The sequence below is a fragment of the Pseudarthrobacter sp. 10T415 genome, assembly GCF_056394175.1.
In genome coordinates this window covers 57,672-288,357 of record NZ_JBFTHJ010000004.1, presented here as the reverse complement: position 1 = coordinate 288,357, position 230,686 = coordinate 57,672, and the positions used below count along the sequence as shown (strand labels likewise).

The window sequence follows — 230,686 nt, the reverse complement described above, 5'->3', positions numbered from 1 at the left end:
TGACGGGATCCCCGTGGACCGACCCAAGGAGGCACTCAGGCGCTGAACAATGCCTCACGGACGGCGCGCTCGAACCCGCTGACGTGCACGCGCGCCAGATCGGCCGCGCTGTCCTCATCGCCGTCGATGACCGCCCGCAGCAGGTTCAGGTGTTCATGCACATGGACCGAGAGGTCCGGCAGGCGGTCCACCACCATGCACCAGATCCTCGTTGCCAGGTTGTCGTAGCGGATCAGGATGTCTTCGAGGTGCGGGTTGGCGGCTGCCGCATAGATGCTGTGGTGGACCCGGGAATCCAGCTGGAGGGTTTCCACCACGGAGGCTGCGCTGACATCGAAGGCCTCAACCTCGGCCAAAATGTCTTTGAGGTTCGCCCGGACGGCCGGCGAGGCAACACGCGCTGCGCGCGAAGCTGCCAAGGGCTCCAGTTGCGCGCGGATCTCAGAGATGAACGAAAGGTCGGTCACATCCACGCGGGTGGCGAAGGTGCCGCGCCGGGGGTAGGTCACCACCAGCCTGTCCAGTTCCAGCCGCTTGAGGGCCTCGCGAACGGGCGTCCGCCCCACGCCCAGTGATTTGGACAGCGCATCGTCGTTAAGCAGGTCGCCCGGCTTGATGTCCAGCATCAGCAGCCTGTCGCGGATGCTTTCGTAGGCCACGTCCGCTAGCGATTTCCTGGCGGCATCTTCCGCGAGCGCCAAAGTTTCAATTGCCATCGCAGGACCTCTTCCCCTTGAGTCGAAAAAACCTATTGACCTCACCCACCGACCAGTATACGCTGATCTCCAACCTAATATATCAGTACGCAACACAGGAATATATCTATAGAAGGAGGAGACATGACCCTGGTGGAAACAGCCTCATCGACGGCCCTCGGCGGGACCACGCTTACCGAAACGGTTGAGCAGCCGACGGATCAGAAGTTTGTCCTGACCCTGTCCTGCGGCGAGCGCGCCGGCATCGTCCAGGCCGTGACAACCTTCCTGTTCGACCGCGGCTTCAACATTGACGAGCACCAGCAGTTCGATGACAGCCTCCGCGAAACGCTGCACCTGCGTACCGCGTTCTCCGGTTCGCCGGCCTACACCCGGGAAACGCTCGAAGAAGAGTTCCGTCCCATCGCAGACCGGTTCGACATGAAGTTCAGCTTCAACGACCAGACCCAGCAGCGCGTGCTGGTGATGGTGTCCAAGTTCGGGCACTGCCTCAACGACCTCATCTTCCGCTGGCGCGGCGGCACCCTGGGCGGTGACCTCGTTGCAGTCGTGTCCAACCACGAAACCCACCGCGCGATGGCCGAGGCCGCCGGCCTGCCGTTCATCCACATTCCCGTCACCGCGGACACGAAGGCGGACGCCGAGCAGCGCCTGCTGGACCTGGTGGAGGAATACGACGTGGACCTGGTGGTCCTGGCCCGCTACATGCAGGTCCTGTCCAACGATCTGTGCCGTGCCCTCGAAGGCCGCGCCATCAATATCCACCACTCCTTCCTGCCCGGCTTCAAGGGTGCAAAGCCCTACCACCAGGCCCACGCCCGCGGCGTCAAGCTCATCGGTGCCACCGCGCACTACGTCACCGCCGATCTGGACGAGGGTCCCATCATCGAACAGGAAGTCATCCGGGTTGACCACAGCTTCGGACCGGGCACCCTGTCCACCGTGGGCCAGGACGCCGAAGCCCTCGCCCTGTCCCGCGCCGTGCGGTGGCACTGCCAGCACCGCGTCCTGCTGGACCAGACCAGCACCGTGGTGTTCCGCTAGCCGGCGCCGCACCCAGCACACAGCACATCAATGACTTTTCAGCAGGAGAACCACATGGAATCGACGCCACGCATTGTCATCATCGGAGCTGGCATTGTCGGCACGAACCTGGCGGATGAACTGGTCACCAGGGGTTGGAACAACATCACCGTCCTGGACCAGGGCCCGCTCAACATGCCGGGCGGCTCAACGTCCCACGCCCCCGGCCTGGTCTTCCAGACCAACCCCTCCAAGTCCATGGCGCTGTTCGCCAAGTACACGGTGGAAAAGCTCCTCTCCCTGACCGAGGACGGCGTCAGCTGCTTCAACCAGGTGGGCGGCCTCGAAGTTGCCACCAACGAAACCCGCCTGGCCGACCTCAAGCGCAAGCTCGGGTACGCACAGGCATGGGGCATCGAGGGTTCCATCCTCTCCCCGGCCGAATGCAAGGAGCTCTACCCGCTCATCAACGATGAGGACATCCTCGGCGGCCTCCACGTTCCCAGCGACGGACTCGCCAGCGCTGCCCGCGCCGTGCAGCTGCTGATCAAGCGCACCGAAGCCGCCGGCGTGAAGTACCAGGGCAACACCACTGTCACGGGGATAGAACAGTCCGGCCGCCGCGTCACCGGCGTGCAGACGCCCGACGGCGTGATCCCGGCAGACATCGTGGTCTCCTGCGGCGGATTCTGGGGTGCCAAGATCGGCGAACTGATCGGCATGTCCGTGCCGCTGCTGCCCCTGGCCCACCAGTACGTCAAGACCACTCCGGTCCCGGCCCTGCAGGGCAAGAATGAGCTGCCCAACGGCGCACAGCTCCCCATCCTCCGCCACCAGGACCAGGACCTCTACTACCGCGAGCACGGTGACCGGTACGGCATCGGTTCCTACGCCCACAAACCCATGCCCGTGGACCTGGACGAACTCGGCAGCTTCAAGCCGGACGAGATCAGCGAGCACAACATGCCGTCCCGGCTGGACTTCACCGTGGAGGACTTCCTCCCCGCTTGGGAGGCCACCAAGCAGATCCTGCCCGCCCTGCGCGAAAGCGAGATCGAGGACGGCTTCAACGGCATCTTCTCCTTTACCCCGGATGGCGGCTCCCTGGTGGGCGAATCCAAGGAACTGGACGGCTTCTTCGTTGCCGAAGCCGTGTGGGTCACCCACTCCGCCGGCATTGCCCGCGCCGTGGCCGAGTTGCTGACCACCGGCAAGTCCTCCATCGACCTGGGTGACTGCGACATCCATCGTTTCGAGGAAGTCCAGCTGACCCCCGAGTACGTCAGCGAAACCTCGCAGCAGAACTTCGTGGAAATCTACGACGTCCTGCACCCGCTCCAGCCCAAGCTGTCCCCGCGCAACCTGCGCGTCAGCCCCTTCCACGCCCGGCACAAGCAGTTGGGCGGCTACTTCCTGGAAGGCGGCGGCTGGGAACGCCCCTACTGGTTCGAGGCCAACGCCGAGCTGCTCAAGGAGATGCCGGCAGACTGGCAGCCGCCGGCACGCGATGCCTGGTCCGGAATGTTCAGCTCGCCCATTGCGGCTGCCGAAGCATGGAAGACCCGTACCGCCGTCGCCATGTACGACATGACGCCGCTGAAGCGCCTCGAGGTCTCCGGCCCGGGCGCCCTGAAACTGCTGCAGGAACTGACCACCGCGGACCTCAACAAGAAGCCGGGAGCCGTCACCTACACGCTCCTGCTTGACCACGAGGGCGGCGTGCGAAGCGACATCACCGTGGCCCGCCTGAGCGAGGACACGTTCCAGCTCGGCGCCAACGGCAATATCGACACCGCGTACTTCGACCGGGCCGCACGGCACCAGACCGAAAGCGGCACCGCCAGCGACTGGGTCCAGGTGCGCGACACCACCGGCGGCACCTGCTGCATCGGCCTTTGGGGGCCACTCGCCCGTGAAGTGGTCGGCGCAGTCAGCAGCGACGACTTCACCAACGACGGCCTGAAGTACTTCCGGTCCAAGCAGGTTGTCATCGGCGGCGTCCCGGTCACCGCCATGCGGCTGTCCTACGTCGGCGAGCTCGGCTGGGAGCTGTACACCAGCGCAGACAACGGCCAGCGCCTCTGGGATGCGCTGTGGAAGGCCGGCCAGCCCTTCGGCATCGTCGCCGCAGGCCGCGCCGCCTTCAGCTCGCTGCGACTGGAGAAGGGCTACCGCTCCTGGGGCACCGACATGACCACCGAGCACGATCCGTTCGAGGCGGGCCTTGGCTTCGCCGTCAAGATGGCCAAGGAGAACTTCGTCGGCAAGGCCGCCCTGGAAGGACGCTCGGAGGAGACGTCGGCGCGTCGCCTGCGCTGCCTGACGGTCGACGACGGCCGCAGCATCGTGCTGGGCAAGGAACCGGTGTTCTACAAGGACCAGGCGGTGGGTTACGTCACCAGCGCGGCCTACGGATACACGGTGGCCAAGCCCATTGCGTACGCCTACCTTCCCGCCGAGGTCTCGGTAGGCGACGCGGTGGAAATCGAGTACTTCGGCCGCCGCATCGTGGCCACCGTCACTCAGGATCCGCTGTACGATCCCACGATGTCCCGGCTGCGCGGCTGACCATGGCCGAACAGCAAGCGGACAGCGCAGGTTCCCCCGGCCCGGCGTCAATAGGCGCAGAGACCATCAGCGGCTACCTCGCCCGGCTCGCCTCCCGGCAGCCGACCCCCGGGGGCGGCGCCGCTGCGGCCCTCCATGCTGCGCAGGGTGCCGCCCTGGTGGCCATGGTTGCCCGGTACACCACGGGTCCCAAGTATGCGGAACACGCGGCGCTGGTGGAGCGGATCACCGGCATCGCCGACGAACTCGCCACCGAAGCCCTGCGGCTGGCGGATTCGGATGAGCAGGTCTTCCAGGCGGTCATCGATTCCTACAAGCTGCCTGCCGACACGGAGGAACTGAAGGCTGCCAAGAGCGGCGCCATCCAGGCAGCCCTCGTCCAGGCAGCGCAGACCCCGGCTCAGCTCATCAAACTCGCCGGTTCGGTGGTGCAACTCGCCACCGAACTGGGCGAGGTGGCAAACCCGAACGTCATCAGCGACGTCGCAGCAGCGGCGGATGCCGCCCGGGCCGCCGCAACCACCGCCAGGGTGAACATCGACATCAACCTCGTGGCCATCAAGGACCCGTCCGTCAGGTCGCTGCTGGCCGACCAGACGGACGGCCTCGCAGACAAGGTTGTTGCGGCAGCGGACAGCCTCGCGGCCCGGGTACGGGAAAGGATCCTTCGATGAGCACCTCGACTACCACAACACTGTCCGGAAAAGCGCTGGCCGGAGTCATCCGGCAGCGCGCCCAGGATGAGGCCCGGGCACTCGAGCGGGACGGTGCGCATCCGTCCCTGGCCGTGGTCATCGCCACCGACGACGAGTCAACGCACTGGTACGTCCGCTCCATCGAACGGGCGGCTGAAGCTGCGGGCATCGGCTGCCGCATCATCGACCTCGGGCACGATGCCACCGAGCAGGTGCTGGCCAACGTCCTGCGGGACCTCAGCGCGGAGCCCTCGGTCCACGGCATCATCCTGCAGACGCCACTGCCGGCAGGAGTCCGGAGCGATGCCCTGGTGGGCCTGATCGCGGCGGAAAAGGACATTGACGGCGCCAACCCGCTTAGCCTCGGCAGGCTTGCCGTGGGGCAGCCGGCCTTTGCACCGGCAACCGCCCGCGCCGTGGTGGAAATCCTCGACCACTACGACGTCCCCGTTGCAGGCCGCAGCGTGGCCGTGGTGGGCCGGTCCGCCGTCGTGGGCAAACCCCTGGCGCTGCTGCTGCTGGAACGCGACGCGGCCATCACCGTGTGCCACTCGCGTTCCGGCCCGCTGGAACGGCATACCAGGCAGGCGGACATTGTGGTGGTGGCCGCCGGAAGAACGGGACTGGTGAACGGCAGCCACATCTCGCCGGACACCGTGGTGGTGGACGTTGGCACCAACGTCCTCCCGGACGGCTCCCTGGTGGGCGATGTGGACGGGGCAAGCGTGAACGGCATCGCCGCCGCGCTGACCCCGGTCCCCGGCGGCGTCGGCTCGGTGACCACCGCGCTGTTGCTGCTGCACACGGTGGAGGCTGCCCGGCAGCAGTCGCCCGTCCAGCTCCTGGAAAACGCCTAGCGTTCAAAAAAGTGTGGACACGGCATCCACTACTGACCTAACATAACTGATATATCTATTGCTCTAACAATGAGATATCAGTCGCCCGTTGCTCGTAGACGGTGCTTCGATGGCCTGAAACCTGGGGAGGTATTCCTCGTCGAAGCACCGCTTACGGGCAACGGGCGTTTTCGCTTCAACTCCGCAAGGGGCATCCATGATGACGTTTACGCCCATCGCAGATCCCACGTCCCCAATGGCGGGGACCGGACTGCACTCGATCGATTGGCCGGAAGCCAGGCGCCTTGCCTACGACTGCGCAGGACCCCTCCCCTCCGTTCAGGTTCCGCTCCATCAAGCGGCCGGACGAACCCTCTCCAGCGCGGTGACCGCGATGCAGGACCTGCCCCACTACGCCTCTTCGGCAATGGACGGCTGGGCACTGAACGGGGATGGACCCTGGCTCCTGGCCGGCGGGCTGCAACCACTCGCGCCGGGCACGGCAGCCGTCATCGCCACCGGCGGCCTGGTTCCGGACGGCGCAACAGCGGTGCTCCGCAAGGAAAGCGGCCTGGTGGCTAAGGACGAAACGGGGCGTCCCGCCCTTACCGTCCGCGCCGACGCGAAGCCGGGTGAACCGCGGCCGGGCCAGCACGTGCGCCCCGCAGGGACCGAGGCATTGGCCGGCGAAACGCTGATCCCCGCGGGCACCGTCCTCAACCCGGCCCACCTGGCCCTTGCCGCCGTGGCCGGCTATGACCAGGTGGAGGTGCAGTCGCAACCAATGGTTTCCGTCGTCCTGACCGGCTCCGAGGTAGTGACGTCAGGCATTCCTGCCCCCGGAAACGTCCGGGACACCTTCGGACCGCAGCTCGGCACCGTCATTTCCCAGCTGGGCGGCGTACCGGGCGGCTTCACCCGCATTGGCGACTCCTTCGATGCTTGGCTGGAGGCGATGGAAGGCTCCGGTGCCGGTTCGAAGTCGCGGGCCGACGTCGTCATCACCACCGGGGGGACCGGCAAGTCCGGCACCGACCACTTCCGGGACGCGGTGGCCGCGCTGGGCGGACGCCTGCTGCTGGACGGTGTCGCCATGCGCCCCGGACACCCTGCCGTCCTGGCCGAACTGCCCGACGGGCGCTTCGCCGTCGGACTTCCCGGAAATCCCCTCGCCGCCATGATGGCGCTGGTCACCATTGGCGCACCCCTATTGGCAGCGCTGGGAAACCAGCCCCTGCCGCAGGTCCGGTACGCCCCCTCCGGCAATGACTTCGGCCCCGACGGCGGCTGCAGCGACGGGAAGGGGCGGACGCGGCTCATCCCGTGCCGGTTCCTGTCCGGACTGGCCTTTCCCGTGGCCCACACCGGACCGGGAATGATGCGCGGACTGGCCTGGGCCGAGGGCATCATGGTTGTCCCTCCCGGCGGCGTCGACTCGGGGCAACCCGTGCCGGTACTGCCACTTCCCTGGACCCCGGCGGCCGCAGCCGCCCCGGTGGCCGCAAGCGCTGGAAGGAGCACGCTTTGGCACGCATGACGCAGCGCCGCAAGATCCACCGCTTCCAGCTGGACGGCTCGGGCACGGAATATCCGGTCCGGTTCAAGGAGGATGTGATCGCCGCGGAAGAGCCCTTGGAGATCCGGCTGGGCGGCCGTTCGTTCGCCGTCACCATGAGGACGCCGGGCGACGACTTCGACCTCGTGGCCGGGTTCCTCGTCTCCGAAGGTGTAATCCGGGACGGGTCCGAGCTGGTGTCCCTGCGCTTCTGCGCCGGCGGTCCCGACGAAGTGCAGAACTTCAACGTGGTGGACGCCCAGCTGCGTCCGGACGTGCCCCTGCCCGAAACGATGCGGCATGTCTACACCTCCAGCTCGTGCGGCATCTGCGGAACGGAGTCCATCGAGGCAGTGCGGAAGACCCTGCACTACGATCCCTCGGCGGACCCGCTGAAGGTCCCGGTTGACGCACTCGCCGCCCTCCCGGACAAGCTCCGGGAAGCCCAGGCCGTATTCGACAAGACCGGCGGTGTCCACGCTGCCGGCCTCTTCCGGGTGGGGGGTGGCGAGCCCGAGCTGCTGTGCCTGCGCGAGGACGTGGGCCGGCACAATGCCGTGGACAAGGTGGTGGGGTGGGCCCTCCGGCAAGGCCTGCTGCCCCTGCGCGGCACGGTGCTGCAGGTGTCCGGCCGGGCGTCGTTTGAACTCGTCCAGAAGGCCGCACTTGCCGGTATTCCAGTGCTCTCCGCGGTGAGCGCCCCGTCAAGCCTGGCCATCGACCTGGCGGTTGAAACCGGCCTCACGCTGGCGGGATTCAGCAGGGGCCACAGCCTGAACGTCTACGCGGGCCGGGACCGGTTGGACCTGCCACGTGCCGTAACAGAAGACCTTCTCCAGGCAGGCGCCGGCCAGAACAACTAGCGCCCCGCGGCGCCAGTTCGTGCCAGTCTCTCCCCCGTAGCCGGGGGCGCGATTCCTGCTGCCCATTTTCAGGGCGGGCGCCAGTGCTGGGCATCGCAATTACCGGCCGACATCTTCTTGACAACGGGTGTGACCTGGCGCACTGTTTTGTTGCATAACACGAAGCATGTTGATCATCCCGGAACGAATACCTTCTCAGATGCGCGTACTTCCCATTCCTCGGCACCGGGCCTAGGCAACTGGGACGCGATCACTTCAACGAGAAACCCGACCTTGCGGTGGCCGCTGGTGGAGGAACCCTGCTCCCCAGCGGCCCCCGCTGCGGCGAGCATCCCGCTGCCGCAACAAAACCCGAAGGAACTGTTGATGACAATCCAAGGTGGCAGCACCATCGATCAAAGCAGAGCAGAAAGTACCAGCTCCACGTTCAAACGCCGCTTCATGATTCGGCTTGTCGCTGTCTTCATCGGCGGGATGTTCCTCGACGGCTACATCCTCGGAATCATCGGTCCCGTCACGGGACTGATGCGGTCAGACCTCCAGCTCGACGCACTGTCGCTGGGCATGATCGCCGCCGGCCCGCTGGTGGGTATCTTCGTCGGTTCCCCGTTGGCCGGCTGGGCTGCCGACAAGTTCGGACGCAAGCCCATGTTCCTCGTGGACATGGGCTTGTTCCTGGCCGCCTCAGCGGCCCAGTTCTTCGTCGCCTCCGGCGACGGGGCCGTGATCCAGCTGGCCATCATCCGGTTCTTCATGGGCGTCGCGATCGGCGGCGAATACTCCATCGGCGGACCTCTGCTGTCAGAGTTCTCCCCTCCCAAGCTCCGCGGGCGGCTGCTCGGACTGACCCTGGTGGCCTGGTACGTCGGCTTCATGATGGCGTTCATCATCGGCACGCTCCTGCACGACGCCGGCGCACCATGGCGCCTCGTCCTCGGCTCGAGCACGATCATCGCAGCCGTCCTGTTCGTCGCCCGCATCGGCCTCCCCGAATCGCCGAGCTGGCTCATCACGAAGGGACGGCGTGAGGAGGCACTGGCGATTGCGCACCGGTACGTCGAATCGCCCCAGATGCACGACAGCATCACCGAAGAAATAGATCTCCGGATGATCCAGGAGGCCCAGGCCGCGAAGAGCAGGAGCAAAATCAAGACCGCCTCCGTGGGGATGCTGTTCTCGAAGCAGTACTGGCGCACCACCCTCTTCACCTCAGGTTTCTGGTTCTGCGCTGTCACCCCGTACTTCGCAATCGCCACCTTTGCCGACGAAGTGCTCAACCAATTCGGTTTCGGCGGCGGCTGGGCCGGTGGAGTGGGCCTGTCCGCCCTTGCAACCGCGGGTGTTGTCACCTCGGTGCTCCTGATTGACCGGCTCGGCCGCCGGATCCTTACCGTGCCCGGGCAGTGGCTGTGCGCAGGCATCCTGCTGGTCATTGGCGTCTGGGCGGACGCACCGGCGATCCTGATACTCGTCCTGTTCTTCGCGTTCTCCTTCTTCAATGCCGGCTACACCACGATGACCCAGGTCTATCCGTCCGAGGTATTCCCCGGCCACCTGCGCGGCATCGGAACGGGCTTCGCGGCCGCCTTCAGCCGCATCGGGGCCGCACTCGGCACCTTTGCCCTGCCGTGGGCGATCAGCAACATCGGCATGGGCCCGAGCATGGTGGTGGCCGCAGCCGTCGCACTGCTCGGCGCAGCCCTCTCGCAATGGCTCGCGCCGGAGACGAAGGGGCGCACCCTCGCCGAGATCTCGGCGGACTTCTCCCACTGACCCGGGACTGCCCGAAACGACCCGGGGCATAACCGGGCCGCCAAGGAAAGAGGCCTTCGCCGCATTTGCGGCGGGGGCCTTTCTCTTTGCCCCCATAATACTCCCGCCGGCTCCGCAACAAAGCAGGCAGCCCCTTGACATCTGATGTGAGCTGCGCCACCGTGTTGCATATGGTGATGTGCGTTGCTCATAGCGAAGCGACAGCGCAGCTCCCACTTAACACCGCCAACCAGGAGATCCACACGCCATGACCGCATCGCCCCGCGTCGTCATCATCGGAGCCGGCATCGTCGGCACGAACCTCGCCGACGAACTCGCCAGCCGCGGCTGGACCAACATCACCGTGGTGGAACAGGGACCCCTTGAACTTGCCGGCGGTTCCACCTCCCACGCTCCTGGCCTGGTGTTCCAGAACAATGGGTCTAAGACCATGACGGAGTTCGCCACCTACACCGTCAACAAACTGCTCTCGCTCAGCAAGGACGGGGAGTCTTGCTTCAACCAGGTGGGAGGCCTGGAGCTGGCCACCACCCCCGAGCGGCTGGCGGACCTCAAGCGCAAGATGGGCGTGATGACCTCCTGGGGTGTCGAAAGCCGGATCATCGACGCTGATGAATGCGAAAAGATCTACCCGCTGCTGAACTCCGGCACGCTCACCGGCGGCCGCGAGGTCCTGGGCGGCCTGCTCATTCCCACCGACGGGCTCGCGCTGGCCGCACGGGCGGTACAGCTGCTGATCGAGCGTTCCAGGGAACACGGCGTCACTTACCTTGGTTCCACCGCGGTCACCGGCATCGCCCGGGAGGGCGGCAAGGTCACCGGTGTCGAGACCTCCGACGGCGTGATCCCGGCGGACATCGTGGTTTCCTGCGCAGGGTTCTGGGGCCGCGAGCTCGGCAAGATGGTGGGCCTGGAGGTCCCCCTCCTGCCACTGGCCCACCAGTACGTTGTCACTACTCCGCTTCCCGAACTTGAGGGCGTCAACGAGCTCCCCAAGGGAGCCAGCAAGCCCATCCTGCGCTACCAGGACAAGGACCTGTACTACCGCGAATGGGGCGACAGCATCGGCATCGGCAGCTACGCCCACCGTCCGATGCCCGTGGACATGTCCGCACTGCCGCAGGTGGCCGCCGACGAGATGTCCGACCACCGCATGCCGTCCCGGCTCGACTTCACCCTCGAGGATTTCGTGCCCGCGTGGGAGGACAGCCAGGACCTGCTGCCGGCACTGCGCAGCGCAGACATCCAGGACGGCTTCAACGGCATCTTCTCGTTCACCCCGGACGGCGGCCCGCTGATCGGCGAACACCCGGACCTGGCCGGCTTCTTCGTGGCCGAAGCTGTCTGGGTGACGCACTCCTCCGGCGTAGCCAAGGCCGTCGCCGAACTGCTCGTGGAAGGCCGCTCCCGCACCGACCTGCACGGAACGGAGCTCACCCGCTTCGAAAAGGTGCAGACGTCCGATTCGTACGTCAGCGAAACCTCACAGCAGAACTTCGTGGAGATCTACGACATCCTCCACCCGCTGCAGCCGCGCAAGTCGCCGCGGGACCTGCGGGTCAGCCCGTTCAACGTCCGTCAGAAAGAGCTCGGGGCGTTCTTCCTGGAGTCCGCCGGCTGGGAGCGCCCGCACTGGTTCGAAGCCAACCGCGGGCTCCTGGCGGAGCTGCCCGAGGAATGGCGCGCGCCCGAACGCGAGGAGTGGGCCGCCATGTTCCACTCCCCCATCTCCGCCGCCGAAGCGTGGAAGACGCGCACCGCCGTCGGACTCTACGACATGACGCCGCTGAAGCGGCTATCCGTGACCGGCCCCGGGGCGCAGGCGCTGCTGCACCGGCTCAGCACGGGCAACATCGCCAAGAAGCCCGGCGCCGTGACCTACTGCCTCCTGCTGGAGCACGACGGCGGCATCCGCAGTGACGTGACCGTCGCCAGGCTCAGCGAGGAGGAGTTCCAGCTGGGCGTCAACAGCAATGTGGACTTCGACTACCTCCGCGTGGAGGCCCGCCTGCAGTCGGCTGCCGATCCGGCCCAGTGGGCGCACGTCACCGACATCACCGGCAGCACCTGCTGCATCGGTTTGTGGGGCCCGCTGGCCCGCGAAGTGATCGGCAAGGTCAGTGAAGACGACCTGACCAACGACGGCCTGAAGTACTTCCGGACCAAGGAAATCTCCGTAGGCGGCATCCCCGTCACGGCCATGCGCCTGTCCTACGTGGGCGAACTGGGCTGGGAGCTCTACACCACCGCCGAGTACGGCCTGAAGCTCTGGGACCTGCTGTTCGAGGCCGGCCGGGAGCACGGCATCGTGGCCGCCGGACGCGGCGCCTTCAACAGCATGCGGCTGGAGAAGGGCTACCGGCTGTGGGGCACCGACATGACGTCCGAACACCACCCCTACGAGTCCGGCCTGGGCTTCTCCGTGGCCAAGGACAAAACCGGGTTCGTGGGCGCCGAAGCCCTTGCATCGCGCAAGGAGCAGCCCGCCACCCGGGCCCTGCGCTGCCTGACGGTCGACGACGGCACGTCAGTGGTTCTCGGCAAGGAACCTGTGTACGTGGGCGGGGAAGCCGTTGGGTACGTCACCAGCGCCGCCTACGGCTACACCGTGCACAAGCCGATCGCCTACGCGTGGCTGCCTGCCGGCGTCGAAATCGGTGACGCCGTGGAGATCGAATACTTCGGCAAGCGCGTGGCGGCCACCGTCTCCGCTGAGCCCCTGGTGGACCCGGGCATGGAGCGCATCCGCGGCTGATTCACTTTCCTCCCACAGGGTGGTTGGGCCTGCCTGAGACCTGCAGGCCCAGCCACCCTTTTGTTTGCCGGCAGAAAGGGAACGCCGGCCAGCAGCAGAACGCCCCCGCTTCCTTCCGGAAGCGGGGGCGTTCGTGTGGTGAAACCTAGACGCCGCTGGCCTGCAGCGACGCGGGCTCTTCGGCCACGGCCGCTTCATCCTTGTGCGGTTCGAAGCGGACGAACATGGCCTTGAAGCCGGGGGTGTTGGATTCGCGGGCCACGTTTTCCTTGTGGACCAGGGCGTTGGCTTCGGGGAAGTACGCCGCTGCGCAGCCCTTGGCGGTGGGGTAGGCCACCAGGCGGAACTTGTCCGCGCGGCGGTCGACTCCCTGGAACGTGCTCACCACGTCCACGAGTTCCCGGTCCTGGAAGCCCGACTCGGCAAGGTCCTCCGGGTGGATCAGGATGACGCGGCGGCCGCCGGAGACGCCGCGGTAGCGGTCGTCCAGGCCGTAGAACGTGGTGTTGTACTGGTCGTGGCTGCGGATGGTCTGCAGCACCAGGTGGCCGGCCGGCGGCGTCAGGTACTCCAGCGGGCTGACAGTGAACCGGCCGCGGCCGATGTCCGTGGCGAAGGAGCGGGTGTCGCGCGGCGGGTTGGGCAGCACGAAGCCGTTCCTGGTCCGGACCCTGGCGTTGAAGTCCTCGAAGCCGGGCAGGACGCGGGAGATGTGGTCGCGGATCACGTCGTAGTCCTCGGCCATGCCGCGCCAGTCCACGGAGTGGTCCTTGCCGAAGGTAGCCTCGGCCATCCGGGCCACGATCACGGGTTCCGCGAGCAGGTGCTCGGACACCGGCGTGAGGCGGCCCTGGGTGGAGTGGACCACGGACATGGAGTCCTCCACGGAGAGGAACTGCGCGCCCTTGGGGTGTTTGTCGTCCTTGTCCGTGCGGCCCAGCGTGGGCAGGATCAGGGACGTGCGGCCGTGCACAATGTGGGAGCGGTTGGGCTTGGTGCTGATGTGCACCGTCAGGCCGATGCGCTGCATGCCGGCTTCCAGCGCCTCGGTGTCCGAGCAGGCGAGCGAGAAGTTGCCGCCCATCGAAACGAAGACGTCCACCTCGTCGCGGTCGAAGGCCTCCATGGACTCCACGGCGTCGTGGCCGTGGTGCCGGGGGGACGTAATCCCGAACTCGGCATCGAGGGCCGCGAGCAGCCATTCCTTGGGCTTTTCCCAGATGCCCATGGTCCGGTCGCCCTGGACGTTGGAGTGCCCGCGGACGGGGCACGCGCCCGCGCCGGGCTTGCCGAAGTTGCCCTGCAGCAGCAGGACGTTGACCATTTCCTTGATGGTGTCCACGGAGTGCGGCTGCTGGGTGACACCCAGCGCCCAGCAGAAGATGGAGGCCTTGGAGGCCAGCAGCATCCCTGCCACCTTCTCGATCTGCGCCCGGTCCAGGCCGGTGGCCTTCTCCGTCTCGTCCCAGTCCAGGGTGCGGCGGGCGTCGCGGTAGGCGTCGAACCCGTCCGTCTGAGCGGCGATGAAGGAATGGTCGACGACGGTTCCCGGGTTCTTCTCCTCGGCCTCCAGCAGCAGGTGGCCGAGCGCCTGGAACAGGGCCAGGTCCCCGCCCACCTTGATCTGCAGGTATTCGTCGGCCAGCGGCGTGCCGCCGCCCACCACGCCGGACACCGTCTGGGGGTCCCTGAAGTTGAACAGGCCGGCCTCGGGCAGCGGGTTCACGGCCACCACCTTGCCGCCTTTGTCCTTGCACTCCTTGAGTGCTGAGAGCATGCGCGGGTGGTTGGTGCCCGGGTTCTGGCCCACCACGAAGATGAGTTCGGAGTCGTGGATATCGTCCAGGGACACGGTGCCCTTGCCGATGCCGATGGTCGGGTTCAGCGCGGAGCCGGAGGACTCGTGGCACATGTTGGAGCAGTCCGGAAGGTTGTTGGTGCCAAGGGCCCGCGCGAACAGCTGATACATGAAAGCAGTCTCGTTGGCGGTGCGGCCCGAGGTGTAGAACACGGACCGGTCCGGCGTGGTGGCGCGGAGGTGCTCACCGATCAGCTCAAACGCGTCGTTCCAGGAGATGGGCGAATAGTGCGTTTCGCCTTCCCGGATCACCATGGGTTCGCTGAGCCGGCCCTGGTTTCCCAGCCAGTATTCGGTCTTCTCCGACAGTTCAGCAATGGAGTGCTTGGCCCAGAACTCGGCGCCCACGGTGCGGAGGGTGTTTTCCTCGGCCACGGCCTTGGCGCCGTTCTCGCAGAACTCGGCAGCCTTGCGCTTCTTGTCCGATTCCGGCCACGCGCAGCCCGGGCAGTCGAAGCCGCCGCGCTGGTTCAACCGCAGCAGGGACTGTGCGGTCCGGGTCACGCCCGCCTGTGCCACGGCGCGCTCCAGCGCCACCATGACGGCCTTGACGCCTGCGGCCTCGGTCTTGGGCTTGTGGACCTCAAGCAGGTCCTCGTTGATGTCCGCCACCGGGGCGGGCTGCTTACCGAACTTCATCGTTCCAACTTCCTTACCGGCATATGTTGATCTATTGCTGAGGGAGGCGTGCCGGGGTTTCCCGGCACGCCTCCACTGCGCGCTCTTCTGGACTGCGCCTACTCCACGATCTTGGCCAGGGTTTCCTGTTCGGCGGCGATGGTGGTGTTGTCACCGTGGCCAGTGCGCACCACCGTGTCGGCCGGCAGGGTCAGCAGCCGTTCGCGGATGGAGGTGAGGATGGTGGGGTAGTCGCTGTACGAGCGGCCGGTGGCACCCGGTCCGCCGTTGAACAGGGTGTCCCCCGTGAATACGGTGCCTTCGCTCGCCAGGTAGAAGCAGGTGGATCCCGGCGAGTGGCCCGGCGTGTGGATGGCCTTGAGCACGGCACCGCCCACCTCGAACTCGTCGCCGTCCCCGTGGTACTGGTCCGGGGCGGCGTCCGGGTATTCCTGTTCCCAGAGGACCAGGTCTTCCCGGTTCAGGATGATCGGTGCACCCACGGCTTCGGCCACCTCGCGGGCAGCGCCGATGTGGTCGTTGTGCGCGTGCGTGAGGAGGATGGCCTTGACCGTGCGGCCCTTGACCTGGTTGATGATCGCCGCGGCGTCATGCGGGGAATCGATGATCACGCATTCGGTGCCGTTGCCCACGATCCAGACGTTGTTGTCCACGTCCCAGGTGCCGCCGTCGAGCGAAAACGTGCCCGAGGTGACCAGGTTCTCGATGGTGACGCTCATGCTGTGGCACCCGCGGTTCCGGTACCGGCCTGGATTTCGACGACCGAGCGCAGGACCTTGCCCTCGTGCATCTTGCCGAAGGCCTCCTCCACCTGGTCGATGGTGATCCGCTCGGACACGAAGGCGTCCAGGTCCAGGTTGCCCTGCTTGTAGTGGGACACGAGCATGGGGAAGTCCCGGGACGGCAGGCAGTCGCCGTACCAGGAGGACTTCAGCGACCCGCCGCGGCCAAAGACGTCCAGCAGCGGCAGTTCCAGCTGCATCTCCGGCGTCGGAACGCCCACCAGGACCACGCGGCCGGCGAGGTCGCGGGCGTAGAAGGCCTGCTTGAAGGTTTCAGGACGGCCGACGGCGTCAATCACCACGTCCGCGCCGTTGCCTCCGGTGAGGGCCTGGATGGCCTCCACGGCGTCCTGCTGCTTGGAGTTGACGCCGTGGGTGGCGCCGAGGTTCTTGGCCATGTCGATCTTGTTGTCATCGATGTCCACGGCGATGATCGTGGTGGCGCCGGCGAGCTTCGCCCCGGCGATCGCCGCGATGCCCACGCCGCCGCAGCCGATCACGGCCACGGATTCGCCGCGCTTGACCTCACCGGTGTTGATGGCGGCGCCAATGCCGGCCATCACGCCGCAGCCCAGCAGGCCCACAGCGGCAGCATCAGCCTCGGGATCCACCTTGGTGCACTGCCCGGCAGCAACGAGCGTCTTTTCAGCGAACGCGCCGATGCCCAGCGCGGGAGACAGCTCGGTGCCGTCCTCAAGAGTCATCTTCTGGGTGGCGTTGGCGGTGTTGAAGCAGTACTGGGGCTGGCCCTTGGCGCAGGCGCGGCACTGGCCGCACACCGCACGCCAGTTCAGGATCACACGGTCACCCGGCGCCACCTCGGTGACGCCCTCGCCCACGGCGTTGACCACGCCGGTGGCCTCGTGGCCCAGCAGGTAGGGGAAGTCATCGCCAATACCGCCCTGCTTGTAGTGCAGGTCGGTGTGGCAGACGCCGCAGGTCAGGATGTCCACCAACGCCTCGCCCGGGCCCGGATCCGGCACCAGGATGGTCTCCAGCGACACCGGAGCGTTCTTCTCACGGGCAATGACAGCTTGAACTTTGTGAACCATGGTTCTGTGTTCCTTTCCTGGATCCGGCCGGATCCGGTGAGTCGGCACCAGCTGCCAATCTAGCCGACACGGCAGGGTGGTTGCCCGCCGGCGACTTGGTCGGCACGCGCCGCATGTATTGCGCATTACACAACACGGCGCACATAGTGCTACTAGAGAATATGACAGCGGCCACAGTTGGTGTCAATAGATATATCAGTCATATCGCTGGGCGGACAGTGCCGGCCCTCCCCTTCCTGCGCGCCGCACGCCGGCGCCGGGCCTCCCGGCTCCGCGGCCGCATTACGCGCACCAAATCTCCGGCAGTAGGCTGGATGGCATGTCTTCGAACCAACCCCCCGCCGAGCGGCGCGAGGTAACTGTCCGCCGGGCCCCCAAATTCGTACCGTTCCTGGTCCTGGGCGCACTGGTGGGCTTCGCAGCAGCTGCAATCGCGGCATTCGGGGTGCCCGCGGACGAGGACTTCGATCCGGGCGCCGTTTTCGGCTTCCTGATGATCACGTTCGGCGCCGCCGGAGCCGTCCTCGGTGCGGTCCTGGCGCTGATCCTGGACCGCCGGAGCGTGCGCAGGCAGCAGCGCGTCGTCGTCGAATCCGTTCCGGACTCAGAACCGGACACCGACCCGCAGCCGTGACCTCCGCCACCGGCAGCATGCCCCGGCGTCCGGGCGCGTGACGCTGCCGGGTCACAAAGGGGAGCGGGAAAAAGTCCTACCCCATGTCGTGCGATAATCGATCAGTGGCACGCGGCGATGGAAAACTTTCCCATGATCTTCTTCCCGGCGAAAAAGGCCCGCAGGACGCCTGTGGCGTCTTCGGCGTCTGGGCTCCCGGTGAAGAAGTAGCAAAACTAACCTATTACGGGCTGTACGCACTGCAGCACCGTGGCCAGGAGTCGGCTGGTATCGCTACCAGTGACGGCAAACGGATCAATGTCTACAAGGACATGGGGCTGGTGTCCCAGGTCTTTGACGAGACAACCCTGAACACCCTCACCGGGCACCTGGCGGTGGGGCACTGCCGCTACTCCACCACCGGAGCCAGCCACTGGGCCAACGCCCAGCCCACCCTCGGCGCCACCTCCACCGGCACCGTCGCCCTGGCGCACAACGGCAACCTGACCAACACTGCCGAGCTCAACGCCATGATCACCGAACGCAACGGCGGCCAGCTCACCGGCGAAATGAAGCAGGGCAACACCTCGGACACCGCCCTGGTCACGGCCCTCCTTGAAGGCGAGCCCGGCAAGACCCTTGAGGAAACCGCCACCGAACTGCTGCCCAAGATCAAGGGCGGCTTCTGCTTCGTCTTCATGGACGAAGGCACCCTCTACGCAGCCCGCGACACCTACGGCATCCGCCCGCTGGTCCTGGGCCGGCTGGAACGCGGCTGGGTAGTGGCGTCCGAGCAGTCCGCACTGGCCACCGTGGGCGCCAGCTTCATCCGCGAGATCGAGCCCGGCGAATTCATCGCCATTGACGAAGAAGGCGTGCGGTCCAAGAAGTTCGCTGAGCCCACTCCGGCCGGCTGCGTTTTCGAGTACGTGTACCTGGCCCGCCCGGATGCTGCGATTGCCGGCCGTTCCGTCTACGAATCCCGCGTGGAAATGGGCCGCCAGCTGGCCCGCGAAAACACCCACGAAGCGGACATCGTCATCCCCGTCCCGGAGTCGGGCACCCCCGCCGCGGTGGGTTACGCCGAAGAATCCGGCATTCCGTTCGCACACGGCTTCGTCAAGAACTCCTATGTGGGCCGCACCTTCATCCAGCCCTCGCAGACGCTGCGCCAGCTGGGTATCCGGCTCAAGCTCAACGCCCTTGAGTCCGTGATCCGCGGCAAGCGCGTGGTGGTGGTGGACGACTCGATCGTCCGCGGCAACACCCAGCGGGCCATCGTCCGGATGCTGCGGGAAGCCGGCGCCGCCTCCGTGCACGTCAAGATTTCCTCCCCGCCCGTGCAGTGGCCCTGCTTCTACGGCATCGACTTCGCGTCCCGCGCCGAGCTGATCGCCAACGGCGCCACCATCGAGGAAATCTCCCAGGCCATCGGGGCCGATTCGCTGGCCTACATTTCCGAAGACGGCATGATCGACGCCACCCGCCAGCCCCGGGAACGCCTCTGCACCGCTTGCTTCACCGGCAAGTACCCGATTGCGCTGCCGGGTGCCGACAAACTGGGCAAGAACCTCCTGGAACGCACCGACCTTGTTGGCCTGGCGCCGTCGCCGTCAGCCCTGCCGGGCGAAACCGCAGCCCTCGCCGTTGACTCGGAAGAGGATCCCGCCGAAAAGGCCGGCGCTACCGGCTGTGATCCCGGCCCGGACTCCGAGTTTGAAAACCTGCTGACCGACGCCGACATGGTGCCAGACGTACACGCCGCCGCAGGCACTGACAAGAAAGAGTCCGTATGACTTCCGCAAACACTGCCGCCGGCAACGGTTCCGTAACCCCCGGAAATACCGCAGGCATCACGTACGCCTCTGCGGGCGTCGATGTCGAAGCCGGCGACCGCGCCGTCGAGCTCATGAAGGGCGCCATCAAGGCAACCCACAACTCCTCGGTGATCGGCGGGGTGGGCGGTTTCGCCGGCCTCTACGACGTCTCGAAGCTGCTGACCTACAAGAAGCCGCTGCTGGCCACCTCCACGGACGGCGTCGGCACCAAGGTGGCCATCGCCCAGGCCATGGACATCCACGACACCATCGGGTTCGACCTCGTCGGCATGGTGGTGGACGACATCGTCGTGGTGGGCGCCGAGCCGCTCTTCATGACCGACTACATCGCCTGCGGCAAGGTGGTTCCTGAGCGCATTGCCGGCATTGTGCGCGGCATTGCCGCCGCCTGTTCCGTAGCCGGTACTGCCCTGGTGGGCGGCGAAACCGCAGAACACCCCGGCCTGCTGGGTGAGCACGAATACGACGTTGCCGGTGCAGCCACCGGCGTCGTGGAGGCAGATGCCCTCCTCGGCCCTGACCGCGTCCGCGCGGGCGACGTTGTGATCGGCATGGCCTCCTCCGGCCTGCACTCGAACGGCTACTCGCTGGTCCGCCGCGTGATCAACCACGCCGGCTGGGCTCTGGACCGCCAGGTCTCCGAACTGGGCCGCACCCTGGGTGAAGAACTGCTCGAACCCACCCGCGTTTACGCCGCCGACTGCCTGGACCTGGCCCGCACCTTCCCCGTCACGGGTTCTGCAGCGGTCCACGGCTTCAGCCACGTGACCGGTGGCGGCCTCGCCGCCAACCTGGCCCGGGTCCTGCCGCAGGGCCTGGTGGCCACCGTGGACCGCGCCACCTGGGAACTGCCGGCCATCTTCAAGCTCGTATCCGAACTCGGCAACGTGCCGCTGGCCGACCTGGAACGCACCCTGAACCTGGGCGTGGGCATGGTGGCCATCGTCTCCCCCGAAGCCGCGGATGCCGCCGTCGCGCGTTTGAACGAACGCGGGCTGCCGTCCTGGGTAATGGGCACCGTCGCCGCGGACTCGGATTCCATCCTGAAGTCCGGCCCGGACTACGTCCAGGGCGCCAAGGGCGTGGACGGCGGCGCAGTCCGCATGGTCAACGCCTACGCGTAATCCCCCCGTCGAGTGCTCCGTAACTGCCCTTTTGAACCCTCAAAACGGCGGTTAAGGAGCACTCGATGTGATTTAAGCGGCTTCAACCTCCAGCAAGCTGAATTCGCCGCCCTGCGGATCGCGGATGGTGGCCGGCCCCCCGCCGGAGCCGTCATCCGGTTCCACCAGGACCTCGCCGCCCGAATCCCTGACGGCCTGCACGGCGGCACTGAGGTCCGCCACGCCAAAGTAGATCTGCCAGCCAGCCGGTCCCTCGTCCGGCGCCACCCCGGCCACTTCCGTGCCCTCCACCAACAGCGTGCTGTAGGTGCCGCCGTCCTCCTGCGGGTACTCCGTGACTTCATGCCCGAAAAGGTGCTGGAAGAATCCGATGGCGGCCTGGGGCTCAGGGGTGAGCAGCTCGGCCCAGGACAGGGCACCGGGCCCGTTGTACCGTCCTGAGCCGCGGTGCGTTCCGGCCTGCCACACTCCGGTGGTGCCGCCGCCCGGCGGGTCCAGGAACACCATGACGCCGGTGTCCCCCACCGCTTCCGGGCCAAACTGCACGGCACCGCCGGCATGGACTGCGTCGCCGGCTATGCTGCGCGCGTCCTCCGCGGCCAGGTAGACGTTCCACCGGGCAGCCGAACCGGGTGCCCGCATGGGGCTCTGCGGTGCGATGGTGGCCACCACGTCGTCGCCCAGGAAAGCCATCGCATAGCTGCGGCCATCCGGAGTTGGGTGGTCCTCGAAACGCCACCCGAACACCGCTGCGTAGAACGTTTTGGCGGCATCGACGTCCGGCGTCTGAACGTCAGCCCAGCACGGGGCACCCTGCGGGTAGGTGTTCACAGTTGGCATGGGACCTACCGTACACGGAGGCCCAGGGAAGCCCCGGCCGCCGTGCACGCAGCTTCCGGTGTCTGTGCCCGGGAATCGGATTGGGAATCCGGGAGGGCTGCAGAGCCAGCGGAAAGAATGACGACGACGGAAAGGCCCGCGGGCACGCACTGTGAAGAGGCGTGCCCGAACGGGCCTTGTGACCGAGGTCAGCAGTAATGGTGCTGCAAAAGAATTGTTCAGCGGCGGCGACTAGCCGATGCGACGGTTGTCAACCTCGTCGTCATCATCTTCCAAATCATCCGCGTACTTATCCACATAAGCCGAATAGTCCGGTTCTACCGGCTCATTGGCGTAATGGCTCGTTACACGACTGCCCGGGCCCGTCAGCTCCCGCTGAAGTGCCGAGTAGTCAGTGTTCGGGGAGTAGTACTTGATATCCCGAGCCTGCTTGGTAGCTTTTGCCTTTTGACGGCCGCGCCCCATGGCGTGACCCCCTTTTGTACTTGGACCGGAGGTGGTCACCTTGGCGATCGGTGAGGCCCCGGAATGTTTGGTCAATTTGTCGTACACCTAGATTACATGCTTTCTGCGGCAACTGCTTGCCGCCCGACGCGCTCCCACGGGTGTTTGGGATACCATCCCCCGGTCCGCCCGCGGGATTCCGGGTTTTTTCTTCGGTAGAGTCGCTTCAGGCAGCTGCCAAAACCGTTCGGACAGCCGGTTTTGCAGCACTGACGCGACGACAACGCAGGAGGATGCAGCCGTGAACCCCCAGGACGTCCCGCCGAAGCCAGCCTCCCCGCCAACGGCCGGCATCCCCCGGGTAGACGCCGCCCCCGCCCCGGCCTCCGTGACGTGGCCCCCGCAGCATGCCGAAGCCGGCCCCTCGACCTCCGGAGCCTCCGAATCCGCCCCATCCGGCGCCACCGCATCGCACCGGGCACACCGGGCAAAGGCCCTGTGGAAGGTGCTCTTCGCCGTCGTGCTCATTGCTGTGGTGGGCGGCCTCGTGTGGCTGGCCCTCTGGCTTAATTCGGGCGCAGCGTCACCGGAGGCCCAGGGAGGGCAGGCTGGAGTCCTGGAAACCACGCCCACGCCGAGGGCGACGCCGCTGCCGCTGCCCAGGGAGGGCGTCAAGCCTGCCGACTATGCCGTGGGCGACTGCTTCAAGGACTTTGATCCGGAATCGCTGGCCTCAACCGCGGTGCCCTGCGACACGGGCCATTCCGCGCAGCTGGTTGGCGTCTTCCGCTATCCCGCAGGTGAGCGCTACCCCGGCGCCGAAACGCTGAAGGCCAAGGCCCTGGAGATCTGCCAGGCCACCAGGCTGGGTCCGGCCGCCAACAACTTCCAGCTCAATTACCAGCGCAGCTTCCCCAGCAGCACCAGCTGGGACGCCGGGGACCGCAGGGCGGACTGTTATGTGACGGCCCCGAACGGCAACGTCATCAACGCGAGCGTGCTGCCCTGACAGTTGCCTGCCAGGACAGCACGTTTAAGGGTCCGCTAATCCTTCCGGCGCACCGACAGCCCGGCTGACGGGGCACCGGTGAGGGCGTCCACGTTGCCGTTGGTGAGTTCGTCCGGATCGGCCGCGGTGTCCACGAGCACCGTGTCGCCGTCAACGATGTCACCGGCGAGGATGGCCCTGGCCAGCCGGTCGCCGATCTCCCGCTGGACCAGGCGGCGCAGCGGCCGTGCGCCATATGCGGGATCGAAGCCGGAGAGGGCCAACCATGCCTTGGCCCCGTCCGTGACGTCAAGGGTGAGCCGGCGATCATGGAGGCGCCGGCCCAGCTCGTCCACGTGCAGTTCAACAATGTGGCCGAGCTCCTCCACCGTGAGGGCATCGAACAGGACCACCTCATCCAGGCGGTTCAGGAACTCCGGCTTGAAGGACGCGTTCACCGTGGCCATCACGGCGTTCCGCTTGGCCTCGGCATCCAGGGCCTGGTCCACCAGGAACTGGCTGCCCAGATTGGACGTCAGCACCAGGATGACGTTGCGGAAGTTCACGGTGCGGCCCTGGCCGTCGGTGAGCCGGCCGTCGTCGAGCACCTGGAGCAGGATGTCGAACACCTCGGGGTGCGCCTTCTCCACCTCGTCCAGCAGCACCACGGAGTACGGACGGCGGCGGACGGCCTCAGTGAGCTGGCCGCCCTCTTCGTAGCCGACGTATCCGGGAGGGGCGCCCACCAGGCGTGATACGGAGTGCTTCTCGCCGTACTCGGACATGTCGATGCGCACCATGGCACGCTCGTCATCGAACAGGAAGTCCGCCAGGGCCTTGGCCAGCTCGGTCTTGCCCACGCCGGTGGGACCCAGGAACAGGAAGGAACCGGTGGGCCGGTTGGGATCGCTGATCCCGGCACGCGCACGGCGAACGGCATCCGATACGGCAGCGACGGCCTTGGCCTGGCCGATCAGCCGCCGGCCCAGCTCCTCCTCCATGTGCAGCAGCTTCTGGCTCTCGCCCTGCAGCATGCGCCCGGCGGGGATGCCGGTCCAGGCGGAGATTACCTCGGCGATGTCATCGGCGGTCACCTGTTCGGCCACCATCTGGGATGACTTGTCCGTCACGGCAGCCTCGGCCTCGGCGGCGGCGGTGAGCTCGCGCTCCAGGGCGGGAATCTCGCCGTACAGCACGCGGGAGGCGGTTTCGAGGTCTCCTTCGCGGGCGGCCTTCTCATACGCGCCGCGCAATTCGTCCAGCTTGGCCTTCAGGTCGCCCACCCGGTTGAGGCCGGCTTTCTCGGCCTCCCAGCGGACCTTGAGCCCGTTGAGTTCCTCCTCGCGGTCAGCCTTGTCAGCCCGCAGCGCGGCGAGCCGCTCCACGGAGGCGGCATCTTTCTCGTCCTGAAGGGCCAATTCCTCCATGGTGAGCCGGTCCACCAGCCGCTGGAGCTGGTCGATCTCCTCCGGAGCGGAATCGATCTCCATGCGCAGCCGGGACGCGGCCTCGTCCACGAGGTCAATGGCCTTGTCCGGAAGCTGCCGCCCGGAGATGTAGCGGTTGGAGAGGGTGGCGGCGGCCACGAGTGCGGAGTCCGCGATGGCGACCTTGTGGTGCGCCTCGTAGCGTTCCTTCAGGCCACGGAGGATGCCGATGGTGTCCTCGACGCTGGGCTCCCCCACATAGACCTGCTGGAAGCGGCGTTCCAGGGCGGGATCCTTTTCGATGTTCTCGCGGTATTCATCCAGGGTGGTGGCGCCGATCAGCCGGAGCTCCCCGCGGGCCAGCATGGGCTTGAGCATGTTGCCGGCATCCATGGAGGAGTCGCCGGTAGCGCCCGCGCCCACCACGGTGTGGATCTCATCGATGAAGGTGACGATCTGGCCTTCGGAATTCTTGATCTCCTCGAGCACGGCCTTGAGCCGCTCCTCGAATTCGCCGCGGTACTTGGCGCCGGCCACCATGGACGCCAGGTCCAGGGCGATCAGGGTCTTGCCGCGGAGGCTTTCGGGGACGTCGCCGGCCACGATGCGCTGGGCAAGTCCTTCCACGACGGCGGTCTTGCCCACGCCTGGCTCGCCGATGATCACCGGGTTGTTCTTGGTGCGGCGGCTCAGCACCTGGACGATGCGGCGGATTTCGGTGTCGCGTCCGATCACCGGGTCCAGCTTGCCGGAGCGGGCCATGGCCGTGAGGTCAGTGCCGAACTTTTCCAGCGACTGGAAGGTGTTCTCCGGGTCCTGGCTGGTGACTTTCCGGTCGCCGCGGACGCCGGACAGGGCGGCCACCAGGGCTTCGTGAGAGGCTCCGGCTTCGCGGAGGAGGCGCCCGACGGCGTCACTTCCGGCAGAGAGGCCCAGCAGGAGGACTTCGGTGGACACGAAGGTGTCGCCGAGGTTTTCGGCCTCGGTCTTGGCATTCTGGATGGCCTGCAGCGCCGGGCGCGAAAGCTGGGCCTGCTGGGAAGATCCGCCCGAAGCCGAGGGAAGGGACTTGATGGCGCTGCTGGCCTGGACACTAACGGCATCCGGTTCGGCACCGGTGGCTTTCAGCAGTGCCACCGCCACACCCTCGCGCTGGTCCATCAGCGCCTTGAGGATGTGGGCGGGCTCCACCTGCGGGTTGCCGGCCGTTGAGGCGTTCATGGCGGCAGCCGAAAGAGCCTCCTGGCTCTTGGTGGTGAATTTGACGTCCAAAGAGGGCTCCTTTCAGGGGCGGGTTTTTCTTAAGGTTGAGTGTACTACGCTCAACTTTGAAAAACGCAGTCCTTTGGCCCTGTTTTCCCAGAGCGAACCTTCGGCGCTTCACTGCAGAGTCCCCGCCGGGGCCGGTTTCGCGGCGGGACGCGCAAAAACCGGCGGGCGGCTCCCCCAACAAGCCACCCGCCGGCCGGCCGGCCCCACGGAACCCCCGGGAACCGGCACCGCCCGCCCCTTACCGGGACGGGCGGAATTCGCGAAGACCGGAACTCAGGAGGCGCCCACCCCTGAGACGCTGGTGATCCAGCTGAGGTTGCGGGACACGGATGCATGATCGTTGTAGTACCTGGTGAAGCTGGACGGGTTGGGGCTGGGCAGGATGCTCGACGTCGACAGGACACCTGCCAGCTTGCCGTTGACAATGAGCGGGCCGCCGGAGTCGCCGCCCAGGGTGTGCCCGCTTTGGGACTGCGTCCGGACGGAGGGTCCGCCGTAGGTGTCCGTGCCCTGGCCGGCCACGGTGACGTCGGCCGTCTTGAGGTTGTAGGACATGGTGCCCGCGCCTTCGGTCTGGTCTCCCCAGCCGTACACCTTCGCCGGAGCCCCGATGGCGGGGAACGAGCCGGAGAGTCCCACGTAGGAGCCGTAGTGCGGGGTGGACAGTTTCAGCAGCAGGACATCGCCGGTGCTGGAGGCGTAGCGGGCGGCCACGGTCTTCACGGTGCCGCCGGCCTCCAGATAAGTGGTCCCCAGCCGGACGGACTGCAGGGAGGCGGAATTGCAGTGCTTCGCCGTGATCACCCAGCTGGCCGAGATTTGGCTGCCTGTGCATCCCACGTTGGTGCCGGTGGCATCGAAGGAGATCTGCGCTGCATAAGGGGCTGCGGAAATGGTGGTGGTGCTGCCGCCGGCTATGTCAGGGCTTGCCGTGTCACCGCCCGGCGATGGTGCGGCCTGTGCGGACAGCGGGCCCATCAGCGCTGCAGTCGCGGCAACGGCGGCGAGGATTCTGGCGATTTTCACAGCGGTGGCTCCTTCGCAGGTGACCCCGCACCGCTGCCGGTTGAGGCGCGGACGGGGTCAGTTCCGGTTGATGGGTGGAGGCGATGGCCTGCCGCCCATCCGAACGGTACCGGAAGGCTGTGAAGTTTGTCACTGATCTTGACAGAATATGTAAATAACTTTGGACATCACGTCGCGTAGATGGAAACCGCCGCGGACTTGATCACGAAGTGGGCCCGGACCCCCGGCGCCAGGCCCAGCTCTGCCGAGGCCGCGGGTGTGATGTCCGCGGCCAGGCCGCCTCCCCGCACCCGGATCTGGTCTCCATGGGGCTCCAGCTCGGTGACCTCCACGGGAAAGGAATTGCGGGGGCTTCCGTGTGCGTCCGTCAGGAATACGGACACGGCCGACGGCGGAAACACGGCCGCGCCCGGCAGCCCGGCGGCGCCTGCCTGGCCTGTTTCGCCCGGCTCCTCCAGGTGCCCCGCGATCTCCAGGCCGGGGCCGATTCCCTGGCCGCCCGCCGTCCGGATCCCGGAAGCCGTCAGCGTGCCGGTGACGAAGTTGAGCCCGGCCAGGCCGGCGGCGAACGGGCTGCGGGGCCGCTCCAGCACCTCGCGGGTGGGCCCGTCCTCAGCGACGCGCCCATTCTCGAGGACCACCACGCGGTCCGCCAGCATGAGCGCATCCAGCACGTCGTGGGTGACGATGATGGCCTGCCGGTCCGCGAGTACCCGCTTCAGCAGCCGCCGCAGCAGCGGAGCCGAATGGATGTCCAGGGCCGCCATGGGCTCGTCCAGCAGGAGGAGGCCGGGGTCGGCAGCGAGGGCACGGGCGACCGCGACGCGCTGCGCCTGGCCGCCGGACAGCCCGGCTGGGCGGCGGCCAGCCATGGCTTCAGCCTCTACTTCGGCCAGCCACTGGAGGGCGCGTTCCCTTGCCTTTCGCGGCGGGACCCCGGCGCTCCGGGGCCCGAAGGCAACATTCTCCGCCGCTGTGAGGTGCGGAAAGAGCAGGGGTTCCTGGGCCAGGAGTGCCGTTCCCCGGCGGTGCGGCGGAGTCCACTGATGGATCCCGGACCCCAGATGGAAGAGCGTCCGGCCATTGAGCTCGGCCCGCCCGGAGTCCGGCCGGACCAGGCCCGCGATGCTGGACAGCAGGGTGGATTTGCCCGCGCCGTTGGGCCCCATCACCGCCACGGTTTCGGTGGGCCCCAGCGCGAGGGACACGTCAAAATCCCGCTGGGCCACGGCAGCCTGGAACGAAAAGCTCACCGGACCGTCCCGCCCGCGGTGCCCGCCGTCGTCGGGCGCTGGGAAGAGCCGCCCCATAGTGCCGGGCCTTGGCGCTGCAGTCCGCCGGGGCGGCCGTAGGCAAGTGCCACCACCGCTACCGCGACGGCCACCAGGACGAGTGAGAGGGCGACGGCGGCGTCGGGATCGGTTTCGCGCTGGAGGTAGATTTCCAGCGGCAGGGTGCGGGTGACGCCCTGCAGGCTGCCGGCGAAGGTGAGGGTGGCGCCGAATTCGCCCAGGCTGCGGGCAAAGGAAAGCACCGCTCCGGAGGCCAGCCCGGGAAGGATCAGGGGGAGGGTGACGCGGCGGAACACGACGCCCGGCGGTGCGCCGAGGGTGGCGGCCACGGCCTCATACTTTTGCCCGCCGATCCTCAGCGCGCCTTCCAGGCTGACCACGAGGAACGGCAGTGCCACGAAGGTCTGCGCGAGGACCACGGCCGTGGTGGAGAAGGCAATCTGGATGCCGAGGACCTGCAGGGTGCCGCCCAGGAGTCCCTGCCGGCCGAAGGTGTAGAGCAGCGCGATGCCGCCCACCACCGGCGGCAGCACCAGCGGCAGCAGGACCAGGGAGCGGAGCAGCCGCTGGAGGGGGAAGCTGCCACGGGCCAGGACGAGGGCGAGGGGGACGCCGAGCACGATGCACAGGAGCGTGCTCGCGGCCGACGTGCGCATGCTCAGGACCAGGGCATCCAGCGCGGACTCAGAGGTGACCAGCGGGATGAAGTTTGCCCAGTTGACCCGTGCCACGATGGCTGCCAGGGGCAGGACCACCACCAGGGCCGCCAGGACAGCGAGTCCGGAAACCCACCGAGGGATGCCGCTAAACGGCTGCCGCGTCCGGAGTTTCATTGTCCGCCTGAGCCGAACCCGGCTTTGGCGAGAACCTGCTGGCCGCCGGGCCCCAGCACGAGGTCAATGAAGGCCTTGGCGGCTTCCTTGTCCTTTGCTCCGGACAGGGATGTGATCGGGTAGCTGTTGACGGCCGCTCCGGCCTCCGGGAACGGGATGCTGTCCACCTTGTCCCCGGCTGACTTGACGTCCGTGACGTACACCAGGCCGGCGTCGGCTTCGCCGGAGGTGACTTTGCCCAGGACGTCGGTCACCGCGTTTTCCTCGCTGACCGGGCGGAGGGTAACCCCTGCCTTGCCCGCCACCGTAGCTGCGGCCGCACCGCAGGGCACCTGCTTGGCGCACGTCACCAGCCGGAGGCCGTCCCTGGCAAGGTCCTGGAACCCGGTGACATGTGCGGGATTCCCGGCCGGGACCGCAATGGCCAGGGTGTTGGTTGCGAAAACCCGGGGCTCGCCGCCGGCCAGGCCCGCCCCGGTGACTTTGTCCATGTTTTTGGTGTCCGCGGAGGCAAAAACGTCCGCGGGGGCGCCCTGGTTGATCTGGGTGGCGAGGTCCGAGGAACCGGCGAAGCTCAGGCTGACGCGGGTGCCGGGATGCTGCGCCTCGAACGTGTCTGCCAACTCGGTGAAGCTGGACTTGAGTGACGCAGCGGCGAAGACGGTCAGGGTTGTGGCGGCAGCGTCAGATGAGGTGCCTGCGCCGCCCGCCGGTGCGCTGCTGCCCGCGCATCCGGCCAGTCCGGCCGCCAGCGCCAGCGCCGCGACCGTCGCCGTAATGCTTCGTTTCATACCGTTCCCTTCCCCTGCGGGGTTTCGATGATGACGGTGGTGGCCTTGACCACGGCCGTGGCCACCGAACCCAACTCAAGCCCCAGGTCCCGGACGGCTTCGCTGCTCATCAGGGACACCACCCGGAAGGGCCCGCACTGGAGTTCCACCTGCGCCATGACTTTGTCTGCCGTAATGCCGGTCACCAACCCCACGAACCTGTTGCGCGCCGAACTTCCGGTCCGGTGCGGGTCGTCGGGAAGCTGGGCGAGTTTCTGGGCGTGCCGGGCGAGCTCCAGCCCGTCCACGGCCAGCCGGCCGGACTCGTCCCTGAGGGCTGTGAGGGAACCGTTGTCCGTCCAGCGGCGCACGGTATCGTCACTGACACCGAGGAAGCGTGCGGCCTCCGAAACGCGAATGAGATTCATGCGCCCATCGTAGTTCGTATTTGCGGACAAAATCACCGATTCATTCCGCAGATCGGATTGTGAGTGCAGCGTTGTTTCCGGCGGGTGTCGCGCTGCCGGGCGGCGGCGGGGCCGCGGCACTACACTTCCTGCATGGCCATTTACCTGGACCCGCCATTGTGGCCTGCCCACGGAACACACTTCTCGCACCTGGTGTCAGACACGTCGCTGGATGAGCTGCATGCCTTCGCCGGCGCAGCGGGCATCCCGGAGCGGGCGTTCGACGGCGACCATTACGATGTGCCGGAGCGCCGCTTTGATGACCTGGTGGCTGCCGGCGCCGTGCCCGTTGAGGCCCGCGTCTTGGTGCGGAAGCTGATCGCCAGCGGCCTGCGGATCCCGGCGCGGCAGCGGAACAAATCCCTCAAGGTGCCGCTGCTGAACCGGTGGAACACCATCATGGACGGCTATGACGCCCTGTTCCTGGACCTGCTGGACCGCTGGAGCGAACCGCACCGGCACTATCACGGCTGCACCCACCTGCTCTCGGTCCTCGAGGCGCTGGACCTGCTTACGGAGCCCGCCGAGCCTCCACGCACGGTGCTGCTTGCCGCCTGGTTCCATGACGCCGTCTATCGCGGAATCGCCGAACAGGACGAGGAGGAATCGGCCCGCCTGGCCGAGGACCGGCTGGCGGAAGCCGGGCTCCCCGAAGCTGACGTGGACGAGGTTGCCCGACTGGTGCGCCTGACCTCTGACCACCGGCCAGAACCGGGGGACGACGGCGGCGCCCTGCTCTGCGACGCGGACCTTTCCGTCCTCGGCGGGGAACCGGACCAGTACGCGCGCTACGTGGCTGCCGTGCGCCAAGATTATGCGCACATTGGCGACGCCGACTTCGCCGCCGGCCGTGCCGCCGTCGTACGCCATCTGCTCGAACTGGACCCGCTGTTCCGCAGCCCCCGCGCAAAGGCGCTGTGGGAGGACTCCGCGCACCGCAACCTGAAGGGCGAACTGGCATGAACGCACCCGGCTCGAACCCGCGGCACACCAGGACGGCGAATGCCGCGCACTGGCAGCTTCCCTACACGGTCCGCTTCGAGTGGGGACCCGACGCAGCCGCCATCACGTCCGGCGCCGACCTTGCCGTGGTGGTGGACGTCCTGTCCTTCACCACCTGTGTGAGCGTGGCGCTGGACCGCGGCGCGGAGGTGCTCCCCTACGCGTGGAGGGACACCAGCGCCGAGGACTTCGCCGCCCACCACGGGGCACAGCTTGCCGGACCGCGCGACGGCGGCGGGCTGAGCCTGTCCCCCGCGAGCCTCCGTGCCGCGGACTCCCTGGACCGGGTGGTGCTCCCCTCCCCCAACGGCTCAGCGCTCTGCCATGAACTGGCCGGCCACGTTCCGCTGGTGGCCGCGGTGTCCCTCCGCAACGCGGCGGCAACGGCCGACTGGGTGGCTGCGAACGTGCCGGAGGACGCCGTGATCGCCGTGATCGCCGCCGGCGAGCGCTGGCACGACGGAACCCTCCGCCCCGCCGTTGAGGACCAGATCGGTGCCGGCGCCTTCATTGCAGGCCTGGCGGCCTCGGGCAGGGGCGGCTACGACGCGGATGAAGGCAGGGACGGCCGGCACGGCTACTCGCCCGAATCAGTGGCGGCGATGGCGGTCTACGAGGCGGCCGAACCGCGGTTGCGGGAGATGCTGCACGGGTGTGCCAGCGGCCGCGAACTGGCCGGCGCCGGCTACGCCGCGGACGTGGACATCGCCGCGGAACTGGACGACAGCGACGCCGTGGCCATCTTGGCGGACGGGGTCTTCCGGCGCAGGTGACTTATTGGTGGTCGCCGGGCCATGCCTAACGACCCACAGCCGGGACTAGCGGTAGGTGCTCACGAACGGGGTGCTGGTGGGCACGATCTGCTTGCCCAGCGGCATCAGCGATACCGGGATGAGCTTCAGGTTGGCGATGGCCAGCGGGATGCCGATGATGGTGATGGCCATGGCGAAGGCGGTGACCACATGTCCCACGGCAATCCAGATGCCGGCCACCAGCAGCCAGATGACGTTGCCCAGCAGCGAGAAGACACCGCTGCCGCCGGGCTTGTCCACCACCATGCGCCCAAACGGCCACAGTGTGTAGGACGCGATCCGGAACGAGGCGATGCCCCACGGAATGGTCACGATCAGCAGGCAGCAGATGACCCCGGCCGCGAAGTAGCCCAGGGCCAGCCAGAAGCCGCCGAATACCAGCCAGATGATGTTGAGCAGTGTCTTCATGCATCCATTGTCCACCGCGTCTGCGGACCGGAACGTGGGGGATCCCCCTGAGCGGACCCTGAAATGGCCCGGCTGACAGCGCCGGCAACAGGGTTCCGGGCAGCCCTAGACCTTCGCGCCGGCCTTCGCGGCACCCACGAAGGCACGGATCTTTGCCAGGTCCTTGACGCCGCGGGATGCCTCCACACCGGAGGACACATCAACGCCCCAGGCGTGGGCTGCCGCGGAGGCGTCACTGACGTTGGCTGCGTCCAGCCCGCCAGCGAGCAACCACTGGCGGCCCTGAAGGACGGGGAGGTCCGCCATCGACGCGTAGTCCCAGCTCTCACCCGAGCCGGGCACGGCGGCATCGATCAGGAGGAGGTCTTCGCCCCAGTCCTCCAACTCATCCGGCCCGGCACCAACGGTGACGGCCCTGACCAGCTTCATGCCGGCGTCGTGCACTGTGGCAACATCCGCGCGGGTGCGCTCGCCGTGCAGCTGGATCCACTGCAGTCCCGCAGCGCGGGCAATGGCAATGGCATCGGCCACGGGCTCGTGGCGGAAAACAGCAATGGGGGAAACGTTAGCCGGCACGTCCGCCAGCAAGGTGGCAACCTGGCCCGGCGAGACCACCCGCGGGCTGGCGGTCAGGACGAATCCCACCGCATCCGCCCCGGCATCCACCGCTTCCCGGATGGATTCAGACGTGCTGAGACCACACACTTTGACGAACATTCCCGGGCTCCTTCAGGCTGTTTTCGTGTTGACCCCCCGCAGGAGAGTAGCAGGGACGGGTCCAACCTGCGATGCGTGCCCACGTAACCAAAACGCACACTGGCCAGGCGGCGGGACCGGTCAACACCGGCCGCGAACTAGGCTGGGCAGATGCAGATCATCCGCTTCGCAGAACTCAAGGCCCAACCCTGGCGCAACGGCGGCGGCGCCACGCGGGAAATCCTCAGTGGCCCGGCAGCCCAGGCGGACGGGTGGGGCTGGCGGATCAGCCTTGCCGATGTCACCAAAGCCGGTGATTTCTCGGCATTCCCGGGCTGTGAGCGCGTGCTGACCGTGGTGGAGGGTGAACTCCTGCTGCTCAGCGTGGACGGCTCCGAACGTCCCGTGGAAAAGTACCGGCCCTTCCGGTTCGACGGCGGTGCTCCCACCACCGCCGCGCTGCCCACCGGAGACATCCGGAATCTGAACGTGATCACCAGGTCCGACACTTTCAAGGGCTACGCATCCGTCATCGAAATTTCGAAGAAGCGCGCCCATCCGGTGTTTGCGGGACAGGTCGCCGTGCTGCTCCAAGGACAGGCCGCGGTGGGTGACGGAGCCGGCGGCTCCGCTGACCTGGGGTGCTACGACGCGGTGGTGGGATCCGATGACGCCACTCCGGAGGTCACCGGCCGCGGGTTCCTAGCCGTGGTGTCCATCGATCCTGCAGCGGACTGAACCGCCCGCGAACCGGCCCCAGCAAGGGACAGGGACAAACCTTGCGGGGCCCGATATTTCCCCCTCTGGTGGGGGCTCCGGTCCGTCCCTACACTCGGCACTATGACCACAACAACGTTCAACGCGCTCCTGTCCACCCAGATCGGCAACGAATTCACGGCGTCCCAGCAGTACATCGCCGTTGCCACGTGGTTCGCCAACGAGGATCTGCCCCAGTTGGCCCGCTACTTCTACCGCCAGTCCGTGGAGGAGCGGAACCACGCCATGATGATGGTCCAGTACATGCTGGACCGGGACATCCCCTTTAACATCCCGGGCGTTCCGGCCGTCCGGACCGACTTCGCCAAGGTCACTGAACCGCTGGCCCTTGCGCTGCAGCAGGAAAAGGAAGTCACCAGGAACATCGAGGACCTGTTCCGTGCTGCCCGCACCGAAAATGACGCCCTGGGTGAGCAGTTCATGCTCTGGTTCCTCAAGGAACAGGTGGAGGAGGTGGCGTCCATGACCACCCTGCTGAACATCGCCGAACGCGCGGACAACCTCTTCGACATCGAAAACTTCATCGCCCGGGAAACCGTCGGCGACGGCGGCCGCGACGCCAACGCACCGTTAGCGGCAGGCGGCGCGCTCTAACCCCCGGCCAACTGGGTAGCAGGCACCCGTGGTGAGCTTGGGCACCAACGGTGGCCACCCGGCGTCGGGCGTTGCTATGTTGTAAACCAAGGCTCCGCACCCGAGCCTCCGGACGACGGTTCAGTACCCGGCACGCGACAAGACTGGCCAAAGGATCTGTCATGTCGTGGTTAATCCTGGTTCTCTCCGGGGCGCTCGAAGCAGTCTGGGCCGCCGCCCTGCACCGCGCAGCGCAGGCAACCGGCAAACGCCGCATTGCCCCCTCCATCCTCTTCCTGGTCTCCGTCGCCGCCAGCACCGGCGGCCTGGCCCTTGCCATGCAAACCATCCCCACCGGCACGGCTTATGCGGTGTGGGTGGGCGTCGGCGTGGTCCTGACGTCCGCCTACGCGATGGCCAGCAAGGTTGAACGCCCGACGGCGGCGCGCCTGCTCCTGCTGACCGGCATCGCCGCGTGCGTGGTGGGCCTGAAGGTGGTGGCGTGATGTTGAAGCGTTCAGCTCCGTGGCTGGTGCTCCTGGCATCAGCCGTCCTCGAAGCGGTCTGGGCCACCGCGCTGGGCCTGTCCGACGGCTTCAGCAAACCGCTGCCCACGGTTGTCTTCCTGATCACCGCCACGCTCAGCATGCTGGGCCTGGGGATGGCGATCCGGTCCATCCCGCTGGGCACCGCGTACGCCATCTGGGTGGGGATCGGCGCCGCCCTCACAGTTGGCTGGGCAATGGCCACCGGAGTGGAACCCTTCAGCGTGCTGAAGCTGCTGTTCATTGCCGGAATCGTAGGGTGCGCCGCCGGGCTCAAGGCACTCCCCACCGAGAAGAAGCAGCCGGCTCCCGCAAGCTGACTTTCCCCACCTTTGAGGCGGGACGACGGCGTGTCCCGGCGGCTCGCCGTCGTCCGCCGTCCTGGTGGCCGCAAAGGTGGGGAGGTTCAGCGGCGCGGCCCTGGCCTTTAGGCTTTTGCCATGGACTCCCCCGAGATCGCCCAGGCCGTGGACGCGCTCCGGCGCCGGATAGCCCCGGGAACGCGAACCATCCTGGGCATCGCCGGGGCGCCCGGCTCCGGAAAATCCACCTTGGCCGCCTGGCTCCAGCAACAGTTCGGCCCCGGAACGGCGGTGGTGGTGCCCATGGACGGCTTCCACCTGGGGAACGCCATCATCGACGGAACCCCGCTGCGGGAGCGCAAGGGCGCCATGGACACGTTCGACGCCGGCGGATACCTGTCGCTGCTCCGGCGCCTGGCGGCACGGGACGAGGCGGTCGTTTACGCGCCGGAATTCCGGCGCACCCTGGACGAGCCTGTGGCGGCGTCGATCGCGGTGCCGGCCGACGTTCCGCTGGTCATCACCGAGGGCAACTACCTGCTGGCCGACCAGGAGCCGTGGAAAGAGATCCGGGCGCAGCTGGACGAGGTGTGGTTCCTGGAGACACCCCACGGGCTGCGGATCAGCCGGCTGGTGGCCCGGCACGCCTCATTCGGGATGGCGCCGGACGCCGCGGAGGCGTGGGCCAACGGGCCGGACGAGGCCAACGCGGTCCTGATCAGGTCCACCCGCCACGCTGCCGACCGCATCATTCCCTGGCTCTGACCATCCCCTTTTTCCACATCGGACAGACTGACGGCAGCACCGCTGGGGTTCCCCATCTTTGAGGCGGGACGACGGCGTGTCCCGGGGACACGCCGTCGTCCATTCCATCCTCACGGCGAAGGTGGGGAATTTCAGCGGCAGATCAGGCTGTGCGGGCGGCCCGGACCAGCTCGGCACACCGTTCGCCGATCATCATGGTGGTGATGTTCGGGTTCACGGTGGTCAGCTCCGGCATGACTGACGCGTCGGCCACCCGCAGGCCGGTGACGCCCTTGACCCGGAGTTCGGGATCCAGGGGCGACATCCGGTCCCCGGTTGCCCCCATCCGGACCGTGCCCGCGGGGTGGTAGACGGTGTTGTGGGTCTTACGGATGTACTCGGTGATCTCTTCATCGCTCTGGATGCCGGAACCCGGGTACAGCTCGGTTCCCACCCACTCGGAAAGCGCAGGCTGGGCCGCGATCTCACGGGCTTTCCGGATGCCGGCCACCATCACGCGCATGTCATGGCCCTCGGGATCGGTGAAGTAGCGCGGATCCACCTTGGGCTTGTCCCGGAAGTCCTTGCTGCGCAGCTTCACGGTCCCGCGGCTGCGGGCGTGCGTGACGTTGGGCGTGAGGCAGAAGCCGTTCTCCGTGGTGGGGAAGCCCTGGCGCAGGGTGTGCATGTCGAACGGTACGGACCCGTAGTGGAACATCAGGTCCGGGCGGTCCAGGCCGTCCTCGGTGGTGGTGAAGATGCCGGCTTCCCACCACTGGGTGGACGTCTGGGTCATGGGCTGCTTCGCTTCCCACTGGATGACGCCCTCAGGGTGGTCCTGCAGGTGCTCGCCCACGCCGGGTGAGTCCACCCGGACGGGGATGCCGAACTCCTCCAGCTGGGCCGCCGGGCCGATGCCGGAGAGCATCAGCAGTTTGGGCGAATCGATGGCACCGGTGGACACCACTACCTCGGCCCGGGCGGTGAGCTGGTGGGTCTTGGCGAAGGCGTTGTCCACCACGGCCACGCCGGTGCAGCGGTTGGCGTCGTCGAACGTGAGCTCCTTGGCGCGCAGGCCGGTCAGGAGGGTGAAGTTCTTCCGGTCCATGATGGGGTGGATGTAGGACACCGAGCTGGAGGACCGGGTGCCGTCGGCGCGGCGGTTGATCTGGAAGAAGCCGGCACCGTTGATCACCGTGTCGCCGGTGTTGAAGTGCGCCTTGGGGATTCCTGCCTGTTCGCAGGCTTCCAGCATGGCCCGGCCCGTGGGGTCCGACGCCGGGACGTTCATCAGGTGCACCGGTCCGGAGTCGCCGTGGTGCGGTGCGTCCGGGCCGGCGTCCTCATTGGTTTCCAGCTGCTTGTACAGCCGGTAAGCCAGGTCCGAGGTCCAGCCGGTGGCGCCGAACTTCTGCTCCCACTCGTCAATGTCCTCGCGCGGCGCCCAGAAGGCGATGCAGGAGTTGTGGCTGGAGCAGCCGCCCATCACCTTGGCCCGGGCGTGGCGCATGAAGGAGTTGCCGTTTTCCTGCTCTTCGATGGGGTAGTCCCAGTCGTAGCCGGATTCCAGCAGTTCCATCCAGCGGTCCAGTTGCAGGATCTCGGGGAGGTCCCGGTCGTCCGGACCGGCTTCCACCAGGGCAACTTCCAGCGATGGGTCTTCGCTGAGGCGGGAAGCCACTGCAGCGCCCGCCGAGCCGCCGCCGATCACGATGTAGTCGAAGTCCGTCTTTGCTGCTGCGCTCATTATCAGTTCCTCCCTGCAGGTGCGGCGGAGTGGTCCGCGAACCAGCCGGTGACCTGCGGATCGATGTTCTGGTAGACGTGCTTGGCTTCCTGGTACTCGGCCAGGCCGGTGGGGCCCAGTTCACGGCCGACGCCGGACTGCCCGAAGCCGCCCCATTCCGCCTGTGGCAGGTAGGGGTGGAAATCGTTGATCCAGATGGTGCCGTGGCGGAGGGCACGGGCCACCCGCTGGGATTTGCCGGCGTCCTGTGACCAGACAGCCCCGGCCAGGCCGTAGTGGGTGTCGTTGCCGAGCTTCACGGCCTCGGCCTCGCTGGTGAAGGTTTCCACCGTCACCACGGGCCCGAACGCCTCGTCCACCAGGACCGACATTCCGCTGGTGACCTGGTCCAGGACGGTGGGCAGGTAGTAGAAGCCCTTTTCCAGGTCCCCGGTTCCCCAGGAGCCGCCGCAGCGCAGGCGGGCACCCTCAGCAACGCCCTTGTCCACGTAGGCGGTGACCTTGTCGCGGTGGGCTGCGGAAATCAGCGGGCCGGTCTCGGCGTCGGGGTCGAACGGGCCGCCCAGCCGGATCTGGCCTGCACGGCGCACCAGCTCATCGACGAACTTCTCCGCAATGGATTCCTCCACGATCAGGCGGGCACCTGCGGAGCAGACCTGGCCGGAGTGGACGAACGCCGCGTTGAGGGCGTTGTCCAGGGCGGCGTCGAAATCAGCGTCGGCGAAGACGACGTTGGGGTTCTTGCCGCCCAGTTCCAAGGCAACCTTCTTGACCGAGGCGGCCGCCGAAGCAGCAATCACCTTGCCGGTCTCCAGGCCGCCGGTGAAAGAGACCAGGTCCACGTCGGGGTGGCTGGACAGGACGGAGCCCACGGTCTTGCCGTCGCCCAGGACCAGGTTCGCGACACCGTCGGGCAGTCCCAGCTCCTGGAGGACGTCCATCATCAGGATGGACGTGTGCGGAGTCAGTTCGCTGGGTTTGAGGACGAAGCTGCAGCCGGCCGCCAGCGCCGGGGCGATCTTCCAGGCCGCCTGCAGCAGCGGGTAGTTCCACGGCGCGATCAGGGAGCAGACACCCACGGGCTCGTACTCGATGCGGCTGACCACCATGGGGCTGCCGGCATCCACCAGGCGGCCGGATTCCTGCCCGGCCAGCTTGCCGAAGTATTCGAAGCAGTTGGCGATGTCGTCAATGTCGATCTCGCTTTCCACCAGGCGCTTGCCCGTGTCCAGCGTTTCGGCGCGGGCAAAGTCATTCTTGCGGTCGCGCAGCCGGTCGGCCACCTTGAGCAGGAACGAGCCGCGCTCCAGCGGAGACTTCCCGGACCATTCGCCGGCGTTGAAGGCAGCACGTGCAGCCAGCACCGCGCGGCCGGCGTCGTCAGCCGTCCCCTCGGCGACTGTGCCAACCAATTCGCCGTCCGCCGGGCAGTGAATGTCCCGCGTGCCGCCGTCGGACGCTCCGGTCCAAGTGCCGCCGATGAATAGCGTTGAGGCGCTCATTTCGTTTCCTCCTGCATGTCGAAATCGGATTCCCAATTGTCTTTAGCCACCTGGTCCTCGACCAGGACGGTGTTTCCGGGCGCTGCACGGTTCAGGTGCAGGAATTCAAGGTGCTGCTCGTAGTGGTCCAGGACATCGGTGATGACCTGTTCCCGGGTGTATCCCATGAGGTCGTAGCCGTGGCTGCCTTCCTGCGAGAACACTTCCATCCGGTAGTAGCGGTCCTCCGGATCGGCGCGGCGGGTGGCGTAGCTGGGCGTCTCGTACTGGACCGGGTAGATCTGGTACTTGAACGCCCGCTCCTCCCCCATGGCCAGCTGCAGGTCGATGCTCTGGATGCCGCAGGGCTCCACCGTGGCTACCGTCAGCGACGTCTCGGCGCCCTGGGATTTGAGCTCCGCCTCGACGTCCTTCAGCGCCGGAAGTGCCACGGTTTCGGCAAACCGGGTTGTCTGTTTGCGGCCCGGGTAGCTCATGGCGCGGGTGAGCCGCTGCCGCCAGGTCCGTCCGCCGCGCTGGTCCAGGGACCTGCCCGTGATGATGCCGGGCAGGCTGGCGCGGTAGCTGTCGTTGAGTGAGTTCTCCACCCGCAGTGCCTTGTAGAGCCCCAGCATGATCAGCACCAGCAGCAGTGAGAGCGGCAGGCCCATGATGATAGTGGCGTTCTGCAGCGTGGGAACGCCACCTACCGTCAGCATGGCCAGGGTCAGCAGGCCGGTGGCTACTGCCCAGAAGACGCGCATCCACTCGGGGCCGTCGGAATCGGCGTCCTTGAGGTGCGAGGTGAAGTTGGACATCACCAGGGCGCCGGAATCGGCCGAGGTCACGTAGAAGAGCAACCCGGTGAACGTGGCCACGGCGGCGGTGACGGGTACGGCGGGGTACTGTTCCAGCAGGCTGTAGAAGCCGCGTTCCGGGTGGCTCATGGCCGCCTCGCCGAACGCCGCGTTGCCGTTCATGATCAGGTCAAGGCTGGAGTTTCCGAAGATGGAGATCCACAGCACGATGAAGATGAAGGGAACGGTCATGGTGCCCAGGACGAACTGGCGGATGGTGCGGCCACGGGAAATGCGGGCCAGGAACAGCCCGACGAACGGGGCCCAGGCGATCCACCAGGCCCAGAAGAACAGAGTCCAGGCGTTCATCCAGTCCGTGGGCCGGTCATAGGCGAAGGTGTCCAGGGTCATGGCCGGGAACCGGCTCATGACGTCGCCGATGTTCTGGGCGATCCCATCCAGCAGGAAGCTGGTCTTGCCGGTGACCAGGACGAAGAGCATCAGGGCGACGGCCAGGATCACGTTGAGTTCGGAGAGCCGCCGGATTCCCTTCTCGACGCCGGAAACCACTGACACGGTGGCCATCACCACGGACAGGACGATCAGGCCGATCTGTACGGCCAGGTTCTCGGGAATGCCGAACATGAAGTTCAGCCCGTAGTTGAGCTGGACGACGCCGATGCCCAGTGACGTGGCGATCCCGAAGATGGTGCCAAGGAGGGCCGCGATGTCCACCGCGTGCCCCACCGGCCCTTCGATCTTCTTGCCGAAGATGGGGTAAAGGGCGGAGCGGATGCTCAGCGGCAGGTTGTGCCGGTAGGAGAAGTAGCCCAGCGCGAGCCCCATGAGGGCGTACAGCGCCCAGCCCGTGATGCCGTAGTGGAACAGCGTCCATACCAGGGCCTGGCGGGCGGCCTCCGGGGTTCCGCCCTCGCCCTGCGGCGGGGCCAGGTACTGGCTGACCGGTTCGGAGACGGAGAAAAACATCAGGTCGATGCCGATGCCGGCGGCAAACAGCATGGCCGCCCAGGTGAACATGCCGAACTGTGGTTTGGAGTGGTCCGGCCCGAGCTTCGTCTTTCCCACCCGTGACAGGGCGGCCACCAGGACGAAGATGACCACGGCGGTGACGATCATGAAGTAGTACCAGCCCATGTTGGTGGACACCCAGCCCACCATGGCCCCGATGACCGCCTCCGCGTTGTCCTTGGCCAGGATGGCCCACAGGGCAATCGCCACCACACCGGTGGCGGAGCCCAGGAAGACTGTCTTGTTGACCCGGGTTTTGGCCGCCGGGCCGGCGCTGTTGTTGGTGTCTCCGCCGTTCGCGGGTGGCTTTAGTTCTTCTTTCTCAGGACCCGTGGTGTCCACGGGCGGTACTGCATTCTGGCTCATCAGATCCCGTTCCAGTTTTGAGGCTGCGGTCCAGACGCCGGGCGTACGGTGCCGCTCAGGGCACACCGAATGAAGATCAGGCCGGGCGTCGTATTGAGTCTGGCTTGGCTTTCGACGCTATCAACCGGTCCACGGAAGGGCAGACTTTTATGAATCCGGTCACGGCGGCCCGTGATGCGGCCAACGGCCTAAATCGCGCGGATGCGCCCGGGTTTGCAGGGGAAGAAAGCAGTCCCGGTGCTGGTTGCAGCAGTAGGGTTGGCTGGACCGGCCCTACTCCCACAAGCCAAGGAGCACCATGCCCGCCATTGTCCATTTTGAGGTTCGGATCGATCCTGCACGCCGGGATGAGGCCGCGAAGTATCTGGCCGAAACCCTCGCCGCCACCCGCGCCTGGCCCGGCAACCAGGGCATCGAGGCGCTGGTGGACGACGCCGATCCCTGCCACATCCTGGTGGTGGAAACCTGGGCCACAACGCAGGACCATGACGACTACGCGGCCTGGCGCACCACTCCGGAGGGCAAGAGCACCCTGGGCGAGATCCTGGCAGCACCCCCGTCCAAGCAGGTCTACTCGGAAACCCTGCCGCTGGGCCTGTAGCGCCGGTATGGCGGCCCGGGTTCCGGAGCCCGGGCGCCCGGCGTCCCTAGACTGAAGCCTATGGACTCACTTCTGTACGACCTGCCGGCACTGACCATCCGCAGTATCTCCGTCAGCGAGATGGACAACAACGTGTACCTGCTGACGGCGAAGGAGAGCGGCGCCCAACTGTTGATTGACGCCGCCGACGACCTCCCGGCCATCCGGCAGCTCATCGCGGACGGCGCCGCGGACACCAAGGCCGAGCCGCACTTGGCCCTCATCGCCACCACGCACCAGCACTGGGACCACGTACGGGCGCTGAAGGAACTCGTGGAGGCTACCGGGGTACGCACCGCCGCGGGAACGGACGACGCCGAGGCGCTGCCCGTTCCGGTGGACGTCCGGCTCAGCCACGGCGACGTGGGCACCTTCGACGGCTTCAACGTGACGGCGGTGCACCTGCGCGGCCACACACCGGGCTCAATCGCGTTTGTGTACGAGGACCCTGAAGGGCCGGCGCACATCTTCTCCGGCGACTCCCTGTTCCCAGGCGGCGTGGGCAACACCCAGAAGGACCCGGAACGGTTCGCCCAACTCCTGGACGACGTCTCGGAGCGGCTGTTCAACGCCTACCCGGACACCGCCGTCGTCCATCCCGGCCACGGCAAGCCCACCACCCTGGGCGCCGAACGGCCGCACCAGGAGGAATGGCGCGCCCGCGGCTGGTAGCCCTTAAAAACGAGTGCTCCGTAACTGCCCTTATGAAGCTTCAAAAGGACAGTTACGGAGCACTCGATGAACTATCTAGCGGGGATTAGCGTCCGCGGCGCTCGTTCGACGCAGGCGCGGAAGCGCGGCGGGGACCGCTGCGTGCCGGACGGCCGGAACCGTTACCCGAGCCAGCGCTGTAGGAACCGCCCGAGGTGCCGCCGGTGTTGGAGGACCAGACTGCCTTGGAACCGCCGCTGGCTGCTCCGGCGGAACGCTGGCCACGGCCACCGGACGCACCGGCTGCTGCACGCTGGCCGGTAGCCGGACGTCCGCTGCGCTGCCCGCCGCCCGAAGCGGGACGGCCGGAGCCGCCACGGGGTGCCTCGCTGCGGGTAATGCGTGAATCGGTGCGGCCCTCCGAAGAGCGTCCGTCCGAACCGCGGCCGGCAGCTGCACGGCCGCCTGCTGCGGGGACGTCGTTGCGGTGGGTGCTGGCGGTGCCACGGCCGCGGGCATTGCGCCGGGCAGCTGCTGCCGCCACGGAGCGGTCCTCGTTCTGCTCCCGCACGGCGTCGACCGCGGCGCGGGCCTCGGTGCGGCCTTCGAAGGCAGCAGCGCGGCGCTGGGCGCGGGGAACGTCGGTACGGGTGGGCTCGGCGGAGACCTTGCCCCTGCCGCCACGGCCGCCGCGGCCACCGGCCGACGGGGACGCCTGGCGGCGGGCGCGCTTGCGCTCGGCGTTGGCACCGGTGGAGGTGCCGCCGCCCTGCTGCGCAGCCTTCTTGGCCAGCAGCGCAGCGCGGGTCCGCGGATCGATCTTGTCAGCCATTTCGCCCACCAGGTCGGCGACCAGCGGGGAGTTCGCGGTGACGCGCTCGAAGCTGACCTCAACACCGGCGGCCTTCATCAGCTTCTTCACGTCGGACTGCTGCTCCGGCAGGGTCAGCGTGACCACGGTGCCGTCGGAACCGGCGCGGGCGGTACGGCCCGAGCGGTGCAGGTACGCCTTGTGCTCGGTGGGCGGGTCCACGTGGATAACCAGTTCGACGTCGTCCACGTGCACACCGCGGGCGGCGACGTCGGTGGCCACCAGGACGCGGACGTCACCGTTGGAGAACTCGGCCAGGTTGCGGTCACGGGCGTTCTGCGAGAGGTTGCCGTGCAGGTCGACGGCGGGAATCCCGGCGTCGGTGAGGGTCTTGGCCAGCTTGCGGGCGTGGTGCTTGGTCCGCATGAAGAGGACGCGGCGGCCGGCGCCGGAGGCGAGCTCCACGATCAGCTGCTTCTTGACGGTCTGGTCGTTGACGACCAGCACGTGGTGTTCCATGGTGGTCACCGCGGCCTGCGGATCATCCACGGAGTGGGTCAGCGGGTTGGACAGGTAACGCTGGACGATCTTGTCCACGCCGTTGTCCAGGGTGGCGGAGAAGAGCAGGCGCTGGCCCTGGCTGGGGGTCATGTCCATCAGCTTCTTGACCACGGGCAGGAAGCCGAGGTCCGCCATGTGGTCTGCCTCGTCGAGGACGGTGATTTCCACGGCTTCGAGGGTGAGGATGCGCTGGCGGATCAGGTCCTCCAGGCGGCCGGGGCAGGCGATGACGATGTCGACGCCGGCGCGCAGCGCCTTCTCTTGGCGGGCCTGGGAGATGCCGCCGTAGATCACGGTGGTGTTCAGGCCGGCGGCCTTGGCCAGCGGCTCGATGGTGGCGTTGATCTGGGTGGCCAGTTCACGCGTGGGTGCCAGCACCAGGCCCATGGGGCGGCCGGGCTTGCGGAAGTGCTTGGCTTCCCGCTCAGCGAGTCTTGCTACAAGCGGGATAGCGAAAGCGATGGTTTTACCGGAGCCGGTCCGGCCGCGGCCCAGGACGTCGCGTCCTGACAGCGTGTCCGGAAGGGTCTTGACCTGAATGGGGAACGGCTCAACAATTCCCTGCGCGGTAAGGGTGTCTGCAAGTGCCTTGGGAGTTCCAAGGGCAGCGAAAGTAGTCATGTATATATACGGTCTTTCAGGCGGTATCCAGGCGGATATCGGCCCCCGGCACCGGTTGGACCAGGGGTTCGCCGAAGAAAAGTCAGGTGATCAACCGTGCTGCTGCATAAAGGGGCAGCCAGCCGGGACCAAATGGAACGCGTTCATCGACGCAGGATGTGCCTCTCACATGAAAAAAGCCCTGTCCCTAAATGAAGGGTTACCAGGGCATCACTGCACATCAAGTTCCACTATCGTAGCATCCCTGCCCCATCGGCGTATAAGTGGCGGCCTCCGCGGCCAGTTCAGCCGTTGCCGTGCGGGGTGCCACAGGGCAGGGTTGAGGCATGAGCGAACACGCGGCGCACCACCACGAAACGCACGACGACGGCGCCTCCATCGGCGGCCACGGCACCAACGCGGACAGCACCAGTGCGGACCACCACAGTGCTGACGGCACCAGCGCGGAACATAACGGAGCCGAAGGCGCCAGGGCTGCCATCGATCCGGCCGCGGCCTGGGACGAGCGCTACCGCACCAAGACGCGGCTCTGGAGCGGAGACCCGAACCCGCAACTGGTCCGTGAAGCCGGGGGCCTGAAACCGGGACACGCGCTGGAACTGGGCTGCGGCGAAGGTGCCGACGCCATCTGGCTGGCCCATCACGGCTGGACGGTCACCGCCGTCGACGTCTCAGCGGTTGCCCTGGAACGGGCGCGGTCCCACGAAAAAGCCGTGTTCGCGCGCGAGAGCGTGCAGGCTGCGGAGGGTGCGCCGGCCAGCCGTATCACCTGGCAGCAGGCCGACCTGGAACAGTGGCAGCCTGAGGGCGCCTTCGACTTGGTGACCTCGCAGTTCCTGCACTCCGAGGAACTCGACTGGCGGCTTCCGCTGCGGACCGCAGCAGCGGCCGTGAAACCCGGCGGGACGCTCCTGGTGGTTGGGCACCACCCGGACCGGCTGCCGCCGTGGGGCGGCGGGCACCACCACGGGGACATGTTCTACAAGGGTGAGGACCTAATCCGGGAACTGTCCCTGGAGGGCCCGGGCTGGCAGGTGGAAGTGCTGACCAGCCGGGAGCGCCCGGTTACGGGGCCGGAGGGCCAGCAGGCCACCATCGCGGACGTCGTGCTGCGGGCCACCCGGCTCCCCTGACCGGAGGGCTCACCCCGCGCGGGAGGTGACCCGCGGCGCCACCACCGCCGCGGCGACGCCCACCAGCGCAGCGAAGGTGAAGACGCCGGCGAAGGATGCCGCCGTCGTCGTGAACGCCGTGAAGACGATGCCCGTGGTGGCCAGGGCCAGCGCCCCGCCGAGGGAGTCGGAGATGGACATGGCCGAGGAGTTGAAGCCTTCGTTGTCCTTTGTGGACAGTGCCAGGGTCATCACGCTGAGCCGCGGATAGAGCAGGCCCATGCCGCCACCGGCGAAGATCCAGCCCACGATCGCAACGGCGGCGGGCCAGTGCAGCGCGGTGGTGGCCAGCGCGAGGATCACCGCGCCGAGGACCATGAACGCCCCGGTGCGGACCGCGCCGGGGTGGGACAGGCGGTCACCCAGCCGGCCCTGCACGGCGGCGGCCGCCGCCCAGGCCAGCGCGCCGCCGGTGAGGGTGAGGCCGGCGAAGGTGGGCGAGAAGCCATACTGTTCGATCAGCAGGTACGGCAGGTAGACCTCGGCGCCGAAGAACGAGGCTGACGCGAGTCCGCGGGCCAGGATGACGCTCGGGAGCCCGCGCTTGGCGAGGAGGGTGCCGCGGGGCACCAGTGGCCGGACGGCGGCGAGGGCAAGCGCGACGGCGGCGACGGCCAGGACCGCAGTGGCGGCTGGAAAGCCCTGGATGCGGACCTCGGCGGACAGGTTCAGCCCCAGGACCGCGACGGCGGCGAGCGCCGCCCAGCCCAGCCGGCCGATGGCCCACGGCGTTGCGGGTGCCGCCGCTCCCGGCCGGTCCATCCCCTTCAGCACCGGGGCAATCATGAGCAGGGCCGGAATGACGAGGCCCACGACGCCCAGGAAGACCCAGTGCCAGCTGAAGACCTGCGCCACGATGCCGGCGGCAAACGGTCCCACGAGTGACGGGATCACCCAGGCGGCGGAGAACGCCGCGAAGATCTTGGGGTGGAGCGCGCCCGGAAAAATCCGCGCCACCAGGACGTAGAGCGCCACGGTCAGGGCGCCGCCGCCGAGGCCCTGGACCAGCCTGCCGACTACCAGCATCGGCATGGACACGGCGGTGCCCGCGATCAGGAGGCCAACCACGAACAGGGCCACGGAGGCGTAGAGGGGAACGGTGGGGCCGCGGCGGTCGGACCAGTTGCCGGCGGCCACGTTGCCGATCACCCCCGCGGCCAGGGGGCCGGCGAAGGCTAGGGCGTAAAGGCTTGCGCCGTCCAGTTCGCGGCTGACCAGCGGCATGATGGTGGTTACCGCCAGCGATTCGAAGGCAGCAAGGAAGACCAGCGCGCAGGTCCCCACGGTGACCCACAGGTAGGGCCGCTGCAGGATGCCGGGCGTGGGCTCTGTTGCGGGGAGGGTGGAGTCGTGCACTGCCACCTACCCCACGTACCTGTTGCGGCCGGCGCGGTAGCCAAAGACTGCGGCGAGCAGCCCCACCACGAGGAACAGGAAGCCGGCGGCGGCAAACGATCCTGTTCCCTGGTGCAGCTGCCCCACCATCAGGGTCCCGGTGGAGCCCAGGCCGTACCCGACGCCCTGCATCATGCCGGACAGGTGCGCGGCCGTGTGCCCGTTGCGGGTGCGGAGCATGATCATGGTGAGGGCCACCGCGGTGAGGCTGCCCTGCCCCAGCCCCAGCAGGCCCGCCCACACCCAGACCAGGTCCAGCGGCCCGAAGATGCTCAGCGCGAAGCCGCCTCCGGTCATCAGGGCAACAACGGTATTGATGGCCCGCTGGTCCCGGAGCCGTGCCGCCAGGGCGGGGGCGAACAGCGAACCCAGCATCTGCAGCACGATGCTCACCGAGACGATCAGCCCGGCAGTGGCGCCGTCCACGCCGCGTTCCCGCAGGATGGGGGCCAGCCAGGCGAAGACGCTGAAGGACATCATGGCCTGCAGCACCATGAAGATGGTGACCTGCCAGGCCACCGCTGAACGCCACACGTTCACGCCGTCCCTGACGGCCTGGTGCCGGTCCGGGTGCTGGCGCAGGGCCACAGGAAGGAACAGGAGAAGCACGACGGCGGCCGGCAGCGCCCAGAACCACAGCGCCACGGTCCAATCCCCCGCAGCCGAGTAGACCGGGTAGGTGAAGCCCGCCCCAAGCGCGGCCGAGGCACAGATAGCCGTGGTGTACAGCCCGCCCATCAGGCCCAGCCGGTGCGGGAAGTCGCGTTTGACCAGGCCGGGGAGCAGGACATTGCACAGCGCGATGGCCGCACCGCACGCCGCAGTTCCGGCGAGGAGGCCGGGCAGGTGCCCTCCGGGAAGTCCAGGGTCGGCCGGGCGGAGCAGCAGCCCCGCGGTCAGCACGGCCATGGCACCGAGCAGCACGCGTTCGGCGCCGAACCTCCGCGCCAGCACCGGCGCCAGCGGCGCGAACACGCCCAGCAGGGTGACCGGTACCGTCGTCAGCACCACGACGGCCCAGCCGGGGAGGGACGCCTGCGCCGTGATCTCGGGGAGCACCGCCGAGAAGCTGGAGAACACGGTGCGGAGGTTCAGCCCGATCAGCACCAGGCACAGTCCCAGGTAGGCCAGTTGCCTGCGGCTGCCCACCCGGGTTGGTGCGGGGGCGGGCGTTTCGTCGATCTCGGCATCCACCAGGCTGCTGCCGCCTGGGCGCATCCTGGGGCTCAGGTCATCCGGTTCCTGTTGCCGCTGCTTCCTTGCCCCAGCACTCGTTGCTTCCGTCACCCGCCCATTCTTGCAGCACCGGCGCTGGCGGGTGCCCGCCGGGGCTCCGGCAACTTGCCGCTGCCAGTCCGCACCCGGAGGTTATCCACATACGGGCGCCGGTGGCTTTTGGGGCGGCCTGCGCTTTCCTAGTTTGGAGACGCGGACCACTGCCAAACGAAGTCCTTTACCCGTCCGCTGCCCAACTACCGGCCGCTCCGGCCCAGCAGGGAGAACATGAGCGCGCAGCCCCTCCAAGAGTCCATTCCGCCCGTCCCCGGACAGCGGGTTTCCGCGAAGGCCATCGCCAGCCTGGTGCTATCCATCGTGGCACCGGCCACGCTCTACATTTCCAGCCCCTTGGCGTTTATCGCCGTGCTGATGACCTATCCGGATGAAGGTCCGTCGCATGCGCCCTGGGTGGCGCCGCTGGTCTTCCTGAGCCTGCCGCTGGCCTGCTGGCTGGTGGCCGTCCCGTTGGCTGTATCGGTCATCAGGAAGTCCACAGGCCGATCGGGCGGTTGGGGGCTGGCGGTGGCATCACTCTGGGTGTCCGGCGCCCTCTTCGTGATTGCCCTGGTCCTCTCGCTGAGGTATGTGCCCATGCTGTTCTACTGATCCCGCAGGGTCCGTGCGGGTTCGCGAGTCCATCCGTCCGCCTGCGGCCGGACCGCGGGCGGGCAGCGGGCGGACGGCTGCAGCGGTGGGACGGGCGGACGGCTGCGGCGGTGGAGCGGGCGGGCGGCGGGGCCGGCCAAGCAAGGCCGGGCGGGCGGCCGGCGTTGCCTGCCGGTATTCTGGAAGGGATGAGCGATTCCCCCGAAAACCCCCAGCAGCCGCATGTTCCCAGGCCGGTGACGCCCGGAACGCAGGCGTCCTTCGGCACCTACGGTGGCCGGCCGGTCAGCTTCGTGCGCCGCGGCACCCGCCTCCAGGGCCGGCGACAGACCGCCTGGGAGGAGCACGCAGAACGGTGGGCCGTGGACGTCCCCCGGCACGTCGCCAATACGTCGGTCCACCCGGACTACACGTTCGACGCCGAGGCGGAGTTTGGCCGCAAGGCGCCGCTGGTGGTGGAAATCGGCTCGGGCCTGGGCGATGCCATCTGCCACGCCGCCGAACAGAACCCGGGCACGGATTTCCTGGCTGTTGAGGTCTACACGCCCGGCCTGGCCAACACCATCATCAAGATCAACGGCCGGGGCCTCACCAACGTCCGCGTGGTGGAGGCCAACGCCCCCGAGGTGCTGGCCACCATGCTGCCCGAGGGCTCCGTCGATGAACTCTGGGTCTTCTTCCCGGACCCCTGGCACAAGTCACGGCACCACAAGCGCCGGCTCATCCAGCCCGAGTTCGCCGGACTTGCCTCCCGTGCGCTGAAGCCCGGCGGACTGTTCCGGATTGCCACCGACTGGTCCAACTACGCCATCCACGTCCGCGACGTGATGGCAGGGTCCGCCGACTTCGAGAACCTGCACACCGGCGAGCGCCGCGGACCGGAGAGCCCGCTGACGCAGGTGTGGCAGTCCGGCGTCGAATCCGTGGTGGGCGGCGCCCCCGTCCGCGAGGGCCGCGCCCCGGTCAGCACCGGCCACACCGGTCCCAACGAGGGCGTTGACGAGACCGGCGGCTGGGCTCCCCGGTTCGAGGGCAGGATCAGGACCAGCTTCGAGGCGAAAGCCCATGAAGCGGGCCGGCTGATCTTCGATCTTTGCTACCGCAGGCGCCAGGCCTGACAGCCGGGCGCTGCAACCGCGCCGGCCGAACGATTCAGCTGACGTTGATGGCGGAGACGACGTCCTTGAGCAGGTCCAGGCGCGGCTCCGCTTCGGGGCTGGCGTAGGGCCAGATCACCACGACGCCGATGAACCGGCCGTTTTCCAGCACGCCTACGGTCGCTGCTACTTTGGGTGATCCCTGTGCGTCGCTGTAGCCAGCCACCACGGCGTACGCGGACTTGCCCGGCAGGCCGAGCTCGCCTTCAGCCAGCAGTGTTCCGCCGCGCTCCTCCAGGTAGAACCCTGCCATCAGGTGCGCCCAGCCCGTGGCCTGCGGCGCGTCCTGCACCGAGTTGTCGTCCTTGATGACGGTGACCAGGACTCCGCCCAGCAGGCCGTATTGCTCCGTGTTGGGACCGGCGCTGGAATCATCCAGGACCTGGGTGTACTCGGGGAAGTCTGCGGTAAACCCCAGCGGGGATTCGATGTGCACTGACATGGGTTCAGAGCCTCTCGAGCTTGGTGTCGTTGGGGACCTTATAGTACGTGGACACGTTGGTGGTGGCCGAACTCTCGGTCTTGACCTCCACCTCGCCCAGCTTCACGTCGAAGCCGGCCTCGTTGGAGGCGGTTACCACGCTGTTGACCTGGACGGTGGCCGAGCCGGCCTCGTACAGCTTGGCGGCGTCACGCGCTGCACCGTAGTCGTTGCCCAGGGCGACGTTGCGCAGGTAGCTGTCCACCACTGCCCGGTTCTCCGGGGTGTAGTCCACGTTGATCTTCACGGTGCCCTGGGTTCCCGCGGACACGGAGGATTCCACCTTGGCCGCCTTCACGTCGGTTCCCTCGGTAACGCCCTGCGCCACGGTGCCTTCCATCGAGACCGTCACGGAATCGATGTTATTGCCTTTGTCCATGTTGACCTGCAGGCCACCCTTGCCGGAGGCTTCGAACGTCCGACCGTCCAGGTTGAGCTTGCCCTGGGCTGACACTTCGCCGCTGGCGGTGGCCGTGCCGTCCGTGAGGTTCCGTTCGTAGGAGAGGTCCAGCTTGGCTGAACCGGAGGCTGCCCCGCTCTCGCCCTCTGCCTCGAGGGACAGCGTGCCCTTGGCCTTGTCCGTCTGGCCGGTTGAGCCGTTGTCCCCGGCGGCATCGTTGATGGTGTCCAGGACGTAGCCGGGCGGGTTGCCGGCGACGTCCTTGATGTCGCCGATGCTGTCCGGCGGCAGGTCCCGGTACATCTGGGCCCGCGCAGCCATGGCTTCCTCCACGCTGCCGAACTTGTACTCGCGGGAGACTTCGCCGCTCAGGGTGACGCCGGCCGTGCCCGAGGTGTCGTTGACGCCCAGGCCCATGTTTCCGTAGACCTTCATGGTGGCGGAACCGTCAGCGTTCTCCACCACCTCGGTGCCCACTTCGGCACCGCCGTGCACCCAGGCGACGCGGGCTTCGATGGAGGCTTTGCCGGTCTCCGTGTAGACCGGAATGTCCGCTTTGGCCAGTTCCTGCAGGTGTTCCTTGGCCAGCTGCTGCGCGGACTCGGGAATGCCGCCGTCCATGCGCATGAGGTCTTTGGCGAAGGGGCCGTTTTCGCCTTCGCCCTCGATCAGGTACTTCCGGTCCGCCTCGGAGAGGCTTGCCCACCACTTGGCCTGCTCCTCGGGGCTGGCGTTGAGCATCTTGTCCAGGCCTGACTCAAGTTCCTTGCGGTGCTCGGCCGCTGCCGCTGCGGCCGCTGCCTGCTCCTGCAGCCAGTCCCGCGCCTGCCCGGCCAGGGACTTGATCTTGTCCCAGGTGCCGCCCCCGCCGCCTCCGCCGGAAGAGTTGGAGGATTTCTCCTGCTCGTCCGCGTGCTTCATCAGGATCTTGGAGTTGGCCCGGAGGCTGGAGACCACCTTCTCCAGGTTGGGCCGGTGGCTGGAGCTCCAGTCCTGGCGGAAACGGGCGCCGTCGGCCCCTTTCCACGGTGCGGACTGGATCTGGCCCTGCAGCGAACCTGCGCGGCTGCTCAGCAGGGAGGCGGCCTGGTCCACTGCCTTGGCCAGCGCCCGCAGCTGGCTGACGTCAGCGCCGTAAAAAGTCATGGTGTTCCCCCGGGTGGTTCGCGGTGAGTGTGAATCGCTGAAGCTTATGGTTGCACAACCGCCGGACCGGGGCGATGGGGATCCCTCCCCATCACCCGGACCCGTGGCACGATTACCTTATGTGGGGCACGCCTACCGGTGAACCACAGCGCCGCCGCCCGGCGCATGCACAAAAGGAACTGCCATCAAAAGAGAACTCAAGCAGGCCGCCGATGCCGCTGAAACCGTCACCAACTCACGGGCACTGGAAGTGCTGGCCAGGGCGGGATTCGCGGCCAGCGGCATACTGCACCTCCTGGTGGGTGCCATTGCCATCCGCCTGGCCACCGGCGGAACCGGCAGCGCGGACTTCAGCGGTGCCGTGGCCGAGCTGGCCACCCAGCCGGCCGGACCGTTCCTGCTGTGGGCCAGTTTCGCCGCCTGCGCTGCCCTGGCCATCTGGCAGGCCAGCGATGCGATCTTCGACTACACCCACCTTCCCACCAAGCAGAAGGCCGCCAACAAGGCCAAGGCCGCAGCGCAGGCCGTGGTGTTCGCCGGCATGGCCCTGACGCTGATGTCCTTTGCCATGGGCACCGGTTCCGATGGCGACAACCGAAAAGCCGCCAGCGACCTGACTTTCTCGCTGATGAAGGCCCCGGGCGGCGTCGCCCTGCTGGTACTGCTGGGGACCGCCATCGCCGTCACCGGCGTCGTGTACGCCATCCGCGGGCTGCGGAAATCGTTCGAAAAGCACCTGGTACTGCCCAGCAATCCCACCGCCAGGACCGCCGTCACGGTGCTGGGCGTGGCAGGCTACGTGGCCAAGGGAACGGTGCTGTTGCTGACCGGGCTGCTGATCGCCATTGCCGCGTGGCAATCCCATCCTGAACAATCCACAGGCCTGGACGGCGGCCTGCGCGGCCTGCGGGACCAGCCCCTGGGGGTCTACCTCCTGGCTGCGGTGGGGGCAGGGCTGATTTGCTACGGCGTGTACATGATCGTGCGGGCCAAGATCGCCCGGATGATCAAGTAGTCCGGCAGGACGTACTTGAGGTGGCCGGGCATGGCCGCCTCGAAGATCCGGGCCGGCGCGGCCGGGGGTTGCTGCGCGTGTCGCTAGGGTTGGACCATGCCCCAGGTACGCGCTGAACGCCATATCCGCACCGATCCAGAGACGGCCTTCGCTTTCTCCCAGACCACGGGTTCCTTCCGCTTGAAATGGGACCCGTTCATCTCCGCGCAGGGCTTCCTGGACGGAGCGGCCCAGGCCGGCAAGGGGGTCAGGACCCGGACGCGGTCCCGCCTTGGCCTGGTGATGGTCAGCGAATACGTCTCCTATTCGCCGCCCCGCAACGTGGGGATGACCATGGTGGCCGGGCCCTGGTTCTTCGAAAACTTCGGCGGGGGCTGGCGCTTCACCGCGGACGACGGCGGCACCCGGGCCGTGTGGAAGTACACCTTTTCCTGCCGCCCGGCGCTGCTGCGGCCGCTGATGGAAAGGATCGGCACCTGGCTGCTGGGCCGGGAGATCGAAAAGCGGATCGAGGCGTTCGCACGGGCGTGCGAGGACGCCGGCCTCCAGGCGGAGTTCCGGGAACTCCACGACCGGACCGCCTAGGGAACGGTGATGACGGCGACCGCCTGCTGCGTCCCGTCCCGCAATTCCACACTGGAGATCCTGCCCAGCTGGATCGGCGTGGCGCCGGTGACCTTGACCCGGCCGCTGGGCGTGGCCGTCCAGGCGCAGGCGCGGTCCTCGCCGCCGTCGCGGTCCCTGACCCACAGCGAGAGCGTCCCGTCGGACGGCAGGCTGCTGCCGTTCACCGCCAGTTCGGTTCCCCAGGTCTTCCGGGCCAGGTCGATGCGGAACTGCAGCCCTCCACCGGACTGCACCGAGTAGGTGGCATCAGGCTGCGGCGCCCGCACCAGCAGCGGTCCCACGGCGAGGCCAACCGCAAGGCAGGCAGCGGCGGCCGCGCCGGCGAGCGCTACCCACCGCCGTCGCAATGTCCGGCGACGGCGCGCAAGTTCGTGCAGCAGCGGCTGCGAAGCGGGAACCTGGTCCGCGGCCGGGCGGGGAAAGGCTGCCGGCAAGGCGTCCGCCAGCCCGGCCGCAGGCACTGGCTCCATGACACCGGGCTCCTTGAAACTAGGCTCACTGGCACCGGGCTCCGCGACACCGGATTCCGTGGCGCCGGGAACCGACGTGAGGGCCAGGGCGTCCGGCACGGGAAGGGCGTCGAGCAGCGCGGGGAGTGTCTCCAACCCGGCCAGTTCGTCCCGGCATTCGCGGCACTGCGCCAGGTGCGATTCGAACACTGCCGTGTCTCCGGCGTCGAGCCCGCCCAACAGGTAGGCACCCAGCAGGTGGTGGGGGTCCGAGGTCATGGTTCCACCCCCATCTCGTCGAGGATAGTCCGCAGGGCCCGCACGGCGTAGTAGGCGCGGGACTTCACGGTGCCGCTGGGGATATTGAGCTGGGCGGCGGCCTCGTTGACCGTGAAGCGGCGGTAGTGCAGCGCCACCAGGACGTCCCGGTGTTCCTTGCTGAGGCGCAGGAGGGCCTCCTCGATCAGCACCCGGTTCAGCAGGCCGTCCACGCGCTCCATAACCCCGGCCTGGCGGGTTGGCTCGCCCTCCAGCGTTTCGGCGGGGCGGCGCTGGGCGCGCCGGTAGTTGTCGATCATGATGTTCCTGGCCGTCCGGTAGAGGTAGCTGCGGATGCTGCCGTTGATGTCAGGTGCCTGCTGCCAGACGCGCAACACGGTTTCCTGCACCACGTCCTCGGCCAGCTGCGGGTCCCGCGATGCACTGAGCACGAACCGCCGCAGCGCCGTGCCGTGTTCACGGTAGAGGGACTCCACCGCATCCTCGTCGAGCGGCATCCCATCCTCCTGCCCGCGTTCATCCGCTGTTTGTCCATTCAGACGCCGTTTCCGGGCAAATGGTTCAACCGCACGGGCCTACCCTGTTTTGCCACCGCCTTGAACCATTCTTCACCCGGAGGCGTCATACCGGTTAGCGTCCGGTGATCCGACGCCGGACACCAGCAAAGGAGCAACCATGAAATCCCGTTTGGGTGCAGGTTTCGCCATTTTGGCCCTCACTGCTGCACTGGCCGCCTGCGGCGGAAGCAGCGGAACCACGCCGGCTTCCACCCCGGCCGGCACGGCCAGCGCCCCGGCCACGTCCGCGGCGCCTTCCGCCACCTCCACCGGTACCTCGAGTGCCGCCGTCGACCTCAAAACGGCGTCCTCCAGCGCGGGCACCATCGTTGTGGATGCCAAAGGCATGAGCGTCTATTTCTTCACGAAGGACACCAAGGACTCAGGTACCAGTGCGTGTGCTGATGCCTGCCTGAAGGCGTGGCCGCCGCTGACCACCACGTCCTCCACACCGTCGGCCGACGGCGTGACAGGAAAGCTGGGCACCATCACCACGGCGGACGGCAAGCAACAGGTCACGCTTGAAGGCATGCCGCTGTACTACTTCGCCAAGGACACCAAGCCAGGCGATGTCCTCGGCCAGGGCGTCAACAACGTCTGGTACTTGGCAAACCCGTCCGGCAGCATGATCCAGACGGCCAGCGGCGCCGCCTATTAGGGGCGGACTGATCAGCCTCAGGCACAGAGACGGGCTGCAGGCGCCTAGTGGTGGGGGGCTGCAGGAAGTGTTGTGGGCAGCGGAAGCTGCGGCACTTCCGGCAGTGGCACCTGCGGCCGCTGGGGCAGCCTGTCCGTGACCTCCGTGGGGACGGCCGTGGGCAATGACCCTGGCCCGGGCACGCCAGCAGGATTGCCCGGTGTCGCGGCCGGAGACGGGATGCCTTCCGGAACAGCGGGAGCGTCCGACGCCGGCGCCCCGGCACGTGCCTCAGCCTGCGCAGGTGCCGTGGGCACCGCGGCCGGGCTCACCGGCGTGGCCGGGGCAGGCGCCGCCGGTTCCCCCGGATGCGCCGGGGGTACGGGGGCCTGCCGTTGTCCGGCGGGCCCGGATCCCGTGACGAAGGAGGTCACGGCGTGGTTGAGGTGGGTGAACGAATCGCGGATGCCCTGATCGGACGCGGCAGCAACAGCGCCGCCGGCGGTCAGGGTGACGCCCAGGGTCAGCGCGGTGAGGGCAGCCCGGCCCTTCGCCCGGCGCCGCCCGGCAAGCTCGTCGCCGGGTGAGCCGGTGGCGCCATGCGGGGCATCGGCCACGGCGGCAGGGGAATCCGCCGCGGCGGGTTCAGCCGGGGAAGCAGCCTCAGCAGCGGTTTCGCTGGAACCGGCAGTGCGGGCACGCTCGAGCAGCGCTGCGACGGCGGCCGAGGGCTCGGGAACTTCGGCGCCCAGGGCGCGGAGCTGCAAAAGGGCGGGGCGGAGCTGGCCGTCGTCGTCCAGGTCCGCCTCGAGCAGCAGCTGGTCAACGAATCCTTCACTGCGGGATCCTGCGGTGTCACTCATGATTCGCCTGGTTTCTTTTGAGCGTCTGTGCCTTGAGGTTTTGGAGGGCCCTGCGCTGGAGCTGCTTGATGGCTCCGGCGCTCTTGCCCATGATGGCGGCCACCTGTTCGATGGACAGGTCCGCCACGATGCGGAGGGCCAGGACTTCCTGGTGTTCATCGGCCAGCCCTTCGAGCATGGCGGCCGCCCCTCCGGTGAGTTCCACCGCGTGGTCCTCCGCGGACGGGGATGTCCGGGCGTCGTCGTGGGGATCGTAGGGCGTCAGCAGCGGCCTGCGCTCCAGCCGGCGGTAGTGGTCCACCATGCGGGCGTGAGCGATGGAGAAGATCAAGGATTTGGCGCCCTGCAGGCCGCCCGTGAGGCTTTCGATCCTGGGGTAGAAGGCCAGGAAGACGTCCTGGGTCACGGCCTCGGGATCATCGACGCCGCGCGCTGTGAGGTAACCCTGGACCGGGCCGGCGAAGGACCGGTAGGCAGCAGCAAACAACACAGCGGGATCTGCTCCGGCTGTGTTCTCGAATTCTTCGGTTTCTGCGTGGGCCAACGTGTCCAGCACCAGCGGCTCCTCCATTCCGGGAACGGCGTGCGCACGCCCTTCCCGGTTCCATCTGCAGGCTGCCGGCGCGTTGCCCCGGCTGCGGCTTACCAGCCGCGGTGGACTGCGGGGGCAGGCGGCAAAGGCCGTTTCCCGCAGTCCACCCTAGCCAACTGCTGCTAGCGGGCGGAAACGGAAGGTACGTCTACGCTGTTGCCCGGAATGGCGGGAACTGCGGGCACAGCCGGAACCTTGGGGGCGTCGTCAACGCCGGGGACGGCGGGAACAGCAGGAACAGCCGGCACGGTGGGAACGGCCGGGAGTTCCGGGCGGTGGGCGTCGACGGCGGCGGAACCGTTGGCGGACGCGGCAGCCTTTGCTGCGGCATCGGCGTCGGCCGCGACGTCGGTGCAGTAGCTCTCGATGTTGGCTTCGCCGTCGGCGGCGAGCTTCAGCGAGGAGAAGCCCTCGGAAGAAGCGTTCAGGCCACCGTGGGTGAAGGCGGTGCAAAGGCCGATTGCTGCGGCACCTGCGGCGTCCACGGCGGAGTTGGCGGCGGCGGAAGCGGAGCCCTTGGCAGCAACGCTGTCCTCGCTGACCTCGGCGTCGGCGTCAGCGGAAGCAGTTGCGTCTGCGGAGGCTGTTGCCTTCGCCGTGGAATCAGCGGCAGCCTTGACGTCTTCAGCACCAGTGTTGGCTGCGGCGCCGGCGGTGCCTTCAAGAGCGTCGGAAGCGGCGTTGGCGGCCAGCTTCGGAGCCGGAGCGCCGAAGAGTTCGTGCGCGGTCTGCTGGGCTTCGGCGGGGAGGACACCGGAAGCGGCGGCTGCGCCGGTTCCGCCTACGGCCAGGGTGCCTGCTGCCAGGACTCCGGCGGCGACTTTGCTGGTTGCGAGAACGGTGAACAACGACATAAGACACTCCAAAACGTAGACAACACTTTGTGGTTCGGGCCCGCCGGGCGGGCCCATCACCTCCTACATCGCCGGACGGTCCGGAAAGGTTACGGGTGCTGTGAAAGTTTTTCCGGAAGCCCGGTTTCGGAGCGCCGGTCAGCCGTTTTTTTGACGGGAAGGGCCCGCATTCGCTGCTGCGTGACAGCGGATGCGGGCCCCCGACGCTCAACGGCCGTAAGCAGGACAGGCAGGCCTGTCCTACGCTTCGACCAGCCCGGCGTCAGCCTCTTCGAACTCCACGGCCGCCACGATCTCCTGGGTTTCGGGGTTGATCATGAAGGCTTCGTCATCCTCCTCGACCATGAGGAAGTCGCCGTGGTCGGTGCTGAAGTACCACGCGAGGGTCTTTTCGCCGTCGTGCACGTAGTTGGGGTCGCCCATGGTGATCCTGGCCAGCTCGTAGCCGGCGATGCTGCACAGTTCACGGATGATGATTTCGAAGTCGGGGGCGTCCTCCAGGGCTTCCTCTGCCGCCCTGGCCTGGCGCTCGGCCAGGTCCGGGATCTGGGCGGCGAGCTGCTGGATGTAGGGGCCCACCTCTTCGTCGTCGAGGACCAGCAGGTCCGCCTGACCGCGCAGCCACGCCGCGTTCAGGGCCGTGATGTTCTCCCGTTCCAGCAGTTCCTCGAACTCGCCGTCGAGCTCTTCCATGGCGACGACCCCGGCCGGCACCTCGTCATCGTCATCCAGCGGTCCGTCCAGGTAGTGCTCCGCATCCTCTTCGGACAGGTCCCCGTAGGCTTCCACTGCGCGGTTGAACAGGTCAAGGTGCGCTGTGGCGCCCATGCCGGCCATGCCCTCCCGGATGAGGGTGTCCGTTTCGCTGCGGTCAACGGACATGAAGGCGTACTGCGCGAACCCGCCCTCCAACGCCTGGGTGAGGTAGAAATCCACGTAGTAGCTGCGGACGGCAACAGGCGACATTTCATCAGTAGCCAGGTGCGCGGTGTGCATGGCATCCACCACGCTGACGTTGGCCGCTACGGCTTCCTCATCACTTGCTTCGATGCTGCTGCTGGTCAGGACGACGGGCTGCTGGGTGGTGATCATGGAATCCCTCACTGCTGGCTGGTGCTGCGGACATTTTCACGCTACGTCCGCAAAACTGCCGCCCCGTGGAGGGGGACATGAACGTCCGGCGAAGTTTTCATGGGAGGCAGGTGCCGGGGCCGCGGCACGGCCGGGCTGCCGGGCGAACTAAGATGGATCAGATAACCACCCGACGGACCCGGCCCTTCCGTGGGCTGCTGAAAGTAGCGCGCACCATGCCATCCCAACCGGACGAGAGTGCGGCACTGGCAATACAGACCCCCGCCATCAACGACCGCTCGCTCGCGGCCGGGCTTGCCTATGCCATGGGCAGCCGGGTCACCGGGATATCGTTCGACGCCGGCACCGGGCTCATGCTGGGCAAGGTCCGGGGAAGCGCGGACACCCCGTATTCCACCACCGCCAAGCTGGTCCGCAAGGGCGGCGGCTGGAGCTGCACGGTGGGTGTGTGCAGTTGCCCGGTGCGGAAAGACTGCAAGCACGTTGCCGCCCTGCTGTTCGCGGCTGAAGACAACCCGGCCACACGGGTCCAGTTGCTGGCCCCGTCAAGTTCCACGCAGGTCTCGCACCAGCCCGGCGGGGCCGTCCTGTCCGACTGGGAGCAGGCCCTCAACCCGCTGATTGCCAAGCCGGGATCGGCTCCTGCGGGCAGCGGGGTGCCGCTGGCGCTGCAGTTCGAGGTTGAAGAACCGGCCCCGCACTTCTCCTACACCGGCCGGCGGGACCCGGTGCGCAGCGTCCGGCAACTCAAGGCCCGGCCCGTGATCATGGGCGCCAAAGGCAAGTGGATCCGCGGCGACGTCTCCTGGAACACCCTGAACTACCTGAACTTCCGGCGGGAATCGAACCAGGAACACGTGGAGTGGCTGCAGGAATTCCTGGCATCACACTCGGCGGCGGCCAGCCGGATGCACAACGCCTCCGGGCTGTGGCTGGGACTGAACTCCTACTCGGGGAAGAACCTGTGGAGCCTGCTGGCCGACGCCGGGAAGATCGGGCTCGTTCTGGTCAACTCGCGAGGCTCTGAGCCCGTGCGGCTCGCCGAGGCGCCTGCCGCCGTCGCGCTTTCCCTCAGCCGCTACGGCACTCCGCTCGCGGGATCGGAACAGCCGGAACCCGCCAGCCCCGGCAGTACGTCCGACGGCGGCCTGGAGCTGGCGCCCACCATCACCGTGGAGGGCGAAGAGATCGATCCGGCGGCCGCCGGGACCATTGGCCGGCCCGCGCACGGGATTTTCTTCACCACCGGGGAGGCATCGTTGCCGGGCGTTCCCGATCCGGACGGCGTCCTCACGCTGGCACCCCTGGAGGGCGGGCTCAGCGAGGAATTGCTGGCGTTCGTCACGGCAGGCAGCACGCTGCACATCCCGGCCAAGGACGAATCCAGGTTCCTCACCGGCTTCTACCCCAAGCTGAAGCAGACCGCGCGGGTAACGGCCCGGGACGAATCGGTGGAGCTGCCCACGCTGGCCGTTCCTTCACTGTCCCTGCTGGCGAACTACGGCAACGACCACCGGGTCCGGCTGCACTGGGAATGGCATTACAAGAGCGGCAACCACGTGACGGCCCAGCCCCTGTGGCGCCACCCGGGAGACCAGGGCTACCGGGACGACACCGCGGAGTCCCGCATCCTGGAAGGCATCGGGCAGCCGTGGAACGTTGTGGCCGCGCTGGGCGAGTCCTCCACGGGCGGCTGGGGCACACCCCGGCTGGCGGCCTCCGCCGAGCTCAAGGGGCTGGACACCCTCGCCTTCACCGAGGAGGTGCTGCCGCGGCTGCGCGAAGCACGGGACGTGGACGTGGAAACGGCCGGGGACATCGCGGACTACCGCGAAGCCGAGGAAGCGCCGGTGGTATCCATCTCCACCAAGGCCACCGAGCAGCGCGACTGGTTCGACCTCGGCATCCAGATTTCGCTGGAGGGCCAGCCGGTGTCCTTCGCCGCCGTGTTCTCCGCATTGGCTTCCGGGCAGACCAAAATGCTGTTGCCCAGCGGCGCGTACTTCTCCCTGGACCTGCCGGAACTGCACCAGCTTCGCGCCCTCATCGAAGAGGCCCGTTCGCTGCAGGACAACAAGGACGCGCCGCTGCAGATCAGCCGGTTCCAGGCAGGCCTCTGGGATGAGCTGGCGCAGCTGGGAATCGTGGACCAGCAGGCGGCCACGTGGCGCTCCGCGGTGGGCGGCCTGCTGGAGGGCGGCATGGACGGGCTGCCGCTGCCCGCCTCCCTGAACGCCGAGCTGCGCCCATACCAGCTCGAAGGGTTCAACTGGCTCAGCTTCCTGTACAAGCACAGCCTGGGCGGGGTCCTCGCGGACGACATGGGCTTGGGCAAAACCGTGCAGGCGCTCGCCCTGATGTGCGCGGCGAAGGAACTCGCCGTCGAGGCCGCTGCGGCGCTACTCGAAGATTCGGTACCGGACGCTTCGGATTCGGAGACCGCGGTTTCGGGGGCTTCGGTTCCGGGGGACTTGGCTTCGGCGGCTGTCGACGGCTCGTCCGACGTCGGCACTGGCACCCCGGGTGCGCAGCCTGCGGAAGCCAGGCCCGCCGCCGCCGCGCCCTTCCTGGTGGTGGCCCCCACCAGCGTGGTGGGCAACTGGGCGCTCGAAGCCGCGCGCTTCGCCCCTGGCCTCACCGTCCGCACCGTGGGCGAAACCTTTGCCAAGAGCGGGCAGGACGTGGCGGATTCCCTGGGCGGGGCCGACGTCGTGATTACCTCCTACGCGCTGTTCCGGATCGATTACGAGTCGTATGCCTCGCGCGAGTGGTCCGGGCTGGTGCTGGATGAGGCGCAGTTTGTGAAGAACCACCAGTCCAAGGCGTACCAGTGCGCCCGGAAGCTGCCGGCGGCGTTCAAGCTGGCCATCACCGGTACCCCGCTGGAGAACAACCTGATGGAGTTCTGGGCGCTGACGTCCATCGTGGCCCCCGGCCTGTTCTCCAGCCCCAAGCGCTTCGCGGAGTACTACCAGAAACCGGTGGAAAAGAACGGCGACAAGGGCCAGCTGGAGAAGCTGCGGCGCCGGGTCCGCCCACTGATGATGCGGCGCACCAAGGACCAGGTGATCAAGGACCTGCCGCCCAAGCAGGAACAGATCCTGGAAGTGGTGCTGAACCCGCGGCACCAGAAGGTCTACCAGACGCACCTGCAGCGCGAGCGGCAGAAGATCCTGGGGCTGATCGAGGACGTCAACAAGAACAGGTTCACCATCTTCCAGTCGCTGACGCTGCTGCGGCAGCTGAGCCTGGACGTCTCGCTGGTGGACCCTGCTTTGTCCGCGGTCCGGTCGAGCAAGCTGGATGTGCTGTTCGAGCAGCTCGAGGACCTGGTGGCTGAGGGGCACCGGGCCCTGATCTTCAGCCAGTTCACCGGTTTCCTGGGGAAGGTCCGGGAGCGGCTGGACGAGGAGGAGATCGAGTACTGCTACCTCGACGGCGGCACCCGGAACCGTGCCGACGTGGTCAGCGAATTCAAGAACGGCAGGGCACCGGTGTTCCTGATCTCGCTGAAGGCCGGCGGATTCGGGCTCAACCTCACCGAAGCCGACTACGTCTTCCTGCTCGATCCGTGGTGGAACCCGGCGTCGGAGGCCCAGGCCGTGGACCGGACCCACAGGATCGGCCAGGCCCGGAACGTGATGGTGTACCGGCTCGTCGCCAAGGACACCATCGAGGAGAAGGTCATGGCGCTGAAGACCCGGAAGTCGCAGCTGTTCGCCGACGTCATGGAGGGCGATGCCCTGTCCGGCGGTGCCATCACAGCCGAGGACCTGGCGGGGCTGTTCAAGGAGTAGGCTCGCGCCGGCGCACTCTCGACACGTAAGCCCAACTTCGATGCGCAGATCCGGTTTCGCGGCCCGGATCTGCCCAGCGTCAGCGAACCTGCGCAGCGCCAACGCATTCACGCGTCCGAAATCGCCGTCTATGCTGGTATCCAGCCGAAAACTACAACGTTGGAGAAAAAGTGCCCCAGCCACAGCAGGCCGAGCAACTTGTCCCTGATGCGCCGGCCCCGCAGGCCCTGCCGCACCTGAGCCCTGACGCCTTCACGGTCCCCTACCTCGACCCCGTTTGGGACGGCCCCACCGATCCCGTCCTGGTGGCCGACCACCTGGCCAATGAGTGGGTGCTGTTCTACACCCAGCGCCGCGCCACCGCTCCGGGACTGAGCGGCGTGGAATGGGTCCACGGGACCGGCATCGGCGTTGCGAGATCGTCCGACGGCGGCGAAACCTGGCGCTATCAGGGCACCGCGGAGGGGCTCATCCCGCCCGGAACGGAACTGCCGGCAACCCTCTGGGCGCCCGACGTCGTCCGCATCGGGGACCTGTGGATCATGTACCTTTCCGTACTCGGCGGACGGCGCACGGACTGGACGGGGAAAGCCGAAATCGTCCAGTTCGCCAGCCGGGACCTCAACCACTGGGAGTACCTCGGCCCCATCGACCTCGACTCCCCCAGGGTCATCGACGCCGCCGTGGCCCGGTGCGGGGACGGCCGCTACCGGCTCTGGTACAAGGACGAGACCCGCGGTTCGAACACCTGCAGCGCGGTCAGCGACACCCCGGAAGACCCGGCGTCGTGGGTCCTTGAAGGCGTGGCGATCCAAGGACGCCCGCACGAGGGACCCAAGGTCTTCCGGCTGGGCGGCAGCTACTGGATGATCGTGGACGAATGGCGCGGCCAGGCCGTCTACCGTTCCGAAGATGCCGCCGGCGCCTGGATCCGGCAGGAACACCTGGGCGGGCTGATCCTCACGGCGCCGGAAACCGTGGACGGGCGGCCCGTCGTCGGACGCCATGCGGACGTGGTGCCGCTACCCGTTCCGCCTGCAGCAGGAACGTACGACGGCGGCGCGCAGCAGGCGCTGCTGGTCTACTTTACGCACCCGCACTGGGGCGGTGAGGACATTGGCACCATGGCGCCGGACCCGCGCACCCGCCTGAGCCACGTCCGCGCCGCGGTGCTGGAAGTCCGTGACGGCGTCCTGGTGTGCACCGAACACTGAAACTTCCGCGTTGCGCCGGGCACAACGAAGGGCCAAACCCTGGAACTATAAGCCGGCAGAATCCTGCCGGCACCGGTCCAAGGTTTGGCCCTGACTCGTGCTCTGGATTGCACCTCACGGAGTGAGGGTTTACCGGACACCGCCCCCAGCAGGCGGGCCCGGCAGCTTTGCTTTCCGGTAGGTGACGGGCCGGGGTTAGACCCGCTGCGGCGAGCCCAGGTCCACCGGGTCCTCGTCCGTCAGGTAGGCCAGCTCGGAGTGGGCTGCGAGGTCGATGCCGCGCAGTTCGTCCTCGGGCTTGATGCGGAGGCCGCCCATCGTCTTGTCCAGGATCTTGGCCAGGAGCCAGGTGATGCCGAACGAGTAGGCCAGCACCGTGACGGTGGCGAGGGCCTGGACTCCGAGCAGTTCGAACCCGCCGCCGTAGAAGAGGCCGCTGACCCCGTTGGGGGCGGCGTCGGTGGCGAAGAGGCCGATCAGCAGGGTACCCAGGATGCCGCCCACCAGGTGGACGCCGACGACGTCGAGCGAGTCGTCGAAGCCCAGCCGGAACTTCAGTTCGATGGCCAGCGAGCAGACAGCGCCTGCAATCGCACCGATGGCCACGGCACCGAGCGGGCTGACCGAGCCACAGGCGGGGGTAATGGCAACGAGCGCCGAGATCAGGCCGGACGCTGCGCCCATGCTGGTGGCGGAGCCGTGTCGGAACCGCTCAACAAGGGCCCAGGCCAGCAGGCCGGCGGACGCGGCCACGGCCGTGTTCAGGAAGACCACCGACGCCGAGTGTCCGGCGGAAAGGGCCGAGCCCGCGTTGAAGCCGAACCAGCCCACCCACAGCAGGCCCGCGCCCACCAGGACCAGCGGCCGGCTGTGCGGCTTGGCGTGTTCCACCTTGGGCCAGCCGGAGCTCTTGCCGAGGACAAGGGCCAGGGCCAGGGCAGCTGCGCCGGCGTTCATGTGCACCGCGGTGCCGCCGGCGAAGTCGATGGCCTTGATGCCGTTGGCGATCCAGCCGCCCACCGTGCTGCCGTCCGCGGAATTGAACGCGAACACCCAGTGCGCAATGGGGAAGTAGACGACGGTGGCCCAGATGCCGGCGAACACCATCCAGGCGCCGAACTTCATGCGGCCCGCGGCGGCACCGGCAACCAGCGCAGTGGTGACGCAGGCGAAGAACAGCTGGAACGCGGCGAACAGGATGACCGGGATGGACGCCTCCTTATCCTCGGCCATCAGCTGTCCCATGCCGGGGAACTCGGTGACGTCACCGATCAGCCCCAGCCCGCCCACGGAGTTTCCGAAGGCCATTGAGTACCCGAAGAGTGCCCAGAGGACGGCCACCAGGCTGGCGCCGCCAAAGCACATCATCATCATGTTGAGAATGCGGCGCGAGCCCACCATGCCCCCGTAAAAGAGTGCGAGGGCGGGAATCATCATGCAGACCAGTGCCGAGCTGGCCAATATCCAAGCGACATTTCCCGAATCCATGGGAAACCCCTTTCGTGATGCGACGAAGAGAACGGAAATTTTGCCGTCAGAACCGCTCCGGCGGAAGGGACGCGGGGTCTGTGCCATCTTCAGCGGAGGGCGGCAGTTTGCCGTCGTGATCCAACTGTAAGGCGGGCATTTCGGGCTGGGTTTCGGGCGTGTTAAATGCTGGTTTCAGTCATCCACGCGCGAGTTTCAGGAGTAACAGGGCAGGCCAGGAAGCCCGGAATTGCGGGGGTTTTGGACGCGGCCGCGAGCTACTTTGCGGAGACGGCCAGGAAGCTGATGGGGAGGTCCAGCAGCTCCAGCGGACCGTGGGGTCCTTCCCCGTCCAGCAGCAGGGAATCGCCGGCTTCCATGGCGTATTCGTAGGAGCCGTGGCCGTAGACCATCCGGCCCGAGAGCATGTAGATGAACTCGGTGCCCGGGTGCTGGAACAGCGGAAACACGTCGCTGGCGTCCGTGAGGGTCACCAGCGTTGGTTCCAGCGCGTCGGTGCGGCCCTTGAGGGTTCCCAGCACACGGTATTCGTGGCCGTGCTGGGTTCCGCTGCGGACCGTCAGGCTGCCCTGGCCGCTCTTGGTGAACGTGGCGTCCCGGTCCGTGTCCGCACCGCGGAACAGCGCCGTGACGGGGACTTTCAGCCCGTCCGCCAGCCGCTGCAGGGTGGTCAGGGAACAGGAGGTGGTGGCGGTTTCCACCCGCGAGATCATGGCCTTGGACAGTCCCGTGCGGGCCGCGAGTTCAGCCGAGGAGAGACCGGCCGCGGTGCGGTAGTGCCGGACCTGCGCGGCGATGACCTGCTCCAGCTTCCCGGTGACCTGGTCTGCGACGGCCTCGGCCTGCTGGTCATCTGCGCGGTCCCCGGCCTGTTCGGTCATGGTTGCCATCTTAGGCGGGCCGCGCGGGCTCCGGAGTACGACGCCGGAGCTAGCCAATGGTGCGGGCCTCGCCCAGGAGCCCGGCCAGGGAGTCCGCCAGGGCAACGGCGCCTGCCTCGGCGTCCCGGTCCTCCACCAGTTCGTCGGGTGAATGCGAAATGCCGGTGGGGTTACGGACGAACAGCATGGCCGTGGGCAGGTGCGCCGCCAGCACACCGGCGTCGTGCCCTGCACCGGTGGCCAGCACCGGCGCGGCAGGCAGGAGCTGCTGCAGCCGGTCCCGGAGGCCGCCGTCGAAATGCACCGTGGGGCTCAGCGACTCCATGGTGAGGCTGGCGGAACAGCCTTCCCCGGCGGCGAGGACCTGGGCGTTCAACCCGATGGCCTCCACCAGCGCGGCGGTGACCGAATCCTCCGGGTGCCGGACGTCGATCCACAGGTCCACCCGGGACGCGATGACGTTGGTGCCGCCGGGAACGGGCTGCAGCCGGCCCACCGTGGCACGGGCGTCACGGTACTTGCGGGCGGTGTCGCGGATGCCCACCACCACCTTGGCGGCCGCGATCATGGGGTCCCTGCGGTCCTTCATGAGCGTGGTGCCGGCGTGGTTCCCTTCGCCGGAGATGGCCAGTTTCCAGCGGCCGTGGCCCAGGATGGACGAGCCAACCGCCACCGGCTGGTCCAGGTCGATCAGGCCCCTGCCCTGCTCCACGTGCAGCTCAACGAACATCCCCAGCTGCTGCAGCGCCTTGTAGTCAGCGCCGATGAACCGCGGGTCCTGTCCGCTGGCTGCTGCGACGTCGGCGTACGTGTTGCCGTCCGGGTCACGGAGGTTGCGGGCCTTGTTGGGATCGAGTTCGCCCGTGAGGAGCCGCGAGCCCAGGCAGGCAATGCCGAACCGCGAGCCCTCCTCCTCCGGGAACACCGCGATGGCCAGCGGCCGCCGCGGCCGGAATTTCCGGGCCTTGAGGTGGTCGACGGCGATGAGGGCCGAGGCGACCCCCAGGGGGCCGTCGTACTCGCCGCCGCCGGGGACGGAGTCGAGGTGGCTGCCGGTGGCCACGGCGTCCTTCCGCACGCCCGTGGCCGTGTCCCACCAGGCCCAGATGATGCCGTTGGCATCCGTGTGGACGTCCAGCCCGCGCCGGGAGGCCTGCTCGATGAACCAGCTCCGCAGGTCCGTTTCGGCGGTGGAAAACACCGGGCGGGAATAGCCGCCACGGGTCCTGTCGCGTCCAACGTCGGAAATCTCCTTCAGGAGGCCGGCAACGGTGGGTGCGCCGGCAGTTTCGGCGGGCACCGCAGGCGGTGCGGGTGCTGTCTGGGGAAGGCTCACGGGGATCCGTTCTACGTGGTGAGTGCTGGCAAGGTGGCGCCGCGGAACCGGTCCGGGACGGCCCCTGCGCCGGTGGCCAGATCGGCTGCCCACTGTCCGATCAGCGGGGCGAATTTGGCGCCGTGCCCGGAGCAGGGCGAGACGACGGTGAGGTTGTCCGCCCGGTCGATGAGGAAGTCCTCGGTGGGGGTGTTGGTGAACAGGCAGGTGGTTTCGGCGTACGGCTCGGGGTCCAAGCCGGGCAGGTAACGGCTGACGTAGTCCACCACGCGGGTGCGGTTGGCGGGGTCCACCCGGCCGGTCTGGTCTGCGGCCGACGGGATCAGCGGTCCGCCGTTGTATTCGGCCACCTTCTGGCCGGCGAATCCGGCGTCGCGGCCACCGGGGAGCCCGTAGGCCTGGATGTCCGCGGCCTTGTGGATGAAGGTGGGCCAGTTGGTGGCGGAAAAACCGAAGTCCTCCCGGTACCTGAAGTGGAAGGCCTGCTCCTGGCGGACCGTGAATTCCGGCAGGCCGGCGAGGAACCCGGCCGGCAGCGGCAGGGAGTCAAGCAGCCGTGGCAGCCAGCCGCCGGCGCTGATCACCACGTTGCCGGCGTCGAGCGTTCCACCCGTGGCGGAGTGCAGCCGGTACACGGCGCCGGGACCGCTGCCCAGGCGTTCCACCCGTTCCAGGGTCCAGCCGGTCAACACCCGGGCACCGTGCCGGACCGCGAGCGCCACCATCGCGTTGACCGAGGTTTCGGCGTCGATCACGCCCGCGCCGGGGTGCCAGAGGACCTCGGTATCGAACGCGATCTGCGGCCAGCGGCTGCGCGCTTCAGCGGCGGAGAGCAGCTCGTGGTCGATCCCGGCCCCGGCCAGGACGCCGGCCAGCAGTGCCGGCTGCCGCGTGGGGCCGTAGTCCACCGCCCCGAAGGGTGTGATCAGTTCGGTTCCCGTCTCGGCGGCCAGCCCGTCCCAGAGTGCTTTCGAGTCCAGCACGGCGTGCGTGTAGAACGGGTCCGGGTAGGCATAGCGGAAGATCCGGGCGGAGCCGTGGGAGCTGGCATCATGGGCAGCCGGAACGTCACGCTCCAGCAGCGTGACCTGGTGCCCGCGGGCGGCCAGCTGCCAGGCAGTGGCGGCACCGGCCAGGCCGGCGCCAACCACCACATAGTCCGACAGGCCGGGCGCCTCGCCGGCAAACCCGGCGGGGTCACCGGATGGGCCGCCAGTGGCTCCGCCTGCCATCAGAAGTTTCCCTGCACGCCGGGAATCCAGCTGGTGCCGGCCAGCGGCACGCGGGCCATGGCGGAGGCCTCGATGGTCAATGCCACCAGGTCCTCGGGTTCCAGGTTGTGCAGGTGGGACTTGCCGCAGGCGCGGGCGATGGTCTGGGCTTCCATGGTGAGGACGCGGAGGTAGTTGGCCAGCCGCTTTCCGGCGGCCACCGGGTCCAGCCGGGACGAGAGCTCCGGGTCCTGGGTGGTGATGCCGGCGGGGTCGCGGCCGTCCTGGAAGTCGTCATAGAACCCGGCGGCGGAGCCCAACCGGGCGTATTCGGCGGCGTAGCGGGGATCGTTGTCGCCCAGGGCGATCAGGGCGGCGGTGCCGATGGCCACGGCGTCCGCGCCCAGGGCCATGGCCTTGGCGACGTCGGCGCCGGTGCGGATGCCGCCGGAGACGATCAGCTGGACCTTGCGGTGCATGCCGAGTTCCTGCAGCGCCTGGACGGACTGCGGGATGGCGGCGAGGGTGGGGATGCCGACGTTTTCGATGAACACCTGCTGCGTTGCGGCGGTGCCGCCCTGCATGCCGTCGAGGACCACCACGTCAGCGCCGGATTTCACGGCGAGCGCGGTGTCGTAATACGGCCGGGATGCGCCGATCTTGACGTAGATGGGGGTCTTCCAGTCGGTGATTTCGCGCAGCTCGCCGATCTTGATTTCGAGGTCGTCCGGGCCGGTCCAGTCCGGGTGGCGGCTGGCGGAGCGCTGGTCGATGCCCACGGGCAGGGTGCGCATCCCGGCCACCCGTTCGGTGATCTTCTGGCCGAGGAGCATGCCGCCGCCGCCGGGTTTGGCGCCCTGGCCCAGCACGATCTCGATGGCGTCGGCCTTCCGGAGGTCGTCCGGGTTCATGCCGTAGCGGGATGGCAGGTACTGGTACACCAGGTGCTTGGACTGGCCGCGCTCCTCAGGCGTCATGCCGCCGTCGCCCGTGGTGGTGGAGGTGCCCACCTCGCTGGCGCCGCGGCCCAGCGCTTCCTTGGCGTTGGCGGACAGGGCGCCGAAGCTCATGCCGGCGATGGTCACCGGGGTCTGCAGGTGCAGCGGGCGTGACGCGTGCCGGTCTCCGAGGACGACGTCGGTATCGCACTTTTCGCGGTAGCCCTCCAGCGGGTAGCGGGACATCGAGGCGCCGAGGAAGAGCAGGTCGTCGAAGTGCGGGACCTTGCGCTTGGCGCCCCAGCCGCGGATGTCGTAGACGCCGGTGGCAGCGGCGCGCTGGATGTCGGCGATGGTGGCGCGGTCAAAGGTGGCGGACTCGCGGAGACCGAGCTCAGCGATATCCGAAGCTGGGACGTTGGCGGCGGCGCCTGCGGGGCCCTGCGCGGGTGCGGGGAGGGAGGTAATGGTCACGGGGGCCTCCTAGTAGGCGGTCGAGTTGTCGACGTGGAAGTGGTAGAGGTTCCGGGCGGAGCCGTAGCGTTTGAAATCGGCCGGGTTGTCGGTGCGGCCGGCGGCTTCGAGGAGTTCGGCGAGTTCTGCGAGATGTTCTTCGCGGACCGGCTTTTCGATGCAGTCGGCACCCAGGGAGGCTACGACGCCCTTGACGTAAATCCGGGCCTCGTAGATCGAGTCACCCAGGGCATCGCCGGCGTCGCCGCAGACCACCAGGCGGCCGGCCTGGGCCATGAATGCGGACATGTGGCCGATGTTGCCGCCCACCACGATGTCCACGCCCTTCATCGAGATGCCGCAGCGTGCACCGGCGTTGCCGTCGATGACCACCAGGCCGCCGTGGCCGGTGGCGGCAGCGGACTGGGAGGCATCGCCCTGTACGTGGACCGTGCCGGACATGATGTTCTCGGCCAGCCCCACGCCGGCATTGCCGGTGACGGTGACGCTGCCCTTCTGGTGCATCCCGGCGGCGTAGTAACCGGCATGGCCTTCGATGGTCACGGTGACGTCGGCGTTGATGCCGACCGCGAGGCTGTGCTTGCCGCCCGGGTTAGTGATGGTCCAGGACTGGCCGTCCACGGCGTTGTGCAGGTCCTGGTTCAGGCTGCGGACCGGTGCATCGGCGAGGTCCACCACTGTGGGGGCCTCCAGTGCGGGAGCAGGTGCTTCGGGGGCTGTCAGAGTGACCATGTGTAGACCTTTCCGGGTTCCGGTTCAAAGATGCGGGCGTTGTCGATGCCGGGCAGGGCGGCCAGGGCGCGGTATTCGGAGGCCATGGCCACGTAGTCATCGGTTTCGGCGATGATGGCCGGCTTGCAGGCGATGGGGTCGCGGACCACTGCCATGCTGTCCGCAGTGGTAACCACAAGGGTGTAGAAGCCGTCCAGGACCTTGCCCAGGTTCACCAGTGCTTCCTCGAGGGTGTCGCCCTGTTTCAGCCGGGAGGCGACGTAGCGGGCGCCCACCTCGGTGTCGTTCTCGGAGTCGAACACCACGCCTTCACGCTTGAGGCTCCGGCGGACGGTGGCGTGGTTGGAGAAGGAGCCGTTGTGCACCAGGCAGAGATCGTCGGCCACGGAGAACGGGTGCGAGCCGCCCGCTGTGACGGCCGATTCGGTGGCCATCCGGGTGTGGGAAAGGCCCTGGCTGCCGGCCATCCCTTCCAGCCCGTGCTCGGCGGCGATCTCCATGGGGTGGCCCACGCTCTTCATCACCGCCACGTGCTCGCCCCGGCCAATGATGGTGGCGCCGGGCACGGTTTCAGTGACGGCCTTCACCAGCAGGTCCGTCCCGACGGCGGCGCTGACCAGGGTGGTGTCGCCCACCACCTGCACGGCTGCTGCCGCATCGGCTGGAAGCACGCCGGCGAGGAGCGCCGCGACGTCCGCGGTGAGTGCCGCCGTCGTAATCCCCTGGTCCCGGCCGAGCAGGCTCAGCGTGGAGGTGCCCGGGGAGACCAGGCCCGGCGTGTTGTAGACGGCGAGGCCGGCGGAGTCCGGGCCGCGGTCCACGATCTGGCAGAGCATCGAGGACAGCAGGCTGCCCATCTGGGGGTGCAGCGAGGGATTGCGCAGCTGCAGCGCGGCGATTCCGCACATTGGTGGGGGTCCTTTGCTTGTTGGTGCTGGTGGGTGGGCTAGATCGAGGTCAGGTACGTGCGGATTTCCCAGTCGCTGACCTGGTTGTGCCAGCTGAGGAACTCGTCTTCCTTGGCGTTGGCGTAGTAGGCGCCGATTGCCGCGTCGCCGCTGAGGCTGGCCAGGATGACCGGGTCCCTGCGGAGTGCTTCGACGGCGTGCAGCAGCGTGGCGGGCAGGAGGTGGGCGTCCGGCCTGGACTCCCCCGGGCCGGACGGCGTGCCCGGGTCGATCGACCTTTCCACCCCGTCCAGGCCTGCGGCAACCGTTGCAGCGATGGCCAGGTACGGGTTGGCGGACCCGTCGCCGGAGCGCAGTTCGATCCTCTTGTTGTCCGGCACGCGGATCATGTGGGTGCGGTCATTGCCGCCGTACGATGCCTTCCGCGGGGACCAGGTGGCGCCGGACGAGCTGGTGGTGGCGCCTGTGCGCTTGTAGGAATTCACCGTGGGGGCGAGGAAGGCCTGCAGCGCCGGCGCGTGGTCCAGGATCCCGCCGATGAACGAATAGGCGAGGCCGGACAGCCCCAGGCCGCGTCCGCCGTCGTCCGCTGTATCTCCCGCTTCCGGGAACAGTGCGTTGCTGTCCGACCATAGGGAGAGGTGGAAATGCAGGCCGGTGCCGGTGCGGTCCGTGAACGGCTTGGGCATGAAGGTGGCGGTCATGCCGCGCTGCTCGGCCAGGATGTTCAGGATGTAGCGGAGCGAGACCACGCGGTCGGCCGTAGTGAGGGCATCTGCGTAATTGAAGTTCTGCTCGAACTGGCCGGCGGCGTCCTCGTGGTCGTTGGCGTAGTTGCCCCAGCCGAGGCTGTTCATCGCCTCGGAGATGGCGGTCAGGTGTTCGTACATGCGCGTGACACCGCGGGCGTCATAGCAGGGCCGGGGCGAATCGTCGCGGGCGTCGGCGGTGCTCAGCGTCCCGTCGTCGTTCCTGTTGACCAGGAAGTACTCCACCTCCGCACCCACCTTGGCCTGCATGCCCTGGTCCGCGAGGCGCGCCAGGGCGTTCTTGAGGATGACGCGGGGGGCGTAGGGCCAGGGCTTGCCGTTGACGTGCGGATCGCAGTGGATGATGGCCAGGCCCTCCTTGATGAAGGGCACCGGGGTGAAGGACGTGAGATCCGGGACGGCGATGAGGTCCGCGTCCTGGGGCTTCTGGCCGATGAGGCCCGCGGCATAGCCGGCGAAGCCCATGGCGCCTTTTTCGAGTTCGCCGGCAGCTTCCACCGGGACCAGCTTGGCGCAGGGCTTGCCGGTCATGTCCACGAAGGTGGCCAGGAGGAAGCGGACGTTGTGGGCGCGGGCAATGTCCGCGAGGGAGATGGTGGGCGCGTCGGCGGGAGTTTCCGGGCGGGCTGCCGGCGGCTCGGTGCGTGCCGGAGTGGTGAACTCCGCCGCGGGGGTTACAGCAGGGGTTGCGACACTTGTCATCGAAACATTCCTGTCCGGGTTGGTGTTAGCTACTAGTAAACATTGTTGCACCAGAGTATCCAAGCAGACATTTCATGCGTCGGGCGGGGAGGTTAACTCGATGTTTCTCCGGACTCACGGTTTCGGCGGGCGCTTGCTTCCGGGGTTGTTCGCGGGCCAGAGCCGTCACGGTTCGGATGTGCGTACAAGCCGCGGATTCGGGGCGGACGGCAGAACAGCCGGACACAGCAAAGCGGCGGCCACCCGTGATGGGTGGCCGCCGCTGGGCGGTATTGGGGTGGCGACGTAGCCAAAGGTTCGCGCTGCCCCGCTCCAAACTGAGCTTCTGCGCCATGCCGGGTCCAATGTGCACCGACCGGCCGGCCCCGGATGAGGACCGCTCCCCTTACGCGCCTGAGCTTTAGCGGGCAGCGCAGGAGTCCGGCCTCGCTCAGGAGACGCGGAGCTCCACGACCTTTGCGTGGTCCAGGCCGCCGCCCACATGGATTTCGAAGGTACCGGCCTCCACAGCGTAGTGATCCTGGTTGTCCCAGAAACCGAGGTCCTTCCAGCCCAGCTCGAAAGTCAACGTTGTGGACTGGTCCGGGTTCAGGGTTGACCGGGTGAACGAGCGCAGCCGGCGGACGGGCTGGGCCAGCGACGCCACCAGGTCCCGAATGAACACCATCGTGACTTCGTCCCCTGCCACGGCCCCGGTGTTCGTGACGGAAACCGACACCTCAACTGATCCGCCGGCCCGGAGATCGTGCAGGGAAATACTGGCCGGGGTCACGCTGGGCCCGCCGTACTGGAAGGCGGTGTAGCTGAGCCCGTGCCCAAACGGGAACTGCGGTCCCAGTTCAAGGTCCCTGTACTTGGACGTGTAATGGTCATCCGTGTTGCCTGGACCCAGCAAGCCAACGTCGTGGGCGCCGCCGTCGACCGTTCCGGAAATCGTGGCCGGGCGCCCCGTGTTCTCGTGGTCGTAGTAGATGGGCACCTGGCTGGAAGACCTGGGGAACGTCATGGGCAACCGCCCACCCGGGTTCACTGCGCCACTCAGGGCACGGGCCACGGCACGCGGGCCTTCCAGCCCCGAGTGCCACGCCTCCAAAAGCGCCGGCACAGCATCGATCCAGGCGGCGGTCACCAATGGCCGCCCGTTGAACATGACAATGGCCGACGGCGTGCCCGTGGCAGCCACAGCAAGGATCAACTCTTCCTGGGCGCCGGGAAGCCGGAGGTCGCTGCGGGAGTTTGCCTCCCCTGACAGCGCCGAAGGTTCCCCGACCGCCACTAGAATCGCGTCGAAATCAGCGGCATCAGCCACGGCCTGGGCTATCGATCCGGGTGCATCACCAAAAAAGCCCGCGGCGTCCCGTACGGTCAGTTGCCATTCCGGGCATTCTTGCCGGATTGCGTCAGCCAAGGAACCGGCAGGTTCGGCAAAGGACTGGACCCAGGCACCGAGATGATCAGTGCTGTTGGCGTAAGGTCCCACAAGGAGTACCCGCTGGGGGGCCGGTCCGAGCGGCAGTACGGACTGGTTCTTGAGCAGGACCAGCCCCTTCTCCGCAGTGGCCAGTGCAGCCAACCGGCTGTCGGGGGACGGTACTGTCACCTCGTGCTCGGGGACCACGTAAGGATCCTCGAACAAGCCCAGCCCAAGTTTCAGGCGGAGAACGCGCCGGACGGCATCGTCCACGCGTGCCACCGGCACGTCGTCCGGCCCAAGGCGAGCGTCGCCGTCGGCCGTTGTGACGTTGCCGCCCATTTCAACGTCCAGGCCGGCCGCAAATGACTGTCTCAACGCATCATTGAGGTCTTCGGCAATGCCATGGTCCAGCAGATTAACCACGCCGTCCGCGTCACCCACCACAACACCCTCGAATCCAAACTCGTCCTTCAGGATGGAGGTCAGCAGGTGGTGGTTGGCGTGCGCCGGCCGCCCGGAAACTGTATTGAATGCGGCCATGACAGTGGCCACGCCGGCGTCGACAGCAGCCCTGAACGGGTCCAGGTAGACATTGCGGAGCCGCTGGCTGGAAACATCAACGGTGTTGTAGTCCCGCCCACCTTCCGCCTGGCCGTAGGCCACAAAGTGTTTGGCACACGCCAGTATGGAACCCGGATCACCCAGGGATTCCCCTTGGTAGCCGCGCACCTTCGCCGCTCCGAACACACTGTTGACGTAGGCGTCTTCACCGAAGCCTTCAACAACGCGGCCCCAGCGAGGATCCCGGGACACATCGATCATGGGCGAGAACGTCCAGTTGACTCCCCCGGAGGCCGCCTCCTGCGCTGTGACGCGGGCATCCACCTCTGCAGTGGCCGGATCAAAGCTGGCCGCCTGGGCGATAGGGACCGGAAAAGTTGTCCGCTGTCCGTGGATCACATCCAACCCCACCAGGAGCGGGATGCCATGGGGCGTTTCCTCGCGGGCGATCCGTTGCAGCTCATTGGTGGCAGCGGCACTGCGCGGCCAGAAGATGGCTCCGATCCCGCTGCGGACCAGCTCCGCAGCATCCTCCAGCCGCGGGCGGAAAGCTATTTGGAGCTGGGCGAGCTTCTGTTCCCACGTCATGGATTCCATGAGGTTTTCCACAAGCTCGTGGTGTACCGGCGCCAATGTCACCGTTGATCCTTTCGTTGATGGTGGACATTGCGCCGGCTACGGCGGTCAGTCCCGGAGGGTCAGTACCTTTTGATCGGCTCCACCGCCCGGAACGGGCATGTAGGAGATCCTCAACCGTTCGCGTACTGCCACGGCGTGCTCGCCCCGCCCCAGTCCGCCTGGCCTGTCCACGGCAACTGTTGCAATTTCGCCCATTTCCCAGCGGTCATCGAAGATCCCGGGGAGGTCTGCGAGTTTGTAGGTATTTCCGTGGACGGTGAGGGATACCGCGGAAGCCGGGGCTGTCTCGCCGTCGACGGTGACCTGCACGTCCTCCACCATGGAAAGCCCTAAACCGCGGTAGTACGGAAGCCGCACGCCAAGCTGGAAGCCTGTGACGTCGTCGCCCTTGACCACGTTGCGGAGGGTGTCCTCAACGATCATGTATTTATCGAACACTGTGACCTCCCTGGGCAGGGGCGCCTGCGGCGACCCCCGCGTCCTCACCGAGCAGACGCTCAAACATCCTGTGCTGCCGGCGGACCTGCTCTACGCTGTCCACCTCAAAAATGTCCTGGATATGCCTGTTGCCCTCGTACTCGCTGGAGAGGTAGCCGGTGTACCCGCCCTCAATCAGCACCGGGATGATCCTGTCGTAGGGAATGCTGTACTCCACGCCCTCATCCGTCATCTCATAGAACTTGGCCTGGATGTGGTGGATCAGCGGCATGTGCTCCAGCATCCCCCGCGGATCATTCCAGGTGAGGAAGGTGGAAAGACGGGCAATGCCCTGCTCCACCGGGTTGGCACCCATGTAGTTGAAGGTGTCCATGAGCCCGTGCACGTCCCCATGGTTGTTGTACGTTTCCACCGCGAGCTCCACAAAACGGGGCCGGGCTCCGTCGCGCAGCGCCCGGTCCGACATGACCCGGGGGAAACGTTCAACGAACGTACCCATGTCCGGCATGAAGCCCAGAGCCGGAGACTGCAAGCGGTGCATGACCTCCAAATGCCGGATCACCCAGGGGTGCTCGTAGTGGAAGGGCGCATGAACTTCCAGAAGCAGCTTCAGGCCCAGCTGCTCAGCGTAGGAGGCGCAGGCTTCCATGACCTCCGGCGGGGTGTTGATAATGGCTCGGACGTGCTTGGCGCCCATCCTCTTGGCGATGTCCAGGTCCTTGCGGACAGACTCCGTCATCTCATCCAAAGTCATGACCCGGCCGGGGTACCGCTTGGTATCCAGGAAAAGGTCCGTGGCCACCGTGGTGGTGCCGTACTTTTGCATCCAGCCGTCCCACGTGCGGTAGAAGGCTTCGCCGGGATCCGGGTATCCGGCCATGGACTGCTCGGGGATGACCTCGATCCCCAATGCCCCTATGGACGCGGCCTCGCTGACACAGTCCTCCAAGGACATCTTCTTCAGGAAGCACTCTTCCTGGTAACTGTAGAAACTGACTCCACGCTTGATCTGATGGGCGGTATCCAACACCCAGCTCCTCGTATTTGGCGCGCACTGAACGCGACATGTCGCACCGACCTACGACGGGCGTAGTCCAACGCTACTGGCGGCAGGCGGCAAATGGCAGTGGAAGCCGGATCAGGAACCCCGATGCCCTTCATCCACAGATCGAATGACCCGCAGGTGCTCCCGGGCACGTCCACCAGCTAGCGTTTCTACCAGGTGCTTGCATCGACAGGGCACGCAAACGTGCGCTGATGCTCCCGGGCACCGTGCTGCAGGTTCACACGCCGGGCACTGAGTGATCCGTGAAGGATTCCCGTGAAAACCCCAAACCCTATGTACGACGTCGTCATTGTTGGCAGTGGACCCACTGGCGCCGCCTACGCCCGAATTCTCCATGACGAGGCTCCCCGGCTGCGGGTCCTCATGGTCGAAGCCGGCCCATCGCTGTCCGAACAACCAGGCCTGCACGTCAAGAACCTGCCGGATCCGCAGGCAAGGGCTGCCGCCCAGCTGGCATCACAAGGTCCGGTCACGTCTCTCAGCCCGGAGTCCCCGGTCCCCGGGCCGGGGCGGCCGGGGACTTTCCTGCTGCGTCCGGACGAGCTCGCTCCCCGCGCCGGGATGCCGGCCGCCGCGATGTCCAGCAACGTTGGTGGCATGGGTGCCCACTGGACCTGCGCCTGCCCCCGGCCAGGAGCATCGGAGCGCATCTCCTTCCTGGACGACGGCACGCTGGATGCAGCACTGGCTGAGGCTGAGCGGCTCCTGTCCGTTACGTCCGGAGCATTCGTTGACGCACCCTTCTCCGGTGAAGTCCGGCGGCTGCTTGAGCATGCTTTTGACCGCACCGGTGCGGCGGCAATCCAGCCCATGCCGCTTGCCGTGCAAAAGCATCCGGATGGCACCGTCACGTGGTCCGGGACGGACGTCGTCCTTGGTCCGTTGGCTGACCCCACCACGCGCGGCGAGACCTTCGAGCTCCGTGACCAGACGCTGTGCCAAAGGGTAACGCTCGACGCCGGACGGGTCACCGGAGTGGAACTTAGAGACCTCGCCACCGGGGCAGTCTCCCTGGCTCACGCACCCGCGGTGGTGGTGGCCGCCGATGCCCTCCGCACGCCGCAGCTCTTGTTCGCCTCGGGGGTGCGGCCGCGGGCACTGGGCCGGTACTTGAACGACCAGCCGCAGGTCATCAGCGCTGTCCGCTTGCCGGCCGGTGTTGTGGCCGACGGAGTCAAGGATGCTGCCGCCGGAGCCGCACTGCACAGCGGTGTTTCCTGGGTTCCTTACACGGACGAGGAGCCTTTCCACGGCCAGGTGATGCAGCTCGACGCCTCGCCCGTACCGCTGGCTGAAGACGATCCAGTGGTGCCCGGATCGGTAATTGGCCTGGGCTGGTTCTGCGCCACCGAAACCGTGGAAGAGAACAGGGTGGAATTCGACGAGTCAAGCCTAGACCACTACGGAATGCCGCGCATGACCATCAACTACAACCTCACCTGGAAAGACCTGAGGGTCATTGATGACGCCAAGGACGCAGTGACCCGGGCCGGCAAAGCCCTGGGCACCTTCCTGGACGACAGGCCACCATTCCTCCTCCCCGCCGGCTCGTCGCTCCACTACCAGGGCTCGGTCCGGATGGGGCAGCACGACGACGGCCGCTCCGTATGCGGTCCGGATAGCCAGGTGTGGGGTACTGAGGGGCTCTATGTGGCCGGCAACGGCGTGATCCCCACATCCACCGCCAGCAATCCAACGCTGACTTCCGTGGCCCTCGCGGTCCTCGGAGCCCGGGCAATAGCCCGGAGCATGAAGTAAAAAGGAACCCAAAAGGGCTGGTCCACCATGGTGGTGGACCAGCCCTTTTTGTGACTCCGTGGTGGAGCGTCAGTCCTCCAGTGCCCGGTACCGGAAGTTCCTGAAGCGCACCTGGCCGGAGCCTGTCGCGAACAAGGCCGGCCGCAGGCTCAGAAGCTCGCCGGCCGTGTTGGTGTTGTAGCCAGACATCTCGTACCGCAGCCCGTGGCGGGTCCAGTTGACCCCATCGGTGCTGTAGTACTGAGTGACGATGTGCGCATCGCTGACAATGCGGAAGTGGATGGTTGATGCCGCCGGTGCCGGCTCCCGCCAGTAAGGAATGTTCTTTCCGGCACGATAGCTCCGGAGCCGCTCCCCGTCATGGCCCATCCCGCAGAACAGCCGGTCACTGTAATAGAGCAGCAGCCCGCCCTCGGCACCACCGGAGAATTCCGCTTCAACGGTGACCTCGTAGCGTTTGTCCCCCACGATGCATGTCAGCGGCGAACTTTCGGAGGGGTCTTTGCCGCTGGCCGTGAGAACCAGGCCTTCGTCCAATGAAACCCGCGAATACTCGTCTTTGCCAGGAGCATGGAAGGACCACTGAATGCCGAAGCGGTCCGCTGCGAAATCGTCCGAAAGCTGTATTCCGTGGCTGGTTCCTCCCGCGGCCGAAACGCCTGGAACAGGCGCCGGCAACGGCTGGGAGAGATCCCCACCCGCCGCCCGGGGCCAACCGTCGCTGTCCCATTCGATGGGCTCCACCAGAGTTTGGCGGCCCAGAGTGGTGAAGCCGTTTTCATAGGCGTGGTAAATACTCCACCATTGGCCGCTCGGGCCCTCAAAAATCGTGGCGTGCCCCTTGCTCCACCATGGTTCCGAGGCATCCCAGGTACGGATGATGGGGTTGGCAGGGCAGTCTTCCCAAGGTCCGTGAACCGAACGCGAGCGGGCTACGGTGACCATATGACCTGTGGGCGGACCGGAGGTGCCGCCCACCGCCGTCGTCAGGTAATACCATCCGCCGCGCTTGGTGAGTTTGGGTCCTTCCAGGGCGTAAGCCTCAGTCACCCAATCATCCGGGTAGCGCCAGCCGTCGTAGACATGCTCCAGGGGTCCGTCAGTGGACAAACCGTCCGGACTCAGGCGGACACGGCTGACTCCACTCAGGAACAGGTAGCGGTTGCCGTCCTCGCCCACCACATGGCCGGGATCGATATGTCCGTTGATACCCAGATTGACTGGCTCACTCCATGGTCCGGCCATGGATTCGGCGTGAATGACGTAGATCTGGGCTGGAGCCCCCGGATCAGGCGACACGGAGGTGGGAATAACGGGAACGTAGATGTAGTACCGGCCATCAACCTTGCACATGTCGGCTGCAAAGACGTTGCCGATGGGGGTGGGCAACGCCGGGCCCAGGGGACGCCAGTTAAGGAGATCCGTGGAGTGCCAGATGATCAGCCCGGGAGTGGACTCAAACGACGAAAAAGTTACGTAGTAGTCGTCACCGTCCCGGAGGATGGTGGGGTCCGGGTGGTCTCCCGCGAAAACCGGGTTGATGTAGGTACCGTCTCCCAGATCTGCGCGACGTTGACCCTCCGTGAGGACTACAAGCGAGCTCAAGATTTAACGCCTCCTGTGAAGCCTTGGATGAACTGTTTCTGTGCCACCAGGAAGAACGCCAGGATGGGGATCATGGAGATGATAATCGCCGCGAAAATCACGTTCCACTGGGAAACGCTCTCGCCGACGAAGTTGTAGATCACCACCGGCAGCGTGACCGCATCAGAACCGTTAAGGAAGATCAGGCCCGTGAAAAAGTCGTTCCAGACGATGAGTCCCGTGAAGATCGCCACCGTACCCGTAGCGGGAGAAAGCAGGGGAAAGATGATCTTCCGGAAGACCGTGAACCGGGAGGCACCATCGATCTGAGCGGCTTCCTCGTAATCCCGGGCGATGCCGTTGGTGAAGCCCATGTACAGGAAGATGGAGATGGGCAGCAGCGCACCGGCATACATGATGATGGTGCCGGCGTGCGTACCCACGAGGCCAACGTTCCGCATGCCCACATAGATGGGGATGATGGCGGCCTGGGCGGGCAAAACCATGGTGACCAGGATGAGTCCCATGGCAGCTTTGCTGAGCTTGCCGGTCCGGCGGCTCAGTGTGTAGGCCGAGATGGATCCTACAGCCACCAGTATCAGCACGCTTCCTGCCGTGATGATGATGCTGTTGAGCATTCCATCCATCAACGTCGCCTGGCGGCCGCCGCGGATGGCTTGGCCAAAAGCATCCAGGGTGGGGTTGGTGACCAGCTGCATGGCGGACGTTGTAAGGGCGTCGTTGCCGTTCTTCAATGACAGGTTGATAAGGAAGTAGAACGGCAACAGGAAGATCAGGGCAACCAGGATCAGCAGCGCCTCACGGAGCAAGGTCTTCTTCGTATAACGGAACATGATCGGCTAACCTCTGGAACTCGAACGGAGGAGGAGGCGCTGGGCCACCGTCAGGATGATGATGATCAAGGACATGACCAACGCCAGTGCGGCACCGAAGCCGAAACGTCCAAGCACAAAGGTCTCTTTGTAGATAGTGACGGCAAGCGTTTCAGATGCACCGTAGGGTCCGCCACCGGTCAGGGCCTGGATCTGGTCAAAGACACGCAGTCCGTTGATCAGCATGAGCGTCATGGCAATCACCACTGACGGCATGATGGCCGGGAGGACCACGTAGTTGAACCTCTGCCACAGGCTGGCTCCGTCGAGCGAGGCCGCCTCTTCGAGCTCCGGGGAAACCGTTGCCAGGCCGGCCAGGTACATGACCATCACAAGACCAACGTTCTGCCAGACCATCACAATGATGATTGCAGGCAGCACCGTTGATGGATCGCCCAGCCATGTCCGCTTCAACGACTCAAGTCCGATGGAGCCCAGGAACTCGTTCAAAGGGCCGCTCTGCTCGAAGATGAACTTCCAGATGTAGGACGTTGCCAGCGAGCTGAGCACCACGGGAGCGAAGATCAAGGTGCGGATGACATTGCGGGACTTAACTGTCCGGTTAAGGCCGAGTGCAAGCAACAAGCCGAGGACGTTCGTCAGCACCACAAAAGAAATACCAATAATGAACGTGTTGATGAGGGCTGTGGTGGTGGGGCCGCCCTCGGCTATTGCCGCGAAGTTGTCCCAGCCGACAAACTGCCACTTTCCCAGGCCTTTCCAGTTGGTGAAGGCAAAGAATGCACCAATGGCGCTGGGGGCGTAGTGGATGAGCACCAGGGCAAGGAGTGCAGGGGTGAACCACCACCACGTTGCGAAGCGACGCTCGGTGGCCCGGTCACCTTGGCGCCCGTTCTTTTTGCTGGGGCGGGGCTGGCGCCCGGAGACCCGGGCGCCCTCCGCTTTCTGCTCAAGTTGTGCGGTCATGGGAAGTTCTTCCAATCAGGGTTGACGCCGTGGGCTAGGCGCCGCGGTCGTACTGCTCGTCCATGGTCTTCAGAACCTGGTCAGGAGTTGCCTGCCCGGTCAAAAGTCCCTGGATACCGGTGCCGAGCGAGTCGTACACGCCGCTGTTGGGCCAGAGGTAGTTGGGCTGGGAAACGATCTTCTTCTCGGGCTCTGAGAAGTACGGTTCCAACAAGGGGAACTGCTCAGGAACCGTACTGGATATTGCCGAGGTGACGGATACGTTTCCATTGGCCTTGGCCAAGGCATCCTGATTGGCTGGCTGGGCCAGGAACTCAAGGAACTTCAGGGTGGAACCCTTGTGCTTGCCGGCAGCGTTGACTGCCAGGGCGTTGCCGGGGCTTGCGATCAGCCGGCTGTCCTCAGCCTTCTCACCCGGAAGAACAGCTACGTCGAAAGAACCGTCCTTGACCTGGGCCCTGAGTGCAGCAACAGCACCTGCCGGAGCAAATGCGGCGGCCACTTTCCCTTGGGCCACTGACGGGAAGAGCTGGTCAAAGCCGGCACCTGCGGCGCCGTCCTGGTAGCAACCGGCATCCTTGAACTTCAGGATCTGCTCCAGCACCTTCTTCCAGTCAGAGTCAGCGAAGGTGGTCTCCTTATTGGCGCGCTTGGCGTCCCACTGCGGATCCTTGGCATAAACAAGGGAGGCTGCCAGCTGCATCGCCTGGAGACCGGTGTTGGCGCCCGAGGTTCCCGCTACCGCGAAGTACGACTTGCCAGCTGCCCGTGCGGTCTTGCACTGGGTGACCAGTTCATCCAAGGTGGAGGGTTCCTGAAGGCCAAGCTCCTTCAAAACGCCCGTGTTCTGCAGCATGGTGATGGGTGCGAGGTCGGCCGGAACCGCAAAGACCTTGTCCTCGTCGTAGTACAGGTTCTTGGCGGAAGCGGGAATCGCATCCGCTGCCCATTTCTGGTCCGTCAGGTCCTGCAGGTAGCCTGCCTCGGCCAGGGACGCGAAGGACTGGTTGTTACCGCGGCCCGCCGTGACGTAGAAGAGGTCCGGCGCGTTGCCTGCCTGAAGCTGGGTGCGCATGGTCTGCCCGTGCTGGTCGTTGGGTGACTCCACCAGCTTCACCGTGATGTTCGGGTTCTTGGCCTTGAAGGCGTCGATCAGCGTCTGGTAGGGGTTCGCGGCGCCGCCGCCGGTGAAAGCCGGGGTTGCGAGGGTGATCTCAACCGGGCCCGTTTCTTCAGCGATGGGTGCGGTGCTGTTCGTGTCACCGCCACCGCAGGCGCTCAACGCCAGTGCGGTGACGGACGCCAGCGCTGCAACGGAGAGGAACCTCCGGCCAGCTGGGCTGGGTGCATTCTTCATAATGTGGCCTTTCATGACGTCGTTGTCCTGACCATCAAAAATGATCAGTGGATTCGAGCCTTGCGTCAGTTTGTGTTTCCTGGATCACAAGCTGGCTCCTGTCATTCAAGGTAGGGCAGGTCAGAGCGGCCATGGAAATAGTTATCGTCTATGCTCACCATCTTCTCTCTGCATGCCTGTTTCCTCCCACTGGCAAATAGCCGCGTTTAGGCTGAAACAGGATGCTCCGGTCCGAGCCGGTTCTTCACCCACCACCACCTAAGGATGTTTCCGTGAGCGACGACGCCACGCCTGCCCCGCCCGCTGCCGACCCCCTGTTCTCCGGCTTTGTGGATCCTCCCCGTTCTGCACGCCCCAGGGTGTGGTGGCACTGGATGGACGGGAACGTTGATCCAAAGGGGATCGTGAAAGACCTTGAATGGCTTGCAGCGTCTGGCGCCGGCGGGGTCCAGGCCTTCACAGGCTCCATGGGTATCCCCCAGTACACCCGGGAGCGCGTCTCTTTCCGTTCTCCGGCATGGCAGACGGCCATCTCCTGCGCGGCCTCCACGTCCGCAAGGCTGGGACTTGAACTGGCGGTGGCTACCTCGGCCGGTTGGAGCGCCACGGGAGGGCCCTGGGTGGCTCCGCACGCCGGTATGAAGAAACTCGTATGGAGCACCACCGCGGTGACCGCTGGCCAGCCGGACCTGCCGCGGTTGGCTGCACCGCCGTCGGCATCCGGCCCGTACCAGGACATCCCCTTCGGGGCGATCCGCAATGATCCCGTCGGCGTCCCGGACTTTTACGACGACGTGGCCGTGCTGGCTTTTCCCCGGCGGGACAGCCACTTTCCCCTGACGCCCGCGCGGATGAGTGCCAGTGGAACCGCGCCCGGAGATCGGCCGCCGGACTCCTTGGCCGACGGAAGGTTCTGGCCAACTGCAACGGTTGACGCCGCTTCAGGCACCGCGTGGGTGACAGCTGAATTCGAGCAGCCAACGGCCGTTTCCTCAGTCCGGGTTGGCCTGCCTGCCTCGCGGGGTTTCGCTGCTGCTCCTGCACCAAAGGCGCACGTGGAAGCGAGCACTGACGGCAACACGTTCAGCAAGGTAGCCGATCTCCCGACATCTGGGTCGCCCGTCCGGTCCGCAAGTTTTCCCACGATCACAGCACGCTATTTCCGGCTTGTCCTGGAGACCGGGAAGGGCCGCCAATTCCCGTTGGCGCCAGGAATCAGGCCGCTGCCATTCGCACTTCCCGGGGACAATGAAACGTTCGGGATCTCTGCATTCCAGCTGTTCTCCGGTGCCCGGGTGGTCCGGTCCGAGGAAAAGGCCGGCTACGCTCCGGTACCCGACTTTTACGCGCTCGACGGCGATCCTTGCCAATCGTCGAGCGCCGTCCAGCCGCAGGACATCATCGATGTCACCGCGTTCCTCGGCGCCGACGGCGTGCTGGACTGGACACCGGACAGCGGGGAATGGACCCTCCTGCGATACGGCTATTCGCTGACAGGGCACCTCAACGCCCCCGCACCCATCGACGCCACCGGCCTGGAAGTGGACAAGCTGGACGCGGACTTGGTGGCCGGGTACTTCAGCGATTTCCTGGGTTTTTTCGAAGAGGCCCTGGGCAGCGGCTTGGACGGGGTGTCGGCGCTGCTCAGTGACAGCATCGAATCGGGCCCGCAGAACTGGACGGGTGCCATGCGCGCCGAGTTTAAGAAGCGGCGTGGTTACGATCTGCTGCCCTGGCTTCCAGCCGTCAGCGGCATCATTGTAGGCACCACCGAGCAGAGCGACGCCTTCCTGTGGGACTTCCGGACCACCATTTCGGAGCTCCTCGCCGAAAACCATTACGGAACAATCGCCGGAATTGCCCGGGAACGCGGACTGAAATACTACGCCGAGGCCCTCGAGGACCACCGCCCGCAACTTGGCGACGACATCGAAATGCGCTCTCACGCAGATGTTCCCATGGGTGCCATGTGGTGCTATGAGCCGGACGAAGGACCACAAGCCACCTACGTTGCCGATCTCCGGGGCGCCGCGTCCGTGACCCACATTTACGGAAAGGCTGCCACCGGGGCCGAGTCCATGAGCGCATTCGGCAAGCCCTTCAGCTTCACCCCGCGCACGCTCAAACCCATTGTGGACATGGAATTTGCCCTCGGGGTCAACCTCCTGAACATCCATACCTCACCCCATCAACCCGAAGCCGTCCCCAAGCCCGGGATCACGTTGTCCCCCTACCTGGGGCAATCCTTCACGCGCAACGAAACCTGGGCGCACGCGGCGAAGCCGTGGCTCGATTACCTTGGCCGGTGCAGCTACCTGCTGCAGCAAGGCACCTACGCCGCGAACATCGCCTACTTCTACGGTGAGGAAGCGCCCGTCACCGGTGTCTTCGGCGACGCCGCCCCGGAAGTCCCGGACGGCCACGGCTTCGATTTGATCAATCTGGACGGGCTGCAGAATCATCTCACCGTCAAGCCCGACGGCGGCCTGCTCACCACCGGCGGAACCGAATACCGCCTGCTGTATCTCGGGGGATCCAGCCACCGGATGACGCTTAAGGCCCTGCGGCGGCTTGCTGAGCTGCTGGACGCTGGTGCCCTTGTGGCCGGATGGCGTCCCGAACGTTCGCCCAGCCAGAGCGACGATCCCGCACAGTGGGCTGCCGCCGTCGAACACCTCTGGGGCAGACATCCCGGCTTGATTGACCTCGCCGGAGTGGCTGCGGCTGATGGTGTCACTACGGCACTAGCCCAGGCCGGGGTTGAGCCCAGCTGGATTTTGGAGGCGTCAGAGACGGCGAACCTCCCTGTCATCCACCGGGAGTTGCAGGACGCAGAACTGTTTTTCATCAGCAACCAACGGGAACAGGCCGAACAGATCAGCGCTTCCCTCAGGGGTGAGGGAACCGCAGCGGAGTTGTGGGACCCGGTGGCTGCTTCCCGGACGCCTCTCGCGGTCAGGACGGCGGCGGGAAGGACGGAAGTTGACCTGCACCTGGAACCATTCGGCTCGGCGTTCATCCTGCTGCGCAGGACCGGAGGTGGCACGGAGAGCACCCCTGATGCGCACTGCGACACCGCCGTCGCGCATGCGATGGAAGGTCCTTGGGAAGTGACCTTCCACGGCGATGGTCAGGATCCGTCCGGCCTCGTTTTGCCGGGCGCCGCACCGTGGGCCGGACCCGGAGCGGGCGCCCATGACGCCGACGTAACAGGCTTTTCGGGGACTGCAACGTACCGCCACGAGTTCTCAGCGGACGGGTTGGTGCCCACGCCGGGCAAGCGCCTGCTCCTGGACCTGGGCGGAGTGAATGACCTGGCAGAGGTAAGGGTCAATGGCAGTACCGTGGGCACTTTGTGGACCTATCCGTTCCGCCTTGACGTCACAGACGCGATCCGGGCCGGCTGCAATGTTGTGGAGATAGCCGTGACAAACACTTGGTGGAACAGGCTGGCCCGCGATGCCGCAGAGGGGAACCTCACCCGCCCTGCGGCATCCATCTTTGAACCGGACGCACCATCCATGCCGGCTGGCCTGCACGGCCCGGTGCAGTTGCTGGTCCTTGGGGACTGACCCGGAACGGCAGACGGGAACGCCCGTTACTCCGCCACAGACTGCGGTGGAGTAACGGGCGTTGCTGCTACCGGTCCTTGTGGTCTGCCAAGCGCTGCTCCGGCATGAAGACGGACAGCAGCACACCAACGGCAAAGATGCAGGCCAGCAATCCGAAGATCGGCAGGAAGGCATCGGTGTAAATGACCGCCACCCCGGACTGCAGCCCTGCCGGCAACTGCTGGACTGCTTGGGGATCCGTGACGGTGGAAGCGGGCACACCCAGGGTGTTCTCTGCTGCACCCCGTGCCAGCATGGTGGCGAAGAGACCGCCGAACACCGCTGTGCCCACCGTGACGCCGAGTTCACGAAGGTAGCCGAGTGAGGCGGTGACGCTGCCCACCACTGAGTGCGGCATCGCATTTTGTGCCGCCACAACAGTGATCTGCATGAAGCTGCCCACGGCCAAACCCAAAAGTGCCAACAGGATCCCCACCACCGGCAGTGGGGTACCGGGCTGCAGGAGCCTGAGGCCAATGGCTGCGGCAACGGCGAGGGCCGACCCGGCCAGGGGGAAGATCTTGTACCTCCCTGTACGGCTGACAAGCCATCCGGTGAGGTTCGTTGAAACCATCATTCCCAGGACCATTGGCAGGAGAATCATTCCGGCCACGGAAGCCGAGGTGGAGTACACCATCTGCACGTAGCTGGGGAGATATGCGACCACGCTGAAGAGGCCGGCACCTATAACCAGGCCCAGGCCGGCCGCATTGACGACGGGCCAGCTCTTGAACATTTGCATCGGAATCAGCGGGTGCTTGGACTGGATCTCCACCACCACAAAGAGCACACCGGAAACGGCCGCCAAGCCACCGATTGCCCAGAGAATCCCCACGGCGATATCCGGCTCCGTGCCCAGCGAAATCACCGCTACCAATGAACAGGTGAAAACCACCATCAGGAGGGTGCCGGGCCAATCGACGCCGCCCGATCCGCGGACGGTCTTCAGGCGGCGGAGGGAAAACGCCATAGCCAGAGCCAACAAGCCAACGGGAAGGTTGATCCAGAACACCCACCGCCACCCAACGGTGTCGGTAATGGCGCCGCCAACCAAGGGGCTGATGACTGTGGCAATTCCAAAAACCGATCCCAGCGGGCCGAGGTATTTGGCTCTTTGCCGTGGCGGTACAAGGTCGGCGATGATTGCCGGCGGGAGCACTCCGAGTCCTGCCCCGCCCAGTCCCTGGATGCCTCGGAACAAGGAAAGCTGGACCATGTCCTGGGCGAAACCGCACAGGACTGATGCCCCCAGGAATATGGTCAGGGCCACCATCAGGAGCATCGGCCGGCCGTACCGGTCCCCCAGCCGCCCGTAAACGGGCATGCCAACAGTCATCGCCAGCGTATAGGCCGTAATGATCCACGCCATGTGGCGTGCTCCGTCCAGCTCGCCCACGACGGTAGGCAGGGCTGTGGCCACGATGGTGTGGTCCAGGGCCCCCAGCAACACGATGATCAGCAACGCGGCGTAGAGCGGGCCGATCCGGACCTTGGGCGGCGCCTGGACTGATGCATCGGACGGTCCCAGCCGATCCGTGGCCGATGTTGAATGAAGGGCGGGAGAACCCTCAACGTCGTCCGGGCTGGTGGGAGGGGACAAGTTTGAACGGCGCACCGCAACCTCGTTCTGGGAGAGCCAGCAAGGTGGCTCGATACCGGCCAGATGCGCGCCCAGGGGAATGTTGACCCCCAACCGACGGGCCCAAAGGGCCCCGGTACCGCAACGAATCTACCATCGGCGCAGACCGCAACGCCGGGGCCTCCAACATTGGAATTCCCGATACTCCGCATACCCCGGAACTATTTCCACTGCCGCCCGTACCCCGCGTTTACTGGAGGAAATCTCAACGAAGAGGAGAGCAGAGAGATGGCACAAAGCATCCGCGCTTCCACTGCAGAAAACCAGGACACCAGCCCCGAAAACGCGGCTTGGTTCCGGTACGCCCTGGGTCAGTACCCCACCGGCGTCACCCTGATCACTGCCGCCCCCGATGACGACGAACCGGCGGGAATGGTGGTAGGTACCTTTAGTTCCGTCTCGTTGGATCCTCCGTTGGTGGCGTTCATGCCTGACGTCCGTTCCACGAGTTGGCCCAAGATCCGCGAGACGGGCTCTTTCTGCGCCAACGTCCTGACCGCCGGACAGCAGGATGTTTGCCGTGCGTTCTCCCGTAAAGCCGAGGACCGTTTCACGGCCAACCAATGGGGTGGCACTCCTTCCGGCAGCCCGCGTCTGGAAGGTGCAGCCGCTTGGATCGACTGCGATATTGAGGACGTCATCCGCTCCGGAGACCACGACATCGTGATTGGCCGCGTAAAAGCCCTGGGTGTGGGGTCCTCCAAGGAACTTCCGCTCCTTTTCCTGCGGGGTGGATACGGCTCGTTCACCATCCCCTCCATCGTTTCGCCGGCCACCGCCCTGACCCGGCACGTCAAGGCTGCGGACGCGGCGCGTCCGGTCATTGAAGCCCTGGCGGAAGCCTTGAAGCTCGAGGTCCTGGTCAGCGGATTGGTTGACGATTCCGTCGTCGTCCTGACGGCGGCCGGCGTGGACAGCTCTCCCGGGGGTTCGCCGTCACGGGTGGGAGTCTCCTTCGGCCTGGCCGCTCCGCTGGCTCCGCTGCACGTGGCGTGGGCGGGAGAAGCCGCGGAAAAGAGGTGGATCGAGAACGCCCGCGACGTGGTGGGTGAGGTTGATGCCACCCTTGCGCAGGCCGAGCTTGAGCAGGTGAGGTCCTTGGGCTACGCCATATCCGTGGATGTGGGCGCCGCAGCCGAATTCGAACGAATTGTGCACGTCCCCAGCGACACGGCGGCACCCGACCTCAGCGGCGTCCTGCCTCTTCTTATCGAGAGGGCAGCATCCTCCGGGCCTGCCGCATTGGATGATCCTGCAGGGGTTACGTCCTTGCACGCCCCCGTCTTCGATGCGGAAGGACAGGTGGCAGTAACGCTGACGCTGAACGGATTCTCGGGCAATGACCCCGTGTCACGCCTGGAAGCATGCCGCGACAGATTATTCGCTGCCGCACAATCGATCACCGGCGCGATCGGAGGTATCCATCCGGCCCAGAATTCCTAGCCCACAGGGAGCTGTTGACCTCGGATGTGGCGCGCCTCATAATTAGTATTAGTATTCTAATTCGGATTAGGAGAATCCCATGGTCAACCTACTGACTGCCGATCTCAACCTTTTGGTTGCCCTTGACGCTTTGCTGATGGAGCGAAACGTCACCCGGGCGGGGGCGAGGATCGGAATCAGCCAACCGGCCATGAGCTCTTCCCTGCAAAGGCTGCGCCGGCAATTTGATGATCAGTTGCTGACCCGGATTGGCTCGTCATATGAGCTCACTCCCCTGGCGCAGGTCCTCCAGGAGGACGTTTCGCAGATACTCCGGATGGTTGAACGCACGTTCGATGCGCAGGCTGTCTTTGACCCTGCACTCTCAACCCGCAGCTTCCGGATCGTCACGTCCGACTATTGCCTGACGGCTCTTTCCGGGACGTTGATGAACATGCTCCAGAAGGAGGCGCCGGGTGTGCAGGTGCACTTCGACGCCGTCACACCGCAGGCCGTGGAACGCATTAAGGAGACGCTCCAGAATGCGGATCTCATGCTCATACCCAAAGGGCACTTTTCCGGCTTCCCCCACACGGAGCTGTTCACGGACAACTGGGTGTGCGTCACTGGAGACACTTCAGCGGAGAAAACCCTGACAGTCGAGCAAATGCGCGACGCACGCTGGGCCAGGTTGTTCGGCACGGAAGTTGATTCAACGCTGGCTGATCGCCGGGTCTATGACCTTCAGCTGGGGGAAAAGACGGACATCATTGTTGACAGCTTCCTCATGCTGCCTTTCGCAGTAGCAGGGACGTCACGCCTCGCCCTTGTCCAGGAACGGCTGGCCCAGATGCTCGCATCCGTAGCCGGCGTCAAGATCATGCAGCTTCCCATCAGCCTCCCCACCTTGGTGGAGTGCGCTTGGTGGCACCCCTCCAAATCCCCGGACCCGGGGCACCAGTGGTTCCGTCGGCTTGTTGCCCGCGCAGCAGCAGAGCTTGATACGGCAACAGAGCCCGGAAGTGAGCCGGCTGCCCCAGGGTCCATCCACATTTCAGAACCATCCGAGGCAGAACGCCCTGAGCCGCTGACGGCCCAATACCTTCCTGCCTGACACCCTCATAACTTCAGGAGTTCCCATGCATTTCTCCCTGTTCCTCACCTCCCGTTCCCGCGGCCCCGAAGAAGACCGTGCTGTGATGCAGGCAATGGTGGAGCACGCCACCGACGCCGAGCAAAAGGGTTTTGACGCCGTCTTCCTCCCCGACCACCACTTCACCGGTTACGCCCCGCCGGCAAGCGATCCCTTCGTTTTCGCCGCGTACCTCGCCGGCAAACTGGAGCGCATGCACTTCGGCTTTTCCGTCCAGACCCTGGCCCTGCACCACCCGGTCCGGTTTGCCGAGCGGCTCGCACTGCTGGACCAGCTGACTGACGGCAAGCTTCTGGTGGGTGTCGGCAGCGGAACCACGCCGGAGGAAATGATCGGTTTCGGCGTGAACTACCAAGACAGCTCACGGTTGGCCAATGAGAACCTGGAGATCGCGGAGCGCCTCTGGGCCAAGCAACCCGGAGATGAGCCGGTCAGCTTTGACAACGGCCACTACCGCGGCGCAGTGGTGTCCCGAATCGTGCCCACGCCGTATACCAAGCCGGAACCCCGCGTCATGTCCGTGGCAGCGCGCCCTTCCAGCGTTGAGCGGGCAGCCAAGAAGGCCCAGCCGGCCTTCATCCTTGCCTTCACCCCGCCCATCATCGACAGCGGAAATGCCTATGAAGAAGTAAAGAAAAACTTCGGCATTTACCGCAGCGCCCTTGAAGCTGCGGGCCACTCGGAAGAGGCCGTCCGAGCCGCCCTGGAATGGACCACCCACTCCTACCAGCACGTGCACATCGCGGAGACCGATGAGCAAGCCGCAGCCGAGATGGACATCATCCTTCAGCAGTACCAAGAAACCGTTGAGCGCGAGCACGCTGCCAACAAGGCGGCCGAAGCCATCAGCGGTGTTGACTTGCGCCCCACTCCCGATGCCAGGACCGAAGGCTACAAGGGAACCTGGTGCCTCTACGGCAGCCCGGAAACCGTGGCCGCCGAGCTGCAGAAATACGCTGACCTGGGTATCGGCAATGTGCTCATGGCCGCGATGGGCGGGCCCCTCACGGACGAACGCCGCCGCTTTACTGCCCAGACCATGCGGCTCTTCGCAGAGCGCGTCCAGCCCCTGCTGCTGTCCAACGAAGCCGCCGCGGAGGCAGACAAGGTTGCAGCTCTGTGACCACCACCAGCGAACACGCTGACCCCGTACCCGCCGGGACGGAAATCGTTGGAGCAGAGCTCACCGGCGGTTTGAACGGCTGGAGCACCACAGCGAGCGCAGCCGCCGGGGTTGAAGAAATGGTCCTGCTGGACGGTCCCCTGGGAATCGTCAGCAAGGCCATGGACGAACGGGACACCTCCCTGATCATGCCTTCGGGAACAGCTCTGGGCGCCACGTGGAATCCGGAACTGGTTCGGGAAATAGGCCAGGTGATTGGCCAGCAGGGCGTCGAGCGTGGCGTCTCAGCCATCCTGGGCCCCAACCTGAACATGCCCCGGTCACCACTGACGGGCCGGGGTTTCGAGATGTTCTCGGAAGACCCCTACCTGACCGGCACGTTGGGGGCAGCATGGGTGGAGGGTCTCCAGTCGCAAGGCGTTGGTTCCTGCACCAAGCACGTGGTGGCCAACGACACCGAAACAGAACGACGCCGGATGAACTCGAGGGTGGAACAAGCCACCTTGAGGGAGACCTACCTGTTGCCGTTTGAGGTTACGGTGCGCGCTGCCAACCCGTGGATGTTGATGATGGCCTACAACCGGGTCAACGGCACCCACTGTTCCCAAAACGCGGACCTCATCAGCGTACTGAAAGAGGAGTGGCGTTACGACGGCGTGGTGGTATCCGACTGGTACGGCGTGGATGACACAGTGGCGGCCGCCAACGCCGGCCTGGATCTGGAAATGCCCGGGCCGGCCACCTACCTTGGCGGCCGCTTTGCTGAGGCCGTGGCCTCGGGCACGGTGGCACCGGAGCGTTTGGGTGACGCCGTGGAACGCGTCACCCGGCTCGCGGACCGGACAGGTCGCCGCACCGGCGCTACCTTACCGGCCCCCGCCCACGTGCGCAGCCGGGAGGAACAGCTGAAGGTGCTCCGCGAGGCCGCCGGCCAGTCGTTCGTGTTGCTCGAAAACAAGGACGCCACCCTGCCGTTGGACTTGTCCCGGGTGAAGACGCTGGCAGTTGTGGGACCCAATGCGGACAAACCGTGCTTCCAAGGCGGAACCTTCGCCACTGTGCGTCCCGAAGGCCAGGTGGTCACACCCCTGGACGCCATCCGCGAGGCAGCAGGTCCCGGCGTCGAGGTTCTTTACGAGCCCGGAGCCGCGCCGGCGTCGGCGTTGTCCCTGACGGAGCTCGGGAGTACGGCACCGGACGGAACGCCGGGCGTTCTTCTGGAGATCCTGCCGGCCGGAGAAGCTGACGACGTTCTGTACCGCGAGATCCGTAAGTCTTCAGCGTTCGTATGGTTTGGTCCCGTTCCGGGCCTGGGCGCGGGCGTTCCTGGCCGGGCACGCATTACGGCTCATGTAAACCTCTCCGCCCCTGCCCGCTGGATGGTGGGTGCCGGCGGGACCGGCGTCAGTTCACTCCGGGTTGATGGCCAGGAGGTGTTGGTGGTTCCTCCGCCCGCGCCCGATGACGTCATGGGAGTAGTTGCGCGCGCAGACACCCGGGAGATTCCCGTGGACCTGCCTGCAGGGACGGCGGAACTGGTGATCGACATGGCCTTCCAGCCCGGACGCGTGCAAGCGATCACGGCAGTGGCCACACCGGAACAAGTCACCGATCCGTTGTCCGCCGCTGTTGACCTGGCGGCGCGGGCAGACGCCGTGGTGGTGGTCATCGGCGATCAGCAAGGGTCATCCCGTGAAAGTGCGGACCGCACGACGGCGGCACTTGACCCCTCGAGCGACTGGCTGGTTGACGCTGTTGCCGGGGTGGCGGCCAACACCATCGTGGTGGTCAATGCCTCCCGTGCAGTGCTCCTGCCGTGGGCGGACAAGGTCAAAGCTGTACTGATGGCATGGTTCCCCGGGCAGGAATTCGGTCCTGCGTTGGCTGGAGTCCTGACCGGCAGCACCGCTCCGGCCGGCCGGCTGCCGGTGTCCTTCCCGGGCCGGAATGAAGATATTCCCGGCTGGGGAACAGCGTTGGATGCCGATCTCACGCTGGACTACTCAGCCAGCGAACCCATGGGTTACCGGCACTTCCAAACCGCGGAACTGCAACCCCGCTACCCCTTTGGCTACGGGCTCGGATACACCTCATTTGAGCTGGTTGATGCCGTTGCTTCCGCCAGTTCCTCCGTTTCGGCCCGGCAGGGGGACGGCGCTCATGGTGTCTCAGTGAGAGCAACGGTCACCAATACCGGCGCCTCCAGGGGCCGCGACGTTGTCCAGGCATACCTCAGGGCACCGCATGAAACGGACTTCAGGTTGGCCGGTTTTGCGGGCACCCATCTCGCCGCAGGCGAGAGCCGTGAGGTGGACATCGCACTCGAGCCCCTGTGCTTCCGGCGTTGGGATTCCACGGCTTCAGCCTGGGTTGTCCCGTCCGGAGAATGGGAAATCCGGACATCCCGGAACGCTGCGGCCGGGGGAATACTCTGTAGGATCCCCTTGTGACACTTCCGGACACAAAGTCCCGCGAGCCCAAACAGGCCAGGAGCCGCCAATCGTTTGAAAAGACGGTTGAGGCGGCCCTGGCCCTGCTCGAGGAGCGGGGAAACGACGAATTCACCCTGGCCGAAGTCAGCGCGCACGCCGGAGTATCCATCGGTTCCATCTATGCCCGCTTTCAAGGCAAAGACGAGCTCATCCGCGTTGCCCACGGCCGCAAGATGGACAACATCGACGCTGTCTCAGACCACCTTTTCGGGGCCTTGCGGCTGGACCCCCGGGCACCGCTGAAGAGTTACGCCCAGGAAGCGGTCAACCTCACCATCGAGATCCTCCGCCGGTATGCCGATATCCTGCGCCCCTTCATGCTGCGGGCCACCCAGGACGAGACGATCTCGAAGCGGGGCGCGGCTGCCCACGCCGTGATGGCGGCGCACTTCGCCGACGTCCTGCGGTCGTGGCCGGGCGGCTACCTTGGGCAGCCGGATATCGACTGGAGTTTCAACGTTGCCTACAGCGTGGTGGCACGCCGTCTGGGCCTTGGCAGCACCACTGAGGGTAGCGGTGACGTGGAATGGCCGGATATCGCTGAAAAACTTGCCGGAATGGTGGCTTCCTACCTTCTGGCCGAGCTGGACGGGTCCAACCGCGAGAGTGCTCGCCCCTAACCGCCCGCATCCTGGGCGCAGCTTTTGATCCGGCGTGCATAACTATTCCGAATACCGGCCATCAGGAACCTCGTCTTCCCGGCCCTCCGCGGCATCGGCATAGTGGAATCAAATACGCATTCTCCTTGAGCGATAGGAATTCCACATGCACGTTCGCGTCAGCCCCGGTTCAGTTGCCCTTGACGAGCCCGATGATTGCTCCAGCTTCAAGGTGCTCTTATCCGAGGAGGCAAGGGAGGACCTGCCGGGCCTACTGGCGTCCGCGTCAGCCGGGAAAATCGACCATGACGACGTCATGGTTTCGGTGGATTGGATCAAAGGGGAATGCGCCGGGAGGATCGGCATGGGGTGGAACTACCGCTTTGCCAACATGCTTGTCTACGCCGCCGGCAAAGGCTGGCTCAGCCAAGACGGCACCCACGTCAGGGCGCATGTGGAGGCGCTATAACTCCCGTAAACGTCAGAGGCCCCGATGCACAGTGCATCGGGGCCTCTGACGTTTACCCGCTCTGCTGAACGGGTTCCACGCAAGAGCATGTTCATGCCAAAGACTGCCGAACCAGCCCATAGGGAACACTCGGGTGGGCCCGTACCACGTACCGGTCCTCCCCTATGCGGGAAATCAGGATGCCGATTCTGTGCTCTGCTGCGGCCACCGAGACAACTGCCACTGCATCGTCCAGTGCGTCGGGGCCCGTGGAATGTGCGGCCGCTGATACTTCCAGCATGCCGATGGGGCGGAGCGCTCCCGGGCCTGATGCTGCGTGTGCTGTCGGTGCTGTCTGTGGGCTGTTCGCTGAGGTGTGCATGTGAGGCGTTCCAAAGAGTTCGGGGGCGATTGAGCCGCTGGGCACCAGCCTGGCTGCGGGCGGCAGCCAGATCGGTGAAACGCCCCCAAAGCTAACCGAATTGAGGCAGCTCGCGGAAATAGTAATCGGCGATAGCCGGCATTTACTTTCCCTATGTCCCTGAACTGCCGCTGACAGGAAAAGGAACGCAGGAACCACCCGGCGGCTTCGGGTATTTGCGGCATGAATGATCGATATAGAAAAAGTGCGCTTCCCCCGATGGTGGGGGTCCTCCAGAGTGGATACAGGACCTGCAGCAAACCGATAGCAGCCAGTACACAGAAGGAATTCAGCGTGGAAACTCCCCTCTCCCATCTTGCCCACCTTGAGATCACCACCCCCGACGTTGAAGCCTCGGCCAAGTTCTACGAGGAAAAGTTCGGAATGCGCATCATTGACCGAGTGGATGGCAACGTCTACCTGCGCTGCTGGGGCGACTACTACCGCTACAGCTTGGTCATCACCGAAGGCCCCGAGGCCACCCTCGGCCGCATGGCCTGGCGCACCAATTCGCAGGCAGCCCTCGAAGCCGCCGCCCAGCGCATCGAAACCACCGGTGTCCAGGGCACCTGGACCGCCGGCGGCCACGGCTACGGCAAGGCCTACGAGTTCACCGGTCCCTACGGCCACCACATGCGCCTGTTCTACGAGGTGGAAAAGTTCGTCGCCGAACCCGGCTTTGAATCCATCTACCCGGACCGCCCCGAGCGCCGCAGCAGCCACGCCGCCGCCCCGCGCTTCCTGGACCACGTCACCGTCGCCAGCTCCGACGTCCGCGGCTTCGCCAAGTGGTACAACGAGGCCCTCGGCTTCCGCGTCATGGCATTCGTGGACCTGGACGAAGCTCCCATCACCGTCTTCTCGGTCCTGACCACCAACGAAAAGTCCCACGACCTCGGCGTCGTCCTGGACACCTCCAACCGCCCCGGCCGCGTCAACCACATCGCATTCTGGGTGGATGCCACCGAGGACCTGCTCCGCACCGCGGACGTCATGATGGAAAACGGCACCCCCATGGAATACGGCCCCTCCATCCACGGCGTCGGCGAGCAGAACTTCCTCTACTTCCGTGACCCGTCCGGCATGCGCGTTGAGCTCAACTCCGGCGGCTACCGCAACTACGTTCCGGACTGGGAAGCCAACACCTGGAAGCCGTCCGAGGGTTCGAACAACTTCTACAAGAACGGCGCCATGCCCCACTCCATGACCGAGTCCTTCCCGCCTGCCGAGGGTTTCACCGCCACTGAGGAAGGTGCCTCCCCGGAAATGAAGGAAGCACTCCTGAACCCTTACGCCCAGCAGGGCCGGGGCTAAGTCACCATGGATGAAACCACTTATGCACTCATCCGCTTCCAGGAACCCGGAGACAGTAAGGCCCGCTCGGGCCTGCTCGTTGGCGACCGCGTCCTGCCGCTGGATTCGGACATCAATTCCCTGATCGAGCACTGGGACAGCATGGAAACAGAGCTGGACTCCCTCGCTGCCTCCGCAGGCGGGGACACCGGACTGGACCGCGCCGCCGTCGAAATCCTTGCACCCGTTGAGCCCGCCCAGGTCCTGCAGACCGGCGCCAACTACCGCAAGCACGTCATCGACCTGGCTGTGGCACACCGCGAGGCAGGGCAGGATGCGGAGGAAGTCCGGGCCAAGACGGCAGCCATGATGGACAAGCGCGCGGGCCAGGGCACGCCGTACTTCTTCATCGGGCTCCCGACGGCGGTCGCTTCCGCCACGGACGACCTCACCTTGCCGTCCTACTCCAAGTCCCACGACTGGGAATTGGAACTGGCGGCAGTGATCGGCAAGACAGCGTTCCGGGTGACCCCCGAAGAAGCGCTCGAGCATGTGTTTGGCTACACGATGGTCAACGACATCACCACCCGTGAATATGTGTTCCGCAAGGACATGCCCGCCATCGGCTCGGACTGGTACCGCGCCAAGAACGCCCCCGGATTCCTTCCCACCGGCCCCCTGCTGGTGCCGGCCAAGTTCTTCGGTGACCCCCAGGACGTCCAGGTGACGCTGAAGCTCAACGGCCAGGCCATGCAGGACGAGTCCACGCAGGACATGATCTTCGGCGTAGCCAAGCTGGTCAGCGAGGCTTCGCAGATCATGCCGCTGCGCCCGGGCGACCTGGTCCTCACCGGCAGCCCGGCCGGCAACGGCCAGCACTGGGGCCGGCTCCTCCAGGACGGCGACGTCATGGAAGGCACCATCACCGGCCTGGGCACCCAACTCATCCACTGCAAGGACGAAACCACCACCGAAAGCAGCAAGCAGTGACCGCACAGGACACAGCAACCGGCACCGGGGAATCAGCCACTGATTCCACGGTTATCCGGCGTGAAGACCCGCTCGGCAGCATCCGCGCCATGGCTGCAGCCCACAACAACTGGGGCCGCTGGGGCCAGGACGACGTGCTGGGCACCCTTAACTTCATCGAAGCCGCCAAACGCGTCGAGGCCGCCGCCCTGGTCACAACCGGCGAGGCGTTCTCGCTGTCCCAGCCGTTCGACACCAACGGGCCACAGAAAGGCTGGCGCCGCCGCACCAACCCGGTCCACACCATGACGGACACCGGAGTGGACGCCGAACGCGGCAACCAGGGTTTCCCCCATGGCTTCGGTGGGGCGGACGACGTCATCGCCATGCCGTTGCAGTGCTCCACCCAGTGGGACGGACTGGGCCACATCTTCGACCAGGGCAAGGCCTGGAACGGCCGCGCCGCCGGCGACGTGGTCACCTCCGAAGGCGATCTGGTCACCGGCATCGAAACAGCGGCCGCCAAGATCGCCACCCGGGGTGTGTTGCTCGACGTCGGCCGCGCCCTGGGCCCCGAGCTGGGACGGAACGACGGCGAACTGCCGGACGGCTTCGCCATCACCCCCGAACACCTCCAGCGGACCATCGACCTGCAGGGACCCAGCTCCCAAGTGCGCCGCGGTGACATCGTGGTGATCCGCACCGGCCAGTACACCCGCGTCCGGCGCGACGGCTGGGGCGACTACGCCGGCGGAGCCGCTCCCGGACTGTCCTTCAGCACCGCACCGTGGCTGCACTGCAGCGAAATCGCCGGGATCGCCACCGACACCTGGGGCTTCGAGGTCCGCCCCAACGAATTCGACGGCGCGTTCCAGCCCCTCCACCAGATCGCCATCCCCAACCTGGGACTGTTCCTCGGCGAGATGTGGGATCCGGACGCTCTCGCGGAGGCGTGCGCGGCGGACGGCAGGTACGACTTCCTGCTCACCGCAGCCCCGTTACCCATCACCGGTGCGGTCGGCTCACCCGTCAACCCGATCGCCCTGCGGTAGCACTCGGGTAGCTCCACTCAGAACAATCACCAGTAACGCCGTCAATACAAAGGAGTCAGCGATGGCAGCAGTACAGAACGTCGGAATCGTTGGGGCGGGAGCCGCCGGGCTGGCCGCTGCCATCCTCCTGGCCGATGCAGGAATCCGGGTGGAGATCCTGGAAAAGGCAGCCGCCCCGCAGACCCTCGGGTCCGGAATCACCCTGCAGGGGAACGCCCTCCGGGTCCTCCGGCAGCTCGGCGTCTGGGACCGGGTGGAGGCCAAGGGCTACGGGTTCAGCACCCTGGGCCTGCGCGCCCCGGACCCCAACGGCACAGTCCTGGCAGTCCTTGAGGACATCCGTACCGGCGGCGATGACCTCCCGGCCACCATGGGCATGTACCGGCCGGACCTCACCGCCATCCTCCGCGAACGCGCCGAGCAGGCGGGCGCACGCATCAGTTATGGCAGGAGCGTCACGGAGATAACGGACGACGGCGGGTCCGTCACCGTACGCACGGCCGATGGCACCGCCGCCAGCTACGACCTCCTGATCGGCGCTGACGGGCTGCACTCCGCCGTCCGCAAGGCGATCGGTATCGACGTCGAGCCCAGGCCCACGGGCATGGGCATCTGGCGCGCGTTCGTCGAGCGGCCTGAAGAAGTGGTCCGCACCGACCTCACGTACGGCGGCCCCTGCTTCATCGCCGGCTACTGCCCCACGGGCCAGGACACCATCTACGCCTACCTGGTGGAAAAGGCGCAGGAGCGCAAACATGAGGACGGCCCCCGCATCATGGCCGAACTCGCCGCAGCCTACGGCGGACCGTGGAACGAAATCCGCGGCAACCTGGACCACAGCGCCCGCATCAACTACACCTGGTTCACCACCCACCTGGTCGACGGACCATGGAACCGCGGCCGTACCGTCATCATCGGCGACGCCGCGCACAGCTGCCCGCCCACAGTGGCCCAGGGCGCTGCCATGGCTTTGGAGGACGCTGCCGTCCTGGTCGAACTGCTGATCAGCGCCGACCACGTCACCGAAACCCTGTTCAAGGAGTTCACTGACCGCCGCCTGGACCGTGCCACGGCAGTGGTCAACGCCTCGGTGCAGCTGGGCCAATGGATGCTCGACGGCGTCCGCGACGCCGATGTGCCCGGCCTGATGAACTCACTTTCCACCATGTTGAAGGACCCCGCATGAGCAACCTTTCCACGGACGCGCCGTCCCCCATCATCGACGTCCACGCGCACATCCTGCTTCCGGCCCTGCAGCAGCTGGTGGCCGAGGCCGACCCCGAGGGCTTCGGTGCCCAGCAGGGGCTGGAGGTGCGTCGCAACGGGCCCGAATCGATGGCCGCGTCAGGGAAGATGATCAAGGAGTGCTGGCCGCAGCTGACGGACCTGGACCGCCGGCTCGCTGACATGGACGCCCAGGGCGTGGAGGTGCAGCTGGTCTCGCCGTCGCCGTCGCACTTCTACTACTTCGCGGGCGAGGAACTCTCGCTCCAGCTGGCCCGTTCAGCCAACCAGGCCGTGAGGGACTTCGTGGACCGCGCTCCGGACCGACTCAACGGCCTTGGCCTGGCTCCGCTGCAGCACCCGCACCTCATGGTGGAAGCCCTGGAACACGCGGTACTGGAGTGCGGACTGCTTGGCGTGGAAATCGGTTCTTTCGCCGCCACCCCCGGCGGGGACCGGACCACGGTTGAGCTGAGCGACCCGCGGCTGGAACCGTTCTGGTCCCGGGCCGGGGAGCTGGGCGCCCTGGTCTTCCTGCACCCGTTCGGCTGCTCACTGGATGAGCGGCTGGACCGCTTCTACCTCGCCAACACGGTCTCCCAGCCCGCCGAAAACGCCGTCGCCCTGTCCCATCTGATCTTCTCCGGCGTCCTGGACCGCCATCCGGACCTCAAGGTCCTGGCCGCACACGGGGGCGGGTACCTGCCCACCACCCTGGGCCGCTCCGACCGCGCCTGGCGGGTCCGGCCCGAGGCACACGGCTGCGCCGAACCGCCGTCGTCCTACCTGAAGAAGCTCTACTTCGATTCCCTGGTGCACAGCCCGGCCGAGCTGGCGGCCCTCGTGGCTGCCGCCGGCCCGGGCCAGGTGCTGCTCGGCTCCGACTACCCCTTCGACATGGGCTCAGACCAGCCTGTGGCGGAGGTTGTCGATGCGCAGCTTCCGGCGGAAGACCAGTCCAAGGTCCTCGCCGGGAACGCCGCCGCCCTTGGCATCACCCCAGCCTCAACCCGTACCGTCAGCCACACAGCCTAAGGAACAGATTCATGGTCAAGATCGCCCGGTGGAACCACGACGGCGGGACGCAGTCCGGCTTTGTCAGCGACGGCGCCTGCCATCCGCTGCCTGCGGGCCAAGACGTGCAAACCCTGCTGGACGCCGGATTGGAGGAGACGCTGGCCATCGCCCGGCGGACCATCGGCTCCGGCGCGGCGGTTCCTCTGGCGGATGTGCAGCTGCTCGCCCCGCTGGCGCCGGCCACCATCCGCGACTTTGTTGCCTTCGAGGAACATGTTGAGGGCGTCCGGAAGAGCATCGACGGCGTCGCCGGCGTGGTGCCCGAATGGTACGAGGCGCCCACGTTCTACTTCACCAACCCGCACACCGTGACCGGCACCGGCGAGGTGATTGGGATCCCTGCCGGGTGCCTGGACCTGGACTTCGAGACCGAGGTGGCAGCCGTCGTCGGGCGTGTTCCCGGCAGCGACGGCCGGAACCTGAACGCGGATGCGGCGCACCGGCACATCTTCGGCTACACCGTCCTCAACGACTGGTCCGCCCGGGACCTGCAGCGACGCGAGATGAAGGTCAGCCTGGGGCCGTGCAAGGGCAAGGATTTTTCCAACACCCTGGGCCCGTGGATCGTCACCGCTGACGAGTTCGAGGACCGGCATGACGCCGAGGGCTTCCTGCCCATCTCCATGTCCGTCGAGGTCAACGGCGAACTGATCGGCCAGGACCTGCTCTCCAACATGGGCTGGCCGTTCGCTGATCTGGTGGCTTATGCCTCGCAGGACTCGGTGGTTCTGCCGGGCGATGTACTGGGATCCGGCACGTGTGGCAGCGGCTGCCTCGCCGAACTCTGGGGCAGGAACGGCGCCCAGACTCCCCCGCCACTGAAAACCGGCGACGCGGTGCGCCTGACCGTCGAAGGCATCGGAAGCATCGAAAACACCGTGGGCACCCGGCGCGAGGCCTTGACCCGGGTCCCCGCCCGCACCCGCCCCCGGAACCGGGTCGCCGCTGCGGCTCCTTCCGGAACCTAGGATCGCAACGGACCTGGCGGCGTGGGCGCTGCCCGGGGTACGGCTCAGGCGTCTTCCGCGGCAGCGCCAGCGGCCGGAGCCGCAGCGTCTGCGGCGAGGGCTTTCCGCCGGCGGGAAACCTGGATGGCGATGGCGGTGGGGATCGCGGCCAAAGCAGTGATCCGCATCCACGGCCGGTCCAGGACGTGGCCGGTCATCGCATCCAGGGAGTAGAGTCCGGAGCCCCCGATCGTGAAGGCGGCGGCTGCCAGGCCCAGCACGGCCGGGTACTCGAGGCCGCCTTCCTGGGCGAAGAAACCGTTCGGGGCGTGGACGCTGGCCGCTACGCCCATGGTGGTTGCGGCAGCTGCGCCGGCGGCAGGGGTGGCCAAACCCAGGGCCAGAGCAAGCCCGGCTCCTGCTTCACCTACGCCCGCAAGGACGGCGCTGGTTTTAGCGGGGCGGAAACCCATGGCGTGCATGCCCTTGCTGGTGCCTTCGACGCCTCCCCCGCCGAACCAGCCAAAGAGTTTTTGGGATCCGTGAGCCACGAGGACTCCTCCCAAAGCCACCCGGAACAGGGTCTGCGCGGCGGCCGCCGCCTCGGGGCTGGTGGTTGCATTGCTCATAACAGTCCTCCTTGGGTTTGTTTGAGTCGCTGCACGGCTCGTTTCAGCACGAGTCTACGGCCGCGCAACCACCCCGTTACAGGGTTGAATTATGCAAAGACCCCCGTCCGGGAGCTGGTCCATGCCATGGGTCTACGGGGTACCCGCCGCGTGGATGGCCACGGGATGGGCGTTGACTGGGAAGAGTTCCTGCAGCCGGCCGCATGAACGCTGGACCACGGACCGCAGCCAAAGGCTTGCCGGGTCCTCCGTCTGGGACGGATGCCAGTACATGGCCTCCACCAGGGACGCCTCGGTCCCGTCTGCAAATTCCAGGACCGCGATATTGGCGCCGCGCCCGGCGCGTGCGGCCAGCATCCGCGGGACCAGCGCCACAAGATCCGTCCCCTCCACCAGCAGCGGCAGGGACAGGAACCCGGCCACCACGGCGGCCACCCGGCGCTGCAGGCCCAGCGACTCGAAGAGTTTGTCCGCCGGGGTGCTGACGCCCTCACCGAAGTACCCGACGGCGTGGGGCACCGCGATCAGGTCTGCCGGTGTGAGCCGGGGCTGCTGAAGCAGGGGATTCCCGGCGTCCGCGACCACCACAAAGCTGTCCCGGAAAAGCTGCCTGCTGGCACCCTGCATGTGGTACCCGGTGGGTCCCACCAGAAGGTCGATCTTCGAGTAGTCGGCCAACTGGCCCTGGATCCCGGATTTGGAGGTGGGCATGAAATCCACTGACACACCGGGAGCCTCATCACGGAGGATCCCCCGCAGGGGGCCAACAATCAGCGCGGCGGCGTAGTCCGAGGCGGCGATGATGAATTCCCGCTCGCTGGTGCCGGGGTCGAAGCCTGACCGCACCCGGGTGGCCCGCTGGATGTGCAGCAGGGCTTCATCAACCAGCGGGACCAAGGATTGCGCAAAGGGCGTGAGGTCATAGGTGCGGCCGTTGCGGACGAGGAGTTCGTCGTCGAAATGCCGCCGGAGCCTCGCCATCGCCGCGCTGGTGGCTGGCTGGCTGAGCTGGAGCCGTTCCGCCGCCCGGGAGATGTTCTTGAGCTCCAGGAGGACCTGCAAAGGGGGCAGCAGGTTCAGGTCCAGGTTCTTCATACCCACAGGTTATCCGCGCCCCGCATCCGCATAGACCGAGCGCCTCCTCAGCCATCTTCCGGACCGCCTTCCCCGCGCCCCGGGATGCGTAAGTAGCATCTGGGTGATTGGAGTGCCCCCAACCCGCAGAAGGGTGGCGGCCACCCTTTCGCAGCGGCACTCCCCCGCCGAAAATTGCTGCATGGATGCTCAGGAAATGGAGCGGGTATGGCATGGAAGCCACCGGAAAGGCCAAGCCAAGATGTGGCAGCTGGCCTTCGTCTGGTGCGTCCTTGGCCTCGTGTCGATTTCGGTACTCATGACGTCCCTGCCGCTGTAGCGGGGACGCCCGGCACCACCAGGGCCCGGCCGGTGAGCTGCACTGCAGCCTACACCGGCGGGGCCCCTTTTGTGGGGGTATGTGTTGGAGCGACCTTCCTGGTGAGCCCGGCTACTCCGGGAAATCCTCGCCGTGGCTCCACACTTCGGACAGTTCCTGCCGGCTCGAAACCCCGAGTTTCCCGTAGGTCCGCTGCAGGTGGGCGTTGACTGTATTCACGGAGATCCCCAGGCGGACAGCCGCTTCCGCGCTGCTCAGTCCGGAAGCTATCAGCCCGGCCACTTCCCTCTCCCTGTTGGACAGCTTGCCGAGGTCCGGGAGGGCAGCGGGGGGCCGTGCAGCAGTGGTCCCCGCCGGCGGCATCTCCCCGGTTCCGAGGACATCCTCCTGCTCAGGATCGTCGTACCCCGGGAAAGCTACGTCCGGATGCGACGCCGGCACGTCGTCATGCGGCTCGCCCAGCATTGCCGGCGGCACGCTCCAGATGAGGTCCGCCACGCCCACCTCCTGGGACCTCACTCCGCGTGCTCCCGTCCGTGCCGCAAGCCCCAGGTTCAGGTTCTCCAGGGCGCGGTGTCCCCGTTTGCCGGCGGTATCCGCCAACTGCAGCAGCCTGCGGTTGGACGAGCCTGCACCGCTCACCACCGAACGGGCCGCCGAAGAATAACTGTCCGCCAGCCGGGCAGCCAGATAGCTGCCGGACTGCCGTCTCGCATCGTAGGCTGCCAGGGCGCGGCGGACCTGCCCCACGTCTCCCAGCAGCCACGCGGCCGCGGCAAGTCCACCCAGCGTGACCGGCAACAGCCCTTCCGGGTCTGCTTCATCGAAACGCACCTTCGCTTGCCGGAAATGCTCACATGCCAGGTCAAGGCTGCCCTGCCGTGCCAGGACAAAAGCCCGGTACAGGTGCGCCGGCCCCTCAAAATAGCTCAGCCGGCCCACTGTCTGCCGCGGCGCCCCCGAGCACACCATTTCCTTGCCACCCCATTGGCCCCGCCAGATCAGGTTGGAGCCGTGGATGATCAGCACCACCGCGTGGAAGTCCACAGTGCACCGGGCCAGGCGTTCCAGGGATTCCAGGGCGGCGGTGGACAGCTCCACTGCCTCGGCAAACCGGCCGCCAACGGCCAGCCCCTGCGAGACAAGCGCCATGAGCAGCACACCCGCCTCGGTAGTCGGCAACGGAGGCGCACCACCAGCGTCCCCGCCTGCCCGGTGGTCGCCGCCCAGTGGGGCGCCTATGGTGTGCTGCCTGCTGAGCCGCTGGTACAGCGCATCCCCGGCGCGTGGCCAGGTGCCGGACTGGGCATCAAGGTACAACTGCAGGACGTCCAGCTCGTCCCGTGCCTCCTGCCCTCCAAAAGGCTCGGCGTCGACGGCGGCCTCCACCCGTCGTCGCGCATCGTCAACGAGGGCATGCAGGACGTTAGGGTCTGGGGACGTGGGATGCAGCGCCCGCACCAGCAGCCAGACCGCCCGCAGGAATTCCCTGTTGTCCGCCCCGTCCGAGGATGCCAGCAACCGCCTGAGCAACTGGACGCTGCCATAGATGTCCCCCACGAGGTACAGGGCCCTTGCATGTTCGACGCCGGCCGGGAGCCTTAGTTCCGGCGCCGTCACTCCTGCGGCGGCGTGCCGGGCCCGGTGGCTGTCATGCAGGTCGTTGGCGGCGATCGCCACGGCCAGCAGGTCGGCGTCCGGCGTGGGCAGGCCGCTTAGCTGCTCCAGGGCGACGCGCCGGAACAGGTCCCACAGCGAACCGGCATCGCCGTGGGACATCTGGCTCCGGAGGGCCAGCCGAAGTTCACGCTGCTGGTCCGGCGCCAACTGCTGCAGGGCAGCACCGGCTTCGAGGACATGGTTCAGGGTTGCGGTGGCGGCAGCGGGATCCGGCAGCCCGGCGTCCTGGATCCGGACGGCGCCCGCAGACCGGAGCTCCGCCAGGGCTACGCTCCCTGCCAGCGCTTCGGCGACGCCGACGGACAGCGGCTCGCCGACGGCCAGGAAATCTATCAGCTGGCGCTGCTGGTGCGGATACCTGGCCAGCCGGCGCGTCACGAGCTCCTGGATCTGGGTTCCCCCGCGCGTGTCCTGGGTCATCGACCATTCACCGCCGGAGCAGGCCACACCGCCGCCGGCCACCGCCGCATCAAGGAGGAGCCTCGCGGCCAGCATGTTGCCCGCGGAGGCCGCCTGGATATTCCGGACCAGGCCTTCGGAAGGCCGGCCCTGAAGGCGGGACGCCAGGAAGTCCCGCATCCGTTCCGGACCAAGCTCGGAAAGGTTGACCACGGACAGCTGCCGGGCCACCACCGACTCCATGAGTTCCATGCGCAGCGGCCGGTCGGAACGGTGGGTTGCCAGCAGCCGGATGTCCGGTTCGGACACCACCTTGTTGAGAAGCCACAGCGACAGGTCGTCAAGGAAATCTATGTTGTCCAGGGCCAGCAGCACGGGCATCCCCGGCGGCCCGGCGCTGCGCAGCGCCTGGCGTGAGGCCTGCACCAGGAACCTGGGGGAAGCATTCGATTTCGCGGGCAGATCCGGAATCAGCGCCATGGCAATACTGAACGGAACATCGGTGAAGGAACTGGCCGCGGTGCGCGCAACTACAGAGAAGGTGCCCTCCAGGACGGACGCCGCGGCGTCCAGCAGGGTTGTCATGCCCGAACCGCCGGCGCCGGAGATCAGCACACCTGCCGGTTCCGGCCCTGACAGGGCGACAACAATGTCATGCAGCTCCGCTGCCCGGATGATTCCCTGAGAAGGGTGGTTGCCTGCCGCGTTGTCCATGGTCCTGTCTTAGGTGAGGGCCACCGGGCGCATTTCCTGGTGGCCGCGGTAGGACCGTTGTCGAGATGCTCACACGGTATCGGGCCATTTCAGGCAGGGATTGAGTGTGTACTACTTGGATTTTCGGGCCCCGGACCGGGTATTCCCCGATTCGGGCGCTGGACCGGGCCTGTGTAAGGTTGGTTGGCGTGGGCAGGTTCCGGCGCCTGCGGCTGGGGAGTTGACGAGCGCCGATTGATGTAGCTGCCCCCACCGCGATCCACCATCCCGGGCGATAGAAAAGATGACGCGCAGCGTTGCCGCTGCGCGTTATTTTTGCGCGCCCGCGGCGGGTCGCCATGGTCTCGGAGTCCATGCACCCAACAGATATGACATCCCATGAAACACCTGATCACAGCCCTTGCAGCAGTGCTGCTACTGGCCCTCGGTGGACTGTTCACGGTTTCGGCCACACAGTCGTCCGCCACCACATCCGCAGCCACGAAAGCAGCCGGACAGCGCCCGTCCGAGTCGCCGGCCAAGGACAAGGCACAGCCCAAGCGGACGCCCGCCCCCACACCAAGCAGCACGCCGGTTGCCGCGGCGGAAACTTCCCCTGCGGCGGCCGCTCCCGCTCCGGCCACCCAGGCCCCGGCCCCGGCAGCACCGGCTCCGGCGCCCGCTCCGGCCATTGTTCCGGCGGCAGCCTCCGGGAGCGGCAGCAGCGCGTACCCCCTGCACAGCAACATCATCAGCACCACGTTCTGGGTTGGCGAGATTTTCAACGCCAGCCTCTCGGACGGTTCCCAGGTCTGCTCCACCTACAACAGCCAGTGGGCGTACCAGCACACCGGGGTCAAGCTCGGCACCGTTGACGCCGGCGCTGCCGGATGCCCCGGCAGCTATTACGGCGGGTGTGACGGAGTGAGCTCCGGTTCCGGCGCCGACTTCAAGTGCGCCACCGAACGGCGCGTTGCCAGCAACGGATACTTCCCGCTCAACCAGCCCAAACCGCTGCAGAACCCGTTCTACCTTGACCTGCCGTACGACGACCTGAACGACGGCGTCGCCTTCCAGGAGCGTTGCCGGGTCATTCCCTGGGCTGCAGCGGACAACGCCGCCACGGGGGCGGACCACTGCGCAGACCAGGGCTACAGCTACATGAAGAACCGGTGGGTCCAGATCACGGGCCCGAACGGCAGCACCTGCTACGGACAGATCGAGGATGCCGGCCCCTCCAGCGGCTCCGAATACCACGACTCCGCTTACGTCTTCGGGGCCGGCGACGCACGCCCGGTCAACCAGAGCTTCTCCGCCGACGCTACCCAGGGTGCCGGCATGGACGTCTCCCCCGCCCTGAACGGCTGCCTTGGCTTCGCCGAACTGGACGGCAGCAGCGACCGCGTCTCGTGGCGCTTCATTGACCGTGCCAACGTTCCGGCCGGACCGTGGCTGACCGTCGAGACCACCTCAGGAGTCAGCAACTGACGGCAGCAGGCGTCAGCACCTTGAGCAGTGCCGCCTGACGGTGCCGCCTGAGGGAGCCTCCTGACAGTTGTCAGGAGGCTCCGTTCCCGGCCGTCACCGGTGTCAGCTCTTTCCCCTGCACCCTGCGGGCGGGGCTGACCCAGGTGCCGGTCGAGGCCGAGGAGAAGGCCTTCGGGAGTACCTGGAGGCACAGGAAGGCATCCAGGATCCGCATCAGCGGGAATAGCGGTGCCATCAGCAGCATCCCCGGCTTACGAAGGGAAACCGCTGCCAGGATGGTCAACAGGAAGTCCGGCAGCAGGACACCGAACAGCACATCCTGCGGCCGCAGCAGGCCGGACAGGAAAACAGCAACATCCCAGTCGCTGCCGAAGGCCGTCACCTGGATCGCGGCAAACAGGGAGACGAGGAACACCGGCAGCAGCAGCACAAAGAAGACGCAGCTCATCAGCAACTCGAAGATGTATGTTGCCAGGACCAGCCAGAACCGGCCGGTCTGCTTCCGGTGGCGCCGGACCGTCTGCCAGAATCCCAAAATCCACCGGCGGACCTGCTTCATGTAGTCCTGCAGCCTGTCCGGGTCCTGGGTATAGGCCACCGCCGCGGACGGGTGGAACGCGATCCTGCCGAGTTTCCTGGCGTGGATCTCGAACGTCATGTTGAAGTCCTCGATGACCAGGCCGGGTGCGACGACGTCGATCTCCTGCAGTGCACTGGTCCGGTACATGCTGGCGAACCCCGGAACGATGGACACCACGTTGGCACCGCGCGCGGCCTGCCCGTACTTCAGCAGGAGCTGCACCACGATGTACAGGCGCTCCCTGTACGCCACCAGGAACCGTCCCATGGCGGTGGGCGACGGCGGATCCATGATGGATTTTGCCCTCCCTGCCACGGCCACCACCGTTGGATCGGCGAACAGCGGCAGGCCGGTCCGAAGGTAATCCTCGGTGGGACGCGTATCGGCATCCAGCAGCATCACCACCTTGAACCGCCGGCACAGGTCGAAGTGCGCGATCCCGGCGGCCAGGGCGCCCGCCTTGCCCCGGTTGGGCTCCAGCTCCAGCACTTTAACCCCGGCTGCGCGTGCCAGCTGTGCCGTGTTGTCCGTCGACATGTCGGAAACGACGTGGATGTTCCGGCGCGGTACCAGCCTCGACGCCGCGCGGATGGTCTCGTTGATCACCAGCGCCTCGTTATGGGCGGCCACCAGCACGGCGACGTGGGATGGCAGGATGCGGATGCCGGTTCCCCTGTGGCGGCCCCTCCTGGGCCTGGCGGCGACGGCCGGCAACCCCGCCCTGACGGACCGCCACGTGCGGTACCGGTGTCTCCACTCCTCCAACAGCCAGGAGTTCTCCCCCGCGAGGCGCACCAGCCCCACGAGAGTCCAGAAGATGGTGCTGACACCGAGGACCAGGATGATCGATACAGCAATCACAGCGCCGGAGCCCCCACCGTGTCGTACATCGCGTAGTCATCCGTGATGAGGGTGCCGTTGCTGAAGAGGTTGAGGCCGAAGCTGATGGCGGTGGCCCCCGCGGGCAGTGCCGGCGTGGTGAAGCTCGCCTGCGTGTAGGTGGCGGCTGGGGCAAGCCAGGGGCTCGAGGTCCAGTACACCCACGTCCCTGCGGAGTTGCGGTAGTAGACCGCGAACTGGGTGGTGGCGGTGGAGGTGTACCAGGCCCGCAGCGAGTAGGTCTTGCCGGCGATGGCAGGTGGGGCGCAGGAACCGGCGTCCAGGGACGGGAGAAGCTTGCTGTCACCGTTTGAGTAGTTACTCATCACCAGCCGCACGGCCTTAGTACCGGAGTGAGCCCCGGTGGCGAGCGTGGCGTAGGTGGGGGTGTTCGTTCCGAAGCCCGCCGTCTGCCAGCACTGCGGAAGGGTGCCCGTGCCGGCAGTTTCCAGCCCGGCGTTCTGCACGAGGTTCGCGCCCGCCGCCGGTGGTGGCGGCGGCGGTGTTGCGGCGGCGTCGAACATCTCGGCGTCATCGGTGACCAGCGTGCCGTTGCTGAAGATGTTCAGGCCGAAGCTGATGCCGCTCGCCCCGGCGGGAAGCGCCGGAGTGGTCCAGGACGCCTTCTGGAACGTGGTGGCCGCTGCAAACCAGGGGCTTGAGGTCCAGTAGGTCCAGGAGCCGATGCCGCTGCGGTAGTACAGCGCGAACTGCGTGGGGACCGTGGATTTGTACCACATGCCCAGGTTGTAGCTGTGCCCGGCAGTTCCCGCGGGTGAGCATCCGCCCAGGTCGAGGGACGGCAGCCATTTGGCGTCACCGTTGGCGTAGCTCCGCATCACCACCTGGGCGGCCCTGCCGGTCCGGCCCTGGTTGACGGTGCTGAACGTGGGGGTGTTGCTTCCGTATCCGCCCTGCTGCCAGCACTGGGGAGCGCCGTTGGTGAGCGTTTCAAAGCCCGGGTTCTTGACGAGGTTGCCCGTGCCGGGCGGCGGAACGGCCGGCCCCGAAACCAGCGGCTTGACCGTCCCGCCGATGACCTGGTCCACCGTTTTGACCGTGGTGGTGGCGGGACGGGTCTTCAGCCAGTTGGCGAACTGGTTAAACAGGGTGGGCGAGATGGTGATGGAGTCGGAAGGGTTGTTGGCAATGTGGTGGAACGTCAGCTGGACCCATCCACCGGCTCCGTTCTCAGCCTGCGTGACGCTCCTTTGGAGGTCCGCCAGCGTCCACGTGTTTTCCACCTGGTCCGGCGCCGCCGTGTAATAGGGGTCGGCCGGCGGCATGGATTCGCCCACCGCACAGGTACCACAGCTGAACCGGGTGCGGATATCGCCCAGCCCGCGGGCGCTGTTGTAGCCGCAGTTCCGGACGATTGCCTCGGTGCTGGCATTGGCCGCTGCGAAGGGGTGGGCGAAGCTGGTCACCCGGAAACCCCAGTTGCTGAGGTTGACGCGGTCGTTGCACACCTGCCGCGTGGCTTCATCGCTGGGAAGGGTGGTGAGGTCCGGGTGGGTCACGGTGTGGCCGCCAATTTCATGCCCTGCGGCCGCCAGCGCCTGGACCTGGGCGAGCGTGAAGTAGTTCGGGGTATTCACGACGCCGGAAGTCACGAAGAAGGTGCCCTTCAGTCCCAGCGAGTTCATGGTCTGGGCTGCCGCCAACTGGTCCGCGTGGCCGTCGTCGAACGTCAGGCTGACCACCGTGGGCGCGGCAGCATGGGCTGCCGGCGGGCTCATCGCCAGGCCGGCGACGGCCAGGGCCAGGGCGGCCCCCACGGTCACCAAGGATTTAGCCCGGCGGAGCAGTCCCCGCCGGGCACCCTCGCGCGGAGGCAGTTCTTCCACAGGCCCGCAGCCGGTAGTTTTCATGGCTTACCACTCGATTCATCTTGGGAAGGCCCCGGGGCTGGGGCTCACTGGGCAGGAGGCGGCGCCCCCACGGCGTCGTACATTTCATAGTCATCGGTGGCCAGCTGGCCGTCGCTGAAAAGGTTGAGCCCGAAGCTGATGGCCTCTGCGCCGTCGGGAACAGGCGGTGTCTCCCAGACCGCCTGCCCGTATGTCGTCCTGGCGGGGAAGTACGGGCTGGCCGTCCAGAACTGCCAATCACCCATTGCGTTGCGGTAGTACACCGCGAATTGCGTCCGCGCCGTGGACTGGTACCAGGCGCGGAGCGAGTAAGTGTGGCCCGCGGTGACACTCGGCGCGCAGGCTCCCAGGTCCAGGACCGGCAGGAGCTTGGCGTCCCCTGATTTGTAGCCGGTGACATCCAGCCGCCGGGACGTTCCGTCCCGGAAGCCGGGAGCCAGGGTTGCCAGTTCGGACGAATTTTCTCCGTAGCCTGCCACCTGCCAGCATTCCGGCAGGCCATACTTTCCCGGTGTTTCCAGCCCCGGATTCCGCAGGGCGTTGACGCCCGGGCCGGCAGGGGGTGCAGTTGCTCCCGGGACCACAGGCTTGGCCACTTTCCCGATCACCTCGTGGACGGTCCGGACCCCCATGGTGCCCTGCGCTGTCCGCGCATCCAACCAGGCGGCAAACTGTTCGAACAGGGCCGGGCTGATTGACAGCGGACTTCCGGAGTCATCGATGTCGTAGAAGGCCAGCTGCAGCCAGCCGCCTGCTGCCTCAGCCTGTTCCACGGTCTGCTGCAGCCCCTGCAGTGTCCAGTCGCGGCCCACCTCGGCGGTGGCACGGGTGTTGAAGGGATCCTCCGGGCGTACGGTCTCGGCCGGGGCGCAGGACTCGCAGGAGTGCGGGCTGCGGATCCGGTCCTGTCCCCTGGCGCTGTTGTAGCCGCAACCGGACACGATGTCCTCGGCGGCGGGGGACGACGCCCCGAACGGGTAGGCGAAGCTGGTCACCTTGAAACCCCATTCGCTGAGCTTCGCCCGGTCACTGCACACCTGCCGTTGCGCTTCGCCGGGCTCGACGGCGGTGAGGTCCGCCAGGGTGACCGTGTAGCCGCCGATTTCGTGGTGCTGTTCGGCAAGGCTGTGCAGGTCCTCCTGGTTCAGGAAGCCGGCGGCGCCAATAAAGCCTGAATTGACGAAGAAGGTGGCGCGCAACTGGTGGTCAGCCAAAATACGGGCCGCTTCCCGCTGGCTGGACCGGCCGCCGTCGAACGTCAGGGAAACTGACAGCAGCGGCGCAGCGCCTGCGGTGGGCGGATCGGAAGTTTGCGGGCCCGCCGCAACGCCACTGCGGTCCCCGCCGTTGGCCGTCATCAGCGACGCACCGCCGGTCAGTACGGCAAGGACTGCAATCCAGGACACGGCAAGGAGGCCCACCCTCCTGCGCGAAGCACGGGCCTGCATTGACGCCAGCGTGCCATTCTTAGGGCCGGCGGTGCCGGAACCGGGATGCTCGCCGCTCACGGCGCGGACCTGCCCGCGGCGGCGCGCGGCCATTGGAGGGCAACGCCCTTCATTGACGAGATTTCCATGGTGAGACCCGTTTCTCCACCGACCGGTTTCAGTCGTTCACAGCCTCAGCCTATGGAGGGCCGTTCCCCCCGGACACGAGTAGGCAGTACCCGTATTTGGCTTTTTGATTACGTACCCGCGCGAAGCCACTACTCGGCGCTGCCTGCCCGGCCATGGCGGCCCGTCATGCACGGAATCCTGGCCTGAAAACAGGGCGCCTATGGTCAAATGGTGGTTCAGGAGAGTGGACAGGAAATCCGACCAATACGGGGGACATGTGGCAGCCAAACCGGGCACCGGCCAGGTCAGCACGGCTGCCGCGTCCCCGGCACCATCGCGGGCGGGAAGGGTGCACCTGCCTTCGGGCAACCGGCGCTCCAACACCCGGCTCGCCGTGGTCGCCGCAGCCGTAACGCTGGCGCTGGTTGGCGGTTTCTTCCTATGGCGTTTCATTGCGGAGGCGGGCATGGCACAGCAACCGTGGTTTTCGGGATATGCGGACGTGACGGTTGACCCGCCGTACGACTTAACCGGGACCGGCCTGCCGGACAGCCGTAACGTCACGCTGGCCTTCGTCGTCGCCGATTCCTCGCAGCCGTGCGCTCCCAGCTGGGGCAATGCCTACAGCCTCGATGCTGCCAGGGACGCGCTCAACCTTGAGCAACGGATCTCCGCCCTGAAGTCCAACGGCGGCGCCATTGCGGTTTCCTTTGGCGGCTCGGTTAACACCGAGCTTGCCGTCGCATGCCAGGACCCGGTCCAACTGCAGGCTGCTTACCGCTCAGTGGTGGAGCGATACTCCCCCTCCACCATCGATTTCGACATCGAGGGCGATGCGCTGCTTAACGGCCCGGCCGGGGAACGGCGGGCAGCGGCGGTGGCCGCCCTTCAAAAGGAAAAGGACGGGTGGGGCGGCGGACTGGACGTGTGGCTCACGCTCCCGGCGTCACCACGTGGGTTGACCGACGACGGCATTGCCGTGGTGGACCAGATGCTGGCCGCCGGCGTCGACCTTGCCGGCGTCAACATCATGACCATGAACTACGGGTCCAGCCGCGGGTCCTCGCAGAGCATGCTGGACGCGGCGGTGGCGGCCGCCGGTTCCACCCACGACCAGCTGAGCCTCAGCTACCAACGGGTGGGGACCAGCCTCAGCAGCCAGGAGATCTGGTCGAAGATGGGCCTGACCCCGATGATCGGCGTCAATGACCTGCCGGGCGAAGTCTTCGGGCTGGACGCTGCCAGTGGCCTCAACTCCTTTGCCGTCCAAAAAGGCATCCAGAGGGTATCCATGTGGTCGCTCAACAGGGACCGGGAGTGCACAACCGCCGCTGCCGATGGCCAGGCGAGCCACGTGTGCAGCGGAGTCCAGCAGGAGCCCGGCCAGTTCGCCAAGGCCCTCGCCGCAGGTTTTGAGGGCAAGCTGCGCTGACGCGATGGCGGACTGCCTGCCGGAGTAACCTGCCGGGTCAGCGGACCTGGCTGGTGGTGACAATGTCGAGCCACGGCCCTTCCGGCACCTGGTCCCTGGTTACGAATTGCCAGTCCACGGTGTCCGATTCGCCGTTAATGTCTTCAAAACCCAGGCACGCGTTCAGCGCCGGAGAAACGTCCATTCCAGCGCCGTTGAATTCCTTATTGGCCGGGCGGGCATCATTGGATCCAAAAACATATTCCTTGTCGTGGTACTGGCCGGGACCTGCGTCCTGGATCTGGCCGTAGCATTCCTGGTTTCCCTTGCGGATCCGGACCCATTGGTTCTTCATATAGCTGAATGATTTGTCCTGCTCACGGCCCGCATATGCGGAATCCTTGGCCCAGGGAATGACGCTGGCCCGTTCTGCGAATGCCTTGCTGTCGTTGACGTCGTCGTAGGGCAGGTCGAGGTAGAAGGGGTTTTCCTTGGGTGTCATGCCGGTGGGCATGTAGCGGTTGGCTTCCGTCCGCTGCTCCGTCTCGCAGGTTCCTGATTTCATCACCCCGTCGCAACCGCCGTAGTTCCGCATCCAGCCGGAGTCGTAGGTGGACATGACCTGGCTGCCGTCGTCGGCTTTGGGATCGAAAAGTTCACCCACCCAAAATGTGGTGGCCACGATGTTGGTGTGCCACGGATAACCGCCCTCCCCGGAGGAGGAGTTTCCTCCGTCCGGCGGGGCAGGAGGTGAGGAACAACCCGCAGCGATGAGCGCCATCGAGGAAAGGGCGGCGGCGAAGCCCCACCGCACCCGCATGCTGTGCCGAATCCGCCACGCGCGCGATCCCGTTGGTGCAAGGAGATAATTTGGCGCTGCCGCTCTTTTCAACCCGGACTCCTTCGTATGCCGTGACACTTTATTTTCCTTGATATCCCGTGGCATCGGCGAGGGAAATGCGCACATTGACAGCCAATTCATAGCTTTCCGGATCTTTACGGCATTCTTTGGAAATTCGCAGCCCAATGACCGGGCCGGGAAATTAATCCCGGCCCGGTCATTGGAGTATCGGATTTGCCGGACCTTCGGCCCTCAGGAGGCGAGAATGACCTTCCACCGTGAAGCGTCCGCCGTGTTCGACGTCCGGTTGTCGGCGGCGACGTTGGTGATGATCTGGTCCACCGTGGTCTTCGGGTCGAAGCCCACCAGGCCAAAGGCCTTGGCGTTGTCCGGCACCCGCCGTCGCATGTCCTCGTAGCCTTCGGAATAAGCCTGCTCGTAAGGCACCAGTGTGATGGGGCTGTCGCTTCCCACGAGTTCCACGATCCGCTCCGCGAGGGCGAGGATGGAGATCTCGTGGTTGCCGCCGAGGTTGTAGGCGTTGCCGTACGCGCGCTCGTCCTCGGAGATCCGCGTGATGGCGGGCACGATGTCACCCACATAGGAGAAGCAGCGTGTCTGGTGCCCGTCTCCGTAGACGGTCAATGGTTCGCCCGCGAGCGCCTGGCGCACCAGGCGCGGTACCACCATTCCGTAGCGTCCGGTCTGGCGGGGACCCACGGTGTTGAAGAGCCGGACAATAGCCACCCGCAGCCCGAACTGCCGCCAGTAGGCGTGGGCGAAGGCTTCGTCGATGCCCTTGGCCGCAGCGTACGTCCAGCGCGATTTCAGGGCCGAGCCCAGGATCCGGTCCGATTCCTCGGAAAGGCTGTCCGAGGTGTTCTTGCCGTAGATCTCGCTGGTGGATGCCAGCAGGAGGCTGGCACCTGCTTCAAGGACGGAGTCCAGGACCACTTCCGTGCCGTGGATGTTGGTGCGCAGGCTTTCCAGCGGGTGGTCAACGATCAGGTTGACGCCTACCGCGGCGGCCAGGTGGAACACCCGGTCCGCCCCCGCGACGGCCTTGTCCACGGCAGCCCGGTCAAGGATGCTGCCTTCGATGAAACGGAACTTGCGGTGCCCGATGACGCCCTTGAGGTTCTCAAGCCGGCCGGTGGACAGGTCATCCAGGACAATTACCTCGTCCCCCGCTGCCAGGAGGTGTTCCACGAGGTGGCTCCCGATGAATCCGGCACCGCCGGTAATTGCTGTTCTCATGCTTCCTGCTTCCAAATGGAGTGGTGTGGTCAGAGCCTGGTGACGTTGTCTGCCTTGGGCAGCCGGTAGGTGGTGTCCAGCACTGCAGCGGCGTTCTCCAGCCAGTCAAGGTCCGTCTGGCTGTGCCTGGTGTGCAGGATCACGAGGTCCGCTTCCCACAGTTGGGGTGCGGGATTGGAGATCAGCGTCCCGCCCCTGCCGTCCGGCGCGGTGAGGCACCACGGATCCGAGTAGGCCACCTCGGCGCCGTCCGCGATGAGCTCGGCGATGATCTCGAGGGCCGGGGATTCCCTGAGGTCCTCGACATCGGGCTTGTAAGCCACGCCCACCACCATCACCCGTGCGCCGGCCAGGCCGTGGTTCCGCTCGGAGAGGATCCGCCGTGCCTTTTCCACTACCTGGTGCGGCCTGCCCGCGATCCCGATCATTGCCTGCTCGATCACCGGCGCCGTGATGCGGGCCTTGCGCAGCTGCCAGAGGAGGTAGTGCGGGTCGCAGGGAATGCAGTGTCCGCCGACTCCCGGGCCGGGGGTGAACGGCATGAACCCGTACGGTTTGGTGGCGGCCGCGTTGATCACGTCCATCACTTCCATGTCCAGCTCGTGGCAGATCTGGGCAAACTCGTTGGCCAGGGCAATGTTGACCGCCCGGAACGTGTTTTCCACGAGCTTGGTCATCTCCGCGGCGTCCGCGGACGGGACCACGTGAACCAGCTTGGTGCTGGCGCTGAGCAGCCGTTCCGCTGCCTCACCGCAGGCTGCGGTGACACCGCCCACCACGCGGGGTACGTCCTCGTGGGAGAAGGAGTCGACGCCGGGATTGATGCGTTCCGGTGAGAACGCCACGTACACGTCGCGTCCCGGGATGAGTCCCTTGGCGGCGAGGGGCATCGCCAGCAGGTCCCGTGTTGTGCCCACGTAGGTGGTGGAGGTCAGCATCAGCAGCTGCCCCGGCACCGCGTATTCCACCACCGAGGCACACGCTGCGCGCAGGATGCCGAGGTCGGGAACAAGGTACGCGTCCACGGGAGTGGGAACACAGACCACCACGGCGGCCGCGTGGGCCAGCAGCGAGAGGTCGCTGGTCAGCATGAATGAGGGGTCCAGCAGCGCGGTCTTGAGCCGCTCCTTGTCCGAGTCCAGCAGGTCCGCCTGCTGTTCGCGGATCACTGCCAGCCGCCGCTCCGAGACGTCGAGCCCGAGGACCCGCCGCCCGGAGGCGTTGATGGCCAGGGCGGTGGGCAGTCCCACGTAGCCCAGGCCGACGATTGCGACGTCGAAAGTGAACACCTGGTCCTGGGCGGGAATTGCCCGCGCGGCGGTGCCCTCAGTCCACTCCACTGCCTCAGCCGGCAGGGAATGGGATTCAACGGCGACCTGTTTCTTGAGGGTTTTTACCTTCGTGTTCGGTGCCATGGTCAGTCGACCTCCCGGTGCATTTTGTCTCCAGAGTGAATAAAAGCCGGCGGCGAGAAGGTGTGTGCCCGGGTCTCAGGTGGCACGTCGCCCTTCACCGCCGGCCCGTTTTGGGGGGTCCCCGCCAATGGCGGGAGACCTGTCGCATCGGAACTGCCTTCCGGCCGGACTGCCATCAGGCTGTCCCCCGCAAAGGAAATCTTCCTGCGCTTCATGTCGAGGCCCACTTCCCCTCGTGCTGGCGGTTGCCAACAAGACGAGGGTATTAATCAAGTCCTTTGCCCGGCGCGAGTGTGGTGTACCCGTCTTTGACCCCGCCCGCCGCACCCGGCGGTGAGACTACGTGGCTTGGGGCTGCCCACCACTCGTATTGGTACTCGGTAGGGCGGGTGCCCCCGGAATGCCCGGAATTCCGCGGAAGCAACACCGAAAACCAGCGCGGCAGCAGGCGCTGGTTAACGAAAAAGGCTGGTTAGGCGGTGTGGTCGCCGCCGTGATCGCCGCTGATCAGCTTTTCGCGGTCGCTGATTCCGAGCTTGGCGAACATCCGGTACAGGTGGCCTTCCACCGTCCGGAGGGAGAGTCCGAGGCTGAGCGCGATGTCCCTGTTGCTTGAACCCGTCTGTACCAGGGCAACGATCTCCTGTTCCCGCCGCGTCAGCTTTGACAGGTCCGGCATCCCCTGGCCTGTGGCCACGGGAGCCTTCCCCAGCGCCGCGGTGCGCCGTTTTAGGAGCCGCTGTGCTTCCAGCTGGCGGGACTTGTCTCCGCGGCTCTCGAGGATCCTGAGCGCATGGCCGGCGTAGTCCGCTGCTGCGAGCTCCAACCCCTCCCTGGCCGCAGCCTCGCTCAGGGCAATGAGTCCTGCGGCATCCTTGGCGTCCAGGGCCTGGCTGTAGCTGAAGGCGAACTCGGCGGTGCGGCCTTCACTGGTTTCTGCCAGGGATTTCAGGCGGCGCACCACGGAGAGGTCCCCGGCCCGAAGGACGAGGACGAGGATATCGATCTCCGGCCCCACTGCCCCGTTGGCTGCCGCGGTGTCCGCGAGGGACATCAGCCGGGACAGCGTGGGGCGCAGCCCCACCTGCTGGACCTTGGCCATGGCGGCGTGGGCCCGGCCCAACAGGGATGATTCCATCCCGTCCCGGGCCAGCGACTCATGCTCCAGCGTGTAGGAAGACGCGACGTCCCGGAACTTCAGCAGGGAAGCAGCGTAGGCGGCGGCAGCGACGGCGTCGGGTAGGTCGCTTTGCAGGTCCGACACCCGGAGCATGCTCACCGCCTGGCGGAGGCACGGCAGCGCGGCCCCCAGGTTGCCGCGGCGCAGGTCCACGCTGCCCGCGCTGAAATGCAGCGCACCGCCGTCGTAGATCAGCGAGTTGGGCGCCTGGGACACGTGGTTCCGGAGGTACTCCTCAAGCACTGCGAACTCACCGGCATGGAGCAGGGCAAGAATGTAGCGGCGCATGAAGAACCCGGTGTGCTGCAGGCCCCAGTAGCCGGCAGCATCGAGGATGTCCTTGACGTCGGCCAGAACCTGCAGGGCCGAGAGGGGCTTGCCGGTGACGGCCATCGATTCAGCCAGCAGCGTTCCTGCGAGCAGCCGGGTTTCCCCGTCCCCGCCCTGCTGCCAGATGTGCCGCAGCTCGCGTTCCGTTTCCACGTGGCGGCCCTCCGCCTGCATTCCCTCCAGGACCAGGAGCCGGCTTCCGAGGCGTCCCAGTTCAAGCTCCTGCGCGTCGATTCCCCGGGCGGATTCAGCGATCCGGGCCAGGGCAGCCTCCCATTCGTACGCCGCTTGCTTTACCGCGTTGGGGCCCGCCCCCTGGCGCCTGGCGAGTTGCGCGGCAAGCATGGACACCTGCCGCAGGGTGGCCGGATGGTTGGTCCTTTCGACGATCCCGCTGATTTCCCAGGCCGTTCCCCGGATATCCCCCCGGTACCACTTGGCGCGGGCCACCTCCACCCGGGCCGCGAGCTTGAGCGCCGGGTCCTTGATGGCTCCGGCTACCCGTTCGACGTAGCTGGGGATGAAGAGCCGGTTGGCCAGCTGCGCGGCCTCCAGGATCTCGGTGTCCGGGATCCGGGCACCGGCTTCGAGCCCCCAGGACACATAACGGAGCAGTCCGTCCATGGTCTGCGGGCGGTTTTCAAGGAGCTGCAGGATGCGCTGGCGGATCCGCAGGCTGCGGGCGGCCGGCACAATCTGCCGGAGTACTTCGCCCACCAGCGGCTGGACCAGGCGGACATGCTGCTCGGCATCGGAATCGATGGTGATCAGCCGCATTTCCTGCAATTCGTCCACGGCGTAGTGGTCGCTGGCCTGCCGCAGCACATCCAGGGGCAGGGGTTCGGCCAGGGCGACGGTGTCCAGGGCTTCACGCTGCAGATGGTCCAGGTGGACGATCTGGTTCCGGACCAAATCCAGGAGCCGCAGGCTGTTGCCGCGCAGCTCGGAGGTCAGCATCCATGCCCCGTTCCGGTTGACCAGCTGGCCCGCGGACCTGGCATTGCCGATGAGTTCCAGCAGGAACATCGGGTTTCCGCCGGAGGCCCTGCGGAGCACCGCACCTGCGCTGGGGACCACGGGTGCTCCCAGCACCTGGGCGCACAGCTGATCGACGTCCTGTCCGTTCAGGGGCTGCAGGTCGAAGCGGTCCAGCAATCCTTCGGACCACATCGAAAAGATTTCGCCGGGCGGCGCCGGATGGGGGCGGCAGATGAAGATCACCTTAGCCACTTCGGCCGCCGTGAGCTGGGCCAGGACGGCGACGCTTCCCTCGTCGAGGTGCTGGGCATCCTCCACCACCAGGACGGCAGGCACCGATTCCCGTTCCCTCGCTGGGTTCAGGGCGGCGGTCACGGCCTTCATCACGGACAGCGGCTCATTGATCTGGCCAGGCGTCAGCGAGGTGATCAGTGGTGCAAGGGCGGCGAACGGGACTCCGGCCAGCGTGGCCCCGGCGAACACCCTGAAGGGCCGCACGCGCTGGCCCAGTTCCTGGATCACCGCGTTGACCAGTGCCGTCTTGCCCAGCCCGGCATCACCCAGCAGGAGGATGCCGGGCCCGTTGCGGTCCAGCAGGCAGTCCGCGACGGCGGCCAGGATGCCCGAGCGCCCAACGAGCGTTTCGCTTGCCAGTACCTCGGTCATTGCTGGTTCCCCTCAGCGAGGCCCAGGGCAAACGGCAGCTCCGAGCGTTCAACGATCTTCAATTTGCCGTAGATCTGGTAGAGGTGTCCCTCCACCGTCCGTACCGACAGGTGCAGCCTGGCGGCGATGGCCTTGTTGCTGTGGCCCCGGGCGGCGAGGGTGGCGATCTCCAGTTCCCGCGCGGTGATGCGGTCTTCCTGTTGCACGGTGTCCTCCGGCGCCCGCATCCTGTGCCGGCAGGTTTCCGCGATCCGGCGGGCCTGCAGGAGCAGGGCACGGTCTTCCAGGGCATGCGCGCCGCGGATGACTGCCTCGGCGACGTCGAAGGCAAACCGGTCATGCTGCAGGTCCTGGGCGAGCTGGGCGACGGCCACCTGCTGGGCCACGTCATGGGCGAGTACCGCATTCGCGTAGGCTGCGCACAGTCCGGCGAAGTCGCCGTCGCACCTTAACGCCGTCTCAAGGAGTCGGGAAGCCGCGGCTGTCCGTCCCAGCCTGACGGCCGTGCTCAGCGCGAGGACCTCAAGGCCATGGTTGCCCGCCGCATGGTCGTCGTCGGCCAGCCGCATCAGTGCGTCGCCGGCAGCCTGCGGCCTGTCAACGCCGTCAACGGCGAGGATGGTGAAATAGGCCGTGAGCCACTCCATCGGCCGTCCGGGCCGCGCTGGCCCCGGCCTTTTCTGTGCGAGGTAGCTGCCGGCCCGGTCCGGTTCGCCCTGCAGTGCCGAGGCGTAGGCAGCAGCCGCGGTGGCCACGCCAAGGATCCCCTCGTCATCCCGCACCCGCAGCTGCCCGATCAGCGGAACCAGGGATTCCAGGCCCTCATGTGCCCTGCCCTGCAGGCACCGCAGGACGGCCAGTGCCAGGTCGAAGGAAGCCGGGAACGGCTGGCCGGCGGGGAGCGGAGAGTCCCAGTGCGGCTGCAGCATCGATGCCGAATCTTCCCAGCAGCCGGCCAGCAGCAGCGCGAACCGCAACCGCCCTGCTGCCGACCATGCAGCAGCTGCGGACACCATCGGATTCCGGCCGTCGGCCAGCAGCTGGCCGGCCATGTCAGCTGCCTCGGCCTGCCGCCCGGTCAGTGCCCACGCCTCACACAACAAGCTGCCCGCCATGAAGCGGAATTCCGGTCCATGGGTTTCAAAGTCCTGCAGCGCATCCTCCAGCAGCGCCGCGGCTTCTGCGTAACGGCCAAGGTGGCCCGCAACCCGGGCTTCGGCAAGGACCAGCTCTTCCCGTAAGGCCCGTTCAGCGTCCGGCCCACCATGCATTCTCTGCGATACGCCAGCGGGAGCAACATCCCCCGGCATCAGGTCCCCGTCCAGCATCTTCCGGACATGCCGGAGGCGTTCCGCAGCCTGGTCCATGGTTGCCCGGTCGGACTGCAGGACCGCGGCCTCTGCCAGCTGGAACCGCAGGGTGTCGGGGGAGGACAGCGTGTCCGCACCGTTGCTGTCCGCGCTGCCACCGGCCTGTTCCCGGTACTGCTGGAGCACTGACCGGGCTTCGCTGACGGCGCCGAGGGCCGCGAGGGCGGTGGTTTCCTCCGCGACCGCCGCGGCGCTGCGTGAATGGCCGGGTACTGAGCGGACCAGCCGAAGGGCCAGCGGGTAGTCAGCACGGGTGTTGGCGATCGCAGCGGCATGCAGGGCCTCCGCTTCGGTGAGCGGCGAACCGCATTCCAGGGCCCACGCGGCAAGGGCCACCCTGAGCGCGGGGTGCATCAGCGCCGGCTCCACTGCCTCGCAGAACCGTCGCCGGAGATCGCTGCTGCGGCCGGTGGGGATGTTGGCGCGGATGACGTCGCGCAGCAGCTGGTTCTGCATCCCCACCGTGCGTGGCAGGGAGTCGTCCACCACCAGGATCCCGCGTTTTTCCAGGGCGTCGACGTCGTCGGGCAGTGCGATGGCCAGCAGCGCTTCCAGCGGCACGGTCCCGGCCAGGGACACGACCTCCATGGCCATGCGTTCCCCGGGTCCCACCTTGCCCAGCCGGGTGACCACCAGGTCTGTGATGGCAGGGCCGTGGGGCCTGTCCGTAGCGGTGAGGACCCAGACGCCGTCGCGCACCGCGAGGGCCCCGGAGTCAACCAGTTCTCCTGCCAGCATTTTCAGGTAGTGCGGATTTCCCCCGCTCGCCGTCCAGAACTCGTGTGCTGCGGATGCCGAGATGCGGCCGCCGAGGCTCGCTTCGAGCCAGGCGATGGCATCGGGCAGGGGAAGCGGTTCGAGCTCGATCCGCGCAAGGTACCCGTCCGTGCAGAGCCGGGACAGTTCGCTGCCCAGCCGCTGCGGATCGGTGCACGTCAGGATCAGGCCGGCCGTTCCGTTGCGGGCGAGCTGCGAGATGACCGCCCCCGCGAACTCATCCACGTCCCCTGCATTTTCAATGACCAGGTACACGGGTTTGCCCTCGGCCCGCGCGGTGAGCAGCGCCGTCAGGGCAGAGAGGACCAGCGCGGGATGGGACAGGAACTGCGAGTCCAGGTCCCGCAGCAGAACGTTCAGCGCACCGTACGGGCTTGCGGTGAGGCCGGCGCTGGCCCGGAGCACCACAATGTAGGCGTCACCGCGGATTTCCTTGGTCAGGAGACTGGTGAGGTAGCTTTTGCCGCTCCCCGAGGCTCCAGTGATGAGCACTCCGGCGCGGGACTCCTCCAAGGCGCGGATGAGGTCCTCTCCGGTGGTCCTGCCGCCAATCTGCGGCCAGGTCCTTGAGCTCACCCCGGTGCCCCCTCTGCTGGTAGACGTCGCGATGCCCGATCCTCCGACACCCCCTTGTCCGGGCGTCGGCGGATCAGGCTTCCGGGGGCCCCTAATGCGCCAACCGCCACCCTGACCGGGTCCCCGCCAATCAAGTAGTGACAGCCCCAATTAATCAGCTGGACTCTTGACAGGCACCAGTAGCGAGTACTCGTCTTAAGTACCCCCTCGACTACTTTGCTACTCGCGAGTACTCGTCAACGTTGAGAGGTTGTCGAGTGGACCCAGGGGTTCCTACGCGGGATTGAGCTGCGCGAACACCGCATCGACGTCGACCATGGCACCATCGGCGAAGGCGAACAGGCCGTCCGCCACGAAGCGCGCCCCGCACTTTTCGGTGAGGGAGCCTTCTCCTGAGAGCACGACGACGGCGGCATAGTCCGCGTCGGCCACGGCACCGGCGGTGCCAATCCAGGGGATGGCCAGGTGTTCCCCCACAGGGTGCGGTGCCTCGCGGCGCCAGGTGCCGGCGTCGTCAAGGACCCCGCCCCACTCAACGGGGCGGACCTCGCTGGCAAGTCCGGCCGCGGTATCCACCGGCCAGCCGCCAATCCGCAGCCTGGCACCCCTGCCTGCCGCGTTGCGAACCCGCACCAGCCGCAGTTCCACAGCACCCCGCGTCACGGATGCCACGGTCACTTGGGGCCCCGGCGTGGCAGTTCCCGCAGCGCCGCTCCCGTGGTCCGGGCCGCCGTCGGGATCCACCTCGATCCAGTGCGCGGTGAAGCGCGAGGCCCCCACCTGCACCCCGTCCTGCCTGTAATGGCCAAGGAACTCGAATCCGGTCCGGTGCGTCAGCCGGCCTTCCGCATCGGCGAACGCGACGGCGTTGTCCACGGATTCCCCGGCAAGGTCCGGGAAGGTGGCAGTGGAGTAGCCCAACCGCGCATAGAGCGGGGAATCGGCCACCCGGACGCCGGCGTTGGCATGGTCGGTGCCGTGGTTGCGGATGCGCACCACACCGTCTGAAACTGTCCCGTCCACTTGCCAGCCCGGAGCCGTGATGAAGCGCTGTGTGTCGCCGGTTTCCACCGGCAGCGGCTCCTCCACGGCCGTCCACACCGGATGGTCGGCGGGAAGGGCGAGGCCCATCATCCCCTTGGCGGCCCAGTAGGGGGACCCTGCACCGGAATACGACTGTTTCATGCCCGGGAACTCGGAGTGGAAGCCGATGGTCAGCAGTCCGTCAGCGTTGTGGGCGCCCCGGTCCAGGAAGTACTTCATGATGCCGGAAGCCGCCCGCCGGGTCACGCCGGGCGTCAACCGGGTGTGCCCTGCGAACTGTCCCGCCCAGAACGGTGCTGCCGCTGCGAAACGGTAGATCAGGCTGCGGCCCTGGACCAGCGGGGCACCGTCAGCCCCCACCAGGTGGACGGCGTCGTCCAGGAAATCGGCCAGCCGTTCGCCGTCCAGGGCGGCACGGGCCTTCACCCGAGGGTCCTCCGGCGCCATCAGCTGCAGCAGCTGGGGATAGACCTGGAACGCCCAGCCCACGTAGTGGTCGTAGGCGCGCTCCGGGCCGTCGGCAAACCAGCCGTGGCCGCGGTACAGGGAGTCGTGGATGGCCAGCCCTGCGTCGATGTCCGCATCCGAGTAGCGTCCGCCCACGCCGGCGAGGAACTTTTCGACGACGACCTGGAACCACACCCAGTTGATGGGCGGGTACGCCTGGCCGATCACGGTCTCAAACCAGGCCACCAGCTGTTCCTGGACGCGCTGGGGCAGCCGGTCCCACAGCACGTCCCGGGTCAGCGCGAGTCCCACGGCCAGCGATGCCGCCTCCACCTTGGCCTGGTCCAGTTCACCCGGCGTGGGCCAGCGGTCAGGGTTCGCGGGGTTGGTTCCGGCGTCGAGGCCCTTGGCGTACCAATCGGCCAGCCACGCGGTGCCCTCCGGATCACCGGCGATCCGGAATGAGGCCAGCAGGAACGTCCGGGCAAAGGCCTCCAGCGAATCGCTTTTCCGGCCGTAGGCGCTAATGGCTCCGGGCAGGTACAGGTTGGCGTGGTCTTCCGTGGCATGGCGGTGCGCGGACCGCAGCAGGTAGTCTGCGTACGCGCACCAGTGGTCCCGGGTGAGGCCGGTATACGGCGAGGCGCTGAAGTCCAGCGGGGGCATGGCCAGGGGCGCGGCGCTCACAGGGAATCCTGCAGTACGCCGGCAGCCGGAATCCGCGGAGCCCCGATGGACGATTCCCGCAGGATCAGGTCCGGGTTCAGCTCGATCCGGTGCACGGGACGCATCCTGCCCTCGGCCAGCCGTGCGGCCATAAGCTGCACCGCCACCTTGCCCACGTACTGCTTGGGCGGCCGGACGGCGGAGATGGCGGGCTCGGCCAGGTAGGCCACTTCGTCGTCGTACCCCACGATCGCCATATCCCCCGGAACGGTGAGCCCGCGGTCCACGCAGTGCTGCACGAATGCCACCGCCTGGGTGTCCGAATGCACCAGCATCGCCGTGGTGCCTGTCTTCGTGCACAGGTCCAGCACATGGTCGAAGTGGCCGGCCCGGCCACCGTTGCCGTGGTTGGCGGGGTCCTGCTTGGCTGAGTCCTCGTGGACGGAGCCCTCCAGCGGAATCTTCAGTGCGGCCAGGGCCTGGTGCCAGCCGCGGACCACGTGCGGGCTGGTGGGGCTGGACGAATCGGTCAGGCAGCCGATCCGCCGATGGCCTTCCTGCCACAGGTGCCGCACGGCCATGCCGGCGCCAAACGCGTGATCCGTGGCCACCCATTCGAGGCGGTGCGCGGGAATCTCGGCAGGCGCACGCCGTTCGGCGAGTACCACCGGGATGGGCAGGGCGTTCAGCCAGCGGATCAGTTCGGGCCCGTGGTCACCGCCCATGTCCGGCGCCACGATCAGGCCGTCGATGTTCTGGGTGTCCAGCAGGGCCTGCACCTGCCTGCGGTTGTCTGCGGCGTCGTACGCTGACCCGCGCACCATGATCCGCAGGTTCTGCTCTTCCGCCTCGGCCCGCGCCCCGCTGATGACCTGCGGCCAGTAGTAGTCCAGTGACGGCACCACCATGCCGATGGAGTAGCTGTGCTGTGCTGCCCGGCCCGCTGCCGAGCGGTCCAGCGGGCTGGGCAGCGTGGCGCCGCCATGCACGCGGGACACCAGGCCCTCGTCCGCGAGGATGTTCACGTCGCGGCGGATGGTCAGTTCGCTGACGCCCAGCTTCGCCGCGATGTCACGAACGGTGATGGCACCGTGCGCCCGCAGTTCCTCCATGAGCCGTTCCCGGCGCTGCAGCGAAAACAGCGACTTTCCGGTGGGTTCGGACGGTTGCTCAGGGCTCATGGTGTTGCCTCCACAGTGAGGGTGAATGCGCCGGCGGCGCGGAAAGCAGGGGATGGTGCAGTTGCGGCCGGCGTGCGGAACCGGAGCCGGGTCAGCCGCGGTCCCCACGCGTCGGCGAGGAGCGGATCGTCCAGCTGCCATTCGTCCACGAGGACGACGACGGCTGCCGGGTCCCAGCGCAGGGCAGCTCCCCGCGGGGTCGCGTCTGCCGCGTCAACCGCCGGGATGCCGTCCGGACGGACTGTCGCCGCCCCTTCCTGGCCGAGGATCAAGGTTCCGGCCGTCAGGAAGGTGATGTCGACGTCGGCCGTTCCGCCCGCGGCCGGTGCCGGCAGGTCCCAGCGGTCGGCGATGGTGATGCGGCCGGGGGCCCGGTGCAGTTCCGCGGCCCGGATCCAGGCCCGGGGTTCGAAACCGTAGGCCGCTCCCAGGGCGAGCTCCAGCTGCGACCGCTCCGGGGTAGGCGCATTGAGGACGCCGGCCGCGAAGTCCCTGCCGGTTCCCTGTTCAAGGCCGAACGGGGCAGGGACGCTGTGCCAGTTGCTCTGCATCGCGCGGATGCCGTAGCGGTCCGGGCCGAACGTCTGGGCGGTGTAGGTGGGCTGCCCGGCGTCCACCAGGAGGGGAACCCCGTCCACGGCAACCACTACCGAGCCGACGTCGCGGTGGTTGTGGTGCTCGCCGTTGTGGCCTCCCTTCGCGGCCAGGAGCAGTCCCTCCGCCGTTCCCCCGGTTTCGCGGGCCACCATGATCTGGACCGATGGCAGGAAGGTGCCGGCCACAAGCGGAGGGGCGTCGGAAGCGGGTTCCGGGCGTTCGAGCATCGTGTGCAGGACCCGGCCGAGCCCCGCGGCGGGATTCGGTGCGCCGGTGGCCATGGCAGCGGCGTGGGCTGCTGCCTCCGGATCGCCCAGACGGACTGCCCAGCGGTGCAGCATGTCCCAGGGAAGGGCAGCCGCAGCGCGTGCCGGACCGTCGGCCACGTTGAGGAACCATGCGCCGCCGATGTGCATGCGGTGCGGGAAGGCGACCAGTTCGCGGACCACCGGGAGGCCGCCGTCGAGCACGCCGCCCGTGGCCTGTTCCAGCAGGGCCAGCCCCTCCAGCGCCCGCCCGGCACCGTTCCACCAGTAGGCAAAGCCCTCGTCAATGGCGCCGTCGGCCGGGATGGATGCGAGGAAACGGTCCAGGCCCTCGATGCAGCGGGCCACTGCCTGCGCTTGGGTGGCGGGGTCATCCACCAGCAACAGCGCCGCCGCAATCAGGTTGGAGTGGATCCAGGGATTCCAGTTATGGACATCCCCGTCCAGGCCCAGCCAGTGCCAGTCCAGCCGGTCAAGGAAAGGCCTGATCACACGCCCGGTGACCTCCTCGCGGATGCGCCGCCGCAGCCCCGGCGCCCGGTCATCGAGCTGCCTACCCAGGACATGGTCCAGCCATGCCAGCTGCGCGGCCACCTCCCCGGCGCCGAGGTCCAGGTACGGGGTGGCCAGGTCCGGAACAACGCAGCCCGTGCGGCGGAAGACGTCGTCGTGCGCGGCCCAGCTCCACGAGCTCTGTTCGCAGAGCAGGAACGCGCCGTCGATGACCTCGTCGAGCCACGCTTCCGCCTCGCCTCCGTCCCCTTCCTGTCGGCCGGGATCACTGGCCAGGGCCATGACTACGGCGCGGGTCAGCCGCTGCTGGCGTGCAGCCACCAGGCCTTCGAAGGCAGTCCGGTTTCCGTCCCGGAAATACCGGGCGTAGTGGGACACCAGGGGCTGGGGCCACGGCGTTCCCCGCTCCTCCTGTGCGTGCCGGACAACAGAAGCGGGCAGATTCAACCCCGTGGCAGGCCAGGCTTTGCTGCCTGCTGCGGGAACACTGAGGCGCCCGGCCGCGCCGGCCAACAGGCGAAGGAGCGCCGGCTGGGAGCCGTCGGGTCCCCAGGCAGTGGCCAGTGGCGCTGCGGGTGCCGGCAGCGTGGTGTGGGGGCCGGAAGGGGGCGTCATCATCTGCTCTCATGTTCGAATACGATCGTTTTGGATCGATATTGAATAACTTGGTTGTTCTGTCTTGTTCATGAGTATCTACTGATTGTTAGATGTGATGCAAGACATGAATTGCGGTTGTGAGCGCAAACGAACACGAAAGAAGGGAGGCCCGGATGTCGCCAAAACCCAAGGCCCTGCTGGTCATGAACCGCGGAACCTTTGCTGACCAGTTCGATTCCACCCGGTTGGACCGGTTAGCGGGGCTGGTGGATCTGGGCGGGCAGCCGTGGACCGATTCGCTGGAGGATCCTGCGGTGGCGGGCCGGCTCGCGGACGTGGAGGTCCTGCTGACCAGTTGGGGCGTGCCGCGGCTCGATGCGGCGGCGCTGGAGCGGATGCCGAACCTGCGGGCGGTGTTCCATTGCGCCGGTACGGTGCGCAGTTTCGTCACGCCGGAGTTGTGGGACCGGGGCATCCTGGTGACCAACGGCGCTGACGCGAACGCCATCCCGGTGGCCGAGTTTACGTTCGCGTCCATCGTGCTGGCCGGGAAGAAGGCACAGGTGCTGGCCAACGATGCCCGCACCTGGCGTGATGACTGGTCCTATACGACGACGCGCGGCGAGGTGGGCAACATCGGCCGTGTGATCGGGGTGGTGGGGTTCTCCCGCATCGGCCGCCGGGTGGTCCGCCTGGTCCAGCAGCTGCAGGACGTCACCGTCCTGGTCCATGATCCGCATGCCGATCCCGCCGCCGTGGCCGCCGCCGGCGGTCGCCTGGTGGGCCTGGCCGAACTGCTGGCGGCCTCGGACGTGGTGAGCATCCACGCTCCGGCGCTGCCGGAAACCCGGCACATGATCGGGGCCGCGGAACTGCGGGCCATGAAGGACCGCGCCACTTTGATCAACACCGCCCGCGGCTCACTGGTGGACACCCGCGCCCTGGAGGCCGAGTGCGCCACCGGGCGGATCCACGCACTCCTGGACGTCACCGAGCCCGAGCCGCTGCCGAAGGATTCGGTCCTCTATGACCTGCCCAACGTGGTGCTCACGCCCCACATCGCCGGGTCCCTCGGCACCGAAACCCGGCGGATGTCCGACGCCGCCCTGAACGACCTCGAACGGTACCTCACCGGAGAACAGCTCGTAGCCCAGGTGGTCTCCGAAGACCTCTCCCTGAGCGCCTGAACCACCCCCGGCCGCGGACGCGGCAGACCAAAAACCCAGTAAGGAGCACGCAATGAAGCGCACCACCCTCGCCGCCATCGCACTGGCAGTAACCGCAGGCCTGGGCCTGTCCGGTTGTGCCGGCGCCGCCGGACCGGCCGAACCCCAAGGCCAGGAAGGCAAGACCCGCCTGACCGTTTCGGTATGGAACTACGAAGGCACCCCGGAGTTCAAAGCCCTCTTCGACAGCTACGAGGCAGCCAACCCGGACATCGACATCGAACCCGTAGACATCCTCGCCGATGACTACCCGCAGAAGGTCACCACCATGCTGGCCGGCGGCGACACCACCGACGTCCTCACCATGAAAAACGTCATCGACTACGCCCGCTACGCCAACAACGGCCAGCTGCAGGAAATCAACAGCGTGGTGGACACCGTTGGCAAGGACAACCTCGCGGGCCTGGACGCCTTCGACATCGGCGGCAAGTACTACGCCGCCCCCTACCGGCAGGACTTCTGGCTCCTGTACTACAACAAGGACCTGCTCAAGGCCGCAGGCGTGGAGAACCCCGCCGACCTGACCTGGGACGAGTACACCGCGCTGGCCAAGAAGCTCACCACCGAGGCCAACGGCAAGAAGGTCTACGGCACCTACCACCACATCTGGCGCTCCGTGGTGCAGGCCATCGCGGCCGCCCAGGATGACGCCGACCAGAACAGCGGCGACTACGGTTTCTTCGAGGACCAGTACAACACCGCCCTGGACCTGCAGAAGAGCGGCGCCACCCTGGACTTCGGCACCGCCAAGAGCCAGAAGACCAGCTACCGCACCATGTTCGAGACCGGCCAGGCAGCCATGATGCCCATGGGCACCTGGTACATCGCCGGCATCCTGCAGGCCAAGAAGGACGGTAAGTCCACCGTGGACTGGGGCCTGGCTCCGATGCCGCAGAAGAAGGACGACGGCAAGGTCACCACGTTCGGTTCGCCCACCGCTTTCGCCGTCAACAAGAACGCCGCGCACTCGGACGCAGCCAAGAAGTTCATCGAGTGGGCTGCGGGTGAGGAAGGCGCCAAGGCCATCTCGAAGATCGGCGTTGTGCCGGCCCTTCAGAACGACGCCATCACCGCTGAGTACTTCAAGCTTGCCGGCATGCCCACGGACGAACTGTCCAAGAAGGCCTTCACCCCGGACAAGGTTGCCCTGGAAATGCCGGTCAGCGACAAGTCGGCCGCTACGGACAAGGTGCTCAACCAGGAGCACGACCTGATCATGGTGGGTGAGCGCTCGGTGTCCGACGGGGTTGCCGAGATGGGCAAACGCGTCAAAAGCGAAGTCCTGGGCCAGTAACAGGCAGCCATGAGCACTGACACTATTCCTTCGACGGTTGCCCCGGCTGTCCACAGCCGGGGCAACCGGAAGCAGGCCCGGCGTAATACCCTGATTGGCTGGACGTTTATCCTGCCGAATTTCCTGGGGTTCCTGGCCTTCACCCTGATCCCGGTCCTGGCCGCGTTCGCGTTGTCCTTCATGGAATGGACCTCCTTCACGGCCCCGAAGTGGGTGGGACTGGCGAACTTCCAGCGGATGTTCGCGTCCGATTCCTTCTGGATCGCGTTGCGCAACACCGTGGTCTACGCGATCGGCCACGTCCCCCTGACCATGGCCCTGGCCCTGCTCCTGGCGATGCTCCTGAACCGCAAACTCAAAGGCATCGGCTTCTTCCGCGTCGCCATCTTCTTCCCGTACATCACCTCACTGGTGGCAGTGGCAGTGGTCTGGAACATGCTCTTCAGCCCCGACAGCGGCCCCATCAACCAGTTCCTCACCACCATCGGCATCGCCAACCCGCCGGGCTGGACCTCCAGCTCCGACTGGGCCCTGCCCGCGGTCATCATCACCAGCGTCTGGCGCGACATGGGCTACTACATGGTCCTCTACCTCGCCGGTCTCCAGGCGATCCCCGCCGAACTCTACGAAGCCGCCGAAGTCGACGGCGCCTCCGCCTGGCAACGTTTCTGGAACGTCACCATCCCCTCGCTGCGCCCCACCACGTTCTTCGTGGTGGTCATGCTGACCGTCTCCAGCTTCAAAGTCTTCGACCTCATCGTCGTCATGACCAACGGCGGCCCCGGCCGCTCCACCACCGTGCTCTCCCAGCTCATCTACCAAGAAGGCATCGGCGAAGGAAAATTCGGCTACTCCTCAGCCATCTCCCTCGTACTGTTCCTCATCGTGCTGACCGTCACCGTGCTCCAATTCAAGATCCAACAGCGGAGGGAACGCTGATGACCAACATGGCCGAAGACCTCAAGGCCGAGTCCCGGCTCATGGGAACCGGGCTTCCCCCAAACACCGCGGAAGAGGACCGCCGCAGCGAACGCCGCCGTTCCCCGCGGGAGGCGAAGAAACGCACCACTGACCTCGTCATCTACGCCGCCCTGGTAGTCCTGGTCGCGGCGCTGATGGTTCCGTTCATCTGGATGGTTTCCTCCTCCCTGAAGGAAAACAACCAGGTCCTCACCGTCCCCATCCAATGGATCCCCACCGAGTTCGTGTGGAGCAACTACACCGACATCTGGACCCGCATCCCCATGATGGGCTACCTCCAGAACTCCCTCTACCTCGCCGTGATCATCACCTGCCTGCAGGTCCTCACCGGGTCCCTGGCCGCCTACGGCTTCTCCAAAGTCCGCTTCCCCGGCCGCGACGTCCTGTTCCTGGCCTACATCGGCACCATCGCCGTGCCCTGGCAGGCCTACATGGTCCCGCAGTACATCATGATGCAGAACCTCGGCCTGACCAACAGCTTCAACGCCCTCATCCTGCTCCAGGCCTTCGGCGCGTTCGGCGTGTTTCTCATGCGGCAGTACTACATGACCATCCCCGACGAACTCTGCGAAGCCGCCCGCATCGATGGCCTCAGCGAATACGGCATCTGGGCCCGCGTCATCCTTCCCCTCTCCAAACCCGCCCTCGCCAGCCTCGCCCTGCTCACGTTCGTGAACACCTGGAACGACTACATGGGCCCCTTCATCTACCTCACCTCCAACCGGCTCTGGACCGTCCAACTCGGCCTGCGCTCCTTCGTGGGCCAATTCGACGCCGAATACGCCATGATCATGACCGGATCCGTGATCTCCGTGATCCCCATCCTGGCGATCTTCCTCATCGGCCAGCGCTACTTCATCCAGGGCATCGCCACGAGCGGCATGAAAGGATGACCACCGTGGCACAACACCCCACCCGGCACTCACCAAACCCAGGCCAACAACCCCGGCAACGCGGCCTGGCCGGGCGGATCCCCAGCCCCGGCTTCGAAACCTTCGGGAACATCTTCGGCTTCATCTACACCTTCCTCACAGGAAACGTCCTCACGGCCCTCGCGAACGCACCCCTGGTGCTCTGCCTGGCCCTCGTGGCAGACCCCGCCGCCGCCTGGCCCTTCTTCCTCGCCCTCACCATCACCATCCCGCCCTCCCTCGCCGCCCTCTTCACCACCTTCAAGGCCCTGCACGACGACGGCGCCGCGGTAAAACCCGTCGCCGCCTACCTGACCGGGTACCGGCACGGGTTCCGCAAAACCGCCCCGCTCGGGCTCGCCGCCGCCGCCACCCTCCTGTTCCTCGGCGTTGACCTCGTGATCGTCCAAACCATGCCCGCAGCCGCCCTCCTGGTCCCCGTGATCCTCGTAGCAACCGCCACCACCCTGGCCGTGACCATGACAGCGATCGCCGGCGTCGTCCTCCACCCCGAAACAAGCCTCAAAAACCTGCTCAAAGCAGCCCTCTACCTCACCGTCCAACGCTGGTACCTCAGCCTCGCCACCCTCGTACTCCTCGGCATCATCGCCTCCGCCGCCATCCTGCAGCCCGTCCTCGGCATCGCCCTGGCACCCGCACCACTGCTCTTCATCATCTGGAGCAACACCACCTACGCCTACACAGCCGCCCTCCGCACCGCCAACTGATTTGGGATCCTCCGTGCATACCTTTGCCATCGGCAGCCGCGACTTCCTGCTGGACGGAGAACCGTTCCGCATCCTCTCCGGCGCCATCCACTACTTCCGTGTCCACCCGGACCTGTGGGCGGACCGGATCCGCAAGGCGCGGCTCATGGGCCTGAACACCATCGAGACGTATGTGCCGTGGAACGAGCACTCCCCCACGCCCGGCAGCTTCCGGACCGACGGCGGCCTGGACCTGGGCCGCTTCCTGGACCTGGTGGCAGCCGAGGGCATGCAGGCGATCGTCCGGCCCGGGCCCTATATCTGCGCGGAGTGGGACAACGGCGGCCTCCCGGCGTGGCTGTTCACCGACCCCGCTATTGGCGTGCGCAGCAGCGAGCCCGGTTACCTGGCGGCCGTGGACGGGTTCATGGACCAGTTGCTGCCCATCGTGGTGGGACGGCAGGTCACCCGCGGGGGTCCGGTGGTCCTGTTCCAGATCGAAAACGAATACGGCGCTTATGGCTCGGACAAGGCCTACCTGCAGCACCTCGTGGATACGGCCAAGCGGGCCGGCGTCGAAGTTCCCCTGTTCACCTGCGACCAGCCTTTCGGGACCATGATCGAGGACGGCTCGCTTCCCGGGCTGCACAAGACCGGGACGTTCGGTTCACGCGCGGACGAGCGGCTGGACTTCCTGCGGGAGCGGCAGCCGGACGGGCCCCTGATGTGTGCGGAGTTCTGGAACGGCTGGTTCGACAACTGGGGCACCCACCACCACACCACCGATGCCGCCGCATCGGCCGCGGAACTGGACGCCCTGCTGGCCGCGGGGGCGTCGGTGAACATCTACATGTTCCACGGCGGCACCAACTTTGGCTTCACCAACGGTGCCAACGACAAAGGCATTTACGAACCCACCATCACCAGTTACGACTACGACGCGCCGCTCACCGAGGACGGCCACCCCACGGACAAGTACTTCGCGTTCCGGGACGTCATCGCCAAGCACTTCCCGGTTCCCGCGGAGGTGCCGGAGCGCCGGGCCGCTGTTCCGGCGTCGGCCGTGTCCGTAACGTCCAGTGCCCTGCTCCTGGACGTGGCCGCGTCCTTCCCCGCCGTGACCGTCCCCGGTTCCATGCCGCCGAGTGAAGCCACCGGCCAGTACCGCGGCTTCTTCCTCTACGAACGGCAGCTGGACCGCGGCGGAGTCCTCACCTTCAGCGAAATTCGCGACCGCGCGCAGTTCTTCCTGGACGGCTTCCCGCTGGGGACGCTCAGCCGGGAGCTCGGCGAGCGCTCCATCGTCCTGCCCCGCGGCGGCTTGCTGCAGGTCCTCGTGGAGGACCAGGGCAGGGTCAACTACGGGCCGCGGATCGGGGAGGCGAAGGGCCTGACCGGTCCGGCGCTGCTGGACGGTGTGGAAGTGCAGGACTGGAGCGTCCGGCCGTCGGACTTGTCTTCACTGGCGGCGTTCCGTGCCGCGGCGGCGGAGCTGTCCGGTTCAGCGTCAGCCGGGGTAGCCGGCCCCTCCCTCTCTTTTGCCACTTTCGACGCCGAGGGACCGGGCGACAGGTACCTGCGGCTGGACGGCTGGACCAAGGGCAACGCCTTTATCAACGGCTTCAACCTGGGCCGCTACTGGAGCCGCGGCCCGCAGCGCACCCTGTACGTGCCCGGGCCGCTGATCCGCGAGGGCGCCAACGAGCTCGCCGTCCTGGAACTGCAGGGCAGCACCACCCGGGAGGTCCGCTTCGTGTCCGGCCCGGACCTGGGGCCGGACGAAAAGTAGGCAGCCGGCCCTGCCCGCGTCACGCACAGCACCCTTTCGGAGCACGCCCGACGGCGGATCCCCGGCTTTGCGCGGAACACCGGGCCCGAGGAGGCCAAAAGCGTGCCCTGCGTGACGCCGGGTGGCTCAGCCATGCCGGTGCGCGGCACGGAGCCGCGCCACCAGCGTTGCGGCGAGCAGCGCGGTGGTGAGTTCGAGGACGATGACCAGCAGCAGCTGGGCACTGGCTGCCGCCGCAGGCAAGGAAATTGCGGCCGACGCCGGCCCTCCCCCGTGGGCGTGCCCCGCACCGGCCGCGCCCAGCAGGAGGACAGCGTGCACAGCCACCATCACCACGGCGGACACCGCCACCTGGTGCAAGGCCCCCACCCGGCTGTGCCGCCAAATGTGCACGGTGCAGGGAACGCAGACTGCTGCGATGGCGATCATCAGGAAACCCAGCCAGGGTCCGTGGTGCCCCGAGACAGCCAGCCACAGGTGCGCAGCGCAGGACACTGCGGTGACCACCGCGCAGAGGCGCCGGTGCAGGACGGGACCTTGGGCGCGGACCCGGCCGCCCGGCGTCGTCCGCGTGGCTGTGCCGCCCGGCGCGGCGGGGACCAGGCTAGTGGCAACCACCGCTGCCGCCCTCGCTGTGGCAGGAGGACGCCTGCTGGTTCGGGTTCGCGGGAACGTCCAGGACTGGGCTCCTGTCGAAGAACCCCTCGGGGCGGAGCTTAAACCCCACGGTATCCACGGGCATGATGGGCCAGTCCTCCACCCGCGGGAAGTGGGTGAGGCCGAAGGTATGCCACACCACGATGTCCTGGCCGTCAATGTCCCGGTCCTGCGCCACATACCCGGGCAAGCCAGCTCCGCCGCCGTGCTGGTTCACGAAATCTCCGGTGGGGTACCGCTCCTCCTCGGCGTGGCGGGTAACCCAGAGGTCCTTGGTGGCGAACGCCGCGCGGCGGGCAATGGAGGAGTCCGGATCGGCCAGCAGCGTGGGCTGGTTCTGCGAGTGGAGCTTGTAGCCCACCGGTTCGCCCAGCCGGTTGCGGGATTCGGCGTTGGAGATGATCCAGGTGCGGCCGGCCCGCGCATCGGCTTCCCGGACGCCGTAGGACTCCCGCGCCAGCAGCGTGCGCTTCCGGGAAAAGGCGTTGCCGCGCTCGTTCCCGGGGCCCATGGACTGCCGAATGACGTCTTCTTCCTCCACCCGGTTGGTGAATCCGTCGATGGCCATGTCCAGCCTGGCGCTGAAGAGGTGCTGGTGGAACGGCGCGCCCAGGCCGGGGGCGAGCTGGGAGATGTTGTCCGAGCCGCCCTCCGGGAACGCCGACGTGAACACAACGCCGGTGGCCTTAGCCTCGAACTCGATGGTGCCGTCCAGGTAGAGGTACCAGTAAAAGCCGTAGTCGTAGTTGCCGATGGTGGTGAAGAAGGAGATCACCAGGCGGCGGTTGCGGCGGGTGTAGGTGACCCCGCTCCACAGGTCGGAGTGCTTGGAGAGGATGCTCCAGTCCTCCTCGTGCACGCAGATGCCGTTGCGGATTTCCCGCGGGTTGCCAAACGAATCACTGATGACCGGGCTCAGGTAGATGATCTCGCCCAGGCAGTCGCAGCCCAGTTCCAGCGAGTTGGCGTACTGGCCCACCAGGTATTCGCCGGTGTCGAAGTAGTTCTGCCAGGACCGGATGGGTGACGGATCGCCGTACGGAACCACCATCTCGGCGATGGAACCCCGTTTGATGATGGCCCGTTTCCGGTCGCCGTCCTGGAATGCGAGGTTGTGGAGGACCACGCCTTCGCGGGAATCGAACCCCACGTCCAGGCTCCATTTTTCCCATTCCACGTGGTTGCCGCCCGTGACGGTGAAGCTGGGCCCCTCGGGCTGGGTGATGCTGATGGGCTTCTGCGTGGTGCGCAGCGGGCCGGTCAGTTCGGGGTCGGTGTAGTTACCGTGTTCGGCCGGGACGGGAACGGCACCGAGGTCGATCACCTGGGTGACTTCCTGGCTGACCACGTCCACGTACGCCACCAGGCCGTCCACCGGGTGCGCCCAGGCGCTGTCCTCCGGGAAGTCCTGGACGAACGCCAGGCCGCGAAGGATGCGCCGGCCTTTTTCCTCGGGGTACTCGAAGACGCCGGCGGAGAGCGGTGCCACCCGGACCTTTTCGACGTCGAGCCCCCGGTCCGCGAGTGCCTGCAGCCAGCGTCCGTCAGCGGCAAGCAGTGACTCCACCACCTCGAACTCCTCTTCGAGGACCGGCAGTTCGCCGGTCACCGCGGTATCGAGCTCGACGGCGGTTTCCACTGTCCGCTGCGTCACGGAGACCACAACATCGCGCGGCGCAGCGCCGGAGACATCGTGGATGAAGGTACGGAACCGGCGGTTCACTTCGCCGGCGTCACCGCGGAGATCCGTGCCGCGGAGATCCGTGCGCCGCGCCGGATCCAGCAACCCCAGGTAGGCGATGCGGTGCTGCGGGCCAAAGAGCCCCTCGGCCTGGAGGATGGCACGCACCTCAAGGATCTCAGCTGCCGTGACCGGCCCATAGGCAGTTGCAGAGGCCGATGCCGTGGTGGTTTCGGTGGGGGTAGGAGTCATGGGAAACCTTTGATCGGGCCGTCGCCGGCTGCCGGTGGCTTATTTTCTATAGTTGTAGAGAATAAACGTCCGTAACATGGCCCACAAGAGTCTGAGCCAAAAAATTTCCGGGAGTGGGCCGCGGTGCCGAAGATTGTTGACCACGACGAGCGGCGCCTCGAGTTGGTGGATGCCACCTGGCGGATCATCGCCAGGCAGGGCATGGAAGGCGCCACCATGCGGGAAATCGCCCTGGAAGCCGGCTTCGCGAACGGAGCCCTGAAACCCTACTTCCCCACCAAGGACACACTCCTGGAGTTCGCCTTCAGCCACGTGTTCAACCGGACCAACCGGCGCATTGCGGAAGTCACCGGGGGCAGGTCCGGCCTGGATGCCCTCCAGGCCTTCTGCCTCGAGGTCCTCCCCCTGGATGAAGAACGCATCAACGAGGCCCGCATCGTGATCCCGTTCTGGCAGAAGGCGGTTACCGACCCCGGGAAGGCCGAAATCCACCGGCAGTCCATGGAGGAATGGGTGGACACCATCCGGCGCTACCTCGCGGAGGCGCGGAACAGCGGCGACGTCCGCGCCGCCGTCGACGATTCCCTCCTGGCCCGCCAGCTCCTGAACATGCTGCTCGGCGCCCAGATCGAGGCTGCACTCGCCCCGCCGGGCCAGGCGGACTTCGGCCACGACGCGCAGCTTGACGGCTATCTGGCCCTGCTGCGCTGCTAAACCGGACAACACGTGCCCCCGGGAGCGCCCGATAGGGCAACCGGCGGGGACATCGGGGAAACCCTACCTAATCCTGTGAGTTTGCCTTAAACCCGCCGGGAAGGGGACGCAGAAAACTAAAAGCATGCTTAGTATTGAGGGTCAGGTTCCGGGGCTTCCCGGGGCGGGTACGAACGCAAGGATCAGCTCATGGGTTTGGACGACAAGATTGATAACGCCGCGGAAAAGCTTGGCGGCAAGGGCAAGGAAGCTGCCGGCCACGCTTCAGGCGATGAGAGCCTGAAGGCCGAAGGCAAGACCGATCAGGCCAAAGCTGACCTGAAGCAGGCCGGCGAAAAGGTCAAGGACGCCTTCAAGAAGGACTAGTCCCTGGCCGGCTCCCGGTACAGCAATGGGTGCAGTTCCCTTGAGGGAACTGCACCCATTCGCATGTCCGGGCCATGCGACCGGCTCCGCCTAGCGGACAAGGCCCGAGACCAGGTTGATGGTGGTGGCCAGCACGATGGTTCCCAGGAGGTAGGACAGCAGCGCCTGCCGGAGGACCGTGCCGCGGATCGCCCGCGTCTTGAGGCTCGTGTCCGAAACCTGGAAGGTCATGCCCACCGTGAAGGCCAGGTACGCAAAATCCTTGTAGCGGGGAGGTTCTTCCCCGTTGAAATCGATCCCGCCCCGGTCCCGGTAGAAGATCGAGGCGTAGCGCAAAGTGAAGAGGGTGTGCACCAGGAACCAGGACAGGGCAATGCTGCCAAGGGCCATGGCCACGATGGCATCCTTGGCGAAGCCCTCCGCCTTGGACGCATCGACGAGGATGAGGCCCACGCCGGCGAAGCTTGCCACGGTGGCGGTCAGGACCAGGGCGTCGGAAAACACCCTGCCCGGGTCTTCGCGCCGTGCATGGGCGGCTGTGGCCTCCGGCCCCAGGCGCCCGATGACGCTCCAGACCCAGGCCAGGTAGGTGGCGGACGCCGCGGCCCAGCCAAGCGCGGGCGCGTAGGCCCAGCTCCCCAGGGCCCCCACCAGCACCGCCGTTGCCAGCCCGACGGCGAGCATCACCAGCATCCGCAGGCGCGAGTGATGCGAGCGCGCATTGAAGTCCCGCCGCGTCCCGCCTGAACCTTCCATGGCCTGATCATGCCACGCCGTTGCGTGTCCGGGGGACGTTCGACGGCGGCACGCGGGAAGGTGCCGCCGTCGTCTTTTTTCGCCAAGTGTTGAAAAAAGATTCCGCGGACCCTAACCTGTTGTCACTGTGTTCCACGACACATTTCCGGGGGAACGTCCGAGTGACCACTCGTCAGGAGCAGCCATGCCAGCACCCGTCCGGGCTACGGCCCCCGCAAGCCAGGCCCTCACCGCCAGCATTGCCTCATCGTTCGACCACTGGAAGCACCTGGTGGCGGAGTCCTTTGTGCCGCTGACGGCGAGGACGGCAGACGTTGAGGGATTCCGCGGACAGCTGCGTTCCAGGGTCCTGGACCGGATGTCCATCGTGGAGGTCACGGCCACATCCCACGAAGTCCACCGCACGCCGGCGCTCATTGCCCGGGCCCACGAGCGGTATTTCAAACTGAACCTGCAGCTCGAAGGCACCGGCCTGCTGATCCAGGACAACCGGGAGGCGGTCCTCCGGCCCGGCGACCTCGCCATCTACGACACCAACCGGCCCTACACGCTGGCCTTCGAGGACACCACCCGGATCATGGTGGTGATGTTCCCGTGCGATACCCTCGCCCTGCCCACGGAGTATGTAGGGCAGCTGGCGGCAGTGCGGATGGCCGGCGACGGCGGCCTCAGCGGCATCGTGGGACAGTTCATCCGGCAGCTCTCCGAGAATCTGGACGTGCTCAACGGCCCCAGCGGCTCGAGGCTCGCGGCCAACGCCCTGGACCTGGTGTCCACCATGCTGCACGCCGAAATGGACATCTCCCCGGACCGGATGAAGCCGCAGGCCCTGCTGGCGGTGGCGGTGCGCGAGTACATTGACGCGAACCTGTCAGATCCGCTGCTTTCGCCGGCCAGCATCGCGGCGGCGCATTTCATTTCCACCCGGCACCTGCACAACGTCTTCCACGAGTCCGGAACCACTGTGGCCACGTGGATCCGGACGCAGCGGCTGGAAGGGGCCCGCCGCGACCTCCGGGACCCTCTGCACGCCGGGCTGCCGGTCGGCGCCGTTGCCGCCCGCTGGGGCTTCCTGGATGCGGCACACTTCAGCCGCACGTTCCGGGATGCGTTTGGCGTGCCGCCGTCGGACTGGCGCCGCGGCAGTTAGAAGGTGCAGCCAGGGACGGCCGGCGGGTGCGGCATCCCGGAGCGGCACCCGGAGTAGCCCCAATGCCTGATGAAGCCGCGGTCAGATCAGGCCCTGGGCCAGCATGGCATCGGCCACCTTGACGAACCCGCCGATGTTGGCGCCCAGCACATAGTTGCCCGGCTGGCCGTACTCGTCGGCGGTGGACGCGCAGCGGTGGTGGATACCCACCATGATCTCGGTCAGCCGCTCTTCGGTGTGCTCGAAGGACCACGAATCCCGGCTGGCGTTCTGCTGCATTTCCAATGCCGAGGTGGCCACGCCGCCTGCGTTGGCAGCCTTGCCGGGGCCAAACAGCAGTCCGGCATCCTGGAACACCGCAACGGCGTCGCGGGTGGAGGGCATGTTGGCGCCTTCGCCGACCGCCAGGAGGCCGCCGCGCACCAGGCGGGCGGCAGCATCGCCGTCGAGCTCGTTCTGCGTGGCGCAGGGCAGTGCCACCGTTGCGTCGACGTCCCACACGGAGCCGCCCTCCACGTACGCGACGCCGCCGCGGCGCTCCGCATAGTCCTTCAGGCGGCCGCGCTCCACTTCCTTCACCTCGCGGAGAAGCGCGACGTCGATGCCTGCCTCGTCCACCACGTAGCCCGAAGAGTCGGAGCAGGCCACCACGGTGGCGCCCAGCGATTGCGCCTTGGCGATCGCGTTGATGGCCACGTTGCCGGAACCGGAAACCACCACGCGCTGGCCGTCGAAGGAGGACCCCCGGGTCTTCAGCATCTCCTGCGTGAAGATGACCGTGCCGAACCCGGTGGCCTCGGGGCGGACCAGGGACCCGCCCCAGGAGATGCCCTTGCCAGTGAGGACGCCTGACTCATACCTGTTGGTGATGCGCTTGTACTGGCCGAAGAGGTAGCCGATTTCGCGGCCGCCCACGCCAATGTCACCGGCCGGAACGTCGGTGTATTCGCCGATGTGCCGGTAGAGCTCGGTCATGAAGGACTGGCAGAAGCGCATGACTTCGGCGTCGCTGCGGCCGCGGGGATCGAAATCGGAGCCGCCCTTGCCGCCGCCGATAGGCATGCCGGTGAGGGCGTTCTTGAAGATCTGTTCAAATCCCAGGAACTTGACGATGCCCAGGTACACGGACGGGTGGAACCGCAGGCCGCCCTTGTACGGCCCCAGGGCGGAGTTGAATTCCACCCGGAAGCCGCGGTTGATCTGGACCCGTCCGGCGTCGTCGGTCCACGGGACGCGGAAGATGATCTGCCGCTCGGGCTCGCACAGCCGTTCCAGGATGGCGGCTTCAAGGAACTCGGGGTGCCTGTCGTGGACCGGCCCCAGGCTTTCGAAGACTTCCACCACAGCCTGGTGGAATTCCGCTTCGCCGGGGTTCCTGGCCAGGACGGTGTCCCGGATGGCCTCGAGCCGTGCATCCATGATGTTTTCCTTACCGTGGCCGGACGCGGGACGGCACACAGGAGGCGGCACTGTCCCAAGAGGTTTATGTTTCAACCTAACCGATTGCGACTGCCGACCGCCAAGCGAAGCCAGCTTTCTGGGCTAATCTCCGTATTGTGACAACGAAATTCCATCCTGCGATATCTGAAGTTCGGCGCATCCACGGCTCACGGGCGGCGTGACATGGCCTACCTCTGCCTCCTGCTTTCCGGCGCCGTCCTGCTGGTCAACGGCCTGGCCACCCTGAACCGGCTGCCGTGGCGGGATGCCGCCGTGCTGAACCTGGTGGTGGGGTCCCTCCAGCTGCTGCTCGGCCTGATATCCCTGGCGGGTTACGCGGCGCCGCTGCTGACGGTGGCCGGGATATTCCTGTTCGGGCTGACCTATGTCTACGTGGGGCTGGACTCGCTGCTGCACCTGGGATCGAAGGGTCTGGGCTGGTTCTGCGGCACGGTGGCCGGACTGGGGCTGCTCCTCGCCGCGGCCTGGCTCGAGTCCGATCCCCTGCTCGCAGTCCTGTGGCTGGCCTGGGCTGTGCTGTGGGGCGCCCTGTTCGGTTCCCTGGCACTGGGCCGGAAGCGGATGGACCCGTTTATCGGGTGGGCCCTGGTGCTGGCCAGCCCCGTTACGGCCACCGTTCCGGCTTTCCTGGGGCTGGCCGGCACCTGGCCGGCCGGCCCGGAGGCGGCGTGGGTGGCAGCCGTCGCCGTGGTTGGGCTGTTCTGTGCCGCGCGCGGGTTGGCCCGGCGCGAAACGTCAACTCCGCACCGGGCCACTCCATTGCCGCCGGGCCCTGCCGCCGGCCGGGCAACGCTCAGCTGAGGCTCAGGTCCGCTTTTGCCGTTCCGCGCCCGGCACCGTCCAGGTGGCGCTGAACCCTGGCTTCCACCAGCACCCCCGCCACGAAGACCACGGGCACGGCGGCCAGCAGGGCCGCCGCTGTTTCCGCGCTGCCGCCGATCAGGGCTGTGAAGTTGCTGACCACCAGGTAGAGGACCCATGCGAGCAGGACGGATGCGAGCGCGGGGGCGATCATCGTCTGCCACAGCCCGGCCCCGGAGGATTCGCGGCGGAAGAAGCCGACGACGGCCACGGAGCACAGCATGTACAGCACCAGCAGCGCCGCCACGGCCAGCCCGCTGAACCAGGAGAACAGGGTAAGGACGGGATCCAGGGCAAGGGCCGCGAACGGCATCACCAGGACGACGGCGGCGGCGGTCTGGATCCAGGCGGCGACGGCGGGTGCGCGGTGCCGGTTGGTCCGGGCCACCCGGGCGGGCATGGAACCGCGAAGCGCCAGCGAATGCAGGTAGCGGTTGATGCCGTTGTGGAAGGCGATGATCCCGGCCAGCAGCGACGTCACCAGCAGGATGCCCGTGACCGTCCCCGCCCACGGGCCGAAGAGTTCCACCATCGGGCCAAGCACGAAGGAGGTGGCATCTCCCGATTCCAGGGCGGCTCCGGCGGCGTCCATCACCCTGGACGGCCCGTAATAGCTGACCAGCATCCAGGAAATGAAGGAAAAGAACACCGAGATGACGCCCACGGAAAGGTAGGTGGCCCGTGCCACCGTGCGGTGCGCGTCTTTGGCTTCGGCCGAGTAGATGGCGGTGGATTCGAACCCGAACATGGACGCCACGGCAAACATGATGGCCACCCCGGGGGCGCCTGCGCCGATGGCCTGGGGCGAGAAGGAGGCCGCAACACTGATGCCCTCCGGGCCGCCGCCGCTGAAGAGGACGGTGAAGCCAAACAGCAGCAGCACCGCCACTTCCAGGCCCACCAGCAGGGCCAGGATGCGGGCGCCGAGTTCGATATTCAGGGATCCGAGGACCTGGACGCCGGCCATGGTGGCCAAGGCCAGCAGCCACCACGGAACGTCGAGGCCCACGGGGGCGAGCAGCCCCGAGAAGGCCGCACCGTACAGCCCGTACATGGCCGCCTGGATGGTGTTGTAGGCCAGCAGGGCCAGCCAGGCCGCACCGGCGCCGGTTCTCCGGCCGAACGCGGCCGTCACATAGGCGTAGAAGGCGCCGTTGGCCTGGATCCTGCGGCTCATGGCTACGAAGCCCACCGCGAAGATGACAATCACGACGCCGACAATCAGGTAGGCGCCCGGGGCGCCGGCGCCGTTGCCAAGGGCTGCCGCGAGCGGCGAGGCGCCCACGATGCCGGTCAGCGGCGCCTGGGCGGACAGGACAAAGAAGAGGATGCCCATTACTCCGACGCTTCCGGCGCGGAGGGCGGTGGAGTGCTCCCTGGCCGGAGCGTCAGTGGTCCGGGGTTCGGAATTCGAAATACTCATAAGGGTCCTTCTCACGGTCATGAGCGGGGAAGTTGTTGAGGAATCCAGCTTCGCAGCGGGGATCATGCGGCCGTTTGTCCGCCAGCGACCGGTTCTTGTCCGTAAGCGCAGCGGTGCGTATGACAGTCCTTTACTGCCGCACCGCCGCGGTTCCGCGAATAGCCCGTGCCCGCCGGGGTACGGTGAATTCGTGCGCAAGGTGTCCCGGGGGTTCGCTTCCGGGCCATGGAAGTAACCTTCGGAAAGAGGAACCATGAGCGAACCGACCACCAGCGAGGGGATTTTTGAAGCAGATGCCCACGATGTCGAAGAAGGCCAGGAGACGGCCGCTGCCACCGAGCAGGCAGCCGACGCGGAGATCAGTTACGACGAACAGTTCTACCCGGCACGCCCCAAGGCCCTGAGGCCCATCGCCCGGCGCCGCCAATACCTTGCCACCAGGCCGTCCTTCGAGTTCGACGGACGCAACGCAGCCTATGTCGAATGGCTGCGGAACCAGGCGATGCTCGGGGACGCCAACACGCTCGCCCGGCAACTCTCGGGCCAGGCCAGCATGTGGCAGAACTCCTACGCGCACCCCAACCCGCGTGCCGCCGTCGAACGCGCCCCCGTGTGGTTCACCGCCTATCCCCTGTCCTTCATCACCCAGCCCGGCCAGTCCTTCCTGTCCGCCCTGGGCGACGAGGGAATGTGGGAGGCGTTCCGGAGCATCGGCATCCGCGCCATCCACACCGGCCCCGTGAAGCTGGCCGGCGGCATCAGCGGATGGATGCAGACCCCCAGCGTGGACGGCCACTTCGACCGGATCAGCATGGGCATCGACCCGGTGTTCGGCGACGAGGATGAATTCCGCCGGATGTGCGAGGTGGCCGCGGAACACGGCGGCACGATCATCGATGACATCGTCCCGGGCCACACCGGCAAGGGCGCCGATTTCCGCCTCGCCGAAATGAACTTCCGGGACTACCCCGGCATCTACCACATGGTGGACATCCCCGAGGAGGACTGGCACCTGCTGCCGGACGTCCCCGAGGGCAAGGACTCGGTGAACCTCAGCCCGGATGCGGAACAGGCCCTGCAGAAGGCCGGTTACATCATCGGCCGCCTGCAGCGGGTGATCTTCTACGAACCCGGCGTGAAGGAAACCAACTGGAGCGCCACCCGGCCCATCGTGGACACCACCGGCAAGACCCGCCGCTGGGTTTACCTCCACTACTTCAAGGCCGGCCAGCCGTCCATCAACTGGCTGGACCCCACCTTTGCGGGCATGCGCCTGGTGGTGGGCGATGCCCTGCACTCCCTGGTGGACCTCGGCACCGGCGCCCTCCGGCTCGATGCCAACGGCTTCCTGGGCGTGGAGAAGAGCGCCGAGGAGGAGCCGGGCTGGTCCGAGGGGCACCCGCTGTCCGAGGCCGCCAACCAGCTCATCGGCTCCATGATCCGCAAGGTGGGCGGGTTCTCCTTCCAGGAACTGAACCTGACCATCGACGACATCAAGGCCACCTCCGAATCCGGCCCCGACCTTTCCTACGACTTCATCACCCGGCCCGCTTACCACTTCGCGCTGGTCACCGGGGATACGGAGTTCCTGCGGCTGACGCTGCGGCTCTCCAAGGAGATCGGGGTGGACCAGGCCTCCCTGGTCCATGCCCTGCAGAACCACGACGAGCTCACGTACGAACTCATGCACTTCGCTGCGGGCCACCGGGACGACGTCTTCGAGCTCGGCGGCCAGGAAATGACCGGGGCCCAGATCGCCGAGCACGTCCAGCAGACCATGCGGGAGCGGCTCACCGGCGAAAACGCGCCCTACAACTCCGTGTTCACCATGAACGGGATCGCCTGCACCACTGTCAGCTTCATCATGGCCACCCTGGGGATCCAGGACCCGGATGCGCTGACGCCGGAGCAGGAGGCGCAGGTCCTGGACGCCCACATCCTGCTGTCCATGTACAACGCGCTGCAGCCGGGCGTCTTCGCACTCTCCGGCTGGGACCTGACCGGGATTTCGGTGCTGGACCGCGGCACCGTTGGGGAACTGATCGCGCAGGGTGACACCCGCTGGATCAACCGCGGCGCGCACGACATCATGGGCACCAGCCCGGACGCCACGGCTTCATCCTCCGGAATGCCCCGCGCCCGCAGCCTCTACGGGCCGCTCCCGGAACAGCTCGAGAACGAAAACTCCTTTGCCCGCAGGCTCCAGCGGATCCTGGCGGTGCGGGAGGAACACGGCATCGCCACCGGAACGCTTCTGGACGTGCCGGACGTTTCGCACCGTGGGCTGCTGGTCCTGGTGAACGGCCTGGCCGGCGGCGCCGTGGAAATCACCGTGCTGAACTTCTCCGACCAGGACATCTCCGGCAGCGTCCGGTCCACCCACCTTCCGCCGGGCGCCAGCGTGCGCGACCTCTTCAGCGGCGAAACCGTGGGCCAGGTGGATGACCTGCACAGCTTCTTCATCGACCTGCCGGCGTATCAGGGCACCGCGCTACTGCTCGAGGTTGAAGAAGCGGACGACGACGGGTCCCCGGCAACGGAGGCCTGATCCGCGGGGCGGGGCTGCTTCGGTAACGGGAGCACGCCCCGCCGAATCTCCCCAGGTTTCACCCCAGCAAACCCGCGGACGACGGCGTGTGGCCGGGACACGCCGTCGTGCTCTCCCAAAGACGGGGAGACCCAGCGATGCCGCCACCTCCGGGCGGGGCACCAATGGGCACAGCAAGAAGCGCGGCCGGCCACCCGTGAGGGCAACCAGCCGCGCTTCAGCTGTAGAGATGTCCGGTCAGGCGCTGACCGGGACGCCCAACAGGCGGTTCCAGTCCTGGCAGCGGCGGAGGCCCATGCTAGCGGAGCACCACCGTGCGGTTGCCCTGCAGGATGACCCGGCCTTCGCAGTGCCACTTCACCGCATTGGAGAGCGCCTTGCATTCGGTGTCGCGGCCCGCGGCCACCAGGTCCTCGGGACCGTACGTGTGGTCCACGTCCACCACCTGCTGGGAGATGATGGGCCCCTCGTCCAGTTCTGCGTTGACGTAGTGCGCGGTGGCGCCGACGGTCTTGACGCCGCGCGCGTACGCCTGGTGGTAGGGCTTGGCACCCTTGAAGCTGGGCAGGAACGAGTGGTGGATGTTGATGGCCCGGCCGTCCAGCTTGCGGGTCAGGTCATCGCTGAGCACCTGCATGTAGCGGGCCAGCACCACCAGTTCGACGTCGAGCCCGTCCACCAGTTCCATCAGCTCGGCTTCCGCTGCGGGCTTGGTGTCCGCAGTGACCGGGATGTGGTGGAACGGGATGCCGTGCCACTCCACCAGGGTCTGGTGGTCCCGGTGGTTGGACACCACCGCAACGATCTCCACGGGCAGTTCGCCGATCCGGGCACGGAACAGCAGGTCGTTGAGGCAGTGCCCGAACTTGGACACCATGATCAGGACCTTGCGCTTGGAGCCCTGGCGTTCCAGCTGCCAGCGCATGCCGAACTTCTCCGCCACTGGGGCGAAGGAGTCCCGCAGGACGTCCAGCGTGGATTCGTCCCCCTCGGAGACGAAGTGCACGCGCATGAAGAAGTGGCCCTCGGAGCGTTCACCGAACTGCTTGTTGTCGATGATGTCGCAGCCGTGCTCCAGCAGGAAACCGGACACTGCGTGGACAATGCCGGGCCCTTCCGGGCAGTCCAGGGTGAGGACGTGTTCCACAGTGGTGGGCGCCTTGGGCGCCTTGGGCGCGGGGACGTGGGTTTCAGTGGCAGTCATGGTTCAGCACTCGATCACATTCACGGCGAGTCCTCCTCGGGAGGTTTCCTTGTACTTGGTTTTCATGTCGGCTCCGGTATCGCGCATGGTCTTGATCGCCTTGTCCAGCGAGACCTTGTGGCTGCCGTCCCCGTGCAGGGCCAGCCGGGCCGCGTTGATCGCCTTGACGCTGGCGATCGCGTTTCGCTCGATGCAGGGTATCTGCACCAGCCCGCCCACGGGGTCGCATGTCAGGCCGAGGTTGTGTTCAATCCCCACCTCGGCGGCGTTCTCCACCTGCGGGGGCGTTCCGCCGAGCACCTCGCAGAGCCCGGCGGCGGCCATGGAACAGGCCGATCCGACCTCGCCCTGGCAGCCCACTTCGGCGCCGGAGATGGAGGCGTTGGTCTTGAACAGGATCCCGACGGCGGCCGCCGCCAGGAGGAAGCGGACCACACCGTCGTCGTCGGCTCCCGGAACAAACTTCACGTAGTAGTGCAGGACGGCGGGAACAATGCCCGCTGCCCCGTTGGTGGGGGCGGTGACAATCCGCCCGCCGGCGGCATTCTCCTCGTTCACGGCCAGGGCGAAGAGGTTCACCCATTCCATCGCCAGCAAGGGATCGGCCGGTGCCTGGACGGGCGACGGCGATGCTGCCGCTGCCTTGGCGGACGCCTCCGCCGAAGCGGCGGAGGCAGTCAGGGTGCGGAACAGCGAGGGCGCCCGCCGGGTGACCTTCAGGCCGCCGGGGAGGATGCCTTCGGCGTTGCAGCCGTTCTCCACGCATTCCTTCATGACGGCCCAGAGGCCCAGCAACTGCTCCCGGAGTTCCGCTTCGCTGCGCCAGGTCAGCTCGTTGGCGAGCATGACGTCGGAGATGGACATGCCTTCGCGGCTGCAGATCTCCAGGAGTTCGTCAGCCGTGGAGAACGGGTACGGCAGCACGGTGTCATCCGCCACCACCTTGTCCGCGCCCTCGGCGTCGCCGTCCACCACGAAGCCGCCGCCGATGGAGTAGTAGCTCCGTTCGCTCAGCACGGAACCGGTGTGGTCCAGCGCCCGGAACGTCATGCCGTTGGGATGTGCGGGGAGGGACTTGCGCCGGTGGAGGACAACGTCCTCTTCCCAGTTGAAGTCCACCCGGTGGGTCCCGGCGATCTGGAGTTCAGCATTGAGTGCCGCGGCAGCCACCTGGTCGTCGGCGGTGAAGGTGTTGACCGTCTCCGGTTCCAGGCCCTGCAGCCCCAGCACCACTGCCTTGTCTGAGCCGTGGCCGCGGCCGGTGGCGCCCAGGGAGCCGAACAGTTCGGACTGGACCCGGGTGGTGGAGGCTAGGTGGCCGTCGCCCTTCAGACCATCCGCGAAGAGCTTTGCCGCCCGCATCGGGCCCACCGTGTGTGACGAGGAGGGCCCGATGCCGACAGAAAAGAGGTCAAGGACGCTGAGCGCCATCAGGGGACCTCTGGCGAGGCGTACTCCCGCATGCCGTCCAGGAGCCAGCGGCCCAGGAACTCGGCGAACGAGGCCCGCGGGAAGACCCGGAAGGACTCCTCGCCGGTCTTCCACAGGAGGGCGGGGATGTTCCCGATTTCCGTGGAGTACGCGGTGCCGGCCTTGAAGACGCGGGGGTGCAGGTCCAGCGAGCAGCCCTTTTCGAGGACGGAGCGGGCCTGCGGGCCGGTCAGTTCGAAGGTGGTGCGGTTGGCCGAGAGGTCAACCACCTGGCCGGAATCGCCGCCCAGGGCGTCCCGCAGCGCCTGGATCAGGCCACCGCCCAGGGACTCGTGGGCTTCGGTTGGCGCAACCACCAGGAACTCGGCCGGGCCAAGCCACAGGACGGAGGTGTCGCCGCTGCCGGCCACCGCGCCGGAACCGGCGGGCAGGCCACCGGTCACGGCGGCGATGCGCTGCGCAGCGTCGGAGCCTGCGGCCACCCGGATCCCCACCATGGTAAGGAAGGGGAGCTCGGAGATTTCAACGGTTCCGGCCAGCGAGCCGGCCGCGAAGGCGTCCCGGAGCACTCCGGCCGGGCTGGTGCGGACCGCGAGGTCATTGTCCGTCGGAGTCTTTGCGGGGGTGGGGGAAGCTGCTGTCTCAGCCATCTTTGCGGGTCCCTTCGGAGTCAAAAAGCACTGTCTCTGCAACAACCACGTCCACCAGCTGGTCGCCGGCGGCGGCAATCAGCGTTTCGCCGATGCGGTTGCGTCCGTTCTTGATCAGGGCCAGGCCGAACGAACGGCCCAGCGCTGCGCTGTGGTAGCTGGAGGTGACGAACCCTTCCATCGGCACGGGGCCGTAGGCGGGGTTGGTGGAGCGTCCCTTTTCCACCAGCTGGGTGCCTTCGGGCAGCCGCAGCGTGCGGTCCACGGGGAGGACGCTGACCAGGTGCTTGCGGTCTTCACGCTGGGCGTCCACGCGGGAGTAGGAACGCTTGCCGATGAACTCCTTGGCCTTGGAGACGATCCACTCCATGCCGGCATCCTGCGGGGTGACGGTGCCGTCGGTGTCCTGCCCGACAATCGGGTAGCCCTTCTCGGCGCGCAGCACGTGCATGGTTTCGGTGCCGTACGGGGTGATGTTGAATTCGGCGCCGGCAGCGGCCACGGACTCCCAGGTGTTCAGGCCGTACCAGGCCGGAACGTTGATCTCGTAGGCGAGTTCGCCGGAGAACGAGATCCGGCAGACCCGGGCCCGGACGCCGGAGGCGAGGGTGGTTTCGCGGAAGGTCATGAACGGGAAGTTCCCGGCCTCGAGTCCGCCGTTGGCGGCCAGTTCCGGGGCCACCTTGGCGAGGACTTCGCGGGACTTGGGTCCCACGACGGCGATGGTGTTCCACTGCTCCGTCACCGAGGTGCACTGGACGTCCAGCTCAGGCCATTCGGTCTGCAGCCATTCCTCCAGGTGATCCAGCACCTTCGCGGCACCGCCGGTGGTGGTGGTCATGAAGAAGGTGTCCTCATCGAGCCGGAGGGTCACGCCGTCGTCGAAGATCATGCCGTCAGCCAGGCACATGACGCCGTAGCGTGCCGAGCCCGGGGCCAGCTTCTTGAAGGCGTTGGTGTAGACGCGGTTCAGGAACTCGCCCGCGTCCTTGCCGCGGATCTCGATCTTGCCCAGGGTGGTGGCGTCCATAAAGCCCACGGAGTCGCGGACGGCGGCGCATTCGCGCAGCACTGCGGCGTCCATGTCCTCCCCGCCCTGCGGGTAGTACCAGGGACGCTTCCACTGCCCGACGTCCTCAAACAACGCACCCTTGGCAACGTGCCACGGCTGGATCGAGGTGATGCGGGCGGGATCGAAGAGCTCACCGCGCTGGCGTCCGGCCAATGCCGCGAAGGCCACCGGGGTGAACGGTGCGCGGTAGGTGGTGGTGCCGATGTCGCCGATGCCCCGGGAAGCCTCGCCGGCCGTGCGCAGTGCCGCCGCGATCACACCGATGGCGTTCACGCCGGAGGTCTTGCCCTGGTCGTTGGCGGTGCTGATGGAGGTGTACCGCTTGATGTGCTCCACGGAACGCATGCCGGCACCGGTGGAGCGGAGGACGTCCGCCACGGACTGGTCGCGCTGGAAGTCAACGAAGTGGTGGTGCCAGTCGTCCGGAGTGCCGCTCTCCCCCGGTACCAGCCAGAGCTGGCGGGTGGGGGCAGAGGCCTTGGGCTCACCGAACACGGAAGGCTCGACGGCGGATTCGAAGCCCGCGGCGATCGCTGCCTTCGCGCCGGCGGAGATGCCCTCCGCGAGGCAGTCGGCGGTGGCGAACGAGCCTCGGCCGGCGCCGATGGTCTGCTGGTTGGGAACCTCGGTGCTGGGCACGAAGGCTGCCAGCTCGTCGTCCCAGCGCAGCTTGCCCTGGCGCTGCGAGTGCAGGTGGACCAGCGGGCTCCAGCCGCCGGACACTGCCAGCAGGTCTGCTGCGATCTGCTCCACGCCGGAGGTGAGTTCGCCGTCGTCGTTGATGCTGCGGACGGTGACGCCGTCCAAACGACCGCTGGAATCAGCCGAGGTGTTGGCCACGGCGCTGCCGATCAGCACCCGTATGCCGAATTCGACGGCGGCGCTCGCCACGTCGGTCAGCTTCGGGCGGGCGTCGACGACGGCTGCAACCTTGACGCCGGCGGCGGCGAGGTCCGCGGCGGTGGCGTAGGCGCTGTCGTTGGTGGTGCTGATGACCACGCGGCTGCCGGCGGCAACTGCGTACCGGTTCAGGTAGCTGCGGACAGCCGAAGCAAGCATGATGCCGGGACGGTCGTTGTTCTCGAACACCAGGGGACGCTCGTGCGCTCCGGGGGCGAGGACCACCTGGCTGGCACGGATGTGCCAAATCCGCTGGCGGGAGACGCCGGGTGCTGCCGGGGTGGTGAGGTGGTCGGTGCGGTTCTGGACGGCGATGACGTAGTTGGCGTCGTAGGCGCCAAACGCGGTGGTGCGGTTCAGGACCGTGGATTCCGCGCCGGAAACCAGTTCAGCCTCGACGTCAGCCACCCATTCCAGGGCGGGCTTGCCTTCGATGGTTTCGGCCAGGCCCTCGGCCGTGGAACCGGAGAGCAGGGATCCACCGAGTTCGGGCTGGTCATCGAGCAGCATGACGCGGGCACCGGTGCGGACTGCTTCGCGGGCAGCAGCGAGTCCTGCGGGGCCTCCGCCGATCACCAGGACGTCGGTGTGGACGTACTTCTTGTCGTATTCGGCGCGGTCCTCGGCCGGATCCAGCTTGCCCAGGCCGTTGAGCTGGAGGGCCTGGAGCCCGTCAACGAGGGAAACGGTGGTGGCCGGGAGCATGGATTCGGCCACGTGGCCCGGGAAGCGGGCTTCCACGCGGACCAGGGCGTTGGCTTCTTCAACACCTGCGGACATGATGCCGCGGTGGCGGTCCTCGTAGAGCGAGTTGCCGGCGGCGATGCGTCCGTTGGCGAGCAGTGCGGAGGCCAGGGTGTCGCCGGGGTGGCCGGTGAACTCCTCGCCGTCCACGGTGAAGCGCCAGGAGATGGTGCGGTCGATGCGGCCGCCGGTGGCCAGGCGGGCGTTCTGGGAGGTCACTTGGTGGCTCCTTCCGGGGCTGCAGTGGTGGAGGAAAGGCTGGTGCCTGAGATGCTGGGCGCGGCGGTCCCGGTGGTGGTGCTGTCCGCGGCAAGGCTGGCGGTACCGGACTCGGCGCCGGTGGTGCCGGCCCGGTCAGGCCGCTGCGCTCCCATCGGGTAGATCGCCTGGATGTCGTAGCTCACGGTGTCGCGGAGCATGTTGAACCACTGGCGGCAGCCGGTGCTGTGGACCCAGCGTTCGGCGAAGGTGCCCTTGGTGTTGCTGCGGTAGAAGAGGTAGCGGGACCACTCCGTGTCGCTGAGCTCGTTGGGGTTCTCGGGGTAGGCGACGTGGGCCTGTCCCCCGTAGTGGAATTCGGTTTCGTCCCGCGGGCCGCAGTTGGGGCATGGGATCAGCAGCATGTGCGTTAGTCCTTATCTCGTGGCAGCGGCTAGTGGGCCACGGCGGCGGCGCCGTGCTCGTCGATGAGCGCGCCGGTTTCGAAGCGTTCCAGGGAGAACGGCGCGTTCAGCTTGTGCGGGGCGCCGGTGGCGATGGTGTGCGCGAAGGTCATGCCTGCCGCGGGGGTGCCCTTGAATCCGCCGGTCCCCCAGCCACAGTTCACGAACATGTTCTCCACCGGGGTGGTGCCAACAATCGGCGAGGCGTCCAGGGTGGTGTCCACGATGCCGCCCCAGGTCCGGAGCACGTGGGCCCGGGCGAAGATGGGGAAGAGCTCGACGGCGGCCGCCATCTGCTGCTCGATCACGTGGAAGGAGCCGCGCTGGCCATAGCCGTTGTACGAGTCCACGCCGGCGCCCATGACCAGTTCGCCTTTGTGCGCCTGCGAAACGTACACGTGGACGTGGTTGGACATGACCACCGTGGGGTGGACGGGCTCGTGCAGTTCGGAAACCAGTGCCTGCAGCGGGTGGGACTGGATGGGGAGCTCGAAGCCCGCCATCTCGGCCAGGACCGAGCTGTGGCCGGCGGCGCAGAGGCCAACCTTTTCGGTGTTGATGGTGCCGCGGCTGGTCTTGACGCCCACCACGCGGTCGCCGTCCTTGAGGAAGCCGGTGACTTCGCAGTTCTGGATGATGTCCACGCCCAGCTCGTCGCACTTGCGGGCGAAGGCCCAGGCAACAGGGTCGTGCTTGGCGATGCCGGCACGGGGCTGGTAGGTGGCGCCCATGACCGGGTAGCGGATGTTGTCGCTGATGTTCAGGATGGGGCAGAGTTCCTTGACCTGCTGCGGGTCCAGCCATTCAGCGTCAACGCCGTTGAGCTTGTTGGCGCCCACGCGCCGCATGCTTTCGCGCACGTCGCCCAGGGTGTGGGCCAGGTTCATCACGCCGCGCTGGCTGAACAGGAAGTCGTACTCGAGTTCCTCGGGCAGGATTTCCCAGAGCTTGAGGGCGTGCTCGTAGATGGCGGCGCTCTCGTCCCAGAGGTAGTTGGAACGGATGATGGTGGTGTTGCGGGCCATGTTGCCGCCGGCCAGCCAGCCCTTTTCCAGGACCGCGATGTTAGTCATTCCATGGTTCTTGGCCAGGAAGTATGCGGTGGCCAGACCGTGCCCGCCGCCGCCGACGATCACGGCGTCGTAGGAGGACTTGGGTTCCGGATTGCGCCAGAGGAATTCCGGGTGTTCGGGGAGGTGGGGGGCGCTCACTGGGTTGCTCCAATCAGGTCTGCTTCTGCACCGGCCAGGCCGGCGTCGCTGCTGTTGTAGGAAAGATGCGGGTAAAGGGGGAACTGCCCGGCAAGTGCCGTAACGCGTGCGCGGAGTTCGACGGCGGTGTCCCCGGGCAGGGTGCCCGTGGACGCGGAGGCGATGAGCGCCGTCGCGATGATGTCCGCAACCTCGGCGAATTCGGCTGCGCCGAAGCCGCGGGCGGCGAGGGCGGGGGTGCCGATGCGGAGGCCCGAGGAGACCATCGGCGGGCGGGGGTCGAACGGGACGGCGTTGCGGTTGACCGTGATGCCGATGTGGTGGAGGGCGTCTTCGCCCTGCTGGCCGTCGAGTTCGGAGTGCCGGAGGTCAACGAGGACCAGGTGCACATCGGTGCCGCCGTTGACCACGGAGATTCCGGCTTCCTGGACGTCCGGCTGCAGGAGGCGTTCGGCCAGCAGCTGGGCACCCTGCAGGACGCGCTCCTGGCGCTCCTTGAATTCAGGGGTTGCGGCGAGCTTGAAGGCCACGGCCTTGGCGGCCACCACGTGCTCCAGCGGGCCGCCCTGCTGGCCGGGGAACACGGCGGAGTTGATCTTCTTGGCGTACTCCTCCTTGGCGAGGATGACGCCGCCGCGGGGGCCGCCGAGGGTCTTGTGCGTGGTGGTGGTGACCACGTCCGCGTAGGGGACGGGGTTCGGGTGCAGGCCCGCGGCCACGAGGCCGGCGAAGTGTGCCATGTCCACCATCAGGTAGGCGCCCACCAGGTCGGCGATCCGGCGGAACTCAGCGAAGTCGAGCTGGCGGGAGTAGGCGGACCAGCCGGCAACGATCAGCTTGGGCTTGTGCTCCAGGGCCAGGGCTTCCACCTCGGCCATGTCCACCCGGAGGTCGTCCTCGCGGACGTGGTACGGGACCACGTTGTAGAGCTTGCCGGAGAAGTTGATCTTCATGCCGTGGGTGAGGTGTCCGCCGTGGGCGAGGGACAGGCCCAGGATGGTGTCGCCCGGGTTGAGCAGGGCGAACATGGCTGCGGCGTTGGCCTGCGCGCCGGAGTGCGGCTGGACGTTGGCGAATTCGGCACCGAACAGTGCCTTGACCCGGTCGATGGCCAGCTGTTCGATCACATCAACGTGCTCGCAGCCGCCGTAGTAGCGCTTGCCGGGGTAGCCCTCGGCGTACTTGTTGGTGAGGACCGAGCCCTGTGCCTCCATCACTGCCGAGGGAGCGAAGTTCTCCGAGGCGATCATTTCCAGGGTGGACTGCTGGCGGTGCAGTTCCTGTGCAACGGCGGCGGCGACGTCGGCGTCTACCGTTGCGAGCGAGGCATTGAGTGCGTCCTGCATGTTTCTCCTTCTAAACCTGAAAGTCCTGATCCGTAACTGATCTGTAACTGATATATTAGAACTGACGTAATAGTATGTTCCAGATCACGTAGTAGTCAATAGTCACCATGGAAGCGAGCTCAACATGGGCGTAATGCTGGAGAACTCCATCGCCGGCGATGAAGACCTCTCACTCGCCGAGCGGGCGTACCGGCATCTGCGGGACCGCCTGATCATGCTGGAAATCCGCCCCGGCGAAGCAATTAACGACGGCAAGCTGGCGGCCGAGCTGGGCATCGGACGCACCCCCGTGCGGGAAGCCCTCAAGCGCCTGGAAAGCGACCACCTGGTGGTTTCCTACCCCCGCCGCGGAACGTTCGCCACCATCGTGGACATCACCGAACTTGCAGATGTCTCCGAGCTGCGTGAGTCGCTGGAGCCACTGGCGGCCAAACGGGCAGCCAAGCTGGCAACACCGGCACTGCGGGCGGAGATCCGGGAAACCGCCGCCGCAATTGCCGGTATGGACGGCGACGACGACCCCTACGACCTGATGCGCTATGACATCAAGGTCCACCGGTTGATCTACCGGGCCGCGGCCAACGCGCACCTGGAAGACGTCCTGATCCGCTACGACAATCTGGCCACCCGCATCTGGTGCATGGTGCTGGAGAAGGTCCCGTCCGTGTCATCGCACATTGCCGAGCACGTTGAACTGCTCGAAGCAGTGGCCGACGGCGATTCCGAGCGGGCGGGCAAGCTCGCCCTGGAGCACGTCACCAGCTTCGAGCAGGCCATCCGCAGCGTGCTGTAGGCGCGGATACCGGACCCGCGCCCCGGGTCCGGGCGTTCGGGCGTTCGGAGGGCGGGGCCCTACGGGTCCGGGTGCTACGGGTCCAGGCGCTTGCGCAGGAGGCAGAACTCGTTGCCCTCGGGGTCCTGCAGGACGTGCCAGTTTTCGTCGCCGGTTTGCCCCACATCGGCGCGCCGGGCGCCCAGGGCCAGCAGGCGTTCCAGCTCGGCGGCCTGGTCCCGGTCCACCGGGTTGACGTCGATATGCAGCGGCAGCCTGCCGGTGCGCGGATTGCTGCTGGGGCTCAGGATGATGGTGGGCTGCAGTCCGCCGAACCCGTCGGGAGGCCCGATCTCGATGTAGCCGTCTTCACGGTCGAGCTCCACGTAGCCGAGGACCTCGCGCCAGAACCGCGCCAGCAGCTCGGGATCGTTGCAGTTCAGGACCAGTTCACTGATGCGGCATGACATGGTGGCCAGTGTACGGGCAGTCGGACCCGAACCGGACGATTTCCCTCAGCTGCGATGCCCCAGCGCAGGGTGGGCACGTCAGGGGCGGGCTGCCCGCGGCAGGAACGCCGTGGGTTCGCGCCTGAACTGCGTCAGTGCCGATTCAATGGCCCCCTGGACCACAGCCTCCGCCCCGAAGGTGCTGGCAACGAGGTCCGGAAGGGGCAGGCCGGAGTCTGCCGGCAGCAGCGAGCGCGCGTGCTCCAGGACCGGCTCAATGGCACGCGAGATCCCGCCCGCTATGACCACCCGCTCGATATCCAGGAGGCTGGAGAGCACCACGGCGATCCGTGCCAGCCGGGCGCCGAGCCTGGCGATGATGTCCAGTGCCAGCGGATCCCCCTCGCGGGCCGCCTGGAAGACGTCCTCCGCGTTGATGTCCTCTTCGGGGATCCGGCGCAGCGAGGTTTCTCCGTCATAGGAACGGATCAGTTTGCGTGCCCATTTCCGGGCCAGCGCCCCGAACCCGTCCGAGGTCCCCTCCTCCGGCTCGAGCTTGCTGTCGGAAAGGATGTCCAGGAACCGCATCTCGCCGGCGCCGCCCCGGCGTCCGCGCAGCAGGCGCCCATCGACGATCAGGCCGGCACCGAACCGCTCCCCCGACAACAGGGTTGCCACATTGGCTGACGGCTCCTGCGCGTGCTCGGCGATGGCTGCGAGGTTGGCGTCGTTTTCGATGGTGACTGCGCCCTCAAGGTGCCGGTCAAACCCGGAATTCATCAGCTGCCAGAATTCCCCGGCCCCGGGAGACCTGCCGTCCGCATCCACCGGTGCGGGTACTCCCACCACGGTCAGCAGCACGTCGCCGGCGTCGCAGCCCACATCTGCCAGCGCCTGGTGGATCAGTTCCTGCGCGCCGGCAACACGGCCGGCGCGTCCCACCGCGTGTGAGTCGATGCTTTGGCGCCGCTTGGCGAGCTCACGGCCGCGGAGGTCCGCCACGATGGTGGTGAGGTGGCCTTCGCCGGCGTCGAGCCCCACCACAACCCCTGCGGCCTCGCGCAGCTGGTAGCGGCGCGCAGGCCGGCCTTTAAGCGCACGTCCGGCCTCGCCGCCGTCGGTCACTTCCTCCAGCCATCCGGCGTCGACCAGGCCGTCGCAGACGCCCAACACCGTGGCACGGGTGAGCCCGGTGGCCCCCATGGCTTCCCCCGCCGTGAACACCTGTTCCTGCAGGGCGAAGCGCAGCAGCGCCCCGGAGTTGATCTGCCGTAACAGTTGCGTCGAGCTCGCCGTAGTTCCGTCCACCCCTTGACGATAGCCCCTGCGTCCCCCATCCTCGTATAGGACCTAAATATAAGATCCAAATAAATTCCGATTGACCCCCTCTTAGGAGCCGATGTTGCCACCTTTGCCGTCCGCCGGGACACGAGTCTCCCGGCGCACTTTCCTTGCCGCCGCCGGAGGCTCGCTGGCCGCTTTCGGGCTTGCGGCGTGCAGCCCGGCCGGAGCCCAGCCCACCATCACGTTCCACCAGTCCAAACCCGAAGCGGTCCCCTACTTCCGCGACCTCACAGCGAAATTCACGGCGTCGCAGGACCGCTTCCGCGTCCTGCACGACATGGCAACGAACCTCTCTGCCAGCTTCGTCCGCAGCAGTCCGCCGGACCTTGGCTGCCTCAACTACAACCTGGAGATGGCGCGGTTCATGGAGCGCGGCGCCCTCTCGGACCTGGCCGACCTCCCGGAAGCTGCAACCATCCGCGGCGACGTCCTCGACCTCACCAACTGGTACCCCACCTACCCGGGCCGCACCAGCGTGATCCCCTATTCGGTCATGGCGGCGTCGGTCATCTACAACCGGCGCATCTTCGAGGCGAACGGCCTTTCGGTGCCCACCACCTGGGACGAACTCATTGACGTCTGCGAACGGCTCAAGGCCGCGGGGATCACTCCGATCTACGGCACCTTCCGGGATCCCTGGACCATCGCGCAGGGCCTGTTCGACTACACCGTGGGCGGGATGGTCGATGTTCGCGGCTTCTACCAGTCGATGCACGAAACGGGCGAGAAGGTGGGACCGGTTTCCGAGGTCTCCTTCCAGAAAACACTCCTGGAACCCGTCCGCCGCATGGTCCAGCTGAAGAAGTACGTCAACGCCGATGCCGCCAGCCGCGGCTACGGGGACGGCAACACCGCCATGGCGCAGGGGCAGGCAGCCATGTACTTCCAGGGGCCGTGGGCCTTCGGCGAAATCGAAAAGGCCGGCACCGACGTCGACCTTGGCACCTTCCCCCTGCCGGTAACCGACAATTCCGCCGACCTCAAGGTCCGCGTCAACATCGACCTTTCACTCTGGGTCCCCGAGGTCGCGAACGGACAGCAGGGGGCACGCGCCTTCATCCAGTACCTGATGCAGCCGGAGATCCAAGACACCTACAACGCCAAATTCCTGGGCTTCGGAACGGTCAAGGATGCCCCGCCGGTCACCGACCCCAGGATCGTGGAAATGCAGAAGTACTACGACGAGGGCCGCTTCTACATGGGCGCGTCACAGTTCATCCCCAACACCATTCCCGCCGCCAACTACATCCAGTCGATCATCGGCGGCGCCGATGCCGAGGGCACCCTGCGCCGGATGGACGCCGACTGGGCGCGCCTGGCATTCCGCGCGTAACCACCCCACAGACCAAGGCACGAAACGAGGACCATCCATGTCATCAATGACGAGACCTTCCACCGCGGCGGTGGTGACAGCGCCCCCAGCAGCGGCAAACCCGCCACGGACGCGCAAACGCCGGGTTGACCCGCTCTACTACTTCTTCCTGTTTCCGTCCCTGGCGATCTTCACGCTCGCCGTCACGCTGCCCGCCGTGCTGGGCTTCGTCTACAGCTTCACCAACTCCGTGGGGTTCGGCGACTTCGAATTCATCGGCATCCGGAACTTCATCGCCGTGTTCCGGGATGACGGGATCCTCGGATCCTACGGCTTCACGCTCGCCTTCTCGCTCGTGACGGTCATCCTGGTGAACGTTGTGGCCTTCTTCCTGGCCTTGGGGCTCACGTCCCGCATCCGCTTCCGCGCCGCACTGCGCACCGTGTTCGTGATCCCGATGGTGATATCCGGCATCGTGATCGCCTTCGTGTTCCAGTACCTCTTCTCGAATTCGCTGCCGCTGGCGGGCCAGAGCCTGGGCATCGAGCCGCTCGCCACGAGCATCCTGGCCAACCCCGACCTTGCCTGGCTGGCGATCGTCCTGGTCACGGCTTGGCAGTCGATTCCGAGCGCCATGCTGATCTACATCGCAGGGCTCCTCACCGTTTCCCCGGAGGTCTACGAGGCAAGCTCCATCGACGGCGCAACCCCTTGGCACAACCTCCGGCACATCACCCTGCCACTGGTGGCCGGGTACGCCGTGATCAACATGGTCCTGGGCTTCAAGAACTACCTCAACACCTACGACATCATCGTGGGCCTGACCGACGGCGGCCCCGGAGTCTCCACGCGCAGCGTGGCCATGGCGATCTTCCGCGGCTTCGAAGGCGGCGACTACGCCTACCAGATGGCCAACGCCGTGATCTTCTTCCTGATCAGCGTCACCATCGCACTCATCCAGCTCCGCTTCACCCGTGGCAAAGGAGGGCTCGCAGCATGAGCACCGCGACCCGCACCATCCCAGCAAAACCCTCGGCCACCGGGAAGCGGCGGTTCGGCGGCGGCCAGGAGCGCACCAACTGGCCGGCGACCGCCATCCTGATCGTCTGCACCCTCGGCGTGCTCGTCCCGCTGTACGTCACGGTCAGCATGGCGTTCAAGACCACCGGCCAGGCCGTCGACGGCAACGCGTTTTCGCTGCCCAGCCCGCTGACCTTTGACAGCTTTGTCCAGGCCTGGACCCTGACCAACTTTTCCCGCGGCTTTGCGATCTCCGTCTTCGTATCCGTCATCGCTGTGGTGGGGGAGATCGTGGTGTCCGCCCTGGCAGCGTACGCAATCGTCAGGAACTGGGACCGCAAGCTCTTCCGCTGGTCCTTCTTCTACCTGCTCGCGGCAATGTTCATCCCGTTCCCCGTGGTGGCACTGCCGCAGATCCAGCTCACGGGCCTGGTGGGACTGGACAACCCGCTCGGCGTTGCCATCCTGCACATCGTCTTTGCCCTGGCGTTCAACACCATGCTGTTCACGGCGTTCCTCCGTTCCATCCCGCTCGAGCTGGAGGAAAGCATGCGCATGGACGGCGCCGGGACGTGGCAGGTGTTCTGGCGGCTTATTTTCCCGCTGCTCGGGCCCATGAGCGCCACGGTGGGCATCTTCGCCTTCATCGGCTCCTGGAACGACTTCATGATGCCCTCGCTCATCATTTCCGACCCCGAAATGCAGACCATTCCGGTACTGCAGAAGATCTTCCAGACGCAGTTCAGCAACAGCTACAACGTGGCGTTCGCCTCGTACCTGATGGCCATGGCACCGGCCATCGTGGTCTACCTGTTCACCCAGCGCTGGGTCATGTCCGGCCTCACCCAGGGCGCCGTCAAGTAACTTTCCCGCCCGGACCCCACCCACAGAACCCCAGACTTAAAAGGAACCTTCGTGACCACCACCGCCATCACGGCACCCCGCACCGCCGCCACCTTCCAGGACGATCCCAACTGGTGGCGCCAGGCTTCCGTCTACCAGATCTATCCCCGCAGCTTCGCCGACTCCAACGGTGACGGCATCGGCGACCTCAACGGCATCACCGCGAAGGTCCCCTACCTGATGGAACTGGGCGTCGACGCGGTGTGGCTGAGCCCCTTCTACCCCTCCGCCCTTGCCGACGGCGGCTACGACGTGGACGACTACCGCAACGTGGACCCCAAGCTGGGCACGCTCGACGACTTCGACGCCATGGCCGCCGCCCTGCACGCGGCAGGAATCAAGCTGATCGTTGACATCGTGCCCAACCACTCCTCCGACCGCCACGAGTGGTTCCGCGAAGCCCTGGCCTCGCCCAAGGGGTCCGCGGCCCGCAGCCGCTACATCTTCCGGGACGGCCTGGGTGAGGACGGTGAGCTGCCGCCGTCGGACTGGGACTCCGTCTTCGGCGGCCCCGTGTGGGAGCGCATCACCGAACCGGACGGGACCCCGGGTCAGTGGTACATGCACATCTTCGCCAAGGAACAGCCCGACTTCAACTGGGACAACCCGGAGGTCCGCGCGGACTTCCTGAAGACCCTCCGCTTCTGGTCCGACCGCGGCGTGGACGGCTTCCGCATCGACGTCGCCCACGCGCTCACCAAGAACCTCGAGGGAACCCTGCCCTCCAAAGCTGACCTCGAGGCCGGGGGCGAAGCGCTCTACCTTGCCGGCGAGCACCCGTACTGGGACCGCGACGAAGTCCACGGCATCTACGCCGAGTGGCGCACGCTCTTCAACGAGTACAACCCGCCGCGCACCGCCGTCGCCGAGGCCTGGGTGCACGCGGACCGCCGCGCCAGGTACGCCAGCCCGGACGGTCTGGGCCAGGCCTTCAACTTCGACCTCCTGCAGGCAGATTTCGACGCCGGACAGTTCCGCAGGACCGTCACCAGGAACCTCGCCGAAGCCGAGGCATCCGGCGCATCGTCCACCTGGGTCTTTTCCAACCACGACGTCGTCCGGCACGCCACCCGCTACGGGCTCCCCGTCTCCGGGTCGTCGGCGGAGGGGGAGATCATGGCCGGCCAGGCCGGCAAGCGCTGGCTGCTTGAGGGCGGCCGGCAGGAAGACGTGGATATCGAGCTGGGACTGCGCCGCGCCCGTGCCGCATCGCTGCTGATGTTCGCCCTTCCCGGATCCGCCTACCTGTACCAGGGCGAGGAGTTGGGACTGCAGGAAGTCGGCAGCGAAATCCCCGATTCCGACCGCCAGGACCCGTCCTTCTTCCGCAACAAGGGCGTCGAAATCGGCCGCGACGGCTGCCGCGTCCCGCTGCCTTGGAGCGCAGGCGGCAGTTCCTTCGGGTTTGGTCCGGGCGGTTCGCACCTGCCACAGCCCGAATGGTTCGCCGGCGCCTCGGTGGAAGCCCAGGAAAACCGGGAGGACTCCACCCTGTCCCTCTACCGCCGGGCGCTGTCCCTGCGGTGGGAACTGCAGTCAGAAGAGACGCTGGAATGGCTGGAAACCGGGCGGGATGACGTGCTGGCCTTCCGGCGGCCCAACGGCTGGACCTCGGTAACGAACTTCGGCACCGAGCCCTTCGCACTGCCCGCCGGCCGCCTGCTGGTGGCCAGCTCACCGGTTGACGGCGGCGAACTGCCCGGCGCGGCCACCGCCTGGCTGCAGGCCTAGCCGTGGGGTTCGGGCTGGGGATCGACGTCGGCGGGACCTGGATCAAGGGGGCCGTGGTCGACCTTGACAGCGGCAGCCCCGCCGGCGCCGTGCGCCGCCTCCGCACTCCGGCGGGCGGCACCGTGGAAGCGGTGGCGGACACCCTGGACCGGCTGCTCGGCGAGCTCGAAACCCAGGCACCCCTGGCTCCGGACCGGCCCATCGGCGTCGCCATCCCCTCGATTGTCCGGAACGGGGTGGCGGCGTCGGCGGCAAACATGGACCGCAGCTGGATCGGGTGTGATGTCCGGTCCTTCCTCGAGGTCCGGCTGGGACGTGCCGTGTGCGTGGTCAACGACGCTGACGCTGCGGGCCTGGCGGAAGTCCGATACGGCGCGGGGCAGGACGTGCCCGGCACGGTGCTGGTCCTTACCCTGGGAACGGGCATCGGATCGGCACTCATCGTCGACGGCCGGCTGGTGCCCAACCTCGAGCTGGGCCACCTGGAAGTGGGCGGCTGCAAGGCGGAATCCCGGGCGTCCGCCGTTGCCCGCGAGATTGAGGGGTTGGGCTGGCCGGAGTACGCCGTCAGGCTGCAGCAATACCTGCAGCATGTGGAGTTCCTCTTCTCGCCGGACCTCATCATCCTGGGCGGCGGCATTTCGGCGTGCAGCAGCGAGTTCCTCCCCCGCCTGTCCCTGCGCACGCGGGTCCTTCCTGCCAGCCTGGAAAACTCTGCGGGGGTGGTGGGCGCCGCTGTGTATGCCGCGGCGGGCATGGAAGCGCTGGTACTGCCATGAAGCCGCACCGCAGCAGTCCGCGCCGCCGGAGTGTGACGTGGCATACTTCGGTACAAACACCGGCGGCCGCTGACTGGGCGGGACCGGTGGAAGCCGGAAGGGGCCGTGGCATGCAGGAATCCGTCGGGGTGGAGGAACCCACTGCCGGGCAGGACATCCCGCGGGACGTTGTGCTGGCCGCACTGTCCCGGGAGCGTGCGGCGGGCCTGGCCGCGGACCCTGACTTTGAGCGGCGGCTGGACCGGTACCTCCCGCTGCTGGCCGGCCTGTTCCGTCCGCTGTACGGCACCCGGGCGGACTGGCAGGACCAGCTGGCAGCCCTGGTGGTCCAGGCCGCCCGGTCCTGGCAGGAGCGCGCCCCGGAACTCAAAGCCCTGGACACTGAGCGGGAGGCAAACCCGCACTGGTTCCAGTCCAACGGCATGCTGGGCGGGGTCTGCTACGTGGACCGCTACGCGGAGAGCCTGGAAGGGGTCCGCAGCAGCATCCCCTATTTCAAGGAACTCGGCCTCACCTACCTGCACCTGATGCCGCTGTTCCTGGCACCCGAGCCGCATTCGGACGGCGGCTATGCGGTGTCCAGCTACCGGCAGGTCAGCCCCAGGCTGGGCACCATGGAACAGCTGCGTTCACTGGCCGCCGAGCTGCGCAGCAACGGGATCAGCCTGGTGGTGGACTTCATTTTCAACCACACCTCGGACGAACACGAGTGGGCCCGGAAAGCCGCCTCGGGAGACCCGGAGTTCAGCGACTACTACTGGATCTTTCCGGACCGGACCATGCCCGACGCCTTCGAGCAGGACGTCCGGGAGATCTTCCCCGAGAACCACCCGGGGTCCTTCATCCGCATGGAGGACGGCCGCTGGGTGTGGGCCACGTTCCACACCTACCAGTGGGATCTGAACTACTCGAACCCGGACGTGTTCCGGGCCATGGCGGGCGAGATGCTGTTCCTGGCCAACCAGGGCGTGGACATCCTCCGCATGGACGCCGTGGCGTTCATCTGGAAGCAGCTGGGCACCACCTGCGAGAACCTTCCCGAGGCCCACACGCTGCTCCGGGCCTTCAACGCGGTGTGCCGGCTCGCGGCGCCGTCGCTGCTGTTCAAGTCGGAGGCAATCGTGCACCCCGATGAGGTTGCGCTCTACATCGACCCCGCCGAATGCCAGCTTTCCTACAACCCGCTGCAGATGGCGCTCATCTGGGAATCCCTGGCCACCCGGGACGCGTCCCTCCTCGCCCAGGCGCTCGAACGCCGGCACAACATCCCGGACGGCACCGCCTGGGTCAACTATGTCCGCAGCCACGACGACATCGGCTGGACCTTCGCCGACGAGGACGCCGCCGAACTGGGCATCAACGGCTTCGACCACCGCCGCTTCCTCAACTCGTTCTACGTCAACCGGTTCCCCGGCAGCTTCGCGCGTGGCGTCCCGTTCCAGGACAACCCCCGCACCGGGGACTGCAGGATTTCAGGGACGACGGCGTCGCTGTGCGGCCTGGAGGACAACCCGGCGGAGGCGGTGGAACGGATCCTCCTGGCCCACTCGGTGCCGTTCAGCACCGGCGGCATCCCGTTGCTGTACCTGGGCGACGAGGTGGGGCAAACCAACGACTACGGCTACGCCGGCGAACCCGGCCACGGGGAGGACAGCCGCTGGGTGCACCGCCCGCACTATCCGGCGGAGCAGTACAAACTTCGCAACAGCCCTTCCACGCCCGCGGGTGCGGTCTACGCGGGGCTCCGCCGGATGGCCGAGGTCCGGGCCGGCACCCCTGAATTGGCGGGCACGCAGCTGATCGACTTCGCCACGCACAACCGCTCGGTGTTGGCGTACCAGCGGCCCGGTGCTTCTCCGGAAAGCACCCGGGTGCTGGCCCTGGCCAACTTCAGCGACTCCGCCCAGGAGCTGCCCACGGAAACGTTCGGCGGGTTCGCCCCTGCCGCCGTCGACCTTCTCTCCGAAGCTGCGGTGCAGCTGGACGGGGGCGTCACGCTCCTCCCCCGGCAGTACCTCTGGCTGCGCGTCACGCCGATGTAGTATCCGCGGCCCGTTTTCCTAACGGGCCGCGGCGCGTGAAAGCATACGGACCATGGCCCAAAAGATTGCGTACCAGGGTGAGCCCGGCGCCAACTCCAATATCGCGTGCAAGCAGATGTTCCCCGAGATGGACAGCGTCCCCTGCGCCAGCTTCGAGGACGCCTTTGAACTGGTCTCCAGCGGCGAGGCGGACCTGGCCATGATCCCCATCGAGAACTCCATCGCAGGCCGGGTGGCGGACATCCACATCCTGCTGCCGCAGTCCAACCTGCAGATCGTGGGCGAATTCTTCCTGCCCATCCACTTCGACCTGCTGGGTATCCCGGGCAGCACCATCGAGGGTGCCACCGAGGTCCACAGCCACATCCACGCCCTGGGCCAGTGCCGGAAGCTGATCCGCGAGCACGGCCTCAAACCCGTGATCGCTGGCGATACCGCAGGGTCTGCCCGCGAGGTGGCGGAGTGGAACGATCCCCGCAAGCTTTCCCTTGCTCCCCCGCTGGCCGCCCAGATCTACGGCCTCGACGTGCTGGCCTCCAGGGTGGAGGACGACCCCTCCAACACCACCCGCTTCGTGGTGCTGGCCCGTGAAACGGCGCTGCCCGCCCGGGACGAACTTCCCGGCCCGGCAGTGACCAGCTTCGTGTTCCGTGTCCGCAACGTGCCGTCGGCCCTGTACAAGGCGCTGGGCGGCTTCGCCACGAACGGCGTGAACATGACGCGGCTGGAGAGCTACATGGTGGGCGACGAGTTCGCGGCCACCATGTTCATGGCCGACGTCGAAGCGCACCCGGAGGACACTCCCCTCCGGCTGGCGCTCGAGGAACTGGACTTCTTCACTACCGAGGTACGGATCCTCGGGGTGTACGCCGCGGCGGACCACCGGGCGGCCCGCACGCCGGCGGCCTGAGCCCGGGGACCGGCACGGGCTCCGGCTCTATTCCGCGCGCTTACCGTCCTCCGGTTCCACCACCGCCATGCTGCCTGTGGCCACCGGCGGGGTGAGCACTGACGCAAAGTCGTGCTGGGTGGAGTAGGTGAGGAAGCCCAGGTGCGCCTCGTAGCGGTCCAGGACGTCATCGATCACCTGCTGGTGGGACAGGCCCATGAGGTCATAGCCTTCGGATCCCGTCTGCGCGAACACCTCCACCCGGTAGTAAATGTCCGTCTGCCGGGACATGCGCCCACCAAACATAGGCACCGGCGCTTCCACCGCCTGCACCTGGTAGTGGAAGTCGCGGTGCTCAGGGATGCTGACCACCAGGGCGTGGCTGGAAATGCCGGCGTCCGGGTTCGGCACCACGTCCAGGGTGGCGTGATACCCCTGCCTGGCGAATTCCTTAACCACATCCGCGAGGGCCGGCTGCACGGTGCCCTCCATGAAGAGTGCCACCTGTTTCACGGACGGGTAGGCGCGCATGTTGGCCAGCCGCTGCCGCCAGGTGCGGTCCGGCACCTGCCCTCCGTGGGCCGCCGTCGACTGCCGCCGCAGGACCTGCCCTTCGCGCTCGGCGCGCTCCATCCGCAGGGCCTTGGAGAAGGACGCCATCACCAGCCACGCGATGATTGTCACCGGCAGGGCGAAGATGAGGGTGGCGTATTCCATGGTGGTCACGCCGCCGGCCACCAGCATGGCGATGGTGAGCAGCGCAGTCAGGACCGCCCAGAAGATGCGCAGCCATTTGGCGCCGTCCTGCGAGGGATCGGGGATCGATGAGGAGAAGTTGGACATCACCATCGCGCCGGAGTTGGCGCTGGTGAGGTAGAACAGCATGCCGGACAGGGTGCCCAGCCCGATCAGGAAGCTGGCGCCCGGGAACATGTTCAGCAGGGCGTACCAGCCCTCTTCCGGGCTGGCCATGGCGAGCTGCGCGAATTCCGCGTTCCCGCCCAGGACCTCGTGCATGGCGCTGTTACCGAAGATGCTCACAATCAGGAAGTCGCACAGCACCGGGGCGGTGATGGCGGCAATGACGAATTCCCGCAGGGTCCGGCCGCGCGAAATCCGGGCCAGGAACAGCCCCACGAACGGACCCCACGCAAGCCAGAAGGCCCAAAAGAAGAGGGTCCAGCCGGCCATCCATTCCGAGCCGCCGTCCTGGTAGGCGAACGTCTGCAGGTTGCGGTCCGGCAGGGTGAACAGGAAGCGTCCGATGTTTTCAACCATGGCGTTGAGCAGGAAGGAGGTCTGCCCGGTCACCAAAATGTAGAGCAGCATGGCCGCTGCGCTCCAGATGTTCAGCTCGGAGATCCAGCGGATGCCTTTGTCCACGCCGGAGGTGCACGCGGCCACGGTGAGGATGACGGCCACAACCACCAGGGAGATCTGCAGCGCCATGCCTTCCTGCAGGCCGAACAGGATGGCGAAGCCGACGTTGAGCAGCACCACGCCAATGCCCATGGACGTGGCCACGCCGAAGACCGTCCCCACCAGGGTGACGATGTCGATGGTGTCGCCCACGCCCCCGCGGACGCGCTTCCCGAGCAACGGATACAGGGCTGCGCGGATGGACAGCGGCATGCCCCAGCGGTACGCGAAGTACCCCATGGCCATGCCGAGGAGCGAGTACATGGCCCACCCGGCAATGCCGTAGTGGAACATGGTCCACACCACGGCGTCCTGCGCCGCGGCCGCCGTCTGCCCTTCACCGGCGGGCGGTTTCATGTACTGGGTGATGGGGCCCGTCACGGAGTAGAACAGCATGTCGATGCCCACCCCGGCGGCGAACAGCATGGCCACCCAGGTGAAGAGCTTGTACTGCGGCCTGGAGTGGTCCGGGCCAAGGCGGACGGAGCCTTCCTTGGACAGCGCCACCCACAGGACGAATCCGATCACGACCGTGACGGTGAGGACGTAGAACCACCCCACGTTCGTGGCGATCCAGGCCACCACTGTCTTCATGGTGGCCTGGGCGCTGGCGGGCACCAGCATGGCCCAGACGGAAAACGCCAGGATGATGGCTGACGCGATGACGAACACCCGCCAGTTCACCTTTGGCTTGGATTCCTCGGCGAGCTCGGCCTTGGCCTTGCTCAATTCCTGACTGGAAACGGGCGGACGGTTCTCCCCGTCGGGGACGGGCCGCCGCCGTTCCGTGCCGCCAAGCTGGCTGCGCTGGATTACCAATTTCGGCTGGTGGTCCCCCGGGCTGTTTTCCAAATTTTCGGCCAATGAAGTCCTCCTCCGATCGGCAGCGGGCCGGCCGGGCACCCGTGGCGGGTGGCCGCAGAAGACCCCGGTCCGGAAAAGGGAGGGAGGCCGTGCACAGAGGGGCACTCGCCGAGCGGGCTGCATGCCAATGGTAGTACACGACCCCCCACCCCTGGCAACCGGTTGCCTGACGCTAGACCTCTGCGCGCTGGCCCGCTGCCAGGAGGGGAGCGAAGAACTCTGCGAGCTCATCCGCCGCACCGAGCGGCAGGACGTTCGCGACGTACTGGTCCGGGCGGACCACCACCACGGCGCCGCTGCGGTCGATGCCGCGCAGCTCGAAGATGTCCGCGTTGGGGTCCGTGGCGTAGACCTTCTCGTAGTCGGTGAGCTTGAACGGCCCCACCTGCGGCTTGAAGACCGCGGGCACGGCACCGATGTCGACGGCGGTGTGCGGCTGCTGGTAGATGACCTTCAGATCGAACCACGCGTCCGGGTCGGCGTCCGGCGGCGGTGCGGCCAGCGGTGAAGCCGGCGAGGCAGCGAACCACTCGGCCAGCTTGTCCGCAGCCGAGCCGGTGCCGGGCAGGGCGGCGTCGGCGAAGACGTAGATCCGCCAGCGGCCGTCTGCGGTGGCGTGGTGGCCCAGGTGCAGGGGGTTGGTGTCGCCCACCCGGACCACGGGGGCGGACTTGAAGCGCTTGCCCACGGGGAATCCGCTGGCCAGTTCCTGGTGATCGACGGAGCCCATCACCAGCGACGGCGCGTACTGGGTCATGAACCCGGCCGGGAACTCGGCCGTGCGGACGTAGAAGTCCTCAAGGTCTGACGGGTTTTCGAACTCCTCCGGCTTCTTGGCCATCATGGTGGACCATTCCTTGTCGAAGTCGATGAGGTTCCTGGCCACCACCTGTCGTTCTTCGGAGTAGGTGCTGAGCAGGCTTTCCGGGCTGCGGCCTTCCAGGACGTGGCCCAGCTTCCAGGCAATGTTGAAGCCGTCCTGCATGGAGACGTTCATGCCCTGGCCTGCTTTGGCGCTGTGCGTGTGGCAGGCGTCGCCGGTGATGAACACCCTCGGGGTGCGCGTGCCGCGCTCCTCCGGCAGGACGTCGTCGAACCTGTCCGTGAGCCGGTGGCCCACCTCGTACACGCTGTGCCAGGCAACATTGCGCACGTCCAGCGTGTAGGGGTGGAGGATGGCGTTGGCCTTGGCAATGATCTGCTCGATGCTGGTGTTGCGGACCTCGTGATGGGTGGCGGGGTCCACTTCGCCCAGGTCCACGTACATGCGGAACAGGTGGCCGCCTTCGCGCGGGATCAGCAGGATGCTGCCCTCGGCGGCCTGGATGGCGCATTTGGTCCGGATGTCCGGGAAGTCCGTGACAGCGAGTGCGTCCATGACACCCCAGGCATGGTTGGCCTGATCGCCGGCCATGGTGCAGCCGATTGCCTGGCGCACTTTGCTGCGGGCGCCGTCGGCCCCCACCACATACTTGGCGCGGACCACCCGGTCCTTGCCCTCGTCCGGGCCGGCGGTGTGCCGGAGCGTGACGGTGACCGGGTGGTCGCCGCCGCGGGCCACCTCAAGTCCCACGAAGTCATAGCCGTAGTCGGGCTTCATCCGGGTTGGCGCGTTGGCCATGTACTCGGCGAAGTAGTCCAGGACGCGGGCCTGGTTCACGATCAGGTGCGGGAATTCGCTGATTCCCATTTCATCGTCGACGGCACGGGCGGCGCGGGCAATGTTCGCATGGTTGGCCGGGTCCGGCTTCCAGAACGCCATCTCGGTAATCCGGTAGGCCTCGGCGATGATCCGCTCCGCAAAGCCGAACGCCTGGAACGTCTCGACGCTCCGCGCCTGGATGCCGTCCGCCTGGCCGATGGCGAGCCGGCCGGGACGGCGTTCCACGATGCGGGTGGTGATGTTGGGGAACCGGGACAACTGCGCCGCCGCCAGCATCCCGGCGGGGCCGGTGCCGACGATCAGCACGTCCACCTCATCCGGAAGGTCCTCGGGGCGATTGAGTCCGACGCCGGCCGCGGGCTGGACACGCGGGTCGCCGGATACATAGCCGTGGTGATGGAACTGCACGGGGTTACCTCACTTCGTTGTGGGCGGATGACCGCTGCGTCATCTCGTGGACCAAAGCCTGCGGATGCGTTCTATATGAGAACACTACATTCGATAATAGAAACGTAGGAGCTGACTTCAACTGTACGCCGCGTGTGACGGGGGCGACAAGTAGCCTGCGGAAGGCTGCAAAGATGCCCGGATATCCGGGGGTTGACGGCAGCCGCCGGATGGAGAATAGTGATCGTATACGATTTCGTACCTGATGAGGAGACGGTCTTGGAGCAGGTCAACGGCGACACCCTGGCAGCAGCCCGCAAGGTGATCGCAGTGCACATCAATTACCCCAGCCGGGCCTCGCAGCGGGGCCGCACACCGGCCCAGCCGTCGTACTTCCTCAAGCCCTCAAGTTCGCTTTCCCTCAGCGGCGGCACCGTGGAGCGCCCGGCCGGCTGCGAGCTGCTCGGCTACGAGGGCGAGATCGCCCTGGTCATCGGGAAGGCCGCCCGCCGCGTCAGCATCGAGGACGCCTGGAGCCACGTCGCCGCGGTCACCGCCAGCAACGACCTCGGCGTGTATGACCTCCGGTACGCGGACAAGGGGTCCAACCTCCGGTCCAAGGGCGGGGACGGCTTCACTCCCGTGGGCCCGGCACTGATCCCGGCAGACGCCGTCGACCCCGCCAAACTGCGCATCCGCACCTGGCACAACGGCCACCTGGTCCAGGACGACACCACCGAAGACCTGCTCTTCCCGTTCGCCCGCCTCGTCGCTGACCTGTCCCAGCTCCTTACCCTCGAGGAAGGCGACATCATCCTCACCGGCACCCCCGCCGGCGCCTCCGTGGCCACGCCGGGCGACGTCCTCGAAGTGGAAGTCAGCACTGTCGATTTAAGCAGCAGCGACGGAGGCCTCACCACCGGGCGGCTGGCCACCACGGTGGAGGAAGGCACGACGGCGTTCGCGGACTTTGGTGCCCGGCCCATGGTTGACGACGTGCAGCGGGAGGAAGCCTACGGTTCCCGCGAGGCCGCGGGGCTCGCACCCGTTGACGAGGCACCCGGGGCGGGTGCCGCCGTCGGGCCTGCCCTCTCCCCGGAACTGAAAGCCAAACTCGAATCCGTGGCCACCGCCACCCTGTCCTCGCAGCTGCGCAAGCGCGGGCTGAACAACGTCAGCATCGACGGCCTGCAGGCCACCCGCCCCGACCGCAAGGTGGTGGGCCTGGCCCGGACCCTCCGCTACGTCCCCAACCGCGAAGACCTCTTCAAAACCCACGGCGGCGGTTTCAACGCCCAAAAGAAGGCCATCGACTCGGTCAACGAGGGCGAAATCCTGGTCATGGAGGCCCGCGGCGAGAAGGGCACCGGCACCGTGGGCGACATCCTCGCGCTCCGCGCCCAGGTCCGCGGCGCCGCGGCCATCATCACCGACGGCGGCGTCCGCGACTTCACCGCCGTGGCCGGCCTGGAAATGCCCACGTACTTCTCCAACCCGCACCCCGCCGTGCTGGGCCGCCGACACATCCCGTGGGACACGGACATCACCATCGCCTGCGGTGGAGCCACCGTGCAGCCCGGCGACATCATCGTGGCCGACTCCGACGGCATCCTGGTGATCCCGCCCGCCATCGCCGAAGAACTCGCAGACGACTGCATCCGGCAGGAGAAGGAGGAGACCTTCATCTTCGAGATGGTCCAGCAGGGAAACAGCGTGGACGGCCTCTACCCGATGAACACCGAATGGCAGGCCCGGTTCGCGGAGTGGGAAGCAGGAAAGCACAATGACTGACGCCACCGTGGTTGCCGGCAGCAAGTCCGAGCAGGCCTACCAGGCCGTCAAAGCCCGCATCGTGGAGGGCACCTACACCCCCGGCTACCGGCTGGTCCTGAGCATCATCGCCAAGGACCTCGGCGTCAGCGTGGTCCCCGTCCGCGAGGCCATCCGCCGGCTCGAGGCTGAGGGGCTGGTGACGTTCGAACGGAACGTCGGCGCCACCGTGGCAGGCATCGACCCCACCGAATACCTCTACACCATGCAGACCCTCAGCATCGTGGAAGGGGCCGCCACCGCGCTGTCCGCACCACTGATCGACGGGCAGGCCATCGCCCGGGCACGCGCCATCAACGAGGAAATGCGGGACTGCCTGGACCACTTCGACCCCGTCCGGTTCACGAAACTCAACCAGGATTTCCACTCCGTCCTGTTCGAGCACTGCCCCAATCCGCACATCCTGGACCTGGTGCACCGCGGCTGGAACCGGCTCGCGGCCCTCCGGTCCTCCACCTTCCGCTTCGTCCCCGGACGCGCCCTTGGCTCCGTCGAGGAACACGAAAACCTGCTGACGCTCATCGAAACCGGAGCAGACGCCGACACCATCGAAAAGGCAGCCCGCCAGCACCGTACCGCCACCCTGGACGCGTACCTCGCCCAAACCCGTTAGCAAGCTCAGCACCAGTAAAGGACTTCAACGATGACGACCTCAACAGAAACTGCCAAGCACTACATTCCCGAGGACCTGCCCACCCACATCCAGCACTACATCAACGGCGAATTCGTTGACTCCGTGGGCGGCAAGACCTTCGACGTCCTGGACCCGGTATCCAACACGAACTACGCCACCGCGGCGGCCGGCCAGAAAGAGGACATCGACCTTGCTGTCGCCGCCGCCCGCGAAGCGTTCGTGAATGGCCCGTGGCCCAGAATGAAACCCCGCGAACGGGCCCGTGTCCTTAACAGAATCGCCGACGCCGTCGAAGCCCAGGAAGCCCGGCTCGCCGAACTCGAAACCTTCGACACCGGCCTGCCCATCACCCAGGCCAAGGGCCAGGCCCTCCGCGCTGCCGAGAACTTCCGCTTCTTCGCGGACCTGATTGTGGCCCAGTTCGACGACGCCATGAAGGTTCCCGGCTCGCAGATCAACTACGTGAACCGCAAGCCGATCGGCGTGGCCGGGCTGATCACGCCCTGGAACACCCCGTTCATGCTTGAATCCTGGAAGCTCGCTCCAGCCTTGGCTACCGGCAACACCGTAGTCCTGAAGCCGGCCGAGTTCACTCCCCTGTCCGCGTCCCTGTGGGCAACGATCTTCAAGGACGCCGGCCTGCCTGACGGCGTGTTCAACCTGGTCAACGGCCTCGGCGAGGAAGCCGGCGACGCCTTGGTGAAGCACCCCGACGTCCCGCTGATTTCCTTTACCGGCGAGACCACCACCGGCCAGACGATCTTCCGGAACGCCGCCACCAACCTCAAGGGCCTGTCCATGGAGCTTGGCGGCAAGTCCCCGTGCGTCGTGTTCGCCGATGCGGACCTGGACGCCGCCATCGACTCGGCCCTGTTCGGCGTCTTCTCCCTCAACGGCGAACGCTGCACCGCCGGCTCCCGTATCCTCGTGGAACGCGCCATCTACGACGACTTCTGCGAAAAGTACGCCGCCCGGGCCAAGAACATCGTGGTGGGCGACCCCCACGACCCCAAGACCCAGGTGGGCGCGCTGGTCCACCCCGAGCACTACGACAAGGTGGCTTCCTACGTGGAGATCGGCAAGAGCGAGGGCAGGCTCCTGGCCGGCGGCGGCCGACCCGACCACCTGCCGGAAGGCAACTACATCGCACCCACGGTGTTCGCCGACGTCGCGCCCGACGCCCGGATCTTCCAGGAGGAAATCTTCGGACCCGTCGTGGCCATCACGCCGTTCGACACCGACGACGAAGCCCTCGCCCTGGCGAACAACACCAAGTACGGCCTCGCCGCCTACATCTGGACCCAAAACCTGACCCGGGCGCACAACTTCTCCCAGAACGTCGAAGCCGGCATGGTGTGGCTGAACAGCCACAACGTCCGCGACCTGCGCACGCCGTTCGGCGGCGTCAAGGCCTCAGGCCTGGGCCACGAGGGCGGCTACCGCTCCATCGACTTTTACACCGACCAGCAGGCCGTGCACATCACCCTCGGCAGCGTCCACACCCCCAAATTCGGCGCCTGATTCCTACCAGCCCAACTAGGTCGCAATTGTTGTCGTTTTGGGCCCCCATAACGACAACTACTGCCAGTCAGTTGGGTAAGAAACCCCTTTCAAAGAAGAGAGCATCCCATGACCAACTTCGTTCCCACCCCTTCTGTCCCGGCCCCGGACATCGTCCGCTGCGCCTACATGGAAATCGTGGTCACCGACCTCGCCAGGTCCCGCGCGTTCTACGTGGACGTCCTGGGCCTGCACGTCACCGAGGAAGATGAGAACAACATCTACCTGCGCTCCCTCGAGGAGTTCATCCACCACAACCTGGCCCTCCGCAAGGGACCCATCGCCGCCGTGGCAGCCTTCGCCTACCGGGTGAAATCCCCCGCCGAAGTGGACGCCGCCGAAGCCTATTACCGCGAACTCGGCTGCCGGGTGGAACGCCGCAAGGACGGCTTCACCAAAGGCATCGGCGACTCCGTCCGCGTCGAAGACCCGCTGGGCTTCCCCTACGAATTCTTCTACGAGACCGAGCACGTGGAACGCCTCACCCAGCGCTACGACCTCTACTCAGCCGGCGAGCTGGTCCGCCTGGACCACTTCAACCAGGTCACGCCCGACGTCCCCAAGGGCCGGGCGTACCTCGAAGACCTCGGATTCCGCGTCTCCGAGGACATCAAGGATTCCGACGGCGTCACGTACGCCGCGTGGATGCACCGCAAGCAGACCGTCCACGACACCGCACTGACCGGCGGCAACGGCCCCCGCATGCACCACGTCGCCTTCGCCACGCACGAAAAGCACAACATCATCCAGATCTGCGACAAGATGGGCGCCCTTCGCATCAGCGACAGGATCGAACGAGGCCCCGGCCGGCACGGCGTCTCCAACGCCTTCTACCTCTACATCCTGGACCCGGACGGGCACCGCATCGAGATCTACACCCAGGACTACTACACCGGCGACCCGGACAACCCCACCATCACCTGGGACGTCCACGACAACCAGCGCCGCGACTGGTGGGGCAACCCCGTGGTCCCCTCCTGGTACACCGAGGCCTCCCTGGTCCTGGATCTCGACGGCAACCCCCAACCCGTCATCGAACGCGAGGAAAAATCCGAAATGGCGGTCACCGTAGGCGCCGACGGCTTCTCCTACACCCGCAAGACGGACGGTGACGCCGGGCCCGCCGGGGAAGCCCAGGGTTTCAAGCTGGGAGCGCAGGTCTGACCGATGCTGGAGCCAAAGACGATTGAGGCCATCGCGGACGAACTGCTGGAAGCCGCCCGGACCCGCACTCCTGTGCCCCGCCTGACCGCCCGCTACCCGGGCATGACGGTGGAGGACTCCTACGCCGTCCAGCAGTTGTGGCGGCGCCGCAACGAGGAAGCCGGCCGGACCCTCGTGGGGCGGAAGATCGGCCTCACGTCCAAGGCCATGCAGGCCGCCACCGGCATCACCGAACCGGACTACGGCGCCATCTTCGACGACATGGTCCTCGAAACCGGGTGCACAGTTGAATGGGACCAGTACACCCACCCGCGGGTAGAGGTGGAACTGGCCTTCGTGCTGAAGGACGGGCTCAAGGGCCCCGGCTGCACCATCTTCGATGTCCTGAAAGCCACCGACTACGTGGTCCCGGCCCTCGAGATCCTGGACTCCAGGATCGAAATGGAAGGCCGGACCATCGTGGACACCATCTCGGACAACGCCGCCATGGGCGCCATGGTCATCGGCGGACGCCCCGTCAAGCCCGACGCCGTGGACCTCCGCTGGGTCTCGGCCATCCTCTACAAAAACCAGACCGTGGAGGAAACCGGGGTGGCCGCCGGCGTCCTGGACCACCCCGCCAACGGCGTCCACTGGCTCGTCAACAAGATCGCAGCCCACGGCGACTCCCTGAAAGCCGGCGACATCATCCTCGCCGGCTCCTTCACCCGCCCCCTCTGGGCCTACAAGGGCGACACCGTCCACGCCGACTACGGACCCCTCGGGAGCGTCACGTGCCGCTTCGAATAGACCACACCTTCCGCGACGCCCTCGCCGCACAACACATTGAAACGGGCCGCCCGCTCGCCGGGATGTGGGTGTGCTCCGGCAGCCCGCTGATCGCCGAACTCTGCGCCGGTTCCGGCCTGGACTGGCTCCTGGTGGACGCCGAGCACAGCCCCAACGGCCTCGAATCCATCCTGGCCCAGCTTCAGGCCATCCACGGCTACCCCGTCCACACCCTGGTCCGGCCCCCGGTCAACGACACAGTTGTGATCAAGCAATACCTGGACCTCGGCGTGCAGAACCTGTTGATCCCCATGGTCAACTCCGTGGCCGAAGCCGAAGCCGCCGTGGCCGCCACCCGCTACCCGCCCCACGGCGTCCGCGGCGTCGGCTCCGCGCTGGCCCGGGCAGCACGGTGGAACCGGGTCCCGGACTACCTGAACCGGGCCAACAGCACCATCAGCGTCACCGTCCAGATCGAATCCACCGCCGCCGTCGAAGCGGTCGCAGACATCCTCAAAGTGGACGGCGTCGACGCCGTCTTCATCGGGCCCTCCGACCTCGCGGCCTCCATGGGCCTGCTGGGACAGCAGGAACACCCCCAGGTGCGCGCCGCCGTCGAGCACTGCCTCGCCGCCGCAAAGGCCGCCAGGAAACCGGCAGGGGTCAACGCCTTCAACCCGGACACCGCACAGCACTACCTCAACAACGGAGCCGACTTCATCCTGGTCGGCGCCGACGTCGCCCTTCTTGCACGGGGCTCCGAAGCCCTCGCCGCGAAGTATGTAAAGCAGCCCAACGGCGAAACCCAGGCCAGCTACTGATCAGCTGCTTGCCGGCGGGTCAGGGCAAAACGCCCGGGCGTCAGCCGACGCGCGTGTAGGTGAGTTCCGTTTCCCCGGCCGCACCGCCGGGGAGGGTCACATACGTGCCCTGCGCCTTGCTGGCAGTTTCAGGAAAGTCTTCCGGGTGTGAGACGTAGCTGCCCTCGGGGCGCGGCGACACTTCCTGTCCGGCGGGCAAGGTGACGTAGCTTCCGCCGCGGGGGACGGCGGTGGCGTCGATTGCGCCGGCTTCAATGAGGTAGGACTGCAAAGCCATGGTGTTCTCCTGCGTTTCTGGGGGCGCCCAATACCCACTTCCCCTGCGGCATGGCGGCAGGAGGAAGCGTGATTTTCGCTGGTGGGTATGCGGTGCGTTTGCCTGGATCCGGGGAGGAATCACCCGGCAGTCTTGTCAGGACTTCACCGGCCTGCCGTTGATTCTAGGGCTTAATATGACCAGTTCACAATAACTTTTTTGTTGATGACGCTGAATCATCGATTGTGGCGTGGTCCGCGGCCAGGACAGTGACCGTGCCGGCGTCCCCGTCCACCAGGACCTGCTGCCCGGTGGTGAGCCGCTGCGTGGCCACCCCGGTGCCGAGGACAGCGGGGATGCCGTATTCGCGGGCCACGATGGAACTGTGGCTCAGCGGGCCGCCCACATCCGTCACCACGGCCGAGGCCATGGCGAACAGCGATGTCCAGGCCGGCGTGGTAATCCGTGCCACCAGGACATCGCCCGGCCGCATTTGACCGAAATCCTGGGGCCCGGACAGCACGCGGGCAGGAGCGCTGACCCGGCCCGAGCTCGCACCGACGCCCCTGATGACGTCACCGCTCTGGTGCTGCGATCCGGCCGGCATCCACGAGCCGAAGGACCGTTCCATCCACCGGCTCTCCGGAAGCATCTGCGGGGCAGCGGCTTTCGCCTGGCCCCGCCACAGCATCCGCCGTTCCTCGACGGCGTCGGCACGGACAGGGCGGGCCGTTCCGGTGATGGCCACGGTAGCAGCACCGGCCGCCTCCGTGCCGGGTGCGGCGAGCCCGAACTCGACGGCGCTCAGCAGCTCCTGGAATTGCAGCCAGAACACGTCTTCCGGGGCGGCGATTACGGAGGACGCCACCAGCCGACGCCCGAGTTCGAGCAGTGTCCGCCGCAGCAGCGGCCAGGCGAGCCCGACGTCGGCGAGGGCATCCTCCCGGATCGGCGCCGTGGCCTGCGCCCACCGCAGCAGGCGGAAGAACACGGCGCGCCGGCGGGGTCCCAGCCGGGCCGCCGCAACACGGGTCAGTTCTTCCCGGCGCTCGGTCAGGAGCCTTTGGCGCTCATGCGGATCGGTGCCCTGGCCGCGCAGGTAGAACTTCACCGTCTCCAGCAGGGTGGCGGGGTCATCAGCCGGCACCGGGGTGGCGAAGTCCAGGTTGTAGACGGCGTGGCCGTAGAGATCCAGATGTTCCTGGAACGTGAACCGCCACTCCTGCCACAGGACGTCGTCCACCCCGGCCGGTGGCGCACCGGTGCGCTGGCACTCGGCGAGTTCCGTCGTCGGCCGTTCCAGCAATACCGCCGTGAGCCCGGGGTCGCTGCGCGCCCAGCCGGCAAGGTCGTAGAGCGACTTCTCGGCGCGGATGGGCTCGCTGTCGAAGCCGAGGAGCAGTGCCTGCGCCGGAGGATCACCCTCCCGCCGGACCAGCTTGTCGTAGAACGCCCGGAAGGACAGCTCGCTGGTGGCGGCGAGCGGGATGATGGACTGCACGGCGGTGTAGTAGACGGTCCCGGCATCCAGCAGCGATTGCGCGCCGGCCAGCAGCTCCCCGCCGGGCAGCTCCTGCAGTGGCTTCGCGGCCCAGTCCTTGACCACCCGCTGGTACTTGGGGTGCGAGTATTCGCGCCAGCCGGCTACGCCCATATGCGCCTCGCCGCGGAACAGGGCGCGGAAGGCCGCCGGCGATTTGGCCATCATCCGCCACATGCCGGAGTTGCGGTAGTAGTAATAGGCGTAGCCGTTGACGGTGGGCAGCCGGACGTCACCGTCTCGGACGGCGCTCTTGCCCACCGCCGTGGCCAGCAGGGCCTGCAGCGACCTCGCCACGGAGCCGTCAATGAGGTCGGCGAAAAGTGGCGTCAACGGGTCCGGCAACTGCTCCACGATGCTGGCCCGGAAGTACATGCCCTTTGGGTAGGGCAGGGGCCAGGTGTCCGGGATGTCGGCCGCCGGCTCCGGCAGGGCGGTGATGGGACGGGACTGCAGGATGAAGAAAGTGCCGTCGGCACGCGCCCATTCGATGTCCTGCGGCGCCCCGAAGTGCTCCGCAATCCGCCGGCCAAGAGACGCCAGTTCGGCAGCTGCGGGGTCGTCCAGGACGGGCGCACGACGGCGGGCTGCCGCCACCGGCTGCTCCCGGGTCCCGCCCTCCGCGTACACGGTCATGACGGTTTTATCGGCGGTCTGGCGCGAGAGCACCTTTCCCGTGGCTGCCTCCACCACCAGGTCATCGGTGCTGACGGTGCCGCTGACCACCGATTCGCCGAGCCCCCAGGCGGCACTGATGACTGCCTGGTCGCGCCGGCCGTTCGCGGGGTTGGCAGTGAACATCACCCCGGCTGCCTCGGCTTCCACCATCTGCTGGACCACGACGGCGAGCCGCACCTGGCCGGGCAGCACGCCTTCGCGGGCCCGGTAGGCCATGGCTCGCGCCGTCCAGAGCGAGGCCCAGCAGCCGATGACCGCTTTCGTCAGGGCCTCGAATCCACGGACGTTCAGGTAGGTGTCCTGCTGCCCGGCGAAGCTGGCCGAGGCCAGGTCCTCCGCGGTGGCTGACGACCGGACCGCCACCGGGACGTCCGCTGCGCCGAGGAGCCCATAGGCGCCTGCAAGCTCGTCCCGCATCCCGCCAGGCAGGGCGCCGCCCGTGAACAGGGCACGGATCCGGTCCGAGGCAGCCGCATAGTCCCCGGGCGCAGCATCCGGGGACACCGCGGCCAGACGCTGGATTTCGTCGCCCAAGCCGTTGGCGTTGACGAATTCGGCGTAGGCATCGGTGCCCAGTACGAATCCCGGCGGAACCGGCAGCCCGGCATGGATGAGCCCGGCCAGGCCCAGGGCCTTGCCGCCGGCAGCGGCCAGATCGCCGTTTCCCACGTCGTTGAGACCGTTGATATATGGCATGACCGCACGTCCTTGCTGCCCGGCGGGGGGCGGTGCCGTGAACCTGATCCTCAACATCATGGCACCGCGTCGCGGGACTGGCCACTGTTCCCTCCGGGTCAACAGTCCTGCGCCACAACACAAGGGACGCGCCCCGTGCTCAACCACACTGGGAAGCAGCCCGCCCAGCCGCCCGGCTGGCGTCCTTGCCTACTCGAAGTGGAGTACCCGTGGAAACCTATGATGCGCTTCTGGCCGCCATCTCGCCCGCCCCCGGCACCGGCCGGACCATCCTGGACCCAGCGACCGGCGCGGCCGTGGGAGAGGCTCCGGTGCACGGAGTGGCGGACCTGGAAGCGGCCCTCACCGCTGCCGCCGCCGCGCAGCCCGCGTGGGCTGCCCTGGGCCACGAGGCACGGTCCGCCGTCCTCCTCAAGGCGGCCGACGCCGTCGAACGCTCAGCGGAGGAGCTCGCCCAGCTGCTCTCCCGCGAGCAGGGCAAGCCCCTCAACGGGCCCAACGCCCGGTTCGAGGTGGGCGCCTGCGCGGCCTGGCTCCGCGCCGCGGCCGGCACTCCCCTGGAAACCGAAACCCTGGTGGACGACGGCGAAACGCGCGCCGAACTGCACTACCGGCCCATCGGCGTCGTGGGCGCGATCGGGCCGTGGAACTGGCCCATGATGATCACCACCTGGCAGATCGCCCCCGCCCTCCGCATGGGCAATACCGTGGTGGTCAAGCCGTCCGAGTACACGCCGCTTTCGGTCCTGGCGCTGGCCAAGGTGCTCAACGAGGAACTTCCCGAGGGGCTGCTGACCGTGGTTTCCGGCGGGCGGGAAGTAGGCGAAGCGCTGGCCTCGCACGGGGCGGTGGGCAAGGTCATGTTCACCGGGTCCACCGCCACAGGCAAGGCGATCATCCGGTCGTCCGCGGACACCGTCAAACGCCTCACGCTCGAGCTCGGCGGCAACGACGCCGGCATCGTCCTGCCCGGCACCGATCCCCGGGCGATCGCCCAGGGCCTCTTCTGGGGCGCCTTCATCAACACCGGCCAGACCTGCGCCGCGCTCAAGCGCCTCTACGTACATGACTCCATCTACGACGCCGTCTGCGAGGCACTCACCGATGTCGCGAAGGCCATGCCGATGGGGAACGGCCTGGACGAAAACAACGTCCTGGGGCCGCTGCAGAACAAGGCGCAGTACGACGTCGTCGCGAACCTCGTGGAGGCGGCCAGGGCTTCCGGAGCGCGCGTCCTCCTCGGCGGAAACCCGGAAGCCAGCCAGCCCGGCTACTTCTACCCCGCGACGCTGGTGGCGGACATCGACAACGGCAACCCGCTGGTGGCCGAGGAACAGTTCGGCCCCGCGCTGCCGATCGTCCGCTACGGCAGCATCGACGAAGCGGTGGAGATGGCGAACGCCCTCGACGTCGGCCTGGGCGCCTCGGTATGGTCCTCCGATCCCGCGGCGGCCCGTGCGGTAGCTGCCCGGCTCGAAGCGGGCACCGTCTGGATCAACCGGCACGGCGCCGTCGACCCGCGGATTCCGTTCGGCGGGGCCAAACAGTCCGGCTACGGCCTGGAATTCGGCGCCGAAGGCCTCAAGGCCCTGGGCGTACCGCAGGTCATTAACGGCTAAATCATCAACGGCCGGTTCATCAACGGCTGGTTCATCAACGGCCGGGGGCTCCGGCTCACCCCATGGCAGGAGCCACCGAGGTGCGGGCGGACAGGTGGCGGCGGGCCCAACGGGCGAGCTTTTTGCCCTTGCCCTGCCACCAGTTGTCCTCGTCCTTGCCGTAGTGGAACCGGAAGATGATGGCGGTCAGCACGAACATGCCCATCACCACATCGATCCACGACGACACCACGATGGCCACCAGGACCGTCAGGGCATCGGCGATGACCGCCGGGATGGCCAGGGTCCGGAAGACGGTGCTGGCCACGTAGCGCCGGTGCGACCGCGGAACGGACGTTGCCCGGACCATGTCGAAGCAGACGCACACCACCACGATCGTCTGCCCGATGGCCAGCAGGGTCTGTCCGGGCACCGAAGCGCTGAAGGACGCAACTGCCTCCATTCCCGGGCTCATGGCCGGGCCAAGAGAAGAGAACCAAACATGGAATAACCCCCAGAAACGAATGGAACCACTGCTGATTCAGCAGTGGTTCCATTGAAGGTTTCCGCGGGCGGGGCTGCACGAGTAGTGGGTACTCTAATTTCGCCAGGCGGCCAGGGGCCGGGTACTCACCGGGCGGCAGCTGCTGCTACTGCCCGATGGCGCGGGGCCGCCACAGCACCACGGCCTGCGACCGCGGACGGGGGCGCTGGCCGCGGGCCAGGCTCACGACGTCGCCGGCCGCGCCCGCGGCGAAGATGCGGGAGTCGAACGCCTGAGGGCGCCGCCCCAGTTCCTCGGTCAGTTCCAGCACGCGCCGCTGCAGGGCAGACACCTGGTTTTCCAGTTCGAGGATGCGTTTGATCCCTTCGAGCGAGACGCCTTCCTGGGACAGCCGCTGCACTTCGCGGAGCATGTTGACGTCCCGCTGCGAGTACCGCCGGGATTTCCCGGGGGCGCGGCTGGGTTTGACGATGCCCAGGCGGTCGTACTGGCGGAGCGTCTGGGGGTGCATGTCAGCCAGTTCAGCCGCCACGGAAATCACGAAGATGGGTTGGTCAGCGTTGATGTCCACGGCACACCTCCTCCGCTACAGCCGGGCCTTGGCGGCCAGGCCCTCTCGAACGTCGGCGCCGGCCGTGGCCTCGGCGAAAGCCTTCACGGCGGCCTCGGCGTCCTTGTTCAGGTTCTTGGGAACCGCGACGTCGATGGTCACCAGGAGGTCGCCCGTGGCCTTTGAGGTCTTCACGCCTTTGCCCTTCACCCGCAGGGTACGGCCCGACGGCGTGCCGGCCGGAACACGGACCCGCACCTTTTCGCCGTCGATGGTGGGCACCTCGATGTCGCCGCCCAAAGCAGCCTCGGGGAAGGTGACCGGGACGTGGATGCGGAGGTTGTCGCCGTCGCGCGTGTAGAACTCGTGCGGCTTGACCGAGACGGCAACCACCAGGTCGCCGTTGCCGGCCTGGCCGGGCTGGCCCTTGCCGCGCACACGGACCTTCTGGCCGTCCTTGATACCGGCGGGGACGCGAACATCGATGACTTCGCCATTGGGTTCGCGCAGGCCGATGGTGGTGCCGCGGATGGCACCGGAGAACGAGATGCTGGTGGACGCGGTGCGGTCCGCGCCTTTTTGGGGTGTCCGCTGGAACCCGGGCGAGCCGCCGAAGCCGCCGCCGAACAGGTCCGCGAACTCGGGCGGGATATTGCCGGAGGACGGGTTGAAGCCGCCGGCGTGCCGTCCAGTGTTGCCGGTGAATAGGCCGCCGAACAGGTCCTCGAACCCGCCGTTGCCGCCCGCGGCACCGCCACCGCCGGGAGCGAACCGGGCGCCACCGCCCATGGCGCGGATGGCATCGTACTGCTGGCGCTCATCAGCATCGGAGAGCACCGAGTAGGCCTCGGAGACGTCCTTGAATTTCTTCTCGGCAGTTGCATCGCCGGAGTTGGTGTCCGGATGGAACTGCCGTGCCAGCTTCCGGTAAGCCTTCTTGATATCGGCGTCGGAAGCGTCCTTGGCAACACCAAGGATCTTGTAAAAGTCCTTGTCCACCCAATCCTGGCTAGCCAATGGCGTTTCCTTTCAAAAGTACAAAAAGCGTTAAGGCGAGGTTACCGCCAAGCGACGGACGGATAAGGGGCCCGGGAGTGGCATCGGGCCTGCCGAAGCGTGGCGGCTTGGTCCGTTAGGACCGAGCCGCCACGCGTAGGGGCGGGGCCCCTTATCCGTTCGTGAGCGAACTAAGCCGGAACAGCCACAATCACCTGTGCTGCGCGGAGCACGCGGTCGCCTGATTTGTAGCCGGAGCGGAGCACCTGGCTGACGGTGTCAACCTCGATGTCTTCGCCGGGCTGCTGGATCAGGGCCTCGTGGACCGTGGGGTCGAACTCCACGCCGGTTTCGTCGATGCGGACCAGTCCGTAGGTCTTCAGCGCGTTCTCCAGCTTGGCGGCGATCGCGGCGAAGGGGCCATCGGTGAGGTCGCCGTGCTGCCGTGCGGCGTCGACGTCGTCCAGGACCGGGAGCAGGGAGTTCAGGACGCCGATGACGGCCATTTCCCCTGCCACGGCGCGGTCGCGTTCAACGCGCTTGCGGTAGTTGACGTACTCGGCCTGCAGGCGCAGGAGGTCGTTTTTCAGCTCGGCTGCCTCAGCGTTGGCGGACCCTGCGGGAACACCCTGGGCCACGGATTCCCCTGCGGGCACCTCGACGCCGTTGAGGATCTCCTCGGCCTGGGCCAGCGCGTCGCCGTCGGAATCCTGTGCGGAACCGGGCTGCCCGCCTTCAGGGTGCCGGGCCTGGCCGGTCACCGGGTCAACCTTGCGGTTGTCCCGGATGACCGGTTCCTGGCTGTTGCCCTTGCCCTCGTGGTTCGCGGATGAAGAGTGCTCTTCCTCGTTACCGTGATGGGGCATGGCTTACTTCTTCGCTTCGTCTTCGTCGATGATCTCGGCGTCGACGATGTCTTCGTCGGCCTTGGAGCCATCGCCCGCTGCTGCGCCTTCGGCACCCGCGGCACCGGTGGCGCCGTCCGGCGAACCGGCCTGGGAGTAGATGGCTTCGCCGAGCTTCGTCTGGGAAGCCTGCAGCTTCTCGAACGCGGTCTTGACCTCGGCGTCGTCGGTGCCTTCGAGTGCCTTCTTGAGGGCGTCGACGTCGGCCTGGACCTCGGTCTTGACCTCTTCGGGCAGCTTGTCGGCGTTGTCGGCGATCAGCTTGTCCACGGAGTAGGCGAGCTGCTCTGCGGAGTTGCGGGTGTCGGTTGCCTCGCGGCGGGCCTTGTCATCTGCGGCGTGTTCCTCGGCGTCACGGACCATGCGGTCGATGTCTTCCTTGGAGAGTGCGGTGCCGCCGGTGATGGTCATAGACTGTTCCTTGCCCGTGCCCTTGTCCTTGGCGGAGACGTGGACGATGCCGTTGGCGTCGATGTCGAACGTGACCTCAACCTGCGGGACGCCGCGCGGTGCCGGAGCGATGCCGGTCAGCTCGAACGTGCCCAGCGGCTTGTTGTCGCGGGTGAATTCGCGTTCGCCCTGGAAGACCTGGATGGCCACGGACGGCTGGTTGTCGTCAGCGGTGGTGAAGGTCTCGGACCGCTTGGTGGGGATGGCGGTGTTGCGCTCGATCAGGTGCGTCATGACGCCGCCCTTGGTTTCGATGCCGAGGGACAGCGGGGTGACGTCGATCAGGAGGACGTCCTTGCGCTCACCCTTCAGCACGCCGGCCTGGAGTGCAGCGCCAACGGCCACAACCTCGTCCGGGTTCACGCCCTTGTTCGGTTCCTTGCCACCGGCAAGTTCCTTGACCAGCTCGGAGACGGCGGGCATACGGGTGGAGCCGCCCACCAGCACGATGTGGTTGATGTCGGAGAGCTTGATGCCGGCTTCCTTGATCACATCGTGGAACGGCTTCTTGGTGCGCTCGAGCAGGTCCTTGGTGAGGTCCTGGAACTTGGCGCGGGTCAGCTGCTCGTCCAGGTGGACCGGGCCGTCGGGGGTGACGGACAGGTACTGGAGGGAGACGTTGGTGCTGGAGGAGGAGGAGAGTTCCTTCTTGGCCTGCTCAGCGGCTTCGCGGAGGCGCTGCAGGGCGATCTTGTCCTTGGACAGGTCGATGCCCTTGACCTTGAGCTGGTTCAGCAGGTAGTCAACAACGCGCTGGTCCCAGTCGTCGCCGCCGAGGCGGTTGTCACCGGCGGTGGCGCGGACCTGGATGGTGGAGAAGTTGTCTTCGTCCTTGCCGACTTCCAGCAGGGAGACGTCGAAGGTACCGCCACCGAGGTCGAAGACCAGGATGAGTTCGTCTTCCTTGCCCTTGTCCAGGCCGTAGGCGAGTGCTGCGGCGGTGGGCTCGTTGACGATGCGCAGGACGTTCAGGCCGGCGATTTCGCCGGCTTCCTTGGTGGCCTGGCGCTCGGCATCGTTGAAGTAGGCCGGGACGGTGATGACAGCGTCGGTGACCTTTTCGCCAAGGTAGGACTCGGCGTCGTTCTTCAGCTTCATCAGCGTGCGCGCGGAGATTTCCTGCGCGGTGTACTTCTTGCCGTCGATGTCCACCTTCCAGTCAGTGCCCATGTGGCGCTTGACGGAGGCGATGGTGCGGTCGATGTTGTTGACGGCCTGGCGCTTGGCGATTTCGCCAACGAGGACTTCGCCGGACTTGGAGAATGCAACCACCGACGGCGTGGTGCGGCCACCCTCGGCGTTGGCAATAACGGTGGGCTCGCCACCTTCGAGAACGGAGACGACGGAGTTGGTGGTTCCGAGGTCGATACCTACTGCACGTGACATGTGTTGCTTCCTTCTTTCCTTGGAAACTGGTTGGCGCCCGCATGATTGAGCGTTCTGCACTCAACTTTACTCAGGGCACACATGATGTCAACTGAAGTTGAGCGTACTTCACTCAACTCTTGCCCCATACGGATGCAGGCGACGACGACGGCAATCCCCCGGCGCCCGGAATGGCGGGGAATTCCGGGCTACAAAAGCCTGGTTCCGCTGTGGGAGAACGGGCACCAGCCAGCCTCGGCAGAGTGGCTTCCGGGGGGATCGCTGCCTGCGCATCAACAGCAACGGAATGGCGCGCAGGCCGCGGGCGGCGTTACTGCACCGGTGCGTCGAGGACTGCGGGGAGCAATCCGGGGAAGCGGGCCTCCAGGTCCTCGGACCGGAGGGTCAGGCGGCGGCCCCGGCCGTTGGCCTCATTGCGGATGACTCCGGCCTCGCGGAGGACCTTCATGAGGTGTGATTTGGTGGACTTCGGCATGTCCGGAACCCTGAGCGAGCAGTCGGCCATGTCGAGCGGGCCGGAGCGGAGCTGGCGCACGATGTCCAGCCGCTCAGGATCGCTCAATGCGAAGAGCACGCTGGGCAGATCGAGATCCGCGCGGGTGGGGTGGGGGAGGTTCGCCGACGTAGCCACGGTTCGATATTAGTTGAACCATTGGGCCTGGTGCCAGTAGGCTAATGATTCGATATTTTTCGAACCAATCCCAAACCCGGAAGGTGGCACGTTGTGACGCACTCCCCCGCAGCCCGGCCCCGTGAAGCACGCCGGCGGCTGGGCTTTGTCCTCGTCGCTGCTGCCACGGCAGCAATGATGGCCGGCGCCAGCGCCCCATCCCCCTTCTACCCCACCCTGCAGGAGCAGTTGCATCTGCTGCCGGTGGCTACCACGGGGATTTTTGCCGTCTACGCCGTTGCGCTGCTGGCGGCACTGCTGGTGTTCGGATCCCTTTCGGACCACCTGGGACGCAGGCCGGTCATCAGCGGCGCTTTCATCCTGCTCGCCGGCAGCGTCACGGCATTCCTCCTCGCGGACTCGCTGCCAATGCTCCTGGTGGCACGCGTCCTGCAGGGCATCGCCAGCGGCCTCCTGCTGACCACGCTTTCTGCGGCCATTGCGGATCTCGAAGCTGAGGACGACCCCGGCTCGAGCGCGGCCTGGAACACGGTGGCGCCACTGGGCGGCCTGGCGCTGGGCGCCCTGGCGTCCGGGCTGCTGCTGGATCTGATGGCTGAGCCGCGCACCCTGGTGTTCGTCTCGCTGTCGGTCATTTACATCGCTTTTGCCGCGCTGGTGTGGGCAGCACCGGAAACCTCGCCCCGCGCGCCAGGCCTGGCAGCATCACTGAAGCCGCACCTGACCCTGCCGCCGGCAGCCCGCAGCGGATTCGTCAGTGGTGCGCCGGCCGTGTTTGCCGGCTGGGCCACGGGCGGGCTGTACCTCTCGCTCGGCGCCGCGATTGTCCACACAACGTTCGGCATCCGGGAGCACCTGTGGCAGGGCATGGTGATCACCATCCTGGCCGGCGTCGGAGCCGCAGCGGCCGCAGTCCTGCACCGGTTCGGCGCCCGCACCATCACCATTTTCGGTACCACGGCCCTGGCGCTGGGGACCGCCCTGTCACTGCTGGCCATCGGGCTGGGCTCATTCGGCCTGTTCCTGGCCGCCGTAGTGGTGGCCGGAGCGGGATTCGGGACAGCCTTCATGGGCGTCATCCGGTCCATCAGCCCCCTGGTTGAGGACCACGAACGTGCCGGCACCTTCGCGTCGCTCTTCGTGGTGGCCTACACGGCTTTCGGTATTCCCGCCGTGCTGGCCGGCCTGCTGGCACCTGTCCTGTCACTCCCGGTGACCACCTACGCCTACGGTGGCCTGGTAACGGTGCTGGCCACTGTGGCAGCGATCAGCCGGGCCCGCAGCAAGGACGCTGGACAGCCCGGCGAAGCGGGAGGCGGCAACGCCGGAGAGGCCCGGAACGAGGCAGAGCGCATCGGCGCCGGAGCGGCTTCGGACGCCGGGCATTAGGCTCGCCCGGGCACAACGACGGCGGCCGGCCGATTCGGCTGGCCGCCCGCTTGGCCGGATCAAACGGCGGGGCTCCTACCGATCGGACTCCGGACGCCCGTGCAGCGGCCCGCGCTCATCCTCCGTGGCCTGGACCTGCCCGTCGGTCAACCCCTCCCGGACGGCCTCTTCCCCGCGATCACTCCCGCTGGTGCCGGCGTCGCCGTAGTCGCCGTCGGGATACTGGCCGTCCTCAAGGTTTTCGGAGGGAACTTCGACCGCGCCGGCCTCGCCGTAGTCGCCGTCCATGTACTGCCCGCCCTCGCCTTCCATGCCGGGGGCAGCTCCGCCCTTGCGGGGTTCCTCATCAGCGCGGTTTTCACTCATGCGTCATCTCTCCTTCGAGTTCCGCGTCCAAGCGGGCGCATTGGCAGTTTATCGAGCCATGGAGCCCGCCAACAGGGTGCTGAAACGGGTCTTTTCAGCACCCAAAGCGGGCCACGGTGCCACCCGGATACGGCTGCTGCCGCCACCGTGGAGCGGTGGCGGCAGCAGGGCCGTACGGACTGATGACTGGCGGAGCGCCGGCTGTCAGCGGCTGGAGACCTCCTCGAGGGGTTCGACGCCGGGCTCCCGCGGCTTCCCCGCAGGGCCGGCGCCGGCCCGGGCGAGCTTGCCGGGCCACCAGATTTTCGGGCCGAGGTCGTAGGCCAGTGCGGGCACCAGCAGCGAGCGCACCAGCACGGTATCCAGCAGCACCCCGAAGGCCACAATGAAGGCCAGCTGCACCAGGAACATGATGGGGATGACGCCCAGGGCAGCGAAGGTTGCCGCCAGGACCACGCCGGCGGAGGTGATGACTCCGCCGGTGACGCCGAGTCCGCGCAGGATGCCGGGCCGTGTTCCGTGCTTGATGGATTCTTCCCGGACGCGGCTCATCAGGAAGATGTTGTAGTCCACGCCCAGGGCCACCAGGAAGACGAACCCAAACAGCGGGACGGTGGCATCTGCACCCGGGAAGCCCAGGAGGTTGTTGAACACCAGCGCGGAGACGCCCATGGCGGCGGCGTAGGACAGCACCACGGAGAGCACCAGCAGGACCGGCGCCACGATGGAGCGCAGCAGCAGCATCAGGATGAAGAGGATGACCACCAAGACCACGGGGATGATGATCACCAGGTCACGCTGGGCGGTGGTGTTGGTGTCCAGCGCGGTGGCCGTGACGCCACCCACCAGGGCACCGGAGTCAACGGCCTTAACGTCAGTCCGCAGCGCCTTGACGGCTTCTTCTGCCTCGAGGGAGTCCGCGGCCGAGTTCAGGGTGGCGTTGATGAGGACCTTGCCTTCGCGGACATCCGGATCGCTGGGCGCGCCGGGGGCTCCGGTGATGGGCACACTGCCTTGGGCCAGCAGATAGGCGTCGCCCACGCCGTCGGCCGCCTTGACCGTGTCCAGGACTTCCTGCGCCTTGGCCTGGTCCGCAACCACGACGGCGGGGCTGCCGCTGCCGGCGTCGAAGTGGCGCGCCAGCGCATCCTGGCCGTCCACGGCGTTGGAGGCCGTGAGGATGACGTCGGTCTGGGGCACCCCGTTGGCCTTCAGCTGCAGGACGCCTGCCGAGGCAACTACCAGGAGGAGGACGGAGCCGATCCAGATGGTCCGCGGGCGGCGGGACACCAGCGAACCGGTGGCGCGCCACAGCCCCTTCTGACCCTCAAGCCCGGTGACCAGCTCGGGCTCGCGCTCTTCGGCGGGCACCAGCTTGGGCCGGAAAGGCCAGAACGCTGCACGGCCCAGCAAAGCCATGAGGGCCGGCAGGAGGGTCAGCGCGGCAAACAGCGAGCAGAGGATGCCCGCCGCGGCCACCGGGCCCAGGGCCTTGTTCGAATTGAGGTCGGAGAACAGCAGGCACAGCAGCGCGATGATCACCGTGGCGCCGGAGGCCAGGATGGGCTCGAAGGATGCCTTCCACGCAGTGATCACCGCCGACGTCCGGTTGGTGGTGTGGGTGAGCGCCTCGCGGAAGCGCGCCACGAACAGCAGGGCATAGTCCGTTGCCGCGCCGATCACCAGGATGGACAGGATGCCCTGGCTTTGGCCGTTCAGCTGGATCCAGCCGGCTTTGGCCATGCCGAACACCAGCAGGATGGCTGCGCAGAGGGCGAAGACGGAGGTCAGCAGGACCATGATGGGCAGCAGCAGGGACCGGTACACGATCAGCAGGATCACGAACACGGCAGACAGCGCCACCAGCAGGAGGATGCCGTCAATCCCGCCGAACGCGGCGGTGAGGTCGGCTGCCAGGCCCGCGGGGCCGGTGACGTAGGTCTGCATGCCCTCGGGCGCCGCTTCCGCTACGGTGTCCCGCAGCTCCTTGACGGCCTCCTTGACCTCCACCGAGCCGCCGATCGGGGCGATGAATTGCACTGCCTTGCCATCCGCGGACGGGATGGGGCCAATCACTGCGCTGCCCAGTTTCAGTTCCTCCAGGGTTGTCCGGAGCCCGGCCACTTCACCGAGCTGGGCGGGAGTGAAGGCCTCGGTGTTCTCGATGACGATCACCCCGGGAACCTCGTCCGAGTCACGGAATTTCGCCTGCCAGTCCTGGGCCTCCGTGGCCTCGGCGCTGGCCGGGAGGAACGACGCCTGGTCGTTGGAGGAGACCTCCTCCAGCCGACCGAAGGTGGGGCCGCCGATGCCGGCAAGGCCAAGCCAGGTCAGCACCAGGATGACGGGGATGAGCCAGCGGAGCCAGAACGGGACACGTTCCTTGGCTGCAGTCTGATGTTTCATGATGCCTTCCGTGCGGAGGGTCCTCGCGGGACAAAGCGGAGTAGGATTGATTCCACCTTAGACTATCTCCATGATAGAGATAAGTGCCAGTCAAGCTTTTTCGCCTCGAAGTCTGCTGCGGGCCCCTGCCACGCAATACCAAGGCAGCTGAAGTAATATCCCTCAGGGCCAGTGCGCGCAGACGGACGGGCCCGCGAACTCCAGGAGGTGACGATGAACGGCAGCAACCCCGGCAACACCGGCCCAGCCGCGCCTGAAACACCTCGTACCGGCGGACCCCACCCCCTGGTCCGGCTGCTGCAGGACTTCACGCTGGAGGCCAACCGTTACGTGGACGCCGCCGGTGGCCGCAAGGACATGCACCGGACGGACCTGAACGCCCTGGCCGTCATCATGCGCCACACGGCGAAGGGCAACGTGGTCACACCGGGGCTCCTCCGCAAGGAACTGAACCTGAGCTCGCCCGCCACCACGGCCCTGATCGACAGGCTGGACAACTCCGGCCACGTGGTCCGCGAGCGCCACAGCTCGGACCGCCGCCAGGTCCAGCTGAAAATGACCCCCAAGGCCTTCACCGAGGGCGGTGCCATCTTTGCGCCACTCTCACGCCACATGGGACAGGCCATGGCGGAGTTCACCGACGCTGAGCTGGAGACCGTTTCGCGCTTCATGGCCGCCATGGTGGACGCCACCATTGCCGCCCGCGAGGATTCCCCCGAGCCCTCCGGCCCTGCCGCCACCTAGCAGACGCTGCCGTTTTGACGGCCCCAACACCAGTCCCTGCCGCCTGGTTGGGAGTAGCGTTTGTCCATGAGCCACCAACAGCCTGAAGACGACGTCTACACGCACGGCCACCATGAGTCCGTAGTCCGGGCCCATGCCGCCAGGACCGCCGAGAATTCAGCGGCATTCGTCCTGCCGCACCTCACCCGGGGAACGGACGTGCTCGACGTCGGATGCGGGCCGGGCAGCATCACGTGCGATTTTGCCGCCGTCGTCAGCCCGGGCAAGGTCACCGGCCTGGACCGCTCACCGGACATCATCGCCCAGGCCCAGGCGCTCGCCGTCGAACGCGAAGTGCCCAACGTGGAATTCGTGGCCGGCAACATCTACGACCTCGACTTCGCGGACGGGACGTTCGACGTGGTCCACGCCCACCAGGTGCTGCAGCACCTGACCGACCCCGTCGAGGCACTGAGGGAAATGCGCCGGGTGGCCAAGCCCGGCGGCATTGTTGCCGTGCGGGACGCCGACTTCCACGGCATGAGCTGGTACCCCGCCATCCCGGAGCTGGACGAATGGATGGACCTCTACCAGCTCATTGCGCGGCGAAACGGGGCCGAGCCCGACGCCGGGCGGCGCCTGGTCAGCTGGGCCCAGTCCGCGGGCTTTCACGACGTCGCCCCCACCAGCAGCAACTGGCTCTACGCCACGGGCCAGCAGCGCCGGTGGCAGGCCCGCGTCTGGGGTGAACGGGTGCTGCATTCGGCATTCGCGGAGCAGGCCCTGGAGTACGGTTTCGCCAACCCGGCGGACCTGGCGCGGATCTCGGCCGGCTGGCACCGCTGGGGCTCCACGGACGACGGCTGGTTCTTGATTCCGAACGGGGAGGTCATCGCCCGGGCCTAGGTTGGGCCGGTTTTCCACATGGCCCCAAGGTTCCCTGCCGCGCATGCGTTCCCAGGCGTAGCCTCGGGGTCATGACCTATTACGGAGACCACGAGTATTGGGTTGAGCCTTATGCCGTGGAGGTTGACCAACTAGACTTGGTCAACATGGGACAGTACAACGTCCAGGAAGCCAAAACCCGGCTTTCCGAACTGCTGAACCTCGTGGAACGCGGCGAGGACGTGGTCATCGCGAAAGCCGGACGCCCCGTTGCGCGGTTGGTGAAGATCGAGCCTCCCACCAGGCGGGATCTTGGGTTCCTGGGCCCGCTCCACATCCCGGACGGGTTTTATGAGCCGTGGACAGAGGAGGAAATGGGAGTTGCCGAAGAATGAGGCTGCTCCTGGATACGCACGTCTTCCTGTGGGCAATCGCCGAGCCGCGGCGGCTCTCCACCAAAGCCCGGAACGCCATCACCAAACTGGATAACCAGGTCTTCGTTTCGCCGGTGACCGCCTATGAGCTCTCCTACAAGCACAGGCTCGGAAAGCTTCCCGCCGGGTCTGCGATCGTCGCGAGCTTTGGCCGCCAACTCGCCCACCTCTATGCGTCCGAGCTTCCGGTCAGCGCATCCCACGGGCTTGCTGCCGGACAACTCGACTGGGACCACAAGGATCCCTTTGACCGCCTGCTGGCAGCGCAGGCCATGGTGGAGGGTTTTACCTTGGTCACGGCGGACGGGAGTTTGCAGGCCTTCGAACCGGTGGCCACATTGTGGTGACGGGCCAGCCGGCCGGCCCGCGTAAGATTGGTTAGTGCAATTTTCCCTTTGGCTGGCCCTGGCAGGCGCTGGCGCCCTCATCAGTTTCACGCCCGGTGCCGGCGCTATCAACACCATGAGCAATTCCCTGAACGCCGGCTTCCGCCGCTCCATCTGGGGAATCCTTGGCCAGCAGGCAGCGCTCGTTGTCCACGTGCTCATCGTGGCGCTGGGCGTGGGTGTCCTGGTTTCCGGGTCGCCGCTGGCCTTCAACATCATCCGGTACGCCGGGGCCGCCTACTTGGTCTACCTGGGCATCCGGCAGTTCCTCAGCAAGCCCGCCGTCCAGGAGGAGCAGGCGGCCGCGTCCACATTCGAGCCCGCTGCGTCGATTTTCCGGCGGGGTTTCTGGGTCAACCTCCTGAACCCCAAAGCGATTGTCTTCTTCCTCGCCTTCACCCCGCAGTTCATCCGGCCCGAAGAATCGCTGATTACCCAGTACGCCATCCTCACGGCCACCATCGTGGCCATCGACATCCTGGTCATGTGGTTCTTCTTCGCCGCGGCCGCCCGGTCCTTCCAGCGGTTCACGCAGACCGAACGGGGCCAACTGGTCCTCAGCAAGGTGTTCGGCGTGTTGTTCGTCGGCGTCGGAATCCTGCTGGCCTTCATCCACTGATCAGTTGATGCGGCCGCCGGACACGCGGCGCGCCAGGCGTCCGGGGACCGTCAACCCTGTCCCTTACCCGTTTCCAGCAGCCGTCATGCATCTTTACAAATCCGTCAAATATTGTGAATCGCCGCTGGCCAACGGTGGCCATAAAGCGCATGCTTAGACACATGAACTCAACGTCGAGCCCATACCGCGTCATTGCCGTTTGCACAGGCAATATCTGCCGCTCCCCCATGGCTGAACACATGCTCCGGGCGGCACTGGAACGCGAGGGGCTGGACGACCTGGTGATGGTGGACTCAGCGGGCACCACCGGGTACGAGGCCGGGCGGCCCATCGATCCGCGCGCGGCCCGCCGGCTGGCCATCACGCAACTCACTACGGACTTCCATGTGGCCAGGGAGTGGGACCACGGGTGGTTCCGCGACCGGGACCTGATCCTCGCACTGGACATCGACCACTACGCGTGGCTCAGCCAGGCAGCTCCGGACAGGGAGTCGCTGGAGAAGATCCGGATGCTCCGCAGCTTCGACCCCGCGATGACCGGCCGGGACCTCCTGGACCAGGGCATCGAGGATCCCTGGTATGGCGGCCACGCCGATTTCGACGCCGTCTGGCACCAGATCCACACCGCAATGCCCGGCCTCGTTGACCACATCCGGGCAGCGGTGGCAAGTAATGCACACCTGGCGCGGCAGGCGCACTGAAAACGGTACGCTCTACTCCATGAGCCCAGCCCCCGTCATCATCGCCATTGACGGACGCTCGGGTGCAGGCAAGACCACCCTCGCCGTGGAACTCGCCGCGCGGCTGCGCGCCCGCCACAAGGTGTCGCTGTTCCACCTCGAGGACATCTATCCCGGCTGGAACGGCCTGGCCGCCGGCATCGAACGCTACATCAGCACCGTCCTCGGCCCGCTCAGCCGCGGTGAGGCCGCTGCCTGGACCAGTTGGGACTGGGAAAGGCATTACGACGGCGACCCCCGGGTCACCCTTCCCGCCGAGATCGTCATCGTGGAGGGAGTCGGCGCCGCGGCCGCCGCGGCCCGGCCCTTCCTGAGCGCGGTCATCTGGGCGGACTCGCCGGAGGACGTCCGACGCACCCGCGCGCTGCAGCGGGACGGCGAAACCTACGAACCTTACTGGGACCAGTGGGCGGCCCAGGAGTCCGAATGGCTCGCCGCGGACGATGTTGCCGCCGAGGCGGACCTGCACATCCGGAACGTGGCCGATGGCGGCGCGCCGGAGGACGTGCTGCAGCTCCTGCCGTACCTCCCGGGGCTGGCCCAGGTCCTCGCGCCCGAACTGTCTGCCCGCCGGGGCCTGAGCCTCCGTGCGGAACGGCTCGACGCACGCACGCAGGCCGCCGAACTCTTCAGTGCCCTTTACGGCCGGTCCGCCAACGCGGTCTGGCTTGACTCGTCCAACGCCGGGGTTTCAATCATCACGGGGCCTGCGGCAGGCGGGGATCCCGCCGATCCAACCGTGCGGACGGCCGCCGAACGCAGCCGCTTCAGCATTTTGGCGGACGACGGCGGCACGTTCGGCCAGTCGGTCACGCACCGTGCCGGAGCCAGCCACATCAGCGCCGGCTCCGTTACCGCCAGCGTGGACGGACCGTTTTTCCGGTGGCTGGACACCGTGTGGGGCCGCCGGGCGGTCCGCGCCCCGGAGGGCTACCCCGGAGAGTTCACCCTGGGGTGGCTGGGCTATCTGGGCTACGAACTGAAACGGGAAACCGGCGGCGCCGATGTTTCCGCGGCCACGCCGGACGCTGCCCTGATCTTCGCCGGACGGGCAGTTGTCCTGGACCATGTGGAAGGCACTGCCTGGCTCCTGGCCCTGGACGCCCCGGACGCCACCGAATGGCTGGACACCGCACGGGCAGCGGTGCGGGCCGCAGCGGTTACACCCACGGCGTCGGACAGCCAGGATGCCGCCGCTGCCCCGGCCGGCGCCGCCCTTGCCGGCGGCAGCACCGGCGTCGGCGGCTCCCCCGTGCCTGCGTTCACGAGCCGGGACAGTGGCGTGGCCTACCGGGCCAAAATTGCCGAGGCGCAGCGCGAAATCGGCGAGGGCAACACCTATGAAGTCTGCCTGACCACCACCCTCGCGGCGCATGTTCCGGCGGATACCGTGGATCCATGGAACACGTACCTGGCCCTGCGCCGGCGAAACCCGGCACCCTTCGCCAGCTACCTGGCGTTCGATGGGCTGGCGGTCGCCAGCACCTCCCCGGAACGTTTCCTGCGGATAGCGTCCGACGGCGGCATGCGTGCCGAACCGATCAAGGGCACCCGCCGCCGGGCTGCCGACGCCGCTGAGGATGCTGCCCTGCGGACGGAGCTTGCGACGTCGCTGAAGGACCGGGCCGAGAACATCATGATTGTGGACCTGCTGCGGAACGACCTCAGCCATTTCGCGGTCCCCGGCTCCGTGACGGTGAGCCGGCTGTGCGCGATCGAAAGCTACGCCACAGTGCACCAGATGGTGAGCACCATCGACGCCAGCCTGCCGCCGGGATCCCCGCGGGCCGAAGCCGTGGCCGCCTGCTTCCCTGCCGGTTCCATGACCGGGGCGCCGAAGATCAGCACCATGGCCATCCTCGACCGGCTGGAAGCCGGCCCCCGCGGCGTCTATTCGGGTGCCATTGGATATTTCTCGCTGAACGGTGCCACGGACCTGGCCGTCGCCATCCGGACCCTGGTGATCAGCGCGGACGGCGACGGTACGGCGGAACTGACCCTCGGCGTCGGCGGCGCCATCACGTCCGACTCCGTGCCGGACGAGGAATACGATGAAATCCGGACCAAGGCCTACGGGGTGCTCTCAACCCTCGGCGCGGAATTCCCCGACCCCTGAAGCCCCTGCCGGAACTGGCTGGCCGGCACTACTGGACGGTTGCCGTCAGCCTCGCCACGTTGTCCACATAGCGGGCGGCGAGCGGCCGGTTCAGCCAGTCCGCCAGCCGCAGCTCGTGGGAGATGTCCCGGTACGTGTTCTCCACCGCGCGCATCTTGGCCACGATGTCTGCGCCGAGCAACATGACGGACACCTCAAGGTTCAGGGAGAACGAGCGCATGTCCATGTTGCTCGAGCCCAGGACGGCCACCTCGTCGTCGATGGTGAAGTGCTTCGCATGGAGAACGAACGGGGCCTTGTACAGGAAGATCCGGACGCCCGCCTCGAGCAGCGCCTCGTAGTAGGACTGCTGGGCGTGGTGGACCAGGAACTGGTCGCCCTTTTCGGAAACGAACAGTTCAACGTCCACGCCGCGCTGGGCTGCCGTGGTGATGGCGTACAGCAGGGAATCATCCGGGACGAAGTACGGGCTGCAGATCGAAATCCGGTGCTGCGCCGAGTAGATCAGGGTGTTGAACAGCCGCAGGTTGTTCTCCGTGATGAATCCCGGGCCGCTGGGCACCACCTGGGCGGTGACGTGCCCCGGAGCCGTGTCCACCGGAAGCTGCAGCTGGTGCTCCAGCGACTCGTCCGTCTCGCTGAGCCAGTCGGTGGCGAAGACGACGTTCAGGGTGGTCACGATCGGTCCGCGGAGGCAGGCCATCAGCTCAACCCATTCGCGGCCGGCCTTGCGGTGGCGGGGGTTGTTATAAGAGGGCTCGATGAGGTTCTGCGACCCGGTGAAGGCCAGCTCACCATCCACCACCATGATCTTGCGGTGGTTCCGGAGGTCCGGCCTGCGCCACTGCCCGTGGATGGGCAGCAGGGGCAGCATGCGCTTCCACTGGATCTTGCCGGCTCTGAGGCGCTTGAGGAGGTTCTTATATCCCTTGACCCGCAGGGTGCCGATGTGGTCAAAGAGCACCCGCACTTCGACGCCGCGTTCTGCGGCTTCCTCGAGGGCGGTGAGGAGGTCATCGGTGATGTGGTCGGTGCTCATGATGTAGAACTCGGCGTTGACGAACTTCTTCGCCTTCCGCACCGCTTCGGTCATGGCAAAGATGGAATCCGGGTAGCCGGGGATGAGGTCCACCGTATTGCCGTCCACCATGGGCAGCGAACCCAGCCGGCGGTTCAGTTCACCGGCCGACTTCACCCATTCGGGGCCCTGGTAGTCGCTTTCGGCGTCCGAGAGGGCTGTGATGCCCGCCTGCACCCTCTCGTTGACCTGCTGCTGCTGTTCGCGGCGCCGGCTGGACAGCCGGAAGTTGCCGAAGAGCAGGAAGAGGATGATGCCCAGGAACGGCACGAAAAAGATGCCCAGCAGCCAGGCCATGGCCGTGGTGGGGCGCCGGTTGCCCGGGATGATCCCCAAGGCCAGGATCCTGATGGCGAGGTCTGCGACACCGAGGATCACCACTACCCACATCGGCGCGGTGCCGGCAAGCGAAAATGGCCACAACACGAGATAACCCCCGGAAGATGAGCTCCCGGCGGACGGGTTCCGTCCGGGCACTCCGCCCAGCTTATCCGCGCGGCACCGCACTAAGCTGGTCCCATGACCTCTCCCGCCCCCGTGGTACTCGTTTTCCTCGATCCCGCCTACCCCGACGGCCGGCCCGCCGACGCATCCCAGCCGCAGCTGATGGTCACGGACCAGGGGGCAACCCGGGGTGACGGCATCTTCGAGACGATGCTCGCCGTACGTGGGTCTGTCCGGAAAATCCAGGCCCATCTGGACCGCCTCGGTGGCTCTGCGGAAGCACTGGACCTCAGCATTCCGGGGCAGGATGAGTGGCGGCGGGCCATCGCTGCCGCTATTGCCGGGCACCACGCAAAGTACCCGGCCACCAGCCCGGATGACGACGAGCTGGTGGTCAAGCTGGTGGTTACCCGCGGAGTGGAGGGCGCGGCGTCCGCCACAGCCTGGGTCCAGGTCTCCCCTGCGCCGGCCGCCGGCCGCCGGCAGCGCGAAACAGGCATCGACGTCATCCTGCTTGACCGCGGTTACGACAGTACCGTTGCAGAGCGCGCACCGTGGCTGCTCATGGGTGCCAAGACGCTCTCCTACGCCGTCAACATGGCCGCCCTGCGCCATGCCCGCAAGCAGGGCGCCGACGACGTCATCTTCCTGTCCTCCGACGGTCGCGTGCTTGAGGGCCCCACCTCCACGGTGCTGCTGGCCCACGTGGAAGAGTCCGGGGACGGCACCACCGTCAAGCGCCTCATCACGCCGCAGCTGGACAGCGGCATTCTCCCTGGAACATCCCAGGGTGCCCTGTTCCACGCGGCAAAGGCAGCGGGCTGGGAACTGGGCTACGGACCCCTGGAACCGCAGGACCTGCTGGACGCCGACGCGGTCTGGCTGATCTCCAGTGTCCGCCTGCTCGCCCCCGTTAACACGATCGACGGCAAGCAGATTGGCACCCCGTCATTGCAGAAGGAACTGACGGCCGAGCTCACCGAGCTTTACGCCGGAATCGAATAGCACTGAAACAAGGGGTGAAGTCCCTTTTCCGCATCCCGCTTCGCCCGTAAGGTGTGGACCATGGACTCGCTCAAGCTGCCAATCGAAAACCTTTCCTTTGACGACTGCTGGGACCTCCTTTCAGGCGACACGCTGGGCAGGCTTGCCATCGTCGTGGACGGCCACCCCGAGGTCTTTCCGGTTAATTTTGTTGTCCACCGCCGGAGCATCGCCTTCCGCACGGCAGCTGGTTCCAAGCTGTGGGGCGCCATGATGGAACGCCCGGCGGCGCTGGAGATCGACGGGTACGACCCCGCCACGGAGCTTGCATGGAGCGTGGTGGTACGCGGCGATACCCAGGTCATTGAGGACCAGTCCGAAATGGACGCCGTGGACGGCCTGGGACTGGAGCCCTGGCAGCCCGGCGAAAAATCGAACTACATCCGGCTGAACGCCAAGGCCCTGACGGGCCGCCGGTTCCAGGTGAACCGGCCGGACGTCTGGAACACCCGGCTGCAGGACCGTCGGCGGGCATCGTTCGAATAGCCACTGCCGGCCGCGCAGACGCTGTCAGGAGCGGTTGGCATTCAGGGACAGCTGGGTTTCGAGGCCACTCAGCAGGATGGTGATTCCCTGGTCGAGTTCGTTTAAGCCGTCGTATTCGGCAAGGGCCGGCGCCAGGGCCCGCAGCCGCGGGAATTCCTTCGGCGGCAGCCTGTGCAGGCCCAACCGGAGCAGCGCCTCGTTTTCTTCCGGGTCAACGATGAATTCCTGCAGTTCGTTGAGGATATGGCCGTAAAGGAATCCGTAGTAGGCGCGGTACACATGGAGGGCGTCCGAGGGCTTGAAGCCCGCTGCAATCAGCAGTGACAGGATTTGTTCCAGCGGCCTGAGGGTGCCCAGGGGACGCAGTCCGAGTGGTGTGGAGAGCGGCCTGGTGACAAGCAGCGGCACAAGGTTAGGGTGGCGCAGCGCCAGCAACCGAAGGTTGTGGGCGATGGTGCGGAGCTGTTCCTTCCAGTCAGGATCTTCCGGCTCAATACAGAGGTCATCAAGAACCAGTTCGGTCACCCCGTCCAGGAGCGCTGCACGGTTCTCTGCGTACCGGTAGAGGCTCATCGGATCGCGGCCCAGCTCCTGGCCCAGGCGGCGCATGGTCAGCGCGTCCACGCCGTCGGAATCCACGAGTTCCAAGGCTTTGGCAAGGACCGTTTCCCTGCTGAGGGGTGTTTTGCGCCGCGGCTGAGCGCTTGCTCCGCGGGTTTCGGGGGATTCCATGGTTCCATCCTTGGATCTGGAACGCCCGGACCCGGCGGCTGCCGCACCTGGTGTCGGCCGCCTTCAGCGGCCATGGGCATTGCTTCTGTTGTAGTCTACGGGTAAAGTCTACATTGTAGATAAGGCAGTTACTCCGCCTGAGAGTCCCCAATTTTCCAAGGGGTCAAGTCACACTCCATCGCCCCGTGCAGGGCGTGGAGGTTCGCCGCTATAGCCGAATGGCGACACCATGCACTTAGCGAAGGGATGCCGCCATGGCTAATTCGCAGTTCGATCTGTTCCTCCAGGAAGCCACCTACCTCGACGACTCCACAGAACATGGCCTCAACCGTGACCGCCTGTTCGGGCTCTACACCAGCTGGTGCTTCATCAACCAGCACTCCCCGGGCGCGGAACCACAGTTCTGGTCAGCCATGAAGCACCGGATCAACCCGCGGCACAACCGCCTGCGGATGAAGGGACCTGCTGCAGCCGACTACATCGTCGCCAGCTACCCCGGACTCGTATAAAACCGAAACCAATGCTGTGGCACCACGTGTGCCACAGCATTTTTCATTTGATGCCGCGGCAACAGCATCCGCCGGGACGGCCGATGCGCCGGGCTGCAGGCAGTGGCGGACTACACGGCACAATCGAAGGATGAACAATCCACTCCCCGCACCCGTCGCCGAGCCGGAAGAACTGCTCCACGGCGTGGGTATCCGGCTGCTCCACGGCAATGACTGGCACGCCCTGGCAGAGGCGTACCGCCGGAACCGGCTGCACCTGGCGCCGTGGGAACCCCGCCGGCCCGAGGCGTTCTATACGGCCCGGCGTCAGCGGGAGCTGATCCGGACCAAGCGTGAACAGCTGGTGCTGGGCACGGAGGTTCCCTGGGTTCTCATCGAGGGCTTCGGTAACTCATCAGCGGCCCAGCGCATCGTCGGAACTATCACCCTCACCGGGATTGTCCGGGGACCGTTCCTCAGTGCCAACCTTGGCTACTGGGTGGACCACGGCCTCCTGGGACGGGGCGTCGGCACGGCTGCTGTCCGGTTCGCGGCCGGGTACGCGCAGGGCGAGCTTGGCCTCCACCGCATCCAGGCCGCTACCCTGCTGCACAACGCGGCGTCGCGGCGAATCCTGGGCCGGGCAGGGTTCCGTGAGATCGGGGTTGCCCCGGAGTACCTGAAAATCGCCGGAACATGGCAGGACCACCTGCTGCACCAGCTCATCCTGCCGCACGGACAGTAACCCGGGCCGCCAGCCCAGGCTCCCCGAACGCCGCAGCTAGGTAGGAATGATCTTGAAAAGGAACTTCGTCCGGACCATCGCCCACAGGAGCCCCAGGACCACGGCGTAGGCCGCCGTGTTGAGCAGCACATTCTCCTGCTGCAGGGCGGGGATGTTGGCCACCACAGCGATCAGCACCACGTGCATGATGAACACGTAGAGGGTGGCGCGCCCCAGGGGGATCAGGAACCAGCCCAACACCCGCTCGATGGGTTTCCAGTACGCAGTCAGCAGCGCGTAGGCAGCCACTACCAGGATCAGCACGTTGAGCAGCCTCCCCGGCGCCAGGTAGGTGCGGGCGAAGAGTGCGTCGTACATGACCCGGTACGCCGTGTCCGGAATAAGGGCGAGGCGGACGTCGAAGCCGTTGGCCAGGTAGGGGTTGCCCCAGGACAGGAACGCGAACAGCAGTGCGACGGCGGTGCATGCCACTACCAGCCAGGTCCTGGCAGACAGCCACGCCACAATGGTCCGCCGGTGGTAGCCGGCCACGAGGCCGATGACGAACAGCACCTGCCAGACAAGCAGAGGGAACGAATCCTCGAACTGCGACGGCAAGAGCCGGAAGCGTGTGATGGAGCCGACGGCGTAGAGCCCAAGCGTTGCGGCCAGCACCCAGACGGCCTTCCCACGGCTGAGCGCGGCGAGGACCACCGGGCTGACCAGCAGCAGCACCACGTACAGGCCCATGACGTTGAACTGCCAGGGGCCGAACTGCAGCAGGAGGACGGCGGGCAGCACCTGCGGCGGCACCGGGAACTGGAAGAGGGATTCCATCCCCGCATAGAGGTCGTAGGTACGGCCGGCCCCCTGGTGCCCGGCCCCTCCGGTCCCCTGGTCCACGAAGGTGGTGAGGGCCTCGGTCCGGAAAATGGGAAGCAAGGACATCAGGAAGACGCCAACCAGGACCACCAGCGCCGTCAGGTACAGCTTGCCGGCGCGGCGGGATGTCAGGTCCAGCACGGTGCCAAAATCCTCGCGGACGCGGGGCCCGTAGACCATGCCCACCACCAGCCCGGAGAACAACACGAACAGTTCGGCGCCGCTGACGAAGCCCACTGCCTCCTGGGTCAGCAGCTGGAACAGCGATGTCATGCCCAGGTGGTTGACCACCACGAAGACAATGGCCATGCCGCGGAGCAGGTCCACCCGGGAATCCCGTTTGGAGGGGTCGCCGTAGCCCCAGGCCGTGGCAGCGTTAACCCTGCGGGGAATCTGCCACAGTGCCACCAACAGGAGGATCAGCGCCGCTCCCACAGTCCAGGCCGCGGCGCCCGTCAGTGTGTTGGCCCGTTCATAGCTGCCGCCGGCGCCAACCTCCGTGACGGGTCCGGTCACCATTGACGAATCCTTCAGCCGGGCGTGGGCAGCCGCGGCTACGGTGGAGTTGCCGGTCAGCAACCAGCTGATGCTCGCTACACCCGTGTCCCGGGTACTGGTCCTTTCGTCCCACACCACCATGGCGGTCTTCGGGAAGTTGGTGGACGTGGCGGCCCCCACCACCTGGTCGAACCAGCCGGCCTTGACGTCCACCTCGGAGGCGCCGCCGGCTGCGGGGCTGTAGAAGGCAGCGGTCTGCAGCATGAACGGCTTGCTGCGGCCGGCTGAATAGTCCCTGTAGAAGTTTTCCCCGCCGGAGGCGGTGAGCATCTCCTGGAGCTCGCCTGCCCGCGGCACCGTGTTCACCGCCGCCCCGCCGGCCGTATCGTCGTGGAAAGCGGTCAGGCCCACCCAGTCCACGGCGTCATCGCCGGGATAGTAGGGTTCGTAGGCGCTGTCCGCCCCGTCCCACGTTCCGTCATCGTTGGTGTCCAGCAAAGCGAAGCCCTCACTGCCGGGAGCGGGCGCATTCCGGCTCCGGGCGAAGGGATAATCCTTGCCAAGGTACGGCTCCCACACCATCAGCGGGCCGCCGCCGGACGTCTTGAAGGCGGCGGACACCGCACGGAAGGCGTTGCGGTACGCACCGGGCTGCTGGCCCCATTCCACCCAGCTGGCATTCATGTCCGGGGCAAAACGGATCAGCACCTGCCCGGTGAAACCCGATGTCAGCCGCCGCACTTCCCCGGCAAAGGACGCTGCGGCAGCGTCATCAATCTGGTCGAGCGGCACAGTGGGCTTCACAGTGAACATCGCATGCGAACCCTGGAGTGACGCCTGCTCCAGGAAGCCCCGGAGGTTGTTCTGCTCCGAGGGGCGGTACGGCAGGGCGAGGTCGTGGCCGTAGGCGGCGGGAGATGCTCCAAGCCGTTCGGCGAAACCGGCAGCGGAATCTTCACCCCACTCCAGCACCGCGCCCAGCAGGGGTTTTCCCTCGTCCGGGTTAAGGTCGGCGGCGCTGGCGGCGCCTGCGGGCAGCACCACGGCACACGCTGCCAGAAGCACAACGGCAAGGAATGTCCACACCCTCGACGCGCCCGCGCGGAACGATTGGACCGAAGGTTTGGTGCGTCGTCGCGCGGATGTACGCATGCTCATGGAACCCCCCGGTGCCGAAGACCTGATGGGGCAGCGGCCCCACCTGTACTTTATCGGTCGAAGCCCGCCGGGAATGCATGCAGGAAGCAGCGAAAAACCCGCCCACCTGCGGCAATGCCGCCGTCGGGCGCTGCCCGGAAAGCGCCCGGCACGCCTGTGACCCTGTGTTTCCGGTTCAGTTACGGAAGATGACGACGGCGGCGGTGCGGCTCCCGGCGGCAGGTGTTACGTTTTTGGGGAGTAATGAGTACCGGCGCCAAGCCCTGACTGGCCGGTCGGCAACCCTCCTTCCACGGCGGGGTGCCTCAGGTGAATACTCGGCATATCGACCGATTCGAGCTGCAAGCGTGAGAGAAGGAGATCCGTCATGTCTGACGCACCTGTCCCTGAAGAGAAATTGTCCTACCGCCTGATCAGCGGCCCGGACGACCGCGCCTTTTGCGAGCGGATCTCGGCTGCCCTGGCGGAAGGGTACGTGCTGCACGGCAGCCCGGCAGTGACCTTCAACGGCAGCAGCGTCATCGTGGCCCAGGCCGTGGTGCTCCCGGCAGCCATCGCCTCCGCGGACGCCGCCGTCGCCACCGCTGTGGACCACCTGGAATCCGCCACTGAAGAACCCGAATTCGACGGCGAGGGCCACGCATGAGCTACGCAGGAGACCTGACACCCCAGGAGGCCTGGGCCAAACTGGAGCAGGGCGCCATCCTGGTGGATGTCCGCACTGAGGGCGAATGGGCGCACATTGGCATCCCGGACACCAAGGCCACGGACAACGATCCCCTGTTCATCCAGTGGACGTTTCCGGGCGGCATTCCCAACCCGGAATTCATAACCGACCTTGAGCAGCAGGGCCCGGAGAACCGCGGCACCGAGCTGCTGTTCCTGTGCCGCTCCGGGCAGCGCTCCATTGCGGCGGCTACGGCGGCAACCCGGGCGGGCTTCATCTCCTACAACGTCCTGGAAGGCTTCGAAGGCGAACCGGACCGTTACGGCGAACGCACCGTCAACGGCTGGAAGAACCGCGGCCTGCCCACCAACCTCGGAAAGAACTAAGTGACCTTCAACGAAGATGCCGCCGGCTGGAGCCCTGACACCCAGGCCGTCCGCGGGGGGCTGGACCGCACCAACTTCCAGGAAACGTCCGAGGCGATTTTCCTCAACTCCGGGTTCGTGTACGAGTCCGCCGCCGCTGCCGAACGCGCCTTCACCGGCGAAGACGAACGCTTCGTCTACTCCCGCTACGGCAACCCCTCGGTGGCCACGTTCCAGGAACGCCTCCGCCTGCTGGAGGGCACCGAGGCATGCTTTGCGACGGCGTCCGGCATGTCCGCCGTCTTCACGGCCCTCGGCGCGCTGCTGGCTGCCGGGGACCGGGTGGTGGCTGCCCGCTCGCTGTTCGGCTCCTGCTTCGTGATCCTCAACGAAATCCTGCCGCGGTGGGGCGTGGAGACCGTCTTCGTCGACGGCCCTGACCTGGACCAGTGGCGGTCCGCCCTGTCCGAGCCCACCACCGCTGTCTTCTTCGAGTCTCCTTCCAATCCCATGCAGGAAATCGTGGACATCGCGGCGGTCAGCGAACTTGCGCACGCGGCGGGTGCCACGGTGGTGGTGGACAACGTCTTCGCCACTCCGCTGCTGCAGCGCTGCGGCCAGCTGGGGGCGGACGTGATTGTGTACTCCGGCACCAAGCACATCGATGGCCAGGGCCGGGTGCTGGGCGGGGCCATCCTGGGTACCAAGGAATTCATTGACGGTCCCGTGAAGCAACTGATGCGCCATACCGGGCCCGCCCTGTCCGCGTTCAACGCCTGGGTGCTCACCAAGGGCCTGGAGACCATGGGACTGCGCGTCAGCCACTCCTCGGCCACGGCGCTGCGGCTCGCGGAATGGTTGGAGCAGCAGCCCGCCGTCAGCTGGGTGAAGTACCCGCTCCTGAAGTCCCACCCGCAGTACGGGCTCGCGGCCAAGCAGATGAAGGCCGGCGGCACGGTACTCACCCTTGAACTGGCACCGTCGGGCGGCCGCTCCGGCAAGGAGGCCGCCTTCGCACTTTTGGACGCGCTGCGGGTCATCGACATCTCCAACAACCTGGGCGATTCCAAGTCCCTCATCACGCACCCGGCCACCACCACGCACCGGGCCATGGGTCCGGAGGGCAGGGCTGCGATTGGCCTGACCGACGGGGTTGTGCGCCTGTCCGTGGGGCTCGAGGACGCCGAGGACCTCATCGGCGACCTGGAACAGGCCCTCAAGCAGATCTAGCCTGTTTCCGCGGCGGCGACGCGGGTCCGGACCCGGACGGCGACGCCGGTGGTGTGCCCAGCCTTGATGCCAGTGGGGGCAGGCTCCCCGGCAGAGCGGGTCAGGACTGCCGGACCCGCAGCAACTCGGGCGCCGTATCCGCCTCCGAAACCTTGAGGGTATCCCGCATGGTCACGTTGACAGCGTGCTTCACCACCGCACCGAAGCCGAAGTCCCCGGGCTGGCCTGCCAGGGCCTTTTCCCGCACCTGGCGCTGCTCAGCCGAGCCCGTGCCGCGGGCGATGATGTCCTCCACGCCTTGCCGGGCCAGTGTCAGCTCACCCTGCTCGTCCAGCACCGGGGCGAGGTAATCCACCAGCGACCGGACCACATCGGCGGCGCGTGCCGGACGGAAGTTGCCAAAGTCCAGCAGCTCGCCCGTGAGCCCGGAGTTGCTGGCCTGCCATGATGCCATCCGCAGCAGGACCGTGGGGACCGGAGCCGGGTCCACGCCGTCACGCCACTCCCTGCTGGCCGACTCCACCAGCGCCCGCACCAGGCAGGCGATCAGTGCGGCGTCGTCGGCGCGCAGGCAGACGTCCGCTACCCGGACCTCAACCGTGGGGTGGTTCCGCGAGAGCCGCGCGTCAAAATACAACATGCCTTCGTCGAGCATCACGCCGCTGTCCAGGAGCCGCGTCACCACCCTGCGGTACGCAGGGTAGGTACCGTAGACGGCCGCTGGTCCGGACGTCGGCCAACGGTTCCAAGCCTGGGTCCGGTAGCTTTCGAAGCCGGTGGGCAGCCCGTTCCAGAAAGGCGAGTTCGCACTGAGCGCCGTCAATACCGCGAGCTTGTCCCTGATCCGGTCCAGCACCGCCACGCCCTCATCCGGTGACTCGATGTAGGTGTGGACGTGGAAGCCGCAGGTCAGCTGTTCCTGGGCGGTGAGCCCGAAACGCTCCAGCATCCGGGCGTACCGGGGGTCAGGGGTGGTGTGGCTGGTGGATCCCAGCGGTGAGGTTGCGAGCGCCGCAACCCTGGCATGGTTCTTCTGCGCCGCCTGGTCCGCGAGGGACCGGCCGGCACGGATCTGGTCCAGCAGCGTTCCGTAGTCCAGGCACGGGCGGGTCTGCGTCTCAATCTGCTCAAGTTTCAGCTCGGCACTCAGGCCCATGCCGTCGTCGTCCGCTTTGTCCTTTGCGGCCGGTGCCTGCGGAAGCTGCGGCAAATCATCTGCCGCCACGTGCCGCCCGGACAGGAGCGCGTCAGCAAGGGCGAGCGGTTCGCCGGACTCCGGATCAACAATCAGAAGCTCTTCCTCAACGCCGAAGGTACGCATAGTCACATTCTGCGGCAGGGACGGGACATTTGAAGTGCCCCGCCCCATCATGACGAAGAGTGAATGTCAGCCCTGGAAGTACTCAATCCTGGCGCCGATGGTGTTGAGCCGCTCTGCCAGGTCCTCGTACCCGCGCTCGATCACGTAGATGTTGCGGAGCTCGGACACGCCGCGTGCCGCCAGCATGGCCAGCAGCAGGCAGGCGGCCGGGCGCAGCGCCGGCGGGCAGCCCACTTCGGCAGCGCGCCATTTGGTGGGGCCGTTGATGTAGATCCGGTGGGGATCGAGGAGCTGGACCTGAGCGCCGAGCCGGTTCAGCTCCGTCAGGTAGATGGCGCGGTTCTCGTACACCCAGTCGTGGATCATCGTCTGGCCGGTGGCGTTGGCGGCGATGACGGCGAAAAACGGCAGGTTGTCGATGTTGAGGCCAGGGAACGGCATGGGGTGGATCTTGTCCTCCGGCGCCTTCAGCTCCGAGGGCTTGGTGGTCACGTCCACCAGCCGGGTCCGGCCGTTCCGTGCCACGTATTCGCCGGAGATTTCCAGCTGCTGGCCCATCTGCCCCAGCGTGGCCAGTTCGATCTCCATGAACTCGATGGGCACCCGGCGGACCGTGACCTCGGAGTTCGTCACGATGCCCGCGGTGATCAGGCTCATGGCCTCGATGGGGTCCTCGGACGGGAAGTACTCGATGTCGGCGTTGATGACGGGCTTGCCGGTGATCCTCAGGGTGGTGGTGCCCACGCCTTCGATGGTGACGCCCAGCATCTGCAGGTAGAAGCAGAGGTCCTGCACCATGTAGTTGGGGCTGGCGTTCCGGATGACCGTGGTGCCCTCACGGTGGGTGGCCGCCATGATGGCGTTTTCCGTAACGGTATCGCCGCGCTCGGTGAGGACGAAGGAGCGGTCCCGTGAATCAGCCGACGGCGCCTGGACAGCGTAGAAACCGGCCGTGGCTTCCACGGACAGCCCAAACTGGCGCAGGGCCTGCATGTGCGGCTCAACGGTACGGGTGCCGAGGTCGCAGCCTCCGGCGTAGGGAAGCCTGTACTCGGCGGACTCGTCCAGCAGGGGGCCCAGCAGCATGATGACGCTGCGGGTTCGGCGGGCAGCCTCCACGTCCATTGAGTCGAGGTCCAGGACGGCGGGCCGGCGCAGGCGGAGGTCGGTGGCGTTGAGCCAGGTGCATTCCACGCCGATGCTGGTGAGCACCTCCACGATGCGGTTGACCTCTTCGATCCGGGCCAGGCGGCGCAGGACGGTGGTGCCGCGGTTGATGAGGCTGGCGCACAGCAGCGCAACTCCGGCGTTCTTGCTGCTGTTCACGTCAACCGAGCCGGACAGGGTGCGCCCGCCCTCCACCCGAAGGTGGGTCATCTGCGGTTTACCCACGTTGACGATGCTCCGGTCGAAGATGGTCTCGAGGCGCTGGATCATTTTCAGGCTCAGGTTCTGTTTGCCCTGCTCCATCCGGGCCACCGCACTCTGGCTGGTTCCCAGCTCAGCGGCCAGCTGGCCCTGGGTCCAGCCCTTCTCGCTCCGGGCGTTCCTGAGCATGACGGCTACGTGTTCAGCGGTTTCCTGGGTCATGCAGCGAATATATCATCTATGAGTTTTTGGTGGCCAATTAGGCGGGTTACAGCTCTATCAAGCTCCTTTTTTATCTTTTCTATGCGATAGAGCCGGCCCGCGGCGTTGCGCCTTGTCCTCTCCGTGATACCGCGGGAGACTGGAACATAAGTTTCCTCAAGCAATAAACGGAGCCCCACATGCCCCGGACTCGAGCCCACCTGCCAGTGTTCAGGCTGGCATGGCTGCTGGTGGCAGCAGTAATATTCAGCTGCGCCGGGCCCGCGTGGGCTGATCCCACCGATTCCCCGGCAGGGCCGCAAGGGGGCGGCAGCAGCCAGTCCCTGCTCGGCAACGACGTTTCCTGGCCCCAGTGCAACGCAGAACTGCCCGGAGACCAGGCGTTCGCCATAGTGGGCGTCAATAACGGTTTGGCCAACAACACCAACCCGTGCCTGCAGGAACAGCTCGAATGGGCCGAATCGTCATCCGGGGCAGTAGCCTCGCAGCCCGAGGCGCAGCTCTACATCAATACTGCCAATCCCGGGCGGGCCGGTTCCTGGTGGCCTGTCAGCGACGAATACCCCACCGGCTCGAAGGTGCACAACCCATACGGATCCTGCAAGGCCGGGGACTACGGCACGGCCTGCGCCTACATGTACGGCTACGCCAAGGCCTTTGACGCCGCCTACGTCCGCGGAGTGACGGACCCTGCGGACTACGTCTGGTGGCTGGATGTGGAAACCGAAAACACCTGGTCCAGCAGCAAGGATGCCAACCGCACCGTCCTGGAAGGCATGACGGATTTCTTCCACAGCATCGACGCAGCAGGTGTGGGGATCTACTCCACCGGCCAGCAGTGGCACAGGATCGTGGGGAACGTCAGCACCTCCAGCAACCTCTACCCCTTGCCCAGCTGGCTGGCGGGATCCCGCAATGCAGCATCAGCGGCCACCGCATGTTCGAAGTCCCCGCTGACCGGCGGCGGGAAAGTGGTGCTGACGCAGTTCATCCACGCCGGACTGGATTACAACCACGCCTGCACCTAGCGGGTCAGTTCCCGGCCCACACCATGTTCCAGGTGCCGGCTGACACCGCCGCCGTGACGGCCAGGCCGGCCATTACCAGGCCGCCGGCCAGGACCCACACATCCAACAGCGTGTAGGTGGATTCACGGGCCCACGTGCGTGGCCCGCCGCCGAAACCGCGCGCTTCCATGGTGACCGCCAGCCGCGACGCCCGCCTGATCGCCTGGACCAGCAGCCCGAAGCTCTGCCCCAGGGTGGCCTTCACCCGCTGCAGCACGCTGCCGCGCGAGCCAACCCCCCGGGCCCGCCGGGCCATGCCGATGGTCTGCCATTCCTCGGCCATCAGCCCCACGAGGCGCATCGCCGCCAGGGTGCCCAGGACGAACCGGTGCGGGAGCCGGGCCTTTTGCGCCAGCGCATCTGCGAGGTCGGTGGGGTCCGTGCAGCTGACCAGGAGTATTGCGGGCAGCGCGATGGCCAGGCCGCGCAGCAGGAAACCCACGCCGGTCTCCAGCGAGCCCTCACTCATGGTCCAGATGCCGGCGTCGATGAGAGTCCTGCCGCTGTCCGGCGCCAGGATGGAAGTGCTCCACCCGCCCACGGCGGCAGCGAGGATCAGAGGCCAGCCGCGTTGCCACAGCAGCCCCAGCGTGAGCCCGGCAAGCGGAAACAGCAGCAGTTCGAAGAACAGCGCCACGGACGCGGACACCCAGTCGATGGAAAGCGCCAGGACCACCGTGATGAGCACGACGGCGGCCAGCTTGCTCAGCGGGTTGGCGCGGGCCAGGAGCGCAGCGTTTCCGCGGAGGTTCAGTTCGTGCCTCATGGCGCCACCGCTTCCGGCGCTGCAAGTTTGAGTTCCGTGCCACCGAGGGCCGCGGTGAATTCGGCGTCATGGGTCACGGAGACCACTGCCGTTCCGGCGTCCAGGAGTTCGGAGAGGAACGATGCCAGCTCGGCCCAGGTATTGGCATCCTGGCCGAATGTGGGCTCATCCAGGACCAGTACCTGAGGGCTTGCCGCCAGGATCGTGGCCACGGAAAGCCGCCGCTTTTCGCCGCCGGACAGGGTATACGGGTTGGCGTCCACCAGGTGGGTAAGCCGCAACCGTTCCAGCAGCTCATCCACCTTGTCTTCACCGTGCCCCAGGTGCCGGGGCCCGAAGAGCAGTTCGTCCAGGACCTTGCCGGTGACGAACTGGTGCTCGGGTTCCTGGAAGACAGTGCCGATCCGCTCGATCAGCTGTTCCGCCTTCCACTGATACGGGGTGATTCCGGCGCCGCGGCTGAGGTCCGTCGTGGCGGAGACCGTCCCGTTGACCGGTTCGAGGAGTCCGGCAAGGGTCAGCGCGAAGGTTGATTTCCCTGCGCCGTTGGGTCCGGTGACGGCGAGCGCCTGCCCGGCGCGGACCTGGGCAATGATGCCTTCCTGCACCGGCACCGGCGGAACTTTGCGGAAGCCTTTTCGGCGCGGGCGTTGCCGGGAGACGGCCAGGTCTTCGGCGGCCAGCAGGAGGCTTCCGGTTCCGTAGGCCTGTTCCGCGGCCCGCGCGCGGGTGGACGGAACGTATCCGGGCACCCAGACACCGGCGGCCGTCAGCATGGTCCGCGCTTCGGCCAGCACCCGGTCCGGCGGGCCGTCCAGGAGCACCGCGGGGTTGGCGCCGCTGCCGGGCTGCAGCACCACGATCCTGTCCACGAGGTCCTTCCACACGGACACCCGGTGCTCCACCACCACCAGCGTGGCGCCGGTCTTGTCCAGGCAGCGGGCCACGGCGTCCCGGACTTCGAGGACACCGGCCGGGTCCAGGTTGGCGGTGGGTTCATCGAGCAGGATCAGCCCGGGCCGCATCGCGAGGATGCCTGCAAGCGCCAGCCGCTGTTTCTGCCCGCCGGACAGAGCCGACGTCGGGTGGTCCAGCGGCAGGTGGGACAGCCCGACGTCGGCCAGCGCCTCGTGCACGCGCGGCCAGATGGCGTCGCGGGGCACGGCGAGGTTTTCGGCGCCGAAGGCGACGTCGTCGCCTACCCGGGAGAGGACCACCTGGGTCTCGGGATCCTGCTGCATGAGGCCCGCGCGGCCCCGCTGGCCGCGGGGCGAACCGCCGTCAACCAGCAACGAACCGGTCTCGTCCGACTCGCCTGCCTCGCCGTCGTCGTCCGCATCGCCCAGCACCCCGGCGAGCGCATGGAGGAGCGTCGACTTGCCTGCCCCGGACGGGCCAAGCAGGAGTACCCGCTCACCCGGGCTGATGTCGAGGTCGAGGGCATGGACGGCCGGTGTGGTGCGCCCCGCGTGCCGCCAGCCCCAGCCGCGGGCGGTGACCGTGGCCGGCCGCACCGTTTGGGGTGCGGCCGCGTGGGAAGGTGCCGGCATCAGGAGAAGACGGGCTCCGTAGCGGCCTTCCGGGATGCAAAGGAGCTCAGCACGCCGGTCCGGGCAAGGCCACGGGTGGCGATCCAGGCGAGCGCGCCGGCGATGATGGCCCCGGAAACAACGGTGAAGGCGATGTACGCGAGCTTGTCACCGCCAGAGTAGGCGATGTTCCAGCCCCACGGCGCGAAGGAGTCGTTCAGGCCGCAGAAGAGGCCCGCCGCGGCACCGGCCAGCAGGGAGACCGGGAGGTTGAATTTCCGGTAGACGAAGATGGCGAAAATGATCTCGGCACCCAGGCCCTGGACGAACCCGGAGAACAGCACGGAGGCGCCGTACTGGGAGCCCATGAGCAGTTCGCCGGTGGCGGCGACCGTCTCGCAGAACAGGGCGGCGCCGGGCTTGCGGATGATGAGCATGCCCAGGACCGCAGGGATCATCCATCCCCCGGCCAGGAGGCCGGTGAGGGGCGGGTAGGCCGCGTTCATCGGCGCGGAAATTGCGGCGGTTCCCTGGGACCAGGCCCAGAAGATGACGCCGCCGGCGATGGCGATCAGGGCCGCCACCACAATGTCCACGACGCGCCAGGACCTGCTGGCGGGCTTTTTGATTGCTGAAGTAGTCATGTGATCCTCCTGGAAACAGGAGGGGAAAGTGGACGCGGGTGCCGGCTGCTGCCGCCATTTCCCGCGCACTTCGAGAACTCGACTCCCTTGCGCCGGTACTAACCGGATCAGGTTCGAGGGTCTGCGGCTGTCCGCACTCTCAGCGCCCACCTGCGTTTCCCGGCTGGTGCCGGGGCCGACGGCGGCGCTCCCCTGTCGTAAATGTGTTGTTGATGATGCTGTGGATGTCTTGCGTTTGAATGTTTCGCGCCCTTCCGGGCGTGCTCAAGTTTACACCTGGAGGGCGGTAGATTGTGGGCCATGACTGCCGACCCGCCAGATGTGACTGACTACGATCCCGACTCCGCCGACGCCCAGCCGGAAGGCTCGCTCCAGGCCCTCATCGGCCGGATCGAGGCGGAGATCAGGGAACTGCAGTTCCCCGGCTTTTCGCCGGATGACGCCCTTAACCTTGGCCTGCTCCTGGTGGAGCTCGGCAAGGAGCGGAATCTTCCCATCGCCATCGACATCACCAAGGGCGAGCAGGTCCTCTTCCACGTTGCGCTCCCCGGAGCCACCCCGGACAACGAACACTGGGTCCGCGCGAAGCAGCGCACGGCCGCCCGTTACGAGGTGCCGTCATTGCTGGTGGGCCTGCGCGGCCGGGCCGGTGGCGGGCGGATCGAGGACAATGCGTGGTTCGACCAGTCCCGCTACGCTGCGCACGGCGGTGCATTCCCGGTCTACGTCACGGGCGTGGGCGCGGTTGCCACGGTGACCGTGTCCGGGCTGCCTCAGGTAGCGGACCACGACCTGGTGGTGGAAGCAATGCGCGGGGTACTCGGAACGGCTGGTTGACACTGCCCGGAGTTCTCACAAGGATTGAGCCGGAAAGCGTTTTCTGAGCTGCCTGCTGCCGGACCGGCCCCAGGCATGAGCCAAGGAGTGCGACGTGCACAGCCAGCCCACCGTGATCAACCGCGAAGCGCTGGTACGGCGCCACAACGTGGAGCAGGACAGCCTCGATCCGCGGAGTCCCGCCTCGGTGGGCAACGGTGAGTTCTGCTTCACCATGGACCTGACCGGCATGCAGTCCCTTCCCGGTGAATATCCGGTGGCCGCCAGGGATGACCTGCCGCCCGGCACTTTGCTGGGCACGCAGGCGCAGTGGGGCTGGCACTCCATCCCGCCGGAACAGGAGTACACCCTTGCCGGTTCCACGGTCATCTACGATTCACCGCGTGGCCCTGTCCCCTATGTGGACATGGTGGGCGCCATCGTGGATGGCCGCGAAACGCAGTCATCGCGGGCGGAAACCTGGCTCCGCGCCAACCCCCACCGGCTGGACCTGGGCCGGATCGGCTTTGCGCTCCCGGGAAGGGATGCCCCCGCACTCACCCGGGACGACTTCACCGGCGCGCACCAGGTCCTGGACCTCTGGACCGGCACGGCCACCAGCATCTTCAGCCTGCACGGCAGTCCGGTCAACGTCACCACGGCCTGCCGCCCGGACAGGGACGAGCTGGGATTCCGCATCCTCTCCCCTGCCCTTACGGACGGCCTCGCCGTGTCCCTGACGTTCCCCTACGGTTCCGAGGGCTGGCACAACGCAGCGGACTGGAACAGGCCCGCCGCACACACCACCACCGTTGAAGAACGTCACGCCGCCGGCCCGCGCCGCCACTGGCTGATTTCGCGCTGCCTGAACGGTTCCCGGTACCAGGCGGCCGTCAGCGGCGAGGGGCTGGAGCTCGAACAGGCCGGCCCGCACGAAGTGCTCATCCGGGCCGCCGAGGGGCAGGACAGCCTCGACTTCAGCGTGCACTTCATCAGCACGGGGCAGGGTGACTGCCTCCCCCGTGGCAACGGCGGCATCGGCGGGCGTTCAATGCCGGGATCGGAACCGGCCCCCGGGTTGGCAGCCGCACCGGATGTGGCAGCGGCACCGGGCAGTGCCGCCATTGCCGCGTCCCGCACGGCCTGGCCGGAATTCTGGAAGTCGGGCGGCGCCGTCGACCTCTCCGGAACAGCCGATCCCCGCGCCGGTGAGATCGAACGCCGGACTGTACTCTCCCAGTACCTCACCGCCATCAACTGCTCCGGATCGCTGCCGCCGCAGGAGACGGGGCTGGTCTGCAACTCGTGGCGCGGCCGCTTCCACCTCGAGATGCACTGGTGGCATGCCGCCCATTTCGCCACGTGGAACCGGACGGAGCTCCTGCTGCCCGCCCTCCGCTGGTACGCCTCCGTCCTGGAACCCGCGCGGCAGACGGCCAAGGCCCAGGGGTTCGACGGCGTCCGCTGGCCCAAGCAGGTGGGTCCGGACGGGCGGGAAAGCCCCAGCCCCATCGGCACCTTCCTGATCTGGCAGCAGCCGCACCCCATCCATCTGGCGGAACTGGCCTACCGGGCCGAACCATCACAGGAACTCCTGGAGGAATTCGCCGCGGTGGTTTTCGAAACCGCGGAGTTCATGGCCGCCTTCGCGCACCCCACGGACCGGGGCTTCGAACTGGGCCCGCCCCTGGTGCCGGCGCAGGAGAGCTACGAGTCGGTGCGCGGGACGGTCACCAACCCCACGTTCGAGCTTGCCTACTGGCAGTGGGCCCTCCGGGTGGCCAATACGTGGCGGGAACGGCTGGGCTTGCCTGCTGAGGGCACCTGGGCGGCGGTAGCGGACGGCATGGTCCCGCCCAGGGTGGTGGACGGCGTGTACGCGGCGATCGACGTCGAGCCCTTCACCATCCGCACGGACCACCCCTCGATGCTGTGCGCCCTGGGGGTGCTCCCGCGGACGGACCTGGTGGACCCGGAAATAATGCGGGCCACGCTGGCTGACGTACTGGCCGGATGGGACTGGGACAGCACCTGGGGCTGGGACTACCCCGTGATGGCCATGACGGCCGCCCGGCTGGAAGACCCTGAGGCCGCAGTGGATGCGCTGTTGATGGACGCGGCGAAGAACCTGGTCCTGCCCAACGGGCACAACCGGCAGACGGATTCGCTCCCGCTGTACCTGCCCGGCAACGGCGGGCTGCTGGCGGCGGTGGCGCTCATGGCTGCGGGATGGGATGGCGGCCCGGCGCGGCACGCTCCCGGCTTCCCCCAGGACTGGACAGTGGCATGGGAGGGGCTCATCCCCGCGCCGTAGGAACTTAGCCAGTAGGGTGGGGTGCAGACCGTTTTACCGCCCGCAAGGAGTACCAGGAATGAACCTTCTCATCAAGCTGCTCGGCACCGGCGTAAGCCTGGGTGCAGGATTTGCCGGCACCAAGCTGGTCAACACCATCTGGGAAAAGACCACCGGCAACAAGCCGCCCACCGGCAAGGGCGAGGACGTCCCCACCAGCCTTCGCTCGGCCCTGACGTTCGCACTGATCTCTGCGTTCGTCAGCACCATCATCCAGGTCCTGGCCAACCGCGGCACGCAGCGCGCCATCACCCGTTTCGCCAAGACGCAGGACATCGTCTAAACACCCACGCTGTCCCCGCACGCCGGCTGGCTTCAGCGGGCTGAGCCGTCGTCCTCGCCGTCCTCACGGGCGGCCTGGGCGGCGGCTTTCTGCACTACCGCATCAAGCTCGTCCGAGGTGAGCAGTTCCCGGTGCAGGTGCTTGGTCCGGTACCCGGCGCGGCCCACCATATGGGCGGACACGGGAACCGTCAGCAGCTGGAAGATCCAGGCAACCACCAGGACCGGCCACACCCACCACGTGCGCATCTGCAGCCCGATGGAGGCCAGCAGCAGGAACAGTCCCAGCACCTGCGGCTTGGTGGCGGCGTGCATGCGGCTCAGGAGGTCCGGGAAGCGCAGCAGGCCGATGGCGGCGCCCAGGGACATGATGGCTCCCACCACCATGAACACGGCGGATACCACGTCAATCCAGCCGTCCAGGCTGGTCACGTCCGGGGTCATCATGTCAGGGCTCACTGGGGTGCTCCCGCCGGTCGGCCACGAAGCGTGCAACGGTCACTGAGCCGATGAAGCCGATCACGGAGATGGCCACCACCAGCATCAGGTTGTTCAGGTGCCGGTTCACGGCCATGTCAATGCACAGCGCCGCACCAAGAATGGCCAGCAGGACGTCCGAGGCAAGCACCCGGTCCAGCAGCGACGGGCCGCGGGCGATCCGGATGATTGCCCCGCCGGCTGCGAGCGAGAGGATGACGGCCGTGACGGCCAGGACCACCTGCATCATGCTGCGGCCTCCGCCCGAACGATGGCGAGTTCTTCGTTGGTGCCCATGATCCGGATGAGTCTGGCTTCGATGTCACGCACTTCATTGCGCAGGTTTTCCACGTCCTCGGCGGAGCTGATGTTGATGGCGTGCAGGTACAGGGTGGAGGTTGACCGGTCCACTTCCACCACCAGCGAGCCCGGGATCAGCGAGATCACGTGGCCGGTGGCGGTGACGATGAGGTCCTGGTGGCTCCGCAGCGTCACGGCAACCACAGCGTTGTGCACTTTGGGTCCGCGGACGGCGGCGAGGTAGAGGATCTGGAAACTGGCCACCACCACCCGGCCCAGGAACATCAGCGCGAAGGGGATGGCGTGCCGGACGTTGAAGCGTCCGCTGAGCTCCACGGGCGGCAGGTAGAACAGCCGGGCGACGGCGATGGCCAGCAGCGCCCCGAACAGCAGGTTGCCGGGGCTGAAGTCCTGCCAGAGGGCGCCCCAGACGATGACCAGCCAGACGAGGAGCGGAAGCTCCTGGCGCAGGGAGATACGGCGGCGGCTCATTTTCCTCCTCCTGCTGGTGTCCCAACGGCCGGGACCGCTACGTCGTCACCCAGGACAGCGTGGATGTAGGGGCCGCGGTCCAGCATGTCTGCCGCTGCCCGGTCGGACAGGCCGAACAGGGGTCCGGCGAAGACGGTCAGCGCCATGCCGAGGACCACCAGGCCGGCGGTGGGGCCAACCATGGTGCGGGGCATCAGGGTGGAACGGACCAGCGTGCTGCTGCCGCCGTTTCCGGCCCGGCTGAGGACCGGCACTGCCTGGCCGGTCCTGCCGGTCCTGCCGGCCCCGTCCGCGGCGGGTTCGTCGTCCACGATGTCCTCCTCCACCGGCTGCCCGGGGGCGGCCAGCAGGACGGGATCCGGGTGTTCGGCGTCGGCAGGACGCCGCCAGAAGGCACGGTTCCAGACCCTGGCCACGGCCAGCAGTGTCAGGAGGCTGGTCACCACGCCGCCGATCACCAGGGCGTAGGCCAGCGGGGTTCCCAGTTCCACGCCGGCCTGCAGCAGGCCCACCTTGCCGAGGAACCCGGAGAAGGGCGGGATGCCCGCCAGGTTCATGCCGGGGATGAAGAACAGGAGCGCCAGCAGCGGCGAGATCTTGGCCAGCCCGCCCAGCCGGTCCACGGAGGAGCTGCCTCCGCGGCGTTCGATCAGGCCGGTGACCAGGAACAGGCTGGTCTGGATGGTGATGTGGTGGGCCACGTAGAAGATAGCTGCCGCGAGGCCGACAACCGAGGACATGGCCAGCCCGAACACCATGTAGCCGATGTGGCTGACGAGGGTAAACGAGAGCAGACGTTTGATGTCACTCTGCGCCAGGGCACCCAGGATTCCCACCACCATGGTCAGCAGCGCCGCGATCATCAGCGGCGTGTTCAGGGTGTCTCCGGGGAACAGCAGGGTCTCGGTGCGGACCATGGCGTAAACGCCCACCTTGGTGAGCAGGCCGGCGAACACGGCGGTGACCGGGGCGGGGGCCGTGGGGTAGGAGTCCGGCAGCCAGAAGGACAGCGGGAAGACGGCGGCCTTGATGCCGAACGCCACCAGCAGCATGACGTGGAGGAGGGTCTTGGTGCCCTGGTCCAGTTCGCCGAGCTTGATGGCCAGGTCCGCCATGTTCACGGTTCCGGTGGCCCCGTAGACCATGGCGATGGAAATCAGGAACAGCACCGAGGACACCACGGACACCACCACGTAGGTGACGCCGGCGCGGATGCGGGGCCCGGTGCCGCCCAGCGTCATGAGGACGTAGCTTGCCGTCAGCAGGATCTCGAAGCCCACGTAGAGGTTGAAGAGGTCACCGGAGAGGAACGCGTTGGACACCCCGGCCACCAGGATCAGGTAGGTGGGGTGGAAGATGGACACCGGTGCGTCCTTGTCGCCGTCGGCCATGCCCTGGCCCGTGGCGTAGACGAGGACCGCGAGGCTCACGGCGGAGGAAACCACCAGCATCAGTGACGAGAACTGGTCCACCACCAGCACGATGCCCCATGGCGGAATCCATCCGCCGATGCTGACGGCCACGGTGCCGCCGTCCCACACCGCCGCCATCAGGAAGCATTCGAGCAGCAGGGTCAGGGACAGCAGCCCGATGCTGACGGCCCGCTGGGCGCGGGAGTGCCGGATCAGCAGGAAGGTCAGGGCGGCGCCCAGGATGGGAAGTACGACGGCGAGCGGGGCCAGACTGGCGATGTTCACTGTCCGCCTCCTTCCGGGCTGGGCTTGACGTTGGGTGAGCCGGGTTTTTCTTCCTGGGCCGCGTTCTCGGTGGGTATTTCGCGGTCGCCCGCCACCACGGTGGCGGTGCCGCCGTGCACCCGGGCGCCGGCCTCACGGCCGCCGGACGTATCATCGCCGGACCCCGGTCGGTGGTCTGAGATGTCCTGCCCGTCGCCGCCCAGCATGGTGAGCGGGAATTCGGATGTTTCGGCGGGGATCTCGGCGTCGTCCTCGGCGTCGAAGCTGGGGGTTTCGGCGACGCGGAGGTCTTCCACGTCATCCTGGATTTCGTCCTCGCGCGCCAGCACCCAGGTCCGGTAGATGATGCCGAGCATGAAGGCGGTCACCGCGAACGAGATCACGATGGACGTCAGGATCAGCGCCTGCGGCAGCGGATCGTTGTAGTCCCCCGCAGCGGTGTCCTTGGAGAACAGCGGGGCCAGGCCGGAGTAGCCGCCGGTGGCCAGGATCAGCAGGTTGGTGGCATTGGCCAGGAGCATGAGCCCCAGCAGGACGCGGGTGAGGCTGCGTTCCAGGATCAGGTAGATGCCGCAGGCATACAGGGCACCCATGACCAGGAGCAGGGCGAGGTTGATGCTCATGCCTTGCCTCCTGAGATGGTTTCGGCTGGCATGTCTTCGGGTTCCTCGTACTCTGCGGGTTCGGAGCCCCGCTCCTCGATGTGTTCATCCACTTCAGCGCCGAGGCTGCGCAGCACGTCCAGCACCAGGCCCACCACCACGATGTACACGCCGATGTCGAAAATGGTGGACGTGACGAACTTGATGTCCCCGAACACGGGCAGCCAGAACTGGATGATGGCGCTCTGGAACACCTGGCCGCCCAGGAACAGCGGGGCAACACCGGAGCCCGCCGCCGTGGCCAGGCCGATGCCCAGCAGGCCACCGGCGCTCACGGTCGTGGCCTCGCTGAGTTCGAACCGCCCGCCGGCCAAGTAACGGAGGGTCAGGGCCAGGCCGGCCGTCAGGCCGCCGGCGAAGCCGCCGCCGGGCAGGTTGTGGCCGGCGAACAGAAGGTAGAGCGAGAAGATCACCAGCGAGTGGAACACCAGCCGGGTGACCACTTCGAAGATGATGGAGCGGCGTTCCGGGGCCAGCGTCCGGCCGGCCACCAGCCAGGCGTCCCGGGTGGCCGTGGCGAACTTCCTGCTGATGGCCAGGGCGGCGCCATCCCGGGAACCCGGGTCCACGCCGTGGAAGCGGCCCACGGTTCCTTCCGCCACCGAGGCTGAGGCCCGCAGGCGGTCACCGCGGCCGCGGATGAAGATGAGGCTCGCAACACCCGTGGCGGCGAGTGCCAACACGGTGATTTCACCGAAGGTGTCCCAGGCCCTGATGTCCACCAGCGTGACGTTGACGATGTTCAGTCCGCCGCCGCCCTCGTAGGCCAGTTGCGGGAACTGCAGCGAGATGGGCTGGGCCACGCGGGCGCCCATGGCGTAGATGGCCGCGAACACCATGGTGGCTCCGAAGGCTGCGCCGATGATGACACGGACCACACGGTATTTGCCGCCGGTACGGTCCCGCAGTTCAGGTGGGAGGCGGCGCATGCCGAGGACGAAGGCCACCAGGATGATGGTTTCCACCAGCATCTGCGTCAGTGCCAGGTCGGGGGCCCCCTGGAGGGCGAACATCAGGGCGATGCCGTAGCCGGTAACCGACACCATCAGGACGGCAAGGAAGCGCTTGTTCGCCTTGACTGCCGCGAGGGCGCCGATCACGATGCCGATTCCCGCGACGATCTGCAGCGGAGAGCCCGGATCCACCAGGTAGATATTGTCCGGAAGCGGCTTGCCGGCGAAGAGGATCGCGGTCAGGGGCAGGACAAACGCCACTGTGAGGATGACGGCGAGGTAGAAGTAGAGCGAACCGCGCTGGGTCCGGCCGGTGATCCACACGGCGATGTCGTCCAGCGCACCGATGGTCAGCTGGTAGCCGCGGTCGGCATCCACCCAGTCCGGCACCAGCGCCTGCGCCCGGGCCACGGCGTTGCGGCCGAAGTACATCGCAGCGCCGAGGACAAAGGTGAGAGTCGTCAGGCCAAGTGCGGGGGTGAGCCCGTGCCACAGCGCCAGGTGCCCGGCCTGCTCGGCCGGTGTTCCGGCGTCGGGCGCTGTGGACGCGAACAGCGCGGCGTACGGCTGGATCCAGGTGTCAACCGGTGCCGGCCACAGGCCGTAGGCGATGGTCAGGACGCTCAGGATGGCCGGGGCTGCGATGAAGGAAGGCCGGACGGCCTTGAACTGGGTGGGCTCCACGCCGGGTTTGACGGCAAAGGCACCCCACATGAAGCGCGCGCTGTACGCGAAGGTGAGGACTGAACCCACGACCAGCCCAACCAGGACCACCATGCCCCACGGTCCGGCGTCAGGGTCCCCGGCGTGGTGGACGAACGCTTCCAGCACGGATTCCTTGGCCACGAACCCGGCAAGGAAGGGAATGCCGGCCATGGACGCGGCACCGATGCCGGCCACGATCCCCAGGGCGCGGGAGGACCTGAAGACGCCCGAAAGCTTCCGGACATCGCGCGTTCCGGACTGGTGGTCGATGATGCCGACCACCAGGAAGAGCGTCGCCTTGAAGAGGCCGTGGGCGAGCAGCATTGCCAGGCCGGCCAGCGCGGCGTCCGGCGTGCCGAGGCCCACCACCATGGTGAGGAAGCCCAGCTGGCTCACGGTGCCGTAGGCGAGGATGAGTTTGATGTCGGTCTGGCGCAGCGCACGGTAGCCGCCCACCAGCATGGTGGCCAGGCCCAGGCCCAGCACCACGGGCTGCCAGTAGGCCGTCTCCGCGAATCCGGGCGCCAGCCGTGCCACCAGGTAGATGCCGGCCTTCACCATGGCGGCGGCGTGCAGGTACGCGCTGACCGGGGTGGGGGCGGCCATGGCGCCGGGAAGCCAGAAGTGGAAGGGAACCAGCGCGGATTTGGTGATGGCGCCCACCAGGATGAGCACGACGGCGGCGCTCACCACGGCGCCGGACGGGCCTTCCGCGAGCACGTGGGCCTGTTCGAGGATGGCAGAGATGCGGTAGGTTCCGGCCGTCTGGCCCAGCATGATGACTCCCACCAGCATGGCCAGGCCACCGGCGGTGGTGACCATCAGGGCCTGCAGCGCCGAGCGCCGGGCCGCCAGCCTGGTCCGGGCAAAGCCGATCAGCAGGTAGGACAGGATGGTGGTGAGTTCCCAGAAAATGAAGAGCAGCAGCAGGTCATCGGCCACCACCAGGCCGAACATGGCGCCGGCGAAGGCCAGGAGTTGCGCGCCGAACGCGCCGAGGTCCTGGTCTTTCCGTTTGAAGTACCGGGCGCAGTAAAGCAGCACCAGGGCACCAACACCCAGCACCAGCAGTGACATCACCCAGGCCAGCGGGTCCATGCGGAAGGCGAACTCGAGGTGGAGGCCGGGAATCCAAGGGATGACCTCGGCCACCGCACCCTGTTGCGAATAGACGGGGCCGTACTGGAACAGGAGCCAGACGAACGAGGCAGCGGGTACGGCTGCCAAAGCGTAGAATGCGTTGCGGCCCCACTTCCTGAAGAACAACGGCGCCAGCACAGCCACCGAAAAGTGCACGGCAAGGACTGTGATCACTGGTATCTCCGCAACGTCAGGAATTCGATTGTCAAAAGTTGGAGCAGGCGGCAAAATGTCGGGTTCGGGAATCCACAGTTTATCAAGCCCGGGCGCCTGACCCGTCGCGGTTTCCCGGCCGCCGCCCGTCATTCCGCGCCAGTCAGGGCTTCGGTCCGCATCCTGTTCGCCCTCGGCGGATACGATGCAGCTATGAACAGCGCCAGCGCTCCCCGGGCCATGCAGCCGTCCTCGGAACTAGCATCCGGCAACCAGGTCTCCAGCAAGGGCCGGATCCTGGCCTGGGCGTCCTGGGACTGGGGTTCGGCGGCCTTCAACGCCGTGATGACCACCTTCGTGTTCACCGTCTACCTGACGTCCAACGCTTTCGGCGGCAAGGACGAAGCCTCGGCGGTCCTCGGCGGCGCCCTCGCCGTGGCGGGCCTCGCCATCGCGCTGCTGGCCCCCGTGACCGGGCAGCGCTCCGACGCCGGCGGCCGGCGGAAGCTGTGGCTGGGAGTCAACACGGCCGCCGTCGCCGTCCTCACCGCGCTGTGCTTCTTCGTCTTCCCGCAGCCGGAATTCCTGCTGCTGGGCGTCACCCTGATCGCCTTGGGCAACGTGTTCTTCGAATTCGCCGGGGTCAACTACAACGCCATGCTGGCCCAGATTTCCACCCCCCGGAACATCGGAAAGGTCAGCGGCATCGGCTGGGGCGCCGGGTACCTGGGCGGCATCGTGGCACTGCTGATCGTGCTGCAGCTGTTCGTCCAGCCCAGCTTCGACTGGTTCGGCGCGTCCACCCAGGACAGCCTGAACATCCGGCTGGTGGCCGTGTTCTCGGCCCTCTGGTTCTTCATTTTTGCCCTGCCGGTCCTGTTCGCTGTCCCGGAACTGCCCCGGACCGGCCAGGCAGCCCGCCTCGGCATCGTGGCCAGCTACCGGCTGCTCTTCCGCCGGATCCGCGCCATCTATGCCACCAGCCCGCACACCATCTACTTCCTGCTGGCCAGCGCCGTGTTCCGTGACGGGCTGGCCGCAGTGTTCACCTTCGGCGGCATCATCGCCGCGGGCACCTTCGGGTTCGAGCTGTCACAGGTCATCTTCTTCGCCATCTTCGGCAATGTGGTGGCGGCAGTCGGAGCCATCGTCGGCGGGTTCCTGGACGACAGGGTGGGCCCGAAGGCCGTCATCATCGGCTCACTCGCGGGCCTGCTGGTGGCAGGCACCGTGATCCTGGTACTGGGGAATGGCGACTATTCCTTCTTCGGCATGGAGTGGGCCGGAAGCACCACGTTCTGGGTGTTCGGCCTGTTCCTCTGCCTGTTCGTGGGCCCGGCGCAGTCGTCATCGCGCGCGTACCTCGCCCGGCTCGCACCGCACGGGGAGTCCGGCGAACTGTTCGGTCTCTACGCCACCACCGGCCGGGCCGTGAGCTTCCTGGCACCGGCCCTCTTCACGCTGTGCATCACGGTGGCAACCCCTCTGGTGGCCGCCGGAGAGGCTCAGCGCTGGGGCATCCTGGGCATCATGGTGGTCCTGCTCGCCGGGCTGCTGGTCCTGCTGCCGGTGAAGTCGCCGGACAAGGCTCCCATCGCCGTCGTCCCCTCCGCCTGACCCCACCCACGCAACGCTCCGGAAGACTAGGCTTTAACCATGAACGTGGACGAAACGAATCTTCCCGGCCTCGGCCGCCGGAAGGACTTCATGACAGCTTCCGGACGCCGGATCGGCGTGGTGGAGCTGAGGGAAGGCCAGACCGAGCTCATCGTCTCCACGTGGGACGATCCCGATACCTGCCAGGCTTCCATTCCGCTGACCAGCGATGAAGCCGCCACCCTGGGCAACCTGCTGGGCGGCCAGCACCTCGCCATGAAGCTGACGGAGGAGCACAAGGACGTCCCGGGCATCGTCACCCGGCAGTTCTCCATCGCCCCGGAGTCCCCGTTCCAGAACCAGCCCATGGGCAAGGCGTGCATCCGTACCCGGTGCGGCGTCTCCATCGTGGCCATCATGCGCGAAGGCGAGGTCCTGCCCTCGCCCGGACCCGACGTGATCCTGCATACCGGTGACCTGCTGGTTGCTGTCGGAACCCTGAAAGGCCTCGATTCGGCGGCCGACATCCTGCGCCACGGCTGACCCCTATGGACCCGCTGGCCCTGACCCTCATCGAACTGGGGGCCGTTGTGTTCTGCCTTGGCCTGTTGGCCAGGCTGGCCGGACGGATAGGAATGTCACCCATCCCGCTCTACCTGCTGGGCGGGCTCGC

192 protein-coding genes and 3 riboswitches (1 of these 195 running past the window's edge) are annotated in these 230,686 nt (G+C 66.8%); of the genes, 94 read left to right on the top strand and 98 right to left on the bottom strand.

All coding sequences use genetic code 11. The annotated features are described in order from the left end of the window. Positions 1 to 35: 35 nt before the first annotated feature. Complete coding sequence (locus AC1DBN_RS08730; protein ID WP_091723404.1) at positions 36 to 716, bottom strand: GntR family transcriptional regulator; 681 nt, start codon at positions 714 to 716, stop codon at positions 36 to 38. A gap of 123 nt (positions 717 to 839) precedes the next feature. Here AC1DBN_RS08730 and purU (AC1DBN_RS08725) point away from each other — a divergent pair, with 123 nt between their 5' ends. The 8 genes from purU (AC1DBN_RS08725) to AC1DBN_RS08690 all read left to right on the top strand — a co-directional run bounded on the left by purU (AC1DBN_RS08725) (position 840) and on the right by AC1DBN_RS08690 (position 12,784). Continuing rightward, the gene (gene purU, locus AC1DBN_RS08725) at positions 840 to 1,760 is read left to right on the top strand and encodes a formyltetrahydrofolate deformylase (RefSeq protein ID WP_091723406.1); all 921 of its coding nucleotides are present in this window, start codon (positions 840 to 842) and stop codon (positions 1,758 to 1,760) included. Positions 1,761 to 1,814: 54 nt separating this feature from the next. After that, entirely contained in the window at positions 1,815 to 4,307 is a 2,493-nt protein-coding gene (locus AC1DBN_RS08720) for a GcvT family protein (RefSeq protein ID WP_477723033.1), read from the top strand. 2 nt (positions 4,308 to 4,309) lie between these two features. Further along, complete coding sequence (locus AC1DBN_RS08715) at positions 4,310 to 4,981, top strand: cyclodeaminase/cyclohydrolase family protein (RefSeq protein ID WP_091723409.1); 672 nt, start codon at positions 4,310 to 4,312, stop codon at positions 4,979 to 4,981. Continuing rightward, positions 4,978 to 5,859: a bifunctional 5,10-methylenetetrahydrofolate dehydrogenase/5,10-methenyltetrahydrofolate cyclohydrolase gene (locus tag AC1DBN_RS08710; RefSeq protein ID WP_314214749.1), complete on the top strand. Its 882-nt coding sequence runs from the start codon at positions 4,978 to 4,980 to the stop codon at positions 5,857 to 5,859. The genes AC1DBN_RS08715 and AC1DBN_RS08710 overlap by 4 nt, the downstream gene beginning before the upstream one ends. 196 nt (positions 5,860 to 6,055) lie before the next feature. Beyond that, positions 6,056 to 7,375: a molybdopterin molybdotransferase MoeA gene (locus tag AC1DBN_RS08705; RefSeq protein ID WP_477723019.1), complete on the top strand. Its 1,320-nt coding sequence runs from the start codon at positions 6,056 to 6,058 to the stop codon at positions 7,373 to 7,375. After that, a complete protein-coding gene (gene fdhD, locus AC1DBN_RS08700; RefSeq protein ID WP_477723018.1) occupies positions 7,363 to 8,256 on the top strand; it encodes a formate dehydrogenase accessory sulfurtransferase FdhD in 894 nt (297 codons plus the stop codon). The genes AC1DBN_RS08705 and fdhD overlap by 13 nt, the downstream gene beginning before the upstream one ends. 366 nt (positions 8,257 to 8,622) lie before the next feature. Then, a complete protein-coding gene (locus AC1DBN_RS08695) occupies positions 8,623 to 10,029 on the top strand; it encodes an MFS transporter (protein WP_477723017.1) in 1,407 nt (468 codons plus the stop codon). A gap of 247 nt (positions 10,030 to 10,276) precedes the next feature. Then, complete coding sequence (locus tag AC1DBN_RS08690) at positions 10,277 to 12,784, top strand: GcvT family protein (protein ID WP_477723016.1); 2,508 nt, start codon at positions 10,277 to 10,279, stop codon at positions 12,782 to 12,784. A gap of 145 nt (positions 12,785 to 12,929) precedes the next feature. On the opposite strand, the gene AC1DBN_RS08685 is transcribed toward AC1DBN_RS08690, so the two are convergent. The 3 genes from AC1DBN_RS08685 to AC1DBN_RS08675 form a co-directional block, all read right to left on the bottom strand. Next, positions 12,930 to 15,281: an FdhF/YdeP family oxidoreductase gene (locus AC1DBN_RS08685; RefSeq protein ID WP_477723015.1), complete on the bottom strand. Its 2,352-nt coding sequence runs from the start codon at positions 15,279 to 15,281 to the stop codon at positions 12,930 to 12,932. A 98-nt stretch (positions 15,282 to 15,379) separates the two neighbouring features. Then, complete coding sequence (locus tag AC1DBN_RS08680) at positions 15,380 to 16,000, bottom strand: MBL fold metallo-hydrolase (RefSeq protein ID WP_477723014.1); 621 nt, start codon at positions 15,998 to 16,000, stop codon at positions 15,380 to 15,382. Next, positions 15,997 to 17,115, bottom strand: a complete 1,119-nt coding sequence (locus AC1DBN_RS08675; protein ID WP_477723013.1) for an S-(hydroxymethyl)mycothiol dehydrogenase — start codon at positions 17,113 to 17,115, stop codon at positions 15,997 to 15,999. The genes AC1DBN_RS08680 and AC1DBN_RS08675 overlap by 4 nt, the downstream gene beginning before the upstream one ends. Before the next feature lie 319 nt (positions 17,116 to 17,434). On the opposite strand from AC1DBN_RS08675, the gene AC1DBN_RS08670 reads away from it, so the two are divergent. From AC1DBN_RS08670 to purM, 3 genes are all read left to right on the top strand, one after another. Further along, positions 17,435 to 17,749 carry a hypothetical protein gene (locus AC1DBN_RS08670; RefSeq protein ID WP_091723422.1) on the top strand — a complete coding sequence of 105 codons (315 nt, stop codon included), beginning with the start codon at positions 17,435 to 17,437 and terminating at the stop codon, positions 17,747 to 17,749. A 104-nt stretch (positions 17,750 to 17,853) separates the two neighbouring features. After that, entirely contained in the window at positions 17,854 to 19,524 is a 1,671-nt protein-coding gene (gene purF / locus AC1DBN_RS08665) for an amidophosphoribosyltransferase (RefSeq protein WP_056080965.1), read from the top strand. Continuing rightward, a complete protein-coding gene (gene purM / locus AC1DBN_RS08660) occupies positions 19,521 to 20,690 on the top strand; it encodes a phosphoribosylformylglycinamidine cyclo-ligase (RefSeq protein ID WP_056080968.1) in 1,170 nt (389 codons plus the stop codon). The genes purF and purM overlap by 4 nt, the downstream gene beginning before the upstream one ends. Positions 20,691 to 20,762: 72 nt before the next feature. On the opposite strand, the gene AC1DBN_RS08655 is transcribed toward purM, so the two are convergent. Then, positions 20,763 to 21,530 (bottom strand): VOC family protein, encoded by a 768-nt coding sequence (locus tag AC1DBN_RS08655; RefSeq protein ID WP_477723012.1) that lies wholly within the window; start codon positions 21,528 to 21,530, stop codon positions 20,763 to 20,765. Positions 21,531 to 21,761: 231 nt separating this feature from the next. After that, a complete protein-coding gene (locus AC1DBN_RS08650; RefSeq protein WP_015938627.1) occupies positions 21,762 to 21,995 on the bottom strand; it encodes a DUF3073 domain-containing protein in 234 nt (77 codons plus the stop codon). Between the two features lie 280 nt (positions 21,996 to 22,275). On the opposite strand from AC1DBN_RS08650, the gene AC1DBN_RS08645 reads away from it, so the two are divergent. Then, the gene (locus tag AC1DBN_RS08645) at positions 22,276 to 22,983 is read left to right on the top strand and encodes a septum formation family protein (protein WP_477723011.1); all 708 of its coding nucleotides are present in this window, start codon (positions 22,276 to 22,278) and stop codon (positions 22,981 to 22,983) included. A gap of 35 nt (positions 22,984 to 23,018) precedes the next feature. Here AC1DBN_RS08645 and clpB read toward each other — a convergent pair whose 3' ends face one another. The 6 genes from clpB to AC1DBN_RS08615 form a co-directional block, all read right to left on the bottom strand. Beyond that, on the bottom strand, positions 23,019 to 25,661 hold the full coding sequence (clpB, locus tag AC1DBN_RS08640; protein WP_477723010.1) for an ATP-dependent chaperone ClpB: 2,643 nt from the start codon (positions 25,659 to 25,661) through the stop codon (positions 23,019 to 23,021). Positions 25,662 to 25,934: 273 nt separating this feature from the next. Beyond that, positions 25,935 to 26,687 (bottom strand): S1 family peptidase, encoded by a 753-nt coding sequence (locus AC1DBN_RS08635; protein ID WP_477723009.1) that lies wholly within the window; start codon positions 26,685 to 26,687, stop codon positions 25,935 to 25,937. Between the two features lie 167 nt (positions 26,688 to 26,854). Then, positions 26,855 to 27,940 (bottom strand): sulfate/molybdate ABC transporter ATP-binding protein, encoded by a 1,086-nt coding sequence (locus AC1DBN_RS08630; RefSeq protein WP_314214774.1) that lies wholly within the window; start codon positions 27,938 to 27,940, stop codon positions 26,855 to 26,857. Further along, the gene (locus AC1DBN_RS08625; RefSeq protein WP_477723008.1) at positions 27,937 to 28,812 is read right to left on the bottom strand and encodes an ABC transporter permease; all 876 of its coding nucleotides are present in this window, start codon (positions 28,810 to 28,812) and stop codon (positions 27,937 to 27,939) included. Before AC1DBN_RS08625 ends, AC1DBN_RS08630 begins: the two co-directional genes overlap by 4 nt. Then, complete coding sequence (gene modA, locus AC1DBN_RS08620; RefSeq protein ID WP_477723007.1) at positions 28,809 to 29,603, bottom strand: molybdate ABC transporter substrate-binding protein; 795 nt, start codon at positions 29,601 to 29,603, stop codon at positions 28,809 to 28,811. The genes AC1DBN_RS08625 and modA overlap by 4 nt, the downstream gene beginning before the upstream one ends. Then, positions 29,600 to 30,010 (bottom strand): TOBE domain-containing protein, encoded by a 411-nt coding sequence (locus AC1DBN_RS08615; protein WP_091723438.1) that lies wholly within the window; start codon positions 30,008 to 30,010, stop codon positions 29,600 to 29,602. Before AC1DBN_RS08615 ends, modA begins: the two co-directional genes overlap by 4 nt. A 132-nt stretch (positions 30,011 to 30,142) precedes the next feature. On the opposite strand from AC1DBN_RS08615, the gene AC1DBN_RS08610 reads away from it, so the two are divergent. Continuing rightward, a complete protein-coding gene (locus AC1DBN_RS08610; protein ID WP_314214780.1) occupies positions 30,143 to 31,012 on the top strand; it encodes a DUF4031 domain-containing protein in 870 nt (289 codons plus the stop codon). Beyond that, complete coding sequence (locus tag AC1DBN_RS08605) at positions 31,009 to 31,824, top strand: 2-phosphosulfolactate phosphatase (RefSeq protein WP_314214781.1); 816 nt, start codon at positions 31,009 to 31,011, stop codon at positions 31,822 to 31,824. Before AC1DBN_RS08610 ends, AC1DBN_RS08605 begins: the two co-directional genes overlap by 4 nt. Positions 31,825 to 31,869: 45 nt before the next feature. Here AC1DBN_RS08605 and AC1DBN_RS08600 read toward each other — a convergent pair whose 3' ends face one another. Next, positions 31,870 to 32,271, bottom strand: coding sequence for a YccF domain-containing protein (locus AC1DBN_RS08600; protein ID WP_477723006.1), 402 nt, complete (start codon positions 32,269 to 32,271; stop codon positions 31,870 to 31,872). Between the two features lie 105 nt (positions 32,272 to 32,376). Continuing rightward, complete coding sequence (locus AC1DBN_RS08595; RefSeq protein WP_477723005.1) at positions 32,377 to 32,988, bottom strand: phosphoribosylanthranilate isomerase; 612 nt, start codon at positions 32,986 to 32,988, stop codon at positions 32,377 to 32,379. A gap of 150 nt (positions 32,989 to 33,138) precedes the next feature. Between AC1DBN_RS08595 and AC1DBN_RS08590 the strand changes: the two genes are divergently transcribed. From AC1DBN_RS08590 to AC1DBN_RS08570, 5 genes are all read left to right on the top strand, one after another. Further along, positions 33,139 to 33,705, top strand: a complete 567-nt coding sequence (locus AC1DBN_RS08590; RefSeq protein WP_477723004.1) for a HutD/Ves family protein — start codon at positions 33,139 to 33,141, stop codon at positions 33,703 to 33,705. Positions 33,706 to 33,807: 102 nt separating this feature from the next. Then, positions 33,808 to 34,338, top strand: coding sequence for a ferritin (locus AC1DBN_RS08585; protein WP_477723003.1), 531 nt, complete (start codon positions 33,808 to 33,810; stop codon positions 34,336 to 34,338). A gap of 86 nt (positions 34,339 to 34,424) precedes the next feature. Further along, positions 34,425 to 34,490: riboswitch (guanidine-III (ykkC-III) riboswitch) on the top strand. Positions 34,491 to 34,499: 9 nt separating this feature from the next. Then, positions 34,500 to 34,823: a DMT family transporter gene (locus AC1DBN_RS08580; protein WP_091723450.1), complete on the top strand. Its 324-nt coding sequence runs from the start codon at positions 34,500 to 34,502 to the stop codon at positions 34,821 to 34,823. Continuing rightward, on the top strand, positions 34,823 to 35,182 hold the full coding sequence (locus AC1DBN_RS08575) for a DMT family transporter (RefSeq protein WP_477723002.1): 360 nt from the start codon (positions 34,823 to 34,825) through the stop codon (positions 35,180 to 35,182). Before AC1DBN_RS08580 ends, AC1DBN_RS08575 begins: the two co-directional genes overlap by 1 nt. A 120-nt stretch (positions 35,183 to 35,302) precedes the next feature. Next, positions 35,303 to 35,929, top strand: a complete 627-nt coding sequence (locus tag AC1DBN_RS08570) for a nucleoside/nucleotide kinase family protein (protein ID WP_056081018.1) — start codon at positions 35,303 to 35,305, stop codon at positions 35,927 to 35,929. A 142-nt stretch (positions 35,930 to 36,071) separates the two neighbouring features. On the opposite strand, the gene AC1DBN_RS08565 is transcribed toward AC1DBN_RS08570, so the two are convergent. Genes AC1DBN_RS08565 through betT (AC1DBN_RS08555) form a run of 3 tightly spaced genes read right to left on the bottom strand, consistent with a single transcriptional unit; the run spans position 36,072 to position 41,328 of the window. Next, positions 36,072 to 37,655 (bottom strand): GMC family oxidoreductase, encoded by a 1,584-nt coding sequence (locus AC1DBN_RS08565; RefSeq protein ID WP_477723001.1) that lies wholly within the window; start codon positions 37,653 to 37,655, stop codon positions 36,072 to 36,074. Positions 37,656 to 37,657: 2 nt separating this feature from the next. Then, entirely contained in the window at positions 37,658 to 39,157 is a 1,500-nt protein-coding gene (locus AC1DBN_RS08560; RefSeq protein WP_477723000.1) for an aldehyde dehydrogenase family protein, read from the bottom strand. After that, positions 39,154 to 41,328 carry a choline BCCT transporter BetT gene (gene betT, locus AC1DBN_RS08555; RefSeq protein WP_477722999.1) on the bottom strand — a complete coding sequence of 725 codons (2,175 nt, stop codon included), beginning with the start codon at positions 41,326 to 41,328 and terminating at the stop codon, positions 39,154 to 39,156. Before betT (AC1DBN_RS08555) ends, AC1DBN_RS08560 begins: the two co-directional genes overlap by 4 nt. Before the next feature lie 298 nt (positions 41,329 to 41,626). Here betT (AC1DBN_RS08555) and AC1DBN_RS08550 point away from each other — a divergent pair, with 298 nt between their 5' ends. Together AC1DBN_RS08550 and AC1DBN_RS08545 are read left to right on the top strand one after the other, a co-directional pair. After that, a complete protein-coding gene (locus AC1DBN_RS08550) occupies positions 41,627 to 41,929 on the top strand; it encodes a putative quinol monooxygenase (protein ID WP_091723460.1) in 303 nt (100 codons plus the stop codon). Between the two features lie 60 nt (positions 41,930 to 41,989). After that, positions 41,990 to 42,640, top strand: a complete 651-nt coding sequence (locus tag AC1DBN_RS08545; protein ID WP_314214792.1) for an MBL fold metallo-hydrolase — start codon at positions 41,990 to 41,992, stop codon at positions 42,638 to 42,640. An 85-nt stretch (positions 42,641 to 42,725) separates the two neighbouring features. On the opposite strand, the gene AC1DBN_RS08540 is transcribed toward AC1DBN_RS08545, so the two are convergent. Continuing rightward, positions 42,726 to 44,612 carry a DEAD/DEAH box helicase gene (locus AC1DBN_RS08540; protein WP_091723462.1) on the bottom strand — a complete coding sequence of 629 codons (1,887 nt, stop codon included), beginning with the start codon at positions 44,610 to 44,612 and terminating at the stop codon, positions 42,726 to 42,728. Between the two features lie 326 nt (positions 44,613 to 44,938). Between AC1DBN_RS08540 and AC1DBN_RS08535 the strand changes: the two genes are divergently transcribed. Beyond that, positions 44,939 to 45,745 carry an SAM-dependent methyltransferase gene (locus AC1DBN_RS08535; protein ID WP_477722998.1) on the top strand — a complete coding sequence of 269 codons (807 nt, stop codon included), beginning with the start codon at positions 44,939 to 44,941 and terminating at the stop codon, positions 45,743 to 45,745. A 9-nt stretch (positions 45,746 to 45,754) separates the two neighbouring features. Here the strand turns inward: AC1DBN_RS08535 and AC1DBN_RS08530 are convergent, their stop codons facing one another. Further along, on the bottom strand, positions 45,755 to 47,140 hold the full coding sequence (locus AC1DBN_RS08530) for an MFS transporter (protein WP_091724208.1): 1,386 nt from the start codon (positions 47,138 to 47,140) through the stop codon (positions 45,755 to 45,757). A gap of 6 nt (positions 47,141 to 47,146) precedes the next feature. Continuing rightward, positions 47,147 to 48,466 carry an MFS transporter gene (locus AC1DBN_RS08525; protein ID WP_172830012.1) on the bottom strand — a complete coding sequence of 440 codons (1,320 nt, stop codon included), beginning with the start codon at positions 48,464 to 48,466 and terminating at the stop codon, positions 47,147 to 47,149. 216 nt (positions 48,467 to 48,682) lie between these two features. Here AC1DBN_RS08525 and AC1DBN_RS08520 point away from each other — a divergent pair, with 216 nt between their 5' ends. Both AC1DBN_RS08520 and trmB read left to right on the top strand, forming a co-directional pair. Beyond that, entirely contained in the window at positions 48,683 to 49,063 is a 381-nt protein-coding gene (locus AC1DBN_RS08520) for a hypothetical protein (protein ID WP_091723467.1), read from the top strand. Positions 49,064 to 49,251: 188 nt separating this feature from the next. Continuing rightward, positions 49,252 to 50,181 (top strand): tRNA (guanosine(46)-N7)-methyltransferase TrmB, encoded by a 930-nt coding sequence (gene trmB / locus AC1DBN_RS08515; protein ID WP_091723469.1) that lies wholly within the window; start codon positions 49,252 to 49,254, stop codon positions 50,179 to 50,181. Positions 50,182 to 50,215: 34 nt separating this feature from the next. Here the strand turns inward: trmB and AC1DBN_RS08510 are convergent, their stop codons facing one another. Together AC1DBN_RS08510 and AC1DBN_RS08505 are read right to left on the bottom strand one after the other, a co-directional pair. Next, entirely contained in the window at positions 50,216 to 50,662 is a 447-nt protein-coding gene (locus AC1DBN_RS08510; protein ID WP_091723471.1) for a hypothetical protein, read from the bottom strand. A gap of 4 nt (positions 50,663 to 50,666) precedes the next feature. Continuing rightward, a complete protein-coding gene (locus tag AC1DBN_RS08505; RefSeq protein WP_091723473.1) occupies positions 50,667 to 52,247 on the bottom strand; it encodes a fimbrial protein in 1,581 nt (526 codons plus the stop codon). A gap of 184 nt (positions 52,248 to 52,431) precedes the next feature. Between AC1DBN_RS08505 and AC1DBN_RS08500 the strand changes: the two genes are divergently transcribed. Next, entirely contained in the window at positions 52,432 to 53,262 is an 831-nt protein-coding gene (locus AC1DBN_RS08500) for a DUF1206 domain-containing protein (protein WP_091723474.1), read from the top strand. 96 nt (positions 53,263 to 53,358) lie between these two features. Next, the gene (locus tag AC1DBN_RS08495; protein WP_314214798.1) at positions 53,359 to 53,847 is read left to right on the top strand and encodes an SRPBCC family protein; all 489 of its coding nucleotides are present in this window, start codon (positions 53,359 to 53,361) and stop codon (positions 53,845 to 53,847) included. Here AC1DBN_RS08495 and AC1DBN_RS08490 read toward each other — a convergent pair. Then, positions 53,844 to 54,617, bottom strand: a complete 774-nt coding sequence (locus AC1DBN_RS08490) for a zf-HC2 domain-containing protein (protein WP_091723478.1) — start codon at positions 54,615 to 54,617, stop codon at positions 53,844 to 53,846. The genes AC1DBN_RS08495 and AC1DBN_RS08490 overlap by 4 nt on opposite strands. Then, positions 54,614 to 55,114 (bottom strand): sigma-70 family RNA polymerase sigma factor, encoded by a 501-nt coding sequence (locus AC1DBN_RS08485; RefSeq protein WP_091723480.1) that lies wholly within the window; start codon positions 55,112 to 55,114, stop codon positions 54,614 to 54,616. The genes AC1DBN_RS08490 and AC1DBN_RS08485 overlap by 4 nt, the downstream gene beginning before the upstream one ends. Positions 55,115 to 55,292: 178 nt before the next feature. On the opposite strand from AC1DBN_RS08485, the gene AC1DBN_RS08480 reads away from it, so the two are divergent. Continuing rightward, complete coding sequence (locus tag AC1DBN_RS08480) at positions 55,293 to 55,832, top strand: COG4315 family predicted lipoprotein (RefSeq protein ID WP_314214800.1); 540 nt, start codon at positions 55,293 to 55,295, stop codon at positions 55,830 to 55,832. A 44-nt stretch (positions 55,833 to 55,876) separates the two neighbouring features. Here AC1DBN_RS08480 and AC1DBN_RS08475 read toward each other — a convergent pair whose 3' ends face one another. The 4 genes from AC1DBN_RS08475 to AC1DBN_RS08460 all read right to left on the bottom strand — a co-directional run bounded on the left by AC1DBN_RS08475 (position 55,877) and on the right by AC1DBN_RS08460 (position 59,212). After that, positions 55,877 to 56,674, bottom strand: a complete 798-nt coding sequence (locus AC1DBN_RS08475; RefSeq protein ID WP_091723484.1) for a hypothetical protein — start codon at positions 56,672 to 56,674, stop codon at positions 55,877 to 55,879. Then, on the bottom strand, positions 56,667 to 57,245 hold the full coding sequence (locus tag AC1DBN_RS08470; protein WP_091723486.1) for an RNA polymerase sigma factor: 579 nt from the start codon (positions 57,243 to 57,245) through the stop codon (positions 56,667 to 56,669). The genes AC1DBN_RS08475 and AC1DBN_RS08470 overlap by 8 nt, the downstream gene beginning before the upstream one ends. A 143-nt stretch (positions 57,246 to 57,388) precedes the next feature. Beyond that, positions 57,389 to 58,120: a protein tyrosine phosphatase gene (locus tag AC1DBN_RS08465; RefSeq protein ID WP_091723487.1), complete on the bottom strand. Its 732-nt coding sequence runs from the start codon at positions 58,118 to 58,120 to the stop codon at positions 57,389 to 57,391. A gap of 240 nt (positions 58,121 to 58,360) precedes the next feature. Beyond that, positions 58,361 to 59,212, bottom strand: coding sequence for a DMP19 family protein (locus AC1DBN_RS08460; protein WP_091723489.1), 852 nt, complete (start codon positions 59,210 to 59,212; stop codon positions 58,361 to 58,363). A gap of 215 nt (positions 59,213 to 59,427) precedes the next feature. On the opposite strand from AC1DBN_RS08460, the gene AC1DBN_RS08455 reads away from it, so the two are divergent. Next, a complete protein-coding gene (locus AC1DBN_RS08455; RefSeq protein WP_477722997.1) occupies positions 59,428 to 63,009 on the top strand; it encodes a DEAD/DEAH box helicase in 3,582 nt (1,193 codons plus the stop codon). Between the two features lie 170 nt (positions 63,010 to 63,179). Continuing rightward, a complete protein-coding gene (locus tag AC1DBN_RS08450) occupies positions 63,180 to 64,223 on the top strand; it encodes a family 43 glycosylhydrolase (RefSeq protein ID WP_477722996.1) in 1,044 nt (347 codons plus the stop codon). A gap of 195 nt (positions 64,224 to 64,418) precedes the next feature. Here the strand turns inward: AC1DBN_RS08450 and AC1DBN_RS08445 are convergent, their stop codons facing one another. The 11 genes from AC1DBN_RS08445 to AC1DBN_RS08395 all read right to left on the bottom strand — a co-directional run bounded on the left by AC1DBN_RS08445 (position 64,419) and on the right by AC1DBN_RS08395 (position 77,745). Beyond that, entirely contained in the window at positions 64,419 to 65,711 is a 1,293-nt protein-coding gene (locus AC1DBN_RS08445) for an ammonium transporter (RefSeq protein WP_091723494.1), read from the bottom strand. A 257-nt stretch (positions 65,712 to 65,968) separates the two neighbouring features. Continuing rightward, positions 65,969 to 66,592, bottom strand: a complete 624-nt coding sequence (locus AC1DBN_RS08440; protein WP_091724209.1) for a helix-turn-helix domain-containing protein — start codon at positions 66,590 to 66,592, stop codon at positions 65,969 to 65,971. 49 nt (positions 66,593 to 66,641) lie between these two features. Next, complete coding sequence (locus AC1DBN_RS08435) at positions 66,642 to 67,928, bottom strand: allantoate amidohydrolase (protein WP_091723495.1); 1,287 nt, start codon at positions 67,926 to 67,928, stop codon at positions 66,642 to 66,644. Positions 67,929 to 67,939: 11 nt separating this feature from the next. Then, on the bottom strand, positions 67,940 to 69,160 hold the full coding sequence (locus AC1DBN_RS08430; protein ID WP_231994382.1) for an FAD-dependent oxidoreductase: 1,221 nt from the start codon (positions 69,158 to 69,160) through the stop codon (positions 67,940 to 67,942). Further along, positions 69,160 to 70,551 carry an FMN-binding glutamate synthase family protein gene (locus AC1DBN_RS08425; RefSeq protein ID WP_314214814.1) on the bottom strand — a complete coding sequence of 464 codons (1,392 nt, stop codon included), beginning with the start codon at positions 70,549 to 70,551 and terminating at the stop codon, positions 69,160 to 69,162. The genes AC1DBN_RS08430 and AC1DBN_RS08425 overlap by 1 nt, the downstream gene beginning before the upstream one ends. Before the next feature lie 9 nt (positions 70,552 to 70,560). Beyond that, positions 70,561 to 71,283 carry a GltB/FmdC/FwdC-like GXGXG domain-containing protein gene (locus tag AC1DBN_RS08420; RefSeq protein ID WP_091723497.1) on the bottom strand — a complete coding sequence of 241 codons (723 nt, stop codon included), beginning with the start codon at positions 71,281 to 71,283 and terminating at the stop codon, positions 70,561 to 70,563. Then, entirely contained in the window at positions 71,271 to 72,191 is a 921-nt protein-coding gene (locus tag AC1DBN_RS08415; protein ID WP_091723498.1) for a class II glutamine amidotransferase domain-containing protein, read from the bottom strand. Before AC1DBN_RS08415 ends, AC1DBN_RS08420 begins: the two co-directional genes overlap by 13 nt. A 38-nt stretch (positions 72,192 to 72,229) precedes the next feature. Continuing rightward, positions 72,230 to 73,663 carry a type III glutamate--ammonia ligase gene (gene glnT, locus AC1DBN_RS08410; protein ID WP_477722995.1) on the bottom strand — a complete coding sequence of 478 codons (1,434 nt, stop codon included), beginning with the start codon at positions 73,661 to 73,663 and terminating at the stop codon, positions 72,230 to 72,232. 430 nt (positions 73,664 to 74,093) lie between these two features. Then, positions 74,094 to 76,277, bottom strand: a complete 2,184-nt coding sequence (locus AC1DBN_RS08405; RefSeq protein ID WP_477722994.1) for a glycoside hydrolase family 3 N-terminal domain-containing protein — start codon at positions 76,275 to 76,277, stop codon at positions 74,094 to 74,096. A gap of 45 nt (positions 76,278 to 76,322) precedes the next feature. Further along, complete coding sequence (locus AC1DBN_RS08400; protein ID WP_091723502.1) at positions 76,323 to 76,715, bottom strand: C-glycoside deglycosidase beta subunit domain-containing protein; 393 nt, start codon at positions 76,713 to 76,715, stop codon at positions 76,323 to 76,325. After that, complete coding sequence (locus AC1DBN_RS08395) at positions 76,705 to 77,745, bottom strand: sugar phosphate isomerase/epimerase family protein (RefSeq protein WP_477722993.1); 1,041 nt, start codon at positions 77,743 to 77,745, stop codon at positions 76,705 to 76,707. Before AC1DBN_RS08395 ends, AC1DBN_RS08400 begins: the two co-directional genes overlap by 11 nt. Before the next feature lie 291 nt (positions 77,746 to 78,036). Between AC1DBN_RS08395 and AC1DBN_RS08390 the strand changes: the two genes are divergently transcribed. Next, positions 78,037 to 79,539 carry a GMC oxidoreductase gene (locus AC1DBN_RS08390; RefSeq protein ID WP_322788303.1) on the top strand — a complete coding sequence of 501 codons (1,503 nt, stop codon included), beginning with the start codon at positions 78,037 to 78,039 and terminating at the stop codon, positions 79,537 to 79,539. A gap of 69 nt (positions 79,540 to 79,608) precedes the next feature. Here AC1DBN_RS08390 and AC1DBN_RS08385 read toward each other — a convergent pair whose 3' ends face one another. The 4 genes from AC1DBN_RS08385 to AC1DBN_RS08370 are packed head-to-tail and all read right to left on the bottom strand — an operon-like array spanning position 79,609 to position 84,300. After that, positions 79,609 to 81,144: a family 43 glycosylhydrolase gene (locus AC1DBN_RS08385; protein WP_091723507.1), complete on the bottom strand. Its 1,536-nt coding sequence runs from the start codon at positions 81,142 to 81,144 to the stop codon at positions 79,609 to 79,611. Next, entirely contained in the window at positions 81,141 to 81,977 is an 837-nt protein-coding gene (locus AC1DBN_RS08380; protein ID WP_091723508.1) for a carbohydrate ABC transporter permease, read from the bottom strand. The genes AC1DBN_RS08385 and AC1DBN_RS08380 overlap by 4 nt, the downstream gene beginning before the upstream one ends. Positions 81,978 to 81,983: 6 nt before the next feature. After that, on the bottom strand, positions 81,984 to 82,943 hold the full coding sequence (locus tag AC1DBN_RS08375) for a carbohydrate ABC transporter permease (protein ID WP_091723510.1): 960 nt from the start codon (positions 82,941 to 82,943) through the stop codon (positions 81,984 to 81,986). Positions 82,944 to 82,977: 34 nt separating this feature from the next. Further along, positions 82,978 to 84,300 (bottom strand): ABC transporter substrate-binding protein, encoded by a 1,323-nt coding sequence (locus AC1DBN_RS08370; protein WP_477722992.1) that lies wholly within the window; start codon positions 84,298 to 84,300, stop codon positions 82,978 to 82,980. Positions 84,301 to 84,572: 272 nt separating this feature from the next. On the opposite strand from AC1DBN_RS08370, the gene AC1DBN_RS08365 reads away from it, so the two are divergent. Continuing rightward, entirely contained in the window at positions 84,573 to 87,872 is a 3,300-nt protein-coding gene (locus AC1DBN_RS08365) for a glycosyl hydrolase (protein ID WP_477722991.1), read from the top strand. A 67-nt stretch (positions 87,873 to 87,939) separates the two neighbouring features. Here AC1DBN_RS08365 and AC1DBN_RS08360 read toward each other — a convergent pair whose 3' ends face one another. Further along, positions 87,940 to 89,511 carry an MFS transporter gene (locus AC1DBN_RS08360; RefSeq protein ID WP_157693514.1) on the bottom strand — a complete coding sequence of 524 codons (1,572 nt, stop codon included), beginning with the start codon at positions 89,509 to 89,511 and terminating at the stop codon, positions 87,940 to 87,942. Between the two features lie 267 nt (positions 89,512 to 89,778). On the opposite strand from AC1DBN_RS08360, the gene AC1DBN_RS08355 reads away from it, so the two are divergent. The 12 genes from AC1DBN_RS08355 to AC1DBN_RS08300 all read left to right on the top strand — a co-directional run bounded on the left by AC1DBN_RS08355 (position 89,779) and on the right by AC1DBN_RS08300 (position 103,791). Then, on the top strand, positions 89,779 to 90,993 hold the full coding sequence (locus AC1DBN_RS08355) for a flavin reductase (RefSeq protein WP_157693515.1): 1,215 nt from the start codon (positions 89,779 to 89,781) through the stop codon (positions 90,991 to 90,993). Positions 90,994 to 91,072: 79 nt separating this feature from the next. Next, positions 91,073 to 92,086, top strand: a complete 1,014-nt coding sequence (locus AC1DBN_RS08350; protein ID WP_091723517.1) for a LysR family transcriptional regulator — start codon at positions 91,073 to 91,075, stop codon at positions 92,084 to 92,086. 25 nt (positions 92,087 to 92,111) lie between these two features. Further along, positions 92,112 to 93,248, top strand: a complete 1,137-nt coding sequence (locus tag AC1DBN_RS08345) for an LLM class flavin-dependent oxidoreductase (protein WP_477722990.1) — start codon at positions 92,112 to 92,114, stop codon at positions 93,246 to 93,248. Continuing rightward, the gene (locus AC1DBN_RS08340; protein WP_091723520.1) at positions 93,245 to 95,698 is read left to right on the top strand and encodes a beta-glucosidase; all 2,454 of its coding nucleotides are present in this window, start codon (positions 93,245 to 93,247) and stop codon (positions 95,696 to 95,698) included. Before AC1DBN_RS08345 ends, AC1DBN_RS08340 begins: the two co-directional genes overlap by 4 nt. After that, positions 95,695 to 96,360 (top strand): TetR/AcrR family transcriptional regulator, encoded by a 666-nt coding sequence (locus AC1DBN_RS08335; RefSeq protein ID WP_091723521.1) that lies wholly within the window; start codon positions 95,695 to 95,697, stop codon positions 96,358 to 96,360. The genes AC1DBN_RS08340 and AC1DBN_RS08335 overlap by 4 nt, the downstream gene beginning before the upstream one ends. A 145-nt stretch (positions 96,361 to 96,505) precedes the next feature. Then, entirely contained in the window at positions 96,506 to 96,808 is a 303-nt protein-coding gene (locus tag AC1DBN_RS08330) for a hypothetical protein (RefSeq protein WP_091723523.1), read from the top strand. A gap of 694 nt (positions 96,809 to 97,502) precedes the next feature. Then, complete coding sequence (locus tag AC1DBN_RS08325) at positions 97,503 to 98,522, top strand: VOC family protein (RefSeq protein ID WP_091723525.1); 1,020 nt, start codon at positions 97,503 to 97,505, stop codon at positions 98,520 to 98,522. A 6-nt stretch (positions 98,523 to 98,528) separates the two neighbouring features. Then, entirely contained in the window at positions 98,529 to 99,491 is a 963-nt protein-coding gene (locus AC1DBN_RS08320) for a fumarylacetoacetate hydrolase family protein (RefSeq protein ID WP_477722989.1), read from the top strand. Further along, positions 99,488 to 100,522, top strand: coding sequence for a cyclase family protein (locus AC1DBN_RS08315; RefSeq protein ID WP_091723528.1), 1,035 nt, complete (start codon positions 99,488 to 99,490; stop codon positions 100,520 to 100,522). Before AC1DBN_RS08320 ends, AC1DBN_RS08315 begins: the two co-directional genes overlap by 4 nt. A 61-nt stretch (positions 100,523 to 100,583) precedes the next feature. Beyond that, positions 100,584 to 101,708 (top strand): FAD-dependent monooxygenase, encoded by a 1,125-nt coding sequence (locus tag AC1DBN_RS08310; RefSeq protein ID WP_091723530.1) that lies wholly within the window; start codon positions 100,584 to 100,586, stop codon positions 101,706 to 101,708. Next, complete coding sequence (locus tag AC1DBN_RS08305; RefSeq protein WP_091723532.1) at positions 101,705 to 102,781, top strand: amidohydrolase family protein; 1,077 nt, start codon at positions 101,705 to 101,707, stop codon at positions 102,779 to 102,781. The genes AC1DBN_RS08310 and AC1DBN_RS08305 overlap by 4 nt, the downstream gene beginning before the upstream one ends. A gap of 11 nt (positions 102,782 to 102,792) precedes the next feature. Next, the gene (locus AC1DBN_RS08300) at positions 102,793 to 103,791 is read left to right on the top strand and encodes a fumarylacetoacetate hydrolase family protein (protein ID WP_091723534.1); all 999 of its coding nucleotides are present in this window, start codon (positions 102,793 to 102,795) and stop codon (positions 103,789 to 103,791) included. A gap of 44 nt (positions 103,792 to 103,835) precedes the next feature. Here the strand turns inward: AC1DBN_RS08300 and AC1DBN_RS08295 are convergent, their stop codons facing one another. Both AC1DBN_RS08295 and AC1DBN_RS08290 read right to left on the bottom strand, forming a co-directional pair. Next, a complete protein-coding gene (locus AC1DBN_RS08295; RefSeq protein WP_477722988.1) occupies positions 103,836 to 104,399 on the bottom strand; it encodes a DoxX family protein in 564 nt (187 codons plus the stop codon). A gap of 132 nt (positions 104,400 to 104,531) precedes the next feature. Then, positions 104,532 to 105,494 carry a LysR family transcriptional regulator gene (locus AC1DBN_RS08290; protein ID WP_091723538.1) on the bottom strand — a complete coding sequence of 321 codons (963 nt, stop codon included), beginning with the start codon at positions 105,492 to 105,494 and terminating at the stop codon, positions 104,532 to 104,534. 181 nt (positions 105,495 to 105,675) lie between these two features. Between AC1DBN_RS08290 and AC1DBN_RS08285 the strand changes: the two genes are divergently transcribed. Further along, positions 105,676 to 105,813 carry a hypothetical protein gene (locus AC1DBN_RS08285; RefSeq protein WP_156368405.1) on the top strand — a complete coding sequence of 46 codons (138 nt, stop codon included), beginning with the start codon at positions 105,676 to 105,678 and terminating at the stop codon, positions 105,811 to 105,813. A 111-nt stretch (positions 105,814 to 105,924) separates the two neighbouring features. Here AC1DBN_RS08285 and AC1DBN_RS08280 read toward each other — a convergent pair whose 3' ends face one another. Beyond that, positions 105,925 to 108,606 (bottom strand): helix-turn-helix transcriptional regulator, encoded by a 2,682-nt coding sequence (locus AC1DBN_RS08280; RefSeq protein ID WP_477722987.1) that lies wholly within the window; start codon positions 108,604 to 108,606, stop codon positions 105,925 to 105,927. A 378-nt stretch (positions 108,607 to 108,984) separates the two neighbouring features. On the opposite strand from AC1DBN_RS08280, the gene AC1DBN_RS08275 reads away from it, so the two are divergent. Beyond that, the gene (locus AC1DBN_RS08275) at positions 108,985 to 110,073 is read left to right on the top strand and encodes a hypothetical protein (RefSeq protein WP_477722986.1); all 1,089 of its coding nucleotides are present in this window, start codon (positions 108,985 to 108,987) and stop codon (positions 110,071 to 110,073) included. 70 nt (positions 110,074 to 110,143) lie between these two features. Here AC1DBN_RS08275 and AC1DBN_RS08270 read toward each other — a convergent pair whose 3' ends face one another. The 3 genes from AC1DBN_RS08270 to AC1DBN_RS08260 are packed head-to-tail and all read right to left on the bottom strand — an operon-like array spanning position 110,144 to position 114,911. Beyond that, positions 110,144 to 111,514: a glycosyltransferase family 2 protein gene (locus tag AC1DBN_RS08270; protein WP_477722985.1), complete on the bottom strand. Its 1,371-nt coding sequence runs from the start codon at positions 111,512 to 111,514 to the stop codon at positions 110,144 to 110,146. Continuing rightward, positions 111,511 to 113,403 carry a polysaccharide deacetylase family protein gene (locus AC1DBN_RS08265; protein ID WP_477722984.1) on the bottom strand — a complete coding sequence of 631 codons (1,893 nt, stop codon included), beginning with the start codon at positions 113,401 to 113,403 and terminating at the stop codon, positions 111,511 to 111,513. The genes AC1DBN_RS08270 and AC1DBN_RS08265 overlap by 4 nt, the downstream gene beginning before the upstream one ends. Before the next feature lie 44 nt (positions 113,404 to 113,447). Continuing rightward, positions 113,448 to 114,911 carry a polysaccharide deacetylase family protein gene (locus AC1DBN_RS08260; protein WP_477722983.1) on the bottom strand — a complete coding sequence of 488 codons (1,464 nt, stop codon included), beginning with the start codon at positions 114,909 to 114,911 and terminating at the stop codon, positions 113,448 to 113,450. A gap of 292 nt (positions 114,912 to 115,203) precedes the next feature. Here AC1DBN_RS08260 and AC1DBN_RS08255 point away from each other — a divergent pair, with 292 nt between their 5' ends. Continuing rightward, positions 115,204 to 116,391: a chitinase gene (locus tag AC1DBN_RS08255; protein WP_477722982.1), complete on the top strand. Its 1,188-nt coding sequence runs from the start codon at positions 115,204 to 115,206 to the stop codon at positions 116,389 to 116,391. A 37-nt stretch (positions 116,392 to 116,428) separates the two neighbouring features. On the opposite strand, the gene AC1DBN_RS08250 is transcribed toward AC1DBN_RS08255, so the two are convergent. The 8 genes from AC1DBN_RS08250 to AC1DBN_RS08215 form a co-directional block, all read right to left on the bottom strand. Next, positions 116,429 to 117,052 (bottom strand): hypothetical protein, encoded by a 624-nt coding sequence (locus tag AC1DBN_RS08250; protein ID WP_314214843.1) that lies wholly within the window; start codon positions 117,050 to 117,052, stop codon positions 116,429 to 116,431. A 411-nt stretch (positions 117,053 to 117,463) separates the two neighbouring features. Then, positions 117,464 to 118,468, bottom strand: a complete 1,005-nt coding sequence (locus AC1DBN_RS08245; RefSeq protein ID WP_477722981.1) for a dTDP-glucose 4,6-dehydratase — start codon at positions 118,466 to 118,468, stop codon at positions 117,464 to 117,466. A 29-nt stretch (positions 118,469 to 118,497) separates the two neighbouring features. After that, positions 118,498 to 119,883, bottom strand: coding sequence for a nucleotide sugar dehydrogenase (locus tag AC1DBN_RS08240; protein ID WP_091723549.1), 1,386 nt, complete (start codon positions 119,881 to 119,883; stop codon positions 118,498 to 118,500). A gap of 472 nt (positions 119,884 to 120,355) precedes the next feature. After that, the gene (locus AC1DBN_RS08235; protein ID WP_314214847.1) at positions 120,356 to 123,037 is read right to left on the bottom strand and encodes a helix-turn-helix transcriptional regulator; all 2,682 of its coding nucleotides are present in this window, start codon (positions 123,035 to 123,037) and stop codon (positions 120,356 to 120,358) included. After that, on the bottom strand, positions 123,034 to 125,760 hold the full coding sequence (locus tag AC1DBN_RS08230) for a helix-turn-helix transcriptional regulator (RefSeq protein WP_477722980.1): 2,727 nt from the start codon (positions 125,758 to 125,760) through the stop codon (positions 123,034 to 123,036). Before AC1DBN_RS08230 ends, AC1DBN_RS08235 begins: the two co-directional genes overlap by 4 nt. Before the next feature lie 273 nt (positions 125,761 to 126,033). After that, positions 126,034 to 127,938 (bottom strand): DUF2264 domain-containing protein, encoded by a 1,905-nt coding sequence (locus AC1DBN_RS08225; protein ID WP_477722979.1) that lies wholly within the window; start codon positions 127,936 to 127,938, stop codon positions 126,034 to 126,036. Next, positions 127,935 to 129,098: a LacI family DNA-binding transcriptional regulator gene (locus AC1DBN_RS08220; RefSeq protein WP_091723554.1), complete on the bottom strand. Its 1,164-nt coding sequence runs from the start codon at positions 129,096 to 129,098 to the stop codon at positions 127,935 to 127,937. The genes AC1DBN_RS08225 and AC1DBN_RS08220 overlap by 4 nt, the downstream gene beginning before the upstream one ends. After that, positions 129,095 to 131,092, bottom strand: coding sequence for a heparinase (locus tag AC1DBN_RS08215; RefSeq protein ID WP_477722978.1), 1,998 nt, complete (start codon positions 131,090 to 131,092; stop codon positions 129,095 to 129,097). Before AC1DBN_RS08215 ends, AC1DBN_RS08220 begins: the two co-directional genes overlap by 4 nt. A 152-nt stretch (positions 131,093 to 131,244) precedes the next feature. Between AC1DBN_RS08215 and AC1DBN_RS08210 the strand changes: the two genes are divergently transcribed. Genes AC1DBN_RS08210 through AC1DBN_RS08185 form a run of 6 tightly spaced genes read left to right on the top strand, consistent with a single transcriptional unit; the run spans position 131,245 to position 137,979 of the window. Beyond that, positions 131,245 to 132,258 (top strand): hydroxyacid dehydrogenase, encoded by a 1,014-nt coding sequence (locus AC1DBN_RS08210; protein WP_314214856.1) that lies wholly within the window; start codon positions 131,245 to 131,247, stop codon positions 132,256 to 132,258. Between the two features lie 52 nt (positions 132,259 to 132,310). Continuing rightward, complete coding sequence (locus AC1DBN_RS08205) at positions 132,311 to 133,591, top strand: ABC transporter substrate-binding protein (protein WP_091723557.1); 1,281 nt, start codon at positions 132,311 to 132,313, stop codon at positions 133,589 to 133,591. A gap of 9 nt (positions 133,592 to 133,600) precedes the next feature. Beyond that, the gene (locus tag AC1DBN_RS08200) at positions 133,601 to 134,530 is read left to right on the top strand and encodes a carbohydrate ABC transporter permease (protein ID WP_091723559.1); all 930 of its coding nucleotides are present in this window, start codon (positions 133,601 to 133,603) and stop codon (positions 134,528 to 134,530) included. Next, positions 134,530 to 135,465 carry a carbohydrate ABC transporter permease gene (locus tag AC1DBN_RS08195; protein ID WP_314214858.1) on the top strand — a complete coding sequence of 312 codons (936 nt, stop codon included), beginning with the start codon at positions 134,530 to 134,532 and terminating at the stop codon, positions 135,463 to 135,465. The genes AC1DBN_RS08200 and AC1DBN_RS08195 overlap by 1 nt, the downstream gene beginning before the upstream one ends. Further along, on the top strand, positions 135,462 to 136,211 hold the full coding sequence (locus tag AC1DBN_RS08190) for a hypothetical protein (protein ID WP_477722977.1): 750 nt from the start codon (positions 135,462 to 135,464) through the stop codon (positions 136,209 to 136,211). The genes AC1DBN_RS08195 and AC1DBN_RS08190 overlap by 4 nt, the downstream gene beginning before the upstream one ends. A 13-nt stretch (positions 136,212 to 136,224) precedes the next feature. Continuing rightward, on the top strand, positions 136,225 to 137,979 hold the full coding sequence (locus AC1DBN_RS08185) for a glycoside hydrolase family 35 protein (RefSeq protein ID WP_477722976.1): 1,755 nt from the start codon (positions 136,225 to 136,227) through the stop codon (positions 137,977 to 137,979). 126 nt (positions 137,980 to 138,105) lie between these two features. Here the strand turns inward: AC1DBN_RS08185 and AC1DBN_RS08180 are convergent, their stop codons facing one another. Beyond that, positions 138,106 to 138,597, bottom strand: coding sequence for a hypothetical protein (locus AC1DBN_RS08180; RefSeq protein WP_477722975.1), 492 nt, complete (start codon positions 138,595 to 138,597; stop codon positions 138,106 to 138,108). After that, on the bottom strand, positions 138,584 to 140,569 hold the full coding sequence (locus AC1DBN_RS08175; protein WP_477722974.1) for a primary-amine oxidase: 1,986 nt from the start codon (positions 140,567 to 140,569) through the stop codon (positions 138,584 to 138,586). Before AC1DBN_RS08175 ends, AC1DBN_RS08180 begins: the two co-directional genes overlap by 14 nt. Before the next feature lie 123 nt (positions 140,570 to 140,692). Between AC1DBN_RS08175 and AC1DBN_RS08170 the strand changes: the two genes are divergently transcribed. Then, positions 140,693 to 141,283, top strand: coding sequence for a TetR/AcrR family transcriptional regulator (locus AC1DBN_RS08170; RefSeq protein WP_091723566.1), 591 nt, complete (start codon positions 140,693 to 140,695; stop codon positions 141,281 to 141,283). A 189-nt stretch (positions 141,284 to 141,472) separates the two neighbouring features. Further along, the gene (locus AC1DBN_RS08165; RefSeq protein ID WP_045730732.1) at positions 141,473 to 141,649 is read left to right on the top strand and encodes a CsbD family protein; all 177 of its coding nucleotides are present in this window, start codon (positions 141,473 to 141,475) and stop codon (positions 141,647 to 141,649) included. A 90-nt stretch (positions 141,650 to 141,739) separates the two neighbouring features. Here the strand turns inward: AC1DBN_RS08165 and AC1DBN_RS08160 are convergent, their stop codons facing one another. Beyond that, positions 141,740 to 142,342: a DUF1345 domain-containing protein gene (locus AC1DBN_RS08160; protein WP_407681250.1), complete on the bottom strand. Its 603-nt coding sequence runs from the start codon at positions 142,340 to 142,342 to the stop codon at positions 141,740 to 141,742. A gap of 247 nt (positions 142,343 to 142,589) precedes the next feature. Between AC1DBN_RS08160 and AC1DBN_RS08155 the strand changes: the two genes are divergently transcribed. Next, entirely contained in the window at positions 142,590 to 143,555 is a 966-nt protein-coding gene (locus AC1DBN_RS08155; protein WP_091723569.1) for an AraC-like ligand-binding domain-containing protein, read from the top strand. An 81-nt stretch (positions 143,556 to 143,636) separates the two neighbouring features. Here the strand turns inward: AC1DBN_RS08155 and gdhA are convergent, their stop codons facing one another. Beyond that, on the bottom strand, positions 143,637 to 144,974 hold the full coding sequence (gene gdhA, locus AC1DBN_RS08150) for an NADP-specific glutamate dehydrogenase (RefSeq protein ID WP_314214866.1): 1,338 nt from the start codon (positions 144,972 to 144,974) through the stop codon (positions 143,637 to 143,639). A gap of 204 nt (positions 144,975 to 145,178) precedes the next feature. Between gdhA and AC1DBN_RS08145 the strand changes: the two genes are divergently transcribed. Next, positions 145,179 to 145,817, top strand: a complete 639-nt coding sequence (locus tag AC1DBN_RS08145; RefSeq protein WP_477722973.1) for an AmiS/UreI family transporter — start codon at positions 145,179 to 145,181, stop codon at positions 145,815 to 145,817. On the opposite strand, the gene AC1DBN_RS08140 is transcribed toward AC1DBN_RS08145, so the two are convergent. Next, positions 145,810 to 147,300: an APC family permease gene (locus AC1DBN_RS08140; protein WP_477722972.1), complete on the bottom strand. Its 1,491-nt coding sequence runs from the start codon at positions 147,298 to 147,300 to the stop codon at positions 145,810 to 145,812. The genes AC1DBN_RS08145 and AC1DBN_RS08140 overlap by 8 nt on opposite strands. Before the next feature lie 253 nt (positions 147,301 to 147,553). Between AC1DBN_RS08140 and treS the strand changes: the two genes are divergently transcribed. Then, a complete protein-coding gene (gene treS, locus AC1DBN_RS08135; RefSeq protein ID WP_314214871.1) occupies positions 147,554 to 149,848 on the top strand; it encodes a maltose alpha-D-glucosyltransferase in 2,295 nt (764 codons plus the stop codon). Positions 149,849 to 150,146: 298 nt separating this feature from the next. On the opposite strand, the gene purU (AC1DBN_RS08130) is transcribed toward treS, so the two are convergent. The 7 genes from purU (AC1DBN_RS08130) to glyA are packed head-to-tail and all read right to left on the bottom strand — an operon-like array spanning position 150,147 to position 159,068. Continuing rightward, positions 150,147 to 151,052 carry a formyltetrahydrofolate deformylase gene (gene purU / locus AC1DBN_RS08130; RefSeq protein ID WP_314214872.1) on the bottom strand — a complete coding sequence of 302 codons (906 nt, stop codon included), beginning with the start codon at positions 151,050 to 151,052 and terminating at the stop codon, positions 150,147 to 150,149. A 3-nt stretch (positions 151,053 to 151,055) separates the two neighbouring features. Next, on the bottom strand, positions 151,056 to 152,483 hold the full coding sequence (locus tag AC1DBN_RS08125; protein ID WP_314214874.1) for an L-serine ammonia-lyase: 1,428 nt from the start codon (positions 152,481 to 152,483) through the stop codon (positions 151,056 to 151,058). Next, positions 152,483 to 153,133, bottom strand: a complete 651-nt coding sequence (locus AC1DBN_RS08120) for a sarcosine oxidase subunit gamma (protein WP_091723581.1) — start codon at positions 153,131 to 153,133, stop codon at positions 152,483 to 152,485. The genes AC1DBN_RS08125 and AC1DBN_RS08120 overlap by 1 nt, the downstream gene beginning before the upstream one ends. Next, a complete protein-coding gene (locus AC1DBN_RS08115) occupies positions 153,126 to 156,068 on the bottom strand; it encodes a 2Fe-2S iron-sulfur cluster-binding protein (protein ID WP_477722971.1) in 2,943 nt (980 codons plus the stop codon). Before AC1DBN_RS08115 ends, AC1DBN_RS08120 begins: the two co-directional genes overlap by 8 nt. Beyond that, positions 156,065 to 156,472, bottom strand: a complete 408-nt coding sequence (locus AC1DBN_RS08110) for a sarcosine oxidase subunit delta (protein ID WP_477722970.1) — start codon at positions 156,470 to 156,472, stop codon at positions 156,065 to 156,067. The genes AC1DBN_RS08115 and AC1DBN_RS08110 overlap by 4 nt, the downstream gene beginning before the upstream one ends. 29 nt (positions 156,473 to 156,501) lie before the next feature. Next, positions 156,502 to 157,722: a sarcosine oxidase subunit beta family protein gene (locus AC1DBN_RS08105; RefSeq protein WP_477722969.1), complete on the bottom strand. Its 1,221-nt coding sequence runs from the start codon at positions 157,720 to 157,722 to the stop codon at positions 156,502 to 156,504. After that, positions 157,719 to 159,068 (bottom strand): serine hydroxymethyltransferase, encoded by a 1,350-nt coding sequence (gene glyA / locus AC1DBN_RS08100; protein ID WP_314214882.1) that lies wholly within the window; start codon positions 159,066 to 159,068, stop codon positions 157,719 to 157,721. The genes AC1DBN_RS08105 and glyA overlap by 4 nt, the downstream gene beginning before the upstream one ends. A 124-nt stretch (positions 159,069 to 159,192) precedes the next feature. Here glyA and AC1DBN_RS08095 point away from each other — a divergent pair, with 124 nt between their 5' ends. Beyond that, the gene (locus AC1DBN_RS08095; protein WP_056081285.1) at positions 159,193 to 159,861 is read left to right on the top strand and encodes a GntR family transcriptional regulator; all 669 of its coding nucleotides are present in this window, start codon (positions 159,193 to 159,195) and stop codon (positions 159,859 to 159,861) included. A gap of 74 nt (positions 159,862 to 159,935) precedes the next feature. Here AC1DBN_RS08095 and AC1DBN_RS08090 read toward each other — a convergent pair whose 3' ends face one another. Together AC1DBN_RS08090 and AC1DBN_RS08085 are read right to left on the bottom strand one after the other, a co-directional pair. After that, positions 159,936 to 160,310, bottom strand: coding sequence for a VOC family protein (locus AC1DBN_RS08090; RefSeq protein ID WP_477722968.1), 375 nt, complete (start codon positions 160,308 to 160,310; stop codon positions 159,936 to 159,938). Between the two features lie 78 nt (positions 160,311 to 160,388). Continuing rightward, positions 160,389 to 161,597: an ROK family protein gene (locus AC1DBN_RS08085; protein WP_477722967.1), complete on the bottom strand. Its 1,209-nt coding sequence runs from the start codon at positions 161,595 to 161,597 to the stop codon at positions 160,389 to 160,391. 91 nt (positions 161,598 to 161,688) lie between these two features. On the opposite strand from AC1DBN_RS08085, the gene AC1DBN_RS08080 reads away from it, so the two are divergent. The 7 genes from AC1DBN_RS08080 (at position 161,689) to AC1DBN_RS08050 (ending at position 170,330) form a co-directional block, all read left to right on the top strand. Next, positions 161,689 to 162,966 carry an ABC transporter substrate-binding protein gene (locus AC1DBN_RS08080; protein ID WP_477722966.1) on the top strand — a complete coding sequence of 426 codons (1,278 nt, stop codon included), beginning with the start codon at positions 161,689 to 161,691 and terminating at the stop codon, positions 162,964 to 162,966. Positions 162,967 to 163,003: 37 nt separating this feature from the next. After that, a complete protein-coding gene (locus AC1DBN_RS08075; protein ID WP_314214890.1) occupies positions 163,004 to 163,945 on the top strand; it encodes a carbohydrate ABC transporter permease in 942 nt (313 codons plus the stop codon). After that, complete coding sequence (locus AC1DBN_RS08070) at positions 163,942 to 164,829, top strand: carbohydrate ABC transporter permease (protein WP_314214892.1); 888 nt, start codon at positions 163,942 to 163,944, stop codon at positions 164,827 to 164,829. The genes AC1DBN_RS08075 and AC1DBN_RS08070 overlap by 4 nt, the downstream gene beginning before the upstream one ends. Before the next feature lie 51 nt (positions 164,830 to 164,880). Next, on the top strand, positions 164,881 to 166,599 hold the full coding sequence (locus AC1DBN_RS08065) for a glycoside hydrolase family 13 protein (RefSeq protein WP_477722965.1): 1,719 nt from the start codon (positions 164,881 to 164,883) through the stop codon (positions 166,597 to 166,599). Between the two features lie 2 nt (positions 166,600 to 166,601). Further along, positions 166,602 to 167,378 carry a polyphosphate--glucose phosphotransferase gene (ppgK, locus tag AC1DBN_RS08060; protein WP_314214894.1) on the top strand — a complete coding sequence of 259 codons (777 nt, stop codon included), beginning with the start codon at positions 166,602 to 166,604 and terminating at the stop codon, positions 167,376 to 167,378. A 110-nt stretch (positions 167,379 to 167,488) separates the two neighbouring features. Continuing rightward, positions 167,489 to 169,420, top strand: a complete 1,932-nt coding sequence (locus AC1DBN_RS08055) for an alpha-amylase family glycosyl hydrolase (RefSeq protein ID WP_091723601.1) — start codon at positions 167,489 to 167,491, stop codon at positions 169,418 to 169,420. 52 nt (positions 169,421 to 169,472) lie between these two features. Then, the gene (locus AC1DBN_RS08050) at positions 169,473 to 170,330 is read left to right on the top strand and encodes a prephenate dehydratase (protein WP_477722964.1); all 858 of its coding nucleotides are present in this window, start codon (positions 169,473 to 169,475) and stop codon (positions 170,328 to 170,330) included. Positions 170,331 to 170,357: 27 nt separating this feature from the next. Here AC1DBN_RS08050 and betT (AC1DBN_RS08045) read toward each other — a convergent pair whose 3' ends face one another. Both betT (AC1DBN_RS08045) and AC1DBN_RS08040 read right to left on the bottom strand, forming a co-directional pair. Beyond that, the gene (gene betT / locus AC1DBN_RS08045) at positions 170,358 to 172,592 is read right to left on the bottom strand and encodes a choline BCCT transporter BetT (protein WP_477722963.1); all 2,235 of its coding nucleotides are present in this window, start codon (positions 172,590 to 172,592) and stop codon (positions 170,358 to 170,360) included. Between the two features lie 172 nt (positions 172,593 to 172,764). Beyond that, the gene (locus tag AC1DBN_RS08040) at positions 172,765 to 174,663 is read right to left on the bottom strand and encodes an FAD-binding monooxygenase (protein ID WP_477722962.1); all 1,899 of its coding nucleotides are present in this window, start codon (positions 174,661 to 174,663) and stop codon (positions 172,765 to 172,767) included. Positions 174,664 to 174,921: 258 nt separating this feature from the next. On the opposite strand from AC1DBN_RS08040, the gene AC1DBN_RS08035 reads away from it, so the two are divergent. From AC1DBN_RS08035 to AC1DBN_RS08010, 6 genes are all read left to right on the top strand, one after another. Then, positions 174,922 to 176,433 (top strand): fumarylacetoacetate hydrolase family protein, encoded by a 1,512-nt coding sequence (locus AC1DBN_RS08035; protein WP_477723032.1) that lies wholly within the window; start codon positions 174,922 to 174,924, stop codon positions 176,431 to 176,433. Beyond that, positions 176,426 to 177,085: a GntR family transcriptional regulator gene (locus AC1DBN_RS08030; RefSeq protein ID WP_091723608.1), complete on the top strand. Its 660-nt coding sequence runs from the start codon at positions 176,426 to 176,428 to the stop codon at positions 177,083 to 177,085. Before AC1DBN_RS08035 ends, AC1DBN_RS08030 begins: the two co-directional genes overlap by 8 nt. A gap of 30 nt (positions 177,086 to 177,115) precedes the next feature. Then, positions 177,116 to 178,627: a 5-carboxymethyl-2-hydroxymuconate semialdehyde dehydrogenase gene (gene hpaE, locus AC1DBN_RS08025; RefSeq protein WP_091723610.1), complete on the top strand. Its 1,512-nt coding sequence runs from the start codon at positions 177,116 to 177,118 to the stop codon at positions 178,625 to 178,627. Positions 178,628 to 178,735: 108 nt separating this feature from the next. Further along, positions 178,736 to 179,830 carry a 3,4-dihydroxyphenylacetate 2,3-dioxygenase gene (gene hpaD / locus AC1DBN_RS08020; protein WP_477722961.1) on the top strand — a complete coding sequence of 365 codons (1,095 nt, stop codon included), beginning with the start codon at positions 178,736 to 178,738 and terminating at the stop codon, positions 179,828 to 179,830. Positions 179,831 to 179,833: 3 nt separating this feature from the next. Further along, the gene (gene hpaH, locus AC1DBN_RS08015; protein ID WP_091723613.1) at positions 179,834 to 180,619 is read left to right on the top strand and encodes a 2-oxo-hept-4-ene-1,7-dioate hydratase; all 786 of its coding nucleotides are present in this window, start codon (positions 179,834 to 179,836) and stop codon (positions 180,617 to 180,619) included. Further along, positions 180,604 to 181,419 carry an HpcH/HpaI aldolase family protein gene (locus AC1DBN_RS08010; RefSeq protein ID WP_477722960.1) on the top strand — a complete coding sequence of 272 codons (816 nt, stop codon included), beginning with the start codon at positions 180,604 to 180,606 and terminating at the stop codon, positions 181,417 to 181,419. The genes hpaH and AC1DBN_RS08010 overlap by 16 nt, the downstream gene beginning before the upstream one ends. Before the next feature lie 40 nt (positions 181,420 to 181,459). Here the strand turns inward: AC1DBN_RS08010 and AC1DBN_RS08005 are convergent, their stop codons facing one another. Next, on the bottom strand, positions 181,460 to 181,696 hold the full coding sequence (locus tag AC1DBN_RS08005; protein ID WP_477722959.1) for a hypothetical protein: 237 nt from the start codon (positions 181,694 to 181,696) through the stop codon (positions 181,460 to 181,462). 184 nt (positions 181,697 to 181,880) lie between these two features. Beyond that, complete coding sequence (locus tag AC1DBN_RS08000) at positions 181,881 to 184,589, bottom strand: PEP/pyruvate-binding domain-containing protein (RefSeq protein ID WP_477722958.1); 2,709 nt, start codon at positions 184,587 to 184,589, stop codon at positions 181,881 to 181,883. 209 nt (positions 184,590 to 184,798) lie between these two features. On the opposite strand from AC1DBN_RS08000, the gene AC1DBN_RS07995 reads away from it, so the two are divergent. After that, on the top strand, positions 184,799 to 186,208 hold the full coding sequence (locus AC1DBN_RS07995; RefSeq protein ID WP_477722957.1) for an aldehyde dehydrogenase family protein: 1,410 nt from the start codon (positions 184,799 to 184,801) through the stop codon (positions 186,206 to 186,208). A 55-nt stretch (positions 186,209 to 186,263) separates the two neighbouring features. Here AC1DBN_RS07995 and AC1DBN_RS07990 read toward each other — a convergent pair whose 3' ends face one another. From AC1DBN_RS07990 to AC1DBN_RS07965, 6 genes are all read right to left on the bottom strand, one after another. Then, a complete protein-coding gene (locus AC1DBN_RS07990) occupies positions 186,264 to 186,650 on the bottom strand; it encodes a hypothetical protein (RefSeq protein ID WP_314214918.1) in 387 nt (128 codons plus the stop codon). Between the two features lie 187 nt (positions 186,651 to 186,837). Further along, on the bottom strand, positions 186,838 to 187,263 hold the full coding sequence (locus tag AC1DBN_RS07985; RefSeq protein ID WP_056081345.1) for a heat shock protein transcriptional repressor HspR: 426 nt from the start codon (positions 187,261 to 187,263) through the stop codon (positions 186,838 to 186,840). Between the two features lie 15 nt (positions 187,264 to 187,278). After that, positions 187,279 to 188,259 carry a DnaJ C-terminal domain-containing protein gene (locus AC1DBN_RS07980; protein ID WP_477722956.1) on the bottom strand — a complete coding sequence of 327 codons (981 nt, stop codon included), beginning with the start codon at positions 188,257 to 188,259 and terminating at the stop codon, positions 187,279 to 187,281. A gap of 170 nt (positions 188,260 to 188,429) precedes the next feature. Beyond that, on the bottom strand, positions 188,430 to 189,104 hold the full coding sequence (locus tag AC1DBN_RS07975) for a nucleotide exchange factor GrpE (RefSeq protein WP_477722955.1): 675 nt from the start codon (positions 189,102 to 189,104) through the stop codon (positions 188,430 to 188,432). Between the two features lie 3 nt (positions 189,105 to 189,107). Beyond that, positions 189,108 to 190,979: a molecular chaperone DnaK gene (gene dnaK / locus AC1DBN_RS07970; RefSeq protein ID WP_091723625.1), complete on the bottom strand. Its 1,872-nt coding sequence runs from the start codon at positions 190,977 to 190,979 to the stop codon at positions 189,108 to 189,110. Between the two features lie 310 nt (positions 190,980 to 191,289). Then, positions 191,290 to 191,610 carry an ArsR/SmtB family transcription factor gene (locus AC1DBN_RS07965; protein WP_314215616.1) on the bottom strand — a complete coding sequence of 107 codons (321 nt, stop codon included), beginning with the start codon at positions 191,608 to 191,610 and terminating at the stop codon, positions 191,290 to 191,292. 93 nt (positions 191,611 to 191,703) lie between these two features. On the opposite strand from AC1DBN_RS07965, the gene AC1DBN_RS07960 reads away from it, so the two are divergent. Then, positions 191,704 to 192,999 carry an MFS transporter gene (locus AC1DBN_RS07960; protein ID WP_477722954.1) on the top strand — a complete coding sequence of 432 codons (1,296 nt, stop codon included), beginning with the start codon at positions 191,704 to 191,706 and terminating at the stop codon, positions 192,997 to 192,999. Positions 193,000 to 193,074: 75 nt separating this feature from the next. Here AC1DBN_RS07960 and AC1DBN_RS07955 read toward each other — a convergent pair whose 3' ends face one another. After that, positions 193,075 to 193,365 (bottom strand): hypothetical protein, encoded by a 291-nt coding sequence (locus AC1DBN_RS07955; RefSeq protein ID WP_091723630.1) that lies wholly within the window; start codon positions 193,363 to 193,365, stop codon positions 193,075 to 193,077. Between the two features lie 204 nt (positions 193,366 to 193,569). Continuing rightward, complete coding sequence (locus AC1DBN_RS07950) at positions 193,570 to 195,771, bottom strand: MMPL family transporter (RefSeq protein ID WP_477722953.1); 2,202 nt, start codon at positions 195,769 to 195,771, stop codon at positions 193,570 to 193,572. 213 nt (positions 195,772 to 195,984) lie between these two features. Here AC1DBN_RS07950 and AC1DBN_RS07945 point away from each other — a divergent pair, with 213 nt between their 5' ends. The 7 genes from AC1DBN_RS07945 (at position 195,985) to AC1DBN_RS07915 (ending at position 201,674) form a co-directional block, all read left to right on the top strand. Beyond that, positions 195,985 to 196,515, top strand: a complete 531-nt coding sequence (locus tag AC1DBN_RS07945; RefSeq protein ID WP_477722952.1) for a MarR family winged helix-turn-helix transcriptional regulator — start codon at positions 195,985 to 195,987, stop codon at positions 196,513 to 196,515. A gap of 66 nt (positions 196,516 to 196,581) precedes the next feature. Then, positions 196,582 to 197,400 carry a methyltransferase domain-containing protein gene (locus AC1DBN_RS07940; protein ID WP_091723634.1) on the top strand — a complete coding sequence of 273 codons (819 nt, stop codon included), beginning with the start codon at positions 196,582 to 196,584 and terminating at the stop codon, positions 197,398 to 197,400. Between the two features lie 71 nt (positions 197,401 to 197,471). Then, a complete protein-coding gene (locus tag AC1DBN_RS07935; RefSeq protein ID WP_314215621.1) occupies positions 197,472 to 197,774 on the top strand; it encodes a type II toxin-antitoxin system Phd/YefM family antitoxin in 303 nt (100 codons plus the stop codon). After that, positions 197,771 to 198,160, top strand: a complete 390-nt coding sequence (locus AC1DBN_RS07930; RefSeq protein ID WP_056081381.1) for a type II toxin-antitoxin system VapC family toxin — start codon at positions 197,771 to 197,773, stop codon at positions 198,158 to 198,160. The genes AC1DBN_RS07935 and AC1DBN_RS07930 overlap by 4 nt, the downstream gene beginning before the upstream one ends. 34 nt (positions 198,161 to 198,194) lie before the next feature. Further along, a complete protein-coding gene (locus tag AC1DBN_RS07925; RefSeq protein WP_261619802.1) occupies positions 198,195 to 198,818 on the top strand; it encodes a LysE family transporter in 624 nt (207 codons plus the stop codon). Positions 198,819 to 198,979: 161 nt separating this feature from the next. After that, complete coding sequence (locus tag AC1DBN_RS07920) at positions 198,980 to 199,519, top strand: low molecular weight protein-tyrosine-phosphatase (protein ID WP_056081387.1); 540 nt, start codon at positions 198,980 to 198,982, stop codon at positions 199,517 to 199,519. A gap of 19 nt (positions 199,520 to 199,538) precedes the next feature. After that, positions 199,539 to 201,674, top strand: a complete 2,136-nt coding sequence (locus AC1DBN_RS07915; RefSeq protein WP_477722951.1) for a chorismate-binding protein — start codon at positions 199,539 to 199,541, stop codon at positions 201,672 to 201,674. A 28-nt stretch (positions 201,675 to 201,702) separates the two neighbouring features. On the opposite strand, the gene cls is transcribed toward AC1DBN_RS07915, so the two are convergent. Then, positions 201,703 to 203,142 carry a cardiolipin synthase gene (gene cls, locus AC1DBN_RS07910; protein ID WP_261619857.1) on the bottom strand — a complete coding sequence of 480 codons (1,440 nt, stop codon included), beginning with the start codon at positions 203,140 to 203,142 and terminating at the stop codon, positions 201,703 to 201,705. 129 nt (positions 203,143 to 203,271) lie between these two features. Between cls and AC1DBN_RS07905 the strand changes: the two genes are divergently transcribed. Continuing rightward, positions 203,272 to 204,201 carry an aminodeoxychorismate lyase gene (locus AC1DBN_RS07905; protein ID WP_477722950.1) on the top strand — a complete coding sequence of 310 codons (930 nt, stop codon included), beginning with the start codon at positions 203,272 to 203,274 and terminating at the stop codon, positions 204,199 to 204,201. Between the two features lie 60 nt (positions 204,202 to 204,261). After that, on the top strand, positions 204,262 to 204,726 hold the full coding sequence (locus AC1DBN_RS07900) for a pyridoxamine 5'-phosphate oxidase family protein (RefSeq protein WP_056081395.1): 465 nt from the start codon (positions 204,262 to 204,264) through the stop codon (positions 204,724 to 204,726). Positions 204,727 to 204,750: 24 nt separating this feature from the next. Here AC1DBN_RS07900 and AC1DBN_RS07895 read toward each other — a convergent pair whose 3' ends face one another. Next, positions 204,751 to 205,458, bottom strand: coding sequence for a TetR/AcrR family transcriptional regulator C-terminal domain-containing protein (locus tag AC1DBN_RS07895; protein WP_314215630.1), 708 nt, complete (start codon positions 205,456 to 205,458; stop codon positions 204,751 to 204,753). A gap of 254 nt (positions 205,459 to 205,712) precedes the next feature. Here AC1DBN_RS07895 and AC1DBN_RS07890 point away from each other — a divergent pair, with 254 nt between their 5' ends. After that, a complete protein-coding gene (locus tag AC1DBN_RS07890) occupies positions 205,713 to 205,967 on the top strand; it encodes a hypothetical protein (protein ID WP_056081401.1) in 255 nt (84 codons plus the stop codon). Between the two features lie 130 nt (positions 205,968 to 206,097). After that, positions 206,098 to 206,691, top strand: a complete 594-nt coding sequence (locus AC1DBN_RS07885) for a GNAT family N-acetyltransferase (RefSeq protein WP_477722949.1) — start codon at positions 206,098 to 206,100, stop codon at positions 206,689 to 206,691. A gap of 36 nt (positions 206,692 to 206,727) precedes the next feature. On the opposite strand, the gene opgC is transcribed toward AC1DBN_RS07885, so the two are convergent. Beyond that, on the bottom strand, positions 206,728 to 209,208 hold the full coding sequence (opgC, locus tag AC1DBN_RS07880; RefSeq protein WP_477722948.1) for an OpgC domain-containing protein: 2,481 nt from the start codon (positions 209,206 to 209,208) through the stop codon (positions 206,728 to 206,730). Between the two features lie 239 nt (positions 209,209 to 209,447). Continuing rightward, positions 209,448 to 209,562, top strand: a riboswitch (SAM riboswitch). 13 nt (positions 209,563 to 209,575) lie between these two features. Between opgC and AC1DBN_RS07875 the strand changes: the two genes are divergently transcribed. The 3 genes from AC1DBN_RS07875 to AC1DBN_RS07865 are packed head-to-tail and all read left to right on the top strand — an operon-like array spanning position 209,576 to position 211,470. Further along, positions 209,576 to 209,854 (top strand): DUF1737 domain-containing protein, encoded by a 279-nt coding sequence (locus AC1DBN_RS07875; RefSeq protein WP_056081410.1) that lies wholly within the window; start codon positions 209,576 to 209,578, stop codon positions 209,852 to 209,854. Then, on the top strand, positions 209,851 to 210,261 hold the full coding sequence (locus AC1DBN_RS07870; protein ID WP_056081412.1) for a rhodanese-like domain-containing protein: 411 nt from the start codon (positions 209,851 to 209,853) through the stop codon (positions 210,259 to 210,261). Before AC1DBN_RS07875 ends, AC1DBN_RS07870 begins: the two co-directional genes overlap by 4 nt. Beyond that, on the top strand, positions 210,262 to 211,470 hold the full coding sequence (locus AC1DBN_RS07865) for an O-succinylhomoserine sulfhydrylase (protein ID WP_261619808.1): 1,209 nt from the start codon (positions 210,262 to 210,264) through the stop codon (positions 211,468 to 211,470). It begins immediately after the preceding gene. 100 nt (positions 211,471 to 211,570) lie between these two features. Here the strand turns inward: AC1DBN_RS07865 and AC1DBN_RS07860 are convergent, their stop codons facing one another. Beyond that, entirely contained in the window at positions 211,571 to 212,791 is a 1,221-nt protein-coding gene (locus AC1DBN_RS07860) for a glutamate--cysteine ligase 2 (RefSeq protein WP_314215633.1), read from the bottom strand. Positions 212,792 to 212,857: 66 nt separating this feature from the next. Continuing rightward, positions 212,858 to 214,381, bottom strand: coding sequence for a UDP-N-acetylglucosamine 1-carboxyvinyltransferase (locus AC1DBN_RS07855; protein ID WP_091723654.1), 1,524 nt, complete (start codon positions 214,379 to 214,381; stop codon positions 212,858 to 212,860). Positions 214,382 to 214,560: 179 nt separating this feature from the next. On the opposite strand from AC1DBN_RS07855, the gene AC1DBN_RS07850 reads away from it, so the two are divergent. Continuing rightward, positions 214,561 to 215,409 (top strand): glycoside hydrolase family 25 domain-containing protein, encoded by an 849-nt coding sequence (locus AC1DBN_RS07850; protein WP_477722947.1) that lies wholly within the window; start codon positions 214,561 to 214,563, stop codon positions 215,407 to 215,409. Positions 215,410 to 215,413: 4 nt separating this feature from the next. Here AC1DBN_RS07850 and AC1DBN_RS07845 read toward each other — a convergent pair whose 3' ends face one another. Genes AC1DBN_RS07845 through AC1DBN_RS07835 form a run of 3 tightly spaced genes read right to left on the bottom strand, consistent with a single transcriptional unit; the run spans position 215,414 to position 218,387 of the window. Then, complete coding sequence (locus tag AC1DBN_RS07845; RefSeq protein WP_314215635.1) at positions 215,414 to 216,214, bottom strand: energy-coupling factor transporter transmembrane component T family protein; 801 nt, start codon at positions 216,212 to 216,214, stop codon at positions 215,414 to 215,416. Next, positions 216,211 to 217,764 (bottom strand): ABC transporter ATP-binding protein, encoded by a 1,554-nt coding sequence (locus tag AC1DBN_RS07840; protein WP_477722946.1) that lies wholly within the window; start codon positions 217,762 to 217,764, stop codon positions 216,211 to 216,213. Before AC1DBN_RS07840 ends, AC1DBN_RS07845 begins: the two co-directional genes overlap by 4 nt. Then, complete coding sequence (locus tag AC1DBN_RS07835; protein WP_091723660.1) at positions 217,764 to 218,387, bottom strand: ECF transporter S component; 624 nt, start codon at positions 218,385 to 218,387, stop codon at positions 217,764 to 217,766. Before AC1DBN_RS07835 ends, AC1DBN_RS07840 begins: the two co-directional genes overlap by 1 nt. Before the next feature lie 66 nt (positions 218,388 to 218,453). Continuing rightward, positions 218,454 to 218,591: riboswitch (TPP riboswitch) on the bottom strand. A gap of 96 nt (positions 218,592 to 218,687) precedes the next feature. Here AC1DBN_RS07835 and AC1DBN_RS07830 point away from each other — a divergent pair. From AC1DBN_RS07830 to AC1DBN_RS07820, 3 genes are all read left to right on the top strand, one after another. Continuing rightward, positions 218,688 to 219,224: a heme-degrading domain-containing protein gene (locus tag AC1DBN_RS07830; protein ID WP_477722945.1), complete on the top strand. Its 537-nt coding sequence runs from the start codon at positions 218,688 to 218,690 to the stop codon at positions 219,222 to 219,224. A 94-nt stretch (positions 219,225 to 219,318) separates the two neighbouring features. Then, complete coding sequence (locus AC1DBN_RS07825; RefSeq protein WP_477722944.1) at positions 219,319 to 221,517, top strand: hypothetical protein; 2,199 nt, start codon at positions 219,319 to 219,321, stop codon at positions 221,515 to 221,517. A gap of 58 nt (positions 221,518 to 221,575) precedes the next feature. Next, positions 221,576 to 221,839 carry a DUF4235 domain-containing protein gene (locus tag AC1DBN_RS07820; protein WP_015938803.1) on the top strand — a complete coding sequence of 88 codons (264 nt, stop codon included), beginning with the start codon at positions 221,576 to 221,578 and terminating at the stop codon, positions 221,837 to 221,839. A gap of 32 nt (positions 221,840 to 221,871) precedes the next feature. Here AC1DBN_RS07820 and mnhG read toward each other — a convergent pair whose 3' ends face one another. Genes mnhG through AC1DBN_RS07790 form a run of 6 tightly spaced genes read right to left on the bottom strand, consistent with a single transcriptional unit; the run spans position 221,872 to position 228,438 of the window. Continuing rightward, a complete protein-coding gene (gene mnhG, locus AC1DBN_RS07815) occupies positions 221,872 to 222,282 on the bottom strand; it encodes a monovalent cation/H(+) antiporter subunit G (protein ID WP_477723031.1) in 411 nt (136 codons plus the stop codon). A 4-nt stretch (positions 222,283 to 222,286) separates the two neighbouring features. After that, positions 222,287 to 222,565: an MrpF/PhaF family protein gene (locus AC1DBN_RS07810; RefSeq protein ID WP_091723671.1), complete on the bottom strand. Its 279-nt coding sequence runs from the start codon at positions 222,563 to 222,565 to the stop codon at positions 222,287 to 222,289. Then, positions 222,562 to 223,107 (bottom strand): Na+/H+ antiporter subunit E, encoded by a 546-nt coding sequence (locus AC1DBN_RS07805; protein ID WP_091723673.1) that lies wholly within the window; start codon positions 223,105 to 223,107, stop codon positions 222,562 to 222,564. Before AC1DBN_RS07805 ends, AC1DBN_RS07810 begins: the two co-directional genes overlap by 4 nt. Next, positions 223,104 to 224,804 carry a Na+/H+ antiporter subunit D gene (locus tag AC1DBN_RS07800; RefSeq protein ID WP_314215642.1) on the bottom strand — a complete coding sequence of 567 codons (1,701 nt, stop codon included), beginning with the start codon at positions 224,802 to 224,804 and terminating at the stop codon, positions 223,104 to 223,106. The genes AC1DBN_RS07805 and AC1DBN_RS07800 overlap by 4 nt, the downstream gene beginning before the upstream one ends. Continuing rightward, complete coding sequence (locus tag AC1DBN_RS07795) at positions 224,801 to 225,427, bottom strand: Na(+)/H(+) antiporter subunit C (RefSeq protein ID WP_314215643.1); 627 nt, start codon at positions 225,425 to 225,427, stop codon at positions 224,801 to 224,803. Before AC1DBN_RS07795 ends, AC1DBN_RS07800 begins: the two co-directional genes overlap by 4 nt. Next, complete coding sequence (locus AC1DBN_RS07790; RefSeq protein ID WP_477722943.1) at positions 225,424 to 228,438, bottom strand: Na+/H+ antiporter subunit A; 3,015 nt, start codon at positions 228,436 to 228,438, stop codon at positions 225,424 to 225,426. The genes AC1DBN_RS07795 and AC1DBN_RS07790 overlap by 4 nt, the downstream gene beginning before the upstream one ends. Positions 228,439 to 228,630: 192 nt before the next feature. Here AC1DBN_RS07790 and AC1DBN_RS07785 point away from each other — a divergent pair, with 192 nt between their 5' ends. The 3 genes in view from AC1DBN_RS07785 to AC1DBN_RS07775 are tightly spaced (at most 39 nt apart) and all read left to right on the top strand, a layout consistent with a single transcriptional unit that may run on beyond the window. Then, positions 228,631 to 230,034: an MFS transporter gene (locus tag AC1DBN_RS07785; protein WP_477722942.1), complete on the top strand. Its 1,404-nt coding sequence runs from the start codon at positions 228,631 to 228,633 to the stop codon at positions 230,032 to 230,034. 39 nt (positions 230,035 to 230,073) lie between these two features. Beyond that, entirely contained in the window at positions 230,074 to 230,556 is a 483-nt protein-coding gene (locus AC1DBN_RS07780) for a cation:proton antiporter regulatory subunit (RefSeq protein ID WP_056081463.1), read from the top strand. 5 nt (positions 230,557 to 230,561) lie between these two features. Beyond that, a protein-coding gene (locus tag AC1DBN_RS07775; RefSeq protein WP_091723681.1) for a cation:proton antiporter crosses the window boundary here: on the top strand, positions 230,562 to 230,686 show its 5' portion. Its footprint extends 1,057 nt past the window's final position; only the first 125 of its 1,182 coding nucleotides appear in the window; the start codon lies at positions 230,562 to 230,564; the stop codon falls past the right edge of the window.

Bases quoted from the DNA above. Each gene is read 5' to 3' on its own strand.
- AC1DBN_RS08675 (WP_477723013.1), bottom strand. From the start codon at position 17,115: ATGGTTCACAAAGTTCAAGCTGTCATTGCCCGTGAGAAGAACGCTCCG.
- AC1DBN_RS07845 (WP_314215635.1), bottom strand. From the start codon at position 216,214: ATGAGGCACGAACTGAACCTCCGCGGAAACGCTGCGCTCCTGGCCCGC.
- treS (WP_314214871.1), top strand. From the start codon at position 147,554: ATGAGCGAACCGACCACCAGCGAGGGGATTTTTGAAGCAGATGCCCAC.
- AC1DBN_RS08650 (WP_015938627.1), bottom strand. From the start codon at position 21,995: ATGGGGCGCGGCCGTCAAAAGGCAAAAGCTACCAAGCAGGCTCGGGAT.
- AC1DBN_RS08095 (WP_056081285.1), top strand. From the start codon at position 159,193: ATGGGCGTAATGCTGGAGAACTCCATCGCCGGCGATGAAGACCTCTCA.
- AC1DBN_RS08375 (WP_091723510.1), bottom strand. From the start codon at position 82,943: ATGACCGCACAACTTGAGCAGAAAGCGGAGGGCGCCCGGGTCTCCGGG.
- AC1DBN_RS08090 (WP_477722968.1), bottom strand. From the start codon at position 160,310: ATGTCATGCCGCATCAGTGAACTGGTCCTGAACTGCAACGATCCCGAG.
- AC1DBN_RS07950 (WP_477722953.1), bottom strand. From the start codon at position 195,771: ATGAAACATCAGACTGCAGCCAAGGAACGTGTCCCGTTCTGGCTCCGC.
- AC1DBN_RS08465 (WP_091723487.1), bottom strand. From the start codon at position 58,120: ATGTCGTTGTTCACCGTTCTCGCAACCAGCAAAGTCGCCGCCGGAGTC.
- AC1DBN_RS08625 (WP_477723008.1), bottom strand. From the start codon at position 28,812: ATGAAACTCCGGACGCGGCAGCCGTTTAGCGGCATCCCTCGGTGGGTT.
- AC1DBN_RS08595 (WP_477723005.1), bottom strand. From the start codon at position 32,988: ATGTTCGTCAAAGTGTGTGGTCTCAGCACGTCTGAATCCATCCGGGAA.
- AC1DBN_RS08005 (WP_477722959.1), bottom strand. From the start codon at position 181,696: ATGGCTTTGCAGTCCTACCTCATTGAAGCCGGCGCAATCGACGCCACC.
- AC1DBN_RS08355 (WP_157693515.1), top strand. From the start codon at position 89,779: ATGGCACAAAGCATCCGCGCTTCCACTGCAGAAAACCAGGACACCAGC.
- dnaK (WP_091723625.1), bottom strand. From the start codon at position 190,979: ATGTCACGTGCAGTAGGTATCGACCTCGGAACCACCAACTCCGTCGTC.
- AC1DBN_RS08160 (WP_407681250.1), bottom strand. From the start codon at position 142,342: ATGCTGGTGATGCTCGCCGTCGGGCTGGCAACGGCGGTGCTGGTGGGG.
- AC1DBN_RS08695 (WP_477723017.1), top strand. From the start codon at position 8,623: ATGACAATCCAAGGTGGCAGCACCATCGATCAAAGCAGAGCAGAAAGT.
- AC1DBN_RS08490 (WP_091723478.1), bottom strand. From the start codon at position 54,617: ATGACCTCGGACCCCCACCACCTGCTGGGTGCCTACCTGTTGGGCGGG.
- AC1DBN_RS08440 (WP_091724209.1), bottom strand. From the start codon at position 66,592: ATGACCGAACAGGCCGGGGACCGCGCAGATGACCAGCAGGCCGAGGCC.
- AC1DBN_RS07955 (WP_091723630.1), bottom strand. From the start codon at position 193,365: ATGAGTGAAAACCGCGCTGATGAGGAACCCCGCAAGGGCGGAGCTGCC.
- AC1DBN_RS08245 (WP_477722981.1), bottom strand. From the start codon at position 118,468: ATGAGAACAGCAATTACCGGCGGTGCCGGATTCATCGGGAGCCACCTC.
- AC1DBN_RS07835 (WP_091723660.1), bottom strand. From the start codon at position 218,387: ATGACTACTTCAGCAATCAAAAAGCCCGCCAGCAGGTCCTGGCGCGTC.
- AC1DBN_RS08655 (WP_477723012.1), bottom strand. From the start codon at position 21,530: ATGCCAACTGTGAACACCTACCCGCAGGGTGCCCCGTGCTGGGCTGAC.
- AC1DBN_RS08350 (WP_091723517.1), top strand. From the start codon at position 91,073: ATGGTCAACCTACTGACTGCCGATCTCAACCTTTTGGTTGCCCTTGAC.
- AC1DBN_RS08050 (WP_477722964.1), top strand. From the start codon at position 169,473: ATGGCCCAAAAGATTGCGTACCAGGGTGAGCCCGGCGCCAACTCCAAT.
- AC1DBN_RS08220 (WP_091723554.1), bottom strand. From the start codon at position 129,098: ATGAGCCCTGAGCAACCGTCCGAACCCACCGGAAAGTCGCTGTTTTCG.
- AC1DBN_RS08175 (WP_477722974.1), bottom strand. From the start codon at position 140,569: ATGACTCCTACCCCCACCGAAACCACCACGGCATCGGCCTCTGCAACT.
- AC1DBN_RS08305 (WP_091723532.1), top strand. From the start codon at position 101,705: ATGAGCAACCTTTCCACGGACGCGCCGTCCCCCATCATCGACGTCCAC.
- AC1DBN_RS08370 (WP_477722992.1), bottom strand. From the start codon at position 84,300: ATGAAGAATGCACCCAGCCCAGCTGGCCGGAGGTTCCTCTCCGTTGCA.
- AC1DBN_RS08380 (WP_091723508.1), bottom strand. From the start codon at position 81,977: ATGTTCCGTTATACGAAGAAGACCTTGCTCCGTGAGGCGCTGCTGATC.
- glnT (WP_477722995.1), bottom strand. From the start codon at position 73,663: ATGACAAGTGTCGCAACCCCTGCTGTAACCCCCGCGGCGGAGTTCACC.
- AC1DBN_RS08145 (WP_477722973.1), top strand. From the start codon at position 145,179: ATGGCCTACCTCTGCCTCCTGCTTTCCGGCGCCGTCCTGCTGGTCAAC.
- AC1DBN_RS08575 (WP_477723002.1), top strand. From the start codon at position 34,823: ATGTTGAAGCGTTCAGCTCCGTGGCTGGTGCTCCTGGCATCAGCCGTC.
- purU (WP_314214872.1), bottom strand. From the start codon at position 151,052: ATGACTGCCACTGAAACCCACGTCCCCGCGCCCAAGGCGCCCAAGGCG.
- AC1DBN_RS07920 (WP_056081387.1), top strand. From the start codon at position 198,980: ATGAACTCAACGTCGAGCCCATACCGCGTCATTGCCGTTTGCACAGGC.
- hpaD (WP_477722961.1), top strand. From the start codon at position 178,736: ATGACCAACTTCGTTCCCACCCCTTCTGTCCCGGCCCCGGACATCGTC.
- AC1DBN_RS07900 (WP_056081395.1), top strand. From the start codon at position 204,262: ATGGACTCGCTCAAGCTGCCAATCGAAAACCTTTCCTTTGACGACTGC.
- AC1DBN_RS07990 (WP_314214918.1), bottom strand. From the start codon at position 186,650: ATGGAGGCAGTTGCGTCCTTCAGCGCTTCGGTGCCCGGACAGACCCTG.
- AC1DBN_RS08430 (WP_231994382.1), bottom strand. From the start codon at position 69,160: ATGGCAGGCGGAGCCACTGGCGGCCCATCCGGTGACCCCGCCGGGTTT.
- AC1DBN_RS07805 (WP_091723673.1), bottom strand. From the start codon at position 223,107: ATGAGCCGCCGCCGTATCTCCCTGCGCCAGGAGCTTCCGCTCCTCGTC.
- AC1DBN_RS08605 (WP_314214781.1), top strand. From the start codon at position 31,009: ATGAACGCACCCGGCTCGAACCCGCGGCACACCAGGACGGCGAATGCC.
- AC1DBN_RS08415 (WP_091723498.1), bottom strand. From the start codon at position 72,191: ATGTGCGGAATCGCCGCGCTGCAGCTGCGCAATCCCTCGCTGCACCCC.
- AC1DBN_RS07895 (WP_314215630.1), bottom strand. From the start codon at position 205,458: ATGGAATCCCCCGAAACCCGCGGAGCAAGCGCTCAGCCGCGGCGCAAA.
- betT (WP_477722999.1), bottom strand. From the start codon at position 41,328: ATGAGCCAGAATGCAGTACCGCCCGTGGACACCACGGGTCCTGAGAAA.
- AC1DBN_RS08710 (WP_314214749.1), top strand. From the start codon at position 4,978: ATGAGCACCTCGACTACCACAACACTGTCCGGAAAAGCGCTGGCCGGA.
- glyA (WP_314214882.1), bottom strand. From the start codon at position 159,068: ATGCAGGACGCACTCAATGCCTCGCTCGCAACGGTAGACGCCGACGTC.
- AC1DBN_RS07935 (WP_314215621.1), top strand. From the start codon at position 197,472: ATGACCTATTACGGAGACCACGAGTATTGGGTTGAGCCTTATGCCGTG.
- AC1DBN_RS07930 (WP_056081381.1), top strand. From the start codon at position 197,771: ATGAGGCTGCTCCTGGATACGCACGTCTTCCTGTGGGCAATCGCCGAG.
- trmB (WP_091723469.1), top strand. From the start codon at position 49,252: ATGAGCGATTCCCCCGAAAACCCCCAGCAGCCGCATGTTCCCAGGCCG.
- AC1DBN_RS08320 (WP_477722989.1), top strand. From the start codon at position 98,529: ATGGATGAAACCACTTATGCACTCATCCGCTTCCAGGAACCCGGAGAC.
- AC1DBN_RS08080 (WP_477722966.1), top strand. From the start codon at position 161,689: ATGTTGCCACCTTTGCCGTCCGCCGGGACACGAGTCTCCCGGCGCACT.
- AC1DBN_RS08195 (WP_314214858.1), top strand. From the start codon at position 134,530: ATGACCAACATGGCCGAAGACCTCAAGGCCGAGTCCCGGCTCATGGGA.
- AC1DBN_RS08470 (WP_091723486.1), bottom strand. From the start codon at position 57,245: ATGGAGGAGCCGCTGGTGCTGGACACGTTGGCCCACGCAGAAACCGAA.
- AC1DBN_RS08200 (WP_091723559.1), top strand. From the start codon at position 133,601: ATGAGCACTGACACTATTCCTTCGACGGTTGCCCCGGCTGTCCACAGC.
- AC1DBN_RS08445 (WP_091723494.1), bottom strand. From the start codon at position 65,711: ATGGATTCGGGAAATGTCGCTTGGATATTGGCCAGCTCGGCACTGGTC.
- AC1DBN_RS08125 (WP_314214874.1), bottom strand. From the start codon at position 152,483: ATGGCGCTCAGCGTCCTTGACCTCTTTTCTGTCGGCATCGGGCCCTCC.
- AC1DBN_RS08560 (WP_477723000.1), bottom strand. From the start codon at position 39,157: ATGAGCGCCTCAACGCTATTCATCGGCGGCACTTGGACCGGAGCGTCC.
- AC1DBN_RS08215 (WP_477722978.1), bottom strand. From the start codon at position 131,092: ATGATGACGCCCCCTTCCGGCCCCCACACCACGCTGCCGGCACCCGCA.
- AC1DBN_RS08460 (WP_091723489.1), bottom strand. From the start codon at position 59,212: ATGATCACCACCCAGCAGCCCGTCGTCCTGACCAGCAGCAGCATCGAA.
- AC1DBN_RS07840 (WP_477722946.1), bottom strand. From the start codon at position 217,764: ATGCCGGCACCTTCCCACGCGGCCGCACCCCAAACGGTGCGGCCGGCC.
- AC1DBN_RS07975 (WP_477722955.1), bottom strand. From the start codon at position 189,104: ATGCCCCATCACGGTAACGAGGAAGAGCACTCTTCATCCGCGAACCAC.
- AC1DBN_RS08120 (WP_091723581.1), bottom strand. From the start codon at position 153,133: ATGGCTGAGACAGCAGCTTCCCCCACCCCCGCAAAGACTCCGACGGAC.
- AC1DBN_RS08510 (WP_091723471.1), bottom strand. From the start codon at position 50,662: ATGTCAGTGCACATCGAATCCCCGCTGGGGTTTACCGCAGACTTCCCC.
- AC1DBN_RS08420 (WP_091723497.1), bottom strand. From the start codon at position 71,283: ATGGTCACTCTGACAGCCCCCGAAGCACCTGCTCCCGCACTGGAGGCC.
- AC1DBN_RS08075 (WP_314214890.1), top strand. From the start codon at position 163,004: ATGTCATCAATGACGAGACCTTCCACCGCGGCGGTGGTGACAGCGCCC.
- purU (WP_091723406.1), top strand. From the start codon at position 840: ATGACCCTGGTGGAAACAGCCTCATCGACGGCCCTCGGCGGGACCACG.
- AC1DBN_RS08275 (WP_477722986.1), top strand. From the start codon at position 108,985: ATGAAACACCTGATCACAGCCCTTGCAGCAGTGCTGCTACTGGCCCTC.
- AC1DBN_RS08345 (WP_477722990.1), top strand. From the start codon at position 92,112: ATGCATTTCTCCCTGTTCCTCACCTCCCGTTCCCGCGGCCCCGAAGAA.
- AC1DBN_RS08520 (WP_091723467.1), top strand. From the start codon at position 48,683: ATGAGCGCGCAGCCCCTCCAAGAGTCCATTCCGCCCGTCCCCGGACAG.
- AC1DBN_RS07785 (WP_477722942.1), top strand. From the start codon at position 228,631: ATGAACAGCGCCAGCGCTCCCCGGGCCATGCAGCCGTCCTCGGAACTA.
- AC1DBN_RS08685 (WP_477723015.1), bottom strand. From the start codon at position 15,281: ATGAAGTTCGGTAAGCAGCCCGCCCCGGTGGCGGACATCAACGAGGAC.
- modA (WP_477723007.1), bottom strand. From the start codon at position 29,603: ATGAAACGAAGCATTACGGCGACGGTCGCGGCGCTGGCGCTGGCGGCC.
- AC1DBN_RS08030 (WP_091723608.1), top strand. From the start codon at position 176,426: ATGACTGACGCCACCGTGGTTGCCGGCAGCAAGTCCGAGCAGGCCTAC.
- AC1DBN_RS08155 (WP_091723569.1), top strand. From the start codon at position 142,590: ATGCCAGCACCCGTCCGGGCTACGGCCCCCGCAAGCCAGGCCCTCACC.
- AC1DBN_RS08570 (WP_056081018.1), top strand. From the start codon at position 35,303: ATGGACTCCCCCGAGATCGCCCAGGCCGTGGACGCGCTCCGGCGCCGG.
- AC1DBN_RS08680 (WP_477723014.1), bottom strand. From the start codon at position 16,000: ATGAGCGTCACCATCGAGAACCTGGTCACCTCGGGCACGTTTTCGCTC.
- AC1DBN_RS08485 (WP_091723480.1), bottom strand. From the start codon at position 55,114: ATGCCGCTCGACGAGGATGCGGTGGAGTCCCTCTACCGTGAACACGGC.
- AC1DBN_RS07850 (WP_477722947.1), top strand. From the start codon at position 214,561: ATGCCCCGGACTCGAGCCCACCTGCCAGTGTTCAGGCTGGCATGGCTG.
- AC1DBN_RS08580 (WP_091723450.1), top strand. From the start codon at position 34,500: ATGTCGTGGTTAATCCTGGTTCTCTCCGGGGCGCTCGAAGCAGTCTGG.
- AC1DBN_RS07875 (WP_056081410.1), top strand. From the start codon at position 209,576: ATGTCTGACGCACCTGTCCCTGAAGAGAAATTGTCCTACCGCCTGATC.
- AC1DBN_RS08550 (WP_091723460.1), top strand. From the start codon at position 41,627: ATGCCCGCCATTGTCCATTTTGAGGTTCGGATCGATCCTGCACGCCGG.
- AC1DBN_RS08265 (WP_477722984.1), bottom strand. From the start codon at position 113,403: ATGAAAACTACCGGCTGCGGGCCTGTGGAAGAACTGCCTCCGCGCGAG.
- AC1DBN_RS07860 (WP_314215633.1), bottom strand. From the start codon at position 212,791: ATGCGTACCTTCGGCGTTGAGGAAGAGCTTCTGATTGTTGATCCGGAG.
- cls (WP_261619857.1), bottom strand. From the start codon at position 203,142: ATGTGGGTAGTGGTGATCCTCGGTGTCGCAGACCTCGCCATCAGGATC.
- AC1DBN_RS08590 (WP_477723004.1), top strand. From the start codon at position 33,139: ATGCAGATCATCCGCTTCGCAGAACTCAAGGCCCAACCCTGGCGCAAC.
- AC1DBN_RS07855 (WP_091723654.1), bottom strand. From the start codon at position 214,381: ATGACCCAGGAAACCGCTGAACACGTAGCCGTCATGCTCAGGAACGCC.
- AC1DBN_RS08535 (WP_477722998.1), top strand. From the start codon at position 44,939: ATGAGCGAACACGCGGCGCACCACCACGAAACGCACGACGACGGCGCC.
- AC1DBN_RS08705 (WP_477723019.1), top strand. From the start codon at position 6,056: ATGATGACGTTTACGCCCATCGCAGATCCCACGTCCCCAATGGCGGGG.
- AC1DBN_RS07940 (WP_091723634.1), top strand. From the start codon at position 196,582: ATGAGCCACCAACAGCCTGAAGACGACGTCTACACGCACGGCCACCAT.
- AC1DBN_RS08475 (WP_091723484.1), bottom strand. From the start codon at position 56,674: ATGAGTGACACCGCAGGATCCCGCAGTGAAGGATTCGTTGACCAGCTG.
- AC1DBN_RS07870 (WP_056081412.1), top strand. From the start codon at position 209,851: ATGAGCTACGCAGGAGACCTGACACCCCAGGAGGCCTGGGCCAAACTG.
- AC1DBN_RS08720 (WP_477723033.1), top strand. From the start codon at position 1,815: ATGGAATCGACGCCACGCATTGTCATCATCGGAGCTGGCATTGTCGGC.
- AC1DBN_RS08540 (WP_091723462.1), bottom strand. From the start codon at position 44,612: ATGACTACTTTCGCTGCCCTTGGAACTCCCAAGGCACTTGCAGACACC.
- AC1DBN_RS08610 (WP_314214780.1), top strand. From the start codon at position 30,143: ATGGCCATTTACCTGGACCCGCCATTGTGGCCTGCCCACGGAACACAC.
- AC1DBN_RS08670 (WP_091723422.1), top strand. From the start codon at position 17,435: ATGTCTTCGAACCAACCCCCCGCCGAGCGGCGCGAGGTAACTGTCCGC.
- AC1DBN_RS08240 (WP_091723549.1), bottom strand. From the start codon at position 119,883: ATGGCACCGAACACGAAGGTAAAAACCCTCAAGAAACAGGTCGCCGTT.
- AC1DBN_RS07890 (WP_056081401.1), top strand. From the start codon at position 205,713: ATGGCTAATTCGCAGTTCGATCTGTTCCTCCAGGAAGCCACCTACCTC.
- AC1DBN_RS08190 (WP_477722977.1), top strand. From the start codon at position 135,462: ATGACCACCGTGGCACAACACCCCACCCGGCACTCACCAAACCCAGGC.
- AC1DBN_RS07795 (WP_314215643.1), bottom strand. From the start codon at position 225,427: ATGAGCATCAACCTCGCCCTGCTCCTGGTCATGGGTGCCCTGTATGCC.
- AC1DBN_RS07905 (WP_477722950.1), top strand. From the start codon at position 203,272: ATGACCTCTCCCGCCCCCGTGGTACTCGTTTTCCTCGATCCCGCCTAC.
- AC1DBN_RS08285 (WP_156368405.1), top strand. From the start codon at position 105,676: ATGGATGCTCAGGAAATGGAGCGGGTATGGCATGGAAGCCACCGGAAA.
- purM (WP_056080968.1), top strand. From the start codon at position 19,521: ATGACTTCCGCAAACACTGCCGCCGGCAACGGTTCCGTAACCCCCGGA.
- AC1DBN_RS08205 (WP_091723557.1), top strand. From the start codon at position 132,311: ATGAAGCGCACCACCCTCGCCGCCATCGCACTGGCAGTAACCGCAGGC.
- AC1DBN_RS08300 (WP_091723534.1), top strand. From the start codon at position 102,793: ATGGTCAAGATCGCCCGGTGGAACCACGACGGCGGGACGCAGTCCGGC.
- AC1DBN_RS08330 (WP_091723523.1), top strand. From the start codon at position 96,506: ATGCACGTTCGCGTCAGCCCCGGTTCAGTTGCCCTTGACGAGCCCGAT.
- AC1DBN_RS08690 (WP_477723016.1), top strand. From the start codon at position 10,277: ATGACCGCATCGCCCCGCGTCGTCATCATCGGAGCCGGCATCGTCGGC.
- AC1DBN_RS08235 (WP_314214847.1), bottom strand. From the start codon at position 123,037: ATGACCGAGGTACTGGCAAGCGAAACGCTCGTTGGGCGCTCGGGCATC.
- AC1DBN_RS08545 (WP_314214792.1), top strand. From the start codon at position 41,990: ATGGACTCACTTCTGTACGACCTGCCGGCACTGACCATCCGCAGTATC.
- AC1DBN_RS08585 (WP_477723003.1), top strand. From the start codon at position 33,808: ATGACCACAACAACGTTCAACGCGCTCCTGTCCACCCAGATCGGCAAC.
- AC1DBN_RS08730 (WP_091723404.1), bottom strand. From the start codon at position 716: ATGGCAATTGAAACTTTGGCGCTCGCGGAAGATGCCGCCAGGAAATCG.
- AC1DBN_RS08295 (WP_477722988.1), bottom strand. From the start codon at position 104,399: ATGAGCAATGCAACCACCAGCCCCGAGGCGGCGGCCGCCGCGCAGACC.
- hpaE (WP_091723610.1), top strand. From the start codon at position 177,116: ATGACGACCTCAACAGAAACTGCCAAGCACTACATTCCCGAGGACCTG.
- AC1DBN_RS08070 (WP_314214892.1), top strand. From the start codon at position 163,942: ATGAGCACCGCGACCCGCACCATCCCAGCAAAACCCTCGGCCACCGGG.
- AC1DBN_RS08715 (WP_091723409.1), top strand. From the start codon at position 4,310: ATGGCCGAACAGCAAGCGGACAGCGCAGGTTCCCCCGGCCCGGCGTCA.
- AC1DBN_RS07945 (WP_477722952.1), top strand. From the start codon at position 195,985: ATGAACGGCAGCAACCCCGGCAACACCGGCCCAGCCGCGCCTGAAACA.
- AC1DBN_RS07915 (WP_477722951.1), top strand. From the start codon at position 199,539: ATGAGCCCAGCCCCCGTCATCATCGCCATTGACGGACGCTCGGGTGCA.
- AC1DBN_RS08290 (WP_091723538.1), bottom strand. From the start codon at position 105,494: ATGAAGAACCTGGACCTGAACCTGCTGCCCCCTTTGCAGGTCCTCCTG.
- AC1DBN_RS08280 (WP_477722987.1), bottom strand. From the start codon at position 108,606: ATGGACAACGCGGCAGGCAACCACCCTTCTCAGGGAATCATCCGGGCA.
- opgC (WP_477722948.1), bottom strand. From the start codon at position 209,208: ATGAGCATGCGTACATCCGCGCGACGACGCACCAAACCTTCGGTCCAA.
- hpaH (WP_091723613.1), top strand. From the start codon at position 179,834: ATGCTGGAGCCAAAGACGATTGAGGCCATCGCGGACGAACTGCTGGAA.
- AC1DBN_RS08165 (WP_045730732.1), top strand. From the start codon at position 141,473: ATGGGTTTGGACGACAAGATTGATAACGCCGCGGAAAAGCTTGGCGGC.
- AC1DBN_RS08000 (WP_477722958.1), bottom strand. From the start codon at position 184,589: ATGCCATATATCAACGGTCTCAACGACGTGGGAAACGGCGATCTGGCC.
- AC1DBN_RS08310 (WP_091723530.1), top strand. From the start codon at position 100,584: ATGGCAGCAGTACAGAACGTCGGAATCGTTGGGGCGGGAGCCGCCGGG.
- AC1DBN_RS08600 (WP_477723006.1), bottom strand. From the start codon at position 32,271: ATGAAGACACTGCTCAACATCATCTGGCTGGTATTCGGCGGCTTCTGG.
- AC1DBN_RS07780 (WP_056081463.1), top strand. From the start codon at position 230,074: ATGAACGTGGACGAAACGAATCTTCCCGGCCTCGGCCGCCGGAAGGAC.
- AC1DBN_RS07820 (WP_015938803.1), top strand. From the start codon at position 221,576: ATGAACCTTCTCATCAAGCTGCTCGGCACCGGCGTAAGCCTGGGTGCA.
- AC1DBN_RS08565 (WP_477723001.1), bottom strand. From the start codon at position 37,655: ATGAGCGCAGCAGCAAAGACGGACTTCGACTACATCGTGATCGGCGGC.
- AC1DBN_RS08110 (WP_477722970.1), bottom strand. From the start codon at position 156,472: ATGCTGCTGATCCCATGCCCCAACTGCGGCCCGCGGGACGAAACCGAA.
- AC1DBN_RS07810 (WP_091723671.1), bottom strand. From the start codon at position 222,565: ATGATGCAGGTGGTCCTGGCCGTCACGGCCGTCATCCTCTCGCTCGCA.
- AC1DBN_RS07885 (WP_477722949.1), top strand. From the start codon at position 206,098: ATGAACAATCCACTCCCCGCACCCGTCGCCGAGCCGGAAGAACTGCTC.
- AC1DBN_RS07830 (WP_477722945.1), top strand. From the start codon at position 218,688: ATGACTGCCGACCCGCCAGATGTGACTGACTACGATCCCGACTCCGCC.
- AC1DBN_RS08210 (WP_314214856.1), top strand. From the start codon at position 131,245: ATGTCGCCAAAACCCAAGGCCCTGCTGGTCATGAACCGCGGAACCTTT.
- AC1DBN_RS08505 (WP_091723473.1), bottom strand. From the start codon at position 52,247: ATGACTTTTTACGGCGCTGACGTCAGCCAGCTGCGGGCGCTGGCCAAG.
- AC1DBN_RS08055 (WP_091723601.1), top strand. From the start codon at position 167,489: ATGCAGGAATCCGTCGGGGTGGAGGAACCCACTGCCGGGCAGGACATC.
- AC1DBN_RS08455 (WP_477722997.1), top strand. From the start codon at position 59,428: ATGCCATCCCAACCGGACGAGAGTGCGGCACTGGCAATACAGACCCCC.
- AC1DBN_RS08480 (WP_314214800.1), top strand. From the start codon at position 55,293: ATGAAATCCCGTTTGGGTGCAGGTTTCGCCATTTTGGCCCTCACTGCT.
- mnhG (WP_477723031.1), bottom strand. From the start codon at position 222,282: ATGACCCCGGACGTGACCAGCCTGGACGGCTGGATTGACGTGGTATCC.
- AC1DBN_RS08140 (WP_477722972.1), bottom strand. From the start codon at position 147,300: ATGAGTATTTCGAATTCCGAACCCCGGACCACTGACGCTCCGGCCAGG.
- AC1DBN_RS08615 (WP_091723438.1), bottom strand. From the start codon at position 30,010: ATGAATCTCATTCGCGTTTCGGAGGCCGCACGCTTCCTCGGTGTCAGT.
- gdhA (WP_314214866.1), bottom strand. From the start codon at position 144,974: ATGGATGCACGGCTCGAGGCCATCCGGGACACCGTCCTGGCCAGGAAC.
- AC1DBN_RS08495 (WP_314214798.1), top strand. From the start codon at position 53,359: ATGCCCCAGGTACGCGCTGAACGCCATATCCGCACCGATCCAGAGACG.